The sequence below is a fragment of the Viridibacillus arvi genome, from assembly GCF_001274945.1.
GTDB classification, from domain to species: Bacteria; Bacillota; Bacilli; order Bacillales_A; family Planococcaceae; genus Viridibacillus; species Viridibacillus arvi.
In genome coordinates this window covers 624,959-855,644 of sequence record NZ_LILB01000005.1, presented here as the reverse complement: position 1 = coordinate 855,644, position 230,686 = coordinate 624,959, and the positions used below count along the sequence as shown (strand labels likewise).

Sequence of the window (230,686 nt, the reverse complement as noted above, 5' to 3'; positions counted from 1 at the left end):
TAGAACGTGAGCTTTCTCAAGCGATGGAGAAATACGAAGCAGACCAGGCAATGGGTATAGCTATGAATCCTAAAACCGGTGAAATATTAGCGTTAGCATCTTATCCAACATTCTCTCCTCCTTCATTTTCCAAAGTCGATTCCAAAATTTACAACAGAAATCTACCGGTGTGGATGACCTTTGAGCCAGGTTCTACATTTAAAATCATTACATTAAGTGCAGCGTTAGAAGAACAGGTTGTTGATTTAGATAAAGATCATTTCTTTGATCCAGGCTACTCAATGGTAGAAGGTGCTCGTTTACGTTGTTGGAAGCGTGAAGGCCACGGAAGCGAAACCTTTTTAGAAGTCGTACAAAATTCTTGTAACCCAGGTTTTATAGAGCTCGGAAGAAGAGTAGGGCCAACAAAACTTCAAAAATATATCCGTGATTTTGGGTTTGGTAAAACAACTGGATCGAATATGGCAGGCGAATCGAGTGGGATATTGTTTTCTGAAAAGGCATATGGTCCTGTTGAACATGCTACAACTTCTTTTGGGCAAGGGATCTCTGTCACACCAATTCAACAAGTCCAGGCAGTATCAGCAGCGATTAATGGTGGTACGCTTTATCAACCCTATATAGTTAAAAATCTAATCGATTCTAATACAGGCAAGGTATTGAAAAGCTACAAGCCAGTAAAAAAACGTCAAGTGATCAAGCCTGAGACGTCCAAAAAAGTTCGTGAAGCACTAGAATCGGTTGTTGCTTTAGGTTCTGGTAGAAATGCCTTTAGAGATCACCTGCGTATAGGTGGTAAGACTGGAACGGCTCAAAAAGTTGAAGATGGACGGTATAAGGATGGCGAGTATATTGTATCCTTTATCGGCTTCGCACCAGCGGATGATCCAGAAATTGTTGTTTATGTTGCAATAGATAATCCTAAGAATGTTACACAATTTGGTGGAGTTATTGCGGCACCAATTGTGGGGCAAATCATTGAGGATGTTCACGATAAAGTTGGTATTACAGAACGGAAGGGACAATTAGAAAAGATATACAAATGGGGGGATGTCGAGAAAGTGCGCGTACCTAATTTGGTCGGTCAGACAAAAGAAGATATAGCGAAATTACAATATCCGTTTCGTTTAGAATGGCATGGAAATGGCTCCAAAATTGCCTCTCAACTGCCAAAAGCAGATGCACAAATCGGACTAGATGGCATAATTCACGTTTATTTAGAAAAATAGCGTGTATTAGTCTTTAAAAATAGAATTGAAACTACTATGATAGTACATGTACTAAAGAAGGTTAGAAGGAGAATTTTCATGACAATTGCAACAACTTTAATTGTTTTGGCCACTTCATTCGTCTTAACGGCAATTACAGCACCAGCTGTTATTCCGTTATTACGTCGAATGAAATTTGGTCAAAGTATTCGAGAAGAAGGACCAAAATCACATCAGAAAAAAGCGGGAACTCCAACGATGGGTGGCGTAATATTTTTATTCTCTATTATCGCTACTACAATTGTATTAGGCTATCTAAATGATGCCTTTACTTCACAATCCGTTGTATTAATTCTCGTCTTATTCGGCTTTGGTGTAATCGGCTTTTTAGACGATGGTCTTAAAATTATTTTCAAGCGTAATTTGGGATTAACATCCCTCCAAAAGTTAATCGGACAAATTATTATTTCGATTGCTGCCTATTTCTTATTAGGTCTAGGCGTTTTCCATAATACAATTCAGATACCACTTACTGATTTCGCCTTTAACTTAGGTGGATTTTATGTATTATTCTTAATCTTTTGGTTGGTAGGTTTCTCTAACGCTGTCAATTTAACAGATGGGTTAGATGGACTTGTGTCGGGTACAGCTTCCATTGCTTTTACTGCGTTTGGTGTGCTAGCGCTTGTAAACGATCAAGTTGATATTGCGATATTTGCATTTGCTGTAACAGGTGCTTTACTGGGTTTCTTATTATTTAATGCAAATCCTGCAAAAGTATTTATGGGAGATACGGGTTCACTTGCTTTAGGTGGAGCACTTGCAATGCTTTCAGTATTAGTTGGGCATGAAGTGTTATTACTATTGATTGGTATTATCTTTGTCGCTGAAACACTATCTGTTATTTTACAAGTAGCAAGCTTCAAATTAACAGGTAAACGAATTTTTAAAATGAGTCCACTACATCACCATTTTGAGTTATCAGGCTGGTCTGAATGGCGTATTGTTCTTACATTCTGGTTGACAGCAGTAGTTGCAGCGTTGATCGCAGTGGTTCCGGAGGTCTTGAAATGAAAAGCGTAAATGGGATGGAACATAAAAAAGTACTTGTACTAGGGTTAGCGAAAAGTGGTGTCGCAGCTGCGGAATTACTGCATAAAATGGGCGCTTTCGTTACTGTAAATGATGCTAAACCTTTTGAAGAGAACATTGATGCACAGCGTCTGTTACAAAAAGGAATTACAGTGATTTGTGGCCGTCATCCAGAAGATTTACTAGATGAAGGTTTCGAATTAGTTGTGAAAAACCCTGGGATTCCTTATACAAACATTCTAGTAGCAGATGCTGTAAAACGAGGTATTCCAATTTGGACTGAGATAGAGCTCGCTTATTTAATAAGCGAGGCTCCAATGATTGGTATTACGGGTTCAAATGGTAAAACAACAACGACCACCTTGCTTTACCATATTTTAAATCAAGGTGGTTTAAATCCTCTCATTGCTGGAAATATAGGTACAGTAGCATGTTCAGTCACTGAAAATGCTACAGCAGATAATGTAGTCGTTACAGAATTATCCTCATTCCAATTAATGGGTACTGAACGATTTAAGCCGAAAATTGCGATTTGGACGAATTTATACGAAGCGCATATTGATTATCACGGTTCAATGGAAGAATACAGTAATGCTAAATTTGCTGTAACACGCAATCAGGATGCATCAGACTATTTAATCTATAATGCAGATCAAGAAGTAGTTGTAAGTTATGCGAATAAATCACATGCACATAAAGTTCCATTCACAACAAAAGGTATAAATTATTTAGGAATAAGTGCGGATGATGACATGATTTACTGGTTAGGTAAACCATTTATCAAACGTAGCATCATAGCACTTCCTGGACAACATAATTTAGAGAATGTTTTAGTAGCAGTTGCTGCAGCGATAATTATGGATTGTCCGAAAGATAAGATTGAGCATGTTTTATCATCATTTACGGGTGTTAAGCATCGTACACAATTTGTTCGAGAATGGCAAAGTCGTAAAATCTTCAATGATTCTAAAGCAACTAATACATTAGCTACTCGCAGTGCGTTAGCAGCCTTTAAACAGCCGATTGTTTTACTTGCAGGTGGCTTAGATCGAGGGCACTCATTCGAAGAACTAAGACCACATATGGGCAATGTTCATGCGGTTGTCGTAGCTGGGGAAACAGCTAAGCGATTTGCTGAATTCGCAGAATCGTGTGGTGTTGAAAAAATAGCATATGCTGATGATATGGAATCAGGTGTTAAACAAGCAGCAGATTTATCAAATGAAGGAGATGTTATCTTATTATCTCCTGCATGTGCAAGCTGGGATCAATACCCAACTTTTGAGGTACGTGGTGATAAGTTCATCGAAGCTGCAATGAAGTTGTAAGGAAATTTGAACAACAGAAAGGATGCCATAGCTGAATCAACGTGAACGCACACTTTTTATGAGTGCAATCATTTTATTGACATTGATAGGCATTGTTTTCGTCTATTCTGCAGGGACTTATTGGGGCAAGGTACACTATGGTAATACTGCCCCTTTTCTTTTTAAGCAACTAATTTATCTAGGTGTGGCAGTCGCAGCATTTTATGTTGTTTCCAATAGCTCCCTTCTAAGAATGGAAAAAAGTTGGACAATACTGTACATATTTTCACTCTTACTTTTAATAGCGGTATTGATTCCTGGAATAGGCGCCGTGCGAAATGGTTCTCAAAGCTGGATTGCTTTTGGACCCCTTAGTATTCAGCCTGCTGAATTTGCTAAGATTGCATTGCTTGTAAAATTAAGCTTTGTATTAGCACGTAAGAAAAGTACGGAAAGAACTATTCAATTAATTCACTTTGTTTTGATTTTATTGCCAGCAGCGCTTATAATGCTGCAACCTGATTTTGGTTCTGCGTTTATTTTACTCGTATCATCCTTTGCTTTACTTTTTATAGCTGGTTATCCAATTCGTTTTTACGTTTTTCTAATAATGATTGGTATAAGTGGTTTAGTGGGTTTAATAATGGCGGCTCCATATCGATTAAAGCGTATAGAGGCCTATTTGGATCCTTGGTCTGACCCTTTAGGTAGCGGCTTCCAAGCAATCCAATCCCTACTTGCAATTGGGCCAGCTGGTTTGTTTGGACATGGTTTTGGTAACAGTAGGCAAAAGTATCTCTACTTACCCGAACCACAAAATGATTTTATCTTTTCTATCATTGCTGAGGAAACAGGCTTTATAGGCGCAGCATTGATCGTTATAACCTTTGCGGTGGCATTATACTCCGGTTATGCTTTGGCCGTCAGAACGCAGCAATTAAGCTATTATTACAGTGTTGCAGCATTGATTAGTATGCTAGGTTTTCAAGCGTTTTTGAATATTGGAGTTGTTTCAGGCTTACTACCCGTTACAGGAGTTACTTTACCTTTTATAAGTTATGGTGGTTCATCCCTAATGTCCGCTTGGCTTATAGTCGGTGTAATTTGGAATTTTACAAAAAGAGTATAAATAAAAGAGGAAGGAGTGCACAGTATGGAGAAAATTATAGATATAGAAGAACGTATTCCTACGCTTCGTGAACGTCGTAAAAAACGGACGAATCAGCGGTTTACAATATTGCTAGCCATTTTCGGCATTATCTTACTGGCACTTCTTTATTTTCAATCATCATTAAGTCATATAGGGGAAATTAAAGTAACTGGTGGTCAATTAAAAAAAGCAGAATACTACACAAAGCATAGTAACATCCGTGTAGGGGATTCTTTGTGGGGGTTTAAGCCAAAAAATATTGAGGAGACCCTTCAAAAAAAAGATTGGATCGAGAGTGTATCAGTTGAACGTAATTGGTTAAACACTGTGACTATAAAAGTAAAAGAGTATGATAAAAAAGCTTTTATTAAGAATGGTGGTCAATATAATTTGGTGTTGCAAAATGGTGTGATTTACAGCTTAGATGAAATCCCACGTGATTTGAATTTACCCATCTTGGTTGGTTTCAAAGAAGACGCCTTATTACTTAAGATGATTAAACAGTTGGACAAGGTCGATCAAGAACTAATGACTTTAATTTCTCAAGTAAATGCTGTTCCAACGAAATCCAATCCTTATGCGGTGCGTTTATTTATGAATGATGGTTTTGAAGTTCGTGCAACTATTACGACATTGGCTGAGAAATTGCGGTATTATCCATCTATTATTTCGCAAGTCAAAAAAGGTGAAAAAGGGGTTATTGACTTAGAAGTAGGTTCATTCTATCGCTCGTATTCGAGTGAATATGGTAAACCAACTTCAAAGGAGGAAGTAGATGACCAAACAACCGGCCAATAAAAAACGTCATTCGTTTAAACATCAATTTGCCTTTTTAGTAGTTTCGATTGCACTGGGCTTTCTTTTCGCGTATGCCTATAATATGGCAAAGACAAAAGATACGACGATGACTGAAACAAACTCTTCTGATTTTGAAAAAAAAGAACAATTACGTGAAGGTTTAATTGCTCAACAAGAACGTAATAAAGAACTTGAAGAAGAAAAATTACTATTACAACAAAAAATAAAAGATTATGAACAAGACTTTTCGGGTAGTAAAGAAGGATATAAAGATTTAGTAAAGCAGGCTGATGATCTACGCCTTTTACTTGGTAAAATACCAGGTCGAGGATATGGTGTGACAGTGACGCTACAAGATGCTGAATATGATCCGAAATCGGTTAACCCGAATGACTACATTGTACATGAAAGTCACGTATTCAAAGTATTAAATGAATTAAAGATTTCTGGAGCTCAAGCGATTGCCATTAATGGTCATCGATTAAAAGCTAATTCTTATATAAAATGTAATGGTCCAGTTATCACGATTGATGATGACCAATTCCCAGCACCATTTGTCATTGAAGCAGTAGGTGACCCAAAGGTATTGTCTGCAGGCTTAACACTAGCAGGTGGCGTTTATGACCAACTCATTGATGATAATATTATTGTGACGATAGATGGTAGTAAGCAGCTCGTCATGCCTGCCGTCCAAGGAAATTCTTAATGGCCTAAGGTAAGGAGGCGTTAGATTGAAGCGTAAAATGCATACACCGTTCATCATCGTATTATTCATCATTGGATTTATGTTAGCGATGCAGTATAACACAGTGAAAAATCCACAACAACGTGATACACGTGATTTATGGGATATTCGCCGGGAACTATCGCTAGAAAAGCAGCGTCATTCAGAACTGTTAGCAAACATTCAGCAATTAAATTCCACGATCAGTAAATATGAGAATATGGATAATGATAGTCCAGATCGCATATTGAGGGAAACAGTTCAAGGGTTGAAACAAGAAGCTGGATTAACAGCAATAACATCTCCGGGTTTAGTGCTTAGAGTGGATGCTTCACCTGAGGCAAAGGTATTAGGACAAGCAGTTCCAAATATCTCGCCAGATTTATTAGTAAAGCTTGTCAATGATATTAATCGTTTTAAGGGCAATGCAGTTGTGATTGATCGTAAGAGAATCGTTCAAACGACAGCTATTCGTGATATTAATGGACAAACAACTGTTAATAGTTTGGCTGTTCGAACACCACCATTTATGATAACTATTGGTACAAGTACTTTAGCGGATGCTAATAAACTTGCAAGTTATTTGGAATCTTCATCCATTGCAGATGATTTTTATCTTGATAATTTAACTTTATCAATTGGAAAACCACAAAAGAAGGTAACTTTAAATGGATTTGATCAATCTTTTCATAATAAATTTTTATCAGAAACGACAAAGGGGGAATAGGATTTGTGGTTACCGTTACTAGGTTTACTATTAGGTATTTCCCTTGGTCTGTTAACTGACGTTCAGATACCTACAATTTATGAAAGTTATTTATCAATTGCAGTCCTTGCAGCTTTAGATACTCTTTTTGGTGGGATAAGAGCACAATTACAACAAGTATATGATGATTATGTTTTCGTGACAGGTTTTTTCTTTAATATTGCTTTAGCAGCAGGATTAGCTTTTTTAGGAGTTCACTTAGGTGTAGATCTTTATTTGGCAGCCGTTTTCGCTTTTGGAGTGCGACTTTTCCAAAATATTGCTATCATAAGAAGGATATTATTATCAAAATGGAACGATAAAAAAGCAAAACAATCTGAAAAAGCAGTCTAATAGAAGGAATTTTTTCGAAAAAACAGGAATTTATTTAGACAAGTTACTCAATTTACAATAGAATATTGATAAGAGTTGTTGAAGGAGGTGCCACAGATTGAGTCACTCAGAATTATATGTATCACTAGATATAGGATCATCATCCATTAAAGTCGTTATTGGAGAAGTAAATAATGAGACTTTACATGTAATAGGAGTAGGGAATGTAAAATCTACTGGCATTCGCAAAGGAAGTATTGTAGATATAGATGCTACAGTACAATCTATTAAAAAAGCGGTCGAACAAGCCGAAAGAATGATAGGGATGACTATTAATAAAGTTATTCTAGGTATTCCTGCCAATCAGGCTATGCTTCAACCTGTTAAAGGGGTAGTTGCTGTTAATAGTGACAACCGTGAAATAGGCGATGAGGATTTAGATCGCGTAATGGAATCGGCACAAGTGATGTCTATTCCGCCAGAGAGAGAGCTAGTCAATTTAGTTCCTAGACAATTTATAGTAGATAATTTAGATGAAATCAAAGACCCTCGAGGTATGATTGGTATCCGATTAGAAATGGATGGCACATTAATTACTACTTCTAAAACAATCCTGCATAATGTACTCCGTTGCGTTGAAAAAGCGGGATTGGATATACAAGAAATTTACTTACAGTCACTTGCTGCAGGTGAATTTGCATTAACTGAAGATGAAAAGAACCGAGGCACTGCATTTATTGATATTGGCGGTGGTTCAACAACAATTGCTGTTTTCAAAGATGAGCATTTCACTCACACAGCTGTTATTCCAGTAGGTGGAGAACATATTACTAAAGATTTGTCGATTGTCTTAAAAACACCTACAGAACAAGCTGAGAAGATTAAAATTGACTATGGACATGCATTTTACGACGATGCTTCAGAAGATGAACTATTTGAAGTGCCAGTTATTGATGGAGATACAAAGGAACAATTTAGTCAAAGGTACATATCCGAAATAATCGGTGTTCGATTGGAAGAATTATTCGAATTGATAATCGATGAGTTGTATCGGATGGGTATTCAAGATTTACCAGGTGGCGTCGTATTAACTGGTGGCGTTGCCAAATTAGAAGGTATTTCTCAACTAGCTCGCCATGTGTTACAAACGAGAGTAAGAGTTTACACGCCTGAATATATCGGTGTAAGAGAACCTGAATATACATCAGCAGTAAACTTAATCCGTTATGCATATATGGAATCCGAGTTTCTCGGAGATTATAGCGATGACAAACCGCTAGGACCAATTCAAAATACAGAGTCAAATACAAAAGTGCCAACCGCTTATGATACACAAGAGCAAAAAGAAGGCGTAGTTGGTAAGGTTCGGAATTTCTTAACCAAATTTTTAGAATAATATAGGCGGCTTTCTCTACACACAATGAGCTAAAATAGGAGGAATAGAGATGTTAGAATTTGATACAGATGTCGAACAACTAGCAGTGATTAAAGTAATCGGCGTTGGCGGCGGCGGTAATAATGCAGTCAATCGTATGATTGAACATGGTGTACAAGGTGTAGAATTCATTGCCGTGAATACAGACTCACAAGCATTAAAACTATCGAAAGCTGATGTGAAATTACAGATTGGTGGTAAATTAACACGTGGTTTAGGTGCAGGAGCAAACCCTGAAGTTGGGAAAAAGGCTGCTGAAGAAAGTAAAGAACAGTTAGAAGAAGCGTTAAGTGGAGCAGATATGGTATTCGTTACTGCAGGTATGGGTGGCGGTACAGGTACAGGTGCTGCACCTGTTATTGCTCAAATTGCTCATGATTTAGGTGCATTAACAGTAGGCGTTGTAACACGTCCATTCACTTTTGAAGGACGAAAACGTCAATCACAAGGATATGGCGGTACAACTGCAATGAAAGAAGCGGTTGATACATTAATTGTTATTCCAAATGACCGACTGCTTGAAATAGTAGATAAAAACACACCAATGTTGGAAGCATTCCGTGAAGCAGATAATGTTCTTCGTCAAGGTGTACAAGGTATCTCAGATTTAATTGCAACACCTGGTCTTATTAACTTAGACTTTGCAGACGTGAAATCTATTATGTCTGATAAAGGTTCTGCATTAATGGGTATTGGTATTGCGTCTGGAGAAAATCGTGCAATAGAAGCTGCTAAAAAGGCGATTTCAAGTCCATTACTTGAAACATCGATTCATGGTGCTAAAGGTGTCCTAATGAATATGACTGGTGGTTCAAACCTAGGTCTTTATGAAGTCGGGGATGCAGCTGATATTGTATCTGCAGCGTCTGATGAAGATGTGAATATTATCTTCGGTGCGGTAATTAATGATAACTTGAAAGATGAAATCATCGTTACAGTTATTGCAACTGGATTCTCAGATGATGATATGCCTGTAGACCCTCGATCAGCTGGTAGAGGCGGAATCGGTGCTGGTCGTCAAGCTGTTACAGCGGCTTCTCAACAAGCTGTTCGTGAAGTAAGACAAGAAGAAGTAAAAGTACATCAAGAGCCTGTTCGACAAACACAAACGTCACAATCTCAAGATGATGCTTTAGATATTCCAACATTCTTACGTAATCGCCAAAAAAGACGTTAATTTATTGATCTAACTAGCTCACACAATTTATTGTGTGAGCTTTTTATTTTGCGGAAAATATCTGCAAAAAAATGTCAGTATTCACTTTTTTCTGTCGCAATTTTTTGCGGAATCACTTCACAGTTTGACATTTTTTGAAGTTATAGAATGTTAACCTTTCAATAGGGAGGCGGTGTCATGTACGGAGAAGTTATTTTAGCGCTCAATACAATTTTCAATTACATTGTCTTGTCCTTTTCAAGTAAGATTGGTGCATTGCAAGTGTCGAGAAAAAGATTGTTGTTAAGCGCGCTAATAGGTGCATGTGTCGTTGTCTTTATTGGTCAATCTGTTATACCAATGATTTTTGCTTTTGTCGTGATGACAATTAGTGCTTTTGGTTTTCATTTTATGAAATGGCTAAAAAGTGCTGTTATTTGTATTGTGGCTTCATTATTTGCAGGCGGTCTATTAACTGCTTTTGAGCCACTATTTTTTAAAATGCCTACTGTCTATTTTGCGTCGACCAGCAGTATTATAGCTGTTGCTGGGCTTGTTCTATTACAAAATAGATGGACCGTTAGTAAACAGCAATCGCTTGAGCGTGGGCTTGTATTTGATACGACAATGACGTTTCAAGGGCAGAGTTGGCAATTAAGAGGCTTTATCGATACAGGAAATAGTTGCATCGAACCATTAACTGGTAGGGCTGTTCATTTTATTGCTTGGAGTGCTTTAGAAGATCGTATGGATGATGTGCTAAAAACTGCACTACAGAGCTGGCAATCATCTAATCCTTACAAATTATCGATGTTCCCGAAAGAGTTACAAAGTAAGTTGACGGTTATTCGATTCTCAACGGTACAAGAAAAAGCAGTTTATGGAATCGCTTTCCGCTTTGATCAGTGGGAGGTACACGGGGAAGATGGTTTCTTTATCGCACCGGGTTTTTTCGTACTTACAAGGGAATCAGATCATTTCCCACAGCAAGTAGATGTCATTCTAAATGTTTCAACGCTTTGTCAATAATGATGGAAGGGGTTTTTACATGATTCGAAAATTTTGGCACTGGCTACAGCAAAAGTTCATTACTTGGAGAACGAAGGGTACTTTTTATATAGGAAGTCATGAATCGCTGCCTGTACCATTGAAAAAAGAGGAGGAGAAGGAAGTTATTGCGGCGTTTATGAGAGGAGATATGAGTGCTAGAGATACGTTAATCGAACGTAACTTGCGTTTAGTAGTTTATATTGCTAGACGTTTTGATAATTCAAATACACCAATTGAAGATTTAATCAGTATTGGATCTATTGGATTAATAAAAGCAATTGAAACTTTTAATACTGAAAAAAATATCAAACTCGCTACATACGCTTCTAGATGTATCGAAAATGAAATTTTAATGCACTTACGTAAAACAAGTCGAACTAAAGGTGAAGTGTCTTTAGATGAACCGCTCAACTCAGATGCTGATGGTAATGAATTATTACTATCGGATATTTTAGGAACGGACGAGCATATTATTACAGATAATGTTGAAAAAAAAATCGAGCGCCAACATATGTTTCAAGCAATTCATATTTTGGAAGAGCGCGAACGCTATATTATGGAATGTCGTTTTGGTCTAAATGGTAGAGAAGAGATGACACAGAAGGAAGTGGCGGATCATCTCGGCATTTCTCAATCTTATATTTCTCGTTTAGAAAAGAAAATTATTCATGAATTACGTGAAAATTTAAATCAACCAACTATGTAATGGTTGAAATTGGTCATTTTTCCACCGCATATTCTGACGTTTAACGGACAAACTGAATTTACAACAAAGAAAGAAGCGTCCGGAGGAAATGACTATGCGAACAAAAGTGGATTTATGCGGTGTAGATACTGCAAAGTTACCTGTATTAAAGCATGAGGAAATGCGTCAGTTATTTATCCAATTGCAAAGTGGCCAAGAGGAAGTAAGAGATCAGCTCGTTATGGGCAATCTACGATTAGTACTTAGTATTGTGGGGCGTTTTGCATATCGTGGTGAACAGGCTGATGACCTGTTTCAAGTCGGCTGTATTGGTTTATTGAAATCAATTGATCATTTTGATTTGTCTCATAATGTGAGATTTTCAACCTATGCAGTGCCAATGATTATTGGGGAGATTCGCAGGCATTTGCGGGACCATCACCCACTGCGCGTTGCTCGTTCATTGCGTGATATTGCCTATAAGGCGATGCAGGCTAAAGAACAGTTTATCAATGAGCAATTGCGTGAACCAACGCTATCTGATTTAGCGCGTATGACAGGCTTGCCGCAAGAGGATATATTATTTGCATTAGATGCAATTCAAGAACCAATGTCACTGCATGAGCCAATTTATTCAGATGGTGGCGATCCAGTTTATATGATGGATCAACTAAAAGATAATGCGGTTTCTGAAGAACGATGGTTGACTTATGTAACCATGAAAGAAAATGTTATGAAGCTAGATGAACGGCAACAAAAAATCTTAGCAAAACGTTTTTACTATGGTGAGACGCAGACAGAAATAGCTAACGAATTAGGAATTTCGCAAGCTCAAATTTCTAGGCTTGAAAAAAGTGCTATCAAAACAATTCAAAAGCAAATATCACAATACGATAATTAATAACTATGGCAAAAACGTATCAAACTATAAAAGTTGATGCGTTTTTTGCTATTTCCCTTCATAGACTGATTTAGGAGGGATGTAGATGAGATTTTCTGATATCCAAAGAAAAGAAATTATTGAAGCAGGCAATGGCCGTTTTTTAGGATTTGTCCTAGACGCAGTATTGTCGGAAGAAACGGGCTTGATTGAGGCATTCGTCGTATCCGAACCGAAGAGATTCTTTCAATTTTCACAAAGTGATAAGGATGCAATGAAAATTCGTATAGAAGATATTCTTGTAGTTGGGAAGGATGTTATATTAGTGAAAGCACGATAGTGAAATGTATGACTATTCATTGATAATTCATGCGTGGCTTGGTACAATAAGTTAACAAGTATCTTTGAAAAGATGGGAATAAAATGACGTTAATTATAAATAACTTAGAAGAAATTCAGCTAAAGATTGAAAAAGCAGCAAACAGGGTAGGTAGACAAGTAGCAGATGTATCAATTATCGCAGTTACAAAGCAAGTGTCTACTGAACGGGCTATTGAAGCGCTTGATGCAGGATTAAATCAATTAGGCGAAAATCGTCCAGAAGGCTTGTTAGAAAAAAGAGAATCAATTATTGATGGTGCTGTATGGCATTATATCGGTTCGATGCAAACTCGTAAAGTCAAACAAGTCATCGATAAAATTGATTATCTACATTCTTTAGATCGTATTAGTTTAGCAGATGAAATCGAAAAACGAGCAACACGTATTGTGAATTGTTTTGTACAAGTAAATGTTTCAGGCGAAGAATCAAAGCATGGTCTGCAACCAGAAGAAGTCATACCGTTTATAGAGCAACTATCGCAATATTCTCGTATTCGCGTAGTGGGTTTAATGACAATGGCCCCAAATACAGAAGACTTAGAAGTAGTTCGCAACGTTTTTAAAAATCTTAAAAAACTACAATTGGAAGTCGAAAAAAACGGATATGCTCATGCACCATGTCATGATTTATCGATGGGAATGTCAAATGACTATGAAATCGCTGTCGAAGAGGGTGCAACGTATGTTCGAATTGGTACGGCTCTAGTTGGCAACGAAAGAAGGGATTCTTAATGAGCATGAAGGATAAAATTAAGAACTTTTTTTTACTAGAAGAAGAAGATGAAGACTACTATGAGCAACCACAACAATCACAACAACAACCACAACAACAGCAAGAGCAACGCCAACAAAGAGTCATGTCACAACCTGTTCATCAAGCTGCAGTAAGTCAACCAGCAGTTAAAAAAGTAAGCAACAAGGAGCGACGGAATGTGGCAACTGAACATACAAATACACCTAATCTAGTAAGTATTACACAAAAAGCTTCTAAGGTTGTCTTAGCCGAACCACGTGTCTATGCAGAAGCTCAAGATATTGCTGAACATTTAAAAAGCAAGCGTGCAGTAGTTGTAAATCTACAACGTATAGATAAAGAGCAAGGTATTCGTATAATTGACTTTTTAAGTGGTACAATATGTGCACTAGGTGGAGATATAAAACGTATTGGCACGGACATATTCTTATGCACACCAGATAATGTAGAAGTTGACGGTAATATTTCTGAATATTATTATGAAGACTGATCAAACTGAGGAGTTTAATAATTTATGTATATAGTAGGTACTATCATTTCAAGATTGATTTTCTTTTATTCAATTGCGCTTATCATTTATATTTTTATGTCGTGGGTTCCAGCGGCATATGAGTCTAAATTTGGACAAATTTTAGGTAAAATTTGTGATCCATATTTAGAGTTATTTAGACGTTTTATTCCACCATTAGGTATGATTGATATTTCGCCAATCGTAGCATTATTTGTATTGAATTTGGCAAATCAAGGAGTAGTAAGTTTGTTTAATGGATTTTTACTCTAGTTTCTAGACAATATCACTCTTCCCCACAATATGAATGTGGGGTTTTTTTATTAAGAAAGGAGGGGTGTTATGGAAGAGATATTCCAGCATTTTCGACCAGAAGAGCGTGAATTTATTGATCAAGTTAGTGGCTGGCGTATGGAAGTAGAAGATCGCTATGCGCCAAAGTTAACGGACTTTCTAGATCCGCGTCAACGATTTATTGTACAGTCAATCATTGGACATCAGGGCGATATTGAAATGGCGTATTTTGGTGCATTTGATGAAGCAGAGCGCAGAAGAATTCTTATATACCCTTCCTATTTTGAACCAGTAGAAGAGGATTATCAAATCACGGTATTTCATTTGCGCTATCCTTCTAAGTTTGTTCAGCTTGAGCATCCAGATGTTTTAGGGGCGTTACTATCACTGGGTTTAGGTAGAGAGAAATTTGGAGATATAAGATTAGACAACTCTACAGCCCAATTTGCTATTGCTTCAGAAGTGGAAGATTATGTGAGAGCTAATCTCACTTCAATTGGTAAGGTAAAAGTATATGTTGAAGCACTAAATTCAACCGAAATGTTATTACCGAATGAAGAAGTTTGGACGGATGAAATGATGACAGTAAGTTCGATGCGTTTAGATACAGTTATCGCTTCTGTGTTTAATATATCTCGTCAGAAATCTGCAGCACTTATTAATAGCGGAAAAGTGAAGGTTAACTTTACAATTCGAGAAAATATTTCTTTTGAACTGCATGAACTCGATTTACTATCGATCCGAGGATTTGGGAGATTTATGATAAGAGCTATTGAAGGAAGAACAAAAAAAGATAAAATTCGCATTAATATTGGTCGTATGGAAAGAAAAACATAACAATTTCATTAAATTTGTTGTTTTTTCGATGTACTTACCATTAATGACCTGTATAATAGTTTACAATATATATTATGCTATAAGGGAGAGTGTAGAAAATGCCGTTATCGCCTGTTGATATACATAATAAAGAGTTTACCCGTGGTTTCAGAGGTTACAATGAAGATGAAGTCAATGAGTTTTTAATGCAAATCATAAAAGACTATGAAGTTGTTTTAAAAGAGAAAAAAGAGCTAGAAAGTAAATTACTAACTTCGAATGAGCAGATTGGTCACTATAACTCTATTGAATCAACTCTTCAAAAGTCAATTGTCATTGCACAAGAAGCCGCTGAAGAAGTACGACGTAATTCAACGAAAGAAGCAAAATTGATTGTTAAAGAAGCTGAGAAGAATGCTGATCGTATTGTTAACGAAGCTTTATCAAAAGCACGTCGTATTGCACTAGAAATTGAAGAGTTGAAAAAACAATCTAAAGTATTCCGTAATCGTTTCAAAATGATTGTTGAGGCCCAGTTAGATTTGATTGAATCAGATGATTGGGATCATTTATTGGAGTATGAAATTGATTCAACAGAATTAGAGCGCTTGGATACACCGGTAGAGTAAACGATACTTGACTGAATGCTTTCTGTTTTCTATAATGTCAACATATCAAAGAAAAAGTTATGATGGAGACAGTATTTTTTGAGTGATGTAATAGCGATCTGAGGACGGTGTAAGCTCAGACTAAACACTCAAGGAAGAAAATCACTCTGGAACTAGATTACTGAACAAAAACAGTAAGTAATCTCGGCTCACACCACGTTAAGGTGTCTAAGAGGCGTATTATTTATATTACGCAATTAGGGTGGTACCGCGAGATAATTCCTCCTCGTCCCTTTTTTGGGACGGGGAGTTTTTTATTTGCAAAAAAAAAAGGAGGATTTATATGGAATATAAAGATACGTTATTAATGCCGAAAACAGATTTCCCGATGCGTGGAAATTTGCCGGCTAATGAACCGAAAATTCAAGAAAAATGGGAAGAAATGGACATCAATGCGTTGGTGCTAGAACGTACAAAAGATCGCCCAGCATTCATCTTACATGATGGTCCTCCATACGCAAATGGTGATCTTCATATGGGGCATGCATTAAACAAAGTATTAAAAGATATGGTTAATCGTCACCGTTCAATGACTGGTTACTTCGTTCCTTATGTACCAGGTTGGGATACGCATGGTCTACCAATCGAGCAAGCATTAGCTAACAAAGGTGTAAAACGCAAAGAAATGACTACAGCGGAATTCCGTAAACTTTGTGAAGAGTATGCTTACGAGCAAGTTGATCGTCAAAGAACTCAATTCAAACGTATTGGTGTACGTGGTGACTGGGATAATCCATATATCACATTACAACCAAAATTCGAAGCGCGTCAAATTAAAGTATTTGGTGAAATGGCGAAAAAAGGTTATATCTATAAAGGTTTAAAACCAGTTTACTGGTCTCCATCAAGTGAATCAGCATTAGCTGAAGCAGAAATCGAATACCAAGATATCAAATCGCCATCTATCTATGTTGCATTTGGTGTAAAAGACGGTAAAGGTGTAGTTAATACTGATGAAAGTTTTATCATCTGGACAACAACGCCTTGGACAATTCCTGCGAACTTAGGTATTTCCGTGAATCCAGAATTCACATATGCTGTAGTAAAAGTAGCTGATAAGAAATTTATCATCGCTAAAGGTTTACTTGAAAAAGTAGCAGAAACGTTAGAATGGGAAAACTACGAAATTGATCGTGAAATCGCTGGACAAGATTTAGAATACGTTGTAGCAGCTCACCCTATATACGGCCGTGATTCATTGATTATGTGCGGAGATCACGTAACACTTGACGCCGGTACTGGTTGTGTTCATACAGCTCCTGGACATGGTGAAGACGACTTTAACATAGGGAAAAAATACGATATCGGTATTTTAAGCCCAGTTAATAACCGTGGTGTATTAACTGAAGAGGCTCCTGGCTTTGAAGGATTGTTCTATAATGATGCCAATAAAGAAATAACAAAAGCATTAGAAGAAAAAGGAGCATTACTAAAACTTTCATTCTTCTCGCACTCATATCCACATGACTGGCGTACAAAAAAACCAGTTATTTATCGTGCAACTGCACAGTGGTTTGCATCAATTGAAGCATTCCGTCCTGAATTGTTACAAGCAATACGTGATACAAACTTTACACCTTCATGGGGTGAAACACGTCTATTCAATATGATTCGTGACCGCGGGGATTGGTGTATTTCTCGTCAACGTGCTTGGGGTGTTCCAATTCCAGTATTTTATGCTGAGAATGATGAACCAATTATCACTGAAGAGACAATTGAGCATGTTGCAAATCTATTTAAAGAACACGGTTCTAACATTTGGTTCGAACGTGAAGCAAAAGATTTATTACCAGCAGGCTTCACTCATCCAGGTAGCCCAAATGGCGAATTCACTAAAGAAACCGACATTATGGACGTTTGGTTTGACTCAGGTTCGACACACCAAGGTGTATTAGAAGAACGCCCAGAATTACGTTACCCTGCAGACCTGTATTTAGAAGGCTCTGACCAATACCGTGGATGGTTTAACTCTTCACTTATTACAAGTGTTGCTATAAACGGGCATGCGCCGTATAAAGGGTTACTTTCTCACGGTTTCGTATTAGATGGCGAAGGTCGCAAAATGAGTAAATCTATCGGGAATATTATCGCTCCTATCAAAGTAATGAACCAATACGGTGGCGATATTCTACGTTTATGGGTAGCATCAGTAGACTACACAGCTGACGTTCGTATTTCTATGGACATCATGAAGCAAGTTTCTGAAGTATACCGTAAAATTCGTAATACGCTTCGATTCCTACATGGTAATGTGAGTGACTTTAATCCGGAAACAGATCGCGTAGCATATGCAGACCTTCGTGAAGTAGATCGCTATATGTACATGAAATTACAAGATGTGATTAAAGCGGTACGTACGCATTATGATAACTATGAATTTGCAAGCGTATATCACATAATCAACAACTTCGTAGCAACTGAGTTAAGCTCATTCTACTTAGATATTGCAAAAGATGTTGTCTATATCGAAGGTCAAGATAATACAGACCGTCGTGCAATGCAATCGGTTATGTATGATACATTACAAGCATTATTAAAATTATTAACTCCAATCATCCCACATACAACAGATGAAATGTGGTCGTATTTAGATAACACAGAGGCAGTAAGTGTTCAATTAACTGATATGCCAGAAGCTGTTGAACAAGAAGATTTTGAAGCTTTACGCACGAAATGGGCTCAAATTATAACTGTTCGTAATGCAATTTTAAAAGCTTTAGAAGAAGCGCGTAACGCGAAAGTAATCGGTAAATCATTAGAAGCAAAAGTAACTGTCTTTGCAGATGAAGCAACTACGGCTTTACTATCAGACCAAGATATTAATTTTGCTCAATTGAATATCGTTTCAGAATTCGTTGTAGGCGGTGAAACTACACAAGCTCCAGCAGAAGCAGTTGTAGTTGATAACGTAGCTGTTCTTGTAGAAAAAGCTACAGGTGAAAAATGTGAACGTTGCTGGTCAATTTCTGAAACAGTTGGTCAAAGTGAGTCACACCCAACATTATGTGCAAACTGTGCGGATGTTGTAGAAAAATACTATACTGAAGCATAATAAAAAAATGAGCATCCGATAATTTTATCGGACTGCTCATTTTTTAAATGAAAAAGCTGAAATAACATAATAGTATATTTACCTGCTTATGTGAGGGATTTTTTCAGCTATTATTCATTGAAAGCGGTTTTTTGTTGCAAAAAGAAGTATATTATGAGTAGTTTTTTTCATTCATAGCCCTATTATGTTAAAATGGTTAAGATATAGAGTAAACGGAGGATATTGCGGTGTATAAATATTATGGGCTAGCAGCTTTTGTAGTAATTATCGATCAACTATCAAAATGGAGTATCGTTAAAAACATGCAACTTGGTGAAAACATCATGCTATGGGATCCGTATTTTGGACTTCTTTCGCATCGTAATCGCGGAGCAGCATGGGGAATGTTACAGGGACAATTTTGGTTATTTGCACTTGTTACGGTAGCTGTAATAATCGGTATTCTTTATTATTTTCATAAAGAAGCAAAAGGAAAGCCATTATTTCAAGTGAGCTTAATGTTCCTATTAGGTGGAGCGATTGGTAATTTTATTGATCGTGTGTTTCGCGGTGAAGTAGTGGATTTTGTTAATGTTCTAATCCCAGTTATTAATTATGATTTCCCGATTTTTAATATTGCTGATGCAGCGCTAACAATTGGTGTTGTGATGTTAATTATTTATATGCTCTTTGAAGAGAAACTCAATCAGAAAAAGGTGAAGCAATGACAGCAGTAAGTTATACAGTAATGCAAGAATTGAATGGTGAGCGTATTGATAAAGCATTTGCAGCAATGCAACAAGACTGGTCACGTTCTCAAATTCAAGCTTGGTTAAAAGATGGAATCGTTATGGTAAATGATGAGCCTGTTAAAACAAAATATAAAGTAAAAGAAGGGGACGTTATTTCAGTAACTCCTCCAGAAACAGAACCACTTGAAATAGTAGCGGAAGATTTAAATTTAGAAATCGTCTATGAAGATAGCGACGTAATTGTAGTTAACAAGCCAAAAGGCATGGTCGTACATCCAGCGCCAGGTCATGCAACTGGTACTCTTGTAAATGGACTAATGTATCATTGCAAAGATTTATCAGGCATTAATGGTGTAGCCCGTCCAGGAATCGTGCATCGTATTGATAAAGATACTTCAGGTTTATTAATGGTTGCCAAAAACGATAAAGCACATGAATCATTAGTACAGCAACTTGTAGATAAGACAGTAACTCGTCGTTATACTGCGCTTGTTCATGGTCATATCCCACACGACAAAGGAACGATTGATGCTCCGATAGGTCGTGATTCGCGCGATCGTCAAAAAATGGGTGTTGTTGATAATGGAAAGCATGCGATTACGCATTTTACTGTAATCGACCGTTTAGGAGTGGATTACACTCTTGTCCAATGTAGACTAGAAACAGGACGTACACATCAAATCCGTGTCCATATGAACTATATTGGTTATCCATTAGCGGGTGATCCAAAATACGGGCCGAGAAAAACGCTCGACTTTGGTGGACAAGTTCTACACGCTGGTGTATTAGGCTTTATCCATCCTTCAACTGGTGAGTATTTAGAATTTGAGGCGCCATTACCAGCCGATTATGAAGAGTTATTAAAAGAATTGAAAAGTAACTATTGACATTTTAAGTCCTAGAGTAATATACTTGTCGTAGTGAAAAACTAAATATTCACCTTTAAAGACAGTCCAGAGAGGCTGAGAAGGTATGCGTGAAATGTGGAAAATCCTTGTGATGCAAGTTTTTTCGGCACATCTTAAGTACACCTATATCCTCTTGGGCTCATTGCTCAAGAGGTTTTTTTATGCCCATAATGAAAGGAGGAAAAATAATGACACAGAAGGCAGTATTACTTGATGAACCTGCTATGAATCGTGCTTTAACTCGAATCGCTCATGAAATCATTGAACGCAATGAAGGGATCGATGAGTGCATTTTAGTAGGTATTAAAACGAGAGGCGCTTATTTAGCAAGAAGGTTAGCGCAAAAGATCAATAGAATTGAAGGTAAGGAAATTCGTACCGGAGAACTTGATATCACACTATATCGTGATGATTTATCAACAAAAACAGACAACGAAGAGCCACTAGTACAGCAAGTTGATATTACGGACAACGTATCAGAGCAAAAAATCATTCTTGTAGATGATGTGCTATACACAGGTCGAACAGTAAGATCAGCGATGGATGCGGTCATGGACTTAGGAAGACCTTCACAAATCCAACTAGCCGTATTAGTCGATCGTGGTCATAGAGAACTACCTATTCGTGCTGATTACGTAGGGAAGAACATTCCAACATCAGGAAATGAAAGAATCGTAGTTAACATGGTTGAAGTTGATGCTACAGATTGCGTCACAATTCACGAATAAGCAAGGTAAAGAATGTGAGGATAACAGGATATGGCAAACGCAGTATTAGATATAGATGAAAAACCAAAAGCACTACAACTTATTACACTTAGTGCTCAACATATGTTTGCGATGTTCGGCTCAACAATATTAGTACCTAAACTTACTGGTCTAAGCCCGGCGATGGCCCTATTAACAAGCGGTATCGCAACGCTGATATTCTTATTAGTAACAAGATTTCAAGTCCCTGCTTACTTAGGATCTTCATTCGCTTTTATTACACCAATTATCTTTGTATCAAACACGGGTGGTGTTGGAAGTGCGATGATTGGATCAATGTTCGTCGGTTTAACTTACGGCATAGTCTCACTACTCATTTGGAAAACGGGTTATAAATGGATTATGAAGTTATTACCGCCAATCGTTGTAGCGCCGGTTATTATGGTTATTGGTCTAGCTCTTGCAACTGTCGCAGTTGATATGGCGATGAATATTCCAGATGGTAACGGTGGGAAGATATATAGTTTCCCTGACTTCTCTGCAGCACTAGTTACGTTAGCAGCAGCCATTATTTGTACAATCTTCTTCAAAAATATCGTTAGCACTATGCCAATTCTAATCGGTTTAGTAGTGGGTTATATATACTCAGCAGCAATCGGTATTGTTGACTATACTGCAATTGGACAAGCAAAATGGTTTGCACTTCCTGACTTCTTAATCCCAGGAATAGATTATGAATTCAAAGTGACAAGCACATTGCTTCTTGCGATGGTGCCAATCGTGATTGTCACAATTTCAGAACATATTGGCCACCAATTAGTATTAGGCAAAGTTGTAAATCGTAACTACATTAAAGAACCTGGTTTACATCGTTCACTATTAGGTGATGGTTTAGGAACACTAATGAGCGCTTTCATCGGTGGACCACCGAAGACAACTTACGGTGAAAACATCGGCGTCCTTGTATTAACAAGAGTATATAGTGTGTACGTCATCGGTGGCGCAGCAATCTTAGCGATAGTGATGGCATTCTTTTCAAAAGCAATGGCAGTTATCGAAACAATTCCAACTTCAGTGTTGGGTGGTGTGTCAATTCTATTATTTGGAATCATCGCATCTAGTGGTCTACGTATGCTAGTAGAAAATAAAGTAGATTTCGATGATAAGCGCAACTTAGTCATTGCATCAGTTATCCTGATCTTTGGAATCGGTGGCGCAACATTGAAAATACCGCAAGTTTCTGACACATTTGCAATTGAAGGTATGGCCTTAGCAGCTATCGTCGGTGTCATTTTAAACTTAGTACTACCAGGTCGCGATAAAGAAGTCGCTGATTTGGATGAATAACATTTAAATACTGTACCTTTTAACAGATTGCCCAGAGAGGCAAAGAAGGGTTATATAGATTCGAAAGCATGCGCGAAAGCGCTATGCTTATCCTGTCATATCCTTCCTCAGCCTCCCTACTAATCTAGGGAGGCTTTATTTATAAACTAGGAGGCTCATGATGAAAAACTTACTGTCAATGGATGAAGTATCAAAAGAAGAAATTATGCTGATTTTAAACCGCGCTGCTGAATTTGAAGCAGGTGCGAAGCCGCAACTAGAGAAAGAATACTTTATCGCAAACCTATTTTTTGAGCCAAGCACAAGGACAAAAACATCATTTGAATCAGCAGAAAGAAAAATAGGCGCTACAGTAATTCCATTCGATGCAGGCTTCTCAAGCGTGCTAAAGGGTGAAACATTGTACGACACAGTAAAAACGATTCAACAAAGCGGTATAGATGCAGTCGTTATTCGTCATAAACAAGATGCATACTACGAAGAGCTTTTAGCAGGTTTGGACGTATCAATTATCAATGCTGGTGATGGTGCCGGGCAGCATCCTTCTCAATCTTTGCTTGATTTATACACAATATTCAAAGAGTTCGGGAAATTTGAAGGCGTCAATGTTACAATTGCAGGTGATGTTTCTCATAGTCGTGTTGCAAAATCAGATGCAACAGCACTTACTACTTTAGGAGCAAACGTCAACTTTGTTTGTCCTCCAGAGTGGCAAGGTGAGTATGAGGCGCATCAAGATTGGGATCAACTAATCGAAAAGAGTGATGTCATAATGCTACTTCGGGTACAACATGAACGTGAAGCAGCATATGATGGATTCACAGTTGAGTCATACAGAGAAAGATATGGCTTAACTGAGGAACGTGAAAAAATGATGAAGGATGGAGCAATAATTATGCACCCGGCACCGATTAACCGCGGTGTAGAAATTGATTCATCATTAGTAGAATGTGAGCGTTCAAGAATCTTCTCTCAAATGCGAAACGGATTATTCATCCGCATGGCAATACTAGAACATATTTTAAAGGGGCGAGGCTAATATGACAAAATTACTGAAAAATGTTCAAATGTTAAATGAACAAGGCGAGTTTCAATCAACAGACATCCTAATAGAGGATGGAAACATTAAAGAAATCGGTGCTTCAATCTCAGCTGAGACTGCTGAAGTAATCGAAGGTAAAGGTCTTGTCGTAGCCCCAGGATTTGTAGATGTACATACTCATCTTCGTGAACCAGGTTTCGAACATAAAGAAACGATTGCAACGGGCACAGCTTCAGCTGCAAAGGGTGGCTTCACAACAATTTGTGCAATGCCTAACACAAAGCCCGTACCAGATTCAATTGAAAATCTGGACTACATAAATAGTTTGATTGAAGATAGTGCAGTCATTCGTGTGTTACCTTATGGGTCTTTAACAGTCGCACAATCTGGCGACAAACGCACAAACTTAACAGACTTAAAAGCACATGGTGCAGTTGCATTCTCTGATGATGGTGTTGGTGTACAAGAAGCAGCAACGATGTTTGAGCAAATGAAAGATGCAGCGAAAATTGGTATGGCAGTCGTTGCTCACTGCGAAGATAATTCATTGATTTACGATGGCGTGATGCACGAAGGTACTCGAAATCAAGAGTTAGGGTTGCCGGGTATACCATCTGTTTGTGAATCAGTGCAAATTGCTCGGGACGTTTTACTAGCTGAAGCAGCAGGTGCACATTACCATGTATGTCACGTATCAACAAAAGAATCAGTAAGAGTGGTGCGCGATGCAAAAGCTGCGGGCATTAACGTAACTGCGGAGGTATGTCCTCACCATCTTCTATTAGAAGAAATGGACATTCCTTCTGATGATGCAAACTGGAAAATGAATCCACCATTACGTGCGAATGATGACTTACAAGCATTACACGAAGCATTACTTGATGGCACGATTGACTGTATTGCAACAGACCACGCACCACACACGGTTGAAGAAAAATGCTGTGGTATGGTAGGTGCACCATTCGGCATTGTCGGTTTTGAAACAGCATTCCCACTACTGTATACAAAATTTGTTGAAACAGGTAAATGGACATTAAAACAATTAATAGATTGGATGGCCGCAAAACCAGCTGAGTTATTCAACTTACCGTATGGCAAGATAGAAGTTGGCGCATCGGCAGATTTAATCTTACTTGATCTAAATAAAGAGCAAACAATTGATGCTGAAGGTTTCGTATCAAAAGGTAGAAACACACCATTCAATGGATGGACAGCAAAAGGCTGGCCAGTAATGACAATCTTTGAAGGTAACATCGTATGGGAGGAAGCACAATGACAAACAGAAAGTTAATTTTAGAAAACGGTATTGTATTTGAAGGACAAGCATTTGGTAGTGACCTAGCATCAGACGGAGAAGTTGTATTTACAACAGGAATGACAGGCTATCAAGAAACATTGTCTGACCCATCATTTGCAGGACAAATTGTGACAATGACATATCCGTTAATTGGTAACTACGGTATTAATCGTGATGACTTTGAAACAATTGATCCTGCAATAAAAGGATTTGTTGTTCGCGAATTAGCGCAAACACCATCAAATTTCCGTTGTGACACAACATTAGATGAATTCTTCAAAATGAAAAAAATCCCTGGTATTGAAGGGATTGATACAAGAAAGTTAACTCGTTTGATACGTGAAATGGGTTCGATTAAAGCTACTTTAACTGCAGCAGGAGAAGAAGTAGATGTTGAAAAGGTAGTAGCAAAGTTAAAATCAACTACATTCCCAACAAACCAAGTAGAGCAAGTTTCTACGAAAACACCGTACCCAAGCCCGGGTCGAGGTAAAAAAGTTGTATTAATTGATTTCGGTATGAAGCATGGTATTTTACGCGAGTTAAACAAACGTGACTGTGATGTCGTTGTAGTTCCTTACAATATGCCAGCAGAAGAAATTTTAGCTTTATATCCAGACGGTATAATGTTATCAAATGGACCTGGAGATCCAAAAGATGTTCCAGAAGCAATTGAAACAATAAAAAACCTAATCGGAAAAGTGCCAATCTTCGGTATTTGCTTAGGACACCAACTTTTCGCACTAGCATGTGGAGCAGATTCGTTCAAACTTAAATTTGGACACCGTGGTGCCAATCATCCAGTAAAAGAACTAAAAACTGGGCGCACTGAACTAACTTCTCAAAACCATGGCTATGCAGTCGATCCAGCTTCACTAGAGGGAACTGATTTAGAAGTTACTCACCTTGCATTAAATGACGGAACAATTGAAGGTTTAAAACATAAAGAATACCCAGTATTCACAGTACAATATCACCCAGAAGCATCGCCAGGACCAGAAGATTCAAACCACTTATTTGATGAATTCATCGAGTTAATGAATGTAGATACTAGAAAGGAGCAACACCATGCCTAAACGTCAAGATATCAAAACCATTTTAGTAATCGGGTCAGGCCCAATCGTAATCGGACAAGCTGCAGAATTCGATTATGCAGGAACACAAGCATGTCTATCATTAAAAGAAGAGGGCTACCGCGTCATTTTAATTAACTCAAACCCAGCAACAATTATGACGGATACGCAAATCGCAGATAAAGTATACATCGAACCAATTACATTGGAGTTTGTATCACGTATTATCCGTAAAGAACGCCCAGATGCAGTCCTACCAACATTAGGTGGCCAAACGGGCTTAAACATGGCTATTGAATTGCATGAATCAGGTATTTTAGATGAACTAAACATTGAAATCCTTGGTACAAAACTTGATGCCATTAATAAAGCAGAAGACCGTGATTTGTTCCGTAACTTAATGTACGAATTAGGAGTTCCTGTACCAGAATCAGACATTATCCACAACTTAGAAGAAGCACACGCTTTCGTTGAAAAAATTGGTTATCCAGTAATCGTTCGTCCAGCATTTACGCTTGGCGGAACTGGCGGTGGTATTTGTTATAACGACCAAGATTTAAATGAAACTGTTACATCAGGTTTAAAATATAGCCCGGTAACACAATGTTTATTAGAAAAATCAATAGCAGGTTTTAAAGAAATTGAATATGAAGTAATGCGTGACTCTAAAGACAATGCAATCGTAGTATGTAACATGGAAAATGTTGACCCAGTTGGAATTCATACAGGGGATTCAATTGTAGTTGCACCATCTCAAACTTTATCAGACCGTGAATATCATATGCTACGTAATGTATCGCTTAAAATCATTCGAGCACTTAAAATCGAAGGTGGTTGTAACGTTCAACTTGCCCTTGATCCACATAGTTTCAACTACTACATTATTGAAGTAAATCCACGTGTATCACGTTCATCAGCACTTGCTTCAAAAGCAACTGGTTATCCAATTGCGAAGCTTGCAGCGAAAATCGCAGTCGGTTTAACACTAGACGAAATGATGAACCCTGTTACGGGTAAAACTTATGCATGCTTCGAACCGGCACTAGACTATGTTGTGGCGAAAATTCCACGCTGGCCTTTCGATAAATTCGAAAATGCAAAACGTAACCTAGGTACTCAAATGAAAGCAACTGGTGAAGTAATGGCAATCGGCCGTAATTTCGAGGAAGCTATGCTAAAAGCGGTTCGTTCACTTGAAACTGGCCATAAACATATTGAAATGAAAAATCCTGAAGAGTTGTCAGATCAATGGATTGAAAAGCGTATTCGTAAAGCAGGAGATGAGCGTCTATTCTTCCTGGGAGAAGCATTGCGTCGAGGCGTGACAATCGAAACAATCCATGACTGGAGTCAAATCGATTTATTCTTCTTAAATAAATTTAAAAACATAGTGGATTATGAAACTGTATTAAAAGATTATCCGCATGACAAAGCCGTATTGCGCCAAGCAAAACGTATAGGTTTTGCAGATGAAACAGTTGCGAAACTTTGGAATACAACAGAGTCTGCTATCTACGATTTCCGTAAAGAAAATGGCATCATACCAGTTTACAAAATGGTAGATACATGTGCTGCTGAATTTGAATCAGAAACACCATACTTCTACGGTACTTACGAAGATGAAAATGAATCAATTAAATCAGAACGTGAATCTGTAATCGTGCTTGGATCAGGTCCAATACGAATCGGTCAAGGGGTAGAATTTGACTATGCAACAGTACATTCTGTATGGGCGATTAAAGAAGCAGGATACGAGGCAATTATTATTAACTCAAACCCAGAAACAGTTTCAACTGACTTCTCAATCTCTGATAAGCTATACTTCGAGCCATTAACAATCGAAGATGTTATGCACATCATTGATCTGGAACAACCAAAAGGTGTTGTCGTACAATTTGGTGGACAAACAGCTATTAACCTAGCAGATAAACTAGAAGCAAGAGGCGTGAAAATTTTAGGAACATCACTAGATGCAATTGACCGTGCTGAATCACGCGATCGTTTTGAGGAAGCACTACACGAAATCGGTATCCCACAACCAATGGGTAAAACGGCTACTTCCGCAGAAGAAGCGATTGTTATTGCTAAGAGAATCGGATTCCCAGTTTTAGTGAGACCATCATATGTACTAGGTGGACGCGCAATGGAAATCGTTTATAACGAAGAAGAACTACAATATTACATGGAGCATGCGGTTGAAGCTAGCCCAGAGCACCCAGTATTAGTTGATAGATACTTAACTGGTACAGAAATTGAAGTAGATGCGATTTGTGACGGTGAAAACGTCTTGATCCCAGGTATTATGGAGCATATCGAACGTGCAGGTGTTCACTCAGGTGACTCGATTGCAGTATATCCACCTCAACAACTGTCTCAAAAACATATTGATACATTAACAGACTATACAACACGTTTAGCTAAAGGGTTGGAAATCAAAGGTTTAATGAACATCCAGTATGTAATTTCTGATGACGAAGTATATGTTATCGAAGTAAACCCACGTGCATCTCGTACAGTACCATTCTTAAGTAAAATTACGAATTTACCAATGGCGAATATTGCAACAAAAGCGATACTTGGTCAATCAATTGTGGAGCAAGGTTACCCAACTGGTTTAGCTCCGATTCAACAAGGTGTGTACGTGAAAGTACCGGTATTCAGCTTTGCTAAATTGCGTCGAGTGGACATTACATTAGGGCCTGAAATGAAATCAACAGGTGAAGTAATGGGTAAAGATAGCACGCTAGAAAAAGCACTATATAAAGGTCTAGTAGCAGCTGGTATGGATATTAAGGATCACGGTTCAGTCTTAATGACAGTAGCAGACAAAGATAAAGAAGAAGCAATTGCTTTAGCTAGACGCTTTACGAATATCGGTTATAGTATTCTAGCAACACCAGGTACTGCAAAAGCAATTGAAGAAGCAGGTCTAAAAGCAAGTGTTGTTGATAAAATTGGATCAAATGGTCCAACTTTACTAGACGTTATCCAAAATGGCGGTGCTCAATTAATCGTCAATACATTAACAAAAGGAAAACAACCCGCACGTGACGGTTTCCGTATCCGCCGTGAATCAGTAGAAAATGGGGTTCCATGCTTAACATCTCTTGATACTGCAGAGGCAATGCTTCGAGTAATCGAATCTATGACCTTTACAGCTGAAGAAATGCCTAAGCAGGAGGTGCGAGGATGATTCACCAAGAACGTATGCAAGTTGTACGCCAACAGCAAATTGCTGAGGATATTTTTGAGCTGACTTTAACGGGTCAGCTTGTCCTTGATATGAAACAACCGGGTCAATTTGTCCATATACGAGTAACGGATACATTTGAACCTTTATTAAGAAGGCCGATTAGTATCGCGTCAATTAATCATGAACTATTACAGTTCACAATGATTTACCGAGCAGAAGGTCGAGGTATGACAATCTTATCTGCAAAACGACCAGGTGAAGAAGTAGACGTACTTGGCCCACTAGGACATGGTTTCCCTGTAGAAGAAATAGAGCCAGGGCAAACAGCACTTTTAGTTGGAGGTGGTATTGGCGTTCCTCCTTTGTATCAGCTATCAAAAGAATTGCATGCAAAGGGAGTACGCACGATTCATGTACTAGGATTCCAATCTGAAAACAACGTCTTTTACGAAAAGGAATTTTCCGAGTTAGACGACACATATATAGTAACTGCAGATGGTAGTCAAGGAACAAAAGGATTTGTCACAGACTTATTAAGAGATAAAGCACCAGAATTTGATGTTTTTTATAGCTGCGGACCAACTCCGATGCTAGGGGCATTAGAGCAAACTTATCCTGATAAAAAAGGATTCCTATCCTTTGAAGAACGCATGGGCTGCGGCATCGGAGCTTGCTATGCTTGCGTATGTAATACAACAGATGCAACAGAAAAAGAATACTTGAAGATTTGTTCTGACGGTCCAGTCTTCCCGAGAGGAGTTGTGAAGCTATGAATAGATTACAAGTCGAATTACCAGGCCTATCATTAAAAAACCCAATTATCCCAGCTTCAGGCTGCTTCGGATTTGGACAAGAATACGCACAACTTTATGATCTATCAAAGTTAGGTGCAATAATGATTAAAGCAACAACTTTAGAAACACGCTCTGGCAACCCAACACCACGTGTTGCTGAAACAGCAGCAGGTATGTTAAATGCCATTGGCTTGCAAAATCCAGGTTTAGAGCATGTTTTAGCACATGAACTTCCATGGTTAGAAAAATATGATGTGCCGATTATTGCTAATGTGGCTGGAACAGAAACGGCCGATTATGTAGCAGTAGCAGAGGCTATTTCAAAAGCACCAAATGTACATGCATTAGAGTTGAATATTTCATGTCCAAATGTTAAATGTGGTGGGATTCAATTTGGTACAGATCCGAAATCAGCTAGTGACTTAACGGCAGCAGTAAAAGCGGTATCAGATGTACCTGTATATGTAAAATTATCACCCAATGTAACGAATATTTCTGAAATCGCTAAAGCTGTAGAAGCGGGCGGGGCAGACGGTATTACGATGATTAATACATTAATCGGTATGCGTCTGCATCCGAAAACAGGAAAACCTATTATTGCTAACGGTACGGGAGGTTTATCAGGCCCAGCTGTTAAACCAGTAGCAATTCGTATGGTCCATGAAGTAAGCCGAAACGTAAATATTCCGATTATTGGAATGGGCGGAGTTGCAACTGCAGAGGATGTTATCGACTTTCTATCTGTAGGAGCAAGTGCGGTAGCAGTAGGTACTGCAAACTTTGTGGATCCATTCGTCTGCCCAAATATTATAGAAGCATTACCACAAAAGCTAGATGAATTAGGTTATGACAAATTAACAGATGTAATTGGAAGGAGCCACCGCTAAATGAATAATAAGCCTATTATCGCGTTAGATTTTCCAGATGAACAGAAAGTAATGACATTTCTTTCACAGTTCAATGAGCCACTATTTGTGAAGGTGGGTCTTGAGCTTTATTTACAAGCAGGGCCAGACATCATTCGCGAAATTAAAGCACAAGGTCACGACATTTTTTTAGATTTAAAACTACATGATATTCCAAATACGGTGAAATCAGCGATGAAGGGCTTAGCAAAACTTGGTGTGGACCTAGTCAATGTCCATGCTGCAGGTGGTTCAAATATGATGGCTGCTGCTCTTGAAGGATTAAAAGAGGGAACTGAGGAAGGTAAACAGCGACCAGCTTTAATTGCAGTAACTCAATTAACCTCAACAACTGAAGAGGAAATGCAAAACGAGCAAAAAATCAATTTGTCTTTAGATCAATCAGTATTGCATTATGCCAAACTTGCAAAATCAGCTGGTTTAGATGGTGTTGTGTGCTCTGTACTTGAAGCAAAAGCAATCAGCGAAGTATGTGGAGAAAGCTTCCTAAAAGTAACACCAGGTATTCGTATGGCTGGCGGTGCTGCACACGATCAAAAACGCGTTGCTACACCTGATTTTGCACGCCAAGAAGGATCGACGCAAATCGTTGTAGGTCGTGCTATTACACAAGCAGAAAATCCAGTTGAAGCGTACCACGCTGTTCAACAATTATGGGGAGGACAACAATAATGACAATTCAAAAAGAAGTTGCACAAGGTATGTTAGAAGTAGGGGCGGTAGAGCTAAGCCCGAATGATCCATTTACATGGGCATCAGGTATTAAATCACCAATCTACTGTGATACACGTTTAACGATATCGTATCCAAAAGTACGTACAACAATCGCAAACGGCCTTGCATCACTTATTACAGAAAACTTCCCAGAAACAGATGTAGTAGCTGGTACAGCAACAGCGGGAATTCCACATGCAGCGTGGGTAAGCGACATTTTAGACTTACCAATGGTATATGTACGTTCAAAACCAAAGGAACATGGACGTGGGAACCAAACAGAAGGAAAGCTTTCTGAAGGGCAAAAAGTAGTTGTCGTAGAAGATATTATTTCAACAGGTGGGTCTAGCATTACAGCAGTAGAAGCACTTCGTCGTGAAGGCGCCGAAGTACTTGGTGTCGTTTCGGTATATTCATATAAACTACCACGTGCTGAACAAGCTTTTGCAGAAGTGGGTGTTCCATACTATTGCTTATCAAATTTTGAAGCATTAGTTGAAGCGGCTAAAGAATCAGGTGCTATTAATGAATCAGACATTCCAGGTTTATTGCAATGGCATGCTGATTTAAAAGCAGGTAAATTAAAATAAAACCAATATAGGTGCTTTTTAAACTAGTAAGAGAAAAGGAATTCTCTCTTGCTAGTTTTTTTATTGTATAAAATTCTACTTTATAAAGGATCCTTTAAATGAAAAAAATAATTGTATATATGTTGCTTAATTATGGAAAGTGTTTTAAAATCAATTAAACCAATAAGTTAACTAGGAATATTAAATAGATTTCTTATCTTGAGAAACTGAGGGAATTGGCCCACTGAAGTTTCAGCAACCCCTAATATTTAGGAAGGTGCTAACTCCAACATGATTGCGTGCAATTATGAGAGATAAGAGTTGAATTAGCCCCCCTCAACTCTCTTTCTCGAAAATGTAGAAAGGGAGTTTTTTTGAATCGAAGTCGTTTATTCCGTAATTGGTAAATAACAATGAGAGAGGTTATAAAGATGGTACAAAGAATTGATGGGACACAAGGTAAATTTGTATTGGATGCTGCAACACAAGTTGGAAGTGTCATTTTAAAAGTAAAAGATTTGGAACGTCAAATTGCATTTTACGAAAATGTAGTTGGTCTTGTTGTTTTAGAAAGAAGTACACAACATGCTAAGTTTGGTGGGAAAGGCAGTAACAACGTTATTTTTGAATTAGAAAAAACCGCAGAAAAATTGCAACCAGCTAAAAGTACAGGTTTATTCCATACAGCTTTTTTATTACCAAGTAGAGAAGCGTTTGCAACGAAGTTTTTCGAAATTCTGCGTAATAAGGAGACGATAGATAGCCCGATAGAGCAATCTTCACGTTTCCCGCACTTTGAACGCTATATTCCAATTGCAAGATTAGATAGTGCGAGTGATCACGGTTATAGCGAGGCGTTTTATATATATGATATTGAAGGAAACGGTATAGAAATATATGCGGATCGTAATCGTGATGATTGGGATAAGTATCCTAGTGGAAGTAATCCTCTTAATTTTAAAGAATTAGCCCCATTAGCTAATTTTGAAACAGATGGGAAATTACCGGCTGAAACAATAATTGGTCATGTTCATTTGCGAGTAGCAAATATAGAGGAATCTGCAGATTTCTATATAAATAAATTAGGTTTTGAAGAACAGATGATTATTGATACGGCATTTTTTATTTCAGCAGGGGGCTATCATCATCATCTTGCGGGAAATGTATGGTCGGGTAAAGGACTTCAAAAGGCAGCTGATAATGAATCAGGGTTAAAAGAAGTACGTTTTAAATTACCAACAATAGAAAGTTTTGAGACAGCAAAAAATTATATTAAACAGCAAATACAAATCCAAGACTTAAGGGATGAGTTTGTTGTAGAAGATCCAAGTGGTAATCGTATAGTTTTTGAAATTGCATAAAACAATTAAAACAAATCGCTACCACGATTTAACGTATCATTATGCTTAAAAGAAAATTTAGCACATGCTAAAATGATTGCAGCAAAGCCCTATCTTTATTTAGAAAGTTATTTGGGGAGTAGTGCATTTCGAGAAAATGGGGAGACATAGGTGTATCTGCAAAGTAATTAAGTTATTAAATAGAAAAAGGATTCGCAAAAAAAAAATATGCGAATCCTTTTATGTTTTCTTCAAAAATATTATTTTAATTTCATGATTAGTTCTTCATCTGGTGTTACATACAATGTCTTTTGCTCAAAGTAAATAACAAAACCAGGTTTAGAGCCATTAGGTTTCTTTACTTGCCGCACCACTGTGTAATCGACAGGTACGGATGATGATTCACGTGCTTTACTGAAATAGGCTGATAAAGTTGCTGCTTCTAGTAAAGTTTGTTCATCAGGATCAGAAGAGTGAATAACGACATGTGATCCTGGTATATCCTTTGTATGCATCCAAATTTCAGATTTACGTGCGATTTTAAATGTTAAATAATCATTTTGTTTATTGTTTTTACCAACTGAAATATCAATTCCTGTAGAAGATTTGAACTTTTCTGGAGTTGGTTTTGTTGGCTTTTTACGTCGTTTTGAAGCGCGTAGTTTCAAGTAGCCTTGTTCCGCTAACTCTTCACGAATTTCTTCTATATCAGCTGGCGCAGCTTGTTGTACTTGTTGCGATAGCATTTCAAAGTAGGCTAGATCTTCTTGCGTTTTATCAAGTTGCTCTTGTACCATGATAAGTGCGTTTTTCGCCTTGTTGTACTTAGTATAGTAGCTCTGTGCATTTTCAACAGGTGTTTTACGTTCGCTAATAGGGATTGTGATTTCCTCACTATCCTCACTATAATAATTAACAACAGTAACTTCTTTTTGCCCTTTTTCAAAAGCGTACAAGTTAGCCATTAATAACTCACCTGATAATTGAAATTGGTCTAAATTGTTTGCACGATCCAAATCCTTTTGGAGCTTTTTTAATTTTAATTTAAGTTTGCTAATTTCATTTTGTAACCAGCGTTCTAAATCACCAGCTTGTTGTTTAACGCGGTCTCTCTCAGCTCTTGCAAAGAAAACGCGATCCAGTAGAGTGCTAAGGTTTTGGTAGCTTGTATGCTCACCTTTTAAATGTGTTAATTTCACTGGTGAAAAATATGTTTTCCCCTGTACTTCAGCGTAGGTTGGTGAATTCCCTCCAATTTCAAATTCTTCAATAAATAATGAGAAGAGGTCAGCGATCGGTTGCCCTGTAGTTTTACTTCTGTATAACAATTCAGTAGCGTGTAAGGGAGAGAAGCCTGTAAAGTGTTGTACTATTTCTTGAGTGTTTTTTTCTTCAGCAAAGAATAGTTGTAATGATTCACTGCTTATTGTTTTAGGGTCTTCCTTATCTTGTTCTGGTGGTGCGATAAAAGGTTGACCAGGTAAAACTGTGCGATAACTATTCATAGCAGGTGGTAGATGCTTTAAGCTATCAACGATTTTGTTTGTCTCTTTGTCGACTAAAATTAAATTGCTATGGCGCCCCATTATTTCCGCGTGCAATTCCCTAGTGATTGGGTCACCAATTTCATTTTTACTAGCAATTTTAAAGATGAGAACACGGTCAGCACCTTGTTGTTGGATTGATTCAATAAATCCACCTTCAATATGTTTACGGAGTAACGAGCAAAACATAGGTGGTTCTGGCGGATTTTCAATTGTTTGTTCTGTGATGTGAACACGTGCATAAGAAGGGTGGATTGAAAATAATAATTTGTGATTTCCACCATTGGCACGTATATGTAAAATGATTTCTTGGGTGTTCGGTTGATGCACTTTCGCGATTCGGCCTGTTACTAACTGTTGTAGCTCTTTCGCCATTGCGATTGTAAATAAACCATCATAAGCCATAAGTAATTCCTCTTTCAAAACGTTTTGTTCTATCTTAACATTTTTTTCGTTTATATAGGTAAGTATAGGATTTGGAAAATGTAGTGCTTCGTGACTAATGACTATCAATATTAATCATCTTTTTTGTTCCCTTAAGTGAACTTCTAGTAAATCTGCAAGGCAAAACTTGTTTTCATATGTTATAATTAAAAATCAGTATGCAAAGAAGGATGTGACTGACCTTGGTGCGTAGTATGACTGGATTTGGCAGGGGTGTCACAACAACGGAACAATTTCAGCTTACTGTAGAAATTCGATCGGTAAATCATCGTTTTTTAGAAGTTACGACACGTTTTCCGAAAGAGTGGATGGAAGCGGAAGTTCATACAAAAAAATTGCTTTCCTCATTAGTTTCAAGAGGTAAGTTAGATGTTTCCGTATATGTGAAAGAATTGTCACAGCAACAGCAAGTTGTACAAGTGAATTGGCCTCTAGTCAATGCTTATAAAGAAGCAAGAGAAGAATTGCAAAAACAGATATTGCTCGACGAAAAGTGGTCGATGACAGAACTTTTGAGTTTAGAGCAAGCATTAACTGTAAAAGTGCAAGAGACATCAAAAGAAGAAATTTTAACAGCTGTTGATCAAGCTGTACAACAAGCTGCAAATGCACTGATCCAAATGCGCGAAAGAGAAGGTCAGGAATTGCAAGAAGCGGTAGTAGGTTTTAAAACGGATTTAGCAGAGCAAATTGAGTTGATTCGTAAAGTGGCCGATCAAGCCGTGCAAAAGTATCGCGATAAGCTCGTTACAAGAATTGCAGAGCTTACAGACATAAGCGCATTAGAAGAACGAATATTAGCAGAGGTGGCAATTTTTGCTGAAAAAGCAGATATTGCTGAGGAATTAGACCGTTTATCAAGTCATTTTGCCCAGCTTGATGAAACGCTTCAAGATAATGTTTCTATCGGAAGAAAACTCGATTTCTTATTGCAAGAAATTCATCGTGAAATTAATACAATTGGCTCTAAAAACCAATCTGTTGAAGCTTCAGCTGCTGTTGTCCAAGCAAAAACGATTCTTGAAAAAATGCGAGAACAAGTTCAAAATATTGAATAATTGTGTTTACTAAATGTACTATTAATATATTGTAATGATGAGGGAGAAAGCATGAGAAGAGAACGTGGATTATTAATTGTCCTATCTGGCCCTTCAGGTGTCGGAAAAGGTACTGTACGAAAAGCACTTTTTTCACAACCAGATACTAATTATGAGTATTCTATTTCCATGACTACACGTCTACCACGTGAAGGCGAAGTTGATGGTGTTGATTACTTCTTTAAATCAACAGAGGAATTCGAAAGTTTAATCGAACAAGGACAACTCCTTGAATATGCTAAATATGTAGGGAACTATTACGGCACACCTCTAGAATATGTAAACAAAACTTTAGATGCTGGACGCGATGTGTTTTTAGAAATTGAAGTGCAAGGTGCAGCTCAAATTCGTGACAAGGTTCCTGATGGTTTATTCATCTTCCTTGCGCCACCTAGCATTTCAGCATTACAGCAACGTTTAGTTGGGCGTGGTACTGAAACAGAAGATGTGATTGCAACGCGTATTGCTGCTGCAAATCAAGAACTAGAAATGATGAATTTGTACGATTATGTCGTTGAGAACGATGAAGTACAATTAGCTTGTGATCGTGTCAATGCAATCGTAGTTGCGGAGCATTGTCGACGTGAAAGAGTAGAAAAACAATACTTAGCTATGCTGAGAGGAGAATAATTAGATGTTATACCCATCTGTTGACGTATTAAAACAAAAAATCGATTCAAAATATTCATTAGTTAGCCTTGCTTCAAAAAGAGCACGTGCAATGCAAGAAGGTAGTGACTATAGACTTTCATCTTATAAATCACATAAGAATGTAGGTAAAGCACTAGAAGAAGTTTCTGCTGGCGTTTTAAGTCAAGTAGCTCAAGACGAATCAGCTATTTACGAAGACGAAGTTTAATGACATGACAACGTAGAAGCTCCCGAGGAAATTAACATTTCTTTGGGAGCTTGTCGTTTTGAAAGGAAGAAAAAAATGCTTGCAAATAAAAACATTTTACTTTGTGTTTCAGGCGGAATCGCCGTCTACAAAGCAGTAGCATTAGTGAGTAAATTATCTCAAGCTGGTGCAAATGTGAAAGTAATGATGACTGAATCTGCAACACGTTTTGTAACACCTTTAAGCTTTCAAGTAATGTCTAAAAATGATGTTTACACAGACACTTTTGATGAAAAAGATTCGAGTGTTATTGCACATATCGATTTAGCGGATTGGGCGGATTTAATCATCGTAGCTCCGGCAACTGCAAATGTAATTGGTAAACTTGCAAATGGCATTGCAGATGATATGGTAACAACCACATTATTAGCAACAACTGCAAAAGTGTGGATTGCACCTGCAATGAATGTTCATATGTATGATAATCTTGCAGTTAAACGAAATATTGCCCAATTAGCTAAAGATGGCTATGAATTTATTGAACCATCTGAGGGCTTTTTAGCTTGCGGATATGTAGGTAAAGGTCGTTTAGAAGAACCAGAGAAAATTACAGCACTAGCTGCTCAGTTTTTCGAACCTAAAAACGAACTTTTAAAAGGAAAGAAAGTTGTAATTTCTGCAGGACCAACTCGTGAAAGAATTGATCCCGTACGTTATTTAACTAATTTCTCAACTGGGAAAATGGGCTATGCTATGGCTGCAGCAGCACATGAATTAGGTGCAGAAACTGTACTTGTATCAGGTTCGGTAGCAATTGAGCCTCCAGCTGGAGTAAGAGTTGTTCATGTGGAAAGTGCTGAGGACATGCTCCAAGCTATGTTAACTGAATATGATGACGCCAATATTGTTGTAAAAACAGCAGCGGTAGCGGATTATCGCCCAAAAACGGCGCATGTGCAAAAAATGAAAAAACAGCCAGGTGATGCGATTATTGAATTAGAACGCACCACTGATATTTTACTAACATTAGGGAAACTTAAAAAAGATCAATTATTAATTGGCTTTGCTGCAGAAACTAATGATGTATTAAAGTATGCAAAAGGTAAGCTAGAAAAGAAAAATGCAAATTATATTGTTGCTAATGATGTAACTCAAGATGGAGCAGGCTTCGGCACTGATACCAATACGGTTACACTCGTTGGTCATAATGATTTCGAAAAAACATTCGTTCATCTTCCTAAAAAAGAATTGGCTCTTGAGCTGTTCAAAACCATTTTAGCAAGGGAAGCAAGGTTATCGTGATTGCGCAAGTCATTGTAGACGTAGCGGCATATCCAGTGGATCGACCGTTTGACTACGCTGTACCAGATGAATGGCAAGCACTTGTAGAAGCTGGATGTCGTGTAAAAGTACCATTTGGCCCTCGCAATGTGCTTGGTTTCATCACTGCTTTAAAGGAAGAAACGGATGTTCCACAAGGTAAACTTAAACCACTATCACAGTTACTCGATATTGAACCTGTTTTAACAGGTGAAATGCTCCAGCTTGCCCAATGGATGACAAAACAGACTTTATGCTTTGAAATAGATGCATTACAAGTGATGTTACCCTCTGCGTTACGGGCGAAATACGAAAAAACCATTCATCTCACAGGTAAACTAGATGAACTGCCAGCTGAATTACAAAATCTTTTTGGCAATAAATCATCAATTCCATATAAAAAAGTAGAAGTTGCTGGACTTCTGAAATCATTGAAATATAGTATTGGACAAGGAATTGTCCAAATAAAGACCGTCGTCAAACAACAAGGTCAAGTAAAGGCTGTCCGAAAGTTGAAAATTTTGGATGATGAAGTGAAGTTGCAGCAAATTGCCGCTGATATTCCAAAAAGAGCAAAAAAACAAGTTATTGTTGCTGAATGGATGGTGGATCACAAAGGTGCAATCTTTACACCTGAAGAACTTTGTCAAACCTTAGATATTACCACTGCAGTTCTCAATGCGCTCATTGAAAAAGGGGCTGCCACGTATATTCAAGAAGAAGTATACCGAGACCCATTTACAAAGAATGCAGTGAAGACGAAGCCGCTTGCACTGACTGATGAACAAGAAGTAGCACTTCAGCAAATATTGACAGCGATGAAAAGTGAACTACCGACAACTTTTTTACTGCATGGTATTACAGGGAGTGGGAAAACGGAAGTTTATTTACAAGCTATTCAAAGTGCTCTTGAAAAAGGGAAAGAAGCGATTGTACTCGTCCCTGAAATTTCTTTAACACCTCAAATGTCGGAGCGTTTTCGCTCGCGTTTTGGAGAACTAGTCGCTGTTCTGCATAGTGGTTTATCAAAAGGTGAAAAATATGATGAATGGCGAAAGATTCAAAGAGGGGAAGTAAAGGTAGTAGTCGGCGCTCGGTCAGCTGTTTTTGCCCCGTTCACAAATGTAGGTTTATTTATCTTGGATGAAGAGCATGAGTCGACTTATAAGCAAGAAGACTCACCGCGTTATCATGCACGGGACGTAGCTATTTGGCGTAGTGAATTTCATCAATGTCCTGTCATATTAGGTAGTGCAACTCCTTCTTTAGAATCTTTTGCTAGAGCAAAGAAGCAAGTGTACACATTATTGACATTGAAAAAACGTGCAATGCAGCAATCCTTACCAACAGTTGAAATTATCGATATGCGGGAACAATTGAAAAACGGGAATCGTTCGATGTTCTCTGAGGAATTAGCAGAAGCAATTCGTATTCGACTTGAAAAAAAAGAACAGATGGTATTATTCCTTAATCGTAGAGGCTTTTCTTCCTTTGTGTTATGCAGAGATTGTGGTACGGTTGTGCAATGTAAAAACTGTGATATTTCTATGACCTATCATCGCTCTCAAGAAAAACTGAAATGTCACTATTGTGGCTATGAAGAACAAGTGCCCCATGAATGCCCTGAATGTCAAAGTGAACATATTCGATTTTTCGGTACTGGAACACAAAAGGTTGAAAGTGAAATATATAAGTTCTTTCCTGAAGCAAGAGTGCTTCGTATGGATGTTGATACAACAAGACAAAAAGGTTCTCATGAACGTATTTTAGATGCTTTTGGACGTGGAGAAGCTGATATTTTACTAGGAACACAGATGATTGCGAAAGGGCTTGATTTTCCGAATATTACCTTGGTGGGTGTTCTGAGTGCTGATACTTCATTAAATTTACCGGACTTTAGAGCTGCAGAGCGTACATTTCAATTACTTACACAAGTAAGTGGTCGTGCAGGACGTCATGATAAACCTGGCGAAGTATTTATCCAAACATATACACCGGAGCACTATGCAATCGAACTTTCAAAAGAACAAGATTATGAACCATTTTATGTGCAGGAAATGCAAATGAGACAGCGTTTCGCCTATCCACCGTATTATTATGTCGTACTTATACAAGTGACGCATGAAGATGTGCTGATGGCAGCAGAATATGCAGGTAAGGCAGTAGATTGGTTACGTATGCAACTATCACAAAATGTTGGTATTATAGGTCCGACGGCAGCGTCTATTAGTCGGGTGCAAAATAGATATCGTTATCAATGTTTGATAAAATATAAAAAAGAGCCCAATTTAACGGCTATTTTACAACAATTAATTCGCATGTATCGAACAGATTGGGTGAAAAAAGGCATTCAATTAACAGTTGATCTAGATCCTTCATCCATTTAGATATAATCGCAAGAAAAGAGGGTATTATGGCATTATTAGAAATTGTAAAAAATCCAGCAAAAGTTTTAGAAACTAAAGCAGCACCTGTTACTAAATTTGATGCAGAGCTAGCAAAGTTACTTGATGATATGTATGATACAATGCTTGAGCATGATGGTGTAGGTATCGCAGCGCCTCAAGTAAACAAAAGCATTCAAGCAGCAGTTGTAGAAATGGGCGAGGAAAGAGCCATTCTTGAAATCATTAATCCAACGATTTTAGCTACAGATGGTTCTGCTATAGAGATTGAAGGATGTTTGAGTTTTCCAGAACTTTATGGCGATGTAGAACGTCCTGATTATGTCCATATTAAAGCGCAAGATCGTAATGGAGAATGGTATGAAGTTGAAGCAGCCGGTTTTGATGCACGTGTGATTCAACATGAAATTGACCATTTGTTTGGTGTGTTATTTGATAAAAAAATTACGCGTGTTTATACGCTTGAAGAATTAGATGAAATGGCCGAAGCAGAGGAGGAACAGGAATGATTTCCATTGTCTTTATGGGGACACCTGCCTTTTCGGTACCAGTTTTGCGTATGCTTCATGAAGAAGGGTACGATATTAAAGCTGTCGTAACACAACCGGATCGTCCTGTTGGTCGTAAACGTGTGTTAACGCCACCACCTGTCAAAGAAGAGGCTGTTCGTTTAGGGTTACCTGTAATTCAACCAGAGAAACTTCGTGGATCTGAAGAATTGCAAGAAATCCTAGCTTTAAATCCTGATTTAATCGTAACAGCGGCTTTCGGTCAAATTTTACCGAAGGAACTATTGGATACACCGAAACTTGGTTGTGTGAATGTTCATGCTTCATTATTACCAGCTTATCGAGGTGGAGCACCAATTCATCAATGCTTAATCGATGGGCAAGAAAAAACAGGTGTTACGATAATGTATATGGCAGTCAAACTTGATGCAGGTGATATTATTTCACAAGCTGAACTCAATATTGATGAGCAAGATCATACTGGCCTATTGTTTGATAAATTAAGTATTATCGGCCGCGATCTACTAAAAGAAACGTTACCGTCTATTATCGATGGCACTAATAATCGCATCCCGCAAGATGAAGAAAAAGTGACATTTGCTCATAATATTTCACGTGAACAAGAGCTAGTCAATTGGCAGCAAAATAGCACAGAAATTTATAACCAAGTAAGAGGTTTACATCCATGGCCGGTAGCTTATACGAAATTGCATGGCGATAATGTGAAAATTTGGTGGGCACAAAAGTCGGATAAAAACCATAATGAAATACCTGGTACTGTTATTGCTATTGATAAAGAATATTTTACTGTGGCAACAGGTAACGGAGAAGCAATCAATATTTTAGATTTACAGCCAGCTGGCAAAAAGCGTATGACTGCGATGGATTACTTAAGGGGTACCGGGTCAAAATTACAGATTGGGGACCGTTTTGAATGACAAAAAAGAAAGATAAAGTTTGGGATGGTAATGTTCGCGACGCAGCATTAACTATTCTTCTTGCAGTAGATAAACAGCAAGCATATAGTAATTTACTTCTTCATCAAACAATTGAAAAATATAATATTAAGCCGAAGGACCGTGCTCTTTTGACGGAAATTACTTACGGTACACTTCAATACAAAATGACTTTAGATTATTATTTAGAGCCATTTGTACGTGGGAAATTGGATGATTGGGTGAGATGGTTACTACGCTTGTCTTTATATCAAATTGCAAACCTATCGAAAATTCCTGACCATGCAGCAGTAAATGAAGCCGTTGAGATTGCAAAACACCGAGCACGCCATCAAGGTGTCTCTAAAACGGTAAACGGCATTTTACGTTCGGTCTTACGTGACGGAATTAGAGATACGACGAATATTAAAGATCCGATTGAACGACTTTCTATTGAAACGAGTCACCCGGTCTGGTTAGTACGACGTTATGTAGAAGCTTACGGCATCCAAAAAACATCTGATATGCTGTTTGAAAATAATTTACCTCCACAACAAACTATTCGAGTAAATACAGCAAAAGTAACGACAGATCAAGCGCTTGAAAGCTTGTGGGGTGAAAAATTTGAAGTTGTGCGTAGTAAAGTGTTGCCGGAATGCTTGCATTTATTAACGGGTCAAGCTGCTCGTACAGAATCTTATAAAAATGGTCTGATTACCATTCAAGATGAAAGCTCTATGATACCAGCTTACGCTTTGCAAGTAGAGCCAGGAATGAGAGTTTTAGACATGTGTGCTGCACCAGGTGGTAAAACAACACATATTGCTGAGAAAATGAAAAATGAAGGCGAGTTAATCGCAACTGATTTACATGCTCATAAACTTAAGCTTATTAAAAGCAATGCAGAACGACTAGGTCTAACTGTTATTAACGCACAAGTATTAGATGGACGAAAAGCAACAGAGCAATTTGAAAAGCAATCATTTGATCGTATTTTAGTCGATGCGCCATGTAGTGGATTAGGAGTTATTAGACGTAAACCAGATATTAAATATACAAAAAGAGAAGAAGATTTCTCATCACTACAACCAATACAATTACAATTACTGGATTCCGCTTATGAATTATTAAAAAATGAAGGCAAAATGGTTTACAGTACTTGTACAGTTGATAAAATTGAGAATGATGGAACTGTTTCTGCATTTTTAGAGAAACATCCGGATATGGAACTTGAACCTGTACCAAATGTTCCAGACGTACTCAAAGAGCTTCAAACAAACGGAATGATGCAAGTCTTTCCACAAGACTTTAGCAGTGATGGCTTTTTCGTTGCTGCCTTTAGAAAAAAAGGAGAATTTACAAACTAATGGATCAAGAAATACAAAAACCAGTAAGAGTAAAAAAAGAAAAACCACAATTACGCCAATCAATCTATTCATTATTGCCAGAAGAAATGCAAACTTGGTTAAAGGACAACGGTGAAAAACCGTTCCGTGCAGGCCAAATTTTTGACTGGTTATATATAAAACGTGTAACAACATTCGATGAAATGTCTAACTTATCAAAAGAATTACGTGATAAATTAGCTGCTGACTTTGAACTAAGTACATTAAGTACTTTAATCAAACAAGAATCTAAAGATGGTACCATCAAGTTCTTGTTCCAATTACAAGATGGCTATTCAATTGAAACTGTGTTAATGCGTCATGAATATGGGAACTCTGTTTGTGTAACGACACAAGTGGGCTGTCGTATCGGATGTTCATTCTGTGCATCTACTTTAGGAGGATTAAAACGTCATTTATTAGCTGGTGAAATTGTTGAGCAAGTTGTCAACGTTCAAAAAGCATTAGATGAAGTTGGTGAACGTGTAAGTCATGTCGTTATTATGGGAATCGGTGAACCGTTTGATAACTACGATGCCATGATGAGCTTCTTAAAAGTTATCAATCATGAAAAAGGATTGAACATTGGTGCGCGCCATATCACAGTATCAACTAGTGGTATTATTCCTTCAATTTATAAATTTGCAGATGAACAATTACAAATTAATTTTGCCTTGTCATTACACGCACCTAACCAAGAATTACGTCTACGTTTGATGCCAATAGCAAAAGCGTACAAATTACCAGATCTAATTGAAGCAATTCGTTATTACACTGAGAAAACAGGTCGTCGAGTTAGTTTTGAATATGGTCTATTTGGCGGGGTCAATGACCAAGTAGAACATGCTGAAGAATTAGCAAGATTAATCAAAGGTATTAAATGTCACGTGAACTTGATTCCAGTAAACTATGTTCCAGAACGTGACTATGTACGTACACCAAAAAATGATATTTTCTCTTTTGAAAAAACATTAAAAAATCATGGTGTTAATGTAACGATTCGACGCGAGCACGGTTCAGATATTGATGCTGCATGTGGTCAATTACGTGCGAAGGAGAGAAAGCAAGAAACGACGAATTAATGGGGTGACTGGCTGTGGAATATATAGTAGCGAGTGATATTGGAAGGAAAAGGACGGTAAATGAGGACCGGGCTATATTCATTGAACGCGAAGATGCATATAAACTTGCCATTGTAGCTGATGGTATGGGTGGACACAATGCTGGAGATATAGCTAGTGGTATGGCAGTTTCTGGATTTGAACAGTTATTTTTGCAAGCAGATGCGGAGTCATTTCAATCAACTGAATTGAAAAAAGAATGGCTATTAGCATCTGTTCAAGAACTCAATGAATCGATTTATCAATATTCTTTATCACACGAAAATTGTCACGGCATGGGAACAACTTTAATAGCCGTTTTGATTGATGCTGGCGAATGTATTATTTGTCACATCGGAGATAGTCGTGTGTATTTCAGCACTGCAACTAATTTGCAACTTATTACAAGAGATCACTCTTATGTGAATGTACTCGTAGATAATGGGGAAATTAGTGAAGAAGAAGCCGAAAGTCATCCTAAGAAAAACTACATCATTAAATCTTTAGGAACAGAAGCGACAATTGCACCAGACTTTTATTCGGTGCAATTCGTTTCTGATTCATATTTATTAGTTTGTTCTGATGGTCTAAGTAACAAATTAACTAAACAAGAAATGCAAGCAATTATTCATCTGCCATTACCTATTCAGGAAAAGGGTGAACAACTGATACAATTGGCAAATGAACATGGCGGAGAAGATAATATCTCGCTTATTTTATTTGCAGATAATATGAAGGAGGTGTAAGTATGCTTGTTGGAAAAAGATTAAGCGGCCGTTATAAAGTTCTTGAATGGATTGGCGGCGGCGGTATGTCCAATGTTTATCTTGCACACGATATGATTTTAGATAGAGATGTAGCAATTAAAGTACTACGATATAGCTTTTCCGATGAAGAGGAGCTTCATCGACGTTTCCAAAGGGAAGCGTTATCTGCCACAAGCCTTACACATCCTAATATTGTAAGTATTTACGATGTTGGTGAAGATGCTGATATGCATTATTTGGTTATGGAATACGTTGAAGGCAAAACTTTAAAGCAATACATACAGGAATTTGCGCCTTTATCACCGATGAAGTGTGTCATGATAATGGAGCAATTAACGTCAGCTATTGCACATGCTCACCAAAATCAAATTGTTCATCGCGATATTAAACCACAAAATATATTAATGGACCAAGAAGGTAATGTGAAAATTACCGATTTTGGTATTGCTATTGCATTATCAGCAACATCTTTTACACAAACAAATTCGGTTTTAGGAACAGTCCATTATTTGTCACCTGAGCAAGCACGTGGAGGAACAGCAACTAAAAAATCGGATATCTATGCATTAGGAATTGTGCTTTATGAATTATTAACAGGCAAACTACCGTTTATGGGTGAATCAGCAGTGGCAATCGCACTTAAACATTTACAATCTGAAACGCCATCAGTACGTGCAATTGTACCCTCTATCCCACAAAGCTTAGAAAATGTCGTTTTTAAGGCAACTGCAAAAGACCCGGCACACCGCTATTCTACTGTTGAAGAACTTCAGGAAGATTTATCTACAGTTCTTGAAGAACATCGAAGTCATGAATCCAAATTTCTGCCTCCTGTTGATCACGATGAGACAAAAGCAATGCCAGCTATTACGAAGGCTCAAATGATTCAAAATGCGGACATTGGAAAAACAAAGGCAATGCCAGTGGTAGAAGATAATAAAAAAAAGGAAAACAAGGGCGGTAAAAAGAAATCGAAGAAAAGAAAATTACTGTTATTTGTTAGTGGTATTATTACTTTTCTTTTATTGTTTATATTAGTCCTAGTTCTATTCCCTAATCTATTCAAAGAAAAGAAAGTGGAAGTTCCAGATGTTGCTGGACAAGAGTTAGCGAAGGCTATTGATTTACTTGAAGATAAAGGTTTTGAAATCGGAAGACAAACTGATGAGGCTTCTGATAATATTAAAGAAGGTCATGTGATTTCTACGAATCCTTCGGCAGGAAAAGAGCGTAAAAAAGGTTCTGAAATAGATATCATGGTAAGTTCAGGGCCGAAAAAAGTAACATTAATCGATTATAGAGGCCGCGATATAGAAACAATAAAAAAATTACTATCCAAGTATAATTTTAAAGATATCAAAACAAAAACGAAGCACTCTGATCAAGCACCGGGTACTATTTTAGATCAGACGCCTGATGCAAGTGATTCAGTCATACCTGCTGACACAATTATTGTTTTTACTGTAAGTGAGGGTCTAGAGCAGGAGCAAATTGGAAATTTAGAAAGATATGATGAAGCTGCTCTAAAAAGTTATGCGAAATCTTCTGGTTTTAACGTCCATATTGCAAAAGAGGATTACTCAGAAACTATTCCAAAAGGGCAAGTTATTTCTCAAACTCCTCGAGCGGGGAATATGGCAAGTATCGGCTCTACAATTAACGTAGTGATTTCAAAAGGACCTCAACAAAAGCAAGTAAAATTTTATGTTGCTACAATTGATATTCCATACGACCCTGAAGAAGAGGGCGAGGAGCAAGACATCCGTATTTACATTCAAGATCATACACGCTCACTTGCAAATGTTGAAAATGAATTTAAGATTACTGAATCCAAAAAAATCTTTCCTCAATTAGCGATTGAGGAAGGAGGAAAAGCAATTTACCGTGTTGTCCGTGATGATAAAATAATTATAGATGAGACAATAACTTATGAACAATTAGAAAAAATGGAAAAATCACGATAAGGAGGAATCGCATGGCGAAAGGTCAAATCCGAAAAGCGTTAAGCGGATTTTATTATGTTCACTCAGATGGTGAACTGATTCAATGTCGTGGTCGTGGTGTATTCCGAAATAGAGGTATTTCACCACTTGTTGGTGACTTTGTGGACTTTGTGGTTGAAGGAGACAATGATGGGACAATCACCGCCGTTCATGAGCGTCATAACGAGCTAGTACGTCCACCAGTGTCAAATATTGACCAAGCAATTCTGGTCTTCTCAGCAAAGGAACCAGCTTTTAATACAATATTATTGGATAAATTCTTAGTAGCATTAGAATCTTTCCATATCCACCCGATTATTTGCTTAACAAAAACAGATTTATTAACCTCTGAAGAAAATGATGGAATTCAACAGTATATTAAAGATTATCAAGAAATAGGTTACGAAGTGATTCAAACCTATAAAGGAGATCCAGAAATACTGGTGAAAATTCAACAGGTCTTAGAAGGTAAAACAACTGTTTTAGCAGGACAATCAGGAGTTGGGAAATCCACTTTGTTGAATACAATTATGCCATCATTAGAATTAAAAACCGGGGTAATATCAGAAGCGCTAGGACGAGGCAAGCATACGACAAGACATGTTGAATTAATCCCACTCGCTGGCGGATTAATTGCTGATACACCTGGATTTAGCTCTTTTGATTTCGATACACTTGAAAAAGAAGAATTAACATCTTGTTTCCCGGAATTACAGCGTATATCAGAGGATTGTAAATTTCGTGGATGTTTACACTTAAAAGAACCAAAATGTGCTGTGAAAGCTGCAGTAGAGAACAAAGAAATTAAGCAGTATCGTTATGATCATTACCTGCAGTTTTTGCAAGAAATAATTGATAGAAAGCCGAGGTATTAATAATGATTAAAATCGCACCATCAATTTTAGCTGCTAATTTTTCAAAATTAGCTGATGAAGTAAAAGAAGTTGAAGCAGCAGGCGCAAAATTAATTCATATCGATGTAATGGACGGACATTTTGTGCCGAATATTACAATGGGCCCAATCGTAGTGGAAGCGCTACGCCCGGTAACGGATCTACCACTTGATGTACATTTAATGATTGAAAATCCAGATCAATATATTGAAGATTTTGCAAAAGCCGGTGCAAACTATATTACAGTACATGTAGAAGCATGCCGTCATTTACATCGTACAATCCAATTAATTCGTTCACATGGTGTGAAACCAGGTGTCGTATTAAATCCTCATACACCTATCGAAACAATTCAACATATTTTAGAAGATATTGATATGGTGCTATTCATGACTGTAAATCCAGGCTTTGGTGGACAAAAATTCATCCATTCGGTAGTACCTAAAATTGAACAACTTTCAACAATTATCAAAGAAAAAGGCTTGAATGTGGAAATTGAAATCGATGGCGGTATTAATGCAGAAACAATCATTCCTTGTGCAAAAGCTGGTGCAACAATATTCGTAGCAGGATCGGCAATTTACGGTAAAGAAGATCGCTCAAAAGCTTTACAAGAGATTCAATTAGCTGGAGAACAAGCAATCCAATGAAAACTATTGTGATTTGCGCTGGAGGCCCTGAGCAAGAGATCGTGTCCAACGATTTCTTGCTTTCTTTTTCTGATGCTTTTTTCATTGGAACAGACCATGGGACGATGTATTTATTAAATAGAGGAATTGTTCCAGATATGGCTGTCGGTGACTTTGATTCGATAACAAATGAAGAGTGGCAAGAAATTTCCGAGCGAGTACCTCATATTGAACGTTACTCACCTGAAAAGAATGAAACAGATACTGAACTCGCAATTATTAAAGCGCTATCATTAGAGCCGACTACTATATATCTTACTGGTGTAACAGGTGGACGTTTAGATCATTACGAGGCAAATTTGCACACAGTATACCGCTTACAATTAGCGTATCCACAACTACATATTAAAATAGTAAATCGTTCAAATGAACTACAATTTTTACTCCCTGGTGAACATACAATGGTACAGGATGATCATTATAAATATATGTCCTTCTTTGCATTCAAAGGCCCTGTAGAGAATATGACGTTGCGCGGTGTTTTATATGAAACCACCAATGAAGTAATTGAAGTAGGAACCTCTCGTTTTACAAGTAATGAAATATCTGACGGAATCGCGTCTATTTCATTCACAGCAGGCATATGCTTAATGATAAGAAGTAAAGATGACTAGCGAGGAGTGGAGAGTTGAAGGTATACACGTTCCAATTGCCAAAATTCGTCAGTGGATTTGCGAGGGTTTGTTTACAAGCATTTCAAAAAGAAACATCGGCATCAGCATCAGCATCAACAACTGCTACAGCTAAATCTAAACAGAGAAAGAAAAAAGAAAAAATGCCAGGGTGACGATAAGTCAACCTGGCATTTATTATGAGTGCATTATACGCGCTCAACTTTTCCTGATTTCAAAGCTCGTGCAGAAACCCATACACGTTTCGGTTTACCGTCAACTAGAATACGGACCTTTTGTAGGTTTGCACCCCATGTACGCTTGTTAGCGTTCATTGCGTGGGAACGAGCGTTGCCGGAACGAGTTCTACGTCCAGTAATTACGCATTTTTTTGGCATTTTTATATTCCCTCCTCACAAAAAGAAGCTGAAAGATTATAATTTCAGTTCGGTATTTCACATACTTTAATAATTTAACATACACTTTTATGCATTGCAACTGATTTCGATAGACTTTCAAGAAAAAAACCTTTACAGTCTATACTAGACGAATGTATAGGTTTTCTTTTATAATCGAATTTTGTATAGTACAATAAGAGTTAGTCAAAATGGAGTCAGGAGGCATTTTTATGTCAGTTGAATTAAAAAACGAATTCGGAAACATTGATATTTCTAATGATGTTGTCGCACAAATGGCTGGTGGAGCCGCTCTTGAATGTTACGGCATTGTAGGTATGGCAAGTAAACACCAAATTCGTGATGGACTAACAGACATTTTACGCAAAGAGAATTTTGCAAAAGGTGTTCTTGTACGCCAACAGGGCGAAGATTTACATATTGATATGTATGTAATCGTTAGCTACGGTACTAAAATCTCAGAAGTAGCATACCAAGTCCAATCAAAAGTAAAATATACACTAGATAAAACACTCGGAATGGCAGTGAAATCAGTCAATATCTATGTGCAAGGTGTTCGCGTAGCGAACGTGTAAGAGGAGGAACTCATTCAAATGAAGTCATTAGACGGGATTAAATTTGCCGAAATGGTGCAAATGGGATCACATCACCTATTCCAAAATGCAGATTATGTGGATTCTTTAAACGTATTCCCTGTGCCAGATGGCGATACAGGTACAAATATGAATTTATCGATGACATCAGGTGCAAAGGAAACTGAAACAAATGCTGTGGAACATATCGGTAAAACAGCCCAAGCCTTATCAAAAGGATTATTAATGGGAGCGCGTGGTAACTCAGGTGTTATCCTATCTCAATTATTCCGAGGCTTTGGTAAAGCAATCGAAAAAGAAGCTACAGTCGATGCCATCCAATTCGCGCAAGCATTCCAATACGGCGTGGATACTGCATATAAAGCAGTTATGAAACCTGTAGAAGGTACTATTTTAACGGTTGCAAGAGAAGCTGCAGCTCATGTTGTGGAAGTAGCTAAAACAGAACAAGATATCATCGTTGTGATGGACGAGTTAGTCAAAGCAGCAAAAGCATCACTAGCTAACACACCTGAATTACTACCTGTACTGAAAGAAGTTGGAGTAGTAGATAGTGGTGGACAAGGCTTAGTGTTTGTTTATGAAGGCTTTTTAGCATCACTAAAAGGTGAAGCACTTCCTGAAAAAACTGTAGCAACTTCAATGGACGATTTAGTAAATGCTGAACACCATAAAGTACAAGACTTCATGGATACATCAGAAATTGTGTACGGTTACTGTACTGAATTCATGGTTCGTTTCGAAGACGAGAAATTAGGTGGTAAACCTTTTGATGAAGCAAAATTCCGTGAAGATTTAAGTCATTATGGAGATTCTTTACTTGTCATTTCAGATGATGAAGTCGTGAAAATTCACATTCACTCTGAACAACCAGGTGAAGTAATTGCTTACGGACACCAATTTGGTAGCTTGATTAAAGTAAAAGTCGACAATATGCGTCAGCAACATACAGACATCGTTGGCGAAGGTCATACTAATGAATCAGCTAAAAAAGTACAGAAAAAACATCCATATGCAATTGTTACAGTAGCAATGGGGTCGGGTGTTGCTGAGCTTTTAGAAAGTGTTGGCGCTTCTTATGTTATCGAAGGTGGACAAACAATGAATCCTTCAACTGAAGATATCGTTAACGCTATTAAAGCAGTAGGCGCAGAACGCGTACTAATTTTACCGAATAATAAAAACATCGTAATGGCAGCAGAGCAAGCAGCTGAAGTGTTAGACATTGAAGCTGCGGTCGTACCAACAAAATCAGTGCCTCAAGGAATGGCGGCAGTTCTTGCGTTTAATCCTGATGCTTCAGTTGAAGAGAATAAAGCAAACATGACATCAGCATTTGCTCATGTGAAAACTGGACAAGTGACTTTTGCTGTTCGTGATACTTCGATTGATGGCGTTGAAATTCATAAAGGCGACTTTATGGCTATTTCTGAAGGTAAAATTGTGGAAGCAACAACTTCACTTGCATCGGCTTCAGAAACTTTAATTCAATCAATGATTGATGAGGATTCGGAAATCGTAACAGTTCTTTATGGGCAAGATGCAGACGAATCAGCAGTTAATACATTTACAAGCTTTATCGAAGAAAACTATCCAGATGTTGAAGTGGAAGTCCATAATGGTAAACAACCATTATACCCATTTATTCTTTCTGTTGAATAAAGAGTACCGGAAGTTTGTTCGGAAATTGTGGTATATAAATTAAACAGCTATTCAAAGGTAGCGCGCTATTAGAGTGCGCTACTTTTTTGCGCTGTATCAAATACTTGGTATAGTCTTAAATTATCATGTAGAATGGTGTTACGACTAACAACGATTAAGCAAGGGGGCAGTTTTTTTATGAAATACACATCGGTATTCGATATTATCGGCCCGGTTATGATTGGGCCATCATCATCTCATACAGCCGGTGCAGCACGAATTGGTCGCGTCGCACGTGACTTATTTGGAGGCCAACCAAAATGGGCGAAAATACATCTTTATGGCTCTTTTGCAGAAACTTATAAAGGGCATGGGACAGATGTTGCAATTATCGGAGGTCTACTAGACTACGATACTTTTGATGAACGTATTAAAACGGCTTTTGCGGATGCAGAAAAAGCTAACTTAACTTATGAATTTATTCCAGAAACAGCGCATACAGAACATCCAAATACAGCGCGTTTAGTAATTGGAGACGATGAAACAGAAATGTCGATGGTGGGTATTTCTATAGGCGGAGGAAGTATTGAAATTATAGAATTAAATGGTTTCCCGCTTAGGTTATCTGGGGGTATGCCGGCAATTCTTGTTGTGCATGATGACCGAGCAGGCTGTATAGCGGCGGTGGCAAACTGTTTAGCAGGTTATAATATTAATATTGGTCATATGGAAGTTTCACGAAAAGAACGTGGAAATATGGCATTAATGGTTATTGAAGTTGACCAAAATATCGACAAATCCATTTTAGATGAAATGTCAACTCTACCGAATATTACTAAAGTAACGCGCATTAAAAATTAGGAGGTAGAAAAATGGAAGTTTTATTTCATAATGTTAGAGAATTAGTGGCATTAGCTGAAAGTGAAAATAAACAAATTTCAGAAATTATGATAGAGCAAGAGATGTTAATAACTGAACGTACACGTGAAGAAATTATGACTCAAATGACTCGCAATTTAACTGTTATGGAAGAAGCAGTTGAACGCGGTCTAAAAGGTGTGCATTCTGTAACTGGTTTAACTGGAGGAGACGCAGTATTACTTCAGAAATACATTGCAACAGGAAAATCTTTAGCGGGAGATCTCTTATTAGACGCTGTAAGTAAAGCAGTTGCAACAAACGAAGTGAATGCAGCGATGGGTACTATTTGTGCAACACCAACAGCAGGTTCGGCAGGTGTTGTACCAGGTACACTTTTTGCGGTGAAAAATAAATTAAATCCAACGAAGGAACAAATGATTCGTTATTTATTCACTTCAGGAGCATTTGGTTTTGTTGTAGCAAATAATGCATCCATCTCAGGTGCAGCAGGTGGATGTCAAGCTGAAGTAGGTTCTGCTGCTGCAATGGCTGCTGCTGCAATCGTTGAAATGGCAGGAGGTACTCCTCAACAAAGTGCGCATGCTTTTTCGATTTCATTGAAAAACATGCTTGGACTTGTTTGTGATCCTGTAGCTGGATTAGTAGAAGTACCATGTGTTAAACGAAACGCTATGGGAGCAGCGAATGCTATTGTTGCTGCTGATATGGCTTTGGCAGGTGTGACGAGTAGAATTCCCACTGATGAAGTCATTGATGCTATGTATCGTATAGGACGTACAATGCCTTCTGCACTAAGAGAAACTGGACAAGGTGGCCTAGCAGCTACACCGACAGGTAGAGCATTGGAGGCTAAAATCTTCGGAGGGGCAGTGCTGCAAAGTGAATGATCTTTTGCACCAACCTGTCACGAATTTAAAAGGTGTCGGAAAAGGAATGGGAGAAGCGCTTCAAAGTATGGGTATTGAAACTTTCAATGACTTACTTTGGACTTTTCCTTATCGACATGAAGATTTTCGATTAAAGGATTTAGCAGAAACACCACATAATGAACGTGTTACGGTTGAAGGGCGTATTGAAAGTGAACCAGTTGCCCTGTTTTTAGGGAAAAATAAATCGCGTCTACAAGTGCAAATGCTTGTAGGTCGCCATTTAATAAAAGTCGTTTTCTTCAACCAATTATACTTAAAGAATAAAATGATACCTGGATCTATAGCGACTGTAACGGGGAAGTGGGACCGCGGCCGTCAAGTCATTAATGGCACCCAAATTACTTTTGGGCCGAAAGTGGATCATGCTGACTTTGAGCCAGTTTATAGCTTGAAGAGCGGTATGCATCAAAAGAAATTCCGTAATTATATGCGACAAGTACTAGATGAATCGAAATCAGAAATTGTAGAGTCTTTGCCTAGTCAATTAAGAACTGCATATAAATTGTTACCTGTTGCAGATGCGCTAGAAGGTGTTCATTTTCCAATAGATGCAAACCACGCCAAGCAAGCAAGAAGGCGTTTTGTATACGAAGAGTTGTTGCAATTTCAGTTACGAATACAAGCCTTACGTAAAATTCGTAAAGAACAAGAGCAGGGTTTATCTATTCACTATGATTTAGAGAAACTAAAAGAGTTTTTTCAAACTTTGCCATATGAATTAACGAATGCGCAAAAGCGTGTCGTCAATGAAATATGTCGAGATTTACTAGAACCTCATCGTATGAATCGCCTGTTACAAGGGGATGTTGGTTCTGGGAAAACAGTTGTAGCGGCCATTGCATTATATGCTGCTGTGACTGCAGGTTTTCAAGGTGCTCTAATGGCTCCAACTGAGATTTTGGCTGAACAGCACGGAGAGTCACTTGATGAATGGCTAAGACCATTGGGAGTGGAAGTGGCTCTTCTATCGGGCTCAACCAAAACAAAGGCTCGTCGTATACTTCTGGAACGATTAAAAAACGGTGATATTGATATTTTAATTGGAACACATGCATTAATTCAGCCGGATGTGGAATTTCATAAACTTGGTCTAGTGATCACAGATGAACAACATCGATTTGGTGTAGAACAGCGTCGTATTTTACGTGATAAAGGAGAAAGTCCTGATGTACTATTTATGACAGCGACACCAATTCCTAGAACTTTGTCGATTACCGCTTTCGGTGAAATGGATGTGTCAATTATTGACGAATTACCTGCTGGGCGAAAAGAAATTCAGACAAATTGGGCTAAAAAGGAACAATTTAATCAAGTGTTATCTCAAATGACAAATGAACTGGCAATGGGTAGACAAGCATATGTTATTTGTCCCTTAATTGAAGAATCGGATAAACTTGATGTGCAGAATGCAGTCGATGTTTACACACAACTGACTACATTATTTGGTGAGAAATATAAAGTCGGGCTCATGCATGGTCGTTTACCTGCAGAAGAAAAGGATGCGGTGATGCGTGAATTTAGTGAAGGGCAGTTGCAAGTTCTTGTTTCAACAACTGTTGTAGAAGTTGGAGTGAATGTACCAAATGCAACATTTATGATTGTCTATGATGCAGAACGCTTTGGTTTGGCTCAGCTCCATCAATTGCGGGGTCGTGTGGGACGAGGCGAGCATCAATCCTATTGCGTATTATTGGCAGATCCAAAATCAGAAGATGGCAAAGAGCGGATGATTTCAATGACGGAAACAAATGATGGTTTTCGTCTAGCGGAAAAAGATTTAGAACTACGTGGACCGGGTGATTTCTTTGGTAAAAAACAAAGTGGATTACCTGAATTTAAAATGGCTGATCTCGTACATGATTACAGAGCATTAGAAGTGGCGAGACAAGATGCAGAGAAGCTCCTATCAACTGAAGAATTTTGGCAAGCAGATGACTGTGAGCAGCTACGTAATATGCTAGCAGAGTCTGGTGTATTAAATGGCGATCGTATCGATTGATATGAATTATTTTTGTTGAAAAAGGAGAGAATGCGAAAAAGAGTTTAAAACAACTCTTGCATTCTCTTTTTTTAATTTATATACTGATATTAGTACCAAGTGCTAATTTTTGAAAGGTGGCGAAAAAAATGAAGTACTCTAAAAAAGAACGACAAAAATTATTGCAGCAAACAATAATCGATAATCCATTCGTCACCGATGAACAGCTAGCCAGTCAATTTAATGTGAGCGTACAAACGATTCGGTTAGATCGAATGGAGTTATCGATACCAGAATTACGTGAACGAATTAAAGGTGTGGCTGCTCATAATTTTGAAAATGATGTAAAATCTTTACCAATTGATGAAGTGATTGGTGACATTATAGATATTGAATTAGACGAAAGAGCCCTTTCCATTTTTGACGTGAAAGAAGAGCATGTCTTCCAACGTAATGGTATCGCAAGGGGGCATCATCTATTTGCTCAAGCAAATTCACTTGCTGTAGCAGTGATAGATGATGACTTAGCGCTAACTGTACATTCAGAAATCCATTTTGTGAAACCAGTACGAGCAGGTGACAGAGTAATTTCAAAAGCACTTGTCACAGGCAAGGATGACAGCAAAAGTCGAACATTTATCGAGTTAACCTCTACTGTTGAAAATGAAGTTGTTTTCGCTGGTAAGTTCGAAATGTACCGTACGAAAGGAAAAGGTGAAAAGTAAATGAAAATAGCAATAGACGGCATGGGTGGAGACAATGCACCACAAGCCATTATCGAAGGCGTATATAGAGCGTTAGAAGCTTCTGCAGATATCGAAATCCAATTATTTGGCCAACAACAGGCAATGCAACCATATTTAAAAGATCATGAGCGCTTAACTGTGATTAATTGTGAAGAAGTAATTGAAGGTGACGACGAACCAGTTCGTGCAGTACGTCGTAAGAAAGATGCTTCAATGGTGAAAATGGCAGAAGCAGTTAAGAATGGTGAAGCAGACGCTTGCGTATCAGCAGGGAATACAGGTGCATTAATGGCTGCTGGATTATTTGTAGTAGGACGTATTAAAGGTATTGATCGACCTGCATTATCTACTACATTACCAACTTTAGATGGTAAAGGTTTTGATATGTTAGATCTTGGATCAAATGCCGATGCAAAACCTGAAAACTTAGCTCAATATGCAATTATGGCTAGCATTTATGCAGAACAAGTACGCAATATTCAAAATCCAACAGTCGGATTATTGAATATTGGGACAGAAGATAAAAAAGGAAATGAGCTTACTAAAGCTGCTTTTGGTTTATTGCAAGAAGCGCCAATTAACTTTATCGGTAATGTTGAGGCACGAGAATTATTAAATAGTGCTGCAGATGTTGTCGTGACTGATGGGTTTACAGGTAATATGGTGTTGAAAACAATCGAAGGTACAGCTGATAGCATCTTTTCTATGTTAAAAGGAGCATTTATGGCTTCAGGGAAAACAAAAGTTGCAGCGTTAATGATGAAGAGTAATTTAAAAGAAATTAAAACAAAAATGGACTACACAGAGTATGGTGGAGCCGCTTTATTCGGTTTAAAAGCACCAGTAGTAAAAGCACACGGTTCGTCAAATGCAAATGCTTTTGCTAGTGCTATTCGCCAAGCAAATATTATGGTTAAACACAACGTATGTGCAAAGATTGATTCTACAATTTCAAAGGAGAACTAATCATGACGAAAATCGCTTTTATCTTTCCAGGACAGGGTTCACAATCAGTTGGTATGGGAGCAGAATTTGTGGCTGAGCACCAAGAGTGCAAAGCCTACTATAATAAGGCAGATGAATTATTAGGTTATTCATTATCTAAGTTAATGCTTGAAGGTCCGGCTGAAGATTTGACATTGACTTACAACGCGCAGCCTGCATTGTTAACGACAAGTGCAATGATTGCTGATAAACTGACAAAAGCAGGTATTACACCAGATTATACTGCAGGACATAGCTTAGGTGAATACACAGCGTTAGTGGCATCAGGTGTAATGTCATTCGAAGATGGCGTACAAGCCGTACATAGTCGAGGAATGTTTATGAACGAAGCAGTACCAGCAGGTGAAGGAGCTATGGCTGCAATTTTAGGCTTGGACCGCGATGCGTTGAAAGCTGTGACGGATGAAGTTACAGCATCGGGAGAAGTTGTTCAGCTCGCCAACTTAAATTGCCCGGGTCAAATTGTGATTTCTGGTACAAAGGCCGGAGTAGACGAGGCGAGTGTTAAGGCGAAGGAAGCAGGAGCAAAACGTGCACTTCCTTTAGTAGTGAGCGGGCCTTTCCATTCTGAATTAATGCGCCCAGCTGCTAGCAAGTTGCAAGAGAATTTACAGCAAAAAGCAATGCAAGATGCTGAAATTCCAGTTATCTCAAATGTTACGGCTAAACCTGTAACTGAACAAACTGAAATCCAGCAACTATTAGTCGAACAATTATACTCACCTGTATTGTGGGAAGATTCTGTTCGAAAAATGATTGACCTAGGTGTGGACGTATTTATTGAATGTGGTCCTGGAAAAGTATTAAGCGGACTTGTAAAAAAAGTGGATCGTCAAGTGAAAACGTATTGTGTTTATGATGAAGCAACGTTTGAACAAGTTATAGAAGCGTCGAAGGAGTGGTCTCATGAAGAAGCTAGAGGGTAAAACAGCTGTTGTAACAGGTGCTTCAAGAGGAATCGGACGTGCCATAGCATTAACATTGGCAGAACAAGGAGCACGTGTTGTTGTCAATTATAGCGGTAGCCAATCTAAAGCTGAAGAAGTCGTAGCAGAAATTACTGAAAACGGTGGCGAAGCGATTGCAGTCCAAGCCAATGTAGCTGATGCTGACGAAGTAACAGCTTTAATGAAAGCTGCAACAGATACTTTTGGTAGTCTTGATATTTTAGTAAATAATGCTGGGATAACACGTGATAATCTATTAATGCGTATGAAAGAACAGGACTGGGATGACGTAATGAATACTAACCTAAAAGGGGTATTCCTATGTACGAAGGCTGTCTCACGCCAAATGATGAAACAACGTGCAGGTCGTATTATTAATGTTGCATCGATTGTTGGTGTTTCTGGTAATGCAGGTCAAGCAAACTATGTTGCGGCAAAAGCTGGTGTTATTGGTTTAACAAAAACAACTGCAAAAGAATTAGCAGCGCGTAATATTTATGTTAATGCTGTAGCACCTGGATTTATTGCGACAGAAATGACAGATGAACTGCCTGCTGAAGTAAAAGATCAAATGCTTGGACAAATTCCATTAGCGAAGCTAGGGGATCCAAAAGACGTTGCAAAAGTTGTACTATTTTTAGCGTCGGATGATGCAAGTTATATTACAGGGCAAACAATCCATGTAGATGGTGGAATGGTCATGTAATTTATGCCTATGAACAAACGGGCTTTTTATGTATAATCATTGAGGGGAGGTGACAGATTTGGCAACTGTTATAGAACGTGTAACTAAAGTTGTTGTTGACCGTTTAGGTGTCGACGAGAGCGAAGTGAAATTAGAAGCTTCTTTCCGTGATGATTTAGGTGCGGATTCACTAGATGTAGTAGAACTAGTAATGGAACTTGAAGAAGAATTCGATATGCAAATTGACGACGAGGATGCAGAGAAAATTGCAACTGTTGGAAACGCGGTATCATTCATCGAAAGCAAAATTGGCTAATTATACATTGCTAGGGGCACTTCTTTCATAATTTTGAAGGAAGTGTCTCTTTTTGCTTTTGCACATTGTAAGAGAAAAAGGTAAACTAAACAGGAGTATCAAAAGGAAGATAAGAAGGTTGATGACGATGATGAAAAAAAAGGGACTCTCACAAAAAAATGGTGCAATCTCAGAGAAAGCACGCCTCCAATTTGAGGAATTATTAAATAATTTAGGATTGCATTTTGATAATGCAAGTTTACTTTACAATGCATTTACGCATTCATCATATGTGAATGAGCATCGTCGTAAACTATTTGAAGATAACGAACGACTAGAGTTCTTAGGAGATGCAGTGTTAGAACTATCTGTCTCTAAATTTCTTTTCCTTAAATTCCCGAAAATGAGCGAAGGTGAGCTTACAAAATTACGTGCAGCAATCGTTTGCGAACCATCATTAGTCATTTTTGCAAATGAACTAAACTTTGGGAAATACGTTTTACTAGGAAAAGGTGAAGAATTAACAGGTGGTCGAGAACGTCCAGCTCTTCTTGCAGACTGTTTTGAAGCATTTGTTGGTGCACTATATTTAGACCAAGGATTAGAAACAGTCGTTGGATTTTTAGAACGCGTCGTTTATCCAAAAGTAGAAATCGGTGCTTTTTCGCATGTGATGGATTTTAAAAGTCAGCTACAAGAAATGGTGCAACAAGCCAATTCTGGTGTGCTTCAATATGAGATTATTAATGAAAACGGACCAGCACATAATCGTACATTCGTGTCACATGTACTATTGAATGAGCGCGAATTAGGCGTTGGTCACGGAAAATCGAAGAAAGAAGCTGAACAAAGAGCTGCTCAAAGTGCAATGATTGAATTGCAAAAACAGTCAGCTGACAATCAGGAGGTATAATTTTGTTTCTTAAACGGCTTGAAGTGATTGGTTTTAAATCTTTCGCCGATCGTATTGGTATTGACTTTGTGCCGGGAGTTACTGCTGTCGTTGGTCCAAATGGCAGTGGAAAAAGTAACGTAACGGATGCAATTCGATGGGTACTCGGAGAACAATCCGCAAAATCTCTTCGTGGTGCAAAAATGGAAGATGTCATTTTTGCTGGAAGTGACTCGCGCAAACCGCTTAACTTTGCAGAAGTATCATTGATATTAGATAACGAGGATGAACGATTACCAATCCCGTATAACGAAGTAAGTGTCACTCGTCGAGTATACCGCTCGGGCGATAGCGAATATCTATTAAACAAACAACAATGTAGATTAAAAGATATAACGGATTTGTTCTTAGACTCTGGTCTAGGAAAAGAAGCTTTCTCGATAATTTCACAAGGTCGAGTAGATGAAATATTAAACAGTCGTCCGGATGATAGACGCTCTATTTTCGAAGAAGCTGCCGGTGTATTGAAATATAAGCAACGTAAGAAAAAAGCAGAGCATAAATTGTTTGAAACAGAGGATAACTTACATCGAGTGCTTGATATATTGCACGAATTAGACAATCGTATCGAGCCTTTGAAAATACAAGCGTCTGCTGCCGCGGATTATTTAAAGATGTCCAAGGAATTAAAGGATATTGATATAGCGGTTATCGTCCATGATTTACGTGTGTTGCAACAAACACTTGAAACAATTATGCAGGATAAAAAGCAGTTTACGGTGACTGAGCAAGAACATATACACAATATGGAAAATAAAGAGTCGCAAGTAGCTTCTATTCGAAAACAAATTACTAAGCTAGATAATTTACTAGACCAATCGCAACATCAGCTTGTTGAAGCTAGTTCAGAAGTTGAGCGGTGGGAAGGTCGTAAAGTATTAATGGCTGAAAAACGCCATAATGCCAGTGCACAATTAGAAAAACTACAACAATCACTTGAAAAAGCCCAAATCGCGGAGCGAGAGTGGCACGTACAACAAGTAGATAAACAAGAACAATTAACAATAAGACAAAAAACGCTTCAATTATTGAAAAAAAGTGTGAAACAGCTAGAAGATAACTTAAATCGTTCTTCAACAGACATCGAAAAAGATATCGAAAACTGGAAAAACACGTATATTGATCGCCTCAATGAGGAAGCAACAGTTAAAAATGAATACAAAAATATTACCCAACAGCTAGAACAACAAGAACAAGCTTCGTTTAAAATCACTAACCAATCGTCAGAAATGGCGGAAGAATTAGCGCAGTTAACGAAGGAACAACAGATTGTTGAAAGTAAATTAAACGATGTGAAGCAACAGTTAGAAGAAAAAATGGCTACTTATTCAGCTTGTCAATCAGAGCTAGCAAGTGCGACGAAACAATTTGAAAGTAAACAAGAAATGCTTTTTAAAGGCTATCAACATTTACAACAATTAAAGTCTCGAAAAGAAACTTTAGCGGAACTTGAGGCAGACTTCTCAGGCTTCTTCCATGGTGTAAAAGAGATTTTAGTGGCTAGAGAAAATAAAAAACTTTCTGGAATTCACGGTGCCGTTGCAGAGTTAATTCAAGTAAGTGGAGAATATACAAAAGCACTTGAAACAGCATTAGGTGCAGCTTCTCAACATATTGTGACTGAAACACAGCAGGATGCTCAAAAAGCAATTGCATGGCTAAAAGAAAAAAGAGCAGGTCGCGCAACATTTTTACCGAAAAATGTTATGAAATCACGAAAAATATCACGTGATGCATTAGGAGCGGCTGCAACTCATCCGTCGTTTATAAATACAGCAGATGAGTTAGCGAAATTTGATCCAGCCTTTAAAACAATTGCAGAAAATTTATTGGGTAATGTATTAGTTGCAAAAGATTTACAAAGTGCTACACAAATCGCCAAATCATGTAATTATCGTTATCGCGTAGTAACGTTAGATGGGGACATAGTAAATGCAGGTGGTTCACTAACGGGTGGTTCTACTAAACAACAAACATCGTTATTTACTCGTAAAGCTGAACTAGAAGACTTAACTGGTCAGCTTGTTCAAATGCAACAAAAAATTGAACAAGCAGAAAAAGTTGTTGCTGAGCAGAAAAGCTTTGTTTCTGCTAAAACGGTTCTTCTAGAGGACTTACGTAAGCAAGGTGAAGTGTTACGTGATGAAGAATTTGAACTGAGTGGGCATTTCCGTGAATTAGAAGCAACGACAAAACGACTTGCCTTACGTGTTACTTTAGTAGCTACTGAAAAAGAAGATGCTACCGATCGCTCTTCAAACTTACAAGAAAGTCAGATTTCTGCTAAAAAACGTTTGCAAGAGTTAACGGAAGAACTTGCTGAGATTAATAGCACAATAGAACAATTAAACGTACTTAAAGTACAAAGTGAAACAGCTCAAGATGCATTGAAAGAACAATACGCAGAGAAGCGTTCAGAGCTTGCTGTAATTCAAGAACAAGTAACGCAGCTAAAACAAGCTTCTGAAGAAGTAACCGTGCAATACGACAAGGCGAAATTGGAAGTCAATAACATTAGTCAAGAAATCAAATGGTTAACGAATGATGAAAGTCAAAATGGACCATCTGATGAAGAAATAACTTCAAACATTACTACTTGGCAGTTGAAAAAGACGGACCTAATTTCGACCATTGCAACAAGTAAAGAAGAAAGAACCCAGCTACAAGCTACTTTGGATAGCTGTGAAGTGGAACTAAAGGAATTACAACGAGTGCATAAAGGTTTATTAGATGGCTTGCGCAACTATGATGTAAAACTGTCTCAATTGGAGTTTTCGAAGCAATCTTTACTAGACCAACTTGCTGAAGACTATGAGCTTTCTTTAGATGAAGCCATACGGGAATTAAATGAAGATATAGATGTCGAAATATCAAGAAGAAAAGTGAAATTATTGAAGCAATCTATTATAGAACTGGGTCCCGTCAACTTAAATGCAATTGAAGAATTCGAAACAGTTTCAGAACGACATACTTTCTTAACGGAGCAAAGATCAGATCTCATGGAAGCGAAAGAAACATTGCATGAGGCGATTCGTGAAATGGATGAAGAAATGTCAACTCGCTTTAACGAAACTTTCTTGAATATTCGTGAACACTTCCAAGTTGTTTTCCGAGAATTGTTTGGTGGAGGGCATGCAGATTTACAACTAGTTGAGCCTGACGATATACTTGAAACAGGAATTGAAATTGTCGCTCAACCACCAGGTAAGAAATTGCAAAGTTTAAGCTTACTATCAGGTGGAGAACGTGCTTTAACGGCAATTGCGCTACTATTTTCTATTCTAAAAACGCGACCTGTACCATTCTGTATACTTGATGAAGTAGAAGCTGCTCTTGATGAATCGAATGTTACTCGCTATAGTCAATATTTGAAAAAATTTAGCCAAGAAACACAATTCATCGTTATCACGCATCGTAAAGGTACGATGGAAGGTGCGGATGTATTGTACGGTATTACGATGCAAGAATCAGGTGTATCGAAATTAGTATCTGTGAAATTAGAACAAGAAGAACCTGTTCTAGTAGGACAAAGGAGCGAATAACAATGAGCTTTTTAAAGCGTATGAAAGAAAAACTAATGGGCGCGAAGCCTGAAGAGCTTGAAGTACAATCGGTAGAGACAATCGTTGAAAAACAGGTTGACGATATAGTAGAGCCTGCAGAGCAAGAAGTAGCTGTTCAAACTGTAGTTACTCCGGAAGTAGTAGAAGAACCTATAGTGTCTGAACAAGCTCCTCAAGACGAAAAAGTACAATCTAAAGAAGAAATAGTTGTTGAAGAATCAACTACTGAAGTTGTGAAGGTGGAAGAACCTCAAGAACAAGAAGAAAAAAAATCAAAATGGGGTTTCTCAGCATTTTCTATTACAGAAAAATTCAAAGCGGGCTTAGAAAAAACACGTGATTCATTTACATCAAAAGTAAATGATCTAGTAGCTCGTTACCGTACTGTAGATGAAGATTTCTTTGAGGAACTAGAAGACTTATTATTACAAGCGGACGTTGGTTTTGAAACTGTAATGGAGCTAATGGATAAATTACGCTTTGAAGTTCAACGCCAAAACATTAAAGATACGAGTGGTATCCAATCAATTATTTCAGAAAAGCTTGTTGAAATTTACGAATCTAGTGATGATGAATCAATCGAGTTAAATATACAAGATGGTGAGTTAACAGTTATTCTTTTTGTTGGTGTTAACGGTGTAGGTAAAACAACAACAATTGGGAAATTGGCGCACCGCCTAAAACAAGAAGGGAAATCAGTAATACTTGCAGCGGGTGATACGTTCCGTGCAGGTGCGATTGATCAACTTCAAGTTTGGGGAGAACGTGTAGGTGTGGAAGTTATTAAGCAAGCAGAAGGGTCTGATCCTGCTGCAGTAATGTATGATGCCATTCGTGCAGCCAAAAATCGTGGTGCGGATGTACTTATTTGTGATACAGCTGGGCGACTGCAAAATAAAGTTAATCTAATGAATGAATTAGAAAAAGTACATCGTGTAATTTCCCGGGAAATTCCGAATGCTCCGCATGAAGTTTTATTAGCTTTAGATGCAACTACTGGTCAAAATGCACTAGTACAGGCACAAACATTTAAAGAAGCAACAAACGTGACAGGCATTGTATTAACGAAACTAGACGGTACTGCAAAAGGTGGTATTGTACTTGCTATTCGTAACAAATTGCATATTCCAGTAAAGTTTGTTGGTTTGGGTGAAAAAATGGACGATTTACAACCGTTTGATACAGAACGTTATGTATATGGCTTATTTGCTGACGCACTTGATCAACAGCTAGCAAAAGAAGAGGAATTAAACGAGCAATAAATAGATAAATAAACGAAATGCATAGCTTTTGGCTATGCATTTTTCGTCTATGAATATTTGAGTTTATATGAGGACTAAAATGTATTTAGACAAGTATATTTACTTGACAGAAATCCGATTATTCCTTATGATACTAAAAGAATGTGTAAAACAGGGGAGAGATTTCTTATGCTACTTGAAAAAACGACACGCATGAACTTTCTCTTCGACTTTTATCAAGCATTGTTGACTGATAAACAACGTAGCTATATGCAACTTTATTATTTAGATGACCATTCTCTTGGTGAAATTGCTGAAGCTTATGAAGTATCGCGTCAAGCAGTTTACGATAATATTCGTAGAACAGAAGCGATGCTTGAAGAATATGAAGATAAACTTCGATTATTCGAGAAATTTCAAAACAGACAACAAATAATTGCAGAGCTATCAAAAAAAACTACTGACAATAGTGCCTCGCAAACTGTGTGGCTAGAACTTATTGAACAGTTAAAGCAATGGGATTAGGAGGCAGCATGCATGGCATTTGAAGGATTAGCGGAGCGACTCCAAGGTACGATTTCGAAGATTAAAGGCAAAGGGAAAGTAACGGAACAAGACGTTAAAGAAATGATGCGTGAAGTCCGTTTTGCCTTAATAGAAGCGGACGTTAACTTAAAAGTTGTAAAATCTTTTATTAAGCGCGTTAGTGAACGAGCAATCGGTCAAGACGTCATGAAAAGTCTAACACCCGGTCAACAAGTTATTAAAATCGTAAAAGACGAACTGACAGAATTAATGGGTGGCGAACAAAGTCCTATTAAGTTCTCTCAAAAACCACCAACTGTTATTTTAATGGTAGGTTTACAAGGTGCCGGTAAAACAACAACTACTGGTAAACTTGCTAATGTTTTACGCAAAAAGTACAATCGTAAACCATTGCTTGTAGCAGCGGATATCTACCGTCCAGCAGCGATTAAGCAATTGCAAACATTAGGTGATCAGCTATCTTTGCCTGTATTTGCTCTTGGTACAGAAGTATCTCCAGTGGATATTGTCCGCCAAGCGCTGGAACATGCAAAGGAAGAGCATCATGATGTTGTATTAATCGATACAGCAGGTCGTCTTCATATTGATGAAAACTTAATGCAAGAATTGAAAGACATTCGTGCATTAAGAGAACCAGATGAAGTCTTCTTAGTTGTCGATTCTATGACAGGTCAAGATGCAGTTAATGTAGCTAATAGCTTCAATGAAGCAGTAGGTATTACGGGTGTAGTTCTAACGAAGTTAGATGGGGATACACGTGGTGGTGCGGCTTTATCAATCCGCTCTGTTACAGAAAAACCAATTAAATTCGTTGGTATGGGTGAGAAAATGGATGCTTTAGAGCCATTCCATCCAGAGCGTATGGCTTCACGTATTCTTGGTATGGGCGACATGATGTCCTTAATCGAGAAAGCGCAAGCAAACGTTGACGAGGAAAAAGCAAGAGAAATGGAAGAAAAGTTCAGAACACAGAGCTTTACTTTCGATGATTTCTTAGATCAAATGAGCCAAGTAAAAAAAATGGGACCTTTGGATGAAATTCTAAAAATGCTTCCAGGTGCCAATAAAATTAAAGGCTTAGAAAATGCGAAAATCGATGATAAACAAATTGGTCATATAGAGGCCATTATTCTTTCGATGACGCCAGCTGAAAAAACGAACCCTGAGATCATCAACTCAAGTCGTAAGAAACGAATTGCAAAAGGTTCAGGTTGCTCTGTTCAAGAAATAAACCGACTTTTAAAACAATTTGAAGATATGAAGAAAATGATGAAACAAATGACGGGTATGACGCAAAAAGGGAAGAAAAAAATGAAACTTCCTGGTTTGGATTCACTGTTTAAATAATTTTTTAAACTAAAAATTAGTGTGTTAAGAAAAAACACTTTACAAACAATCCAAAGCTTGCTATTATACTATCTTGTGTGAAACTATTCGGAGGTGCAATTAAAAATGGCAGTAAAAATTCGCTTAAAACGTATCGGGGCAAAAAAAGCTCCTTTCTATCGTATTGTAGTAGCAGACGCTCGCGCACCACGCGACGGCCGCTCAATTGAGACAATTGGTACATTCAATCCTTTAACTACTCCAGAAGAAGTTAAGATTGATGAAGAAAAAGCATTAGCATGGTTAGCAAATGGTGCAAAACCATCTGATACAGTACGCAACTTGTTCTCATCACAAGGCATTATGGAAAAATTCCATAACTCAAAAATCAGTAAATAATCGGAGGTGACAGCATGAAGCAGCTGATTGAAACAATCGTTAAACCTTTAGTCGATTATCCAGAAGAAGTTCATATTACAACCGAGGAGAGTCCGAATCGAATTGTATATAAACTTTCTGTTCACCCTAGTGATATGGGAAAAGTAATTGGTAAACAGGGCCGTGTTGCAAAAGCGATGCGTACAATTGTTTATTCAGCAGCGGGCAGTCATCATAAGAAGAAGACATATGTCGATATTCTAGATTAGACAAAAAGGAGGGAGCTTTAGTTCCTTCCTTTTTTGTTACGATTAAAATTAAATTAATCCTCTAATAATGTATTGAGGATGTTCACATATTTATTAAGAGGTGATTTAGATGGAATGGTATAACGTAGGTAAAATCGTTAATACACATGGTATAAGAGGTGAGGTTCGTGTCATATCACAAACGGATTTCCCTGAAGAACGCTATGTAGTAGGAGAACAAATTGCACTGTTTAAGAAGGATTCAAAAAAACCATTACGACTAACAATCGCATCAGCTCGTGCTCATAAAAACTTCATTCTACTATCGTTTGAAGGGTATCCAAATATTAATGATGTAGAAGAATTCCGTGACGGTATTTTAAAAGTATCAGAAAAGCAACTAAGTGAATTAGCAGATGATGAATACTATTACCATGAAATCATTGGCTGTACTGTTTTTGATGAAGAGGGTACAGAAATTGGACAAGTTAAAGAGATTTTCGAAACCGGTGCTAATGATGTCTGGACTCTAAAAGGCGTTAATGGTAAGGATCAATATATTCCGGTAATAGATGATGTCATTAAAGAAATCGACGTTGAAGAGAAGAAGATTATTATTCATGTGATGGATGGTTTGTTATCATGATGAATATCCACGTACTATCGCTATTTCCAAATATGTTTGAAGGCGTATTTGGTTCTTCTATTTTAAAAAAAGCTCAAGAAAAAGGAGCTGTTACGTTAGGTGTAACAGATTTCCGTGAATTTTCGATTAATAAACACAACCAAGTGGATGATTATCCTTACGGTGGTGGAGCTGGTATGGTATTAAAGCCAGAACCCCTTTTTAACGCCGTAGAAGCGCTTGTAAGCGAAGGTAAAAAGCCACGCATCATTTTGATGTGCCCACAAGGAGAACGCTATACACAAGCTAAAGCAGAGGAATTAGCGCAAGAGGAAGACTTAATCTTCCTTTGTGGTCATTATGAAGGCTATGATGAGCGTATTCGTCAGCATCTTGTAACGGATGAAATTTCTATTGGGGATTATGTCTTAACGGGTGGTGAGTTGGGCGCGATGACAGTGATTGATAGTGTCGTTCGCCTGTTGCCTGGGGTTTTAGGCAATAATGATTCACCAGTATTAGATTCTTTTTCAACTGGTTTATTAGAGCACCCACATTACACGCGCCCTGCTGAATTCCGTGGTATGAAAGTGCCGGATGTATTACTTTCAGGTAATCATGCGAAAATTGACGAATGGCGTGAGCAACAATCTATAAAAAGAACGTTTGAGAGACGCCCGGATTTGCTTGATAAAATGGAGTTAAATCCAAAGCAACAAAACTACTTGAATTCATTAAAATTAGGTAAATAATTATTGCATATTATCATACTATATGATAATATTATAAATGCATTTCTATGAGAAATGCCGAATTACGGTGTTCCGCTGTATCATCAAGAGGAGTTACAAGAACATCTGTCTAAGGAGAGAAAATAATGTCAAACATCATTACAGAAATCACTAAAGAACAACTTCGCACAGACATTCCTGCGTTCCGCGCTGGAGATACTGTAAAAATCGACGTTAAAGTAGTCGAAGGAACTCGCGAACGTATCCAAGTATACGAAGGAGTAGTTATTAAACGTCGTGGTGGCGGTATTAGCGAAACTTTCACAGTTCGTAAAATTTCTTACGGCGTTGGTGTTGAGCGTACGTTCCCAGTAAACACTCCAAAAATCGCTAACTTACAAGTAGTACGTCGCGGTAAAGTACGTCGCGCTAAACTATACTACCTACGTAACTTACGCGGTAAAGCGGCTCGTATTAAAGAAATTCGATAATACATTTTTTTGCCGAAGAGAGAGCTTGTATTACAAGCTCTCTTTCTTTTTGCTTGAAATGATAAATCCTTGTACAATAAGAACAGAATAGTCAAGGGGGACATCGAAATGGAAAAAACAAAAAAAGAGAAAAATGAGTTATGGGAATGGACAAAGGCATTAGTCATTGCTTTTGCATTAGCTGCAATTATTCGTTATTTTTTATTTACGCCGATTGTAGTTGATGGCGAGTCTATGATGCCTACCCTTGAAAACGGCGACCGCATGATTGTAAATAAGATTGGCTATAAAATTGGTGATTTGCACCGATTTGATATAGTTGTATTCCATGCGCCTGAAAAGAAAGATTATATTAAACGTATTATTGGTTTACCAGGAGATCAGCTAGAATATAAAAATGATCAGCTTTATATAAATGGCAAGGCAATCGCTGAGCCTTACTTGCAACAATATAAAGATGAAATTACAGATGAAGGTACATTAACTGAAGACTTTACACTTGCGGATATCGAACAACTGGATAAAATTCCAGATGGTTATGTTTTTGTAATGGGAGATAATCGTCGTTATAGTAAAGATAGTCGTCATATAGGGATTGTAAAAATAGATGATATTATCGGTAAAACAAATATTGTTTTTTGGCCTTTTGACCAAATTGGTACCGTGAAATAACGAACAGGAGTGAAACACATGACCATTCAATGGTTTCCGGGACATATGGCGAAGGCTCGTCGTGAAGTAACCGAAAAACTGAAATTGGTTGATATTATTTTTGAATTGATTGATGCGCGCTTGCCATTATCTTCAAGAAATCCAATGCTAGATGAAGTAATACATCAAAAAACGCGTTTACTTATTTTGAATAAAGCAGATATGGCTGATGAAATTCAAACGCGTAAATGGATAGATTATTTTGAATCAAAAGGGCACCGTGCTGTAGCTATTAATTCATTAGATGGAAAAGGCCTTAACAAAGTAACAAAAGCCGCACAAGAGTTATTAAAAGAGAAATGGGATCGTATGCGCTCAAAAGGTATGAAACCTCGTGCAATTCGTGCCATGATTGTAGGTATACCAAATGTTGGTAAGTCGACATTAATTAATCGACTTGCTAAAAAGAATATTGCTAAAACAGGAAATACTCCTGGAGTAACGAAATCACAACAGTGGATCAAATTTGGTAAAGAGCTTGAACTGTTAGATACACCCGGAATTTTGTGGCCAAAATTTGAAGATCAAGAAGTAGGTTATAAACTTGCTCTAACAGGGGCTATTAAGGATACCATTACAAACATGGATGATTTAGCAGTATACGGATTAAACTTTTTGAGTAAGTACTATAAAGGCCGTATGGAAGAACGTTATAAATTAACAGAAGTCAGTGAAAACCTTGAAGAGACATATAATCATATTGGTCAATTACGTCGCGTTTTCGCTACTGGTGGTGAAATTGACTACGATCAAGTTGCAGAACTAATTGTGCGAGATATTCGTAACCAGCAATTAGGAAAGCTAACATTTGACTTTGTTGAAGACATAATCGAAGAATAAAAACTAACCTTTTTTACCTTTTGGTGAAAAAGGTTTTTTTCTAGATTTTTTAGGAATAGTGCCGATAGTATAAATAGATACAAAAGGGAGTCTTAGTTTTGAAAACGATAAAAGATATTAAAGAAGCATTAAATAATGAGCAACAATACCAGTCTTGGATGGAGGAAATAGAATCAGATGAACGCTTAGGCGTACAAAAAGTATGGCAACAATGGCTTCGAAAAAAAGCGAAGTTAGACAAACTAATAGCAGAGCATGAGGAGAAACTGGAATTCGATAATTCTTACCGCACACACCCTACTGCAAATATTGCTGGAACAGATGAAGCAGGTAGAGGCCCATTAGCAGGTCCTGTTGTGACAGCAGCAGTTATTTTACCTAAGGATTGCCCGGAGCTTGTTGGGTTAAATGATTCTAAACAGTTATCAAAAGAAACTAGAGAATCATTCATGGCGAAAATTATGGAATGTGCTATCGCAACCTCTATTCATTTTCAGCCTGCAGAAGTAATTGACGACCTCAATATTTACGAAGCGACAAAACAGTCCATGAAAGCTTCTATAGAGATGCTACAAGTGAAACCAGATTTTGTTTTAGCGGATGCAATGACTTTACCGATCGATATTCCACAAGATTCTATTATAAAAGGCGATGCCAAAAGCTTAGCTATCGCAGCGGCTTCTATATTGGCGAAAACAGCACGTGATCACTATATGGAAGAAATGGATGTCAAATATCCTCAATACGGTTTTGCGCAACATGCAGGTTACGGTACAAAACAGCATTTAGAGGCTTTGCGTGAATTTGGACCTACAGATATTCATAGAACAACGTTTGAACCGATCAAATCAATGATGCTTAAGAAAGGGTGAAGAGTATTGGCTTATACTTCGTTTTCGTCCATACAAATGCAACAAAATCAAAGTATAAACACACAACAGCCAGTGGCTTTAAAACAAGGTCAAGTATTTCACGGTACGATTAAACAGCTGTTCCCTGATAACCAAGCAGAAGTGCAGCTAGGTGGCCATCGTTTTATGGCAAAGTTAGAAGTACCAATGCAAGCTGGTAATGCACACTATTTTCAAGTAACGGGCATAGAGCCAGACTTACAACTTAAAGTCGTATCGGGTCCTATCAATCAAACAGGAACATTAACACAACAAATTAATCAATTATTAGATTCTATGCAACTTCCTAAGACATCTGAAATGCAACAAATTACAGGCTATTTTTTAAAGGAAAACGTGCCAATGTCCAAAGAACAGTTAATGCAGGCAGAACAATTGGTAAAACAATTACCCGCTGGTGTTACTATGAAGGATGCTTTACATGCTTTGCAAAAAATAATTGACTTAAAAATGCCTATGCAACAAGACACATTCCAAGCACTCATTCAGGGTGGAATGAAACAAGGTTTTACACAAACAATTGATGCTTTACGACAACTATTGCAACAGGATACTTCCTTATCACCAGCTATTCGCGACCAATTATTACAACAATTACAATTGTTAGCTAAACCGTTTGAAACGGAAACAGGTGGTGCGATTTTAGCGAAAATTATTCAATCTCTAACAGACACAAATACATCATCTACTGATAAAAATATCCTAATCCAAATGCTAAAAGAGGTAGGTATATTACCAAAAAACGCCAATATTTTTAATTGGACGACAACTGCCTTACAAGGACAATCTGTGCCTTCTTCCAACTCAATTGGGTATTTATTACATCAAATTCAAACGGCAACAGCTCAGGATGCTACACAGCTAATCTCTCAATTACAAACGGCAATTACGAATAGTGAAAATTTTACAGATTCACAAAGAGCAGAGCTACAGCAGAATTTGATGAAATTCAATGCTGCTCAATCGTCACAGCAGCCGTTGTCAACGCTTGTGAAGGAACTGCAGGGGCAATTAGGGAGAATGAGTCAAATGAGCATTACAGTACCTTCTACAACGCAATTATTGCAAAGTATGCAATCTGTAAGTCAAAAAGATATGCCAGATTTCATCGCCCAACTAAAGGTATCTATTGAATCTCAAAGTTTATTATCAGCTTCACAGAAAGAAACCCTTATTAATACCCTTGGGAAATTATCACTGACAAACAATACACCTCAATCTATTCAAATTTTGGTCAAGGAATTACATGGTCAACTAATGCAAGCATTTAGCCAATTAGCAGAACAACAGCCTTTCAAAATCGATGAACAAAATATAACAGCTAAACAACATTTAATGACATTAATGAATGTGGCTAATACAACAACTGATGATATGACACTTAGAGGGTTGACACAAATCACTAGTAAGTCACCGGAACCTTTCATTCAGCAACTTGTATTGCAAGCTGAGCAGAATGTGCATAATGCAATTGATAGCAAAGCCTTAGAATCTGCTATGAAACAAACTTTGCAACATCTAGGGTTAAGCTATGAAGCAAAATTACTAGATAAAACAGCAGATATGCAGCAACTTGCTGGGCAATTGAAACCACAGTTATTGTCACTGTTACAAGATCCAACTGCTTCAAATGCTACAAAAACGGTGGCTGAGCAAATCGTTGCTCGTATGAATGGCATGCAATACTTATCAGGAGAAAATGGACCACAACATCAACTGATTATGCAAATTCCATTGGAGTTTTTTGGACGAAAAACAGATGCTACATTGCAGTGGAATGGTCGTATGAAGGACAATGGTAAAATTGACGCAGATTATGCAAGGATACTATTCTATTTGCAATTGAATTCACTTGAAGAAACGGTAGTTGATATGCAGGTTCAGAGTCGGGTCGTCACAGTAACTGTTTACAATGAAAATCATCAGTTGAAAGAGTTAGCAGAGCCACTTAAAATAGCATTAAAAAAAGGGTTATCGTCTCATGATTATCAATTATCAGGTGTCTTTATGAAAAATTTCGCAGAAAATCAACCAGTGAAAACAACGCTAACAGCAAAAACTACCAAGGATGATAACGGGGGAGTCGATATCCGCATATGACAGTAGAAAAACAAAATGAACGGAAAGAAGCTGTTGCCCTTTCCTTTAATCCGGGTGGATTTGAAGCTCCGAAAGTGGTAGCTAAAGGTAAAGGGAAAATAGCGGAAAATATTTTAGAACAAGCAAAAGATAACGATATTCCTATTCAAGAAGACCCAACTCTCGTCCAATTATTAGGGCAGCTTGACTTAAATGAGTCAATTCCTGAAGAACTTTACCAAGCGGTAGCTGAAGTATTTGCGTTTATTTACCGTTTAGATAAAAATTATGAAAATTCAAAATAATAGTCGAAAAAAGTCGATGTAAGTCACGGTCAAAACATTGGTATATGTATATTTCGAGCAAATTTGCGGATAACTAAAGGTGAAAGTCGAATTAACAAGAATGTAGACATAGTGAATCAGATTATATACAATGGTTATGTAATAGTAAAACTCTATGGGATTTTGATGGGAGGAAGTTAGATGAATATCCATGAGTACCAAGGAAAGGAAATTCTAAGACAGTACGGGGTATCAGTTCCAAATGGCCGAGTAGCGTTTTCACCAGAGGAAGCTGTAAAAGTAGCAAAAGAATTAAGTACAAGTGTAGTCGTAGTTAAGGCTCAAATCCATGCAGGTGGACGTGGTAAAGCAGGTGGCGTTAAAATTGCCAAAAATTTGGACGAGGTACGTTCGTATTCGAAAGAATTATTAGGGAAAGTCCTGGTCACTCACCAAACTGGTCCAGAAGGTAAAGAAGTCAAACGCCTCTACATAGAAGAAGGCTCTGATATTAAAAAAGAGTACTATCTGGGTTTTGTAGTAGATCGTGCAACTTCAAGAATTACTTTGATGGGGTCTGAAGAAGGCGGGATGGACATTGAAGAGGTTGCAGAAGCAACTCCTGAGAAAATCTTCAAAGAAATAGTTGATCCAGCTATCGGACTAACAGGTTTCCAAGCGCGTCGTCTTGCGTTTAATATGAATATTCCAGACAAATTAATAAATAAAGCTGCATCACTTATGCTTGGAATTTATAAAGCATTTACTGAAAAAGATGCTTCTATCTTAGAAATCAACCCGCTTGTTGTAACAGGTGATGGTAACGTAGTGGCGTTAGATGCAAAATTCAACTTTGATGGAAACGCTTTATATCGTCATAAAGATATTGTTGAATTACGAGATTTCGAAGAAGAAGATCCAAAGGAAATCGAAGCTTCAAAATATGATTTAAGCTATATTTCATTAGACGGTAGCATTGGTTGTATGGTCAATGGTGCTGGACTTGCTATGGCTACAATGGATACCATTAGTTATTATGGCGGATCACCCGCAAACTTCCTGGACGTTGGGGGCGGTGCAACTGCTGAAAAAGTAACTGAAGCCTTCAAAATCATTCTTTCTGATACAAGTGTAAAAGGTATATTCGTTAACATTTTCGGGGGTATCATGAAATGTGATATTATCGCAGAAGGTGTTATTACAGCGGCTAAAGAGGTTGGCTTAAATGTACCGTTAGTTGTTCGCTTGGAAGGTACGAATGTTGAACTTGGTAAAGCATTGTTGAATGAATCTGGTATTAATATCGTTACAGCAGATTCAATGGCTGATGGTGCAAGAAAAATTGTAGAACTTGTAGGCTAAGAAGGGCGGGGACTTGAAATGAGCGTTTATATTAATAAAGAAACTAAAGTACTTGTACAAGGGATTACAGGGTCAACGGCTCTATTCCATACAAAGCAAATGCTAGAATATGGTACAAAAGTTGTAGCAGGAGTTACGCCTGGTAAAGGTGGTACAACTGTAGAAGGTGTACCTGTTTTTAACACGGTGGTTGATGCTGTTGAAGCAACAGGCTGTAATGTTTCTGTCATCTACGTACCAGCACCATTTGCGGCAGACGCGATATTAGAAGCTGTTGATGCTGATTTAGATTTAGTTATTTGTATCACTGAGCATATCCCGGTATTAGATATGGTTAAAGTGAAACGTTATATGGAAGGTAAGAAAACACGTCTAATTGGTCCGAACTGTCCAGGTGTTATTACTGCAGATGAATGTAAAATCGGTATTATGCCAGGTTATATCCATAAAAAAGGCCATGTAGGAGTTGTATCGCGCTCAGGTACTTTAACTTATGAAGCAGTTCATCAACTTTCTCAAGAGGGTATTGGTCAAACGACTGCTGTTGGGATTGGTGGAGACCCAGTTAATGGTACAAACTTCATTGATGTTTTAAAAGAATTCAATGAAGATCCAGAAACTTATGGTGTCGTTATGATTGGCGAGATTGGCGGTACTGCAGAAGAAGAAGCAGCTGAGTGGATCAAAGCGAATATGACAAAACCAGTTGTAGGCTTCATTGGTGGACAAACTGCACCTCCAGGGAAACGTATGGGCCATGCTGGTGCCATTATTTCAGGTGGTAAAGGCACAGCTGCTGATAAAATTAAAGCAATGAATGCAGCTGGTATCCAAGTAGCAGAAACACCATCTGTTATCGGTGAAACATTTATTAAAGTTATTAAAGAACATGGTTTATACGAAAAATGTAAAACCCATTAATATAGAAGGTGTAGCAAAGTCTTAATAGACAATGCTACACCTTTTAAGTAGTTATATGGATGGAGGGCGATGATGAAAGAAGCACAATTAACGCAGAGACTCTTAGCGTTGCATTATGTATTTCCGGTGCCATTAAACAGGTTAGCGCCTTTGTTTAAAGAGGATATTGAACTTGCAATGTTTGAACAAATGTCCACACAAAAAATTGCGCAATTATTAAATCTCTCCTATGAAAAAGCTAATAGATTAAAAGCTGCTTATATAGAAGCAATGGAAACCCCCTTACTCCAAGCTTATGAGCAAAAATTGATTACCCCTATCCCGTTCTTTCATCCCTTATTCCCTAAAGAGTTATTCGAATTATATGATCCCCCTGTATGTCTATATGTAAAAGGAAAAGTAGATTTACTAGTAAACAAACGTAAGATTGCTATAGTTGGTTCTAGAAAGGCGACTACCTATACAGAAAATGCATTACAGTATATTATGCCGGCATTGGTAGAACACGATTATATCATCGTCAGCGGTCTGGCGAAGGGAGCTGATCGAATGGCGCATGAAAGCGCAATTGCAAACGGAGGCAAAACAATCGCAATTCTTGGACATGGATTATTTCATCTGTATCCGAAAGAAAATACAAAATTAGCCGAAATAATTAGCAAAGATCATTTATTAATGACAGAATATCCGCCGTATATCGAGCCAAAACGATGGTATTTTCCAATGCGGAATCGTATTATTAGCGGTATATCGAAGGCGATACTAGTCACTGAAGCCGCTGAAAAAAGCGGTACATCCAGTACAATGGATCACGGTTTAGAGCACGGGAAAGAAATTTTCGTTGTACCTGGAGATATCACTTCAAAACTTTCATTAGGACCCCATAAATTGCTCTCAGAAGGTGCTACACCAGTCTGGAATGGTTATCAAATAATAGCAGAATTAGAAAGATATTTTAATTGATGATGAAATATAACTTGCAAAAATTTCTTTTCTGTTATACATTTTGCAACAGGTATTCTTTTGTAAACGCTAAGAAAAAAAGTTATAGTTGAATGGTAAGTTTTTTAACAAAATTTTCATGTACTTATTCAATTTTAACAAGTGAAACTAAAGAAAATGAAACATCACCTCTATAAGGGGGAACTCACATGTCGGATTATTTAGTAATAGTTGAATCGCCCGCAAAAGCAAAAACAATCGAGCGATATTTAGGAAAAAAATATAAAGTAAAAGCATCAATTGGTCATGTACGTGATTTACCTAGAAGTACAATGGGCATCGATACGGAAAATAATTTTGAACCAAGATACATTACCATTCGTGGTAAAGGTCCTGTTTTACAAGATTTAAAATCCGCAGCTAAAAAAGCCAAGAAAATCTATCTTGCGGCCGATCCAGATCGCGAGGGAGAAGCTATTGCTTGGCATTTAGCAACAGCTCTTAACATTGATATAAAATCGGATTGTCGTGTGTTATTTAACGAAATCACGAAAGATGCTATTAAAGAGTCATTTAAACATCCGCGTCCTATTGATATGGATTTAGTTGATGCTCAACAAGCACGTCGTATTCTAGACCGTCTTGTAGGGTATAACATTAGTCCTCTTCTATGGAAGAAAGTCAAAAAAGGTTTATCTGCTGGTCGAGTGCAATCAGTTGCATTACGTATGATTATCGACCGTGAAAACGAAATTAAAAACTTCCAGCCTGAAGAATATTGGACAATCGAAGGAAACTTTGAAAAAGGTAAAAAGCAATTTGATGCTATTTATTATGGAAATAGTAAAGAGAAAATCAAATTATCCAATGAAGAACAAGTAAAAGATGTCTTGAAGCTAATGAAGGGGGAAGATTTTGAAGTTGCAAAAGTAGTGAAACGTGAACGTAAGCGTAATGCAGCTCCATCTTTTACAACATCATCCCTACAACAAGAAGCCGCTCGTAAATTAAACTTCCGTGCGAAAAAGACAATGATGCTTGCACAGCAATTATATGAAGGTATAGATGTTGGTAAAGAAGGTACAGTTGGTTTAATTACGTATATGCGTACTGATTCGACACGTATATCTGAAACGGCGAAAAAAGAAGCATTTGAATACGTACAATCAACATACGGTAACGAATATACAACGCCTCTTGACCAACAAGCAAAGAAATCTGAAAAAGCGCAAGACGCACATGAAGCAATTCGTCCAACAAGCACATTGCGTACGCCTGATCAGTTGAAAGCTGTTTTATCTAGAGATCAACTCCGTCTTTATCGTTTAATCTGGGAACGTTTTATAGCGAGCCAAATGGCATCTGCTGTATTAGATACAGTAACAGCAGACTTACAAAATGGTGATGTATTCTTTAGAGCCACAGGTTCTCAAGTGAAATTCCCAGGTTTCATGAAGCTTTATATTGAAGGTTCAGATGATCAAAAAGAAGAAAAGGATAAGCTATTGCCACCAATGGAAAAAGGCGATATTGTAAAATCCTTGAATATTGAACCTAAACAACATTTCACACAGCCGCCACCTCGCTTCTCGGAGGCACGACTTGTTAAAACGATGGAAGAAATAGGAATAGGTCGACCATCAACTTACGCTCCAACATTGGATACAATTCAGAAGCGTGGTTATGTTACATTAGATAATAAACGCTTTGTACCTACAGAATTAGGTGAAATTGTTCACTCATTAGTTTTAGAGTTTTTCCCTGATATTATTAATATCGAGTTCACTGCAAAAATGGAACACGATTTAGATAGTATTGAAGAAGGTAATACAAAATGGGTGAGTATTATCGATGAGTTCTACCAAGACTTTGAAAAACATGTACAACACGCTGAAGTAGCAATGGAGAAAGTTGAAATTAAAGACGAACCTGCCGGTGAAGATTGTGAACATTGTGGTTCACCAATGGTATTCAAACTAGGTCGCTATGGTAAATTCATGGCATGTAGCAACTTCCCTGATTGCCGTAATACTAAAGCTATTGTCAAAGCAATTGGCGTAACATGCCCAACATGTAAAGAAGGCGAAATAGTAGAACGTAAGAGTAAAACAAAACGCATTTTCTATGGTTGTAATCGTTACCCTGACTGTGATTTCGTATCATGGGATAAACCGATTAATAGACCTTGTCCAAAATGTAGTGAATTATTAGTTGAGAAGAAACTGAAAAAAGGCGTACAAATTCAATGTACGAAATGTGACTATAAAGAAACAGCATCACAATGATGAGTATAAGAAAGAGGTAATATTAGCATGACAACAATCGTAAATGTAATCGGTGCAGGTTTAGCAGGTAGTGAAGCAGCTTGGCAGATAGCAAAAAGAGGCATTCAAGTTCGCTTATATGAGATGCGTCCAGTTAAACAAACGCCTGCTCACCACACAGATAAATTTGCAGAATTAGTATGTAGTAACTCACTACGTGCCAATAACTTAACAAATGCTGTTGGCGTTATTAAAGAAGAAATGCGTATGTTAGATTCGGTTATTATAGAAGCAGCAGATCGCAGTTCAGTTCCTGCAGGTGGAGCGCTAGCAGTGGATCGCCATGAATTCGCAGGCTATGTAACAGAAAAAGTAAAAAACCATCCACTTATTGAAGTAATTAATGAAGAAGTAACTGAAATTCCTGAAGAAGGTATAACAGTTATTGCTACAGGTCCATTAACTTCAAAAGCATTAGCAGAACAAATTCAAAGTTTAACAGGTGAAGAATATCTTTATTTCTACGATGCAGCTGCCCCAATAATTGAAAAAGACAGCATCGATATGGATAAAGTATATTTAAAATCTCGTTATGATAAAGGTGAAGCGGCATACTTGAATTGCCCAATGACTGAAGAAGAATTTAACCGATTCCAAGAAGCCTTAATTAATGCTGAAGTTGCACCATTAAAAGAGTTTGAAAAAGAAAAGTACTTTGAAGGCTGTATGCCAATCGAAGTAATGGCTGCACGTGGCCCGAAAACTATGCTATTTGGTCCTATGAAACCTGTAGGCTTAGAAGATCCTAGAACAGGTAAACGTCCACATGCAGTTGTACAACTTCGCCAAGATGACGCTGCAGGAACGCTTTATAACTTAGTGGGTTTCCAAACGCATTTAAAATGGGGAGCACAAAAAGAAGTATTTAGTATGATCCCTGGTTTGGAAAATGTGGAAATCGTTCGTTATGGTGTTATGCATCGAAATACATTTATCAACTCACCTAAAGCATTAGCACCAACTTACCAACTAAAAAGTCGTCCAAACATTTTCTTTGCTGGTCAAATGACAGGTGTAGAAGGCTATGTTGAGTCAGCAGGTAGTGGTCTAATAGCAGGTATTAATGCTGCACATCTTGCAATGGAGAAAGACTTATTAATCTTCCCAGCAGAAACTGCATTAGGGAGTATGGCGCGTTATATAACAGAAGCGGATTCAAAACACTTCCAACCGATGAATGTGAACTTTGGTTTATTCCCTAAATTAGGCGAAAAAATTAAATCGAAGCAAGAACGCGGTGAAAAACACGCAGAACGTGCATTGGCAGCTATTCAAAACTTTAAAAATACAACAAATATATAATTGTTTTAAGCCATTAAAATTGTTACAATTTTAATGGCTTTTTTTGTTTATAAATGAAGAGAATTTCTCATAATTAAAAAGAAGAGACAAATAGTGGTAATTCAATAGTAAGAATAATACATTTAAGTGTAACAAAGTTAACCAAAAGACTTGAATATACTTTTCAAGAAAAACTTTATTTTTACTTATGAACTGAAGTGTCGAACAATTCACATGAGTGTGTTATACTCATATGTGCCTTAAACAACTAGGATTAACATTAGCTCTAGATTAATAATCGTTTTTGCTTTATAAAAATGCTTAGAGTTAGATGGTTAAATTTGGAACTTTTATTAACGAGGTGTTCAAATGAACATACGATCTGAACAAGCACTTGAGCAATTTGTTATTTATATTCAATTAGAAAAAAATTTTTCACCATTAACAGTGCGAGAATATCAATCTGATTTACATGAATTTTTATCTTTCTTAAAAGTAGAAGGTGTAGTAGATTTAGCTGATGTTGAATATATACACGCCAGACTTTACGTAACAAAATTGTACGAAGAAAAAAAAGCGAGAACAACTATCTCAAGGAAGATTTCCTCAATCCGTTCTTTTTTTCGTTTTTTGAATAAAGAATACGGATTAGATGATGCAGGGTTTCAAGCCCTTTATCATCCGAAAAAAGAAGATAGACTACCGCGCTTTTTTTATGAAGAAGAGCTTGCCAGATTGTTTCAGGCAAACGAAGGGGAAGATCCGAAGTCTTTGCGAGATACAGCGATTCTCGAATTGTTGTATGCTACAGGTATTCGGGTTAGTGAATTGACATCTATTGAAATGAAAGATGTTGATTTTTCAATATGCATTTTACGTGTGATGGGAAAAGGGAGAAAAGAACGTTATGTACCATTTGGACATTTTGCTTCGGAGGCATTGCAACATTACCTAGCAAATTCACGTCCTAAACTTATGAAAGGCCTTCAAAACCCTCAACTATTTGTCAATATGCGAGGTGGAGCCCTTACCGCAAGAGGTATTCGTTATATATTAAATGATATGATGAAAAATGCAGAATTACATTCTAATATTTATCCTCATATGTTAAGACACACCTTTGCCACGCATTTATTAAACAACGGAGCAGATTTACGTACCGTCCAAGAATTACTCGGACACGCAAATTTATCTTCTACGCAAGTTTATACGCATGTGACAAAAGAACATCTAAGAAACACATATATGAATGCTCATCCAAGAGCGTAACAATTGGGAGGAGGGTTATTATGGTTGAAATGCATGCAACCACAATTTTTGCAGTACAACATAAAGGGCAGAGTGCGATGGCAGGTGACGGACAGGTGACACTTGGTAATGCAGTCGTAATGAAACACACAGCTAAGAAAGTACGTCGTCTATATAACGGTAAAGTATTAGCAGGGTTTGCCGGATCTGTTGCCGACGCGTTTACATTGTTTGAAATGTTTGAAGGGAAACTTATGGAGTTTGATGGGAACCTTCAACGTGCTTCAGTCGAAGTAGCTAAGCAGTGGCGCGGGGATAAAATGTTGCAAAAATTAGAAGCAATGTTACTTGTAATGAATAGTCAAACACTACTACTTGTTTCTGGTTCTGGTGAAGTCATTGAACCTGATGACGGCATCTTAGCAATTGGCTCGGGAGGTAACTATGCGTTATCAGCTGGTCGTGCGTTGAAGCAATACTCTGGAGAAACGTTATCTGCAGAGGAAATTGCAAAAGCATCGCTTGAAATTGCGGCAGATATTTGTGTATTTACGAACCATAATATTATCGTGGAGGCACTGTAACTATGACACAACAACAAACGCCTAGACAAATGACCGAGTATTTAGATCGTTATATCGTTGGACAACGTGATGCTAAGCGCGCGGTAGCTGTTGCGCTTCGTAATCGTCATCGTCGTCAACTTTTAGATGAAGAGATGAAAAATGAAGTCATCCCAAAAAACATCTTAATGATTGGACCAACTGGAGTTGGTAAAACGGAGATTGCCAGACGTATTGCACGTTTAGTAAAAGCGCCTTTCATAAAAATAGAAGCGACAAAATTTACTGAAGTAGGTTATGTAGGTCGTGATGTGGAATCGATGGTACGTGACTTAGTAGAAGTAGCTAACCGACTCGTGAAAGAAGAAAAACAAGAAGAAGTGAAGGACCAAGCAGAGAAATTAGCTAATGAACAAATTGTGAAATTACTTGTACCAAGTATGCGTAAAAAGCAATCAACTTCAAATCCTTTCGAAATGTTTTTCGGACAAAATTCCGAGAAAGAAGAAGAACCAACTACAGATGATACAGAAGTACGTTTAAAACGTTCGCAAATTGCAGAAGATTTAAAAGCAGGTAAACTTGAAGATGAATGGATCTCTGTAGAAGTGACGGAGCAAGCACCATCTATGTTTGGTGGGTTTCCTGGAGCAGGTATGGATATGGGTGGTAGTAACATGGGTGATATGTTATCAAGCTTAATGCCTAAGCAAAAGAAAAAACGCCGTCTACAAGTAAAAGATGCTAGACGTATACTTATAATAGAAGAAGCTAATAATTTAATTGATTCTGATGAAGTTTCACAAGAAGCAATTACGCGTGCTGAGCAAACGGGCATCATCTTTATCGATGAAATTGATAAAATTGCCAACAAGAATGGTAATTCTGGTTCTGCTAATGTATCAAGAGAAGGCGTTCAACGTGATATTTTACCAATTGTTGAAGGTTCAACTGTTAATACGAAGTATGGTCCTGTCAAAACAGATTATATGCTATTCATCGCTGCAGGTGCATTCCATATGTCTAAGCCATCAGATTTAATCCCTGAGCTACAGGGGCGCTTCCCAATTCGCGTTGAATTAGAAAAGCTTACGAAAGAAGATTTTGTTCGTATTTTAAAGGAGCCAGACCATTCATTAATTCTTCAGTATAAGGCTTTACTAAATACTGAAGGTGTTGAAATTGAGTTTACAGAAGAAGCGATTGATCGCATTGCTGAAATTGCTACATTTGTAAACCAAGAAACAGATAATATCGGAGCACGCCGCCTGCATACTATTTTGGAACGTCTTTTAGAAGAGTTGTCATTTGAAGCTGCAGATATCGCACCCGCTCACATCGATATTACACCATCATACGTAGATCAAAAACTTGGAGAAATTGCGAAGAACAAAGATTTGTCTCAATTTATTTTATAGTTTATAATCTAGGTTATTGTATGAAAATTTAAAAAGTTATGAAAATTAAATAAATTACGCAGAAAATATTACAGGAGGCTATATAAAAATGAATTTATTAGCTAAAACACGAAAAATTAACTCAATGCTTCAAGCATCTGCTGGGAAACCAGTTAACTTTAAAGAAATGGCTGACACATTAGGAACAGTCATCGAAAGTAACGTATACATCGTAAGCCGTAAAGGTAAATTATTAGGTATTTCAATTACTCAACAAATCGAAAACGAGCGCATTAACAAAATGTTTGAAGAGCGTCGTTTCCCTGAAGAATATACTCAAAATTTATATGACTTCTCTGAAACTGCTCCAAACCTTGATGTCCATGATGAACATAGTGCATTCCCGTTTGAAAACAAAGAGATTTTCAAATCAGGATTAACTACAATTGTACCGATTATCGGTGGTGGCGAGCGTCTAGGAACATTAATTTTAGCTCGTCTAGCAGGTACTTTTGAGGATGACGATTTAATCCTTGCTGAATACGGTGCAACTGTAGTAGGTATGGAAATTCTTCGTGAAAAAGCTGAAGAAATCGAAGAGGAAGCTCGTAGCAAAGCTGTCGTACAAATGGCGATCAACTCATTATCATACAGTGAATTAGAAGCTATTGAGCATATCTTCGAAGAATTAGATGGTAGCGAAGGATTGCTAGTCGCTTCTAAAATTGCTGACCGAGTAGGTATTACACGTTCAGTTATCGTTAACGCTTTACGTAAACTAGAATCAGCTGGTGTAATTGAATCACGCTCTCTAGGTATGAAAGGTACGTATATTAAAGTATTAAACGATAAATTCCTAAATGCATTAGCTGAAATCAAAATGCGCTAATAATTACGACCTAACTATCCCAAAGTCTATCGAAGACTTTGGGATAGTTTTTTTATATCTACACATCCACAATTGTACCTAGTAAATTATGGATGTATTTTTGTGAAATCATTAAAAGACAACGGAAAATTGAAAATATTGTCGATTAATATGGTGAATTTACAAAATCAACTGAATATGATGAAAAAAACATAATTCTTTTGTAAGGAGGGGTTAGATAATATATGGTTACCATTTTACTGTTAAAAAAGGATAAGAAGTAATAAAAAGGTAACTATTTTCAGAATAAAATAGTAAAGAACTATTATTATATGTGAAGTCTGTTATAGTAATATCAAGTTAAATTATTTGAAAATTGTACAAAATGTATCAAATGAATATGTGTCGAATTGGTGTTATTAGGAATAATTAACTTTCTACTATTATTGAATAGCTAAGAAATCCCTATAAACTCAATAGCAGCACAAGTAGTCGATAATATAAAGTATTATCTTTATTAACACTATTGTTATAGTGAATATTACCTTTACCTCTTATAGGAGAAGGGGTTTATAAGTTTTGAAAGAAAAGGGGAGTAAAGTGATAAAAATGGGTTTTTGTACCTATCAAAAAGAACCTAATACGGATAGACACTAGGATGCATCTCTAATACAATTAGATAGTAAAAATAAAATTGAAATTTGGTAGTTTATATCGAATTGGGGTGAAATATTTGGATTTATTTAGTGGAACGATAAGTAATTTGGAAAGTGGCCTCGCTTATGCTGCGGTGAAGAATAAAACAATCGCTCAAAATATAGCGAATAATGACACACCAAACTATAAGGCGAAAGACGTTAGTTTTAAAAAGATGTTAACTGAGGCACAAAATACATATATACAAGCAAACAGAACAGATCAAAGACATTTTGATTTTACTACTAAGAATTCGACACCAGGTGTTTATAGTTATTCTAATCTTCGCTATCGAGAAAATGGTAATGGTGTGGATATGGATAAAGAACAGGCGAGTTTGGCTGAAAATACAATTTTCTATAATGCCCTGGTAGACCGTATTAACGGTAAATTAAATACATTACAAACTGTCATTAAAGGGGGTAACTAATTTTGTCTATCTTCCATAGTATGAACACGACTGGCTCAGCACTTACTGCTCAGCGTTTAAGAATGGACGTCATTTCGTCTAATATGGCAAATGTCGATACTACACGAGCGACAATGGAAAATGGCGAATGGGTTCCGTATCGTCGTAAAACAGTAACGTTAACGTCGAAAGAAGGACAATTTTCAAATTATTTAAATACAGCGATGGGTTCAACAAGTAAACAAGGAGTTGGTAATGGTGTCAAAGTAACAGGTATTAATAATGATACTGAAACACCGTTCAAACTTATTTATGATCCAACACATCCAGATGCTAATGATGAAGGTTATGTACAAACTTCAAATGTTGATCCTTTAAAAGAAATGGTAAACCTAATATCGGCTACACGATCATACGAAGCGAACGTAACGGTTTTTAATGCAAATAAATCGATGCTAACAAAAGCTCTAGAAATAGGTAAATAATTTCTACAAAGGAGGATGGGTTAATTGCCAGTATCACAAATATCTCTAATGCAACCAGTTCAACCAACCATGACACAAAGAGTTGCTGAAACAATGCCTACAGAAACAAAAGAGAGTTTTGGAACAATGTTAAAAGACGCTATTCAATCTGTAAACGACAGTCAAGTTGCTTCAGATAATATGACAACTAAGTTGATAAATGGTGATAATGTTGAACTTCATGACGTTATGATTACTTCTCAAAAAGCGAGTATAACATTGAATACAGCATTACAAGTACGTAATAAAGTAGTAGAGGCGTATCAAGAAATTATGCGAATGACAGTTTAATTCGAACGGTTAGTGCGGATTTAACCACGTTTTAGAACATTCACTATAACCGGAGGCTTAAAATGAATGAAAGACTGACAAAAATCAAAACCGACTCCACAAGGTTTTGGGGAAGTCGTACGAAAGCACAAAAAGGTACGTTAATAGGTTCCCTTCTTGGAATTATTATTTTGGCAGCTGTTATTACATACTTTGCAACTAGAGTTACGTATGCGCCACTTTATTCAGATTTATCGACTGCTGAAGTAGGGAAAATAAAAGAAACCCTTGATGCTCAAGGCACAAAGTATAAGATTGCACCAGGTGGAACATCTATCTTAGTCCCAGAAAACCAAGTTGATCCACTATTAGTACAATTAGCATCAGAAGGTTTTCCGCAATCTGGTAAAATAGATTACTCATTTTTCTCTCAAAACGCTGGATTTGGTATGACTGATAATGAATTTAGTGTTTTGAAATTAGCTTCTACACAAACAGAACTAGCTAATTTAATTAAAGGGATTAAAGGTGTTAAAGACGCGAAAGTAATGATTACTTTACCTGAAGAGGGTGTATTCGTAAGTGATACACAGCAACCAGCTAGTGCATCGATAGTTTTGAATACAGAACCAGGTTATCAATTTACTGAAACGCAAATTCAAACCCTTTATAATCTGGCATCTAAAAGTGTTCCGAACCTAACACCCGAAAATATCGTAATTACTAATCAATACTTTGAATATTACGATTTACAGTCCACTAATACTGCAGCAGCGGGAGCTAGTGGTGCGGATGTCAATCAACAATTAACACTTAAAAAGCAAATTGAACGTGATTTGCAACGCCAAGTGCAAACAATGCTAGGTACTTTAATGGGAGCAGATAAAGTAGCCGTTGTAGTAACTACTGATATTGATTTTACACAAGAACAACGTGAAGAAAATCTAGTTGAACCAGTGGATAAAGAGAATATGGCTGGTATCCAAATCAGTGCGCAGCGTATTAGTGAAACATTTACAGGTACTGGAGCTGCGGCTTCGGGTACACCAGAAGCTGAAAATGCAACTGATAATTTTACAAACTATCAATCTGGGTCAACTGGTGATGGAGATTACGAGAAAACTGAAGAGACGATTAATAATGAAGTGAATCGTATTAAACGTCAGATCGTGGAAAGTCCGTATCGAATTCGTGACTTAGGTATTCAAGTAATGGTAGAACCACCAACAGCTAACGACGCAACGACTTTACCAACGAATGTACAACAGGATATTCAAAGTATGCTTGCATCGATCGTCCGTACTTCAATTGATAAAAATGAAGCTGGACAATTAACTGATGCTCAAATCGATCAAAAAATAAATGTCACTGTTCAACAATTGAATGGTAAAACACATTTAGCTTCAACTGAGACAAGTAAAATTCCATGGTGGGTATATGTAATAGGCGGTATTTTAGTAGTTGCTATAATTTTACTAGTATTCTTTATCTTACGTTCTAGAAGACAAAAAGCGACAGAAGAAAGCATGATTCTTGAAGATCAAGAAGAAATAGTTGAAGTAGAAGATATCACTACAGAAAAAGAAACAGAATCAACCGTACGACGTAAACAGCTTGAGAAGATGGCAAAAGACAAGCCAGATGATTTCGCGAAATTATTGCGTACATGGATAACTGAAGATTAATGGGGGGAAAAGCTGTGTCAAGGAAAGAAAAAGGTTTATCTGGTAAACAAAAAGCAGCGCTCCTGTTAATATCACTAGGACCAGAAGTGTCCGCTGCGGTATATAAACACTTAAGCGAAGAGGAAATAGAACGTTTAACGTTAGAAATTTCAGGAGTTAAAAAAGTTGAACCAGAGATAAAAGAAGAAATCATAGAAGAGTTTCATAATATTGCACTCGCACAAGACTACATTTCTCAAGGTGGAATTGGTTATGCGAAAACTGTATTAGAAAAAGCTCTTGGATCGGATCAGGCTCAAACAATTATCAATCGATTAACATCTTCTCTACAAGTAAGACCTTTTGATTTTGCGAGACGCACAGATCCTGCTCAAATTTTCAACTTTATTCAAAATGAACATCCGCAAACAATTGCGCTAATACTTTCATATTTAGAGCCGCAGCAAGCAGGTATTATACTATCATCTTTACCTCAAGAGGTACAAGCTGATATAGCAAAACGTATCGCTATGATGGATTCAACATCACCAGAAGTTATTAGTGAAATTGAATCGGTATTAGAACGCAAATTATCTTCAACTGTGACGCAAGATTACACGGAAACTGGTGGTGTCGACGCAGTTGTAGAAGTCCTTAATGGTGTTGATAGACAAACAGAAAAAACAATTCTGGATGCACTTGAAATTCAAGACCCAGAACTTGCAGAAGAAATCAAAAAACGTATGTTTGTTTTCGAAGATATCGTTACGCTGGATAACCGTTCAATTCAACGTGTTATACGCGATTGTGAAAATGAAGATTTACTCCTTGCAATGAAGATTTCGAGTGAAGAAGTAAAAGAAATCATTTTCAAAAATATGTCCCAACGTATGGCTGAGACATTTAGAGAAGAGATGGAAGTAATGGGACCTGTTCGCCTGAGAGATGTTGAAGATGCACAAATGAGAATCGTTGCAGTAACACGACGCTTAGAGGATGCAGGTGAAATCATTATCGCTCGTGGTGGAGGAGATGACGTCATTGTCTAGAATCATTCGATTCGATGATACTCTATCATCCAAAGAGAAAATTAGAACGATTGAAATACGCGAGCTAAGATTACCCGATGATCAGCAAGAAGTCGTTGAAGATTATTCCTTAGAAGAAGTTTTAGCTGAAAGAGAACGTATTATTGCTGAAGCACAATCTGAGATTACCATTCAACAACAACAATTCTTCGCTCAATGTGAAGAACAACAGCAGGCACTTGATTTTGCTAAAGATCAATGGGAACAAGATAAGCTTATTCTTCAACAACAAGCATATGATGAAGGTTTTCAGCAAGGCTTAGAAGAAGGACGCTTAAAAGCTGAAGATAATATGTCAGAAGCAGTTCAAATAGCTAATGAAACTACTATCAGTTCACAAGAAAATGCTCAACAATATCTAGAAAGTCAAGAAAGAGTCATTTTAGAATTGGCCATGAATGCTGCGACGCGCATTTTAGGATTAGCCTTAGAAGAAAATGGAGAGCTGTTTTTGAATGTGGTCCGTCGAGGTTTAAAAGAGGCAAGAGAGATGAAAGAAATTAAGCTGTATGTTTCACTTACTTATCATAAGCTCGTATCAAGTCATCGAGACGAATTAGCTTCCATTTTCCCGGTGGATGTACCATTCATGATTTTCGTAAATGAAGAATTAAATGATACGGATGGTTATATCGAAACAAATCACGGAAGAATTGTCGTGAGTATCGATGAACAGCTTAATGAATTACGATTGAAACTAATAGAAATATTAGAAAGCGTGGATCAGAAATGATGAAAGCGTCGCAGTTGGTTGAGCATATTCCATCAGTACAAACATTTAAAAAGTATGGTCGTATAACTCGTGTAGTTGGTCTAATGATAGAATCGCAAGGTCCAGAAAGCTCTGTTGGTGATGTATGTAAAATTCATGTGCAATCTTCAAAAAATGGACCTACAGAGATTTTAGCTGAAGTTGTCGGTTTTAAAGATGAAATCGTTGTACTCATGCCGTTTACATCAATTAGAGAAATTTCGATAGGCTGTTTAGTTGAAGGAACAGGGTCACCTTTAGAAATAAAAGTAGGGCCTGAACTTATTGGTAAAGTATTGGACTCAATGGGATTACCTATTGATGGACACAACTTACCAAAGGGCCTTGCTACTGTGCAGACAGAAGAGGACCCCCCAAATCCTTTAACTAGACCACCTATAAATGAAACCCTTGAAGTGGGTGTGAAAGCAATTGATGGCATGTTAACGGTCGGTAATGGTCAACGTGTTGGTATATTCGCCGGTTCAGGTGTTGGTAAGAGTACCCTTCTAGGCATGATAGCGAGAAATACAGAAGCAGATTTAAATGTTATCGCACTTATTGGAGAGCGTGGTCGTGAGGTTCGTGAATTCATCGAACGAGACCTTGGACCCGAAGGCTTGAAGCGCTCAATCGTTGTCGCTGCTACATCTGATCAACCCGCTCTTATGCGTATTAAAGGGGCGTTTACAGCTACAGCGATTGCAGAGTACTTTAGAAACAGAGGACTAAATGTCATGCTCATGATGGATTCAGTCACTCGTGTTGCTATGGCTCAACGAGAAATCGGTTTGGCGGTTGGTGAGCCACCAGCTACGAGAGGTTATACACCTTCTGTATTCTCTATTCTGCCTAAGTTATTAGAACGAACAGGTACAAATGAACATGGTTCTATAACAGCTTTCTATACGGTTTTAGTAGATGGGGATGACATGAATGAACCAATCGCAGATACTGTTCGAGGTATTTTAGATGGACACATCGTGCTAGATCGAACACTGGCAAATAAAGGGCAATACCCAGCTATTAACGTTTTAAAAAGTGTCAGTCGTTTGATGAATCATATCGTTTCTAAAGAACATGTCCAAGCTGCAGAACGATTGCGAGAACTTTACTATACGTATAACAAATCAGAAGACTTGATAAATATAGGTGCCTATAAGCGAGGAACTTCCAAAGAAATTGATCAAGCCATTCATTATGAACCTCTAATTACTGCATTTTTGAAACAAGGTTATTTAGATAATGTTAGTATGCAGCAGAGTGTGAATGAATTAATCAGTTTATCGAATGGTGGTGGGCTGTAATTGAGCGCATATACATATCGCTTTGAAAAAGTAATGACAGTAAGAGAGCAAGAAAAAAATGAAACAGAAATTGCTTTCAAAGAATCAGTCAGAGTTTTTGAAGAAGTAGCTACCAAACTTTATAATCTGCTAAAGAAAAAAGAAGACTTAATCGGTTTTCAACAACAACGAATGTCTACTGGTTCTAGTATCGATGAAATTCATCATTATTCAAGATTTATTGATAGTCTTGAAAAGACAATAGTAGATGTACAGCAAAAGGTTATTCAATCTCGCTCTAAAATGGAGTGGCATGAACAGAAATTGCTAGAAAAGTCGTTAGAATTTCGGAAGTATGAAAAGATGAAAGAAAAAGATTTTGAAACTTTTAAAGAAGAACAAGAAAGACTTGAAGCAATTCGACTAGATGAACTATCATCAGTCGCATATTACAACAAAGAAATCAGGTGATGGCATGGCAAAAAAAAATTTGGAGCATACAAAAGCTTCGGAAATAAAAGCACCTAGTACGCTTCAAAGGCTTTTTTATTGGGTGATTATACCATTACTATTTACAACTGCCGTTCTCCTGATCATTGCACATTTATTAAACGTAAATGTTTTTGAAAAAGCAAAAGAATGGACAAGTGGTACAGCCCAAAGTACTAACGAAAAAGTGTTAAATGAAAAAGATGAAAAAGAAAATGCCAAACAAATGGTAGAGCTAAAAGCACAAATTCAAGAAAAAGAAGCCCAAATTGCGCAATTACAAGGTCAAATAGAAGACTCAAAAAATGAAAAATCTAAACTTGTTATTGAACAAGATCGACTAATAGCTGAAATCGATAAGCTAGAAAAGGGCAAAACAGAAACGCAAAAAGAATTTAGCAGTATAGTTTCAACCTTTGAAAAAATGACACCAAAAGCAGCAGCTCCCGTCATCATAAATATGAGTGATTCGGAAGCAATTAAAATCCTAGCTAGCTTAAAACCTGAAACATTGGCGAAAGTTTTAGAGAAGATGCCAGCGAAAGATGCTGCCCGATATACTGTACTGTTAGCGAAATAATAATTCTATTAGTCGGAAGGAGGTGAAATCATGAATATAGAATCGATACAAATAGAAGCACCGAAAGCAAGTAGTCAATCAAAAAAATCAACTGATAGCCAGTCTAATACTGGATTTTCGGAATACTTATTAACTTCTAATAAGAATGAGCCGCCAGCTTCAGCTACAACAAATAGTAAGCAAAGTAATATAGATAAATTGAATAATCAGTCCATTAAGGAACCCACATTTAGCTCAAATAGATTATCTATCGATCTATCAAGAGGTCTAGAAGGTTTACTTGGACAAGTGTTAAATAACAGTGCTACTGGAGATCAGGAACAAGCAATCACTATAGAAGATATGTCAAACATACTTGGTGTAACTTCTCTAACAGATTTAAATAAATTGCTGAATAGTTCAATTGATGAAGCTACTCTAAGTAATGAAAGTATTTCACTAGATAAATTAGGCGAGTTATTAGGGGTAAACGTTGAAGATTTACAAGCTGCGATTCAGAAGTTAACAGGTGATGATACACAGGCAAAAGATGTTTGGGATTTACTTGCTGGTATTGATCAAAATGCCTTTGCATTGATGCAGAATTTGATGTCTTCTATAAGTGGAGAAAAGGGTGCAACAGTTTCTCAAACTCAGGCTTCAGATGTTCTGAAATTTTTAAAATTAGTTGAGCTTGCAGCACCTAAAACAGATTTAGTCTTAAATCAAGAATTACAAGTATTTCAAGTGAAAGAATGGATATCTGCTTTATCTACAAAAGTAGAACAGCTTCTAAATCAAGCATCGAGCAGTCAACTTTCACTTGTGAAATCTAAAGATGTACAACCTTTAATGATTAATTTAACCGATGCCAGTGCTAATGAAAGTGTTACAACCACTCTTACAGAAACAAAAGGTACAGCTAACACAACGGTGACATTAACATTACCAACGAACAAGGCATCTCAAGCTGAAACGTTTGTCAAAGAGTTCCAAGCGATTATGAATCGTAGTCAAACGTCAAATGCGCAAGGCATGACGAAGTTATTAATCAAACTTTACCCAGAAAATTTAGGGACAATTCGCGTGGAACTAGTACAAAAAGATGGTGTTATGACAGCTAGATTGTTAGCCTCAACAGCACTTGGTAAAGAAATGCTAGATAGTCAGCTAAATTCATTAAAACAAGGTTTAGTTAACCAAAATATACAACTTGATCGTATTGATGTCGCACAAGCATTAAGCGATGCAAGTCGTCAAGAAAAAGGCCAGAACCAATTCAATCAATCATTTAAGCAACAAGCACAGGACCAAGACGCTAAAAACAAAGACGAGCAAGATGAAGAACTTACATTTAGCAATTATTTAATGGAAATGGAGGTGTAGGATTATGGCAGATACGAAAATCACAGATACAAAGAGTATTTTAGATGAATACAATATTGCCAATAAACCATCTAACCAAAGACAAACAGGTAACTCTGCTTTAGGTAAAGATGCATTCTTGCAATTGCTAATTACACAATTACAAAACCAAGATCCAACAAACCCAATGGATGATAAAGAATTTATCGCACAAATGGCCCAATTCTCATCTCTAGAACAAATGACGAATATGACAACAGCGTTAGAAAACTTAACTCAATTACAACAACAATCACAGTTAATTGAATTCAACTCATTTATCGGCAAAGAAGTGAAATGGCATGAGTTGACCGATAAAAAAGGCGAAGATGGAAAACCGATTGTTAATGAAGGTACAGGAACTGTAGTCCGAGTGAAATACAGCGGAGAAGGCGTAATTTTTGTATTAGCAGACGGTAAAGAATTAACACCAGCTAATATTTCAGAAGTGATTAATGGAAGTGCGAGTGGTAACGGGGGATCCCTAGTAGAAGCGAGTATGTTAATCGGAAAAAATATTACATACAAAGTGACTACGGATAAAGATGATAATGAAGAATCTGAAGAACAACCAAAAGAAGTAACTAATGAAGCAACAGTCCAATCCGTTTCCAAAAAAGATGGACAAATCAAATATATACTTAGTAACGGTGATGAAGTAACAGCTGATCAAATCGTATCCATTGCACAAGGGAAATAAGATATATGGTGGATAAAATAAGATTTCAGCAACATATACAACAACTTCAACCAACTTTACGACAACAGTCAATTGCAAGACCGAGTGCTCCTACAAGCAAACAATCCTTTAGTCAAGAGTTAGAAAAGGCAACTAGTAGCCATCAGTTAAAGATAAGTAAACACGCTTCAGTTCGTCTTAACGAACGAAATATTCATATTGATGAAAAACAGTGGCAAAGAATTACTGATAAAGTTTTCGAAGCACGTTCAAAAGGTGTAAATGATTCGCTTGTTTTAACTGATCAGGCAGCGCTCATAGTTAGTGCGAAAAATGCCACAGTAATAACAGCAATGGATCGTAATGAAGCGAAAGATCAATTATTCACCAATATCGACGGCACAATTGTGCTGACATAAGGCAGGACCTTTTAAGGGTGCCTTTGTACTGCCAAATGACAGAAGCAGTACACTCTAAAATCGAAGGGAGAAAATTAAGTTATGCTACGTTCAATGTATTCAGGCATCAGTGGTCTTAAAAATTTCCAAACAAAATTAGATGTTATAGGTAATAATATCGCCAATGTTAATACGTATGGTTTCAAAAAAGGTCGCGTTGTTTTCAAAGATGTATTTTCACAAACAAGCGCAGGTGCTTCCGCGCCAACAGCTACTACAGGTGGTACGAACCCAAAACAAATTGGCTTAGGTTCTCAAATTGCTGCAATAGATACAATGCATGAAGGTGGTTCATTGCAAACGACTAACCGAGTACTAGATTTAGCGATTTCTGGTGATGGATTCTTCGTTGTTATGGATAAAGATGGAAAAAATTTAAAGTATACACGTGCAGGGAATTTTTATATGGATAAAAATGGTGATTTGGTTAATGCGGAAGGTAAGTATTTAAAAGGAACTGCTGGAGTAATAAATATACCTACAACCGCTCAAAGTATGTCTATCGGTAAAGATGGATCTGTAGATTATGTTGATGAAGCAGGTGTATTGCAAAAAGCAGGTCAATTAGAATTAGCTAAATTCCCAAATGCTGGAGGATTATCTAAGGAAGGTTCTAATTATTATAATGAAACATCAAACTCAGGTGCGGCTACAGTAGGTACTGCAGGTCTTAAGGGTATTGGTGAAATTGCTTCTGGTGCTCTCGAAATGTCTAACGTCGATCTATCAGAAGAGTTCACTGACATGATCGTAGCGCAACGTGGTTTCCAGGCGAATACACGTATTATCACAACATCTGATGAAATTTTACAAGAGCTTGTTAACTTAAAACGATAAGTTTTAGCTAAAATAACTTTCATTAAAAGGAGGGGGGCTGGGTCGGCTCTCAAGACTCGGCCCTTATTTCCTATGATTACAGTAACTAAATTAAATGGTAAACCATTCTCATTAAATGCTTTATACATAGAATCGGTCGAGGAGTTTCCTGATACGACGATTACGTTAACGACCGGACGAAAATATGTTGTATTAGAGACTGAGAAAGAAGTGAGTAAACGTATGATTGCTTTTTATCACAGTGTACAGCTCCTATCAAACCCGCACTTAAGAGGTGAAGAAGATGAAGAATAACAAACTTTTAACCATTATGTTGATTATTTTAGTTTCAATTACACTGCTTGGTGTGATTGCATTGGTAACTGTCAATCAGTTGAACAAAGGAAGTGCCGAAGAGCCGAGTATTGATGAAATCATCGAAGCTTCTGTAGATGTTCCTGAATTGACAACAAATCTTGCTGGAACAAATTTTGTTAAAATTTCTCTGAAAATCCAAACTGATAGTAAAAAAGCTGCTAAAGAAATCGGTAAACGTGATTTCCAAGTGAAGAGTATTGTGATTGAAGAATTGTCAGAGATGACAAAAAGCGATTTAGAAGGAAAAAAAGGAAAGAAAATGCTTGAAACAACGTTAAAAACAAGATTTAATGAATTGATGCTAGACGGTAAGGTACAAGAAGTTTACATTACTTCCTACATCATTCAGTAAGGTCAATTATTTTGAAATGGAGGTGGGAAAATGGCAGGAGATGTGTTATCCCAGTCCGAAATTGATGCGCTTTTATCAGCGTTATCAACGGGTGAGATGACGGCTGATGATATTAAGAAAGATGAAGAGGCTAGAAAAGTTAAAGTTTATGACTTTAAAAGAGCTCTTCGTTTTTCAAAAGATCAAATCCGAAGTTTGACCCGAATACATGAAAACTTTGCACGTCTTTTAACGACGTTTTTCTCAGCTCAGCTTAGGACGTACGTGCAAATAACCGTAGCATCTGTTGATCAGATTCCATTTGAAGAGTTCATTCGTTCAATTCCGAATATGACACTTATAAATGTATTTGAAGTACCACCTTTAGATGGCAATATCCTAATGGAGATTAATCCTAATATTGCGTATTCAATGCTAGATCGTTTAATGGGAGGAACAGGAGCAAGTCATAGTAACGTCGATAACTTAACTGAAATTGAAACGAAAATTATGACGAATTTATTTGAACGTTCGTTCGATAACTTGCGTGAAGCATGGGCAAACATAGCTGATATTGATCCAGCTTTATCTGAGCTTGAAGTGAATCCACAGTTCTTACAAATGATTTCTCCAAATGAAACGGTTGTTGTTATTTCATTCAACTCAATCATTGGAGAAACAAGTGGCATGATTAATATTTGTATCCCTCATGTCGTATTAGAGCCGATTGTACCGAATCTATCGGTTCGTTACTGGATGCAATCTAATAAAAAAGAAGTTTCACCAGAACAAACTGCGATTCTTGAAAATAGTGTGAAACAATCTAATTTACCAGTAATAGCAGAGCTTGGTAGTGCTGAAATAACAATTGAGGACTTCCTTCTATTGTTACAAGGCGATGTTATTCAACTGGATCAGAAAATTAGCCAACCACTTACATTAAAAGTTGGCGATATACCTAAATTTACTGTTCAACCAGGGAAACTGAAAAAACGAATGGCTGTTCAAGTTATAGAGTCTTTGAAAGGAGGAGACGAAGTTGATGAGTGATGAAATGTTATCACAAGAAGAAATTGAAGCCCTATTAAGAGGCGAATCTCCCGTACTAGAAAATAAGAAGTCTTCTCAAATTGAGTACAAAGTAGAGGAATACTTAGATGCGTTATCTCAAGATGCCCTAGGTGAAATCGGAAATATTTCCTTTGGTAGTTCTGCAACGGCGTTATCATCGTTACTAGGCCAAAAAGTTGATATTACAACACCGACAATCAGTATGATTAATCGTGATAATTTGGAGGAAGAGTTTCCTCATCCATATGTAGCGGTCCAAGTTGAATATACGATGGGCCTTGTGGGTATGAACTTATTGGTCATCAAACAATCGGATGCAGCAATTATTGCTGATTTAATGTTAGGTGGAGATGGTGCTAGCCCTGCAGATGAGCTTGGTGAAATTCATTTAAGTGCTGTACAGGAAGCAATGAACCAAATGATGGGTTCTGCTGCAACATCTATGTCTACAATCTTTAATAAAAAAGTGGACATTTCACCCCCATCAATCGATTTGATGAATATTTCTAAAAATGAAGGTAGAGACAATATTCCTGAAGAAGATTTACTTGTTAAAGTTTCTTTCCGATTAAAAATTGGTACTTTAATAGATTCAGATATTATGCAACTACTACCTCTAGGATTTAGTAAGAAGTTGGTTAACCAATTAATGAATCAAGATACTGAAGAAATTGCTTCAACTATGGTAGCTCCTGCACCAACACCAGCACCACAGGCAGCACCAGTTCAAGCACCACCTGTACAACAGGCACCAGTAGCACAACCTACTCCTATGCAAGAACAACAATATCAACAATCATATGCAATGCCAGAAAGACCAATGTATACACAACAGCCGGCAAATGTACAACAAGCGCAATTTGCAAGCTTTGAAAATGCATCATTGAAGCAAGCGGAAGCTAGAAATTTAAATATGCTACTTGACATACCACTGCAAGTTACTGTTGAATTAGGACGTACGAAGCGTTCCGTAAAAGAGATATTAGAACTAGCAAGTGGATCTATTATTGAACTTGATAAACTTGCTGGCGAACCGGTTGATATTCTAGTAAATAGCCGTCTCATTGCTAAAGGAGAAGTAGTTGTAATAGACGAAAACTTCGGTGTTCGTATTACAGATATTTTGAGTAAAGCGGATCGCTTAAACAATCTAAGATAGATAGTTATTGGAGGAGTTAGACATGTCTAAAAGGATTTTAATTGTGGATGACGCAGCTTTCATGCGCATGATGATCAAGGATATTTTAACAAAAAATGGATTTGAAGTTGTGGGGGAAGCTGGAGATGGCGCTCAAGCTATCGAAAAGTACAGCGAATTAAAACCAGATTTAGTAACAATGGATATTACTATGCCTGAAATGGATGGAATTGCAGCATTAAAATCTATTAAAGAAAAAGATCCAAGTGCGATTGTTATTATGTGCTCAGCAATGGGACAACAAGCAATGGTAATTGATGCAATACAAGCTGGTGCAAAAGACTTTATCGTAAAACCTTTCCAAGCTGACCGTGTTATCGAAGCGATCCAAAAAGCGTTAGGTTGATCGGAATGTTTTATAAAGCCTTATTGAAACTGATGTTGTGTGCATCATTATTAACAATTACATTTATTAATCCTATGCTTAACCCGACACCAGCTTTTGCTGAGACGGGGGGGATGGTTGGTGATTGCTATAACAAAGATAAAGATGTATGCAAAGAGGATTCAACTACAGCTGTCGATAAAAACACACAATCGACAGCTGTCGGCTTGTCTCCATGGGATTATATTAAAATGGTCCTAGCTCTTATCTTTGTAGTAGCACTATTGTACGGGATGTTAAAATTTGTCAATAGTCGCAACCAAAAATATCAACATAACCAATTGATGCAAAATTTAGGTGGATTGTCTTTAGGTCAACAGAAATCGGTGCAGCTCTTAAAAGTAGGAGATTCGCTCTATTTAGTTGGTGTAGGTGAGGATGTACATATTCTTAAGGAAATCTCAAACGAGGTCGAAAAAGAGCGTCTAATGACCTTATATAACGACAAACAGGAATTTGCAAATCAAGTTCCATATATTGCAGACCTTTTTACTAGTTTAAAAGAAAAAGTACGACCTTCATCGAAAGTAGATGAAAAACCAAAAGAAGAATTCAAAGATCTATTTCAACAAAAAATCTCAAAAATAAAATCTGAACGTAGTCAAGATTTGAATGAGTGGAAGCAAAAGGAGAGCGATAAAGAATGAGTGATTTAGTTAATTATTTCTCAGACAGCGATCCATCCAATGTTTCTACTTCTGTAAAACTGATGTTAATGCTAACAGTTCTATCATTAGCACCAAGTATATTAATACTAATGACATCTTTTACGAGGATTGTTATAGTCCTATCGTTCGTACGTACAGCTTTAGCTACACAGCAAATGCCTCCAAACCAAGTAATAGTTGGATTGGCGCTTTTTTTAACATTCTTTATAATGGCACCAACATTCCAAGAAGTGAATAAAGAAGCATTACAACCTCTTTTTGATGAGAAAATCACATTGGATGAAGCTTACGAAAAAGCGAGTGGGCCATTTAAAGACTTTATGAGTCAGCATACAAGACAGAAGGATTTAGATTTGTTTTTAAAATATTCTGGTGCAGAGCGTCCTGAAACGATTCAGGATATTTCATTAACTACTTTAGTACCTGCTTTTGCGTTAAGTGAAATTAAAACTGCTTTCCAAATTGGTTTCATGATTTTCATACCATTCCTTGTAATCGATATGATCGTCGCAAGTGTATTAATGTCTATGGGGATGATGATGTTACCACCAGTTATGATTTCACTACCATTTAAAATCCTATTATTTGTACTTGTAGATGGCTGGTATCTTGTAATGAAATCATTGCTGCAAAGCTTTTAGGGGATGAATCAATATGACAGGTGAAATGGTCATTTCAGTTGCAGAACGTGCGATCATGGTTGTCCTACTTACTTCAGGGCCTTTATTACTAATCGCTTTAATTACTGGTTTGGCAGTCAGTATTTTCCAAGCAACGACACAAATTCAAGAGCAAACTCTTGCCTTTGTGCCGAAGATTATTGCTGTTTTAGTCGGTATTGTATTTTTTGGACCTTGGATGCTTTCGCAAGTGACTTCGTATGCAACAGATATTTTTGAAAATTTACTGCGGTATATAGGGTGATTGAATGGAAGAACTAGTACCTAAAGTAACGGTGTTCCTTCTCATTCTTGTGCGAATCTCGGCATTTTTTATAACGGTACCCTTGTTTTCTTATAAAACAATCCCGTCGAAAATGCGACTTACATTAGCGGCAGTAATTGCATGGATGATGTATTACACAATTGACGTTACTCCAATGGAAGTAAACGGGGAATACATATTATTAGTTATAAAAGAAGCAATGGTTGGTTTAATTATCGGCTTAATTGCTTATATGATTATGTCAGCTATCCAAATAGCAGGAAGTTTTATAGACTTTCAAATGGGTTTTGCTATTGCGAATATTATAGATCCACAGACAGGGGCACAAAGTCCCCTCTTAGGGCAATTCTTTAATACACTGGCATTGCTAGTGTTGTTAGGGATTAATGGGCATCATTTACTATTAGACGGTATTTATTATAGTTATGAATACTTGCCAATTGGTGAAATGTGGCCATCCTTTGGATCAGAAAATTCCACTGAATTTATTATTAAAATGTTTGGTACAGTGTTTGGTATTGCTTTTCAAATGGCTATTCCAATTGTAGCTACATTATTCTTAGTTGATATTGCTTTAGGGATAACAGCTAGAACAGTTCCACAGTTGAATATTTTTGTGGTTGGTTTCCCAATCAAAATTGGTGTGAGTTTTCTTGTTCTAGTAACAATGATGGGAGTAATGGTAGCGGTTATTCAAAAGTTATTTAATATTATGATTGTTAGTATGCGTGATTTTATGGTTCTAATAGGTGGTGGATAAGATGCAATATATTCGTCTTGACTTACAATTTTTTGCGGGGGAAAAAACTGAAAAAGCAACACCTAAGAAAAGATTGGATGCCCGAAAAAAAGGTCAAGTATTAAAAAGTCAGGATGTTACAAGTGCAATTGCCCTCCTATCTGTTTTTTTATTTTTATTATTTGGCGCCGGATCTATGAGAGATAGCGTCATGGCATTTTTTAAACAAACATTTAGTCGATACTTGTTAGTTGAATCTATTTCGATTAGCTCAGTTATGGAAATCTATAAAGAAGTAATGATTGAGATGGCATTTGTTTTATTACCAATTATGGTGATTGCGGTAATAGCTAGTCTCGCGGGAAACTTCTTTCAATTCGGATTACTTTTTACTACAGAGTCATTAAAATTTGATTTAAAAAAGATTGATCCACTTAAAGGCTTAAAACGGATGTTCTCAATGAGAGCTATTATTGAGTTACTAAAATCAGTTTTAAAAATAACCTTTATCGGATCGGTTACAACAGTTATTCTTCTCATGAATATAGATGATGTACTAAGTTTGTCTTTTAAATCTCCGTGGGTCACTTTAATAACTGTTGGTAAATTAACAGTAATAATGGGGATTGCAGCTTCACTTACATTATTTTGTGTGGCAATCTTGGATTATTTCTATCAGAAGTTTGATTATGAAAAAAACTTAAAAATGTCCAAGCAGGATATTAAAGATGAATATAAAAATACCGAGGGTGACCCCCTCATAAAATCAAAAATTAAACAACGTCAACGTGAAATGGCCATGCGTCGTATGATGTCGGAAGTACCTAAAGCGGACGTCGTTATTACTAATCCAACCCATTATGCAATCGCACTGCAGTATGATGATGAAAGTATGGATGCCCCAAAAGTTGTTGCTAAAGGGACCGACTTCATCGCACAAAAGATTAAATTGATTGCCAAAGAAAATGATGTTGTGATGGTGGAAAATAGACCATTGGCTAGAGCGATGTACGATCAAGTGGAAGTTGGGGGCCGTATCCCAGACGAGTTTTTCAAAGCGGTTGCGGAAGTTTTAGCTTATGTATACCGTATTAAACGCAAAATTTAAAGTTTTAAGCAGGAGGGACAAGTATGAAAATTCGCGACATAGGGGTATTATCGGCAGTTATTTTAATTGTAGCGATGCTCATTATCCCTCTACCTCCGTGGATGTTAAGCTTTCTCATTATTATTAATATATCGCTAGCGTTATTAGTTTTATTAACAGCTATGAACATGCAAGAGGCACTTCAATTTTCAATATTCCCATCATTACTTTTATTACTTACACTGTTTCGCTTAGGATTAAACGTTTCGACAACCCGAGCAATTTTAAGTGGTGGTGAAGCTGGGAATGTAGTTGAAACATTCGGTACCTTTGTTGTAGGTGGCAATATTCTTGTCGGTTTAGTCGTTTTCGTAATTTTGATTATCATTCAGTTTATCGTTATTACGAAAGGGTCTGAGCGTGTTTCTGAAGTTGCAGCCCGTTTTACATTGGATGCGATGCCAGGTAAGCAAATGGCGATTGATGCCGATTTGAATGCAGGGTTAATTTCTGAAACAGATGCTCGTCAAAGACGTGAAAAAGTAAGTAATGAGGCCGATTTCTACGGAGCTATGGACGGTGCCACAAAATTTGTTAAAGGGGACGCCATTGCAGGTATTATTATCGTCATCATTAACCTACTTGTAGGAATGATTATCGGTGTTGTGCAAATGGATTTAGAGTTCTCTGAAGCAGTGCATTTGTTCTCTACTTTAACAGTAGGTGACGGTTTAGTATCACAAATTCCAGCGTTATTAATTTCTACAGCAACAGGTATTGTAGTAACCCGCGCAGCTTCTGATGGTAATTTAAGCACCGATATTACTGGGCAATTACTTGCTAATCCGAAGTTGTTATATATTGCAGCAGGTACAATCTTTCTGTTAGGAATTGTAACACCAATCGAATTAATTTATACAGTTCCATTAGCTGGGCTACTTGCATTCGTTGCATACCGTATAAGTCATCAAAAACAAGAAGAAATTGAAGAATTACAAGAAATTGAAGAAGAAGTGGCCACGGATAATCTGAAAAGTCCGGAAAATGTCATTAATTTATTGAATGTTGATCCGATTGAATTTGAATTTGGTTATGGATTAATTCCATTAGTAGATGCAGCACAAGGTGGAGATTTATTAGATCGTGTTGTAATGATTCGACGTCAACTTGCGCTTGAGTTAGGGATTGTCATACCGGTTGTTCGTATTCGCGATAATATTCAATTACAACCGAATGAATATCGTATCAAAATAAAAGGGAACGAACTTGCGCAAGGTGAACTATTATTAGATCACTACTTAGCAATGAGTCCTGGAGATGATGACTCGATTGAGGGAATCGATACAGTAGAGCCATCATTTGGTCTACCTGCAAAATGGATTACTGAGCAGGTGAAAGAAGAAGCTGAAATGCTTGGTTATACAGTAGTGGATCCGCCTAGTGTTGTCTCTACTCATTTAACTGAAATTATTCGTGCAAACGCTTCAGACCTACTTGGTCGCCAAGAAACAAAACAATTAATCGATCATTTAAGAGAATCAGCACCAATTTTAGTAGAAGAGTTAACACCAACGCCATTATCAATTGGTGAGATTCAAAAAGTATTGGCGAAATTATTGCAAGAAAATGTTTCTGTTCGCAATCTACCAATTATTTTCGAGACATTAGCAGATTATTCAAAGTTAACATCAGATGTGGATGTTCTTACTGAGTATGTCCGCCAAGCACTTGCTCGTCAAATTACTGCTCAGCATGCAGGTAGTCAGCCGGAGCTAAAAGTTTTAACTGTGGCTGCTAAAGTGGAAAAAATGATTGCAGATAGTATTCAACAAACGGATCACGGAAATTATTTAGCGATGGATCCACAAGATTCTCAAGCGATACTAGAATCAATTGCAAGAGAAATTGAACGTATTGCATTCTTTGAACAATCTCCGGTGATTTTATGTTCACCAGCTGTTCGAATGTACCTACGACAATTGACAGAGAGATATTTTCCTCAAATTCCAATTCTTTCGTATAATGAACTGGAATCATCAATTGAGATCCAAAGTGTTGGGGTGGTGAATGTTGAATGAAAATGAAAAAATATGTAGCACCGTCAATGCCAGCCGCAATGAAAAAAGTTCGTGCTGATTTTGGTGATGATGCAGTCATTGTCAATTCAAAAGTAGTTTATTCAAAAGGTTTTTTAGGATTATTTAAAAAGAAAAGTATTGAAGTGGTAGCAGGGCTAGATCGCGCAGAAGTAAGAGAATCTGCGCCTCTTCTAGCTCCAGTTCAGCCTATGATTGAACAAAGTATACATTCGGATCAAAATTCTGAAGAAATCAAAAAAGAAATAGCTGATTTGAAATTACTTATGCAATCAATGCAGCGACACTCTGTAGGGGCCAAGTATCCAGATGAACTCTTACCTCTTATTGAACAACTAGAGAAACAGGAGCTAAATCAAGAGCTTGTCACATGTATTGGTGATGAGCTTTTTGCAATTATAAAAAATAGTAAAGGAGATTTATCGCAAGAGGAGCTTTTCAAGCTTGCAAAAGAATCTCTAGTTACTAGTATTGAGCAGCTTCCTTTCGGTGGTATTTCTTATGAAAAAAAATATATAAACGTTTTAGGACCAACTGGAGTTGGTAAAACAACAACAATTGCTAAAATGGCTGCTAGGGCAGTACTCGAGAAGAAACAAAAAATTGGTTTCATTACAACCGATACGTATAGAATTGCTGCGATTGAACAGTTGAAAACGTATGCGAATTTATTGCAAGCACCTGTAGAGATTGTTTATAACAAACAAGACTATGAACATGCGTTAGAAAAATTTGATCATCTTGATTTAATCTTTATAGATACGGCTGGGCGAAACTACAAAGAAGTGAAGTACGTAGAAGATTTACGAGGATTAATGAATTTTGAACAGAATATGGAAAGCTTTTTAGTCCTATCAATGACATCAAAAGAGCGAGATATGGAAACGATTATTCAACAATTTTTGGAATTTCCTATTACTAAACTAATATTTACTAAGCTCGATGAAACAAATTCTATTGGCTCAATGATTAATTTAATGGTTAAATATAATAAAGGACTTGCTTACTATACCACTGGTCAAGAAGTACCAGAGGATATTGAGGAGGCCTCTTTTGAAAGTATAGTTGAATTGTTCTTTCAAGGAGATAGGAAATGAGAGATCAAGCAGAATCTTTAAGAATGCATATGTTGCGAAGCCAGGGATTAATAGGGAAATCTATTGCAGTTGTAAGTGGTAAAGGTGGCGTTGGAAAAAGCAATTTCACAACGAATTTTTCTAATACTTTAGCCTCCCATGGTAAAAAAGTTGTCATTGTTGATATGGATATCGGAATGGGGAATATTCATATCCTTTTAGGTGAAAGCGCTAGGAAAAGTTTAAAGGACTATTTACAGGGGGATTGTTCATTACAAGAGGTTATTTTTGAGGGGCCTAATGGTTTGCAATATATTTCAGGCGGTACGGGTATGATTGGGCTAATGGAGTGGTCTGAGAAAATGTTTAATCGTTTGATTGAAGCATTCGAAGTGTTGCAAAAGTCATTTGATTACATAGTGTTTGATATGGGAGCAGGAGCAACAAACTGGTCTTTAGATTTGTTAGTCGCAGTTGAGGATATTATTGTCATTTCTACTACTGAGCCTACATCAATTACAGATGCTTATTCTATGATGAAATATATTCACTATAAAGATCCTGATAAAAAGTTTTATCTTCTTTGTAATCGTACTATGGATCAAGAAGAAGGTCCTGATGCCCTTAGACGTTTAAGCCATGCTATGTCACGATTTTTGTCAAAAGAAGTTACTGTGTTGGGGTCTTTACCTGAAGATCCACTTGTAAGACAAGCTGTTCGTAAACAAGTTCCCTTTTCAATTTTATTTCCAAATGCTCCAATTACGAAAACGTTACGAGATATAACTTATCGTTATATGGAAGATTGCATTGAAGAAGTACATGCACCTGCTCAGACGAATAAGTTTTTGTCTAAATTGAAAAGTATTTTTTCGAAAGGTCGTGATTAATTGAACATTTCTCAACCAAAAAAGCTACTCATTGTCGATGACTCTGCTTTTATGAGGAAGCTCATTTCAGATTTTTTTACGGATAATACTAAAATACAAGTTATAGGCACGGCTCGTAACGGTAATGATGCATTACGAAAGATTAAAAGTCTTAAGCCTGATGTAGTGACTATGGATGTTGAAATGCCAGAAATGAATGGTTTAGAAGCTCTAAAAAAAATCATGGCAGAATCACCGGTTCCTGTTGTTATGCTTTCAAGTACAACAGAACGGGGTGCTGATTCGACTTTAGAAGCAATGGCGAATGGTGCTGTTGATTTTATTGCTAAACCAAGTGGTACAATTTCGCTTGATTTACATAAAATCAAAAATGACCTTGTATATAAAGTTGAGCATGCTGCCAATGTACAAGTTTCAAAACTTCAGCAAACAATTATCAAATCAAATACAACTAAATTTACTGGAGAACTGAGTGATTCTACTCTTTTATCACGAAAGGTACCGAAAGTTCTGCAACAGGAAAGAAAGGCTGAAATAGCTGCAACGCAAGTCAAAAAGGAATGGTCAGCTCATTCTAAGAAAATGATACTAATTGGTACTTCGACTGGAGGTCCAAGAGCTTTACAAGAAGTCATTACTAAAATACCAGCTACCATTAAAGCGCCAATCCTAATTGTTCAACATATGCCTGCTGGTTTTACAAAGTCATTATCCAATCGATTAGATCAACTGTCTGATATTACTGTGAAAGAAGCTGAAAATGGTGACATTTTGCAAAATGGAGTAGCTTACATAGCTCCCGGTGGTTATCACATGAAGATTCGGAAAATAGGAATGTCTTATGGCATCGTACTAGATGATCAAGAACCACCTCGTGGGGGACATAGACCATCTGTCGACGTACTATTTGAAGATAATTGTCAATTCAATGAAATTGACAAAGTAGCCGTTATTATGACAGGAATGGGCGCCGATGGAACAAAGGGTTTAATTCAGTTGAAAAATACTGGAAAAGTAATTGCTATTACTGAATCTGCTAATACATGTATTGTATATGGCATGCCTAAAGCAGCTTTTGAAACGGGCTTAGTTGATGAAGTAGCGGATGTAGATGATATTGCAGAAACAATAATGAAATATTTGCCTTAAAGGGGGCCATTCTATGGATACGAATCAATATTTAGAAGTGTTTATTGACGAAAGTAAAGAGCACCTTCAGTCTTGTAGTGAAAGTTTACTAGAGTTAGAGAAAAACCCAAATGATTTAGCAATTGTGAATGATATTTTCCGTAATGCTCATACATTAAAAGGTATGTCAGCGACAATGGGCTTCGAAGATTTAGCTGATTTAACTCATAAAATGGAAAATGTTTTAGATGCGATTCGTAACGAAAAAATTAAGGTTACTCCAGAGATTTTGGATGTTGTCTTTGAATCAGTAGACCATCTTGAAGAAATGGTTAACGATATTGCAAGCGGTGGAGATGGGAAAAAGGATGTAAGTGCAACAGTTGAATCCCTAAAGAAAATAGAATTAGGTGAAGTGCTTACTAGATCTATAACAAATAACGAAGTGGCAGCAACTACAAATGTTGAGCCTGCAGTGTTACTTGAATACGATGACTTTGAACTAACAGTTATTCAACAATCACAAGAACAAGATTTTAACACATATGAAATTTCAGTTCATCTACGTGAAGATTGTTTATTAAAAGCAGCACGCGTATATATGGTGTTTGAATTACTTGAAAAATTGGGTGATGTTATCAAGTCATCTCCTTCTGTTGAAAAGCTTGAAGAAGAGCAATTTGATAATGACTTCTATATTGCCTTTATAACAAAAGAGCCAGCTGAAGATATTGAAAAGAAATTGTTGAAAGTATCTGAAGTTGATCGTGTCATTGTACAGCCAGTCGATTTCCAAGTCTTAAATCAGGCGATGCTTGGAACGGTAGAAACACCACAAGTAGAACAAGCCGTTGTAGAACAACCACAGCAACAGGTAGCGAAGAAAGAATCTGTTGATGCACCTGCTGCTAAAAAGACACCTGCAAAAAATGGTGGTGGTCACGCAACTAGTAAAACCATTCGTGTGAATATTGAACGACTGGATATTTTAATGAACTTGTTTGAAGAGTTAGTAATCGATCGTGGACGTTTACAATCAATCGCGTCAGAGTTAAATCATAGCGAACTTAATGAAACAGTTGAAAGAATGTCTCGCATTTCTGGAGACTTACAAAATATCATTTTAACAATGCGTATGGTTCCAGTTGAAACAGTATTTAATCGTTTCCCTAAAATGGTGCGCCAGTTAACGCGTGAATTAAACAAAAAAGTAAATCTAGAAATTATCGGAGCTGAAACAGAATTAGATCGTACAGTTATTGATGAAATCGGTGATCCACTTGTTCACTTAATTCGCAATGGCTTAGATCATGGTGTAGAAAGCCCTGAAGTACGTCGTGCAAAAGGTAAACCAGAAGAAGGTACAATCGTTCTACGTGCTTATCATAGCGGTAACCATGTCTTTATTGAATTAGAAGATGACGGTGCGGGTATTAACCGTGAAAAAGTATTGTCTAAAGCAATCTCTAAAGGTGTCGTAACGCCGGAAGTTGCAGCTTCAATGACAGACAATCAAGTTAATGAATTAATTTTATCATCCGGTTTCTCAACAGCAGACGTAATTTCAGACGTATCAGGTCGTGGTGTAGGACTAGATGTAGTAAAATCCACAATAGAATCTCTAGGTGGAAATATTACAATCGAATCAACTGAGGGTAAAGGTTCATTATTCTCAATTCAACTACCATTAACATTGTCTATTATTTCTGTAATGCTTGTGGAAATTGAAAAAGAGATTTATGCAATTCCTTTATCTTCAATTATCGAAACATCAATTATTCGCTCTTCGGATATTATGAATGCGCATAATCAAAAAGTAATTGATTTCCGCGGCAAAGTTGTGCCTCTTGTATTTTTAGATGAAATCTTTGAAGTGCCACGTAATGAAGCAGTAGATGAAGAGTTCCATTCAGTGGTTATCGTCCGTAAGGGTGAGAAAATGGCTGGATTAGTTGTTGATTCATTCATTGGACAACAGGAAATTGTACTAAAAGCTTTAGGGAATTATTTAACAAATGTCTTTGCTATTTCTGGTGCAACAATTCTTGGGAACGGGAAAGTTGCATTAATCGTAGACTGTAATGCGCTTATTAAATAATGAGATGATCGAAAGAGGTGTAAATGATGGTAAATACGCTTGATGTAGAAAGTTTGAAAGTTATTGTTTTTCAATTGGCAGATAAAGAGTACGCAATTCCTGTTAGTCAAGTTCAAGGAATTGAAAAAACAATGCATATTACACGCGTTCCAAAAACACCGAGATACGTGAAAGGTGTTATCAACTTACGAGGTGTAGTAACGCCAATCATTGATCTACGCGAACGCTTTGACCTGGATATTTCTTCGGATAATGAAAGTACAAGAATCATCATTATTTCATTGGATGAAATGGAAGTAGGATTTATCGTCGATGCAGCTAATGATGTAATGGATATACCAAAGGAATCAATTGAACCGCAACCTGAAGTAGTTGGTTCATTAGAAGAAGAATTCATTTCAGGTGTAGCGAAAGTCGGTAAGCGCCTTCTTATTTTGCTTCATTTAGATAAAGTACTAAATACGTTAAAGTAAAGAAAGGTATGAACCTATGACATTTCACGATAAAATCACGTCATTACATTTAGATGTTTTGAAGGAGATTGGTAACATTGGAGCAGCGCATGCTGCTACTGCTCTTTCATCTTTATTAAATACAAAAATAGATATGCGTGTACCGAAAGTTGAAATGGTGTCATTTAATGAAATGATGGAAAGAGGTGGCGGTGCGGATCAGGCTGTCGCTGGCATCTATTTGAGAATTGAAGGAGATGCTAAAGGTGGAATGTTCTTTATCCTACCGATTGAACAAGCTAATCATTTCATACAAAAATTAATACGAGATGAAAGCTTTGATTTCCGTCAAACACCTGTTTCCGAATTAGGTTTTTCTGCAATGCAAGAGCTTGGAAATATTTTATCGGGCTCATATTTATCAGCGCTCTCAGATTTCACTAGTTTAAAAATTTATCCAACCCCACCTGCGTTAAGTATTGATATGTTTGGTGCTATTATTAGTTTTGGATTAATCGAAGTATCTCAAGTAAGTGATCATGTTATCGTCATTGATACTACGATTTATGAAGAAAATATGGGAGATACAGAGACGGTTAGAGGACATTTCTTCTTATTACTTGACCCTGATTCCTTTGAATCTATTTTTAGAGCATTAGGAGTTTCTTAATATGATAGATAGCGCTAGTGTAGTAAAAGTAGGAATAGCTCAAATGGACGTAGTGAAAGCGCCTAACACAATCCGAACATCTGGATTAGGTTCATGTGTAGGGGTTGTGTTATATGATGAATCAAAAGGGGTAGCAGGGTTAATTCACGTGATGCTTCCAGATTCCCAACTTGGCAGAACAGACTCGATTAATGTGGCGAAATTTGCCGATACAGGTATTCCTGCCATGGTAAATCAGCTGAAACAAGAAGGGGTCCAACCTTTTAAGCTAAAAGCAAAAATAGCTGGAGGGGCTCAGATGTTTCAATTTACATCGAGTAAAGATTCTATGAGAATTGGACCACGCAATGTAGAGGCTGTGAAGTTGCAACTAAAAAAACTGTCCATACCTCTTATTGCGGAAGATACTGGTGGTAGTAGTGGTCGAACAATAGAGTTTGATTTACATACGACCAAATTAAATATTCGAACTGTAAATCAAGGAGTGAAAGATATATAATGGTTGGCTCAATTTTATGGAATTGTTGGGCTTCTCTGATTGGATTTTCAATTTATTTTTTCATGACATTCCAATCAATTAAGACGCCAACGACGATATTATTTAACTCATTTTTAATTGCTTTAGTAGTTTTTTTAATTGCGTTTTTAGTACGATTTGTCATTGCATTTGTCTTTTTTTCACCACAATCAGAAGACTTGACTCTAGCAGAGGGTGAACTTGCAGTGAACGATGGACAAGTAAAAGAGCAGCAGACAGGTCAAGTGCATAATAACATTGAAGAAGATGCTGAAGAAGTAGCAAAAGTAGTTCAATCTATGATGTTAGAAGACATCAAATGAACATGAATTTCTTTGAATTAGAGGATTTTATACAGTAATAGATTGATATAATAGATTTACAAATTGTACTTTACTAAATGGGAGGATTCGGCGATGCAACCAACTGTAAATGAAGAGCAGAAGCTTTGGAGTAGCTGGACTGCTGAACGAGATCCTCGTGCAGGAGACTTGCTAATAAAAAAGTATATCCCATTAGTATCCTATCACGTACAGCGTATTAGTACCGGCTTACCTAAAAATGTGTCAAGGGATGAATTAACAAGCCTTGGAATGATGGGACTCTTCGATGCATTAAATAAATTTGATCCAACTCGTGATTTGAAATTTGATACATATGCATCATTCCGCGTTCGTGGTGCCATAATTGATGGTCTTAGAAAAGAAGATTGGCTTCCACGTTCTGCTCGTGAAAAAGCAAAAAAATTAGATGCACAGATTGAGTCGTTAGAGCAACGTTTAATGCGTCATGTAACACCAGAGGAAATTGCTGTTACTTTAGATGTGCCTGTCGATGATATTTATCAAACAATGCAAGAACACTTTATTTCAAATGTATTGTCAATGGACGAGCAGTCTCAAGATCAGGATGATCATGAAGGTAAATCATTTATTATTCGTGATGATAATGTGAAGACACCTGAACAAGAAGTTGTGAAAATGGAATTACTAGGGGATCTTGCGGACAATATATTAAAGTTAAATGAGAAAGAGCAACTTGTATTAAGTCTGTTTTATACAGAAGAAATGACACTCACTGAAATTGGAGAAATGCTAGAGCTTTCAACCTCGCGTATTTCACAAATCCATTCAAAAGCATTATTTAAATTGCGGAATCTATTATCATCTGAAATGCAAAATGCATAAATGGAGGCATGTTGTATGAGCTTAAAAGGTGTCGAGCTTCAAATAGCGATTCCGAAAACATTTGAAGCTGGTAAAATGGCTGACCAAGCACAACAACAAGTAAACACGAATCAAGACTTGGCTAATGCAGCTTTGCAACGCCAAATTGAGCGCAATCGTACGTCTGTATTGGAATCGGAAAGTACCGATGAGATTAAAGACGAAGATCCATCTGCGAATAATCAATCAGGTAGTGGAAAGAATAGTAAAAAAAAGCATGAGTCAGAAGAAGTGAACGAAAAAGCTAAACATCCATTTAAAGGACAATTCGTGGATTTTAGCGGTTAGGAGCAACAATGGTAGTTGCAATACTTGTCTTTTTATTTATCACGCAAATCATCAGCTTCTTTTTAATTATCATGCTATATTCTAAGCTGTCACGTTTTAAAGATATTGAAGTAAAACAAGAGCGCTTAAAAGATGACATGGATAACGCTATTGGTGCCTATTTGGCTGAAATGCGTGATGAAAACAATCGATTAATTGAAGAACTTTCCAACATTAATATAACTAAGAAAACAACCTATAATGAGCCGGTGGTACAATTGTTGAAAGAAAAAGAAGTTCCAGTTGTACTTGAAAGCGAACAAAAGCAAAAAGGTGAAGAAGCTTTTTTACTATCATCAATTAGTGCATCAAAAAATGTTGCAGCAAAAGCTTATAAACAGAACCAATCCCAACCACAAAAAAAACACCAAGATTTTGACGCAGTTCTTCAAACGGTAGAAGAAACGGCAGAGGGCATAGAATTTTCGATAGAGGATCAAGTTCGTGAACTATATTCTCAAGGTCGTTCAATCGAAGAAATTGCAAAATCCCTACAAAAAGGTAAAACTGAGATTGAACTTATACTAAAGTTTAAGCACTAAATTTGTTGCAGTTGTAAATATTGTGTGATATAGTAGCAAGTGGTGTTACATTACACACGTATTCTGATGTATGGAGCAGGTGCTCTTTTAATAGAGTTACTCTTACAAATGACGAATACGGAGGACAAAAAAACCATTTTCAGGAGGAAACACACATGTCAGTAATTTCTATGAAACAATTACTTGAGGCTGGTGTACATTTCGGTCACCAAACTCGCCGTTGGAACCCAAAAATGAAGAAATACATTTTTGTTGAACGTAACGGTATCTACATCATCGATTTACAAAAAACTGTTAAAAAATTAGAGGAAGCTTATGACTTCATGCGCCAAGTTGGTGCTGATGGCGGTAAAGTGCTTTTCGTTGGTACGAAAAAACAAGCACAAGAAGCTATCAAAGAAGAAGCAGAGCGTTCTGGTAACTACTATATTAACCAACGTTGGTTAGGTGGTACTTTAACTAACTTCGGTACTATCCAAAAACGTGTTGCTCGTATGAAACAAATCGAAAAAATGGAAGAAGACGGTACTTTCGAAGTTCTTCCTAAAAAAGAAGTTGTTCAACTTAAAAAACAACACGAACGTTTAGTTAAATTCTTAGGCGGTATCCGCGACATGCAAGGTATCCCTGATGTTATGTTCGTTGTAGATCCACGTAAAGAACGTATTGCTGTTGCTGAAGCACGCAAACTAAACATCCCTCTTGTAGGTATTGTTGATACTAACTGTGATCCAGATGAAATCGACTACGTTATTCCTGCAAATGACGATGCAATTCGCGCTGTTAAATTATTAACTGCAAAAATGGCAGACGCTTTAATTGAGTCTAAACAAGGTGAAGAAGAAGCTCCAGCTACTGAAGCTGCAGCAGAGTAATTCACAAGTAAGAAACAGGTGATAAGCGGCTAAACCCTCTTATCGCCTTTTTTTGAGAAAATAAAAAAATTCATAACATGATTACACAAGGAGGAACTAACAATGGCAGTAACTGCACAAATGGTAAAAGAATTACGCGAAAAAACTGGTGCTGGTATGATGGATTGTAAAAAAGCATTAGTACAAGTAGACGGAGATATGGACGCAGCAATCGACTTCCTACGCGAAAAAGGTCTTTCTTCTGCAGCTAAAAAAGCAGATCGTATTGCAGCTGAAGGTACAACTTTCATCTTAGAACAAGGAAACGAAGCTGTACTAGTTGAAGTAAATGCTGAAACTGACTTCGTAGCTAAAAACGAAGGCTTCCAAGTTCTTGTAAAAGAATTAGCTACTTTCCTTCTAGCTACTAAACCTGCTTCAGTTGAAGTGGCTTTAGAATCTACTATGGAAAATGGTTTAACTGTTGCGGATCACATTTCAAACGCGATTGCTAAAATCGGTGAAAAAATCACTCTTCGTCGTTTTGAAATTGCTACAAAAACTGACGCTGACTCATTCGGACCATACCTACACATGGGCGGTCGTATCGGCGTATTAACTGTAGTTGAAGGTACAACTGATTCTACAATTGCTAAAGACGTAGCTATGCACGTTGCAGCTTTAAACCCTAAATACATTACTCATGACCAAATTTCTCAAGAAGAAATCGATCACGAGCGTAAAGTATTAACTGAACAAGCTCTTAACGAAGGTAAACCAGAAAATATCGTAGCTAAAATGGTTGAAGGCCGTCTACGTAAATACTTCGAAGAAATCTGTGTTCTTGACCAACCATTCGTTAAAAACCCAGACCAAAAAGTTGGCGATTTCGTTAAAGCTGCTGGCGGTACTTTAAAATCATTCGTACGCTATGAAGTGGGCGAAGGTATTGAAAAACGCGAAGACAACTTTGCTGAAGAAGTAATGAACCAAGTTAAAGGTAACTAATTAATACACATCTAATATAAACAGACTAGGGAGCACAGCTTTTCGTGTTCCCTATTTTTCAAGAAAAAAGTATGACGGAGGTTTCCAATGAGTGTGCCACAATACAAAAGAGTCGTCATCAAATTAAGCGGTGAGGCTTTAGCAGGGGATCAAGGCTTCGGACTTGTTCCTAATATCGTAAAATCAGTAGCAGAACAAATTAAAGAAGTTGTGGACCTAGGAGTAGAAGTTGCCCTTGTTGTTGGCGGCGGTAATATTTGGAGAGGTAAAATCGGTAGCGAAATGGGTATGGAACGTGCAAATGCGGACTATATGGGAATGTTAGCTACAGTGATGAACGCTTTAGCACTACAAGATTCATTAGAAAATCTTGATGTTGCAACACGTGTACAGTCTTCAATAGTTATGACACAAGTAGCGGAACCTTATATTCGTCGTAAAGCAGTACGCCATTTAGAGAAAAAACGCGTAGTTATTTTTGCGGCGGGTACAGGTAATCCTTACTTCTCCACAGATACAACAGCTGCATTACGTGCCGCTGAAATTAATGCGGATGTAATTTTAATGGCGAAAAACAATGTAGATGGCGTATATTCAGCTGATCCAAAAACAAATGCTGATGCAGTTAAATATGATAATTTGACATACTTAGAAGTTATTCAACAAGGATTACAGGTAATGGATTCTACTGCTTCAACGCTTTGTATGGACAATGATATCCCACTCATAGTATTCTCAATAATGGAGAATGGAAATATTAAACGTGCCGTTCAAGGTGAAACTATTGGCACAGTTGTTAGGAGGAATTCGTAATGCCTAAAGAAGTGATGGCTCAAGCTAATGAGAAAATGGTCAAAACAATTAACGCGTACTCTCGCGAACTAGCTTCAATTCGTGCTGGTCGTGCGAACGCTTCATTATTAGACCGAATTTCAGTTGAATATTATGGTGCACCAACACCGATTAATCAATTAGCAGGTGTATCTGTTCCTGAAGCTCGTCTTTTAGTTATTCAACCATATGACAAAACAGTTCTAGGTGACATCGAAAAAGCACTTATGAAATCAGATATTGGTATTACACCAACTAATGATGGGAATGTGATTCGCTTAGCAATCCCTGCTTTAACTGAAGAGCGTCGTAAAGAACTTGTAAAAGTCGTTAAAAAGTCTGCTGAAGATGCTAAAGTTGCAATCCGCAACGTGCGTCGTGATGCAAATGAGGATTTCAAAAAACTCGAAAAAAATGGCGATATTACTGAAGACGATTTACGCGGCTATGCTGATGATGTCCAAAAGGCTACAGACGAAAGCATTGTAAAAGTTGATGAACTTGCTAAAGAAAAAGAGAAAGAAATCATGGCAGTTTAATTTCAAGAACCTTGTTTTCTAAAAGACGTCCTAACTAAGGGGACGTCTTTTTTTTAAACAAGATTAAGGAAAAGAATTCTTATTTTTGATATGATAGATGAAGTATACGTTCCGATTTGTAAGCTAGTGGAGGATTCTAAATGTTGAATAAACTCGTATGGAGAAAATCAGATAAACAAAATCGAAATTTACAGGAACGAATTTCAGATATGACTGGAGAAATTGTGCCCAAGCACATTGCTATTATTATGGATGGTAACGGTCGTTGGGCAAAAAAACGTGCAATGCCGCGTGTCGCTGGTCACCATGAAGGTATGAAGAATGTCCGTAAAATTACAAGGGCTGCAAATAGGATTGGTGTGCAGGCTCTTACTTTGTATGCATTCTCAACTGAAAATTGGAAGCGCCCTAAAATGGAAGTAGAATTTTTAATGCGCTTACCTGAGGAATTTTTAACTTCATTTTTACCCGAACTCATGGAACTGAATATTCGAATCGCTATGATTGGAGAAATGGACTCTCTTCCTGAACATACACAAAATGCTGTAAAAAAAGCGATGAAAGAAACGGAAAAAAATACAGGGATGGTATTAAATTTTGCACTTAATTATGGTAGTCGATCTGAGATAGTATCAGCGGTACAACAATTAGTTCAGAAAGCTCAAGATGGTGAACTTACCGTGGAAGATATTACAGAAGATAGTATTTCAACACATTTAATGACCAGTGAGTTACCAGAACCTGATTTATTAATTCGTACAAGCGGAGAAATTCGTTTGAGTAATTTTATGCTTTGGCAGCTAGCATATACTGAATTTTGGTTTACTGACACGCTCTGGCCGGATTTTGACGAACATTCACTTTTAGATGCGGTGAACGATTATCAAAAACGTAATCGTCGATACGGAGGATTGAAAGGGGAATAAAACGTGAAACAGCGTATTATCACAGGCGTTATTGCTGCTGCGTTATTTATACCATTTGTTGTTTTGGGAGGACTTCCATTTTCGTTATTAGTATATGCGATGGCAGCAGTTGGTCTGTATGAAATTTTACGAATGAAAGGCATTTCGCTATTTTCAGTACCAGGCATTTTAACATTACTAACAATGTTTATTTTGCTAATGCCAAATGATTGGGAAGCGAAAGTCTTAGAAGTAACATCTTATTCGAAAATGGAATTTCTATTTTTAGGTGCTATTCTATTACTAATTTATACAGTGCTAATTAAAAACAAGTTCACTTTTGATGAAGTAGGATTTGTTATCATAAGTGTGCTTTATGTTGGTATGGGTTTCCACTATTTGATTGAAACACGAGTGGAAGGGTTAGAATATGTTATCTATGCCTTAGTTATCGTGTGGACAACTGATTCAGGTGCTTATTTTGTTGGGCGCAAGCTTGGAAAAAACAAATTATGGCCAGAAATTTCACCAAATAAAACAATTGAAGGATTTATAGGCGGGATTGTTACCGCTATTGTCTTTGCAATACTATTCCAATTGATTGTTGGTATTGAAACAACATATGTCACTTTAATTATTGTATCGATTATTGCTTCTATATTCGGTCAAATGGGCGATTTAGTAGAATCAGCGATTAAACGTCATTATGATGTGAAAGACTCAGGTAAAATATTACCTGGACATGGCGGTATTTTAGACCGCTTTGATAGTTTATTATTTGTATTACCATTGTTGCATTTCTTGCACTTTGTTGGATGAAGAAGGAGATTATTTTGATGAAATCAATTAGTTTACTAGGCGCAACAGGATCTATTGGTATTCAAACGTTGGATATTGTGAAGGACCATAAAGATTCGTTTCAACTTGTAGCCTTCTCAGCAGGGAAAAACATCGAAAAAACACGTGAAATTGTTAAGGAATTTAAACCTCTTATCGTATCAGTACAATTTGAGAAAGATGCAGTTGCATTGCAAAAAGAGTTTCCTAAAACGGATTTTGTTTTTGGTGCACAAGGCTTAATAGACGTAGCTACTTGCCCTGAAGCTGATGTGTTAGTCAACGCAGTATTAGGTAGTGTTGGATTAGAACCAACATTAGCTGCGATTAAAGCTAAGAAGAATATCGCCATTGCTAATAAAGAAACATTAGTTACTGCCGGTCATATAGTAATGTCGGAAGCAAAAAAACATGGTGTGGCAATTCTACCAGTAGATAGTGAACATTCAGCTTTATGGCAATCGATGCACGGTGAGAACCGAAAAGACATTTCACGATTAATTTTAACTGCTTCAGGTGGTAGTTTCCGCGACCAAACGCGTGAAGATTTGAAAAACGTTACTATAAAAGAGGCGTTAAATCATCCGAACTGGTCAATGGGAGCTAAAATTACAATTGATTCAGCAACATTGATGAATAAAGGGCTTGAAGTCATTGAAGCGGCAGTGTTATATGATGTGGATTATGATAATATTGACGTGTTAATACATAGAGAAAGTATTATTCACTCAATGGTTGAATATCATGATACTAGTATTATGGCTCAACTAGGGACACCTGATATGCGAACACCAATTCAATATGCACTTAGTTATCCAGAACGTTTACCACGTTCAACCGCAGAACGCCTTGATTTGGCGAAGATATCTCAATTACATTTTGAAAATGTAGATTTACAACGTTTCCGCTGCCTTGATTTCGCATATCAAGCAGGTCGAATGGGAGGGACAATTCTTACAGCCATGAATGCGGCAAACGAAGCAGCTGTTGGAGCATTTTTGCAAGAAAAGATTAAATTCTTGGAAATTGAAGATCTTATTGAACGAATTATGGACAAACACGTGAACATTTTACAACCTGATTTAGAAACTATTTTACACGTAGACAAAGAAACGAGAAAATCAGTTCAAAGCATGATAAAATAACTACAGGATTGAATGATATTTTTTCAAGCTGAAGAAGGTGGGATTCCATGCAATCAATCATTGCATTCATAGTAGTGTTCGGCTCAATTGTATTCTTTCATGAGCTTGGTCACTTTATTTTTGCGAAACGTTCAGGTATTTTAGTTAGAGAATTTGCAATCGGCTTTGGACCTAAAATTTTAGGGATTACAAAAGGTGAAACACTGTATACTATTCGATTACTTCCACTTGGTGGTTATGTACGAATGGCTGGAGACGATATGGACAATATCGAGCTACAACCTGGTTATAGAATCGGTATGCAACTGAATGACAAAGATGAAATTGAAAAAATTGTATTAAATCAAAATAAGCAACTACCGGACATGTTATTTTTGGAAGTTGAAAAAGCGGATCTACAAAAAGAATTGTGGATTGAAGGCTATGACGAAGATGAGCATCTTGTACGTTATGATGTAGCGCGTGATGCAGTTATTAATGAAAATGGTACTGAAACAATTATTGCTCCTTATGATCGTCAATTTAATTCAAAATCATTAGGTAAGCGTGCAATGACGATTTTTGCAGGTCCGTTATTTAACTTTATCCTTTCATGCATAATATTCATTGTTATTGGACTAGTTCAGGGAATTCCAACGAATGAGCCAGTTATTGCTGATGTAGTAAAAGGTAGTCCGGCTCAAGCGGCAGGTATAGTTAAAGGGGATGTCGTTACTGCTATAAATGGCAAAGCGATTGACAGTTGGCAAGAATTATCTGAAGCTATTCAAAATAGCCCGAAAAAAGAAATGACTTTGGATGTACAACGTGGTGGGGAAAAAGAGCGAATTGTATTAACACCAAAAGAAGTTGTAGTAAATGAACAAAAAATGGGGCAAATAGGTGTACAATATTCAAGTCCGATGGAAAAAAATCCACTAAAAGCATTCTCGTATGGTGTGGAACAAACGTATACATGGACAATGAAAATATTTGAACTATTAGGTATGCTTGTAACTGGTAAATTTACACTAGATGCATTATCTGGTCCTGTTGGTATTTACAAAGCAACTGAAGAGGTAGCTAAATACGGTTGGACAAATGTCATGAACTGGGCAGCTATTTTAAGTATCAACTTAGGAATCATGAATTTATTACCACTACCAGCTTTAGATGGTGGACGTCTATTATTCTTCGGTTTTGAAGCTATACGTGGCAAACCGATTGATCGCCAAAAAGAAGGTATGGTACATTTTGTTGGTATTATGTTGTTAATGATTTTAATGATTGTCGTAACTTGGAACGATATTCAAAGATTTTTCTTTTAATAAATATTTATAAATAACGCAAAAGGTGTGGTTTTTATGAAACAAAGTAAAACATTTATCCCAACCTTACGTGAAATACCTGCTGATGCTGACGTTAAGTCTCATCAGCTATTATTACGTGCAGGTTTTATTCGTCAAAATACAAGTGGTGTCTATTCATATTTACCACTAGCAACAAAAGTACTTAAAAAAATAGAACAAATTGTTCGCGAAGAAATGGAAGCAATCGATGCTGTGGAATTGTTAATGCCTGCTTTACAACAAGCTGAGCTTTGGCAAGAAACAGGACGTTGGGAAGCATATGGCCCAGAGTTGATGCGTTTAAAAGACCGTCATAACCGTGATTTTGCACTGGGAGCTACACATGAAGAGGTTATTACTTCTTTAGTGCGTGACGAAGTAAAATCTTATAAAAAATTGCCATTAACACTTTATCAAATTCAAAATAAATTCCGTGATGAAAAGCGCCCTCGCTTTGGTTTATTACGTGGTCGTGAATTTGTTATGAAAGATGCATATTCATTCCATGCTACACGTGAAAGTTTAGATGAAACATATAATGATATGGTAAAAGCTTATACGAATATTTTCACTCGACTTGGCTTGAACTTCCGTGCAGTTATTGCAGATTCAGGTTCAATAGGCGGTAAAGATACACACGAATTTATGGTGCTATCTGAAATTGGAGAAGATACAATTGCTTTCTCTGATGAATCAAGTTTTGCTGCTAATATTGAAATGGCTGAAGTAAACGTTGAGTATAGTCATTCAAATGAAGATATGAAAGAACTTGAAAAAGTTTCTACGCCTGACCAGAAGTCAATTGACGAGATTGTTGAATTCTTAAAAGTATCACCTGAATCTTGTATTAAATCATTAGTATTTAATGTAGACGACGAACTAGTTGTTGTATTAGCTCGTGGAGATCATGAAATCAACGATATTAAATTGAAGAACGCACTTGATGCACAATCTGTTGAATTAGCAGATGACAAAGTTATCTTTGATTTATTAGGTAGTCATGTTGGTTCTTTAGGGCCTGTAAAACTTCCGATTAATGTAAAAGTAATTGCGGATCATGCAATCAAATCTATCCGTAATGGTGTATGTGGTGCAAATGAAGATGGCTTCCACTATATTAATGTAAATCCAGGCCGCGATTTTGCAATTGATCGTTTTGAAGATTTACGCTTTATCCAAGTTGGCGACCCATCTCCAGACGGAAAGGGTACTATTAAATTTGCTGAGGGTATTGAAGTTGGGCATGTATTCAAACTAGGTACAACATACAGTGACTCAATGAAAGCAACTTTCCTGGATGAGAATGGACGAGCTCAATCATTTATTATGGGTTGTTATGGTATTGGTGTGTCTCGCCTTGTAGCTGCGGTTGCAGAACAATTCCAAGATAGCTATGGTTTTGTTTGGCCAAAACAAATTGCGCCATATGATATTCACTTGATTTCAGTGAATGAAAAAGATGAAGCACAAAAGAATTTAACAGAAGAAACGTACAAATTGTTACAATCATATCGTTATGATGTGCTTTATGATGATCGTAAAGAGCGTGCAGGCGTTAAATTTGCAGATGCAGATTTAATCGGGTTACCAGTACGTGTTACTATTGGTAAAAAAGCATCAGAAGGTATTTTAGAAGTGAAATTTAGACAGTCTGGCGAAACTTTCGAATGGGCTAAAGAAGAGTTAGTCGATCGTTTGAATAACTTTTTTCACGCTGAGTAATGTCGAATGAGTCAAAAGGGGGAAGTACTTTAATGTACTTCTTTTCTTTTTTTACAGAAGGTAGGTGGGATAATGACAAACGAGCAAGATGCAAAGTTGAAGTTTCAACTACTGCTCCAACAAATTGAATTAACAGAAGACGTTTATATGCCTTATTTTAATGCAGCAGAATTAGCTAGAATGACCGTACACAAAAAAGAACGCGTTTGGCGATTTTCTCTCAAATTACCTGCGATTTTACCATTTGGAGTATATCGCGAATTTGAAACACGATTAACAAAGGCATTTTCGCAAATAGCACAAATTGAATTGGATATTGAAGCTCCGCAACAAACAATATCAAAGGAATTGGTTACAGATTATTGGCTAAAAGTGATTGAAGACATCGATGAACTATCACCACCATTGCGAGAAGGTTTAGTGAAACAGCTGCCTGAGTGGAATGGTCAGAAAATGATGATTAATTGTCAACAAGAGCTTGAAATGATGACACTTAAGAAAAAGTATACAGACATTATAGCGGACGCTTATGAAACCTATGGATTCCCGCATATGCCAATTGATTTCCAACTAAATGAATCAACTGAAGCATTAGCAGAAGCACAACATGCCTTTTTAGAACAACGCCGTTTAGAAGAGGAAGCTTTTGCGAAAAAAGCTGTCGAAGATATGCAAAAGCGTGAAAAAGAACGCAATGATAATCCAAGTGGTGTAGACGTTTCAGACCGTCCATTCCAGCTTGGGGTCCCTATTAAGCCTGATGAAGCTATGATGGAAATTCAACAAATTCAAGATGAAGAACGCCGCATCACAATTGAAGGATTTGTCTTCGCTGCAGAAGTAAAAGAGTTGCGTAGTGGTCGATCACTTCTTACTTTGAAAATTACCGACTATACTGATTCCATTTTAGTGAAAATGTTCTCACGAGATAAAGAGGACGCTGCACTTATGCAGCAGGCTAAAAAGGGTATGTGGGTGAAGGCGCGTGGCTCGGTTCAAAATGATACATTTGTTCGTGATCTAATTGTTATGGCACAAGATATTATGGAGATAAAGCCTGTCTTACGTAAAGATACCGCTCCAGAAGGTGAAAAGCGTGTGGAACTACATCTTCATACTCCAATGAGTCAAATGGACGCTGTTACATCTGTTGGTGATCTCGTTGCCCAAGCAGCTAAGTGGGGACATCCAGCAATTGCAATTACAGATCATGCTGTTGCTCAATCTTTCCCGGATGCCTATAATGCGGGTAAGAAGCACGGAATAAAAATTTTATACGGACTAGAAGCTAATCTAGTAGATGACGGTGTACCTATTGCGTATGATGAACAGCATCGTCTACTTGAAACGGATACATTTGTTGTCTTTGACGTAGAAACAACTGGATTATCAGCTGCATACGACACTATAATCGAGCTCGCTGCTGTCAGAATCGTTAATGGTGAAGTTGTCGATAAATTTGAGAGTTTTGCAAATCCGCATCACCCTCTTTCTGCGACAACGATCGAACTCACAGGTATTACAGATGATATGGTTAGAAACGCACCAGAAGTTGTAGATATGATTAAAAAATTCCATGAATTTATTGGTGATGGAATAGTTGTCGCTCATAATGCTTCATTTGATATAGGTTTCTTATATGAGGCTTATAAAAAAGCAGGAATTGATGAAAAGAATCATCCAGTTATAGATACATTGGAACTTGCACGTTTTTTACACCCTGAAATGAAGAATCACAGATTAAATTCTTTATGTAAAAAGTTCAATATAGAATTAACACAACATCACCGTGCTATTTATGATACAGAAGCTACGGGATTCCTACTTTTACATCTCTTAAAAGAAGCGGATGAAAAGGGCATTAAATATCACGATGATTTCAACAAAAATATAGGTGGAGGAGATTCATACAAACGAGCTAGACCGACACACTGTACAATTTTAGCAACTGATAATGTCGGTCTGAAGAACCTCTTTAAACTTATAAGCTTTTCACATACGCAAACTTTTTACCGCGTCCCTCGTCTTACACGCTCAATGTTGACGAAGTACCGAGAAGGATTAATTATCGGTTCAGCTTGCGATAAAGGTGAAGTTTTCACAACAGTTATGCAAAAATCAATGGAAGAAGCAGAACAAGTTGCAAAATTCTATGATTATTTAGAAGTGCATCCAAAAGCTGTATATTCACATTTAATTGATAGTGAACTTGTACGTGATGAGTGGAACTTAGAAGATATCATCCGTAAAATTGTAAAGTTAGGAAAGAAATTAGACAAGCCTGTTGTAGCGACAGGGAATGTTCATTATTTAAATGAAAATGATGCTATATTCCGTCAAATTTTAATCCGTTCACAAGGTGGGGCAAACCCATTGAATCGTCATACATTACCAAAAGTACATTTCCGCACGACTAACGAAATGCTAGATGCATTTGCTTTTTTAGGTGACGATATTGCGAAAGAGATTGTTGTAACAAACCCTCAGAATATTGCTAATATGATTGGTGATGTGAAGCCAGTAAAAGATGATCTTTATACACCTAAAATTGAAGGTGCAGATGAGGAAGTACGTAATATGAGTTATGATATGGCGCACTCTATTTACGGACCCAACTTACCTGAGGTTGTAGAAGCACGTCTTGAAAAAGAGTTAAAATCGATTATTGGTCATGGATTCGCTGTTATTTATTTAATTTCACATAAACTTGTGAAGAAATCATTAAATGATGGTTACTTGGTAGGTTCTAGGGGATCGGTAGGTTCGTCACTTGTTGCAACAATGATGGAAATTACCGAAGTAAATCCTTTACCACCTCACTATGTATGTCCAAATTGCCAGCATGCAGAATTTTTTGATGACGGTTCTGTTGGTTCAGGCTTTGACCTACCGAATAAGGATTGTTCTGAATGTGGTACTCCTTATCAAAAAGACGGCCACGACATTCCGTTCGAAACTTTCCTTGGATTTAAAGGAGATAAAGTTCCTGATATCGACCTTAACTTTAGTGGTGAATATCAACCACAAGCCCACAACTATACGAAAGTATTATTTGGTGAAGAATATGTGTATAGAGCAGGAACAATTGGTACGGTCGCAGAGAAAACTGCGTATGGCTATGTAAAAGGTTATGCAAGTGACAATAACTTAAATTTCCGTGGTGCAGAAGTAGACAGACTTGTACAAGGGTGTACGGGTGTTAAACGAACAACAGGGCAACATCCAGGAGGTATTATCGTAGTACCTGATTATATGGATATTTACGATTTCTCGCCGATTCAATTTCCAGCAGATGCACAGGATTCTGAATGGAAAACAACGCATTTCGACTTCCACTCAATCCATGATAACGTTTTAAAACTAGATATACTTGGCCATGATGATCCGACGGTTATTCGTATGCTACAAGATTTATCAGGAATTGATCCTAAAACAATTCCTACTGATGACGTAGAGGTTATGCAAATTTTCAATGGACCAGAGTCATTAGGTGTAACAGCCGAGCAAATCAATTGTAAAACAGGTACTTTGGGTATTCCTGAGTTCGGTACACGATTTGTTCGTCAAATGTTAGAAGAAACGAAACCATCGACATTTTCAGAGCTTGTCCAAATTTCTGGACTATCTCACGGTACGGATGTTTGGTTAGGAAATGCTAGTGAATTAATCCAAAATGGTACATGTGTGTTATCTGAAGTTATAGGTTGTCGTGATGATATTATGGTGTATTTAATCTATCAAGGATTGGAACCATCATTGGCCTTTAAAATTATGGAGTCAGTGCGTAAAGGTAAAGGTTTATCAGAAGAATTTGAAGCAGAAATGAAAGCTAATAAAGTGCCTGGGTGGTACATTGATTCATGTAAGAAAATTAAATACATGTTCCCAAAAGCCCATGCCGCTGCATATGTATTAATGGCAGTGCGTATTGCATATTTTAAAGTACATTTACCAATTCTTTATTATTGTGCATACTTTAGTGTGCGTGCTTCTGACTTCGATCTTATCGCGATGGTGAATGGTTCGCAGATGATTAAGTCAAAAATTGATGAAATTGATGCAAAAGGTTTGGAAGTTTCTACGAAAGAAAAAAGCTTGCTAACTGTCCTTGAGCTTTCTTTGGAAATGTGCGAACGAGGTTATCATTTCCAAAAGGTAGATTTGTATCGTTCTAAAGCAACGGAATTTGTGATTGATGGGGATAGTTTAATTCCTCCTTTCAATGCAATTCCTGGTCTTGGTAACAACGTAGCGTTTGCCATTGTTAAAGCAAGAGAAGATGGCGAATTCTTATCAAAAGAAGATTTACAACAACGTGGACGTGTATCAAAAACATTAATCGAATATATGGATAAACTCGGTTGTTTAGAAGGTATGCCAGATGCTAACCAACTCTCTCTGTTCTAGGGTTTATTTGCATTTCGGGCTATACTGTGCTATCATTTATTTAATTAATTTGTTGATAGAACGCCAGCAAAAGAGTGGGATTTCCCGCTCTTTTCTGTTGTTATGACAACATGAAGTGAGTCAGGAGGATTGTATGAGCAAAGTTATCTCAGCAGTGGAACAACTTGCAACGCCTATAGTAGAAGGGTTAAACCTTGAATTAGTCGAAGTTGAATTCGTTAAAGAGGGTCGCGATTGGTTTTTGCGCGTTTACATTGATACTCCTGAAGGAAGCATTGACATTGAACAATGTGCTCAAGTAAGTGAATTATTAAGTTTAAAGTTGGATGAATCTGATCCAATTGAACAAAATTATTTCCTTGAAGTGTCATCTCCAGGAGCAGAACGACCATTAAAAAAAGAAGCTGATTTTGAAAAAGCTATCGGTCAATTCGTGCATATTAAATCATATGAAGCCATTAACGGTATGAAAGTATTTGAAGGTTATTTGAGATCTTATACAGACGCAGGTGTAGAACTTGACGTTAAGATTAAAACAAGAAAAATTAAGGTCGTTATCGATAAAGATAAAATAGCATTAGCTCGTTTAGCAATCGATTTTTCTGCAGAAAGTTAATAGTAGGAGTGAAATAGACAATGAGTAAAGAATTGGTTGGTGCGTTAAATGCACTTGAAGCAAAAGGTATCTCTCGTGATATCATTATTGAAGCAATCGAGGCGGCACTTATTAATGCATATAAAAAGAATTACAACCAAGCGCAAAACGTGCGTGTTGATTTAAACCTTGACCGCGGTACAATGCACTTGTATTCAAGAAAAGATGTAGTAGAGGTAGTAGAAGACGATCGCTTACAAATCTCTGTAGAAGATGCGCAAGTTATCAACCCTGCCTATGAGATTGGTGATATCGTGGAACAGGAAGAAACACCACGTAATTTCGGACGTATCGCTGCTACTACAGCGAAACAAATCGTTACTCAACGATTCCGTGAAGCAGAACGTGGCATTGTCTATGAAGAATATGTAGATCGCGAAGATGATATCGTAAATGGTGTTGTAGAGCGTTTAGACCCACGTAATATTTATGTTGGTTTAGGTAAAGTCGAAGCGGTATTACCACAAAATGAACAAATTCAAGGTGAGTCGTATGCACCTCACGATCGTATCAAAGTGTATATCACAAAAGTTGAACGTACTTCTCGTGGACCACAAGTATACGTATCACGTACTCACCCAGGTTTACTTCGTCGTTTATTTGAATTAGAAGTTCCTGAAATCTTCCAAGGTACAGTAGAAATTAAATCAATCGCTCGTGAAGCTGGCGATCGCTCTAAAATTTCTGTCTTTGCACATAATGAAGAAGTGGATCCAGTAGGTTCATGCGTAGGTACAAAAGGTGCCCGTGTTCAAACAATTGTTAATGAACTAAACGGTGAGAAAATCGATATCGTTGAATGGTCAGAAGATCCTGTAGTATTCGTTGCAAACGCACTAAGTCCTTCTAAAGTTCTTGATGTACAAGTTGATGAAGAAGAAAAGTCAACTACAGTAGTAGTTCCTGATTATCAATTATCTTTAGCTATTGGTAAACGTGGTCAAAATGCTCGCCTTGCTGCGAAATTGACAGGCTGGAAGATTGATATTAAGAGTGAAACAGATGCAAGAGAATTAGGAATCTACCCAAGTCAATCTTCAACTGTTGTTTATGAGGAAGCTCAAGACGAAGAAGATGCAGATTATGACGTTGAGGTTGATTTATATAAAGACGACGAAGAATAAGTAAAAGCATTTGGTCATATGCAAAGTCTTCTTATAGAATCAATATGGCCAAAAGTTCTTACGCTAAAAGGAAGGTGTGTTCTTATGTCGATAAACAGAAAAATTCCTTTAAGAAAATGTGTAGCAACTGGTGAAATGTTCCCTAAAAAAGAGATGATCCGGGTTGTTCGTTCTAAAGAAGGCGAAGTTTCCGTGGATGTTACAGGCAAGAAATCAGGTCGCGGTGCATATGTTTCAAAATCCGAAACAGCTGTTGCAGAAGCGAAAAAGAAAAATGTCCTGAAACATCAGTTAGAAGTGGAAATTCCTGAACAACTATATGAAGACCTTTTAAAAGTCATTCGTAAGGAGACGTTAACATGACGCCACAGCAATCTATATTAAATTTACTTGGATTGGCTGCCAGGGCTCGTAAAATCGTTTCAGGCGAAGAACAAGTTATTAAAGAAGTACGCAGTAATGGTGCGAAGCTTGTTATTTTAGCAACAGATGCTTCTGCCAATACGCGCAAAAAAATGCAAGATAAATGTCATTCTTTCAACGTTGAGTTGCAGGAGTTCGGGACTAGATATGATCTCGGACATGCCACGGGGAAAGACGCACGGGTCTCATTAGCCATCGTGGATGACGGTTTTGCAAAAAAACTGTCCGAGCTTCTCAACGAAATCTAACCGGGGGTGAATACATGACAAAATTACGCGTCCATGAATATGCGAAACAAGTAAATAAGTCAAGTAAAGAAGTTATTGATCAGCTTACAAAGCTACAAATAAACGTCACAAACCATATGTCTACGTTAGAAAAAGATGCAGTTAGCAAATTAGATGGTGTATTTAAAATGAAAATTAACGCACAATCATCTCAAGGACCAAAAAAAACTGAGCACCAAAACAGAGGACAACAAGGGAATCGTCCGAACGCTAGAAAAGAAGAAAAAGCACCACAAACTAGCGCTGCTCAACCAAAACAAAATACTAATCAAGGAAGTACTATGAATAACAATTCCACTTCAAAAAACAACTCAAACTCAAATTCAAACAATCGTTCTAACTCAAATGCAAAACCAAATACTAATTCAAGACCGAACTCTAACACAAGCTCAAGACCGAACTCGAACACAAGTTCAAGACCGAACTCGAACACAAGTTCAAGACCGAACTCGAACACAAGTTCAAGACCAAATTCGAATTCTAATACGAACACAAACTCAAGACCAAATACAGGTTCAAACAATAAACCAAATACGAATTCGAATACAAGAACTGGCTCGAATACAAATTCTAGTCAAAACCGTAATACAAATCGCGGCCCTGGTGGTCAATCCAACCAACAAGGTGGAAACCGTAACTTTAACCAAAGAAAAAAACCAGGTATTAATGGTGGCCAACGTCGTAAACACAGACCACAACCAGTTGTACCTGCAGTGAAAAAAGAGTTACCAGAAAAAATCACTTTCTTCGAATCATTATCTGTAGGCGAATTAGCGAAAAAATTAGGCCGTGAACCATCTGAAATCATCAAAAAATTATTCATGCTTGGCGTTATGGCAACAATTAACCAAGAGCTTGAACAAGATGCTATCGAACTAATCTGTGCTGATTATGGTGTGGAAGTTGAGGAAGAAATTCGTATCGACGTAACAGACCTAGAAACTTACTTCGAGGGTGACCAAGAAGAAGTAAATACAAATAACATTACAGAACGTCCACCAGTTGTAACAATTATGGGTCACGTTGACCATGGTAAAACAACATTACTAGATTCAATTCGTAATACAAAAGTAACTGCTGGAGAAGCTGGCGGTATTACTCAACATATTGGTGCTTATCAAGTAGTCGTTAACGACAAGAAAATTACATTCCTAGATACACCGGGACACGCAGCGTTCACAACAATGCGTGCACGTGGTGCAAGAATTACTGACTTAACAATTTTAGTAGTTGCTGCTGATGATGGTGTAATGCCTCAAACAGTTGAAGCAATCAACCACGCAAAAGCTGCGGAAGTTCCAATTATTGTTGCTGTAAACAAAATGGATAAACCAACAGCTAACCCTGATCGTGTAATGCAAGAGCTAACTGAGCATGGTCTAGTACCAGAAGCTTGGGGTGGCGAAACAATCTTTGTTCCAATCTCAGCATTAAAAGGAGACGGCATTGATTCATTACTTGAAATGGTATTGTTAGTTTCAGAAGTAGGCGAATTAACAGCAGATCCAAAACGTAAAGCTATTGGTACTGTAATCGAAGCACAACTTGATAAAGGTCGCGGTTCTGTTGCTACTTTATTAGTACAAAATGGTACTCTTAATATCGGTGATCCAATTGTAGTTGGCCACGCTTATGGGCGTGTTCGTGCAATGGTTAATGATATTGGACGTCGCGTGAAAACTGCAGGTCCTTCTACACCGGTTGAAATTACTGGTTTAAGTGAAGTCCCTCAAGCAGGCGATCGTTTTGTAGTGTTCGAAGATGAAAAAACAGCTCGTCAAGTAGGGGAAGCCCGTGCAACGACTGCTATTCAAGCACAACGCTCTGAAAAACAACGAGTAACTCTTGATAATTTATTTGAACAAATGAGCCAAGGCGAAATGAAAGAATTAAACTTAATCGTTAAAGCTGATGTTCAAGGTACAGTAGAAGCAATGGCAGCTTCACTAATGAAAATCGATGTAGAAGGTGTAAATGTACGTATCATCCACACAGGTGCTGGTGCAATTACAGAATCTGATATTTCATTAGCAGCTGCATCAAATGCAATTGTCATTGGTTTCAACGTACGTCCAGATACAAATGCGAAACGCGCAGCTGAAGCTGAAGGCGTAGATATCCGTCTACACCGTGTTATTTATAAAGTAATTGAAGAAATCGAATCTGCAATGAAAGGATTACTAGATCCTGAATTCCAAGAAAAAATAATTGGTTCTGCAGAAGTTCGTGAAACATTCAAAGTATCTAAAGTCGGCACAATTGCTGGTGGATACGTACTTGAAGGTAAGATTACGCGCGATAGTGGCGTTCGTGTTATCCGTGAGGGTATCGTTATTTTCGAAGGCGAATTAGACTCTTTAAAACGTTTCAAAGATGATGCTAAAGAAGTAGCTAAAGGTTATGAATGTGGATTTACAGTGAAAAACTTCAATGATATTAAAACAGAAGATGTAATTGAAGCATTCATTATGGAAGAAATTGTACGCAAATGATTGTCTACGCAGAGTGTGAATTCTTCATCCCTGCGGCCCATTCATTAAAAGAAAAACGTGCTGTCTTGCAACGTATGATTACCCGCACAAAACAGCGGTACAATGTTTCCATTTCAGAAATTGACCATCAAGATGTTTGGCAAAGAGCATTGCTCGCGATTGTTACTGTAGCTTCTTCTAAGGATGCAGCAGATCGTGAGCTCACTCGTGCTCTCCAACTTCTAGAATCAAACCCCGAATGGGAACGACTAAACATACAAAGAGAGTACTTATAAAAATTGAGGTGAAACGATTATGAGTATGCGCGCGAACCGTGTTGCAGAACAAATGAAAAAGGAACTCGGCGATATTATCGTTCGTAAACTAAAAGACCCTCGTGTCGGATTTGTTACTGTAACAGATGTTGAAGTAACAGGTGACCTCCAACAAGCAACAATTTATATTACTTGCTTAGGTACTGAGAGAGAGCGTCAGGACACATTAAAAGGACTTGAAAAAGCAAAAGGCTTTATTCGTTCTGAAATTGGTCAACGTATTCGTTTAAGAATTACACCAGAATTATTCTTTGAGTTCGACTCATCAGCAGAATATGGTAATAAAATTGACACGCTTTTACGTCAACTACATGAATCAAAAGATCAATAATTGAAACAAGCCTGCAAACCTTATTATTTGCAGGCTTTTTCTGTCTTTAAATTATATATACTAAAAGGAGTTGAAACGAATGCAACATGGCATTCTTCCTCTATGGAAAGAACGGGGAATGACTTCTCACGATTGCGTATTTAAACTACGCAAAATATTGCAAACGAAAAAAGTAGGGCATACTGGTACACTAGACCCAGGTGTAGAAGGTGTTTTGCCGATTTGTATTGGTAATGCAACACGTTTAGCAGAGTATTTGACAGACGCAGGTAAAACGTATGAGGCTGTTATTTCAATTGGTACATCTACTACAACCGAAGATGCTGAAGGGGAAATAGTTTCTGAAGATAGTAGTGTCAAAACCATTTCTCGTGAACAATTATTACAGGTACTTGCAAACCTTACTGGAGAAATTTCACAAACACCACCGATGTATTCTGCAGTAAAAGTAAACGGCCGAAAATTATATGAATACGCCCGCCAAGGTCAGATTATAGAACGTCCATCTCGTAATGTTATGATTTATAGCTTGGAACTATTAGATGATGAATTGGTTTATGAAGGTACTACAATCACTTTCCCAGTTCGCATTGCATGTAGTAAAGGGACATATATTCGCACTTTAGCAGTACAAATAGGTGAAGAGTTAGGGTATCCTGCGCATATGGCCTCACTAGTTCGTATAGCTTCTGGGAATTTCAAGAAAGAAGATTGTGTCACAATTTCTGAATTACGTGAAATCGCTGAGGCGGGGGAATTGGATAAAGTAATAATGCCAATTGAGCAAGCATTAACTAATTATCCAACTTTCCAAGTTAATGAAGAGAATCATAAGCAAATTACAAATGGACAAGTACTTCCTATGCACGCTTCTCTAGAAGAACATGATAAAATAGTATTTGTAGAAAGTGGGAAAGCGGTTGCTATTTATATTAAGCACCCAACAAAAGATGGGCTTATGAAGCCAGAAAAAATGTTCCCAGCTGTTGATTAGGAGGCAGTCTTTATGATGAAAGTAATTCAATTAATGTACCCTCACCAAATTAGTCATCCAAATATTGAAGGACCCTATTCGCTTGCAATTGGCTTTTTTGATGGAGTACATCGAGGTCATCAAGCGGTGATTGGGCATGCGAAAAAGCAAGCACACGAGAAAAACTTAAAAACAGCTGTTATGACGTTTGATCCTCACCCTTCGATTGTATTAGGCCAAAGTAAAGAACAAGTATTTTATATTACACCAATAAAGCAAAAGCTAGATATCCTTGAAAGTATGGGAGTTGATACGGTATTCGTCGTACGCTTCACTTCGGATTTTGCTAAGCTTAGTCCTAGTAAATTTGTAGATGTATTTATTCGTAATTTAAATGTAAAACATGTGACAGCAGGCTTTGACTTTACATTTGGTGCATTTGGTAAAGGAACAATGGAAGATATGGAGTCACTTAGCAATGAAGACTTTGGAGTTACTGTAATTGAAAAGCAAGTTCAAGAAGAGGAGAAAATTAGCTCTACTAGAATTCGCAAGTTGTTACAAATGGGTGAAATGGAAGCTGTTCATAGTCTACTAGGAAGACCATTCCAAATTCCAGGTATTGTCGTACATGGTGATAAACGCGGACGTCAGATTGGTTTTCCAACTGCAAACATTCAAGCGCATGAAGGGACGTTTATACCTGCAAATGGTGTTTATGCTGTAAGAATGCAAGTACAAAATGAATGGTTCGATGGTGTTTGTAACGTGGGATATAAACCGACTTTCAAAAACCCTGATGAAAAAAACTTATCAATAGAAGTACATATTATGGACTTCAACAAAAATATTTATGCTGAAGAAGTACAAATAGATTGGTATAAGCATTTAAGATCAGAACAAAAATTTGATGGAATCGATGCACTAAAAAGGCAAATCGAAATAGATAAGGCAACTGCAATGAAATATTTACGTGAACGTTAGATAATAGTTGATTCTATTAGGCGCTTATGTTACTATTTCATAAGTGAGTTGCTCTAAATGATGTATTTCATTTGCAACCACTGAACCATTGCTTGGCTTTCGAATCACCAACGTTTGCTCAGCATTTGGGGATATTTCAATTTAGGAGGTGAATAGGATGGCACTAACACAAGAACGCAAAAACGAAATCATTGCTGAATTCCGTGTACACGAAAGTGATACTGGTTCACCAGAAGTTCAAATCGCTATCCTTACGGAAGAGATTAACAACTTAAATGAGCACTTACGTACTCATAAAAAAGACCACCATTCTCGTCGCGGTTTATTCAAAATGGTTGGACGTCGTCGTAACTTATTAAAATATTTACGTGAAAATGACGTACCACGCTACCGTGAAATCATTACTAAACTCGGCTTACGTCGATAACATGCAATTTTGTGAAAGCGGGCTTGTCCCGCTTTTTCTTTATGCTTCAATAAATTAACCTCCTACAACAATTTGAATATAAAGAATTGAAATGTTTCGCATAAGCCTCCCTTTTTTGATAAACTAATAGTACTACATAAATACATGAATAGATGTTTTCTTTGAGAGAGGAGTTCAAATAAATGAACGAAAAAAAGGTTTATACCTATGAATGGGCTGGACGACCTTTACAAATCGAAGTAGGTCAGCTCGCAAAGCAAGCTAATGGATCGGTATTAGTACGTTATGGAGAAACAGTTGTATTATCAAATGCAACAGCTTCAAAACACCCAAAACCATTAGACTTTTTCCCATTAACAGTTAACTATGAAGAAAAATTATATGCAGTTGGTAAGATCCCTGGAGGGTTTATCAAACGTGAAGGACGTCCTTCTGAAAAAGCGGTATTAACATCTCGTTTAATCGACCGTCCAATCCGCCCATTATTCCCAGATGGCTTCCGTAATGAAGTACAAGTAATCTCTATGGTTATGTCTGCAGATCAAGATTGCCCTTCAGAAATGGCAGCTATGCTCGGATCATCACTTGCACTAATGGTTTCTGATATTCCATTTGACGGACCAATCGCAGGTGTCCAAGTTGGGCTTGTTGACGATGAATTTATCGTAAATCCAACGGTCGCACAATGGGGAAAATCAACAATTAATTTAATAGTAGCTGGTACAAAAGATGCGATTAACATGGTTGAAGCAGGCGCTTTAGAAATTCCTGAAGAAAAAATGTTAGAAGCTATTATGTTCGGTCACGAAGAAATTAAAAAAATAATTGCTTTCCAAGAAACTATTGCTGCTGAAGTCGGCAAAGAAAAAATGGAAGTTATATTACATGGTATAAATGAAGAATTATTTGCTGAAATTAATGCAGAATTCGGAACTAACATGGTTGCTGCTATCCAAACTTATGAAAAGCATGCTCGTGAAGAAGCAATTAATGCTGTAAAAGCTGAAGTTGTTGCTAAATACGAAGAAGCTGAAGCAGATGAAGCAACTTTAAAACAAGTTGGCGAAATTCTAGATAAAATGGTGAAAGAAGAAGTACGCCGTTTAATCACAGAAGATAAAATTCGTCCAGATGGTCGTAAATTAGATGAAATTCGTCCTCTATCTTCAGAAGTAAGTTTACTTCCAAGAGCACACGGCTCTGGTTTGTTCACACGTGGACAAACTCAGGCACTTTCAGTTTGTACTTTAGGTGCACTAGGTGATGTTCAAATTATTGATGGTTTAGGTGTTGAAGAGTCTAAACGCTTCATGCATCATTATAATTTCCCTCAATTCTCAGTAGGGGAAACTGGACCTATTCGTGGACCAGGTCGTCGTGAAATCGGACATGGTGCTTTAGGAGAACGTGCTTTAGAAGCAGTTATTCCAAATGAAAAAGACTTCCCTTACACGATTCGTTGCGTATCAGAAGTTTTAGAATCTAATGGTTCTACTTCACAAGCAAGTATTTGCGCTTCAACTCTAGCAATGATGGATGCAGGTGTTCCCCTTAAAGCACCAGTAGCAGGTATTGCGATGGGTCTTATTAAAAAAGATGAACATTATTCAATTTTAACTGATATTCAAGGAATGGAAGATCACCTTGGTGATATGGACTTCAAAGTAGCAGGTACTGCAAAAGGTGTTACTGCACTTCAAATGGATATCAAAATTGATGGTCTATCTAATCAAATTTTAGAAGAAGCGTTAACACAAGCTAAAATTGGTCGTATGCATATACTAGAGTCTATGCTTTCAACTATGCCAGAAAGACGTGATCACCTTTCAAAATATGCTCCGAAAATTATCATGGTTAAAATTAACCCAGATAAAATTCGCGATGTTATCGGACCTGGTGGTAAACAAATCAATAAAATCATCGAAGAAACTGGCGTGAAAATTGATACAGAACAAGATGGTACAATTTACATCTCTTCAGTTGATGAAGAAATGAACGCACGTGCAAAAGAAATCATTGAAAACATTGTACGTGAAGCAGTTGTAGGCGAATATTACATGGGTAAAGTAAAACGTATCGAAAAATTCGGTGCATTTGTTCAAATCTTCCCAGGTAAAGACGGTTTACTACACATTTCTGAAATTCAAGAAGAGCGCACTAAAGCGGTAGAAGATGTTCTTAAATTAGAAGATGAACTACTTGTTAAAGTCATTGAAATCGACAACCAAGGTCGTGTAAACCTTTCTCGTAAAGTAGTATTAAAAGAAGAAAAAGAACGCGCAGAGCAAAAGTAATCTGAGGACATCCGCAACAGGGGATTCCAATTCAATACTTCTCGCTAACAACTTGAGTGTCTAAACATCATAAATGTTAAAATTATTGAGGTCGTCCGTTTCCAGCAAAACGGCGACCTCTTTTGCTTGTATTATAAGGAGGAAACTATTTGGTTACAAAACATATTTGTGCTAATGGAGTACGAATCGTTGCGGAAGATATACCGCATGTACGTTCAGTAGCAATGGGGATTTGGGTAAATGTAGGTTCTCGATACGAGCAACCGCATGAAAATGGTATGACACACTTTATTGAGCATATGTTATTTAAAGGGACAGATACACGTTCAGCAAAAGATATAGCTGAACAATTTGATCGTATAGGAGGGCAACTTAATGCCTTCACATCAAAGGAAAATACATGTTATTATGCAGTAGTTCTTGATCATCATGCAGAAAAAGCAATTGAGATTTTGTCTGATATGTTCTTCCATTCTAAATTTAGTCCTGAAGATATTGATAAGGAAAGACAAGTGATATTAGAGGAAATTGCAATGACCGAAGATGCACCTGACGATGATGTAGATGAAAGATTATGGCAAGCAATGTTTCCAAATAACGCATTAGGTTCACCGATACTAGGAACAACAGAAACATTAAAAACCTTTAATCGTGAAAACCTTCTGGCATATATGCACCAGCATTATCGTCCCGAACAAGTAGTAGTTTCAGTTGCGGGTCATTTGTCGCCAACGTTAATTCAAACGATTGAGAAATTATTCAATCAATTCCCAACAACAAAATCATATGAGCCTACAATTTTTACTTCGCCAACTTTTGTTCCGGCGAAAATTGAAAAGAAGAGTCAAGTAGAACAGTCGCATTTGGCATTGGGCTATCCAGGGTTAAGTATGCAAGCACCTAATCTATTAAGCTTAGTTGTGTTAAATAGTGTGTTGGGAGATTCTATGTCTTCTCGTCTATTTCAAGAAGTAAGAGAGGAAAAGGCGCTTGCTTATTCTGTCTACTCCTATTATTCTGCGTATCAAGATGCCGGTGCATTTGTGATTTATGCTGGCACTTCGCCACATCAGCTACCTTTGTTGCAGCAAACAATTACTCGTTCTATTGATACGATATGCCGAGAAGGTATTACTGAAAAAGAATTACTATTTGCAAAAGAACAACTTGAAAGTAATTTGCTTCTTGGATTAGAAACAGCATATGATTTTATGAGTCGCAATGCTAAAAACGAACTTGTATTTGGTTATGATCGCACAATTGAAAAAGCACTAGCAGAACTCAAACAAGTAACTGTACAATCAGTAAATCAAATTATTAATGACCATTTAAAACAACCATTTGCAAGCTCCGTGATTACACCAGCTAAGGGAAGCAACTAATGCCCTTAGCTTTTCTTTTGTTCTTTTTTCCTTTGAAGCAAAAAATCACTAAAAACAGGGCAAAAGCATATACATAATATACATGCGAAAAGGAGGGGAAGCATGCTCTTATCAGAGTTAGCTGAAAAAGAATTAATTCAAATGAATGATGGCATACGTTTTGGTATTTTGGCTGAGACCGAGTGTTTACTTGACCCAAAAACAGGTCAAATTTTTGGTTTTGAAATGATTCATAAAGGGCATCGAATTCCATTTAAAGCAAAATCACCAAAAATGCAAGAATATATCCCGTGGGATGAAATTGTCCTCATTGGGGAAGATCGAATTCTGTTTAATCAAGTAAAGCCAATGAATTCGGGGTTAACAGAATGATCGAAGAAAGATGGCTACTTATAGGAACGGACGCACGTTTTAAAAAGCTTGCAGTACAACTTTCAAAACCTAATCGAACTGTTGTGTACAAATATACTGATGAGTGGAATGAAGAGCTTTTAATGTTGAGCAAAAAGCTTCAACCAAATCGCATTGTTTTGCCTATTCACCCACCTAAATGGTCAGCAGATATGAATAGTTTTTTTAGTGTGGCAGAGAATGCAATGTTATTTGTTGGAAGAACGACTCCAGACTTTAAACAACGGTTATCTACTACACAAACTGTTTACTACCTAGAAGATGAACAATTTATATGGCAAAATGCAAAGCTCACTGCAGAAGGTATGCTCAGATCATTCTACGATCATGAACAAAGATCAATGGATGGGCAACACCTCGTTATTACAGGATTTGGAAGAGTTGCGAAGATGACTGCTGCATTATGTAGAGATCTAGGTGCTGCAATCAATGTTATGGCACGCTCAGCAACTCAAATATATGAAGCCGAAGCTTTTGGTTATAAAGCTTCTGTTTTGGCGCCGGAGGCTTTTGAAAGTAAATCCGACTATATCATTAACACAATCCCCGTGAAATGGCTTACAAGCGCTTTTAGCGAGAAGTTACAATCATCTACTACAGTGTTTGATTTAGCATCAGCTCCAGGATGTCTGGCGTTTGAAGAACAACCTGACTTTGACTATATACAATTACCAGCATTGCCCGGGAAATTTTTCCCCCAAGATGCTGCAGATTTACTAATTCAAACGATTGAACTGCATAATGCAAAATATAAGGAGGAACATCATGCTTGATGGGAAGCGCATCGGCTTTGGCATAACTGCATCACATTGTACGTATGAAGAAGTTGTACCAAAAATCAAACATCTTAGAGATGAAGGTGCAACAGTGGTGCCTATTATTACCCACTCAGTATTGCATGCGGCAACCAGATTTGGTACAGGGGAAGAGTGGATTGCGAAAATAGAGGAAGTTGCAGGTCATGAAGTGATTAAGACAATGGCGGATGCAGAGCCACTTGGTCCGAGGAATCCATTAGATTGTATGGTGATTGCACCGATGACAGGGAACTCACTCAGTAAATTTGCTAATGCGGCGACAGAATCCCCAGTTTTAATGGCAGCGAAAGCGACACTACGTAACGGTAGCCCAGTTGTCATCGGCGTTTCTACGAATGACGCTTTGGGGTTAAATGGAATGAATCTCATGAAACTCTTGAATACGAAGAATATTTTCTTTATACCATTTGGGCAAGACGACCCATATAAGAAGCCAAATTCATTAATTTCCGATTTTACTAAAATAAATGAAACAGTAATAAATGCGTTAGAAAAGAAACAATTTCAACCATTATTGATTCAATATACTAAATAATTTAATTTTTATACACAATTATGAAAAATTATGATACAATAGCGCCATTATCAATGTTGAGTTGGGGAGAGATGTATGATGACTAAGCAATATACAGTAGCTGTCGTAGGAGCTACAGGAGCAGTAGGGACAAAAATGATGGAGCAGCTTGCTAAGCGTAAATTTCCAATTGGTAAGATAAAATTATTAGCTTCAAAAAAATCTGCTGGAAAAGATATTACATTTAATGGTCAGTCATACACGATTGAGGAAGCAACACCTGAAGCATTTGAAGGTGTAGATATTGCGCTATTCAGTGCAGGTGGTGCTGTATCAAAAGTGTTAGCACCAGAAGCAGCAAAACGTGGTGCTGTTGCAATTGATAACACAAGTGCTTTCCGAATGGATCCAGAAGTACCGCTTGTTGTACCTGAAGTAAACCCGGGTGATTTGGCTAAACACAAAGGGATTATTGCCAATCCAAACTGTTCAACAATTCAAATGGTCGCAGCATTAGAACCAATTAAAAAGGCATTTGGTTTATCAAATGTAATCGTATCTACATATCAAGCAGTATCTGGTTCAGGTATAAATGCCATTGAAGAGCTTAAAACACAAAGTGGTGAGTGGGAAAAAGGTAAAGAAGTGGAAGCAAATGTATTACCAGTTAAAAGCGATAAAAAACATTATCCAATCGCTAGAAACGTTATTCCACAAATTGATGTCTTCACTGAAAATGGCTTCACATACGAAGAGATGAAAATGATTAATGAAACGAAGAAAATTATGCATATGCCAGAGCTTCCAGTCGCAGCAACTTGTGTACGCGTACCAGTTGTATCAGGACACTCTGAATCTGTTTATATTGAAGTAGAAAAAGAAAATGTGTCCGTCGCAGATGTAAAGAAGGTACTTGAAAATGCTACTGGTATATTACTAGTTGACGATATTACTGCACAAGGTTATCCAATGCCAATTTATGCAGAAGGCGAAGATGAAGTATTTGTGGGCCGTATTCGCAAAGATTTAGCGAAGGATAATGGCTTCCATTTATGGATTGTTGCTGACAACCTTTTAAAAGGTGCAGCACTTAATTCTATCCAAATCGCAGAAGCTTTGATTGAAGAAGGTATAATCTAGGGGGGCATCATATATGAATATAGGAAATATAGCAACAGCATTGATTACTCCATTTCACGAAGATGGCTCTATCCATTATGAAATGGTGGCAAAAGTAGTAGAACATCTAATTGCAACAGGGACTGATTCAATTGTTGTTTGTGGCACAACTGGAGAATCACCAACATTAACACATGAAGAGAAAATGCATCTTATCCAGTTTGTTGTTGAAACCGTACGTAAACGCGTTCCAGTAATTGCTGGTACAGGAAGTAATAATACGGCGGAATCGATTCAAGCTACAAAAGAAGCTGAGGCAGCTGGTGTTGATGGCGTTATGCTCGTGACACCATATTATAATAAGCCTAGCCAGCGCGGTATGTATGCTCACTTTGCAGCGATTGCTAAAGAAACAACGTTACCGGTTATGCTTTACAATATTCCAGGACGATCAATTGTAAATCTATTACCTGAAACAATTCTAGAATTAAGTAAAATATCAAATATACAAATTGTGAAAGAAGCAAGTGGTAGTCTCGATCAAATGACAGAGATTCTAGCAGGTGCACCTGCTGGGTTCAAAGTTTACTCGGGTGATGACGGCTTAACTTTGCCGCTTTTAGCAGTTGGAGGTTCTGGAATTATTTCTGTAGCATCACATGTTGTTGGGGAAGATATGCAGAAAATGATCCAAGCATTTAAAGATGGGCGCCATGAGGATGCAGCTTTTATACATCAAGCATTACTACCATTAATTCGTGCCTTGTTCGCAACTCCGAATCCTACGGCAGTCAAATATGCTCTTAGTAAATTAAATATTTCATCTGAAACAGTTAGGTTGCCATTAGTGGAATTGACTGAACAAGAAAAAGCACATTTTGATATAGTTTGGGAACATTATCTAGCAAAACAAAAACAGTTCCAATAAAAAAATGGAATGGGTGATAAAACCCATTCTTTTTTTGTTTGTGAAAACGGTCTACTACCGATATAATAAAAACAAGTGGATGCTGTTCGGGATTATTTTTAGGAGGAAAACAAGTGGTTAAAACAAAAAATGAAGTAATACGAGTAATACCTCTAGGTGGGGTTAGTGAAATCGGCAAAGCAATGTATGTCGTTGAAATTGATGACGAGCTATTTGTAGTCGATAGTGGACTAATGTTCCCAGAGGATGAAATGCTAGGAATCGATTTTGTTATTCCAGACATTTCATATTTAGAAGAAAACAAAACAAGAGTAAAAGGAATCTTCTTAACACATGGTCATGAAGATGCAATTGGCTCAATTGCGTACCTATTACAAAAAGTAAATGCACCAGTATACGGTTCAAAACTTACAATTGCTTTAGCGAAAGAACATTTAAAAGAATTGCCCGCTCCACAACAAGTAAAATTCTTTGAAGTGACAAGCAAAAGTCGTATGAATTTCCAAACGACGTATGTGACGTTTTTCCATACAACGCACAGTATTCCAGATTCACTTGGAGTTGCGTTCCATACATCTGAAGGCGCAATTGTACACACTGGAGAATTTAAATTTGACCAATCAGCACAAGGTAAGTACAAGCCCGATATCGCTAAAATGGCTGGACTTGGTGAAGAGGGTGTCTTCATCTTAATGTCTGATTCAACAGAAGCAGAACGCCCAGGATATACAATCTCAGAATCAATTATCCGTGAAAGATTATCAAAAACATTCCATCGTGCAGAAGGAAGAATCCTTGTAGCACTTTATGCATCAAATTTCATCCGTATTCAACAAGTATTTGATCAAGCGGCAGCATCAAATCGTAAAATTGCTGTTGTAGGTCGTAGCCTAGAAAATGTTTTTGAAGTTGGTATGCGTTTAGGTTATCTTTCTGTAGATCCAGAAAGAATTATTCCAGTAAGTAAAATTAATGATTACCCTGAAAATGAAATTGTCGCAATTGTAACAGGTAATCAAGGAGAGCCTTTAGAAGGTCTTGAGAAAATCATTCGTAAGCATCATCGTGATATTCGCATTAAATCTACTGATACTGTATTGATTACTTTCACACCTTCTCCAGGTATGGAAGTACAAATTGCTGAAACAATGAATAGCCTTGCCAAAGCAGGAGCTAAAGTAATGTCAGCTGATAAAAAGGTACATGTATCTGGACATGGTTCGCAAGAAGACCTTAAATTAATGCTTAATCTTATGAAACCAAAGTACTTTATTCCTATTCAAGGGGAATATCGTATGTTAATTGCACACTCTAAACTTGCTCAAGAAACAGGTCTGTCGAAAGCGCAAATTTTCATCGCTGATAAAGGCGATATTGTAGAATACAAAAACGGAAAAATGCGTATGAGCGGCCGTGTAACTGCTGGTAATGTTTTAATAGATGGCATTGGCGTTGGTGATGTAGGCAACATCGTTTTACGCGATCGTAAATTATTAAGTCAAGATGGTATCTTTATTGTTGTTGTTACTATTGACCGTCAACACAAAAAAATTGCTTCAGGTCCGGAAATTTTATCTAGAGGATTCGTATATGTTCGTGAATCAGAAGAACTAATGGAAGAGTCTGCAGCACTAGTGAAGAATGTTGTCGAAAAGTATGTGAATAAAGGTACGTATGAATGGACAAACATTAAACAAGAAATCCGTGATACGCTAAATTCCTATTTATTCCAAAAAACGAAGCGCCGCCCAATGATCATCCCGATTATTATGGAATATTAATGCGTAGCGGATACAAAGGATTTCCTAGCCGATTTATGGTGGGAAATCCTTTTTTCCTTTAAAAAAGAAAGGCAGGTCAGGAGATTGGCTACAAAAAAGAAAAAAGAAACAAAACCTAAAAAGCCAGAACAAAAACTAACCATGCATCCTTTGATGTATGAAATCATCGGCCTTATATTGGTGGGAATTTCCATCATTACATTATTTGAATATGGCTTAGTTGGACGATTCTTTCAAACAGCTTCTTTGTTTTTATTTGGTAATTGGTCAATTGCTGTACCATTTATGCTTATTCTTAGTGCCCTTATTTTAATGATTCGTAGAACCGTTCCGAATATGAAAAACCGAACAATTCTAGGTTGTGCTTTTATATTAGGGAGTCTAGCTTTATTTAGTCATATTGCACTGTTTGAACAATTATTAAATGGAAATGGAATTGGAAGTAATTCTGTATTAAAAGAAACATGGAGAATACTCATAACGAGTGGTGGTATTGAAGAACGTAGTCAAGCACTTGGTGGTGGGATAGTCGGCGCTTTATTATTTGCATGCTTCTTTGTTTTATTTGACTCTGCCGGAGCCACTATTGCTAGTTGGTTAATGCTATTTATAGGGATGATTTTATTAACTGGGAAGGCATTAGTTCCATACTTAATGCAAAAGATGCCTGAATGGCAAACAAAATGGAGAGAACGTCGTACCCAATCGAAAAGCTCGAAACAAGCAAGGAAATCTCCGCAAAAACAAGAGGCGCCAAAAGCTTCATCACGTCGCGCTCGTAAATCTACAAAAGACAAAGCAACGCAACAAATTGAAGAAAATCTTGAAGCTGCCACAGACGTAGAGCCTCCTGTTCATAAGGAACCGATTATTTCAGCTTTTACACAACGTATTGTAGAACCTGAAGTAATACCACAGGATATAGAACCAGAAGAAGAAATAGAGATTCAACCAATGGCGGGTGATGAGGTTATTGAAAATGTCAATTACCAATTACCGGCGATGTCTTTATTAAAAGCACCACCACATGTTGATCAAAGTGGAGAATTTACATTGATTCAAGCAAATGCACGAAAGCTTGAACAAACTTTTCAATCGTTTGGTGTGAAAGCTACTGTGACAGAAGTCCATTTAGGGCCAGCTGTTACAGAGTATGAAGTACTTCCAGATAAAGGGGTTAAAGTAAGTAAAATTGTCGGTTTGCAGGATGATTTAGCATTAGCATTAGCAGCTGAAGATATACGTATTGAAGCACCTATTCCGGGGAAATCGGCTGTCGGTATCGAAGTACCAAACAAAGAAGTGGCAATTGTTAGTTTGCGTGAAGTGTTAGAAGCAAAAGAAAATAATCAACCTAATGCCAAACTACTAATTGGTTTAGGTAGAGACATCACAGGTGAAGCAAAGTTGGCTCAGTTAAATAAAATGCCACATTTATTGGTCGCTGGTTCGACAGGTAGCGGTAAAAGTGTTTGTATTAATGGCATCATAGTAAGTATATTAATGCGTGCAAAACCTCATGAAGTGAAACTCATGATGATTGACCCGAAAATGGTTGAGCTAAATGTTTATAATGGCATTCCGCATCTGTTAGCTCCAGTTGTTACAGATGCACGTAAAGCTTCTCAAGCTTTGAAAAAAGTTGTATCTGAAATGGAGCGCCGTTATGACCTGTTTTCACATACAGGAACACGTAATATTGAAGGCTACAATGGACATGTTGATACGTTTAATGCTGAAAATGAAGAGAAACATCCAAAATTACCATTTATTGTCGTTATCGTTGATGAACTAGCGGATTTAATGATGGTTGCCTCGAGTGATGTAGAAGATTCCATTACTAGACTTGCCCAAATGGCACGTGCAGCAGGTATTCACTTAATTATCGCAACGCAAAGACCAAGTGTCGATGTCATTACGGGGGTCATAAAAGCAAATATTCCATCTCGAATTGCTTTTGCAGTATCCTCTTCAATTGATTCTCGTACAATTTTAGACATGGGCGGAGCAGAACGTCTTCTTGGAAGAGGTGATATGCTATTTTTACCAGCAGGACAATCGAAACCTGTTCGAGTCCAAGGGGCCTTTTTATCAGATAATGAAGTACAGGATGTTGTTGATTTTGTTATTAGTCAACAAAAAGCACAATACCAAGAAGAGATGATTCCAACAGAAGAAGATGATCTAAAGAACTTAGATGACACAGATGATTTGTATGAAGAGGCAGTACAATTAGTAATGGATCAAGAAACGGCATCAGTATCTTATTTGCAAAGAAAGTTAAAAGTGGGGTATGCTAGAGCGGCTCGTATAATGGATCAGATGGAAGAAAGAGGAGTTGTAGGTCCTGCTGAAAAAAGCAAGCCACGTCAAGTTCTTATCGGAAGATGATAATGGTAAAATTTTCTGTATCAAAAAAATACTAAAATAACTACAGTTATAAAAAAAAAAAACTGTTTTAGCACAGTTTTTAAAAAAACCTATTTATTTACCTAAATAATAATGGTATAGTAACGAATTAGTAGGAATGTTTTACGTCAGATGTCTGATCTCTGATCTCTCTAGGTGGTGGTATGTATGACGATTAAAACAGATAGTCGGCATTTGTATCTCCAAGTAATCGATCGTTTGAAAGAAGATATTGAAAAAGGAGTTTTTAAAGAAAAAGAAAAACTCCCATCTGAATTCGAATTATCCAAGACACTTGGAGTCAGTCGTGCCACTCTACGTGAGGCACTTAGACTGTTGGAAGAAGAAAACATCATTATTCGTCGACATGGAGTGGGAACATTTGTGAATCCAAAACCTGTGTTTACATCAGGGATTGAACATTTATCAAGTATTTCTTCTATGATCATAAATGCTGGAATGGAACCCGGAACAAACTATTTAAGTTCATTCGGGTTGCCAGCTTCTGAGGATGATGTAAAGCGCTTTCATTGCGAAGAAAATGAAACTATCATAACAATTGAAAGAGTTCGAACTGCGAACGGAGAGCCTGTAGTCTATTGTGTGGACCAAGTACCTTCAAAGTATTTGCCTAATGATTTTTCAAATCGTGAAGATTCTTCAATCTTCTCTGCGATAGAAGAATCTGGTGATATTCATGTCGCGTATGCAATCACATCTATCGATCCGGTTGGTTTTCATAACCAAGCTTCTCCAATTTTAGAGTGTGAGCCTGAAACAGCTCTCCTCGTTTTAAAACAGCTCCACTATGATGATAACGATCAAGTGGTGTTATATTCTAAAAACTATTTTAGAGCTGATAAATTTAGCTTCCATGTAGTTCGAAAACGTGTGTAAAACTGTATGCATTCCTGCTAACATCAAACACTTTTGGGGGGACTCCAATTGAAAAAACGTAAATTTGGCTTAGCACTTTCTGTAGTATTAGCTGCTGGTACTTTATTAGGTGCTTGTGGTTCTAAAGATGATACTACTAAAGGTGACAAAGAAGACAACTTCTCACTTGCAATGGTTACTGACCTTGGTGGTGTGGATGACAAATCATTCAACCAATCAGCTTGGGAAGGTATTCAGAAATTCGGTAAAGACAATGGCATGAAAAAAGGCGATGGTGGCTATGACTACTTGCAATCTGCGTCTTCTTCTGAGTACAACACGAACTTAACGAATATGAATCGTCGTAACTTTGATCTTATCTTCGGTGTTGGTTACTTAATGGCTGATGCTGTAAAAGAAGTTGCTGACCAAAAACCTGATACAAATTTCTCAATTATTGATGCTACAGTTGATGCTCCAAACGTAGCTTCTATCTTGTTTAAAGAGCAAGAAGGTGCTTTCCTTGCAGGTGTTGCTGCAGCTAGTGTTACAAAATCAAACAAAATCGGTTTTGTAGGTGGTATTGATATTCCTGTAATTAACCGCTTTCATGCTGGATTCGTTGAAGGTGTAAAAGCTGTAAATCCAGATATTAAAGTTGATGTTCAATATACAGGTGCTTTTGATAAAGCAGAACTTGGAAAAACAACTGCTAACCGTATGTTTACTACAGGCGTAGATGTAATTTTCCACGCTGCTGGTGCAACAGGTAATGGCGTATTTACTGAGGCAAAAGAACGTAAAGCTAAAGACCCTAATGCAAATGTATGGGTAATCGGTGTAGATGCTGACCAATACAAAGAAGGGCAAGTTAACGATAAAACAAACGTTACTTTAACTTCTGTTATGAAACGTGTAGACGTTGCAGTACAAGACGTTGCGAAACAAGCAAAAGAAGGTAAATTCCCAGGCGGAGAAACTTTAGTATATGGTTTATCAGATAATGGTATGGCATTAGCAGATTCCCACGGTGCTATTTCAGATGAAACTATGAAAAAAATTGACGATTTTGCTAAACAAATCGCTGACGGTACAATTAAAGTTCCAGAAAAAGTAGAGAAAAAGAAATAATTAAAGTTAAGTCGTCATCATAAAGGCTAGTTAACTATTAGTCTTTATGATGATTTTTATCTGTATAAATTAATAGATAAAAGGTTTTGAATTTTTGGAATTTCAAAATCTTTCCTGTATTAATTTTTTTAACCTATGTTAATTTATTAATAACAACAAATATAATTTACAATGTCCAAGGGAGTGAAAACATTGGAATATGTGATAGAAATGCTAGGTATTCGTAAACAATTCGGATCTTTTGTAGCAAATGATAATATCACCCTTCAGCTGAAAAAAGGCGAAATTCATGCATTGCTTGGAGAAAACGGTGCAGGAAAATCGACTTTAATGAACGTGCTTTTCGGACTTTATCAACCTGAAGCTGGGGAAATTCGCGTAAATGGAAAGAAAGTTAAAATTTCTGACCCGAACGTAGCGAATGATCTAGGTATTGGAATGGTTCATCAACACTTCATGTTAGTTGAAAACTTTACGGTTACAGAAAATATTATTTTAGGTAGTGAACCTACTAAAAAGGGCATTGTTAATATCAAAGATGCAGCGAAAAAAGTAAAAGCACTATCTGAAAAATATGGATTGAATGTCGATCCATATGCAAAAATCGAGGATATTTCTGTAGGTATGCAACAACGAGTAGAAATTATTAAAACGTTGTATCGTGGGGCTGAAAATATTATTTTTGACGAACCTACTGCATCATTAACACCACAAGAAATATCAGAATTGATTCAAATTATGAAACGTTTAATTGCTGAAGGAAAATCTATTATCTTAATCACTCATAAATTGCAAGAAATTATGGAGGTTTCAGATAGAGTAACTGTTATTCGTAAAGGTCAAGGTATTGGAACTGTAACAACGTCAGAAACAACTCCAAATCAATTAGCAGAGTTAATGGTTGGACGTCAAGTTGAATTTAAAACTAAAAAAGCAAAGGCTAATCCGAAAGAAGAAATTTTGAAAGTTGAAAACTTAGTTGTAACTGACTACAGAAATATTGAAAAAGTGAAAGGTTTAAATCTTTCCATACGTAGTGGTGAAATTGTCGGTATTGCTGGTATTGATGGTAACGGGCAGACCGAATTAATCGAAGCGATTACTGGACTTCGTAAAGTTAAGTCAGGCACAGTTTCTTTAAACAATAAAAACATTACAAATTTAAAACCACGTGATATTACTGAATCTGGTGTTGGTCACATCCCACAAGATCGTCATAAACACGGTTTAGTATTAGATTTCCCAATCGGACACAATATTGCACTACAAACATACTATCAGTCTCCAATCGCAACTGCTGGAGTTATAGATTATAGCAAAATCTCTGAACTTGCACAAAAGATAATGAAAGAATACGATGTTCGTTCAGGTCATGGTGAAGTTACACCAGCTCGAGCGTTATCTGGTGGTAATCAACAAAAAGCTATTATTGGGCGTGAAGTAGATCGAAATCCAGATTTACTAATTGCAGCATTACCAACACGAGGTTTGGATGTTGGTGCAATTGAGTTTATTCACCAACGTTTAATCGAACAACGTGATAAAGGAAAGGCAGTTCTGTTGATTTCATTTGAATTAGATGAAGTTATGAATGTCTCAGATAGAATCGCAGTTATATATGACGGCCAAATTATCGATACTGTAAATCCAAATGAAACGACTGAACAAGAGTTAGGTTTATTAATGGCTGGTCAAGATCGAAAATCAAACAACGGACAAGTAAAGGAAGGTGACGAATAACATGTCGAACAAGTTGACTAATATCCTCGTCCCTGTGATTTCAGTAATTTTAGGCTTACTTGTCGGAGCAATTGTGATGCTTGTAAGTGGTTATGACCCTGTACAAGGTTATATTGCTCTTTGGGAAGGTATTTTTGGGGATATGTTTACAATTGGTGGTACTATCCGACAAATTACCCCTTATATATTGGCAGGTTTAGCGGTAGCTTTTGCGTTCCGCACTGGTTTATTTAATATCGGTGTTGAAGGTCAATTAATTATGGGGTGGTTAGCAGCTGCTTATGTAGGTTATGCCTTTGAATTACCAGCTATTATTCACCTTCCGTTAGCTATATTAGCTGCTGCATTAGCAGGAGCACTTTGGGCATTTATCCCAGGGTTATTAAAGGCGAAATTACAAGTGCATGAAGTTATCGTCACAATTATGATGAACTATATTGCGCTACATGTAGCGAACGCAGTAATTCAATCTATTTCTGATAGTGGAGAAAAAACACCGATGATTCATGAGTCGGCATCATTACGTTCTACTTTTTTAGATACATTAACAGACTACTCCCGTATGCATTACGGTATTGTAATCGCTTTAATAATGGTTGTTATTATGTGGTTCATTTTAGAGAAAACGAAACGTGGTTTCGAACTTAAAGCAGTTGGTTTTAACCAAAATGCTTCTGAGTATGCAGGTATGAATGTGAAAAGTAATATCATTCTTGCAATGGTTATTTCCGGGGCATTCGCAGGTCTTGCAGGTGCAATGGAAGCGCTTGGAACGTTCGGTAATATTACTGTTCAAGCCGGTTTTACAGGTATTGGTTTTGACGGTATCGCAGTTGCTTTACTCGGTGCAAATGCACCGTTCGGAGTATTATTAGGTGCAATTTTATTCGGAGCATTAAAATTCGGGTCATTAAATATGCCGAACGTCGGTATTCCGGTAGAAATCGTTTCAATTATTATTGCATTAGTTATTTTCTTTGTAGCTTCGGGTTATATCATTAGGGTATTACTTGAACGATTGAGCAAGAAAAAGGAGGCGAAATAACATGAGCTTTTTGGAAGTGTTATATTTCCTTGTTCCTACTGCAATTTTCTACGCAGCGCCTCTTATATTAACTGCTATCGGTGGTGTGTTCTCAGAACGTTCTGGTGTGGTTAATATTGGACTAGAAGGTTTAATGGTTATTGGTGCTTTTGTTGGGATCGTGTTTAACTTAACGTATGTTGATACATTTGGTTCTTGGACACCTTGGATTGCTTTATTAGTAGCAGGGTTAGCAGCGGGTATTTTCTCAATACTACACGCAGTAGCTGCCATTTCATTCCGTGCCGATCAAACGGTTTCAGGGGTAGCAATCAATTTACTGGGTCTTGCTGTGGCATTATTCTCTGTGAAAATGTTGTACGATAAAGGGCAGACAGATATGATTAAAGTTCGTTTCCCGCGCTTTAATATTCCTTATCTAGAAGACATTCCATTAATCGGCCCTATGCTCTTTAAGGATGTTTATGGTACTTCAATTCTAGCAATTGCTGTAGCGATTCTTGCTTGGGTGATTATTTATAAGACACCATTTGGATTGCGTTTACGTGCTGTTGGGGAGCATCCAACTGCGGCAGATACAATGGGTATAAATGTAACTAAAATGCGTTACATCGCCGTTATTATTTCAGGTGTTTTAGGTGGTATTGGTGGTGCGATCTATTCGCAAACAATTTCTGGAGACTTTGGTCACGGAACAATTAATGGACAAGGTTTCATGGCTCTTGCGGCAATGATTTTTGGTAAATGGCATCCACTTGGAGCTTTAGGAGCGGCAATTTTCTTCGGATTTGCGCAATCCTTAAGTATAGCAGGGAACTCGATTCCTTATATTCAAGACATTCCAGCCGTATACTTACACATTTTACCTTATGTTTTAACGATCTTCGCTGTAGCTGGCTTTATTGGTAAAGCACATGCACCAAAAGCTGTTGGTCAACCATATATTAAAGGTAAACGTTAATTTTTCTTTTAAAAGGAAGGACTGGGCATTTGCTCGGTCTTTTTCTTTATGAATAAAGACTCTTTAATAGCAAGTCTATATACTTACTTTGCCTGAAGTTGCTTTTTTATTTAAAAGGCATGTATAGTGAGTGTAATGGTTTGTTATATTAAAGAGATAGGAGGGGTCTACATGTTTCAAACAATTCAAGTAGCAAAAGGTGTCAATATTCATACAAGAACAACTGATCAATTTAAAACTGTCAATTTTTCAGTGAAATTTAAAAGACCTTTAACTGTCGAGGATGCTTCAGAAAGAACAGTATTAACAAACGTACTACAACATAGTAGTGCAAAATATCCATCTACTGCTGCAATGCGTATGTATTTAGATGATTTATACGGTACGGTTTTGTATTTTGATACTACAAAACGTGGTGATGAACATACTGTATTATTAAATGTTGAAACAGTTAATGATCAATATTTAAAAAATGGGGAAGTTTTAGGTAAAGTGCTCGAACTTATGAATACAGTGCTATTTGAGCCTAACTTCGATAATGGTGTATTCCGTGAAAATATTGTTGCTCGTGAAAAAGAAATGGTGATTGAGCGAATTCAATCTGTTTTTGATGATAAATCACGCTATGCCCAACAGAAATTATTGAATATTATGCGTCCAAATCATCCTGCATCTATCTCTGCTAACGGCACAATTGAAGATGTTAAAAAAGTTACGCCAACGTCATTAGTTAAAACGTACGAAGAGATGTTAGCTGATGATTTAATCGATATCTACGTAGTTGGGGATATTGATGAAAAAACAATAGTTGAAAGCTTGAAAAAAGCTTTACCATTTGCTGATCGTACAGTGGAACATGCTACTAATCCAACTGTAGAAAGTAAACCAACTGAAACGTTTGTCAGTGAACAGCAAGATATGAAGCAAGGTAAATTACATATCGGCTATCATACACCTGTCACTTTCACGCACCCTGATTTTCCTAAAATGCAAATTTTTAATGGCGTTTTTGGTGGATATCCACATGCAAAATTATTTATGAATGTACGTGAAAAAGAAAGTATGGCTTATTACTGCTCAAGCTCATATTCTGCCCAATATGGGTTAGTATTCGTCATATCAGGAATTGATGCCAACAAAGAGAAAAAGGCAATTTCATTAATCGACGAACAACTAGTTGCGATTCAAAAAGGCGACATTACAGATTTAGAATTAGCTCAAACAAAAGCGATGTTAACAAACCAAATAAAAGAAGCACTTGATTCAGCAAGAGGGCAAATCGAAATATATGATCAATATAAAGACTTGCCTACTGAGTTTTCGGTAGAAAATATGGCCGCGAAATGGCAAGCAGTAACAAAGGAAGATGTAGTTAATATGGCAAAACAAGTAGAAAAAGAAACAGTATATTTCTTAAGAGGTAAGGAGGATGCTGCAGAATGAAAACAATCGAATTCGATCAATTAGACGAAACGCTTTACTACGAGAAGTTAGATAATGGATTAGATGTTTATATTTTGCCGAAAAAAGGCTTCTCTAAAACATTTGTCACTTTTACTACAAAATACGGTTCCATCGATCGTTCATTCATACCGCTTGGTGAAACTGAAGCTATTACAGTGCCAGATGGTATTGCACATTTTTTAGAGCATAAAATGTTTGAAAAAGAAGATGGGGATGTATTCCAAAAGTTTGGTGAAAAAGGTGCTTCAGCAAATGCTTTCACATCTTTCACAAGAACAGCGTATTTATTCTCTGCAACTGATCATTTATATGAGAGTACGAAAACTTTACTTGATTTCGTACAACAACCATATTTCACGGAGCAAACAGTTGAGAAGGAAAAAGGTATTATAGGTCAAGAAATTACAATGTATGATGATCAACCAGACTGGCGTTTATACTTTGGAACGATTGAAAATATGTTCCATGAGCATCCAGTGAAAATTGATATAGCGGGTACTATTGAGTCAATCGATGATATTACGGCAGATCATTTATACACTTGCTATAATACGTTTTATCATCCATCTAATATGCTTCTATTTGTCATCGGCGCTGTTGAGCCAGAGAAAATGATGGATTTTATTCGTGCTGATCAAGCAGATAAAACATTTGAGGAACCAACACCTATTCAGCGAATTGAAGTGACTGAACCTACAGATGTAGCAGTAAAAAGTAGCACGTTAGAAATGGATGTATTAAAACCAAAAGTAATTGTAGGTATAAAAGCAAAAGAAACAAGCCTTTCTGGCAAAGCTATGCTAAAGCATGAGCTGTCTATCCAATTAGCGCTGGATGTATTATTTGGACGTTCTTCAGACTTTTATACAAGTGTCTATGAAAAAGGTATGATTGACGAATCGTATTCTTATGACTTCTCTTTAGAAAAAGGATTCGGTTTTGCCTTAATTGGTTCGGATACGAATCAAACAGATGAGTTAGTTGAAGCTATTCAAAATGTATTACAAAATACACAAGAAAAATGGCCATTTGGTGATGATGAATTAGAGAGAGTAAAACGTCGTAAGATCGGCTTTTATTTAAGAGCATTAAATTCAATTGAATTTATCGCAAATCAATTCACGAGATATGCTTTTAATGATATGAATTTATTTGACGCAGTTCCTGTCATCGAAGAATTGACGATAGCGGATGTGCAACAAGCTTTCGCTTCACTACAAGGAGAATCACAGCAAACAGTATTTAAGATTTTACCTGTAGGGAATAAAGCTAAAACAAGTAATGACAAAGAAGGTCAAGAGTAATAATGAAACAGTTTTGCTTAGTACTTGGCGCGTCCGGTGCAATTGGACGTGCCATAAGTGAGCAGCTTGCTAAAGATGGCTGGTCTTTATATTTGCAGTATAATCAAGGTGAAGAGGTCACATTCGAGCTTGTAAGTGTCCTGTCAGCTGATTATCCAGAGCAAGAATTTATGATGATTCAATCCGATTTAACAGATCCTCTTGCAGCAGAAAATATTTCTAGTTCTATATTTTCACTACAAGCGATTGTAGTAGCTAGTGGACAAGCACTTTACAAACTTGTGGAAGATACTACTGCTGATGAAATGGATGCACTTTGGAAAGTTCATGTGCAAACGCCAATTAGATTGATTAGCCTCTTAGCTTCAAAATTACGCAAAAACAATATAAGTCATATTATTATGATTGGTTCGATTTGGGGCGAAGCTGGGGCATCAGGAGAGGCTTTGTACGCTACTGTGAAAGGTGCACTACATGCTTTTGTGAAATCGTACGCACAAGAAGCAGCAGGAAATGGTGTTCTTGTTAATGCAGTAGCACCAGGCTTAATAAATACTAAAATGAATGGGCATTTGACGGATATAGAAGAGCAGGAGCTAATTGATGAAATTCCATTAGCAAGAGCAGGCGAAACTGATGAAGTTGGTCATTTAGTGTCTTTCTTGTTATCAGGACGCGCCAATTATATTACAGGTCAAATACTTCGAATTAATGGCGGATGGTACATATAAATTTCTTTCTTACACATACTAAATGTGAAAAGGAGGGATTCTATGGATATCATTGAAAACTGGCAGAAGTGGACGAGCTTTTTGGGACAAAATGTTGCAAAAGCAGAGTCTGCAGGAATGTCACAAAAGGTAATACAAGAAGCCGCAGTGCAAATTGGTGAGTACTTGGCAAATAATGTTGATCCAAAAAATGAACAAGAGAGAGTGCTTTCTGAGCTTTGGTCGGTGGCAACCGATGATGAAAAGCAATCTTTAGCTAATTGTGTTGTAAAATTAGTGCAGAATAGGAAGGTACAATAGGAAAAATGGGGTTATAGCCCCTCTTTTCCTTTTTTTCTTTCCATATGTACAAAAATCGGCTATTATGGAACTTAGAAATGTTTTAAGCGTCGTATAATAGAAGGGATCGTTGTATGTGAGAGAATGGTATTTTGAATATGAAATACAAATCAATCGCCCCGGCTTATTAGGAGATATTGCTTCCTTATTAGGTATGCTTCGTGTGAATATTGTGACAATCAACGGTGTCGATCAAGTTCGAAGAGGAATGCTTTTACGAGCTGAAAAGGACGAACAGATTGAACGATTTGAGAATATCGTTTCGACTATGGAAATGATAAGAGTAACAAAATTCCGCGAGCCAACAACACGTGATCGTCTAGCGATTCGACATGGTCGTTATATACAAAGAGAAGCAGATGAAAAAAAGACGTTTCGCTTTGTACGTAATGAACTAGGTATTTTAGTAGATTTTATGGCAGAACTTTTTAAAAAGGACGGTCATAAACTCATTGGAGTTAGAGGAATGCCTCGTGTCGGAAAGACAGAGTCAGTTGTTGCCGCTAGTGTTTGTGCAAATAAGAGATGGTTATTTTTATCATCGACTATGATTAAACAAACTGCACGCAACAAGCTGCTTGGAGACGAATTTAATAGCAATAATATATTCATTCTGGATGGAATTGTCACAAGGAGATCTTCTGATGAAAAACATCAACAACTTGTACGTGAAATGATGAGTATGCCATCTATTAAGGTAGTGGAGCATCCTGATATGTTCGTGCAACATTCTGAATATACAATTGAAGACTTTGATTATATTATCGAATTAAGACATCATCCAGATGAAGAAATTACATACGAAATCATGGAGAAACATAACAGCTTGCTTCAAGATTCGAGTGGTTTCGGTGGCTTTGGAGGATTTAATTTTTAACAGGTAGGTGTTACAGTTGACAGAATTAGGAGCTCGTTTAAAAGAAGCGAGATTGTCAAAAGGGTATAGTCTGGATGACTTACAGGAAATTACGAAAATTCAAAAACGCTATCTTTCTGCAATTGAAGAAGGAAATTATAGCATAATGCCTGGAACGTTTTATGTTCGAGCATTTATTAAGCAGTATGCAGAAGCGGTTAATTTAAGTGCCGATGAATTACTTGAGACATATAAATCTGAAGTACCTGCAAACAAAACAGTTGAAAGTACAACGACAGCAACAATTCAACAACCTCAATCACGTAGAAGCTTGTCTAAAATACCTTCAAAAGGTTTTATGGACTTAATGCCGAAACTTGTTGTTGCTTTATTTATCATAATTGCAATCGTAGCACTCTGGGTATTGTTCCAAAATAAAGCAGATAATTCTAAACCAGATAACAATACAGAAACACCAGTAACTGTGGATACAAAAACTCCACCTACAACTGGCAAGAATAAAGACAATGAAGTAGCCGGTTCAAAAGATCAAGATAAGAATGATGAAGAAACAACTAAAAAAGAAAAAAAACAAGAACTTTCTAAAGGTACACTAGTGAACGATAATGAGACAACAAATTATACTTTAACTGGTACAGAAGAGTTTAAAATCCGTGTAGAGGTTACTGGCGATACATGGGTTGGTGTACAAGATGAAAATCGTACAGAAATCTCTGATAGAGCAGATGTATACCATGCTGCTGATGTAGTTGAAGTTGATGCGAAGGGTAAACAAAGCGTTCGTATTCGATTAGGTGCAGCAGCAAATGCTAAAGTTTTTGTCAATGATGAGAAATTGAAACTTGCGGCTACTCCAAGTGAGCGAAGTACTCAAAATATCGTCATTAATTTTTCAGAGAAAGAATAGTCATCTAGAGAAAGATGGCTATTTTCTTTGAAAGAAGGGTGAGGAAATCGTGAATATACCAAATAGAATTACAGTTTCAAGGGTTTTGCTAATCCCAGTATTCGTGCTTTTAATGCTAGTGGACTTTGGATGGGGGCAAATGACGGTGCTTGGCGCAACAATGCCTATCGAGCACTTTGTTGGTGCGATGATTTTCATCATAGCTTCTATCACAGATTGGGTAGATGGCTACTACGCACGCAAATATAATTTAGTAACGAATATGGGGAAATTTTTAGACCCATTAGCAGATAAATTGTTAGTTTCTGCTGCATTTATCCTACTTGTTGAATTAGGAACTGCTCCGGCATGGGTAGTTATTATTATTATCAGCCGTGAATTTGCAGTAACTGGTTTACGACTAATTTTAGCGGGTGGTGGCGAGGTAGTTGCTGCTAACCAACTAGGTAAAATTAAAACGTGGGCACAAATTGTTGCGATTTCTGCGTTATTACTAAATAATATTTTCTTTACTATGTTTAGCATTCCTTTTGCTGATATTGCACTATATGTAGCTCTATTCTTTACTGTTTGGTCTGGAGCAGATTATTTCTACTTGAATCGTCGTGTATTATTAGATTCAAAATAATTATAAAATGAATTTTAGTAGGCGAGGATGTAAGTGTGGAGGTTTTTCTCCTACATTATATACCTCGCCTTTTGTAACTTCTTATTTTTTGAGCACCGTACATATTATAAGATAGAGGAAGGGATTGTTAGAGATGAATGCAGAAATCATTGCAGTTGGATCAGAGCTTTTACTGGGTCAAATTACGAATACAAACGCACGTTTTATATCAGGTCAATTATCTGAGCTAGGAATTAATGTGTATTACCACACTGTCGTCGGCGATAATGTAGATCGTTTAGTCAACGCCATTAAAGTAGCTGAGACCCGTGCAGATCTCATTATTTTCTCAGGAGGCTTAGGGCCAACGAAAGATGATTTAACGAAGGAAACAATAGCACGACATTTAGGAACTGTACTGGAAATAGATAATTATGCTATGCAATCGATTGAAGAATTTTTCACTCTTCAAAATCGTATTATGACAGATAATAATCGTAAACAGGCACTCATATTAAAAGATTGTGAAGTACTTATAAATCGCCATGGTATGGCTCCGGGTATGCTGTTAGAAAAAAATAACCGTATATATATGTTACTGCCAGGACCGCCGAAGGAATTGGAGCCTATGTTCCAATTTGAAGCGAAGCCAAAATTAGCTGCAAGAGTAAATGATGGAGCTCAGATTGTGTCTCACGTATTACGCTTCTATGGCATCGGTGAGGCAGAGTTAGAGGTAAAGGTACAAGACTTACTAGAAAACCAAATAAACCCTACTATAGCACCGCTAGCGTCAGATGGGGAAGTAACTCTACGTGTTACAGCGAAGGCATATAGTCTAGAACAAGCTGAACAGCTAATAGCTGGAGCAAAGGATGAAATATTACGCAGAGTTGGGCAGTTTATGTACGGTGAGAATGATGATTCTCTTTCTTCTAAAACAGCCAAAATTCTTATTGACAACAATTTAACTATTGCCGCTGCGGAAAGTTTAACTGCTGGACTCTTTCAATCTGAATTAGCAGAAAACCCTGGTATAAGTCAATCGTTAATTGGTGGAGTTGTTACTTATACAGAACAAGCAAAACGTGAGCAACTAGGAATTTCAGCTGACTTATTAGAAAATTACGGAATTGTGAGTTCCCAATGTGCTGTAGCAATGGCTAGTAAAGTAAAAGAAAAGTTCGGTACAGATATAGGTATAGGTTTAACAGGGGCAGCGGGTCCTGAAGGGCATGATAATCAACCAGCCGGTACAGTGTGGATAGCTGTAGTTATCGGTGATAATGAACCTCAAACGTATCAATTACATCTAACAGGGCAACGCAATACAAATCGTTTACGCGCAGTGAAGCGTACTTTTGCTTTTATTATTCAATTATTAACCGAACAAGGTTATCGCAAATAATAAATTTGTCCATTCAAAGTGGATTAAAATCAGCTTTTGAGCAAAAAAGTGGGGCATACTTTTCGATTTCGGTTAAATTTTTCCGAATAAATGTTCGCTTTTTTCTTGTGTATTTCTCAAAAAAGAAGTATAGTAGATACAGATATAAAAGAGATAATGTTTTCGAAGGAGGAACAAGATTGAGCGATCGTAAAGCAGCATTAGACATGGCCCTTAAACAAATTGAAAAGCAATTTGGTAAAGGTTCAGTTATGAAATTAGGCGAAAAAACAGACATCGAAATTATGACTTCTTCAAGTGGCTCTTTAGCACTTGATACAGCACTTGGAGTAGGTGGATATCCACGAGGTCGAGTTATTGAAATATATGGACCAGAGAGTTCTGGTAAAACAACTGTAGCGCTTCATGCGATTGCAGAAGTACAAGCTAACGGTGGTACAGCCGCGTTTATTGATGCAGAACATGCACTTGATCCGGTCTATGCACAAAAACTAGGTGTTAATATTGATGAATTATTACTATCACAACCTGATACAGGGGAGCAAGCATTAGAAATTGCTGAAGCTCTTGTACGTAGTGGTGCAATCGATATCATTATCATCGATTCTGTAGCAGCTCTTGTACCAAAAGCTGAAATCGAAGGTGACATGGGTGATTCACATGTTGGTCTACAAGCACGTTTAATGTCGCAAGCATTACGTAAACTATCAGGAATTATTAACAAATCTAATACAATTGCTATTTTCATTAACCAAATTCGTGAGAAGATTGGTGTTATGTTCGGTAATCCAGAAACAACACCAGGTGGACGTGCACTAAAATTCTACAGTTCTGTACGTTTAGAAGTACGTCGCGCAGAAACAATCAAACAAGGTAATGATATGGTAGGTAACAGAACTAAAATTAAAGTCGTTAAAAACAAAGTAGCACCGCCATTCAAAACAGCTGAAGTAGATATTATGTATGGTGAAGGGATTTCAAAAGAAGGCGAAATCATCGATATCGGTGTAGAAAAAGAAATCGTGCAAAAAAGTGGTTCTTGGTATGCTTATGAAGAAGAGCGCTTAGGCCAAGGGCGCGAAAATGCAAAACAATTCTTAAAAGAAAACCCTGAAATCAGCAATGAAATTGCACATAAAATCCGCGTAGCTTCTGGGATTGCAACTGATTCTTATACAGTTGAAACTGAAGAAGACGAAGCAATGGATGCAGAATTATCATCATTATTAAATGAAGAGTAAGATTTTCTGAGGGTCTTTCAATGTCAATTGAAGGGCCCTTTTGACTATAACTATAACTGTGAATCCTTGACATTGTTTTTTTTCAACTATACAATTAAACTTGTATAATTTCTAAAATTGAAATGAAATAGGCAGTATATTGAGAGCTCATAGAAATACTTAATGTATAGCCGACTAAAAATGAAAACAATACAGCAAGAGGAGGTGTTCGAATGACTGGAAACATCATCTCCGCTTTGCTTGGACTCATCGTCGGTGCCGCTGTTATCTATTACGTCAATAAAAGAGTGAATGATTCAAAAGTGACAGGTGCAAAGAGTTCCGCAGAGCTCATCATAGATGAAGGTAAAAGAGAAGCGGAAGCTCTAAAGAAAGAAGCACTTCTTGAAGCAAAAGATGAAACTCACACACTTCGAACTGAAGCAGAAAACGACATCCGTGAACGCCGGTCTGAGCTTCAGAAACAAGAAAACCGGTTATTGCAAAGAGAAGAAAATCTTGATCGCAAGGATGAAGCTCTGAATAAGAGGGAAGCAGGTTTAGAGCGCAAAGAAGACGCTCTTAACGACAGACAACAGCATATTGAACAGATGGAAAGCAAAGTGGAAGAACTCGTAGCTAAACAGCAATCTGAAATCGAACGTATCTCAGCATTAACTCGTGAAGAAGCAAAAGTCATTATTCTAAAACAAGTAGAAAACGAGTTATCAACTGATATAGCAGTTATGACGAAAGAATCTGAAATGCGAGCGAAAGAAGAATCTGACAAAAAAGCACGAGAAATTTTATCACTAGCCCTTCAGCGCTTTGCAGCTGATCACGTTGCAGAAACGACTGTCTCTGTCGTCACTTTACCAAATGACGAGATGAAAGGTCGTATTATTGGACGTGAAGGCCGTAACATTCGAACACTTGAAACGCTTACAGGTATCGATTTAATTATTGATGACACACCTGAAGCAGTTATTCTATCAGGATTCGACCCAATTCGCCGTGAAACAGCTCGTCTAGCACTTGAAAAATTAGTACAAGACGGTCGTATTCACCCAGCTCGTATCGAAGAGATGGTTGAGAAATCTCGCCGTGAAGTGGACGAGCAAATTCGTGAAACAGGCGAACAAACTACATTCGAAGTGGGTATCCACAATTTACATCCGGATCTAATGAAAATTTTAGGCCGTATGAAATATCGTACAAGCTATGGTCAAAACGTCTTGAAACACTCTGTAGAGGTAGCTCACTTAGCGGGTTTACTAGCAGCAGAATTAGGTGAAGATGTACTTTTAGCAAAACGTGCAGGATTATTGCATGATATTGGTAAAGCGATTGACCATGAAGTAGAAGGAAGTCATGTAGAAATAGGCGTAGAATTAGCTACAAAATACAAAGAGCACCCTGTTGTTATTAATAGTATTGCTTCTCACCATGGTGATACTGAACCAACTTCAGTAATTGCTGTATTAGTGGCTGCTGCGGATGCTTTATCTGCAGCGCGTCCAGGTGCACGAAGTGAAACACTTGAAAACTATATTCGTCGACTAGAAAAACTAGAAGAAATCTCTGAATCATATGAAGGCGTTGAGAAATCATTCGCTATTCAAGCAGGTCGTGAAATACGTATAATCGTGCGTCCTGATCAAATTGATGATTTAGCTTCACATCGTTTAGCACGTGATATTCGTAAACGTATTGAGGATGAACTGGATTATCCAGGACATATTAAAGTGACGGTTATTCGAGAAACACGCGCAGTCGAATATGCGAAATAGTTAAATTCAAAATAAGAAATAAGTATATGCCAAATGTAAAGTAAGAAAACTGAATTGAAAAATTCAAATATTTTATAAAGAAGGCTTCTTAGAACCTCGGTCGAGAAGCCTTTTTTGTTGGAAAAGAGTGAATCAATAATGAAAGTACTATTTATCGGAGACATTGTCGGCTCAATTGGCCGTACAGCTGTTGAAACATATTTACCAAGATTAAAGAGAAAATATGCACCAGATGTTGTCATTGCGAACGGGGAGAACGCAGCTGCTGGACGTGGGATTACAAGAGCCATTTATCAAGAGTTATTAATGATGGGCGTAGATGTCATTACAATGGGTAACCACACATGGGATCAAAAAGAAATTTTCGATTTCATTGACGATGCAGAATTTTTAATCAGACCTGCAAACTTCTCAGACGAGGCGCCCGGCAAAGGGATGACGTCTATTTCAAAAAATGGTCATACTTTATCTGTAATCAATTTACATGGACGTACTTTCTTACCACCACATGGTGATCCATTTGCTAAAGCAGACGAATTAATAGAAGAAGCAAAAAAAGTTTCTCCACTTATTTTCGTAGATTTCCATGCTGAAACAACGAGTGAAAAAATTGCAATGGGATGGTATTTAGATGGTCGAGTATCAACTCTTGTAGGAACACATACTCATGTACAAACAGCGGATGCACGCATTTACCCTGGTGGTACAGCGTATATTACTGATGTTGGAATGACTGGACCTTATGATGAAGTGCTTGGAATGAATAAAGAAAGCGTAATCTATCGATTTAAAACAAATATGCCTACACGTTTTGAAGTACCAAAACAAGGTCGAGAAGTACTAAGTGGCTTCTTTGTTGATCTTGATGATAAAACAGGCTTAGCAAAATCATTTGAGCGCATATATATTAACGCAGATTATCCTTTCAAAGCATAATTGTAAGTCTATTCCCAAAACTCGCTGCATACAATAATCCATGGACAAGAGAGATGTCCCACATTTTTTCAAATTAAGGGAGGAATTGTTGTGGATTCATTGAAAGTATCTTCTCGCTCAAACCCGAACTCAGTAGCTGGCGCATTAGTAGCAGTCATTAGAGAGCAAGGCTATGCAGAGATGCAAGCAGTTGGAGCAGGTGCACTAAATCAAGCTGTTAAAGCAGTTGCAATTGCAAGAGGATTTGTTGCACCAAGTGGAACGGACTTGACTTGTTCGCCTGCATTTACGGATATCTTGATTGCAGGTGAAGATCGAACGGCTATGAAGCTTTTAGTTGAAAAGCGTACGAGATAAATAAAAAAACTAAAATACCGGGAAACCGGTATTTTTTTATGGAGAAAATAAAAAAATGAACCTTTGTATTTTGCTCATTTGAAATGAAGTGAGCACACCTAGCTTTTTTTACTATACATAAAAAAGTATGTTAACATAGTGAGTATTGTCAGTGATTATTATTACAACTTATTGAACGAGCTTTTCCGTCAAAGGTCTGAATTTCAAAGAAATCGCTTATAAACAATAGTTTACATCGGGTCTTCGTGATAAACTGATGAAGGATAAAAAGCTAATAACCTGTAATTAAGGAGATGTTATAAATGTTACATCAGCTTTCATGGAAAGTCGGTGGGCAACAAGGGGAAGGTATTGAGAGTACGGGAGAAATTTTCTCTACGGCTATGAACCGTCTTGGATACCATTTATATGGATACCGTCACTTCTCTTCCCGTATTAAAGGTGGCCATACGAACAATAAAATTAACGTACGCACATCTGTCGTACACACGATTCCAGATGATTTAGATATATTGGTTGCATTTGACCAAGAAACAATCGATGTCAATTATAAAGAATTAACATCAGAAGGTGTTATTTTAGCAGATGCTAAATTTAAACCAGTAAAACCAGAAGATTGTCCTGCAACGCTTTATGTTGTACCATTCACTGAAGTAGCTGCTGAGTTAGGTACTACTTTAATGAAAAACATGGTGGCAATCGGTGCAACTGCTGCATTATTAAATCTTGAAGATGAAGTTTTCCAAAGTGTCGTTGATGAAATTTTCGGCCGTAAAGGTGAAACGGTTGTTCAAAAAAATATGACAGCCATCGCACAAGGACATGAACTAATGAACGGTATGCTTGGCGATAATATTGGTAAATTTGAATTAGAGCCAGCAGATGGGAAACACCGTCTATTTATGATCGGTAACGAAGCTATCGCACTAGGTGCATTAGCTGCAGGCACTCGTATTATGGCAGCCTATCCAATCACTCCAGCTTCAGAAATAATGGAATATTTAATCAAAAAATTGCCGAAATTCGGTGGTACTGTTATCCAAACGGAGGATGAAATCGCAGCTGCAACAATGGCAATCGGAGCTAACTACGGTGGCATTCGTTCGTTTACAGCATCTGCGGGTCCAGGCTTATCATTAATGATGGAAGCAATTGGCCTTTCTGGTATGACAGAACAACCTCTTGTAATTGTTGATACACAACGTGGTGGTCCTTCAACAGGCCTACCAACAAAACAAGAACAATCTGATTTGATGGCAATGCTATACGGAACACATGGTGAAATTCCGAAAGTTGTTATCGCACCAAGTACGGGTGAAGAAGCATTTTACGATACAATTCAAGCATTTAACATTGCGGAAGAATTACAATTACCAGTTATCTTATTATCTGATCTTCAATTATCACTTGGTAAACAAACTGTTGAACCATTTGATTACTCTAAAATCGAAATTCGTCGTGGTAAATTAGAACTTGGCGAATTACCTGAAGCTGAAGATAAAGCATACTTTAAACGCTTTGAAGTAACAGAAGATGGCGTGTCTACTCGTGTCGTACCTGGTCAAAAACATGGTATTCACCACGTTACAGGTGTTGAACATGATGAGACAGGTAAACCATCTGAAGCAGCTGGTAACCGTAAAGCGCAAATGGACAAACGTTTCCGTAAATTAGATCATGTAAACTTTAATATGCCCGTATTTAAAAACACACCACACGAGGAAGCGGATGTTCTATTAGTTGGCTTTAACTCGACTAAAGGTGCAATAGAAGAAATTCAACCGATGTTAAACGAAGAAGGCATCAAAACAAACCACGCACATATTCGACTAATTCACCCATTCCCAGCAGTGGAAATGAAAGAATTAATCGACAATGCGAAAAAAGTAATTGTTGTTGAAAATAATGCTACTGGTCAATTAGCTAATGTAATGAAAATGAATATTGGCGCACACGATAAAATTATTAGCTTAGTGAAATATGACGGCACACCATTCTTGCCAAAAGAATTGTTAGGCCGCGTGAAGGAGTTGCTAACAGATGGTAACATTTAAGGATTTCCGAAATAATGTTAAACCTAACTGGTGTCCTGGATGTGGTGACTTTTCAGTGCAAGCTGCAATCCAACGTGCTGCAGCAAACCTAGAAATCCAACCGCATGAACTAGCAGTTATTTCAGGAATTGGCTGTTCAGGTCGTATCTCAGGATACATCAATTCATATGGTTTACACGGTATTCACGGACGTGCATTACCTATTGCACAAGGATTGAAAATGGCTAACCGTAATTTAAAAGTAATCGCTTCTGGCGGTGACGGTGATGGTTTCGCCATCGGTATGGGTCATACAATTCACTCAATCCGTCGTAATGTAGATATCACGTATATCGTTATGGATAACCAAATCTATGGTTTAACTAAAGGTCAGACATCACCACGATCAGCTGCTGGTTTTGTCACAAAATCAACACCAGGCGGAGCAATTGAACCGTCATTAAAACCATTAGAAGTAGCATTATCTGCTGGCGCAACATTCGTAGCACAAAGCTTTTCTACAGATTTAAAAGAGCTAACTGCGATCATAGAAGCAGGTATGAATCACAATGGCTTCGCATTCATTAATGTATTCAGCCCTTGTGTAACTTATAATAAAATCAATACGTATGACTGGTTTAAAGAAAACATTACAAAATTATCAAGCATTGAAGGATACGATTCAACAAACCGTGCCCAAGCAATGGCAACTGTAATGGAACATGAAGGTCTAGTAACAGGTATTATTTATCAAGACGAAGAAACACCTTCGTATCAAAACTTAGTAAATGGATATAGCGAAGAACCTCTAAACCAGCAAGAAATGATGATTGAAGAAAAAGATCTTCAAGAGTTAATGAAAGAATTTATGTAATAAATAATTTAAAGGCTAATCCCTCAAGTCGTTTATCTGACTAACGGATTAGCCTTTTCTAATGTTATAAAGAGACTGATAGATACAGTTAATATGCAGATATTTATTATAGAAAGGATTAAAAATTATTTATTTGGAAGACTTGGCGCTAAGGAAGTTGCAAGTAGCGCTAAAGGGGTAGCGAGTAGCGCCAAAGGGGTAGCGAGTAGCGCCAAAGGAATTGCGAGTAGCGCCAAAGAGATTGTGAGTAGCGCTAAAGGAAGTGAGTAGCGCCAAAGGGGTAGCGAGTAGCGCTAAAGGGAATGCGAGTAGCGCTAAAGTGAATGCGAGTAGCGCCAAAGGGAATGTGAGTAGCGCTAAAGGAAGTGAGTAGCGCTAAAGTGGATGCGAGTAGCGCTAAGGGATGCGAGTAGCGCTAAAGAGATTGTGAGTAGCGCTAAAGTGAATGCGAGTAGCGCTAAAGAAGGCGTGAGTAGCACCAAGAGCTCAAGCATAGCAAAAGTACACCCACCTGGCCTCCACCCCTAATATAACAGGCTATATGTCGAAACACCGACAATTAACGTTCTTTTCTTGTAGGAACCATACTCCATTAAGTATAATAAGAAAATGGGTATTCGAGTGTGCGAATACGAGCGGAAGGAGTTTACTGATGAACGAAGAACAACGACTTGCTAGTCAACAAGTGAAACAACCAGAACCATCGGACAAAAAATCCGAGAAGGACTATAGTAAATATTTTCAATCTGTATATACAGCGCCATCTTTAAAAGATGCAAAGAAACGTGGTAAAGAAGAAGTTCAATACCATAAAGACTTCGCGATTGATGAAAAATACTTGGGTATGGGACATGGTCGTAAATTCTACATTCGTACGTACGGTTGCCAAATGAATGAACACGATACAGAAGTAATGGCTGGAATTTTTCTGCAACTTGGTTATGAAGCAACAAATAAAGTAGAAGATGCGAATGTCATTTTAATGAATACTTGTGCCATTCGCGAAAATGCGGAGAACAAAGTGTTTGGTGAACTTGGTCACTTTAAGCCGTTAAAGCAAAAAAATCCTGATTTGTTAATTGGTGTATGTGGCTGTATGTCGCAAGAAGAGGCAGTAGTTAAAAAAATCTTGAAAACGTATGACCAAGTTGATATGATTTTCGGGACGCATAATATTCATCGTTTACCAGACATTTTAAACGAAGCTTATATGTCGAAAGAAATGGTTATAGAAGTGTGGTCTAAAGAAGGGGATGTTATTGAAAACCTTCCGAAAGTTCGCAAAGGGAATACGAAGGCATGGGTAAATATCATGTACGGCTGTGATAAATTCTGTACATATTGTATCGTACCTTATACACGTGGAAAAGAGCGTAGTCGACGACCAGATGATATTATTCAAGAAGTGCGTCAACTAGCTGCACAGGGCTATAAAGAAGTGACATTACTTGGCCAAAACGTAAACGCTTACGGAAAAGACTTTGAGGATCTAAAGTATGGTCTTGGTGATTTAATGAATGAATTACGAACAATTGACATTCCTCGTATTCGCTTTACAACAAGTCACCCACGTGATTTTGACGATTATTTAATCGAAGTACTTGCGAAAAAAGGAAACTTAGTTGAGCACATTCATTTACCAGTGCAGTCAGGTTCGAGCGACATGTTGAAGATTATGGCTCGTAAATATACGCGCGAAAGCTATCTAGAACTTGTACGCAAAATCAGAAAAGCGATTCCAGATGTAGCGTTAACAACTGATATTATTGTTGGTTTCCCAAATGAAACGGACGAGCAGTTTGAAGAAACGTTATCTTTATATAAAGAAGTTGGCTTCGAAATGGCATTCACGTACATTTATTCACCACGTGAAGGTACTCCTGCAGCGAAAATGCAGGATAATGTACCAATGGAAGTGAAAAAAGAACGTCTACAACGTTTAAATGACGTAGTGAACCAACTATGTGGAGAAGCAATTAAACAATACGACGGTCAAATCGTCGAAGTGTTAGTAGAAGGGGAAAGTAAACGTAACCCGAATGTTCTAGCAGGTTATACAAGAAAAAATAAACTCGTAAACTTTGTAGCTCCTAAAGAAGTAATCGGTCAAATTGTTAAAGTACAAGTTACTGAAGCAAAAACTTGGTCATTACAAGGAGATTTTATCGAAGTTGTAACGGACCAAAAGGTGGAATTATAATGGCAGAAATATATACTAAAGATCAAATCATCGCAAAAGCAATGGAAATTGCTCATATGGTAGCGAACACGGAAGAAGTAGATTTCTTCAAACGTGCAGAAGCACAAATTAACGAAAACCAAATGGTACGTGAAAAAATCGCTAGTCTAAAAAGTTTACAAAAACAAGCAGTAAACTTCCAACATTATGGTAAAGAAAAAGCACTTAAATTAATTGAAGATAAAATTGCAAAAATTGAAGAAGAAATTGATTCTTTACCAATCGTTGAAGAATTTAAACAATCTCAAGGCGATGTAAATGATCTATTACAATTAGTATCAAACACAATTGCAAACAGTGTGACTGATGAAATCGTTGAATCAACTGGTGGCGACATATTACGCGGTGAAACAGGTTCAAAAGTACAAAACTCAAAACCAGGTAGCTGCTCTTAATAGAATAATTGTTAACCCTTATGAAGAATAACTATCTTTATAAGGGTTTTCTTTATATAGTAGTAGAAGTTTCATTGAATAAAACTGAATGTAATATTGTAGAAGTGAATTATCTTTCCGCAACTAGCTTCCTAGGTGAGAAATGGCAAATGTTTAGAACATCTTAAAGGGAAGTTGAGTGGATTAAGTTTTGTAGTAATTCTTATACATTAAATACAGTGAAAATAAACGCTGAAGGTCAATTGGATTTCTGACTGACATTAATTCCACAATTAACATATAGTACGGATCATCCGGGATCAGCGATGCCTGCTATACGTCTAGCGTTCAAAGTAACGGAATAATTACAGACTACTGTGTAGCCAAAGAAAGAACGGCTATTCAGTAGTTTTTTTATTTTTAAAAATTAATCTAATCACCCAATAGGCACATGCCGCATAAGATGAAATTAAGAGAAGCAAAGGAGGAATCGCACTGAAACAGTTGCGTCAAATTGTCACAAAGGCGGTCGTCGCGAAGGGTAAAAAAAGAACAGAAGTATGTGAAAATTTAAGACCACCGAATAAACCATCAAGTATTTTAGGATGCTGGGTGATCAACCATACGCATTCAGCGAAAAAACATGGTAATTTTGTAGAAGTATCAGGCAAATTTGATGTCAATGTTTGGTACGCATATCATAATCATTCAAAAACTGCAGTATTCTCTGAGACGGTACTGTACAGAGACCGTATCAAACTACATTATAGAGATAACGAAACAACTGGTAAAGAAGAGGTTCAAGTAAAGGTGATTCAACACCCGAACTGTACAGAAGCTATTATTACGCCTTGCGGTGAGCAATTCCAAGTCACAATTGAGAGAGAATTGCTTGCGGAAGTCGTAGGTGAGACAACAATTTGTATCTCAGTTCATCCATTAGATTTTGAAGAAGAGTGGGATTTCGAAGATGAAAGTTCATCATCAAGCTCATCTTCTAGTTCATCATCAAGCTCTTCGTCTTCATCATCGTCTTCATCAGGTCCAACATCAGGTCCATCATTTGAATCTTCATCATTTGAATAAACATTTTTAAGCCGGAGGAGACGCCGGCTTATTTTTTTTTTGAGAAAACTGGCTAAAAGGTATGAAACGCATTTCAGTACTTATTTTGTTATAATAGAAATAAGATTTAGCTACACAAGAGAGGTTTTAAAATGACAACATATACTCCGATGATTCAACAATATCTACAAGTAAAAGCAGATTATAAAGATGCTTTTTTATTTTTCCGATTAGGTGATTTTTATGAAATGTTTTTTGAGGATGCTATAAAAGCTTCTCAAATTTTAGAAATTACATTAACAAGCCGAGATGCAGGTATGAAAGAACGCATTCCTATGTGTGGTGTGCCTCATCATTCAGCTAAAAATTACATCGAGACACTTGTTCAAAAAGGTTATAAAGTAGCAGTTTGTGAACAAACAGAAGATGTCAAACAAGCAAAAGGTGTCGTAAAACGTGAAGTTGTTCAGCTGATTACGCCTGGAACAATTATGGAAGGCAAAACTTTAGATGGAAAAACAAATCACTTCATCGCAGCTGCTGAGCAAATAAACACCACGGAGTATGCTTTTTGTTATTTAGATTTATCAACTGGTGAAGCGACAGTTACTTATGTCGAAGGTGATGGTCTAGTCTTATTACAACAACTTCAATCATTTGGTATTCGAGAAATGGTTGTTTCAGAGCAATTATTTGCAGAACTAACTGAACAGGCAGAAGCATTATCTATTATCTTATCAATTGAAGAAGAGGTAATGGATGAATCGAAATGTGCACAGTATTTAGAAGGGGCACCAAGTAATTTACATGGTGCTGGACGAAAGCTTCTACACTATATTGAACGTACACAAATGCGCTCACTTTCTCATATTCAACCATTCCAATACAATGAAAACAAAAATTATCTAAATATAGATACAAACTCAAAACGTAATTTAGAACTTATTCAATCACTACGTGGTGGGGATCAAAAAGGAACACTTTTATGGTTACTAGACGAAACAGTTACTGCAATGGGTGGACGAAAATTAAAGCAGTGGTTACATCAACCGTTAGCAAACCGTCAACATATTGAAAATCGTTTAAGCATCGTGACAGATTTGTTGGAAGAATATTTTGTTCGAGCAGAATTACAAGAATTATTTAAACAAGTGTATGACTTAGAACGCCTAGCAGGACGTGTTGCTTTTGGAAATGTTGGAGGACGTGATTTAGCGCAATTAAGAGAATCATTACGTCAAGTTCCTGTCATTCAAGAACAACTACAAAACTCTTCAAAAGCAAACCTACAAAACTTAGGGAAAGCACTTGATTTATGTAGTGATGTAGAAAGTTATTTAAGTCATGCGATTACAGACCACCCACCAATCTCGATTAAAGAGGGTGATGTTATCCGCGGTGGCTATGATGCAAAATTAGATGAGCTTCGTTATGCCTCTCGCAACGGTAAAGATTGGATTGCAGCTCTTGAACAACAAGAACGTGAGAAAACAGGAATTAAGAATTTGAAAATTGGTTATAACCGAGTGTTTGGTTATTACATCGAAATTACGAAATCGTATATTCATTTAGCTGATTTAGAAAGATATGAACGTAAACAGACGCTTGCTAATGCAGAGCGCTACATTACAGATGAATTAAAGGAAAAAGAAGCCATTATCTTAAATGCTGAAGAAGAAAGTTTGGCACTCGAATATACTTTATTCACACAAATTCGTGAAGAATTAAAGCAATATATCCCGAGATTACAAGGACTTGCTTCTGCTATCAGTGAATTAGATGTCTATGTAGGTTTTGCAACGGTTACTGAGAAGTATCGTTTCACAAAACCGGTATTCCATGAAGGACGTTCACTTAAAATTGTTAATGGTCGTCATCCGGTCGTCGAGAAAATGATGAATCAGCAATTATATGTGCCAAATGATTGTATATTGACTGATGATCGCAATATGATGCTAATTACAGGACCGAATATGTCTGGTAAAAGTACTTATATGAGACAAGTGGCGCTTATAACAATTCTTGCGCAAATGGGCTGCTATGTTCCAGCAGATGAAGCGGAATTACCAATAACTGATCAAATTTTCACACGTATTGGTGCAGCGGATGATTTAGCAGCTGGACAAAGTACGTTTATGGTAGAGATGTTGGAATCACAACATGCTATTACAAATGCTACAGAGAAAAGCTTATTGCTCTTTGATGAAATTGGACGTGGTACATCAACTTATGATGGTATGGCATTAGCACAATCTATGATGGAGTATATTCACAATAAAATCGGCGCTAATACATTATTCTCTACTCATTATCATGAATTAACAGATTTAGAAAATGACTTAAATCGTTTGCGAAATGTTCATGTATCCGCAATGGAGCAAGACGGAAAAGTAGTCTTTTTACACAAAGTTAAAAAAGGCCCGGCTGATAAAAGTTACGGTATACATGTAGCAGAGTTAGCAGAATTACCGGCTGATATTATTTCTAGAGCACGTATTTTACTGGAAGAATTTGAGGCAACTAATGCAGTCTCAGCTGCAACCGTTACAAAAGCAGAAGCAACGCCTATTGTGAAGGATGAAGTAGTTGCTGTTATGAAGGACGAATCAGCACAACTTTCTCTATTTACTGAAGAAGAGCCGAAAGAAGTTATTCAATTAGCCGTTTCTAAATTAGAACAAGATGTGCTAGAACAAATCCGATCAGTAAATGTATCAGGTACAACACCTATGGATGCATTGCAACTTGTTTATGCATTGCAACAATCTTTAATAAAAAAGTAGGAGGTGCAACAGATGGGTCATATTCATATAATGGATGAATTTCTGTCCAATAAAATCGCAGCAGGTGAAGTAGTCGAGCGACCTTCATCTGTTGTGAAAGAACTAGTTGAAAATGCCATTGATGCAGGAAGTACCTCGATTGAAGTGATTTTAGAAGAAGCCGGACTAACTTCCATTCAAGTAATTGATAATGGTAGTGGGATGGACGAAGCTGATGCACTGAAATCTTTTCAACGTCATGCTACAAGTAAAATTGAAAATGAACATGATTTATTCCGTATTCGTACACTAGGTTTTCGTGGAGAGGCATTAGCCAGTATTGCTTCAGTTTCAAAAATTACACTCATCACATCAAATGGAGAAGTGGGTATTGAAGTGCAACTGGAAGGCGGTCATGTTATTGACAAAAAACCAGCACCATTACGTAAAGGAACGGATATGAAAGTATCCCAACTTTTTTATAATACACCAGCTCGATTGAAATATATGAAAACGATCCAAACTGAATTAGGTCACACAATTGATTTGATGAATCGGTTGGCTCTTTGTTACCCAGAAATCGCATTCAAATTACGTCATCATGACCATATATTATTACAAACGAATGGACGTGGTGATTTACGCCAAGTATTAGCGGCAATTTATGGTATTGCCAATGCGAAAAAAATGGTTCCATTTGAAGGAGAATCACGAGATTATAAAATTTCAGGGTTTGCAACAATTCCTGAAATTACAAGAGCATCTAAGAACTATATGTCTATTTTCGTCAATGGTAGATGGGTACGTCATTTTACTGTACAAAAAGCAATAATTGATGCATATCATACATTCTTGCCGATTGGGCGTTTTCCGATTTCAGTTATTCACATTGAAGGCGATCCGTTTTTAACCGATGTTAATGTACATCCGTCAAAGCAACAAATTCGTTTAAGTAAAGAAGCGGAATTGATGGACTTAATTGAAAAGACGTTGCATAAGGTAATTCGTCAGTCCATGCAAGCACCTGAAATTGCAGAGAAAAAGAAAAAAGTTCCGCAAACCGGGGAGCAAATTAATTTCTGGAAATCGATGAATTATAATAACACTAGTATGCCTCAATTTAATGAAAAACCTAAGCAAGAAGAAGAGCCAACTCTTTTTTTAGGGCCATTTCCACAAGATGTTTTAAATTCATCATCCAATTCAGGTTTTGTAAAGGAAGAAACATGGGAACAAGTAAATAGTACAGACAATTTGGCGGAATCAAAATTACCCGTAGAGCAAGATATAAACGATGAAGAGTATGTAATGCCAATAGAAGAATCTGACGAGAAAGAAACGAAAGACCCATTTCCTGAACTTGAAGTTGTAGGTCAAATACATGGGACTTATATTGTGGCACAAAGTGAGGATGGATTTTATTTAATTGACCAGCATGCTGCACAAGAACGAATTAAATATGAGTTTTTCAAAGAAAAAGTAGGTGAGGTCGATCCAAATGAACGACAAACACTACTATTTCCGCTAACATTTCATTACTCAGCTGATGAAGCATTAGTGTTAAGGGAAAATATGACCCATTTAATAGATGTAGGTGTTATTCTTGAGGAATTTGGCACAAACTCATTTGTAGTAAGAGAACATCCTGCTTGGTTCCCAAAAGATTTTGAAGAGGAAATCATTGAAGAATTAATTGAACAGGTGCTACGTGAACGTAAAACAGATATACGAAAATTGCGTGAAGATGCAGCTATAATGATGAGCTGTAAACGTTCGATTAAAGCAAATCACTACTTAAATACACAACAAATGGAAGTGTTAATACAAGACTTAAAAAAAATGGTCAATCCGTTCACTTGCCCACATGGTAGACCTGTTATCGTCCATTTTAAAACGTATGAAATTGAAAAAATGTTTAAACGGGTAATGTGATTTTTACGATATAAAGGAGGAAGATAGTATGTTTTCGTCTGCACAACGTGAAAGTTTTATTGAAACACTTGATGCTTATTCTTTTGATGTCTTAGTAATTGGTGGTGGAATTACAGGTGCAGGTATTGCACTAGATGCTGTTTCTAGAGGCTTATCTGTTGCCCTTATTGATATGCAGGATTTTGCTGCTGGTACTTCTAGTCGATCAACTAAGCTAGTGCATGGTGGCTTACGTTATTTAAAACAACTACAAGTAGGTGTTGTTGCTGAAGTAGGAAAGGAACGTGCCATCGTATATGAGAACGGAGTACATATTACAACTCCGCAGTGGATGCTACTACCTTTTTACAAAGGAGGATCATTTGGACCTTATTCAACTTCATTAGGCTTAAAAGTGTATGATAAATTAGCTCAAGTTAACAAATCAGAACGACGTAAAATGCTCAATGCTAAAGAGACTTTACAAAAAGAACCTTTACTCAAAAAAGAAGGACTATTGGGTGGGGGATATTATGTAGAATACCGTACTGATGATGCACGTCTTACGATTGAGGTTATTAAGAAAGCTGTTGAACTAGGTGCTGTTTGCTTAAATTATGTAAAAGCAGAAGAATTTAAATATGAAAACGAGAAAATTACAGGAGTTGTCGTTCGCGATCAAATTTCATCTCGCACTTGGACAATTCAATCGAATTCAGTTGTAAATGCTACCGGACCATGGGTAGATGAAGTACGTAAAAAAGATCAAATTAGTAATAATAAACAGTTACGTCTCACTAAAGGTGTACATATTGTGATTGATCAATCCCGTTTCCCGCTTCAACAATCTATTTATTTTGATACACCTGATGGCCGTATGGTCTTTGCGATACCTCGAGATGGAAAAACGTATGTCGGTACCACTGATACATTTTACGAAGAAAACCCAATAAATCCAGTTGCTACTGATGAAGATATTACTTATTTAATGGATACAATTCACGATATTTTCCCAGAAGTCCAAATTACTCAAAAAGACGTTGAATCGAGCTGGGCTGGAGTTCGTCCACTTATTTTCAAAGAAGGTAAAGATCCTTCAGAAATTTCACGTAAAGACGAGATTTGGGAATCCCCAAGTGGGTTGTTGACAATTGCAGGCGGAAAATTAACAGGTTATCGTAAAATGGCTGAAAATATTGTCGACAAAATAGTAGAAAAAAAACAATTTAAAAAGTCTGGCCCTTGTGTTACAGAGCAGTTGTCCCTTTCGGGAGCTAAAGGTATAAATCCTATAAATTTTGGCCCTTATGTAAAAAATAAAACATATGAAGGAATGAAATTAGGTTTAACTAAAGAAGAGGCGCATATGCTCGTATCTAAATATGGTACGAATATTCAAGCCATATTCAACATTATTCATACACTTAAAGTTAATAATTCAGTTGAAGAGTTACCAATCGCTATACATGCGCAGTTACTTTATGCTATTCAATATGAAATGGCACAAACACCAGCAGATTTCTTTGTTCGACGCTCAAGTCGATTATTATTTGATATCGATAGTGTCTATAATCATAAGGAAGCAGTAATAAAACTAATGAAAAAATACTTGTCCTATTCAACAGCGCAGGAAGAGCAATATCGCTTGGAATTAGATCAAATTCTATTCGAAGCATCGCATTTTGCTAAAGAGGGTATTTATGAATAAAAATACACATTCAGTTAGAACTTCAGATGGTCACCGTATTGCGGTGACTGTCTATTTCCCTAGTGAAGAGCCGAAAGGGCATATTCACATTCTTCATGGTATGGCAGAGCATAGTGCAAGATATGAAGGTTTTGCTAAATTCCTTATAGACAATGGTTATGTAGTTTCTATGCACGATCATCGTGGTCATGGGAAAACAGCATCTGTAAACGAGTCACCTAAAGGCTTTTTTGCAGAACAGCAAGGTTTTGATCGAGTTGTGTTAGACGTACATGAGGTGCTTGACTTTGTTCGGGCTGATCAACATTTACCTCCTGTTGTTTTATTTGGTCATAGCATGGGTTCGTTTATAGCACGACGTTATACAGAGCTTTACAGCGATACGCTTTCCAAAGCAATTTTCTGCGGAACGGGTGCAGCAAGTGTGACACACCAAGCTGGCCATATACTTGCTAAAAGTCTTGCGAAATTACAGGGGAAAACGAAGGAAAGTCCATTATTAGATAAATTGTCGTTCGGTAATTTCAATCGTTCATTTTCAAATACTCAAACTGATTTTGACTGGTTATCATCCGATTCATCTGAAGTTACTAAATATCTTGCAGATGAAGATTGCGGGTTTATAGCGACTAATCAATTTTATGTTGATTTAACTGGTGGTATTCTAACTTTATCGAAGGAAGAAGAAATAAATAAAATTCGAAAAGATTTACCTATTCTTTTAATTAGTGGTGCAGAAGATCCTGTTGGTGATTTTAGTAAAGGTATCTGGAAAGTTGCAAAAAGCTATCAAAGTTGCGGTTTAACAAATGTTACCGTACAGTTATTTGAAGGAAAACGACATGAAATATTAAATGAAGTAAACCGACAAGAGGTTTATAACAAAATCATATGGTGGTTAGAAAAAGAATGAGACAACAAGATTTAGAGGTAATTGCCATTGTGGGCCCTACAGCTTCAGGCAAAACTGCTTTAAGTATAGAACTAGCAAAAAGGTTAAATGGAGAGATTATAAATGGTGACTCCATGCAAATTTATAGAGAACTGAATATAGGGACTGCTAAGATTACTGAAGCTGAAATGGAAGGAATACCACATCATCTATTAAGCATCAAAGAACCAACTGAAACCTTTTCAGTCGCTGAATATCAGCAACTAGTGCGTGAACGTATAGACTTTATTCGTGCGAAAGGAAAATTTCCAATCATTGTTGGAGGAACTGGACTTTATATTCAAGCTGTACTATTTGATTATCGCTTCACAGAAGAAAAGGTTAATGAAGCAGCACGAGAAGCCTATTATAAAGAACTTAATGAAATTGGGCCAGAGGCAATGCATGCAAAATTAGTAGAGCTTGACCCTAAAACAGCTGAAACGATTCATCCAAATAATACTCGTCGGGTGATCCGAGCACTTGAGATGATTCAGCATGGAGGTGTAGCCAAATCTTCTGACGAGCAAAACCTGGGTGATAAGCCACTTTATAAACATATTATCATTGGATTAAATATAGATCGCGAGCTGTTGTATGAAAGAATAAATAAGCGTGTTGATATAATGATGGAACAAGGACTGCTCGCTGAAGTAGAAGCGCTTTGGCAAAAGAATATCCGAGGTGTACAATCGGTACAAGCCATTGGATATAAGGAGCTTTATGCATATTTTGATGGTAAAGAATCACTAGAGGATGCGATAGAGCAGTTAAAACAAAATTCAAGACGCTATGCAAAACGTCAATTAACTTATTTCCGTAATAAAATGGATGTTAAATGGTTCAATAGTTTAGAGGGTACAGAAAAAATAATAAGAGAAATATTGGAATAATAAAGGGTTTTTCGTAAATGAAATCGAATACAAGGTATTGAGGAGAATTATTTAAATTAGAAGAGGGAGTGGCTTTGCATGAAATCTATTAACTTACAAGATGCGTTTCTAAATCAAATGCGTAAAAACGGGGTTTTCGTTACCGTTTTCTTGCTAAATGGTTTTCAATTAAAAGGTCTTATTAAATCTTATGATAATTTCACGGTACTATTGGAATCTGATGGGAAACAGCATTTGATTTATAAACATGCGATTTCGACATTCGCCCCTTCAAAATCCATTAATATCTCACAAGATAACGAAGAATAATATTGATTCGGCTAGTATAAAGACTAGCCGAATTTTTTATTTCTAGCTATACTTATAAAGATATTTGATATGTTTAATTGATAATGGAGGATTATAATGATGAAAACTATTACAACAACTGAACTTTTAGAAAAAGTGGATGCAAATGAAGATCTATTCTTAGTAGACGTTCGTGAAGATGATGAAGTAGCAAATGGTATGATCCCAGGGGCTATCCATATTCCACTTGGATCACTACCTGAAAGAATTGATGAATTAGATAAAACGAAACCTTATATCTTCATCTGCCATGCAGGTGGGCGCAGCGGTAGCGCGTGTTCTTATCTTTCTGGTTTAGGATATGATGTAACGAATATGGAAGGCGGTATGCTCGCTTGGGATGGCGAGTTAGAATTCTAAGGTAATAAAAAAGACGAATCATATATTGATTCGTCTTTTTTATTTTCCTGAATTTTGCCCCCGTAAAGATTTAAAGGGTAGTCGCCAATGTTTCATGTATGATAATACACGTAGAGAGGTCATACTAACGAATAGTATATATAACAATAAATCTTGTTTGAAGATACCTAGACCAATAAATATACCGGCAATAGCTGCCCAAACAGCATAAACTTCCTCGCGTAATACAAGCGGCTTACGACCCGCGAGTAAATCGCGGATAATTCCGCCACCAGAACCAGTTAATACTGCAGCTACAATTGCAGCGCTAACAGGTAAATTTAAGTTAACAGCAAAAAGTGCTCCTTGAATCGCAAATGCTGATAAGCCGATAGCATCAAAGAAATTGCCCCATTTATGCCAATGTTTCAATAACTTTTGTGGGAAAATAAAAACAATAGTAATAGATATAAGTGCAATTTGAAACATTGTTTCTTGCTCCCAAAGAGCAGTGACTGGTACACCGATTAGTGTATTTCGAATGGCTCCACCACCAAATGCAGTCACGATACCGAGTAAATAAACACCAAACAAATCATATTCTTCTTCCATCGCTACAATAGCTCCAGATATAGCAAAGGCAATTGTACCGACGATACTAAATACATCCCACGCCATAATAGACCCTCAACTTTCTAATAACGTCCTTGAATTGTACCAAAAACAGTGATAATTACAAGGTTTACTGATGGAATGATTGACTCTTTGGGTGTTATTGGTAAGATAGTAATGGAAAAATAAAAAGGGAGCCGTAAAAATGACGTATTCTACAACATTTAGTAATGAATTATTAATGAAAGCAAAAGAAATTGAAGTACAAGTTAAACCGTACCATGATCACGTCGATGAAGTGGCTTTCTTCAATCAACAAAAAGTTTTAGCGGCTTTTCGTAATCATCAAGTTAGTGATTTCCATCTACACCCATCAAATGGCTATGGCTATGATGATGAAGGACGCGACAATTTAGAACGCGTTTATGCTGAAGTGTTCGGTGCAGAAGCTTGTATCGTTCGTCCACAAATTATTTCTGGCACTCATGCCATTACTTTAAGCCTCTTCGGTGTATTACGACCGGGAGACGAGCTTATGTATATAACTGGACAACCTTATGACACATTACAATCGATTGTTGATGGTGGTGAAAAAGATACAGGTTCATTAAAAGACTTTAATATTAGCTACCAACATATTGACTTAGAGAATGATAAAGATGTTAACTGGGAGGCAGTAACAAAAGCTGTTTCTGAAAAAACAAAAGTAATAGCTATTCAACGTTCAAAAGGTTACGCATCAAGACCTTCCTTTACAGTAGAACAAATCGCTGACATGATTAAAAGAATTCGTGAAATCCAACCGTCGGCTATTATATTCGTGGATAACTGCTACGGTGAATTTGTTCAAGAGATTGAACCAACAGATGTTGGAGCAGATTTAATGGCGGGCTCATTGATTAAAAACCCAGGTGGTGGCTTAGCCAAAATAGGGGGATACATTGCTGGACGTGCAGATTTAGTTGAACAATGTGCATTCCGTATGACTTCGCCAGGAATTGGTGCTGAAGCTGGACCAACTTTAAATGCTCTAGCAGACTTTTATCAAGGTTTTTTCTTAGCGCCACATGTTGTTGCGCAAGCGTTAAAGGGTGCGATATTCACATCGGCAATGCTTGAATCAATTGGCATGACGACTTCACCACATTATTCGTCACCAAGAACTGATTTAATCCAATCCGTATCATTCCAAACGGCAGATCAAATGATTTCTTTTTGCCAAGCTATTCAAGCAAGTTCGCCAATAAATGCTCATTTTGCACCGGAACCAGCTTATATGCCTGGTTATGAAGATGATGTCATTATGGCAGCTGGAACATTTATACAAGGTGCAAGCATTGAACTATCAGCAGATGGACCAATTCGTCCACCATACACTGCGTATATTCAAGGTGGTTTAACTTACGAACATGTTAAGTATGCAGCTTTAAGTGCTGTACAAAAATTACAAAAATAATTTTCAGAAAATAACAGAAAAAACAAATAACTAAATCAAAGAAAAAGCTTAGAAAACCAGATGGCTCTAAGCTTTTTTCTTTATTTAAGCACTCATGTTATGTTATATAACATGGTATTGACAGAAAACCTAACATAATGTATTATTTGAATTGTAAAGGGGAAGGTGAATGATATGAGTCGTGAAATACGAAGATCAATGCCATTACTTCCAATTAGTATAGTCATGCAATTGACAGACTTAACGGCTCGTCAGATTCGATATTATGAAGAACATAATTTAATCGAACCTGCAAGAACAGAAGGCAATCGTCGGATGTTCTCCTTAAATGATGTCGATTCATTGCTTGAAATTAAAGACTTGTTGGAGCAGGGTATTAATATGGCAGGTATCAAAAAAGTATTTGCTTTAAAAAATGAACCAGCAATCGCGAATTTAGGTAAAAAAGACATAACGGATGCGGATTTACGTCGCATTCTAAGAGAAGAGATGCAACAAGCACAACGTCTTCAAAAAACATCTATCCGTCAAGGGGATTTATCACGTTTCTTTCAATAAGAAACTGAGTAAAATATAAAATTTATTACATGGAGAGTGAATCGAGTGGGGAAATTTACAAAAGAAGATATTAAGAGATTAGTAGCTGAAAAAGAAGTAAAGTTTATCCGTTTACAATTTACTGACATTTTAGGGACAATTAAAAATGTTGAAATTCCTGTAAGTCAATTAGATAAAGCGTTAGATAACAAAATGATGTTCGATGGTTCTTCTATTGAAGGTTTCGTTCGTATTGAGGAATCAGATATGTACTTATATCCTGACTTAAGTACTTTCATGGTATTCCCATGGACTACTGGTAAAGGGACAGTTTGTCGCTTCATCTGTGACGTATACAATTCTAATGGTACTCCATTCGCAGGAGACCCACGTAACAATTTACGTCGTATCTTAGCCCGCATGGAAAAAATGGGTTACACAAGCTTCAACTTAGGACCTGAGCCAGAATTCTTCTTATTCAAATTAGATGAAAAAGGTGAACCTACATTAGAATTAAATGACCACGGTGGTTACTTCGACTTAGCGCCAACAGACCTTGGTGAAAATTGCCGTCGAGATATTGTATTAGAACTTGAAGAAATGGGCTTTGAAATCGAAGCTTCTCACCATGAAGTTGCTCCAGGTCAACACGAAATTGACTTTAAATATGCTGATGCAATTACAGCATGTGATAACATTCAAACATTCAAATTGGTTGTTAAAACAATTGCTCGTAAACACGGCTTACATGCGACATTCATGCCAAAACCAATCTTCGGTTTAAGTGGTTCAGGTATGCACTGTAACGTTTCTCTATTTAACGGAAAACAAAACATGTTCTTCGATGAAAAAGCTGAAATGCAATTATCTGAAACTGCTATGCAATTTATGGCTGGCGTTTTAAAACATGTTGAAGGTTTTACAGCAGTTACAAACCCTACAGTAAATTCTTACAAACGATTAGTACCAGGATACGAAGCACCATGTTACATTGCTTGGTCAGGTCAAAACCGCTCACCATTAGTACGTATTCCAGCTTCTCGTGGCTTATCAACTCGAATTGAAGTTCGCTCAGTTGACCCAGCTGCTAATCCGTACTTAGCTATGGCTGTTATTTTAGAATCAGGGCTTAACGGTATAGAACAACAATTAACACCACCACCAGCAGTTGATCGCAACATTTATGTAATGAGTGCTGAAGAACGTGAGGAAGCTGGTATCGGTAACTTACCAGTCAACCTTGATGACGCACTACAAGCATTAGCAAAAGATAAAGTAATTCAAGATGCACTAGGAACTCATATCTATGAAAACTTCCGTGAAGCAAAAGAAATTGAGTTTGACATGTTCCGCACACAAGTTCACCAATGGGAACGTGACCAATACTTGAAAATGTATTAATAGTTAAAACCGTTGAGGCTCTAAGCTTCAACGTTTTTTTTTGTCCACCAAAACTCGCCGTGTGGGCAGTATTTATGTTGCCCACAATTTACCCACGGGATTTTTACACTCTGTTTCTTGATGGTCTTCTTTACTTATTTCTCAAATCTTCATTTTGTGTAATCAAATAATACATAAAGTAACTGAAATAGAAAATAAATCACGATAACGATATATGGGACTGCGTGATATAGATTGTGCGATTATATGAACCATATATTTTGGTTATGTATATAAAAAAAGATTGCAAGAATCAATATTTCACTGATTCCTACAATCCGATATAGTTGTCGCTTATAATACGTTACGATACAAACCAACTACTTTTCCTAAGATGGAAACTCGATCTACAATAATTGGCTCCATAGAAGAGTTTTCTGGTTGTAAGCGGAAATAAGATTCCTCTTTAAAAAAACGTTTTACAGTTGCTTCATTATCCTCTGTCATCGCAACAACAATTTCACCATTACTCGCGGTTGCTTGTTGTTTCACGATTACATAGTCTCCATCTAATATACCAGCTTCGATCATAGATTCGCCCATAATTTCAAGCATGAAAATTTGATCTTCAGTTGTTCCATAAGAATCAGGAATAGGGAAGTATTCTTCAATATTCTCAATTGCAGTTATAGGAAGGCCTGCAGTAACTTTACCAACTAGCGGTACATGTACAACGCCTTGTTTTGCGATTGTTGAATCTTGCTGATCTAAAATTTCGATTGCACGAGGTTTCGTTGGATCTCGTCGAATCAGCCCTTTACTCTCAAGTCTAGCAAGATGTCCGTGGACTGTAGAACTTGATGCAAGACCAACTGCTTCACCAATTTCACGGACGGAAGGTGGGTATCCTTTAGTGCGAACTTCCTCTTTGATGAAAGACAATATATCTTCTTGTCTTTTCGATACTTTTTTCAATCCAATCACCTCTTTATCTCATACTATGTAAAAGTTATTAATAGTATAGCATTAGCGAACAAACAGTGCAAACATAAGTTCGAAAAAGCCGTTGACAAAAACAAACGTTCGGTTTATATTGAGAACATACATTCCGAACAGGTATTCGAAAAAGGGGAGAATAAGTGTGAGTTGGTTCAAAAAAAATCAATATATTACATTACTTTTTGGATTTTGCGTAATATTTACAATGATATTAGTAGTTGCAAATAGTGGGAAAACATCATATAAAGAAATTAAAGTTCATGACGGAGATACTTTAATTTCTCTTGCAGATAGATATAAAGGTAAAATGGCTGACCATGAGTGGATAGCAAAGGTTAAAAATGAAAATAATTTAATTGACGATACTATTTATGCGGGGCATACTCTAATAGTTCCGGAACATGATAATTTAAAAGTTCAAAATATAGGAGTAGAAGTGGCGAGTGATAAAAGATGAAACAAAAAATAGCAATTCTCTATTGCCGTGTAAGTACTGAAAAAGATACACAAGATACTTCTCTTGAAAGGCAAGAGATTGAGTTAAGGGAATTTGCAACAAGTAAAGGATATGAAGTTGCACAAGTCTTTACAGATCGACATAGTGGATATGATATTGGTCGGGAAGGTTTACTTGATCTACTTGAGTGTGTGAAGGAATATGAACAACCAGCACTATTTGTTCAAGATGAGACTCGCTTAGGGCGTGGTAATGGCCGAATGGCGGTACTTCATTTATTGCAAAAAACGAATACAGATATTTATACATTAAGTGATGCAGGTCAAGTACGGCTAAATGAAATGGATGCTATGTTGCTAGAAATTCTAGCGATAGTAGAAGAATATCAACGTAAATTACATAACGCAAAAATCCGTAGAGGGATGAGACGAGCTGTCCAGAACGGATATAGGCCAGAAAAGAATTTGAAAGATCGAGGAAATCCTGAGGGACGAGATCGCATAGATGTGCCGATTGAACAAATTATTCAACTTAGACAAAAGGATATGACATTTGAAGAAATAGCAGACACTTTGAAAGGATTGGGCTTCCAAGTTAGTAAAGCGACAATTCATCGAAGATTTATGGAATTTAAAGAGAAAAATAAAGACTAAAAGCTTGCGCTTGCGGTCTTTTTTGCATACCTTTGTATTAAGGTCTGTATGAAAGGTGAGAAATAAATGTTATCAAAAGAAAAATTACAACGTATAAGTGTACTTTCGAAAAAATCAAAATCACAAGGTTTAACTGTAGAAGAAGCAAAAGAACAAACAACACTTCGTAAAGAGTATTTAGACACTTTCCGAACTTCAATGCGTGAGACGATTGAAAATGTCCGTGTTTTCGATCCAGAGGGAAATGAAGTAACGCCTGAGAAGTTACGTCAAAAACAAAATAAGAATAATCGGTTAAATTAAACACATATTTATAGAGAAAACATTGTTTTATATTAGATTTTTGACTAAAATATATTAGTACACTATTTAGCTTAAGAAAGGATGTCTATTAAAATGACTCAACAAGCAGATCAGCTTGCAATTAACACTATTCGAACTTTGTCAATTGATGCTATTGAAAAGGCTAACTCAGGTCACCCAGGATTACCAATGGGGGCTGCTCCAATGGCTTATACTCTTTGGACAAAACAACTTCGTCACAATCCTTCAAACCCTAAATGGTTTAACCGCGATCGCTTTATTTTATCAGCAGGTCATGGCTCTATGCTTTTGTATAGCCTATTACACTTAGGTGGATATGATTTACCAATGGAAGAAATCAAAAACTTCCGTCAATGGGATTCAAAAACACCTGGTCACCCAGAATATGGTCATACAGCTGGAGTTGAAGCAACAACTGGACCATTAGGACAAGGTATTGCAATGGCTGTTGGTGTGGCAATGGCGGAAAGTCACCTTGCAGGCGTTTATAACAAGCCTGAACATAAAGTAGTAGATCATTATACATTTGCACTTTGTGGTGATGGGGATTTGATGGAAGGTGTTGCTGCTGAGGCAATTTCTTTAGCGGGTCACTTACAACTTGAAAAACTGATAGTGCTATATGATAGCAATGATATTTCTTTAGATGGCGATCTAAATAAATCATTCTCTGAAAACATTCAAAAACGTTTTGGATCATATAACTGGAACTACATTCGTGTAGATGATGGTAATGATATTGAAGCGATAAATAAGGCCATTGAACAAGCAAAAGCTCATAATGGCCAACCTACTATTATTGAAGTAAAAACAGTTATTGGCTACGGATCTCCAAACAAATCAGGTAAAGCTGACTCTCATGGTTCGCCACTAGGTGCTGATGAAGTGAAACTTACTAAAGAACACTACTCATGGCCTCATGAACCATTCCATGTACCTGAAGATGTATATGCAACATTCAAACAAGCGGCTGATGTTCAAGGAACTCTTGCTGAAGCTACTTGGAATGAACAATTTGAAGCTTATAAAAAAGCATATCCTGCTCTTGCAGAACAGTTTGTAAATGCGATGAATGGGGAACTTCCTGAAGATTTCGCATCTGCAGTACCTGTTTATGAAGCTGGTAAATCTATTGCTACACGTTCATCTTCTGGTGAAGTAATTAATGCACTTGCAAAAAACACACCTTCATTCTTTGGGGGAAGTGCGGATTTAGCTGGATCAAATAAAACATACATGAAAGATGCTGGCGATTTCACAGCAGAAACACCAGAAGGACGTAACATTTGGTTTGGTGTTCGAGAATTTGCTATGGGTGCAGCTTTAAACGGTATGGCACTTCATGGTGGTGTAAACGTCTTTGGTGGTACATTCTTCGTCTTCAGTGACTATGTACGTCCAGCGATTCGTCTATCTGCATTAATGGGACTACCTGTAACATATGTATTTACTCATGACAGTATTGCTGTTGGTGAAGATGGTCCAACACATGAACCTGTTGAACATTTAGCTGCATTACGTGCTATGCCAAATCTTTCTGTAATTCGTCCTGCTGATGCAAACGAATCTGCGGAAGCTTGGAAATTAGCTGTATCATCTAAAAACCAACCAACAGTTTTAGTGCTTTCTCGTCAAAACTTACCTGTATCTGAAAACTCAGCTTCACTTGCTGCCGAAGGTGTAGCTAAAGGCGCTTATGTTGTTTCAAAATCAACTAAAGAAGTAGCGGATGCACTAATTTTAGCAACTGGATCAGAAGTTAGCCTTGCTATAGAAGCTCAAAAACAACTAGCAGTTGAAGGTATCGATGTATCGGTTGTTTCTATGCCATCATTCGATCGTTTTGAAGCTCAAGATGCAGCATATAAAGAAGCAGTATTACCAAAAACAATTACAAAACGTTTAGCAATTGAAATGGGTTCATCATTCGGCTGGCATAAATATACTGGCTTTGAAGGTGATGTTCTAGCAATTGATAAATTTGGTGCAAGTGCGCCAGGTGAAATTGTTATGAAAGAATATGGCTTCACTGTAGAAAATGTTGTTTCAAAAGTAAAAGCATTATTTGCTTAAAAAAATAGCGATAATATTGAAAAGTAGAGGATTTTTTCCTCTACTTTTTCTTTTTTGACAAATAAAGTGCTTTATATCGGACGTCAATTGACAAAATGTTCTTGCAATCTTTGCTATACTGTTTACAAGAGAGGAGTGGTAATCTTGCGAATATACTCAATCTTTCATGTGAAAAAGAAACATCAGGCTTTTGTTTATGGTAGAGAACGTTTACTATTCGATTTAATTCAATCCTCAAATACGTATGAGCATGCAATGCATCCGACGCAAGAGATCTCCTATTTATGTGAGCCATTGGATATGATGGAAATTGAACTAATCATTCAACAACAATTAGGTAATAGCTTTTCAGGCATTCAAACGAAGGATCATCAAATCTTTTTAATGAATGAATTTAAGGGGGAAATCCAAATTGATATTTTTCCTTATTACATAGCTGTTGTCTGTGTTGGGTCACGCATGCTAGAATTAGACTTATTTGCAACATTATCAAAATTAAGTGATTGCTTTATCGGATTTAATAAAGATGAAATGGAATGTGGTTGGTTAAAACCGCTTAAATTCCATTCGCACGAAAGACGATAAATCTTGGCAAACAGTAGTATGTAGTGGTTTTTTATTGTATAATCCTTGTTGGAGATAGTTTTCTCGCATATGAAACTTGGAGGAGGAAAACCAGTGAATACTACGTTATGGATTATACTTGTTATCGTGGCATTAATAGCAGGAGTAGCTATAGGTTTCTTTGTTGCCCGTCAATATATGATGAAATACTTAAAAGACAACCCACCTATTAACGAACAGATGCTACGAGTAATGATGTCTCAAATGGGCCGTAAACCGTCTGAAAAACAAATCAAACAAATGATGAACTCAATGAATAAATTAAGCGGTAAATAAAAAATAGCACTCAATTGAGTGCTATTTTTTTGTCTTTATCTTTGAAGACAAACTCTTTTAAAAAATCTGCGACCAACAGTTCATAGGCTTCAGGGTTCATATTAAAGGATTGTGCATGAGGACCTACATCAAAAAGTTTTAACTTTTTAGGACCAGGCTTTAAGCTATACATTTCAATTGTCATTTCAGGTAAGATGAAGTCATCTGGTAGACTGTGAATAAACAGGACTGGCTTTTCAATTTTAGTTACAGCCTCTTTAGGTGAAATACTTTTTAAAGAGTATCCATCACGCATCCTTAAGAATATACCAGCAAGTTTTATGGCTATACTGTTACGTAGTGGTGTTTGTTTCATCATCAAGTAGTATAATTGCTCTGAGAAATCGGAAAAGGCACAATCAGAAATGTAGAAGTCGGCTTCGTCCTCTAATGTACCAGCGTATAATAATGTTGTTGCAGCACCCATAGATTCTCCTTGTACACCGATTATACCTTCACCACCTAGCTTTTGTTTTAAAGTTTTCATAACTGCTTGTAAATCATATTTTTCGTAATGCCCATAACTTGTTGTTTTGCCACCAGAGTCACCATGTCTACGATGATCATAAACGACTGAGTTAAAGCCTAAGCGCTCAAAAAGACGAGCATATTTAACGGAATTAATCTTATTTTCCGTAACACCATGGCAAATAATAATCGTGTTATTTGTTTGCAAAGGTTGGAAGTGGATGGCTTTAATTGAATAGCCATTAGGGGAATCAACCCACATCTCTTCCTTATTTACATGCTCAAACCAAACTTCGTCAAAACGCTTTGCTTCCTTTTCCCGTTGCAATATGAAGTCTGCATCTTTGTTCTTCATATACATAATACTACTTGAAAATAAGTATCCGAGAATGGCTGTAATGGCACCAAGAGTACCCGAAATAAGCCCGAGAATCCAAAGCAAACGTTTTTTCATGATCATCACTCCTCTACTTTTGCTTAAAGAGCCGGAACTGACCACTGTCAATTGTTCCGGATATTAAAGGTTCGACAATTTTTGCCGCTTCGCAAACTTTTTCGACATCAATCCCTGTGTGAACTCCTATACTTTCTAGCATATGTACAACATCTTCTGTTGCAACATTTCCTGTAGCACCTTTCGCAAAAGGACAACCTCCAAGACCACCCGCTGATGTATCAAATCGATCTACACCAGCTTGTAATGCAGCATATATATTTGCTAGCGCCATTTTTCGTGTATCGTGAAAATGGGCAGTCAAAAGTAAGTTAGGTAATTCTTCTTTTAAACGCTTAAATAGTGTATAACTTTCTACCGGATTAGCCATGCCAATTGTATCTGCTACACTTAACTCATCCACACCCCAACTCGCAAATACTTTACATAAAGAAATTGTGTCTTCAACTTCAATTTTCCCTTCATATGGACAATAAAAAGCAGTTGAAATACATGCACGTACAAATTTTCCTTGCTCTTTCAGTTTTGCCACGACAGGTGCTAAACTATCCATAGCTTCGTCAGTATTTTTATTAATATTTTTTTTATTAAATGTATGACTAACTCCAACAAAAACGGCAATGGCATCTGCGCCGTTCTCCATCGCACGCTCCACCCCTGTAGCATTCGGTGCTAAGACAAATTGTCGACCCACTTTAGTAATGTTCTTTACTATTTTTTCTGCATCCGCCATTTGTGGTACCCATTTTGGTGAGACAAAAGAAGTTAACTCCATTTCTATAATGCCGGCATCCTGCAAACATTTAATGAAATTGAGCTTCACATTTGTCTCAATTAAGTTTTTTTCATTTTGTAATCCATCTCTTGGACCTACCTCGATAATTGTCGCATTATTTGGTAAACTGAACATAACATCCCCTCCTATATTCCATTGTAAGGAAGGGATGTACATATTAGCAAATAAATTCGTACTTAAATAAGGGGGAATAATTATGACAACTGAAGTTGTAATTGTAAGTGCTGTACGTACAGCAATTGGGAGTTTCCAAGGAACGTTAAAGGATGTACCTGCAACAAAACTTGGTGCAATTGTTATAAAAGAAGCGTTGTCAAAGGTAGGGGTGCCTTTTGAACAAGTAGATGAAGTGATCATGGGGAATGTATTACAAGCTGGTCTAGGTCAAAATCCAGCACGTCAAGCGGCTATATTTGCAGGACTTCCAAAAGAGGTACCTGCCTTAACTATAAATAAAGTTTGTGGGTCAGGTCTAAAAGCTGTTCATTTAGCAACACAAGCCATCATTGCAGGCGATGCAGATATCATCGTAGCAGGCGGGATGGAAAATATGAGCCAAGCACCGTATTTATTGAATAACGCACGTGAAGGTTTCCGTATGGGCAATCAGAAGGTAATTGATAGTATGATTACTGATGGCTTATGGTGTGCATTTAATGACTATCATATGGGTATTACAGCTGAAAATTTATGTGACCAATATGCAATTTCTCGTGCAGAGCAAGATAGTTTCTCGGCGCGTTCCCAAGAAAGAGCGACAACAGCGATAGAAGCGGGGAAATTTAAAGAAGAAATTGTCGCAGTAGAAATTCCTCAACGCAAGGGAGAACCAGTCGTATTTGATACAGATGAGTATGTAAAGCCGGGAACTTCAGCAGAGAAGTTAGGGAAGCTACGACCTGCGTTTAAAAAAGAAGGATCTGTGACAGCGGGAAATGCTTCTGGTATTAATGACGGCGCAGCGGCAGTTGTAGTAATGTCAAAAGCTAAAGCCGATGAGTTGGGCATTAAGTCAATTGCAACGGTTGTATCAAACGCAAGCGTAGGTGTAGATCCAGCAGTAATGGGAAGTGGTCCTGTGGGGGCAGTACAAAAAGCCTTAACGAAAGGACAACTAGAACTAGGGCAAATTGACTTAATTGAAGCAAATGAAGCATTCGCAGCACAATCAATTGCAGTTGATCGAGAATTGCATTTTGACCATGAGAAGTTAAATGTTAATGGTGGTGCAATCGCTTTAGGTCACCCAATTGGTGCAAGTGGTGCTAGAATATTAGTAACACTACTTCACGAAATGGAGAAGCGAGATGTTAAAACGGGTCTTGCTACACTCTGTATAGGTGGAGGGCAAGGTGTTGCAACAATTGTAAAAAGAACGTAAGAAGGAGATTGACCATGGCTAAAAAGAAAAAACAACAAAAACAACAACCAGCACAACAACAATCCGCAATAAGTGAGGCACTAACATTAAAAGACCAACTTAATGGTGATGTGTTAGAGAAATTAAAGCTTGCTAAAAAAGACCTTGTTGCAAAAGAGCAAGCAGCACAAGATGAACGCGAGGCAAAGTTAGCATTTGAACGTAAACAACGAGAGAAGAACAAATCGTTTGAAGAGTTATTGAATGAGTACGGAGATAAAGGGTCGAAATTTAATAGTTAACAAAAGACATGATTGGCTTGCTTAAAGCGGCATTGAATCAATGGATAATAGAAGTTTCATAAGTTTAGTAGTTTAACTATATAGCGTGATTTAGAAGGTAGTTTTGAAAGGTTTCTTTCGAAGCTACCTTTTTTTTCATATAAGCGATGGTAAAATTTTATGTTAATTGTTTGAAAATAATATTTTAAATAGCTTGAAAACAGGGGGAAGTATGGGAGTTTCTAAAATTAAATCACTTTTATTGATTTTTCCTATTGTTTTTTTTATTCATGATTTGGAGGAGATCGCAACAGTTGAAAATTTCACTATGAAATTACCTTTTTCCGTTTCTACTGAGGAATTTATTATTGCATTTATTTTATTATGGATTATCGTAGTGATTGGCTGTGTAACAGCGGCAAATAATAAACGGTTTATCGGAATACTACCTATAAAATTCTTTGCACTATTAGTCGCAGGTGTATTTCTTGCGAACGGAATAGGGCATGTTGTGCAAAGTGTAATCTTTAAAAAATATGTTCCTGGTGTCATTACCGCCGTTGTTATCTTAATACCATTTTGTTTGTTCTGTATTAGAAAGCTTATACTAGAGAATTTAATCACGCCTAAGCAGGTAGGTGTGTACTTACTAGTGGGTTTCTTATTACAGACCCCCTTTGCATTAATCTCGCTACTAATTGCAAAGTTCATAGTATAGGTTTATAAGGATTAAGCATTATAATTGTAAAAAAAGAAGGATCCGTGATGTTGAATCCTTCTAGCAAATTTACCGATGTGCATTATACATATCTATTTTTGTTAGTTTCTTTAGTTCTGTAGCATAAATCGAGTGTGCATTATTGTAAGCTAAAATTGTTGCTTCCAATTGTTCTTTTGAACTTGCTCCAATAACTGCAGAGGCAACAATAGGTGATTGTAATACATAAGCAAGCGCTGCTGCATGGACATCTTTTGAGTTGTTTGCCAATTCTTCGAGAGTAGCATGAAGTTCATCTTGGCTATAAGTTTGGTAGCCATTTGCTTTTGCTAAACGGTTTGACCATTCATTTGTTAATAAACCTTTAGCTAAAGAGCCACGGGTCACAATTGACGCATTATTTTCTTCTAGCACATCAAACCATTCTTCAGGTCTGCGGTCTAGCAAGCTATATTGCATCATGACAGATACTGCATCGCTTTTTGGTAAAAATTCCTTAATGACATTTGGGCGGATTGATGAAATACCGTATGCCCGAATGGTACCTTCTTTTTTTAAGTGATCAAATGCTTCGATTATTTCATCCCAAGGGTCTTCAATTGTTCCACCGTGTAGTTGGTATAAGTCAATATAGTCTGTTTGTAAGCGACGCAAGCTTTCTTTTACTTGATGTTCGATATTTTTTTTAGAAGGGTCCCAGTACCAACCTTCTCCTTCCTTGTTCCAAACATTACCTACTTTAGTGGCTAATATAATATCTTTTCGTTTCCCATTTAGTGCCTTACCGATAATTTCCTCATTGATGCCCTTATCATATAAATCTGCGGTATCAAAATAGGTAATACCATGATCTACCGCTGCATCTACTATCCATTTCGCAGTCTTTTCATCAGTTGGTAGAGACATGCAACCAAGGCCAATTTCTGAAATATTTAAATCGCTATTACCTAACTTTCTACTCTTCAAAAATATCACTCCTCATATGATAATGGTACAATGATTAATAACAAAAGCACAACGGAGAGGGTTATAATCATGAAAAAATTTGAAGAAAAAACGATTAATTCAAAAAAAATTTTTGAGGGTCGAGTTATTTCAGTCAAAGTAGATGAAGTCACATTACCAAATGGCAACATATCAACTAGAGAATTGGTAACTCATCCAGGAGCAGTAGCGATTATCCCAATAACAAACGAGGGTAAAATTGTTCTTGTGGAGCAATATCGTAAACCTTTAGAGCGTAGTATTATCGAAATTCCTGCGGGTAAATTAGAAAAAGGTGAGAAACCTGAGTATACAGCTATCCGCGAGTTAGAAGAAGAAACAGGGTATGGTTCTAAAAATTTCACGTTTGTTCAATCTTTTGCCACATCTCCAGGCTTTGCAAATGAAGTTATTCATGTATATGCGGCAAGAGATTTATATAGAATTGAGAATCCTGCTAGTCTAGATGAGGATGAATTTGTCGAATTATTAGAAGTTACGTTAGAAGAAGCTGAACAAATGATTCGTGAAGAAAGAATTTATGATGCTAAAACAGTGTTTGCAATTATGTGGATGAAAAATATCTTTTAAAATAAGTTATGAAATAGGTCGGGACGAGCATAGGTTGTACGAAGTAAAGGAAGGTGACCTATATGAACCGATCATTTCAAATTATTTACTTTTTCTTAATTATCGCAATTGGCTTTATCGGAGGAATTTTACTGTTGCAACTTTCTACTGTTGAACAAGCAGAATGGCTCATTCGAAAAATGGATAGTAGGGTACTCCTACAAGGGAAGCCGTCAATTTGGCAATCTTTATTGCCAGTTGTCATTCCGTTTGCCATTGTTTCGTTGCTCGCATCTCATAATTATTTAAGACATGTGGCAAGGATTGTTGTTGTACTAAAATCGGCATTTTTTGGATACAGTGCAGGTTATTTAATCGACACACAAAATGCATTTTGGTCATATGCTGCATGGTGGTTTCCTTTTCAATTGCTTTACAGTATAGTATTAATGGTGTTTTGCATAGTACTTGTGCCTGAACCAGTTTATGCTGTCAGGAAGAAGTTACCGATTTTACCGCGTGTAATAGTAGTACTGGTCGCTACTCTAGTAATTTTGTGTGGCGAATTACTTGCAATACACTTTATCTATAAATTAAAATAAATATCAAATAATAATTATTATAATTATAATCAATTCAATCTTGTAATGAGAATCGACTTTTTGGTATAATAAAAGAAGTTTAGGGGGGCGTCGTATGGAAAGCCGTATTGATCGAATAAAAAAACAATTACATGGTGCGAGCTACAAACTGACGCCGCAGCGTGAAGCGACAGTAAGAGTGCTTTTAGAGAATGAGGAAGATCACCTTAGTGCTGAGGATGTTTATTTACTCGTTAAAGAAAAAGCACCAGAAATTGGACTTGCAACTGTGTATCGAACATTGGAACTTTTAACGGAGCTTAAGATTGTCGATAAAATCAATTTCGGCGACGGTGTATCTCGATATGATTTACGTCAAGAAGGAGCTGCTCACTTCCATCATCACCTCGTTTGTATCGAATGTGGTGCTGTTGATGAAATTCAAGAGGATTTACTTGAAGATGTAGAAGCAGTCGTTGAAAAAAGATGGAATTTTATTATTAAAGACCACAGATTAACATTTCACGGTATTTGCTGGCGCTGTCATGATAAAGAGTCAGATAACAATAGCAATCAATCATAAGTTTATAGCTTACAAACAAAGGATGGCGGAGGTGCTGTCCTTTTTTATTTACCTATTTTTAGGGAGGGAACCAAAATGAATCAAGATGTACTAGATGCAATCCAAGATTATTTACACTTTTTACGCGTTGAACGGCAGCTTTCTGACAATACATTGCAATCTTATAAAAGAGATATTACTGCTTATACTAAGAATATTTTCGTAAGTCAAGGTGTACAATATTTTGATGACATAGACAGAGTGAATATATTACATCATTTACAAATGCTAAAAACATCAGGGAAGTCTGCACGAACTATTTCAAGACATATTTCCTCAATTCGTTCATTTCACCAATTTTTATTAAGAGAAAAAAGAGCTAGTGGGGATCCGACAGTGCATTTAGAAATGCCAAAGTTAGAGAAAAAGTTACCAAAAATTTTATCGATTGAAGAAATTGATAACTTAATTGCTATGCCAAATCTCGCAAAACCCCAAGGAATTCGAGATCAAACGATGCTTGAGTTGTTATATGCAAGTGGTATGCGTATAAGTGAGTGTATTGCACTGAATTTAGAAGATGTTCATACTACGATGGGCTTCGTAAGAGTTTTTGGTAAAGGTGGTAAAGAACGTATTATTCCACTTGGACGAAAAGCTTTAGAAGCGTGCATGGCATATTTAGAAAAAGGAAGACCAATACTAGAAGATAAGCTACATAAATCAGAGGCTTTTTTTATCAGCCAAAGGGGAGATCGCTTAACACGACAATTTTGTTGGAAATTAATGAAGGATTATGCAGAGAAAGCGGGTATAGATAAAGAAATCACACCACATATTTTACGGCATTCTTTTGCGACGCATTTAATTGAAAATGGTGCTGATTTACGTGCAGTTCAAGAATTGCTTGGACATGCTGATATTTCAACAACTCAAATTTATACACATATTAGTAAGACGCGATTATCAGAAGTATACAAGCAGTTCCATCCACGTGCATAAAAAAATTTTTAAATGTCAGAGGTCTGACATTTATTTTTTCGTATAGTTTGGTAAAATGAAAGTAAAGATAAAGGAGGAACACAAATGAACACAAAACCATTTAAACGCATTCACATAATCGTTATGGATTCAGTAGGTATTGGAGAAGCACCTGATGCTGAAAAGTTCGGTGATGTAGGTGCAGATACATTAGGTCATATTGCAGAAAAAATGAATGGCTTAACTATGCCCAATATGGGGGAATTAGGTTTATCAAATATCCGTGAGTTACCTGGTATTACTCCAGTAGAAAAACCTGCAGCTTATTTTGGTAAAATGCAAGAAGCTTCAGTGGGGAAAGATACAATGACAGGACACTGGGAGATTATGGGTTTGAACATTGATAAACCGTTCAAAGTGTATCCTGAAGGCTTCCCACAAACTTTAATTGAGCAATTAGAAGAACGTACTGGTCGCAAAGTACTTTGTAACAAGCCAGCGAGTGGTACGCAAGTGATTGACGATTATGGTGAAGAGCATATGAAAACAGGCGCTATTATCGTCTATACATCTGCTGATCCAGTATTGCAAATCGCAGCACATGAAGAAATTGTTCCATTAGATGAACTTTATAAAATTTGTGAAATCGCTCGCGAATTGACTTTACAACCTGAATATTTAGTAGGCCGTGTAATTGCTCGTCCTTTCATTGGGACTCCAGGTAACTTTGAACGTACATCAAATCGTCATGATTATGCGTTAAAACCATTTGGACGTACAGTGATGAATGAATTAAAAGATGCTAATTTTGATGTCATTGCATTAGGTAAAATTTCAGATATTTTTAACAATGAAGGCGTAACAGAAGCAATCCGTACAAAAGATAATTCAGATGGTATGGACAAGATATCACAAGTTGTACGTAAGAATTTCCATGGCTTATCATTCTTAAACTTAGTTGACTTTGATGCAGCTTATGGTCACCGCAGAGATCCAATTGGATATGGTGAAGCGTTAGAAGAATTTGACCGTCGTTTACCAGAAGTTTTGGAAGCGTTGACGGAAGATGATTTATTAATAATTACAGCTGACCATGGAAATGATCCAACTTTCCACGGAAGTGATCATACACGTGAATATGTGCCATTAATCGTTTATTCACCACGCTTTAAAGAAGGTAATGAATTACCACTACGACTTACATTTGCTGATATAGGTGCTACAGTTGCAGAAAACTTCAATGTGAAATTACCTGAATTCGGCACAAGCTTCTTATCAAATTTAAAATAAGGGAGTAATAAAATGCGCATAGTTGATATTATTGAAAAAAAACGTGATGGTGGAGAACTAACTACAGAAGAAATTCGCTTTTTCGTAGAAGGTTATACAAATGGTTCAATTCCAGATTATCAAGCAAGTAGTTTATTGATGGCTATTTATTTTAAAGATATGAACGATCGTGAACGAGCAGATTTAACAATGGCAATGGTTGAATCTGGAGATCAGATTGACCTTTCAAAAATTGAAGGTATTAAAGTCGATAAGCATTCTACAGGTGGCGTTGGTGACACAACAACATTAGTATTAGGTCCTCTAGTAGCTGCTGTCGGTGTTCCTGTTGCGAAGATGAGTGGACGAGGTTTAGGGCATACAGGAGGCACTATTGACAAATTGGAGGCTATTGAAGGCTTCCATGTTGAATTGACGACAGAGCAATTCATTGAGCAAGTAAATGACATTAAATTAGCTGTTATCGGTCAAACTGGTAACTTAACACCTGCAGACAAAAAATTATATGCTCTAAGAGATGTGACAGCGACAGTTAGTAGCATTCCTTTAATTGCAAGCTCAATTATGAGTAAAAAAATTGCCGCAGGTGCAGATGCTATTGTACTTGATGTAAAAACCGGTGAAGGTGCCTTCATGAAGACTGTTGAAGATGCAAAAAATTTAGCACATGCAATGGTCCAAATCGGCAATAATGTCGGTCGTAACACAATGGCTATTATTTCTGATATGAGCCAACCGCTTGGTTTTGCGATTGGTAATGCATTAGAAGTAAAAGAAGCAATTGATACTTTACGAGGAGAGGGTCCGGAAGATTTAACGGAGCTTTGCTTAACTCTTGGCAGTCAAATGGTGGTTCTAGGTGGTCACGCGAAAACAATAGAAGAAGCGCGTGAACAATTACTTGAAGTTATCAAAAATGGTAGCGCATTAGAAATCTTCAAACAATTTATTGAAGGACAAGGTGGTAACCCTGCAGTAGTAGATGATACTTCATTGTTGCCTCAAGCTCAATATACTTTCGAAGTCCCAGCAAAAGAAGATGGCTTTGTATCATTCATCGAAGCTGATGAAGTTGGAACTGCGGCTATGCTTTTAGGCGCTGGTCGTGCTACGAAAGAGTCTACTATTGACTTAGCTGTTGGTTTAATGCTGCGCAAAAAAGTTGGCGATAAAGTAACGAAAGGTGAGTCTCTGGTGACAATTTATGCTAACCAAGAAGATGTTTCATCAGTGATTGATAAAATCTACTCACATATTAAAATTGCCAATGAAGCACCTCAAGCACCGAAATTAATCGAGGCTATCATTACAGAATGATTTTTTGAAAAGCTGTTACTCATTTAAATGAGTAACAGCTTTTTTTTGATTAAATATTGAAAAAATACTCAACAGATGGAAACTGATAATTTTCGTGTTTCCGAAATGGTTCTGCAGTGAATTATTGAATTGCTTAGTATTAAAAAAGTCACAATACATACGCATCATTTGAAGTTAAAATTCCTTATCTCGAATTTAAAGACGCTGAACATTAACTAAGATTTCGTTTAATAGGTATTATCTGAATATAAAGCTAACAAGATTAGCGATATAAGCTACCTGCAACTTTCCAATCCAGGTCTGTTTGACACGACACCAATTAATGTCCTATTATAAATCGGACTCCAATCCTAATCTTTCATCATGCGAAAGTAAGGGAACGTGGAAGATGAATTAAGAGTAATGAATATTGAAATAAATGAAAAAGTGACAGAGAAAATTTGGAAATTTGAGAATGATTATTTTTAACTGTTAGCTAATCGAAAAATTGAAGTGGGGTGTTCCATAATGACAAAGAGTAAACTGAATCCTAAGGTGGATGAATTTATAGGTAAATCTAAAAAGTGGAAGGAAGAATATGAGAAGTTGAGAAATATCGTTCTTGACTGTGAGCTGACAGAAGAATTTAAGTGGATGCATCCTTGTTACATGTTTGAGAAAAAAACATTGTTTTAATACATGGATTTAAGGAATATTGTGCGCTTCTGTTTCACAAAGGTGTCTTGTTAAAAGATGCCCATGGGATTCTAATTCAACAAACAGAGAATGTACAGGCGGCGCGCCAGATCCGGTTCACCAATGTACAAGAAATAGTTGAAATGGAACCAATCTTGAAAGCCTATATTTATGAAGCCATTGAAGTTGAAAAAGCAGGTTTGGAAGTGAATTTTAAAAAGAATACAGAAATAATAATTCCTGTAGAACTTCAAGATAAATTCGATGAAACCCCAGCCTTGAAAACTGCTTTTGAAGCATTGACGCCAGGACGACAAAGAGCATATGTTCTTTATTTTTCTGCACCAAAGCAATCCAAAACTCGAGTATCAAGAGTTGAAAAAAGTATACAGCAAATCCTCAATGGAAAGGGGTTAAATGATTAACTTAGTCGATGGAAAGTAAACTAATCTTTCTTTAAGAAATAACCTCACTTTGCTTCATTCGAACTTCTTTTTAGATCACAATAAACTCAATCAAATATTTTAAAATGGAAAAAACAAAAAAATGATACGTAAAGTGTAAGCAAACTAGCTAAGAAAAGAAAATACTGCTGCTCACAAAAGTGTACCCTTTGGCTTTTTGCTGGAAGGTACGCTTTTCTTGAATTAATAAATTCTTTAGTGAGATATTAATGGGTTGCTTCGGCAGCTCTTTTTTCTTATCAAGAGTCCTTCAACTAAAGTTAATCTAACTCAAAAAATGATTAAATTTGATTAGAATTCTACATATTTTGTTTAACATAAATGAACATTTCATACGATGTGATTTTTTTCTAAGTATAGGTGAGTCATCTCATTTACACTGTGATCCTTTGCTCTTGCTTTTCAATATTTCAAACTGTATATTAGCAGTTTTTTTATTAAGATTTCAAATCATTTTCTCGAAATACTATTCTAATATGTTCAATAATTCACAAGCGCATCTTTTGAAATTCAATTATATCGGCTATATACTAGCATTAACTAGTTTAGAGTAACTTTACTAGAATAAATTTTAGAGGTGTCAACTTTATGAATAAAGATATAGCAAATATAATAGATTCACAGTACAAATTATATATTAATGGCGAGTGGACTGAAGGTTCTGACGGGAACACAATTGCCGCTTACAACCCAAGTAATGGCGAAAAACTAGCAGATTTCATCGATGCGAGTCATGCAGATGTAGATGCTGCCGTTGAAGCAGCTCAAACTGCATTTAAAACTTGGAAACACGTGAGCATTGAAGAACGTAGCAAATTACTTCTTCAAATTGCAGACTTAATCGATGCAAATCGTGAGCATCTAGCAATGGTTGAAACATTAGATAACGGTAAACCTTTACGTGAAACAATGACTGCTGACGTGCCACTAAGTGCGGATCACTTCCGATACTTCGCAGGTGTTATCCGATCTGAAGAAGGTACTGCTCAACAATTAGATGAAAATAACTTAACTTTGACACTAAAAGAACCAATCGGTGTTGTTGGTCAAATTATTCCGTGGAACTTCCCGCTACTTATGGCAGCGTGGAAAATTGCACCTGCTATCGCAGCAGGTAACACAGTTGTTATCTCTCCGTCATCAACAACTTCACTGAGCATTTTAGAACTGGCGAAAATTTTAGATCAAGTATTACCAGCAGGTGTTGTAAACGTAATAACTGGACGCGGATCAAACTCTGGTGACTATATGCTACACCATGAAGGCTTTGCAAAATTAGCATTCACAGGTTCAACAGATGTTGGCTACTTAGTTGCCAAAGCTGCAGCTGATCGCTTAATCCCTGCAACATTAGAGCTTGGTGGGAAATCAGCAAACATCTTCTTCAACGATGCAAACTGGGAACGTGCGGTTGAAGGTGCAACAAACGGTATTTTATTTAACCAAGGGCAAGTGTGTTCTGCAGGTTCTCGTATTTTCGTACAAGCAGGCATTTATGATGAATTTTTAATAGCAATAAAAGAAAAATTCGAAAGCGTAAAAGTTGGTTTACCATGGGAAGCAGGAACACAGATGGGAGCGCAAATTAACCAACGTCAATTAGATAAGATTTTAGAATATGTGAAAATCGGTCAAGAAGAAGGTGCAACACTTGTAACAGGTGGTTACCAATTACAAGATAAAGGTCTTGAGAACGGTGTATTCATGGCGCCAACGATTTTAGCGGGTACAAATGATATGCGCATCGCACAAGAGGAAATTTTTGGGCCAGTTGCAACAGTAATCAAGTTTGAAACAGAGGAAGAAGTCATCGCAATGGCGAATGATTCTGAATTTGGTCTTGGTGGTGGTGTCTGGACTAGCAACTTAAACACAGCTTTACGTGTAGCACGTAGTATTGAAACTGGTCGCATGTGGGTGAATCAATATACAAACTTCTCTGCTGGTGCTCCATTTGGCGGATATAAAAAATCTGGTATCGGCCGTGAAACTTACAAATCAATTTTAGATGCATACACACAAACTAAAAACATTTTCATTAACACTAAAGAAGATGCAGATGGATTGTACTAATTAACGAATGTTAGATAAGACCATTAAATTCCTTGCTAAACTAAGGGATTTAGTGCAAAAATAATATATTAAATAAGAAGCTGGGACATAAATAGTTTCAGTTCACGTAAAAAATCGAGATTGCATCATGCAATCTCGATTTTTGCGTTTAATTTTTACAATATGTGGTGGAGGATTATCCTCGTACCGCATATTTTCTTAAGTTAACGGCCATTAATGCGAGACCAATATCGTGTCAACCTTCGATTTTCCACGAATAGAAAATTGCATGAAACCTAAATTAGCCTTCAGAAATCCAAAAACTGGTTCTACGTCAATTTTACGTTTACGATAAATTGCACCTGTTTTTTCTTCTGAAAGCTTTGCTCTTACATATTCTTTTTGTTGTTCCCACTTTTCATTAATCATGAGCTTACGATTTGTACCTTCTCTCGCTTTTGTACATAAGTCACGCAATGGACAACCCGTACAGTCTTCACATTCATAGATTTTGAATTGACGCTTAAAACCCGATTTATCTGTTCGAACGATATTATACTGGAAAGTCAACTGCTTTTCATTCGGACAAGTATACTTATCACGCTCCGCATCGTTAACCCAATTGCTTATTTTGAACGGGGCATTTTTAAACTTACGCTTTTGTTCGTCTATGTAGTAGTTATACGTAATCAGTGGTGTGCGTGTGCGTTTTGTTAAGATGTCATCGTAATTTTGTTCGCTGCCGTAACCGGCATCCGCAACGATGTATTTTGGTAAGTCAAAGTACTGTTTTTCAATTTGGTCAAGGAATGGTATAAGTGTTTTCATGTCTGTTGGATTCGGAAAAACGCCATACGCCAAAGTAAATTGTCCTTCCGTCGCAACTTGCACGTTATATCCTGCCTTTAGTTGTCCGTTTTGCATGTAGTCATCTTTCATGCGCATAAATGTCGCATCATTATCCGTTTTTGAATAGCTATTTTTCTGTGTTAATTTTGTAGGGATACTTAAATTTTATCAGAAGATGTCCTTTCTTTATGCCTGTAATTATGAATAGATTTAATTGAAATAGAAGTGTTTCATTAGTTGTTCGGAGCGAAGGCGGCGACTCCTGCGGGAACAGCACGAGCGGAAGCACCCGGACTGAGCGAAGCGAAGGAGAAGGCTGGAGCCGTGCCCGCGGAAAGCGTCCGCCGTAGCGGAGAACAACGGCTACGAAGTAGACTAAAAAACAAAGCCTAGAAGATTTTACTAATCGTAAAATTTTCTAGGCTTTTCATTTTTGAGGTTAGTTGTTTTGTCCCAGCCTCTTTTAATATGAACTATTAAGGTCAACTAACCTAAATATAATCATTTTGTAGATTATCTTTTTTATGTTTTAACAGAAGTAATCATCTTTTAGAAAACTGCCTAAACTAAAACAATTAAAATAGGGAATTTATTGCAATAAGGATAATTTATGTTGTGCGAATTATTTAAAATTCCCCATCATCCATCATACAGTTTCGTTTTTTTTGAATAGAGATATTTTTTTGATTAAAATTCCCTCGAATCTCCAATACTTATGGATAAAGATGACATCCATTTACTGTCGATTTAGTTCTAATTTTAGAAGGTTTCTTCTTAAATTGTCATGCGAAAGGATAACGCACAACAAATGTGGAATATGCTTGTGAAAAGGAGGTATGACTATGCAACAACTAATTCAACTGACAGTGGATGGCATTGCCGTTATTCGTTTACAAGGTGATTTAGACCATCATGCTGCAAACCGTATTCGAGAAGATATTTCACAAGCAATATACCAAGGTAGCGTTCACGCAATTGTTTGGAACTTAGGTGACCTGCAGTTTATGGATAGCGCTGGCATTGGTTTGATATTAGGAAGAATGCGTGATTTAGCGCCGATTAATGGACAAACCGTCATCTTAAATCCGTCTGCTACGATGCAGAAAATATTCCAGTTTTCAGGGTTGTCCAAATATATTTGGCAAGGTACAGAAGATGAAGTAATTCGAACTTTAGGGGGGATTTTGAATGGATAATGAAATGACTTTATCGTTTTTAGCGGTCAGTGAAAATGAAGCACTAGCGCGTATGGCGATGACGAGTTTCATGACAGTGTTGGATCCAACGATTGAGGAATTATCCGAGGTGAAAACTGTCATTTCAGAAGCAGTTACAAACGCAATTATTCATGGCTATGAGGAAAATCGTACAGGCATTGTAACAGTTTATGCTACTCGTGTTGATCGCGAAGTGACTGTGACGATTTCTGATCAAGGATGTGGAATAGAAGACGTACAGCAAGCAATGGAACCTTTATATACAACAAAGCAACAAATGGATCGTTCTGGCATGGGCTTTACAATTATGGAAAGCTTTACGGATCAGTTATCTGTTAAATCCGAACGCGGGAAAGGGACAACGGTCACCTTCAAGAAGCAATTTCAACCAGTAGGTTCACCGTTTGCCGCTAGGTGAGGAAATGACATCTAAACCACAAGCCTCTTCCATATTGCTGACACAGGAGAAAATGCGAGAGCTCATACTGCAGTCTCAAGCTGGCGATGCTAACGCTAGAAAGGAGATGGTGGAGGGGAATACGCGTCTTGTCTGGTCAATCGTACAGCGTTTTGCTTCACGCGGGGCAGATTTAGAAGATCTTTTTCAAATTGGTTGTATTGGTTTGATGAAGTCAATTGATAAATTTGATCTGTCATACCAAGTGAAATTTTCAACTTACGCAGTACCTATGATAATCGGTGAAATTCAGCGTTTTTTACGGGATGACGGTATGGTTAAAGTAAGCCGATCTATTAGAGAGCTTAACTATAAAATTCGCCATGCCACAGATGATTTTCTTAAAGTCAATGAGAGACCCCCTACCATGAAGGAATTGGCCGATTTGTTGGAAGTCACAACTGATGAGATAGCAATGGCTTCTGATGCTCTAAGGGACCCTGCATCACTACATGAACAGTTATTTGAAAGTGATGGTGATCCAATTACGTTAATGGATCAAATGAGAGATGCTACCTCTGAAAGGCCTTTTGAGCATATACCACTTCGAGACATATTAACGAGACTTGGTAAAAGGGAACAATCTGTAATTTATTTGCGCTATTACTTAGATTGTACTCAAAGTGAAATTGCTGAGAGACTTGGCATTTCACAAGTACAAGTATCACGACTAGAAAAACGAATCTTATCACAGTTGAAAGTTTGGCTAGCACCAGGTCAATTGAAAGGATTAGAAAAGGCGGCAAAAAAATGACTGAAGAACAAAAACCTATTTTCGCAAGTATAGAAGAAGCAGAAAAGTATATGATTTCAAAATTCGGTGAAAGCGAAAGCTTTGATATAGGGATGAAGCATTTGCATTTATACAAAATGCCGGTGTTTACTATTTATATTAATGGGCTTATTGATAGTGCTAACTTCACAGAAATTCTTGTCAATATTCAACCGACCCAAGAGGTAGAAGGATATACACCAGAAACTGAGCCGGAATTTTTCCAATTTTGCTTCCCGTATTTTGCTTGGGAACCGATGAAGAGTCAGGAACAGCTATTAACTGCGATATTAGGGGGCCAGGTGGCGTTTATTACACCATCTGGCTATGCTTTTATAGCCGATTTGAGAGCTTATCCTGGTAGACAACCTGATGAACCTGATAATGAGAAAGTTATTAGGGGATCGCGTGATGGATTTACAGAAAATATTGTACAAAACTCGGGGCTTATAAGAAGGCGAATTCGGGATGCATCATTGCGTTTTGAACTGCATCAAATCTCAGATAAAGGCAAGACAGATACGGCAATTGTCTTTATGAAGGGTATTGCCAATGAGGACCATCTCAATTATATACGTCAGCGTATGAAAAAAATTAAACATGATGGTTTAACAATGGCGGATAAATCAATAGAGGAATGGTTATTTAAACAAGGTTTCCATCCACTACCTTTTGTACGCTACACTGAGCGACCTGATATTACCGCCGCTCATTTATTGGAAGGTCATATCGCGATAATTGTCGATACGTCACCTTCAATTATTTTAGTACCCGTAACATTTTTTCATCATTTACAACATGCAGAGGAATATCGTCAGGCCCCTTTTATTGGAACAGCTGTCCGCTTCTTACGCTTCTTCGGGACTTTTTTAAGCCTCATAGTATTACCTTTTTGGTATTTATTAATCAAACATCATGAATTGATTCCTACGTTTTTAGATTTCGTCGGAATAGATAAGAAGTCCGCCATACCGATATTACTCCAAATATTAATAGCAGATGCAGGGATAGAATACTTGCGGCTTGCCTCCATTCATACACCAACTCCACTTTCCACTGCGATGGGATTAATTGCAGGTGTTATTATTGGGAATATTGCAATTGATGTTGGACTTTTTTCACCTGAAGTTGTGTTATATACAGCAATTACTGCCATTTTCACATTTGTAATTCCTTCGTATGAATTGAGTATCACCATTAAAGTATTTAGGGTCTTTTTGCTACTCATGACCGCATGGCTCGGAGTTAATGGATTCTTCCTTGGTATATTAGGGCTTTTCTTATATATTTGCTCTTTACGACCAATGAAAGTACCTTATATGTGGCCAGTAGTTCCGTTCTTCCCACAAGCATTTTTACGTATATTCATACGATTCCCTATGACGAGCGATGCTTTAAGACCGTATATTGTTGGTGCAAAACAGCGAAAACGTTCATGAAATGCCATTGCATACATTTCTCTTTCTATGATAAAGTTCAATTAGTTATAGAAAAATTCCGTGAATTCTTTTTGGGGTATACGGATAAAGGGAGAGATTTGAATGCATTTATATGGGACTCAAAATGTAACTGAAAATGGTCATTTAACAATTGGACAAGTAGACGCTATTGAATTAACAAAAACATATGGTACACCTTTATTCGTTTACGATACAGCACTTTTCCGAGAGCGAGCACAAGGTTTTATTAATACTTTTAAAAATGCAGGTGTGCAAGCACAAGTTGCTTATGCTAGTAAGGCGTTTTCAAGCGTTGCAATCTATCAACTAGCGGCTGAAGAAGGACTATCGGTCGATGTTGTTTCGGGAGGGGAGCTCTATACCGCTTTAAAAGCAGGTTTCCCAAGTGAACGCATCCATTTCCATGGTAATAATAAAAGCTACGATGAATTAATTCTTGCTTTCGATTCGAAAATTGGATGTATTGTAATTGATAATTTTGATGAAATTGTTGCCTTGAAACAACTATCTGAAGCACGTCAACAAAAAATGCACGTCCTAATTCGTGTGACGCCAGGAGTAGAGGCGCATACACATGACTTTATAACAACAGGTCAAGCAGATTCTAAATTTGGTTTTGACTTAAATAACGGACAAGCAGACCGTGCATTTACGCTATTGCAAAATCACGCATATTTAGATTTACAAGGGATGCATTGTCATATTGGCTCACAAATCTTCGATACAGCGGCTTTCAGTTTAGCAGCAAAAAAAATAAGTGATAAAATGGGTGAATGGTATAAAGAATCCGGCTTCATTAGCCAAGTATTAAATTTAGGTGGAGGATTCGGAATTCGTTATACAGAAGAGGACACACCACTTCAACCAGCAGTCTATGTAGATGATATGATTAAAGCGGTACAACAAGAGATGGCTGCTTTTTCAATGCCGATGCCTGAAATTTGGATTGAACCAGGTCGTTCATTGGTTGGAGACGCTGGTACTACACTTTATACAGTCGGTTCTCAAAAGGAAGTTCCTAATACGAGAAATTATCTAGCGGTTGATGGTGGGATGTCTGATAATATACGTCCAGCTCTTTACGACGCAAAATACGAGGCTGTCATTGCTAATAAAATGAATGACCAATTAGTTAGCACATATACGATTGCTGGTAAGTTATGCGAGTCTGGTGATAAACTGATTGAGGATATTAAGTTACCAAAAGCAGAATCAGGGGATATTCTAGCTGTGTTCTGTACAGGTGCATACGGTTATTCAATGGCGAGTAACTATAATCGTATACCAAGGCCGGCTGTCGTTTTTGCGGAAAAAGGCGCACACCAATTAGTTGTGAAGCGCGAAAGTTATGAAGATCTTGTGAAGCTTGACCTTCCTCTAACGATTGGGAAGGAGGTAAATCGTTAATTGAAGAAAAGTAATATTTTATTACTTCTGTTATTCCTAATATTAACAACTGCATGGGGCGTAATTTATTGGCTTTATATTGCTCCATCAAGTATAGGTAAATAATGTGAATCTATTTGCGTAATTTTTGCTTTTCGTGTAGGATGTTGAAAGATACTTAAAGGCAAAAAGAGGGATCATATAAATGTTATGTCGTTATAAGAAAGCATTCGAAAAAATTGCGATGGGGCTCTTGTCGTTTATGCCAGATCAAAAAGATTTGAAATTACTACAAGAAACGATTCGACAATACGAAACAGATCCAAACTGGCAACTGTTTTTATGGAAACAAGAGGATGACTTTATTGGTTTAGTTGGCGTAGAGATTGCTGATGACGAATGGATTGTTAGACATATATCGGTTGACCCTTCACATAGAGGTGAGGGACTCGGTAAAGAGATGGTTAAACAGCTTTCTAAGATGGATATGGATTGTGTGATAGCAGCTTGTGATCAAACTGCACCGTTCATACAGAAATGTAAAGCGATGCTAGAAGAAGCAGACAAAGAAATTTAATGTCTGCTTCTTCTTTTTTCGTCTCTTGCTAAGAGAATATCCGAGCGGTCACGTAGCATATGCTTATGTTGTAGGTAATGAGCATCTGTTTCTTCCAATAAGGCAATTGAAGTGAGAACTTGCTTTTCTAAGGTCTCTGAGGTAATTGGTAAAATAAATTTTTGGAAAGGTTCTTTTTTTTCTACTGCATGTTGAACTTGCTGCATAGAGTGTAAAATTGCAATACCGTCCACTTCTTCCATAAATGAAGAATTGACGGACTGCTCTAAAGTAATATATGCTTTTTTTAAGATTGTTTTGGCGCCACTAAAATTTTCTCGGCGCCAATGGTATAGGCCGGTCGCTAGTTGAATCCATCCCGTTAAGGGGTGAGTTTTATCTTTTGGAGCTATTTCTTTCCAATACTCCTCTAACACTTCGTGACATTCAAAGTAATCTTGATTGCCATTGAAATATGTTAGAAACTGGACAAATAATGGGTGGTACATCGGATGCATTTCGAACACCATTCCTCTATACTGTATTTTGAACATAAACTGTCAGGTGGTTGACTATGTCATATGAAGTAAAACTCGAGGCCTTTGAAGGACCTCTCGATCTATTATTACATTTAATTCATCGCTTGGAAATTGATATATATGATATTCCAATGGCAGAGCTTACGGCTCAGTATATGGAGCATATTCGTGCAATGCAAGTACTTGAATTGAATGAAGCAAGTGAATATTTAGTTATGGCAGCATCTTTACTAGCGATTAAGAGTAAAATGCTCTTACCAATCCATGAAGGGGAGTTAGATGAAACTGAATTCGACATGGATGAGCCCGATCCACGTGAAGAGCTCGTTGCTCGATTAATTGAATATAGAAAATTTAAAGATGCTGCAGTGAATTTAAAAGACTTAGAATCGTCTCGTGCGCAATATTTTACAAGGCCACCAGCGGATCTTTCTGCATTCGCACCAGCAGAACAATTAGCATTATTTGAAACGTCTGTAAATGTTTTTGATATGGTCGGTGCTTTTCAGAAAATGCTTAGACGAAAACATCTAAAGGCGCCATTAACAACTAAAATTACTAGGCACGATGTTTCCATAAAAGATCAAATGAAAACTATGATGGGTGTGCTAAAATTAGCAGGTGGACGCTCAAGCTTTTTCGATCTATTCCCTTATGAAGATAGATCAACTTTGGTTATTACTTTTTTATCATTACTAGAATTGATGAAACGCCAAATAATAGCAGTAGAGCAGAATAATAACTTTGAAGATTTAACTGTAATATTACGGAAGGAAGATTTGAACGATGAACAACTTGAATCAATTGATGAGCAAAATTGAAAGCTTACTTTTCGTAATAGGTGAAGATGGTTTAACTGTTAGACAACTGAGTTTCTTAACAGAAGAGCAAGAAGAGAAGGTAGCACAAGCTTTAGAACAATTAGCTCATCATTACAACACAGAAGAAGGGCGTGGCATTACACTGAAAGAATTAGCTGGTACATACCAGCTTACTTCAAAACCTGCCCTTGCAGATACGATTCAGCGACTTGTTGAAAACCCGCCTAGTCAATCATTATCACAAGCCTCACTAGAAGTTCTTGCCATTGTTGCATACAAACAACCCATTACTAGAGTAGAAATTGAAGATTTACGTGGTGTGAAAAGTGAACGACCGCTACATACTTTAAGCTCAAAAGGTTTAGTACAGGAAGTAGGTCGAGCTGAAGGAACTGGCCGAGCAATTTTATACGGCACAACAAAGGAGTTCTTAAACTACTTTGGCTTGAAAGACTTAAACGAATTACCAGATTTACCTATGGGTGAAACTGATTCAACAGATGAAAACCCAGATTTATTTATGTCTAAGTTCCAAGAAGCTTTCCAAGATTCAGATTCAGAATAGAAGAAAGGTGTGGGCGATTGCTTCGCCGATATATAATCGGATTATTAATGGTAGTTTTACTACTAGTTACTACGACGCATAGTTCCGCTGCATCAAGTTCATATGCAGTAATTGATGCAGAGACAGGGAGATTACTAGCGGGGTCTAACGAAAATGTACCTTTACCAATTGCTAGTTTGACGAAGATGTGGACTGCGCTTGTCGCTGTAGAGAATTTGGATTTAAAAACACCAGTTACCATATCTCAACGAGCATCAACGAGTGAAGGCTCTTCTATTTATTTAACTGCAGGAGAAGAGACAACATTAGAAACATTACTTTATGGACTATTGTTACGTTCAGGAAATGATGCAGCTGCAGCAATAGCAGAAGCTGTAGGTGGATCTTTAGAAGGTTTTTCTAAAATGATGAATGATACCGCACTCTTTTATGGTTTGGAAAATACGCATTTTGAAAATCCTTCAGGTCTTCACGATGAAAAACACTTAGCTTCTGCATATGACACAGCTCAAATGTTACGGATTGCCATGCAAAATAAAAAATTTGAGAAGATAGCCTCTACAAAATATTTTAAAGGTACTACAGAGAACGGGACACTGTGGGAAAATAAACATAAGCTCGTTCGTAATAACAAATTTGCGATAGCAGGTAAAACAGGCTATACGAAAGTAGCAGGAAGAACACTTGCCACGTATTTTGAAAAGGATGGCAAGAAAGTAATTGTAGTAACGATCAATGAGGGAAATGATTGGGTTGTCCATAGTAATTTTGCTGATTATGTGTTTAAACACTATACGAATGAAGTAATAGCAAAAGCCGGTACATATTCAGTACAATCAGACATTGATATAAAATTAACAGAGCCACAGCACTTACTTCTGACAAAGAAAGAAGTAAAAAAAGTGAAAAATATCTTACAGTTGCCTAGGTCCAAAACCAAAGATTCGATAGGTAGATGGTCATTTTATATAGATGACCAACCAGTTAAGGATGCTATTGTTGATGTAAAGTGGAAATAAATAGTTGAGTAGAGAAAAGGCTGCTTATAATAGCGGCCTTTTTCGATTTTAGGTAAAAAGTGATATAAAAAGCAGTTAAACTGTTTACAAACATATTAGTTAAGGACTTAAATAAGGTACTAATACTTTTCTTATAGTAGAAAGTGTGCCATAATTTTGGACAGGCTAATAGTATTTAACTTATGAGGTGAACGAATGGAAAGACTACAAAAAGTAATAGCGTATGCAGGGATTGCATCACGTAGAAAAGCAGAAGAAATGATTAAGCAAGGCTTAGTTAAAGTCAATGGACAGGTAGTTAGAGAGCTTGGCACAAAAGTCTCTCCTTCTGATTCAGTAGAAGTAGAAGGAGTTAAATTAGAAAAAGAACGTAAAGTATATCATCTTCTATATAAACCAAGAGGTATTATTTCAGCTGTAACAGACGATAAAGGTCGTAAAACAGTAACAGATTTATTCCCCGAAGTTGAACAACGCATATTCCCTGTTGGTCGTTTAGATTATGAAACTTCAGGCTTGCTACTTTTAACAAATGACGGTGAATTTTCTTACCAACTTACACATCCAAAATTCAAAATTGATAAAACATATGTAGCACGTGTAAAAGGAATTCCTACAAGAGAAGCATTAAGACAATTAGAGCGTGGTGTTATGCTTGAAGATGGAAAGACTGCACCAGCACGCGTGAGACTAATGTCTTCAGATAGCAAATCAGGCAAGGCGATTGTGGCAATCACAATTCATGAAGGCCGTAATCGTCAAGTACGACGCATGTTTGAAGCAGTTGGTTATCCAGTACAAAAATTAAAACGTGAACAATTTGCATTTTTAACATTGCATGGATTGAATGCAGGTGAGTCAAGAGAATTGACACATCATGAAGTTAAACAATTAAGAGTGTTAGCTGAGACAGGTAAAATAGGTTAAATCTTATGTATATCAAGAATCGTTAACATTCCAAAATGGTATAAGACGTTTAGTTAGTATTTTCTAAACGTCTTAACCAATTTTACATAGCATAAAACAACATGAGACAAGCTACAAAAAAATGATATGAAAAACACTATGCTTAGAATGGAAACGTTCACAAACACTTCAAATATATAAAATTCCGTCATTCAAAACTTTGCTATAATTAGGTAGATTGTTTCGGATGTTTTTTTAGGAGGTCTACTTCGAGTATGGATAAAAAGAAAAGAAGATTCTATGTAAGAACGCTGATTTTAGCAATTCTTGTAGTAGCAATTGGATATACTATATATACAACAGCTACTAAGGATGAGGTTCGATTATTAAAAGTTGGAGCAGAAGCACCAGATTTTTCCCTAGTTGATTTAGATGGTCAAACACATCGTTTATCTGATTATAAAGGTAAAGGTGTCATGTTGAATTTCTGGGGTACTTGGTGTAAACCTTGTAAAAAAGAAATGCCAGCAATGAACAATCAGTATAAGGTATTTAAAGATCAAGGCATAGAAGTGTTATCAATTAACCAAGCACAAACAGTTTTTGAAGTGGAAAATTTCATTTCTGACTTCAATTTAAAATTCCCAGTTGTAATCGATAAAACAAAAAGTGTCACAAGGGCTTACAATGTTAATAACTTACCAGCGTCTATATTTATTGATCCAACAGGTAAAGTTGTTCGAGTACATGAAGGTGAATTGACAGAAGAAATGTTAGCTGAATTCTTTTCAAGTATCAAGCCAGAGTAAGGAGTTCTAGAGGATGAAAAAAATTATTTGTGAATGCGGTCACGAGAACCCAGAAGGCACAACTTTATGCGAAAAATGTGGTAGCCCTCTTACTGAAGAAGAAAAGAGCAAAAAATTAGCAGATATGCGTTATGAAGGAACCGCAATTCGTTCAAAAACGTATAACAAAACGATTATTGATAAAATTTGGAACTTCTTTTCAAGTGTAAAAGTCGGCGTTGCAATTATTATTATCACGTTAGTTGCTGCAGGTATCGGTACATTTTTACCACAAGTTATTTATGTTTCGCTTACAGAATATCAAGACGCAGCAGCAGCATATAAAGCCGCATACGGTACTTTCGGATCGATTTACTATAAATTGGGGTTAGCAGATATTTATAGTTCATGGTGGTTCCAGACGTTAATCGGCATGCTTGGTATTTCGATTATTGTTGCCAGTCTTGACCGAGGTATTCCACTATACAAATCTCTAAAAAATCAACGAGTAAAACGTCATGAAAACTTCTTAAAGCGTCAACGTATTTTTGCATCAGGTGAAATGTCAGCAGAAGAAGCTGATAAAGCATTTGACCTAACAGAAGCGAAAATGAAAGAAATGAAATACAATGTTCGTCGTGAAGAGGGCGCATTATTAGCTGAAAAAGGTCGATTTGCGAGATGGGGTCCATATATCAACCATGTCGGTTTAATCATATTCCTATTTGGTGTTATGCTTCGCTTAATGCCAGGTTTTTACATTGATAAAACACTTTGGATACGTGAAGGCGAAACAATGGCTATTCCCGGAATGGAAGGCTTTTATTTAGAAAGTAAAAAATTCACTTTTGAAACGTATTCAAAAGATGAACAAAAAGAAGAATTTAATGAATCTAAAAAAGCAGTCAACGCTGTTGCGAAAAACTATCAAACAGATGTTAAGTTATTTAAAGCACCAGACGACGCAGTTCCTGGTGATACATCTAATTTAACTCTAGTGAAAGAAATGCCGATAATCGTAAATAAGCCATTGAAATATGATGGGTATGCACTTTATCAAATGGATTTCCGCTTGAATGAGTTAAAGACGATGCACTTTGATTTAATTGATAAAAAGTCGGAGAAATCTCTGGGGTCAGTAGCAATTGATTTAACTAATCCTGAAAAAGAATATAAAGTTGGCAAAGATAGTAAAGTTGTCTTGAAAAAATACTTCCCAGACTTTGCAGGCTTTGAAGACGGAGAACCACAAACAGCTTCACCATTACCAAATAATCCAGCATTTATTTTTGTTATGTATACACCCGAAACACCAAAAGGCGAAACAAGCTTTGTAGCTATTAAACAAACACTTGAACCATTAGGTACAACTAAGTATAAAATGAAATTTAGTGCTGTTGATACACGTAACGTATCAGGGTTAACAGTTCGTAAAGATAAAACACTTATGATACTAATGTTAGGTGGCATAGTCTTTATGTTAGGTGTAACAATCGGTTCTTATTGGAGCCACCGTCGCTTATGGCTATTAAAAACAAAAGATGGTCGTTTATTAATGGCATCGCATACAAACAAAAACTGGTTTAGTATGAAAAAAGATTTGGATGCGGTTACGGAGTATGCGCATCTTCCGGTTTATGTAGATCAACATGATGAGGATCAAAAAGCAGAGGATGCTGAGAAGAAATCGAAAGACAAAGAAAAGGAAGGTGACAACATCTAATGAGTTTAATTGACTTAAGCGGAAATTTACTATTTGTAGCATTCGTCGCATACCTAATAGCTACTTTACTTTTTGGTGGTGCAGTCAAAGGTGGTTCAAAAGGTGAATCAGCTGATGCAGGGAAAAAATGGGGTTCATTAGCGATTATCATTACGCTTGTTGGATTCATAGCAAATCTCGGTTATTTCATTACTAGATGGGTGTATGCTGGACATGCACCTGTTAGTAATATGTTTGAATTTACGACAGCATTCGGCATGTTCGTTGTAGGAGCATTTATCTTAATTTACTTTATTTATAAAGTGCCGGCACTTGGACTCTTTGCCTTACCAATCGCAATTATTATTATTGCTTATGCTAGTATGTTTCCTCGTGAAGTAAACCCATTAATACCAGCGTTAAAAAGTTACTGGTTATACATTCACGTAATTACAGCAGCAATTGGAGAATCTATTCTAGCAATAAGTGCTGTTGCAGGACTAATTTACTTACTAAAAAATATCGACCTAACAAAAAGATCTAAAGAAAGTTTCTGGATAGAAGTGGTTATGTACGCCTTAATCCTAGTACTAGGATTCGTAGCAGTTACAACGACGTTTAACGTAACAGGTTATGAAGCGGAATTTAGCTACATAGATAAAGATGGTAATACTAAAGAAATAACGTATAACACACCGGCACTGTTCGGAATGCATCAATCTGAATTGTTAACCGCAGATAAAATGGAACCAATTGCAAACGTACCAGCAATCGTCAATGCAAAAAAATTGACAACAGTTGTTTGGTCAATCTTAATTGGAACAGTTTTATACGGGATAATTCGTTTAATCATTCGTAAACCAATTGCAGTTATCATGCAACCGTTCGCAAAACGTGCAAACTCACAATTGATGGATGAAATTGGTTATCGCTCTGTATTAATCGGATTCCCAGTATTTACGCTCGGTGCATTAATCTTCGCGATGATTTGGGCGCAAGAAGCATGGTCTCGTTTCTGGGGCTGGGATCCAAAAGAGGTTTGGGCACTTATCACATGGTTATTCTATGCGGCATTCTTACACTTACGCCTTTCAAAAGGGTGGCAAGGTAAGAAGTCAGCTTGGTTAGCAGTAATTGGTTTCGTTATCATAATGTTCAACCTAGTTGCTGTTAATTTAATCATTGCAGGTCTTCACTCGTACGCTGGTTAAAAATCAGCTTAGGATTGTAGCAAAGCTAAAGCCTTTTCCTTTATAGGGAAGGGCTTTTCTTTTCATTTCGATAGGCTGATTGTACAATAGACATATAGATGGTTTTGGGAGGAATAGTTGTGAATGAACAAATTTCAATTTTAGTAGTAGACGATGAGGATAGAATCCGCCGTTTATTAAGAATGTATTTAGAACGTGAAGGTTATACGGTAGAAGAAGCTGAAGACGGAGAAGAAGCAGTAGAAAAGACATTAGCAAATGACTATCACTGTATTCTCCTTGATATAATGATGCCTGAAAAAGATGGCTTACAAGTATGCGAAGAAATACGTGATAAAAAAACAACGCCAATTATTCTATTAACTGCAAAAGGTGAAGAGGCAAACCGCGTATCAGGTTTTGAACTAGGCGCTGATGATTATATTGTAAAACCATTTAGCCCACGTGAAGTGGTTTTACGCGTAAAAGCTATTTTACGTCGTTCAGCAGCATTCTCACCAATTTCAACAACTTCTTCATCAAAAGATTTAGTCGTCTTCCCACATTTAACAATCGATCATGACGCACACCGAGTTTCTGCTGATGGTGTAGAAGTGAATTTAACACCAAAAGAATACGAATTATTATACTTTTTAGCAAAATCACCTGATAAAGTATTCGACAGAGAGCAATTGTTAAAAGAAGTATGGCATTATGACTTCTTTGGGGATTTACGTACTGTTGATACACATGTGAAACGTTTACGTGAAAAGCTAAACCGTGTTTCTGAAAATGCGGCGAAAATGATTGTAACAGTATGGGGCGTCGGCTATAAATTTGAGGTAGTCAATGAATAGAATGTGGAACAGCGTTGTCGGGAAGCTATGGGTAACCATATTGCTTCTCGTTTCTTTTGTATTGTTTGTTTTTACTGTATTAATGCTCGAATTTTTATCAAACTACCATACTAAACAAACTGAATCATCATTACGTCAAGAAGCTTCAACAATTGCTCGTATTATTAATGATCGTGAAACAACGGATTCTACAAAGGCTATTATCTCAGATGTTCTGAGTGATGAAACAAATGCATTAATCGCCGAGAAACCAGGTAAGGTTTCTTTTTCATTACAAGAGGGACTTAATCAAGAGGGCATTAAACAACAAATTCTTAATGAAAAAGCATTTGATAAAGTATTTACGACGAATGCACCTGTTGTAAAAGAAATGATGCTGCCTTCAACAACGAAAAAAGAGCATATGGAGTCTTACATCGTTTTAGCTTTCCCGATAAATGTTGAAAGCGAACTACACGGAGCTATATTTATTTATCAAAGCCCGGATGCTATACATAGGACGACTGAAGAAACTACTAAAATTGTCTTTTTAGCGGCGGCAATTGCTTTAATGTTAACAACGTTCTTTGCGTTTTTTTTATCAACCCGAATTACGTCTCCTCTTCGTAAAATGAGAGAAGCAGCATTTGAATTAGCAAAAGGTAATTTTGAAACAAAAGTACCTGTTTTACAAAATGATGAAATTGGTCAGTTAGCAACAGCTTTCAACCAAATGGGAAAACAGCTTAAACATCACTTAGAAGTAATTAACCAAGAAAAAGAACAACTATCAAGTATATTGACATCGATGACAGACGCTGTAATTACTTTTAATCGAGATCGTACCATTTTGGTCAGCAATCCGCCTGCGGAACTTTTACTACAAAAATGGTTTATCAATAAAAGTGCGAATAGTGATAAACCTATACCTGCTGAAATTTACCATATGCTTGACCACGTTTTAGATTTGGAAGAAGAGCTGGAAGTAGAGCTCGAAATAGAAAGATCTTATTATGCGATTTCAATTAGCCCATTATATAGCGGAAATTCTGTACGCGGTGCAGTAGCTGTGTTACGAGATAAAACGGAAGAGCATCGTTTAGATAAATTACGTTCAGACTTTATAGCGAATGTCTCACATGAATTACGAACTCCAATAGCTATGCTACAAGGCTATAGTGAAGCTATTATGGATGATGTCGTCTCAAGTGAAGAAGAACGTAAAGAAATGATTAAAATTATCTATGATGAGTCGCAAAGAATGGGACGTTTAGTCACAGATTTACTTGACTTAGCTCGTATGGAATCAGGACATATGCGTTTATATAAAGATTATGTTCCAATATCACCTGTTATTGAACGAATTACACAAAAATTTGTTCAAGTAGCAAAAGAAAAACAAGTAAACCTGACATTTAATACAACAATTGAAGATACACTGCACCTAGAAATGGATGAAGACCGTATAGAACAAGTATTAACAAACTTAATTGACAATGCCATACGCCATACACCAGTCACAGGAAGCGTAGAAGTTATAGTAGATCGTCAGTTATCCTTTGCACGCATACAAGTAAAAGATAACGGTGCAGGGATACCAGCTGATGATTTGCAGTATGTATTTGAACGTTTCTATAAAGCTGATAAAGCTAGAACACGTGGTAAGGGTGGAACTGGTCTAGGTCTTGCCATTGCAAAAAACATTGTTGAAGCACATAAGGGGAGAATTACAGTAGAAAGTGAAGTTGATAAAGGAACTACATTCACATTCTATTTACCAATTGAAAAAATGTAAATTAAATTCAAAACACGGATTGTAAGTTAGAAGACTTTACAATTCGTGTTTTTTTGCATATAGTTATAGTGTATTACAATTAAATTATGGTTCATCTTCGGGGCAGGGTGAAATTCCCGATCGGCGGTATTAGAGAACTAAGCAATACTCTTGAGCCCGCGAGCCGCAAGGCAGGATTTGGTTAAATTCCAAAGCCGACAGTATAGTCTGGATGGGAGAAGGTGAAGGTACAGTCGTCTTTCAATTTGAGTATCAATAAGACGCTTATTTGACTATGCCTAAATTCTCCCTTAAGTACACTATGTGCTTAAGGGTATTTTTTTGCATAGCAACAACGGCTATACCTTTCCTCTTTTTGAAGTGGATCTACAAAAGGAGAGAAAAGTATTATGAAGAACATGAAATTGCAGAAGAGGATTGCAATTGCAATGTTAAGTAGTATTTCTTTTGTTTTAATGCTATTTAACTTCCCACTACCACCGTTTCCAGCATTTTTGGAAGTGGACTTTAGTGATGTGCCAGCCTTAATCGCAGCAATCACAATGGGGCCTCTAGCAGGTATTCTAGTTGAATTATTTAAGAATGTGTTAGATTGGATTTTCTCAGGGAGTCCAACAGGTATGCCAGTTGGTCATATAGCAAACTTTACAACAGGCGTATTATTTATCCTGCCAGTATATTTTGTCTATAAACGTCTTTCAAGTACGAAAGGTTTAACTACTGGATTTGTCGTTGGTACCTTATCAATGGCAGTAGGTATGAGTTTACTGAACTATGTGTTATTCTTACCTATGTATACGTACTTTTTAAATGTCCCAGCTACAACTGGAACAGCATTAACTAAAATGATTGTACTTGGTATATTACCTTTTAATATTATTAAAGGTTTCATCGTTATGATAATATTCATGATATTGTTTAATAGTATGAAAAAATGGATTGAAAAACAAAGGATGCATTATTTAAATTAAACTTTCAGCCGATGTTTGTAATAAAACATCGGCTTTTATAATTGAATAAAAAGTTGAATGATTGTATAATACTGTTAATAAAAAGAATATTCAGCACATTAAGTAGTATTTTGGCGCAAAGACGAGAATTTATAGGTTGAGGTTTCCAGTGTTATATATTTTCTTCGAAATCTCGCTATCAACTTCCAAGAAAAGAAAGGATGTATGTGAATGGCTGAAAGAAAACTATTAAGCGCTTTTTTTACATCGATTATTTCCTTCTTTATATTACCTTTTTTATTTATGCAAGCAGATGAACATTTTCTACACAGTGCATTTGCATTAACCGTATATGTTGTTCCGATTGTATTTACTTACGGTTTATTGACTTCATATATAGCAGATCGAATAGCTGAACGTAAAATGAATGTAAGAGGTTTCTCGCTATTACTGCATATGGCTTTCGGAACGGGTATTGTTATTCCAATTACATTTGCTTATTACTCGCAAGGTGGAGTTGGGTCTCTTCAATTAATAACAGCTGCTACTGCGGGCTTCATTTTAGGAAGCGTTTTCTTTTTTGTAGACTTAACGTTACGTAAAGTCGCGATTCATATGGCGCAATATTCTTATGAAGAGCAGAATATTTGAATGTAACATTAATTAGCAATGGGGTCTTATACCTCATTGCATTTTTTATGATAACCCGCTGTAACTTTTCCGCTCACTTAGCATTTTATTCTCAAGGGAAATAGTCATTTATTAATGTTAATTAATTTTAATAAATACTTATCCCAATAGATTTCAAGTTGCTTTATTTGTAGTTCTGAAAATTTTGTTGAAGCAGTAAAATGACTTTTTATGCTCAAGGCTTCCGACAAACTGTCCAGTTTATAATATTCTCTACCAAGTTCAATTTGCAATCTGTTTTCTACAGTGAAATTTCCAAATGGAGGCTTACATATGTTTAGTTTAATTTGGTTTCTTATTATAGGTGTTTGGATAGGAGGAAGTTTATCTGTTCAATGGGGACCAGTCTTCGAAATAAAGTGAATTTAAGAAGTGAAAATGCGCCTTAGATTAGAATATGGTAAAGAGCGGTAAAGACGCTATAGTATTTAATAACCAACCCTGTTTTGATTATCCCTTCAAAAGTCCTCCAATCGTCATACCAACACAAAACAGAATAATGATGTATAATGATAAAAGTGCTTTTTTTTGAAAAGTGCTATAAAACAACAGATGCAAGAATAATGCTATACATTAAAACCCTATAACTATATCTTGCAAATATACTCGATAGGTGGAAACAACATTGAATTACCGCGTTTTACTTTATTACTTTTACACAACGATTGAAGACCCAGAGGCATTTGCTGCTGAGCATTTAGCATACTGTAAATCAATTGAGTTAAAAGGTCGTATTTTAGTCGCTTCAGAAGGTATTAACGGAACAGTCTCAGGAACTGTGGAACAAACAGATGCTTATATGGCTCATATGAAAGCTGATCCTCGCTTTGACGGTATCGTTTTCAAAATTGATGATTCAGAGCAACATGCTTTCAAGAAAATGCATGTACGTCCAAGACCTGAGCTTGTAAATTTAAGCCTAGAAGACGATGTTAACCCTCATGAAATTACAGGTAATTATTTAGAGCCAGCAGAATTTTTAGAGAAGATGCAAGAAGAGAATACAGTAATCGTTGATGCACGTAATACGTACGAATTCGATGTAGGCCACTTCAAAGGCGCGATTCGCCCAGATATAGAAACGTTCCGCGATTTACCAGACTGGATCCGCGACAACAAAGAACTACTAGAAGGTAAGCAAATTTTAACTTACTGTACAGGTGGTATACGTTGTGAAAAATTCTCAGGTTGGTTAAAACGTGAAGGTTTTGAAGATGTGAGTCAATTACACGGTGGTATCGTTACTTACGGAAAAGACCCTGTAGCTAAAGGTCAGCTTTGGGACGGTCAATGTTACGTTTTCGACGAACGTTTAACAGTTCCAGTGAATCAAGTCGAGCATGTAATCGTAGGTCGTGATCATTTTGATGGCGAACCATGTGAACGTTATATTAATTGTTCAAATCCTGAATGTAACAAGCAAATTATTGCTTCAAAAGAAAATGAAGATAAGCATTTAGGTGGCTGTACTCATGAATGCCGTATACACCCTCGTAACCGCTATATCCCTCGTAATGGTTTAACTGAGGCAGAAGTAAAAGAACGTTTAGCACAAATCGGCGAAGTATTCGCATAAACAAATTTATAGAAGGCTGCCAAATATGGGGATCCCCCATACAAGGCAGCCTTTTATCCGTTTAATATGTCAAGGAAGCAGAAAGGAATTTATGATGCCGACTTTAAAAGGAACAATTATTATTCAAGAAATGAAAGGACCGAATATCCTTTACATAGATAAAACTGCGCTTGCAAAATACTTTATTGATTTTGATGGGAAAGAAGTACAAACGAACCTACATTTGCAAAAGTCTCAATCACAAGAATATAGGGGTACAGCTGAAATTTTCTATTTTGAAGGAAAAGATGGTTATGGTGGCAATAAATTTGCCAATGATTTTTATATAGATGATCAAGATATCTTGGAATTATTAGAAGAACATGAAGGAGAAATAGTTGAACTAGTAGTTGAGTTAATATAATAATAGAGATTATTGAAGTTGAATCTATTTTTACACCAAAGTAAAAGCAGTAAAAGAGCCTATTTATGCTCTTTTACTGCTTTTTTTCGTGCCTCAAAGAAATCGAGTATGAATTTTTGAAATTGTTTTGCTGCAGGGGATAAATAACGTCCCTCTGCCCAGGCCATGCCAATAATACGTTCACATTTCACATCACTGATATGAATTTTAGCAATTTTTCTAGGATTAATTTCCTCACCATCAGGTAACAATGAAAAGCCAAGTCCATTTGCTACAAACCCTGCAACAGTCCCTACCTCATCACCTACAAAGGTGATTTTAGGTGTAATCCCGACCTTCTCGAAAATTTCATCAACCGTAATGCGTAAAGCGTACCCTTTTTTTAACAAAATAAATGATTCATCAGCTAGTTCTTTAAGTGCAATACTCTTTTTCATAGCTAGTGGATGATAAATAGGCACAATCAGATACAACTCATCTCTCCATAATTCAGTCCATTGAATAGGTTTTTCGACTTCCATCGCTGCTAGTAAGGACAGATCAAGCTCACCTGATTTTAATTGTTTCAATTGTGTATGTGTATGATTTTGAATTAGTTGAAAATGGATATCAGGGAATTCTTTGCGGAATAGACGTATTAAATCAGGTACTACATTTGTACCTAGTGTATGTAAGAAGCCAAGCGAAACTTCACCTCGATTTGGATCGACGAGTTCTTGAATCTCATGTAAGCCATCCTGATATTCCTGCATTATATTATTTACACGTTTTAAAAACATAGCACCGTAACGATTTAAAATAATAGAACGTCCTTGTCTTTCAAATAATGGTACTCCTAACTCATCTTCAAGACGTGCGATAGAGCGACTAAGTGCAGGTTGTGAGATAGATAAAAGTTCAGCTGCGCGGGTCATATGTTGGATATTTGCCAGTTTTTGAAAGTATTCGAGTTGTTGCCATTCCATTAAAAGACCACCTTTTTTATAGTGAATCAATTGATACCTTTTATGCATGATAATGATAAGAATTATAAATTATACATTATTAATCGTCAATGTTAATATGAAGTAGACATAAAATAGACACAACAAAAATATTGACATTTTTAAGGCGTTATTTTGTGGGAGAAATCAGTCTTACATAGAAATGCAAACATTTCTAATGTTTTTTTAAGAAAATTAAATTAAGTATGTTTTACATAAACGGAATGGCGAAAGCCAGAAATTAATTACTTGTCGATTACAAAGGAGATAGTCAAAATGAAAATAGTCGCACCTAAATCTTTTACACTTGAAGGAGGAAGTAAAGCAGTATTATTACTTCATGGCTTTACAGGAAGCACAAAGGATGTAAAAAGATTAGGAAAACATTTGCAAGATCGAGGATATACAGTTCATGCACCGATGTATAAAGGTCATGGTGGATCACCTGAAGAATTACTTCAGACAGGTCCTGAAGACTGGTGGAATGATGTTGTTGCAGGCTATAACCATTTAAAAGACCAAGGGTATGAAGATATTGCAGTAGTTGGTATTTCACTTGGTGCAGTATTCTCATTACGCGTAGGTGAAGAGTTCCCTGTTAAAGGCGTAGTATCAATGTGCGCACCAATCAAACGTGAAAATACTGATGGACTTTTTGATCGTCTATATGATTATGCTAAAATATATAAATCATTTGAAGGAAAAACAAGAGAACAAATCATTGCTGAACTTGAAAGTTTAAAAGCAACACCAAAAGGCTCATTAAATGATATTCAAAAAATCACAGAAGAAACTTGTGAAGACTTACATGAAATCACAGCACCGACATTAGTTATGCAAGGTGCTTTAGATGCACCGATTTACCAAGAAAGTGCACCATTTATCTATGAACAAGTTGATGCAGAAGAAAAAGATATTATCTGGTATAAAGAATCTGGGCACATCATTACAACAGGTAAAGAACGCGATAAAGTGTGTGAAGATGTAACGGATTTCCTTGATCAAATTGATTGGTCAATTGCTAACTAATAATTTCTGGCATAAGATAAGCGCTCAAGTTAATTACTAACTTGAGTGCTTTTTCATTTGTTGTGCCTTCATAAATGTAACAGTTCGCGCTGTTGAATCATATAAACACCATTCTCTGGACCCTATCACAGCACCAACATTAACACCGTATTTTTTTTCTTTCAATTGAATGGGTTTTCCATAAGTAAACGATTTTCTTTTACCTTTTTTATAGAATGCGGAATCATGGCTATGACCAAAAAAGAAGACGGATTGTTTAGCTTCTGAAAACAAGGGCTTCCAATCTAACGACCACTTAAATTGATGTCCATGTATAATATGTGCACCATCAATATTTAGTATCTCGGGAAGTTCCTGAAAAGTGTGAAGTCCCGTTACTTGCATAATACGTTCTTCCTGATTTCCTCGTACAGAAGGAAACTGTAACAAATTGCTAAAGTGCTCTGAATGCTCAGCAGCCTCTTCAAATGCTAGACCGCTAATATTTTTTGCCCTTTTTTTTCCTATTTTACATTCAAATAAATCACCTAAACCAATGATTGTGGCATCTTCAGCCGTTTCATTTATATGTTTTAAAACTGCGTTAGTATCCTCAAAACACGAGTGCAAATCTCCAATCAATGCATACTTCATTTAGGTAATCATCCTTTCAAAATATAGTAGAAATAATAGCATACATTAAATTCCCAGTAAAATAACCAATAATAGTTAAAAATAGTATAGCTACTTGTCGATAAATGTAATCAAATTAAAAGCATTTAGTAAATAAGTGTAGTGTATCGACTTTAATAAGGTGACAAAATTATCTAATTGTTACAAAAACATGACACGAATTACGCTTTTATTAAGGTTAGGATATTCAGTGCCCATTTTTTACAAGGCATGGTAGAATAAACGAGTGAGAAATTTGGAATATGAAATAATGATTAGAGAAATGAGTTGACTAAGTTTGAAGATGAATACGAAATGGGGCCGCACAGCGGTTATGACATTAGCGTTAACAAGCGGATTTATGTACACCGCGCAACCTCTACAAGCAGATGCAGCAACATCACAAGAAATGACACAAAAAAAAGTTAAAATAGATAAGAAAATCAAAAAGCTAGATAATGAGATTAAAGATTTAAAAAAGAAGCTACAAAAAAAGATGGAAGACTACAAAGTAACACAAAAAGACTTAAAAAAAGTTAATGCATCTATTGTAGAAACTGAAAAGCGAATCGAAAATCGTTCTGAAATTATCGACGATCGGCTTAAAGCCTATCAAAAAAATGATAGCACAGTTAGCCCGTACATAGAGGCAGTGCTTGGTTCTGACAGTATTACAGACTTGGTCAGTAGAGCAATGAGTGTTAAAACAATTATTGATGCAGATCAAAACTTGTTAGAAGAACAAGAAGATGATAAACAAAAATTGGCTGATCAAAAAGATGATTTAGAAGAAACAAAAGTAAAATTGCAAAAACAATTCCAACAAATGCAAGAGGAAGAAAATGCACTTGAAACAAAAAAGGCTGAAAATAAAGTAACGTCATTAGAGCTTAAAAAACAAATTGCCTCTAAAAAAGAGGAAGAACGTATTGCAAAAGAATTGAAAGAAAAAGAAAAAGAAGCTCAGAAATTAAAAGACCTTCAGAATACACAATTTGTTAGTGATGCTAGCAATGCTGATAATGACAATAATGCTGATAATGACAATAATGCCGGAAATGGCAATAATGGTGGTAGTCCAGATGATGGAAATCAATCCGCACCGAATGTTTCAGGCTCACAAGCTGCAACAGCTGCTATTGCAGAAGCTAGTAAATATTTAGGTACTTCTTATGTATGGGGTGGGAGCAATCCAGCTTCAGGGTTTGATTGTTCAGGTTTGACACAATGGTCATTCAAGCAAGCGGGATACTCACTTCCAAGAACAGCTGCGCAGCAATATTTAGCAACTAAAAAAATTGACCGTAGTAGTGCCAAAGCTGGGGATTTAGTATTCTTCAGTTACGGTTCAGGCGTTGCACACGTTGGAATATACTTAGGGAATAATAGAATGTTAGATGCACAAAATAATGGTGTCGTTGTCGAATCATTAGATTGGTGGAATCAATATTTAGTAGGATTTGGACGTGTCTCGGGTGTAAACTAAACAAGCCTAAAAGCTCTTTGTCATAAAAGAGCTTTTTTTATGATAAAAATAATACAATAAAGTGATTTTTCTTTTTATGTAAAATAGTACTCACTAATCGTACTTGCATATCCGAGGCAAGTAATTCATAGCTTAAATGATTCACAATTAATTTTTCCGCTTGAGAATTTCCATTAATTATTTGTATGAAACTGATAGGGAAATTATTGTTAACTCTTTTTGTATTTTGAGTACAGGTTTGGATACGGATTAATTACAAAACGAACAATTTTTGAAGGTTGCAAAGACGATTTTCAAATAGGCAATGGGGCTTGCTCTTATTGGATTTGACTTAACCTTTTCACTTGAAAAAGACTTATACGCAAAACCTTGAGATGTTGGTTTATTTATAAAATAATAGGGTAAATGCCTATGGGAGAATAGAATTCTAGAAGCGAAATAATTATAGAGATTAATTGACAAATATTATATTGAAGTACATTAATATTATCTTTTTTGATTCAAGTTAGATAGTGTAGATAGTGTAAGGTGGCAATTGGCTATCACGATGAAAGTTTAGGTATTAAGACATACTAGAGTAGGATTTAATAGTTAATAAACTTTTAAATATGCTATTGTAGCTATAATATTATTTTACTTATTAATCAAAAAGAAGGATAAAAAGTACTTTGGATATGTATTAATTTGTCGATTATTTGAGAGATTTTCGCTATACTAGTAATTGTAAATATTGAATAGAGAAAGTAGTGAACGATTATGGCAACAGCATCACACGCAGTAGAAATTCCATTACCAGCGACGGAAGTTTGGGATTTTGTAAGCAATATGGAGAAATGGGCAACACTTGTGCCTGGATATAGAGAACATGAAATCATCAATGATCGTCAATCTACTTGGACATTTGCTGGAAATGTCGGTGTCTTGAAAAAAACTGTAAAAGTACAAATAGATATTATTGATTGGATAGAGCCAACTAAAATTACATTTAACCTTATTGGTTTAACAGATAAATTTACTGGAAATGGCTATTTTGAAGCAACAGCATTAGAAGCAGAAAAAACCGAAATGGTCGGTTTCTTAGAAGTAAATGCTGGCGGTTTAGTAGCACCCGTTTTAAATCCAGTATTCAAAGCGGTGTTACCAAAAGCAACAACTATGCTAACTGAGCGTGTTGCAAATAAGATCAGATTAGTCCAAGTTTAATAGCGAAAATCATCAAAAATTCTCTCCAATTGTTTAATTAAAAGTCAAGAGTTAAAGTAACTTGCTTGTTATAGCAGTATTCTTTATGAAATGTGCAACATTATATCGAGTTATTTTTAAGCTGAACTAATGCAAAAATTAGTTCAGCTTTTTTTTGTGATTAAAATCATATTTACGAATATTTAACTAAATGAGATTGCAGAATAATTGAGATGTAAAATCGTACCTTATTGAACTAACGGTACAGGTTAGTTGAGGAAGAAATTCCATATTTATGACAAAATAAAGAGTTCAAAATGCTATGATTAAACAGTAACTTGTATAGAGACTTATTGGATGGAGAGAAAAACGGTGAAAAAATTAAGAATTATCTTATCAGTTATTGTTATTGCATTAGCAG

General features: G+C 37.1%; 227 protein-coding genes, 2 pseudogenes, 2 riboswitches and 1 other annotated feature (1 of these 232 only partly in view). Of the genes and pseudogenes, 218 read left to right on the top strand and 11 right to left on the bottom strand.

Annotation, left to right across the window (positions count from 1 at the left end; genetic code table 11):
- From AMD00_RS13460 to AMD00_RS13300, 33 genes are all read left to right on the top strand, one after another.
- Window positions 1-1,229, top strand: the 3' portion of a protein-coding gene (locus AMD00_RS13460; protein ID WP_245639518.1) for a stage V sporulation protein D. Its footprint begins 655 nt before the window's first position; only the last 1,229 of its 1,884 coding nucleotides appear in the window; its start codon lies beyond the left edge, outside the window; the stop codon is at window positions 1,227-1,229.
- A gap of 78 nt (window positions 1,230-1,307) precedes the next feature.
- Entirely contained in the window at window positions 1,308-2,282 is a 975-nt protein-coding gene (gene mraY / locus AMD00_RS13455; protein ID WP_053417539.1) for a phospho-N-acetylmuramoyl-pentapeptide-transferase, read from the top strand.
- Window positions 2,279-3,628, top strand: a complete 1,350-nt coding sequence (gene murD, locus AMD00_RS13450) for a UDP-N-acetylmuramoyl-L-alanine--D-glutamate ligase (RefSeq protein ID WP_053417538.1) — start codon at window positions 2,279-2,281, stop codon at window positions 3,626-3,628. Before mraY ends, murD begins: the two co-directional genes overlap by 4 nt.
- A gap of 58 nt (window positions 3,629-3,686) precedes the next feature.
- Window positions 3,687-4,736, top strand: coding sequence for a putative lipid II flippase FtsW (ftsW, locus tag AMD00_RS13445; protein WP_053417537.1), 1,050 nt, complete (start codon window positions 3,687-3,689; stop codon window positions 4,734-4,736).
- 24 nt (window positions 4,737-4,760) lie between these two features.
- Window positions 4,761-5,555 (top strand): cell division protein FtsQ/DivIB, encoded by a 795-nt coding sequence (locus AMD00_RS13440; RefSeq protein ID WP_053417536.1) that lies wholly within the window; start codon window positions 4,761-4,763, stop codon window positions 5,553-5,555.
- Window positions 5,533-6,261: a DUF881 domain-containing protein gene (locus tag AMD00_RS13435; protein WP_053417535.1), complete on the top strand. Its 729-nt coding sequence runs from the start codon at window positions 5,533-5,535 to the stop codon at window positions 6,259-6,261. Before AMD00_RS13440 ends, AMD00_RS13435 begins: the two co-directional genes overlap by 23 nt.
- 25 nt (window positions 6,262-6,286) lie before the next feature.
- Entirely contained in the window at window positions 6,287-7,006 is a 720-nt protein-coding gene (locus AMD00_RS13430; RefSeq protein ID WP_053417534.1) for a DUF881 domain-containing protein, read from the top strand.
- 3 nt (window positions 7,007-7,009) lie between these two features.
- Window positions 7,010-7,378 carry a small basic family protein gene (locus tag AMD00_RS13425; RefSeq protein ID WP_038183861.1) on the top strand — a complete coding sequence of 123 codons (369 nt, stop codon included), beginning with the start codon at window positions 7,010-7,012 and terminating at the stop codon, window positions 7,376-7,378.
- A gap of 97 nt (window positions 7,379-7,475) precedes the next feature.
- Window positions 7,476-8,753, top strand: a complete 1,278-nt coding sequence (gene ftsA / locus AMD00_RS13420) for a cell division protein FtsA (RefSeq protein WP_053417533.1) — start codon at window positions 7,476-7,478, stop codon at window positions 8,751-8,753.
- A gap of 49 nt (window positions 8,754-8,802) precedes the next feature.
- Complete coding sequence (ftsZ, locus tag AMD00_RS13415) at window positions 8,803-9,969, top strand: cell division protein FtsZ (protein WP_053417532.1); 1,167 nt, start codon at window positions 8,803-8,805, stop codon at window positions 9,967-9,969.
- A gap of 177 nt (window positions 9,970-10,146) precedes the next feature.
- Window positions 10,147-10,977 carry a sigma-E processing peptidase SpoIIGA gene (locus tag AMD00_RS13410; RefSeq protein ID WP_053417531.1) on the top strand — a complete coding sequence of 277 codons (831 nt, stop codon included), beginning with the start codon at window positions 10,147-10,149 and terminating at the stop codon, window positions 10,975-10,977.
- Window positions 10,978-10,996: 19 nt separating this feature from the next.
- Window positions 10,997-11,704: an RNA polymerase sporulation sigma factor SigE gene (sigE, locus tag AMD00_RS13405; RefSeq protein ID WP_038183874.1), complete on the top strand. Its 708-nt coding sequence runs from the start codon at window positions 10,997-10,999 to the stop codon at window positions 11,702-11,704.
- 94 nt (window positions 11,705-11,798) lie between these two features.
- On the top strand, window positions 11,799-12,584 hold the full coding sequence (gene sigG, locus AMD00_RS13400; RefSeq protein WP_038183877.1) for an RNA polymerase sporulation sigma factor SigG: 786 nt from the start codon (window positions 11,799-11,801) through the stop codon (window positions 12,582-12,584).
- Between the two features lie 85 nt (window positions 12,585-12,669).
- On the top strand, window positions 12,670-12,903 hold the full coding sequence (locus AMD00_RS13395; RefSeq protein ID WP_053417530.1) for a PRC-barrel domain-containing protein: 234 nt from the start codon (window positions 12,670-12,672) through the stop codon (window positions 12,901-12,903).
- An 83-nt stretch (window positions 12,904-12,986) separates the two neighbouring features.
- The gene (locus AMD00_RS13390) at window positions 12,987-13,676 is read left to right on the top strand and encodes a YggS family pyridoxal phosphate-dependent enzyme (RefSeq protein ID WP_053417529.1); all 690 of its coding nucleotides are present in this window, start codon (window positions 12,987-12,989) and stop codon (window positions 13,674-13,676) included.
- Complete coding sequence (locus tag AMD00_RS13385) at window positions 13,676-14,188, top strand: cell division protein SepF (RefSeq protein WP_053417528.1); 513 nt, start codon at window positions 13,676-13,678, stop codon at window positions 14,186-14,188. Before AMD00_RS13390 ends, AMD00_RS13385 begins: the two co-directional genes overlap by 1 nt.
- A gap of 24 nt (window positions 14,189-14,212) precedes the next feature.
- Window positions 14,213-14,479 carry a YggT family protein gene (locus tag AMD00_RS13380; RefSeq protein ID WP_053417527.1) on the top strand — a complete coding sequence of 89 codons (267 nt, stop codon included), beginning with the start codon at window positions 14,213-14,215 and terminating at the stop codon, window positions 14,477-14,479.
- A 69-nt stretch (window positions 14,480-14,548) separates the two neighbouring features.
- Window positions 14,549-15,337 carry a YlmH family RNA-binding protein gene (locus AMD00_RS13375; RefSeq protein ID WP_053417526.1) on the top strand — a complete coding sequence of 263 codons (789 nt, stop codon included), beginning with the start codon at window positions 14,549-14,551 and terminating at the stop codon, window positions 15,335-15,337.
- A gap of 98 nt (window positions 15,338-15,435) precedes the next feature.
- Complete coding sequence (locus tag AMD00_RS13370; RefSeq protein WP_038183899.1) at window positions 15,436-15,945, top strand: DivIVA domain-containing protein; 510 nt, start codon at window positions 15,436-15,438, stop codon at window positions 15,943-15,945.
- A 50-nt stretch (window positions 15,946-15,995) separates the two neighbouring features.
- Window positions 15,996-16,221: a binding site (T-box leader), on the top strand.
- Window positions 16,222-16,267: 46 nt separating this feature from the next.
- A complete protein-coding gene (gene ileS, locus AMD00_RS13365) occupies window positions 16,268-19,036 on the top strand; it encodes an isoleucine--tRNA ligase (protein WP_053417525.1) in 2,769 nt (922 codons plus the stop codon).
- 227 nt (window positions 19,037-19,263) lie between these two features.
- The gene (lspA, locus tag AMD00_RS13360) at window positions 19,264-19,743 is read left to right on the top strand and encodes a signal peptidase II (protein WP_053417524.1); all 480 of its coding nucleotides are present in this window, start codon (window positions 19,264-19,266) and stop codon (window positions 19,741-19,743) included.
- The gene (locus AMD00_RS13355; RefSeq protein WP_053417523.1) at window positions 19,740-20,654 is read left to right on the top strand and encodes an RluA family pseudouridine synthase; all 915 of its coding nucleotides are present in this window, start codon (window positions 19,740-19,742) and stop codon (window positions 20,652-20,654) included. Before lspA ends, AMD00_RS13355 begins: the two co-directional genes overlap by 4 nt.
- 209 nt (window positions 20,655-20,863) lie before the next feature.
- Window positions 20,864-21,403 carry a bifunctional pyr operon transcriptional regulator/uracil phosphoribosyltransferase PyrR gene (gene pyrR, locus AMD00_RS13350; RefSeq protein ID WP_053417522.1) on the top strand — a complete coding sequence of 180 codons (540 nt, stop codon included), beginning with the start codon at window positions 20,864-20,866 and terminating at the stop codon, window positions 21,401-21,403.
- Window positions 21,404-21,433: 30 nt separating this feature from the next.
- Entirely contained in the window at window positions 21,434-22,729 is a 1,296-nt protein-coding gene (locus AMD00_RS13345; RefSeq protein WP_053417521.1) for a uracil-xanthine permease family protein, read from the top strand.
- A 160-nt stretch (window positions 22,730-22,889) separates the two neighbouring features.
- The gene (locus tag AMD00_RS13340; protein ID WP_053417520.1) at window positions 22,890-23,768 is read left to right on the top strand and encodes an aspartate carbamoyltransferase catalytic subunit; all 879 of its coding nucleotides are present in this window, start codon (window positions 22,890-22,892) and stop codon (window positions 23,766-23,768) included.
- Window position 23,769: 1 nt separating this feature from the next.
- Window positions 23,770-25,047 carry a dihydroorotase gene (locus tag AMD00_RS13335; protein ID WP_053417519.1) on the top strand — a complete coding sequence of 426 codons (1,278 nt, stop codon included), beginning with the start codon at window positions 23,770-23,772 and terminating at the stop codon, window positions 25,045-25,047.
- Window positions 25,044-26,144, top strand: a complete 1,101-nt coding sequence (locus AMD00_RS13330; protein WP_053417518.1) for a carbamoyl phosphate synthase small subunit — start codon at window positions 25,044-25,046, stop codon at window positions 26,142-26,144. The genes AMD00_RS13335 and AMD00_RS13330 overlap by 4 nt, the downstream gene beginning before the upstream one ends.
- Window positions 26,137-29,334: a carbamoyl-phosphate synthase large subunit gene (carB, locus tag AMD00_RS13325; RefSeq protein ID WP_053417517.1), complete on the top strand. Its 3,198-nt coding sequence runs from the start codon at window positions 26,137-26,139 to the stop codon at window positions 29,332-29,334. The genes AMD00_RS13330 and carB overlap by 8 nt, the downstream gene beginning before the upstream one ends.
- Window positions 29,331-30,107, top strand: coding sequence for a dihydroorotate dehydrogenase electron transfer subunit (locus tag AMD00_RS13320; protein ID WP_053417516.1), 777 nt, complete (start codon window positions 29,331-29,333; stop codon window positions 30,105-30,107). The genes carB and AMD00_RS13320 overlap by 4 nt, the downstream gene beginning before the upstream one ends.
- Window positions 30,104-31,015 carry a dihydroorotate dehydrogenase gene (locus AMD00_RS13315; protein ID WP_053417515.1) on the top strand — a complete coding sequence of 304 codons (912 nt, stop codon included), beginning with the start codon at window positions 30,104-30,106 and terminating at the stop codon, window positions 31,013-31,015. Before AMD00_RS13320 ends, AMD00_RS13315 begins: the two co-directional genes overlap by 4 nt.
- On the top strand, window positions 31,016-31,726 hold the full coding sequence (gene pyrF / locus AMD00_RS13310) for an orotidine-5'-phosphate decarboxylase (RefSeq protein ID WP_053417514.1): 711 nt from the start codon (window positions 31,016-31,018) through the stop codon (window positions 31,724-31,726).
- Window positions 31,726-32,358: an orotate phosphoribosyltransferase gene (pyrE, locus tag AMD00_RS13305; RefSeq protein WP_053417513.1), complete on the top strand. Its 633-nt coding sequence runs from the start codon at window positions 31,726-31,728 to the stop codon at window positions 32,356-32,358. Before pyrF ends, pyrE begins: the two co-directional genes overlap by 1 nt.
- A 190-nt stretch (window positions 32,359-32,548) precedes the next feature.
- Window positions 32,549-32,658: riboswitch (SAM riboswitch) on the top strand.
- Window positions 32,659-32,768: 110 nt separating this feature from the next.
- Complete coding sequence (locus tag AMD00_RS13300; protein WP_053417512.1) at window positions 32,769-33,698, top strand: VOC family protein; 930 nt, start codon at window positions 32,769-32,771, stop codon at window positions 33,696-33,698.
- A gap of 239 nt (window positions 33,699-33,937) precedes the next feature.
- Here AMD00_RS13300 and AMD00_RS13295 read toward each other — a convergent pair whose 3' ends face one another.
- A complete protein-coding gene (locus tag AMD00_RS13295) occupies window positions 33,938-35,626 on the bottom strand; it encodes an Rqc2 family fibronectin-binding protein (RefSeq protein ID WP_053417511.1) in 1,689 nt (562 codons plus the stop codon).
- A 233-nt stretch (window positions 35,627-35,859) separates the two neighbouring features.
- Here AMD00_RS13295 and AMD00_RS13290 point away from each other — a divergent pair, with 233 nt between their 5' ends.
- The 15 genes from AMD00_RS13290 to spoVM all read left to right on the top strand — a co-directional run bounded on the left by AMD00_RS13290 (window position 35,860) and on the right by spoVM (window position 50,372).
- Complete coding sequence (locus tag AMD00_RS13290) at window positions 35,860-36,723, top strand: YicC/YloC family endoribonuclease (RefSeq protein WP_245639517.1); 864 nt, start codon at window positions 35,860-35,862, stop codon at window positions 36,721-36,723.
- 51 nt (window positions 36,724-36,774) lie between these two features.
- Window positions 36,775-37,392 (top strand): guanylate kinase, encoded by a 618-nt coding sequence (gene gmk, locus AMD00_RS13285; protein ID WP_038183944.1) that lies wholly within the window; start codon window positions 36,775-36,777, stop codon window positions 37,390-37,392.
- Window positions 37,393-37,396: 4 nt separating this feature from the next.
- Window positions 37,397-37,621, top strand: coding sequence for a DNA-directed RNA polymerase subunit omega (gene rpoZ / locus AMD00_RS13280; protein ID WP_038183947.1), 225 nt, complete (start codon window positions 37,397-37,399; stop codon window positions 37,619-37,621).
- 75 nt (window positions 37,622-37,696) lie between these two features.
- Window positions 37,697-38,902 (top strand): bifunctional phosphopantothenoylcysteine decarboxylase/phosphopantothenate--cysteine ligase CoaBC, encoded by a 1,206-nt coding sequence (gene coaBC, locus AMD00_RS13275; RefSeq protein WP_053417509.1) that lies wholly within the window; start codon window positions 37,697-37,699, stop codon window positions 38,900-38,902.
- Window positions 38,899-41,307, top strand: coding sequence for a primosomal protein N' (priA, locus tag AMD00_RS13270; protein WP_053417508.1), 2,409 nt, complete (start codon window positions 38,899-38,901; stop codon window positions 41,305-41,307). Before coaBC ends, priA begins: the two co-directional genes overlap by 4 nt.
- A gap of 26 nt (window positions 41,308-41,333) precedes the next feature.
- A complete protein-coding gene (gene def, locus AMD00_RS13265; protein ID WP_053417507.1) occupies window positions 41,334-41,834 on the top strand; it encodes a peptide deformylase in 501 nt (166 codons plus the stop codon).
- Entirely contained in the window at window positions 41,831-42,772 is a 942-nt protein-coding gene (gene fmt / locus AMD00_RS13260) for a methionyl-tRNA formyltransferase (RefSeq protein WP_053417506.1), read from the top strand. The genes def and fmt overlap by 4 nt, the downstream gene beginning before the upstream one ends.
- Window positions 42,769-44,136, top strand: a complete 1,368-nt coding sequence (gene rsmB / locus AMD00_RS13255) for a 16S rRNA (cytosine(967)-C(5))-methyltransferase RsmB (protein ID WP_053417505.1) — start codon at window positions 42,769-42,771, stop codon at window positions 44,134-44,136. The genes fmt and rsmB overlap by 4 nt, the downstream gene beginning before the upstream one ends.
- Complete coding sequence (gene rlmN / locus AMD00_RS13250; protein WP_053417504.1) at window positions 44,136-45,236, top strand: 23S rRNA (adenine(2503)-C(2))-methyltransferase RlmN; 1,101 nt, start codon at window positions 44,136-44,138, stop codon at window positions 45,234-45,236. The genes rsmB and rlmN overlap by 1 nt, the downstream gene beginning before the upstream one ends.
- Window positions 45,237-45,250: 14 nt before the next feature.
- Complete coding sequence (locus AMD00_RS13245) at window positions 45,251-46,000, top strand: Stp1/IreP family PP2C-type Ser/Thr phosphatase (RefSeq protein WP_053417503.1); 750 nt, start codon at window positions 45,251-45,253, stop codon at window positions 45,998-46,000.
- A gap of 2 nt (window positions 46,001-46,002) precedes the next feature.
- A complete protein-coding gene (gene pknB / locus AMD00_RS13240) occupies window positions 46,003-47,985 on the top strand; it encodes a Stk1 family PASTA domain-containing Ser/Thr kinase (protein WP_053417502.1) in 1,983 nt (660 codons plus the stop codon).
- Window positions 47,986-47,996: 11 nt separating this feature from the next.
- Window positions 47,997-48,878, top strand: a complete 882-nt coding sequence (gene rsgA, locus AMD00_RS13235) for a ribosome small subunit-dependent GTPase A (protein WP_053417501.1) — start codon at window positions 47,997-47,999, stop codon at window positions 48,876-48,878.
- A gap of 2 nt (window positions 48,879-48,880) precedes the next feature.
- Window positions 48,881-49,546, top strand: coding sequence for a ribulose-phosphate 3-epimerase (gene rpe, locus AMD00_RS13230; RefSeq protein ID WP_053417500.1), 666 nt, complete (start codon window positions 48,881-48,883; stop codon window positions 49,544-49,546).
- The gene (locus AMD00_RS13225; RefSeq protein WP_053417499.1) at window positions 49,543-50,199 is read left to right on the top strand and encodes a thiamine diphosphokinase; all 657 of its coding nucleotides are present in this window, start codon (window positions 49,543-49,545) and stop codon (window positions 50,197-50,199) included. The genes rpe and AMD00_RS13225 overlap by 4 nt, the downstream gene beginning before the upstream one ends.
- A 14-nt stretch (window positions 50,200-50,213) precedes the next feature.
- Window positions 50,214-50,372 carry a stage V sporulation protein SpoVM gene (spoVM, locus tag AMD00_RS22920; RefSeq protein ID WP_083446229.1) on the top strand — a complete coding sequence of 53 codons (159 nt, stop codon included), beginning with the start codon at window positions 50,214-50,216 and terminating at the stop codon, window positions 50,370-50,372.
- 33 nt (window positions 50,373-50,405) lie between these two features.
- Here the strand turns inward: spoVM and rpmB are convergent, their stop codons facing one another.
- Window positions 50,406-50,594 (bottom strand): 50S ribosomal protein L28, encoded by a 189-nt coding sequence (rpmB, locus tag AMD00_RS13220; protein ID WP_038183978.1) that lies wholly within the window; start codon window positions 50,592-50,594, stop codon window positions 50,406-50,408.
- A 230-nt stretch (window positions 50,595-50,824) separates the two neighbouring features.
- On the opposite strand from rpmB, the gene AMD00_RS13215 reads away from it, so the two are divergent.
- The 128 genes from AMD00_RS13215 to AMD00_RS12585 all read left to right on the top strand — a co-directional run bounded on the left by AMD00_RS13215 (window position 50,825) and on the right by AMD00_RS12585 (window position 181,495).
- Window positions 50,825-51,187 carry an Asp23/Gls24 family envelope stress response protein gene (locus AMD00_RS13215; RefSeq protein ID WP_038183979.1) on the top strand — a complete coding sequence of 121 codons (363 nt, stop codon included), beginning with the start codon at window positions 50,825-50,827 and terminating at the stop codon, window positions 51,185-51,187.
- Window positions 51,188-51,205: 18 nt separating this feature from the next.
- On the top strand, window positions 51,206-52,867 hold the full coding sequence (locus AMD00_RS13210) for a DAK2 domain-containing protein (RefSeq protein ID WP_053417498.1): 1,662 nt from the start codon (window positions 51,206-51,208) through the stop codon (window positions 52,865-52,867).
- Window positions 52,868-53,044: 177 nt separating this feature from the next.
- Complete coding sequence (gene sdaAB, locus AMD00_RS13205) at window positions 53,045-53,707, top strand: L-serine ammonia-lyase, iron-sulfur-dependent subunit beta (protein ID WP_053417497.1); 663 nt, start codon at window positions 53,045-53,047, stop codon at window positions 53,705-53,707.
- A gap of 11 nt (window positions 53,708-53,718) precedes the next feature.
- Window positions 53,719-54,615, top strand: coding sequence for an L-serine ammonia-lyase, iron-sulfur-dependent, subunit alpha (sdaAA, locus tag AMD00_RS13200; protein ID WP_053417496.1), 897 nt, complete (start codon window positions 53,719-53,721; stop codon window positions 54,613-54,615).
- Window positions 54,608-56,656, top strand: coding sequence for an ATP-dependent DNA helicase RecG (gene recG / locus AMD00_RS13195; RefSeq protein WP_083446228.1), 2,049 nt, complete (start codon window positions 54,608-54,610; stop codon window positions 56,654-56,656). Before sdaAA ends, recG begins: the two co-directional genes overlap by 8 nt.
- A gap of 128 nt (window positions 56,657-56,784) precedes the next feature.
- A complete protein-coding gene (gene fapR, locus AMD00_RS13190) occupies window positions 56,785-57,360 on the top strand; it encodes a transcription factor FapR (RefSeq protein WP_038183987.1) in 576 nt (191 codons plus the stop codon).
- Window positions 57,361-58,347: a phosphate acyltransferase PlsX gene (gene plsX / locus AMD00_RS13185; RefSeq protein ID WP_053417495.1), complete on the top strand. Its 987-nt coding sequence runs from the start codon at window positions 57,361-57,363 to the stop codon at window positions 58,345-58,347.
- 2 nt (window positions 58,348-58,349) lie between these two features.
- On the top strand, window positions 58,350-59,312 hold the full coding sequence (gene fabD / locus AMD00_RS13180; protein ID WP_053417494.1) for an ACP S-malonyltransferase: 963 nt from the start codon (window positions 58,350-58,352) through the stop codon (window positions 59,310-59,312).
- On the top strand, window positions 59,293-60,039 hold the full coding sequence (gene fabG, locus AMD00_RS13175) for a 3-oxoacyl-[acyl-carrier-protein] reductase (RefSeq protein ID WP_053417493.1): 747 nt from the start codon (window positions 59,293-59,295) through the stop codon (window positions 60,037-60,039). The genes fabD and fabG overlap by 20 nt, the downstream gene beginning before the upstream one ends.
- A 58-nt stretch (window positions 60,040-60,097) precedes the next feature.
- Window positions 60,098-60,334: an acyl carrier protein gene (locus tag AMD00_RS13170; RefSeq protein WP_038183995.1), complete on the top strand. Its 237-nt coding sequence runs from the start codon at window positions 60,098-60,100 to the stop codon at window positions 60,332-60,334.
- A gap of 130 nt (window positions 60,335-60,464) precedes the next feature.
- Window positions 60,465-61,226, top strand: a complete 762-nt coding sequence (gene rnc, locus AMD00_RS13165; protein ID WP_370588372.1) for a ribonuclease III — start codon at window positions 60,465-60,467, stop codon at window positions 61,224-61,226.
- 2 nt (window positions 61,227-61,228) lie between these two features.
- The gene (smc, locus tag AMD00_RS13160) at window positions 61,229-64,807 is read left to right on the top strand and encodes a chromosome segregation protein SMC (RefSeq protein WP_053417491.1); all 3,579 of its coding nucleotides are present in this window, start codon (window positions 61,229-61,231) and stop codon (window positions 64,805-64,807) included.
- A gap of 2 nt (window positions 64,808-64,809) precedes the next feature.
- Window positions 64,810-66,090, top strand: coding sequence for a signal recognition particle-docking protein FtsY (ftsY, locus tag AMD00_RS13155; protein WP_053417490.1), 1,281 nt, complete (start codon window positions 64,810-64,812; stop codon window positions 66,088-66,090).
- Window positions 66,091-66,258: 168 nt separating this feature from the next.
- Window positions 66,259-66,594, top strand: a complete 336-nt coding sequence (locus AMD00_RS13150) for a putative DNA-binding protein (RefSeq protein WP_038184004.1) — start codon at window positions 66,259-66,261, stop codon at window positions 66,592-66,594.
- 12 nt (window positions 66,595-66,606) lie between these two features.
- The gene (ffh, locus tag AMD00_RS13145; RefSeq protein WP_053417489.1) at window positions 66,607-67,962 is read left to right on the top strand and encodes a signal recognition particle protein; all 1,356 of its coding nucleotides are present in this window, start codon (window positions 66,607-66,609) and stop codon (window positions 67,960-67,962) included.
- 105 nt (window positions 67,963-68,067) lie between these two features.
- Window positions 68,068-68,340, top strand: a complete 273-nt coding sequence (gene rpsP / locus AMD00_RS13140; RefSeq protein ID WP_038184010.1) for a 30S ribosomal protein S16 — start codon at window positions 68,068-68,070, stop codon at window positions 68,338-68,340.
- A gap of 14 nt (window positions 68,341-68,354) precedes the next feature.
- Complete coding sequence (locus AMD00_RS13135; protein ID WP_053417488.1) at window positions 68,355-68,588, top strand: KH domain-containing protein; 234 nt, start codon at window positions 68,355-68,357, stop codon at window positions 68,586-68,588.
- Window positions 68,589-68,697: 109 nt separating this feature from the next.
- Window positions 68,698-69,213 carry a ribosome maturation factor RimM gene (gene rimM / locus AMD00_RS13130; RefSeq protein ID WP_053417487.1) on the top strand — a complete coding sequence of 172 codons (516 nt, stop codon included), beginning with the start codon at window positions 68,698-68,700 and terminating at the stop codon, window positions 69,211-69,213.
- On the top strand, window positions 69,213-69,944 hold the full coding sequence (gene trmD / locus AMD00_RS13125; protein WP_053418299.1) for a tRNA (guanosine(37)-N1)-methyltransferase TrmD: 732 nt from the start codon (window positions 69,213-69,215) through the stop codon (window positions 69,942-69,944). The genes rimM and trmD overlap by 1 nt, the downstream gene beginning before the upstream one ends.
- A 125-nt stretch (window positions 69,945-70,069) precedes the next feature.
- Window positions 70,070-70,414: a 50S ribosomal protein L19 gene (gene rplS / locus AMD00_RS13120; RefSeq protein WP_038184017.1), complete on the top strand. Its 345-nt coding sequence runs from the start codon at window positions 70,070-70,072 to the stop codon at window positions 70,412-70,414.
- A gap of 108 nt (window positions 70,415-70,522) precedes the next feature.
- Window positions 70,523-71,086, top strand: a complete 564-nt coding sequence (gene lepB / locus AMD00_RS13115) for a signal peptidase I (RefSeq protein WP_053417486.1) — start codon at window positions 70,523-70,525, stop codon at window positions 71,084-71,086.
- An 18-nt stretch (window positions 71,087-71,104) separates the two neighbouring features.
- On the top strand, window positions 71,105-71,965 hold the full coding sequence (ylqF, locus tag AMD00_RS13110; protein WP_053417485.1) for a ribosome biogenesis GTPase YlqF: 861 nt from the start codon (window positions 71,105-71,107) through the stop codon (window positions 71,963-71,965).
- A gap of 98 nt (window positions 71,966-72,063) precedes the next feature.
- Window positions 72,064-72,837: a ribonuclease HII gene (locus tag AMD00_RS13105; RefSeq protein WP_053417484.1), complete on the top strand. Its 774-nt coding sequence runs from the start codon at window positions 72,064-72,066 to the stop codon at window positions 72,835-72,837.
- A 36-nt stretch (window positions 72,838-72,873) separates the two neighbouring features.
- On the top strand, window positions 72,874-74,976 hold the full coding sequence (locus AMD00_RS13100) for a YdgA family protein (RefSeq protein ID WP_169786359.1): 2,103 nt from the start codon (window positions 72,874-72,876) through the stop codon (window positions 74,974-74,976).
- Window positions 74,973-75,260, top strand: coding sequence for an EscU/YscU/HrcU family type III secretion system export apparatus switch protein (locus AMD00_RS13095; protein ID WP_053417482.1), 288 nt, complete (start codon window positions 74,973-74,975; stop codon window positions 75,258-75,260). The genes AMD00_RS13100 and AMD00_RS13095 overlap by 4 nt, the downstream gene beginning before the upstream one ends.
- A gap of 180 nt (window positions 75,261-75,440) precedes the next feature.
- Window positions 75,441-76,601: an ADP-forming succinate--CoA ligase subunit beta gene (gene sucC / locus AMD00_RS13090; RefSeq protein ID WP_053417481.1), complete on the top strand. Its 1,161-nt coding sequence runs from the start codon at window positions 75,441-75,443 to the stop codon at window positions 76,599-76,601.
- A gap of 18 nt (window positions 76,602-76,619) precedes the next feature.
- On the top strand, window positions 76,620-77,522 hold the full coding sequence (gene sucD, locus AMD00_RS13085) for a succinate--CoA ligase subunit alpha (protein WP_053417480.1): 903 nt from the start codon (window positions 76,620-76,622) through the stop codon (window positions 77,520-77,522).
- Between the two features lie 72 nt (window positions 77,523-77,594).
- On the top strand, window positions 77,595-78,485 hold the full coding sequence (gene dprA / locus AMD00_RS13080) for a DNA-processing protein DprA (protein ID WP_211258663.1): 891 nt from the start codon (window positions 77,595-77,597) through the stop codon (window positions 78,483-78,485).
- Window positions 78,486-78,673: 188 nt separating this feature from the next.
- Window positions 78,674-80,749, top strand: a complete 2,076-nt coding sequence (gene topA, locus AMD00_RS13075; protein WP_053417478.1) for a type I DNA topoisomerase — start codon at window positions 78,674-78,676, stop codon at window positions 80,747-80,749.
- A gap of 27 nt (window positions 80,750-80,776) precedes the next feature.
- Complete coding sequence (trmFO, locus tag AMD00_RS13070; protein WP_053417477.1) at window positions 80,777-82,090, top strand: FADH(2)-oxidizing methylenetetrahydrofolate--tRNA-(uracil(54)-C(5))-methyltransferase TrmFO; 1,314 nt, start codon at window positions 80,777-80,779, stop codon at window positions 82,088-82,090.
- Window positions 82,091-82,438: 348 nt separating this feature from the next.
- A complete protein-coding gene (gene xerC / locus AMD00_RS13065) occupies window positions 82,439-83,338 on the top strand; it encodes a tyrosine recombinase XerC (RefSeq protein WP_053417476.1) in 900 nt (299 codons plus the stop codon).
- Window positions 83,339-83,358: 20 nt separating this feature from the next.
- Window positions 83,359-83,901: an ATP-dependent protease subunit HslV gene (gene hslV, locus AMD00_RS13060; RefSeq protein WP_053417475.1), complete on the top strand. Its 543-nt coding sequence runs from the start codon at window positions 83,359-83,361 to the stop codon at window positions 83,899-83,901.
- A gap of 2 nt (window positions 83,902-83,903) precedes the next feature.
- Entirely contained in the window at window positions 83,904-85,298 is a 1,395-nt protein-coding gene (hslU, locus tag AMD00_RS13055; RefSeq protein WP_053417474.1) for an ATP-dependent protease ATPase subunit HslU, read from the top strand.
- 88 nt (window positions 85,299-85,386) lie between these two features.
- Entirely contained in the window at window positions 85,387-86,166 is a 780-nt protein-coding gene (codY, locus tag AMD00_RS13050; protein ID WP_053417473.1) for a GTP-sensing pleiotropic transcriptional regulator CodY, read from the top strand.
- Window positions 86,167-86,878: 712 nt separating this feature from the next.
- The gene (gene flgB / locus AMD00_RS13045; RefSeq protein ID WP_053417472.1) at window positions 86,879-87,271 is read left to right on the top strand and encodes a flagellar basal body rod protein FlgB; all 393 of its coding nucleotides are present in this window, start codon (window positions 86,879-86,881) and stop codon (window positions 87,269-87,271) included.
- Between the two features lie 2 nt (window positions 87,272-87,273).
- Entirely contained in the window at window positions 87,274-87,735 is a 462-nt protein-coding gene (flgC, locus tag AMD00_RS13040) for a flagellar basal body rod protein FlgC (RefSeq protein WP_038184088.1), read from the top strand.
- Window positions 87,736-87,759: 24 nt separating this feature from the next.
- Entirely contained in the window at window positions 87,760-88,065 is a 306-nt protein-coding gene (fliE, locus tag AMD00_RS13035) for a flagellar hook-basal body complex protein FliE (RefSeq protein WP_083446227.1), read from the top strand.
- 62 nt (window positions 88,066-88,127) lie between these two features.
- Window positions 88,128-89,729 (top strand): flagellar basal-body MS-ring/collar protein FliF, encoded by a 1,602-nt coding sequence (gene fliF / locus AMD00_RS13030; RefSeq protein ID WP_053417471.1) that lies wholly within the window; start codon window positions 88,128-88,130, stop codon window positions 89,727-89,729.
- 14 nt (window positions 89,730-89,743) lie between these two features.
- Window positions 89,744-90,757, top strand: a complete 1,014-nt coding sequence (gene fliG / locus AMD00_RS13025; protein WP_038184093.1) for a flagellar motor switch protein FliG — start codon at window positions 89,744-89,746, stop codon at window positions 90,755-90,757.
- Window positions 90,741-91,529, top strand: coding sequence for a flagellar assembly protein FliH (gene fliH / locus AMD00_RS13020; RefSeq protein WP_211258647.1), 789 nt, complete (start codon window positions 90,741-90,743; stop codon window positions 91,527-91,529). Before fliG ends, fliH begins: the two co-directional genes overlap by 17 nt.
- The gene (fliI, locus tag AMD00_RS13015) at window positions 91,529-92,854 is read left to right on the top strand and encodes a flagellar protein export ATPase FliI (protein ID WP_053418297.1); all 1,326 of its coding nucleotides are present in this window, start codon (window positions 91,529-91,531) and stop codon (window positions 92,852-92,854) included. The genes fliH and fliI overlap by 1 nt, the downstream gene beginning before the upstream one ends.
- Window positions 92,855-93,304: a flagellar export protein FliJ gene (gene fliJ, locus AMD00_RS13010; RefSeq protein WP_083446226.1), complete on the top strand. Its 450-nt coding sequence runs from the start codon at window positions 92,855-92,857 to the stop codon at window positions 93,302-93,304.
- Window positions 93,261-93,902 (top strand): MotE family protein, encoded by a 642-nt coding sequence (locus tag AMD00_RS13005; protein ID WP_157059248.1) that lies wholly within the window; start codon window positions 93,261-93,263, stop codon window positions 93,900-93,902. The genes fliJ and AMD00_RS13005 overlap by 44 nt, the downstream gene beginning before the upstream one ends.
- 30 nt (window positions 93,903-93,932) lie before the next feature.
- Window positions 93,933-95,267: a flagellar hook-length control protein FliK gene (locus AMD00_RS13000; protein ID WP_053417468.1), complete on the top strand. Its 1,335-nt coding sequence runs from the start codon at window positions 93,933-93,935 to the stop codon at window positions 95,265-95,267.
- A 4-nt stretch (window positions 95,268-95,271) separates the two neighbouring features.
- Window positions 95,272-95,985 carry a flagellar hook assembly protein FlgD gene (gene flgD / locus AMD00_RS12995; RefSeq protein ID WP_053417467.1) on the top strand — a complete coding sequence of 238 codons (714 nt, stop codon included), beginning with the start codon at window positions 95,272-95,274 and terminating at the stop codon, window positions 95,983-95,985.
- 8 nt (window positions 95,986-95,993) lie between these two features.
- Window positions 95,994-96,383 carry a TIGR02530 family flagellar biosynthesis protein gene (locus AMD00_RS12990; RefSeq protein ID WP_053418295.1) on the top strand — a complete coding sequence of 130 codons (390 nt, stop codon included), beginning with the start codon at window positions 95,994-95,996 and terminating at the stop codon, window positions 96,381-96,383.
- Between the two features lie 81 nt (window positions 96,384-96,464).
- Complete coding sequence (flgG, locus tag AMD00_RS12985) at window positions 96,465-97,259, top strand: flagellar basal body rod protein FlgG (RefSeq protein WP_053417466.1); 795 nt, start codon at window positions 96,465-96,467, stop codon at window positions 97,257-97,259.
- 72 nt (window positions 97,260-97,331) lie between these two features.
- Window positions 97,332-97,553 (top strand): flagellar FlbD family protein, encoded by a 222-nt coding sequence (locus AMD00_RS12980; RefSeq protein ID WP_053417465.1) that lies wholly within the window; start codon window positions 97,332-97,334, stop codon window positions 97,551-97,553.
- Window positions 97,543-97,968: a flagellar basal body-associated protein FliL gene (gene fliL, locus AMD00_RS12975; protein WP_053417464.1), complete on the top strand. Its 426-nt coding sequence runs from the start codon at window positions 97,543-97,545 to the stop codon at window positions 97,966-97,968. Before AMD00_RS12980 ends, fliL begins: the two co-directional genes overlap by 11 nt.
- Window positions 97,969-97,998: 30 nt before the next feature.
- Window positions 97,999-98,997, top strand: coding sequence for a flagellar motor switch protein FliM (gene fliM / locus AMD00_RS12970; protein ID WP_053417463.1), 999 nt, complete (start codon window positions 97,999-98,001; stop codon window positions 98,995-98,997).
- Window positions 98,990-100,177, top strand: coding sequence for a flagellar motor switch phosphatase FliY (gene fliY, locus AMD00_RS12965; RefSeq protein ID WP_053418294.1), 1,188 nt, complete (start codon window positions 98,990-98,992; stop codon window positions 100,175-100,177). Before fliM ends, fliY begins: the two co-directional genes overlap by 8 nt.
- Before the next feature lie 22 nt (window positions 100,178-100,199).
- Window positions 100,200-100,562 carry a response regulator gene (locus AMD00_RS12960; protein ID WP_038184126.1) on the top strand — a complete coding sequence of 121 codons (363 nt, stop codon included), beginning with the start codon at window positions 100,200-100,202 and terminating at the stop codon, window positions 100,560-100,562.
- A 5-nt stretch (window positions 100,563-100,567) separates the two neighbouring features.
- Window positions 100,568-101,248, top strand: coding sequence for a flagellar biosynthetic protein FliO (locus AMD00_RS12955; protein ID WP_053417462.1), 681 nt, complete (start codon window positions 100,568-100,570; stop codon window positions 101,246-101,248).
- Window positions 101,245-101,910, top strand: coding sequence for a flagellar type III secretion system pore protein FliP (gene fliP / locus AMD00_RS12950; protein ID WP_053417461.1), 666 nt, complete (start codon window positions 101,245-101,247; stop codon window positions 101,908-101,910). The genes AMD00_RS12955 and fliP overlap by 4 nt, the downstream gene beginning before the upstream one ends.
- 13 nt (window positions 101,911-101,923) lie before the next feature.
- On the top strand, window positions 101,924-102,193 hold the full coding sequence (gene fliQ / locus AMD00_RS12945; RefSeq protein ID WP_053417460.1) for a flagellar biosynthesis protein FliQ: 270 nt from the start codon (window positions 101,924-101,926) through the stop codon (window positions 102,191-102,193).
- A gap of 4 nt (window positions 102,194-102,197) precedes the next feature.
- Window positions 102,198-102,974: a flagellar biosynthetic protein FliR gene (gene fliR, locus AMD00_RS12940; protein WP_053417459.1), complete on the top strand. Its 777-nt coding sequence runs from the start codon at window positions 102,198-102,200 to the stop codon at window positions 102,972-102,974.
- Between the two features lies 1 nt (window position 102,975).
- Complete coding sequence (gene flhB, locus AMD00_RS12935) at window positions 102,976-104,061, top strand: flagellar biosynthesis protein FlhB (protein ID WP_053417458.1); 1,086 nt, start codon at window positions 102,976-102,978, stop codon at window positions 104,059-104,061.
- 23 nt (window positions 104,062-104,084) lie between these two features.
- Window positions 104,085-106,118 (top strand): flagellar biosynthesis protein FlhA, encoded by a 2,034-nt coding sequence (flhA, locus tag AMD00_RS12930; RefSeq protein ID WP_053417457.1) that lies wholly within the window; start codon window positions 104,085-104,087, stop codon window positions 106,116-106,118.
- Window positions 106,115-107,233, top strand: a complete 1,119-nt coding sequence (flhF, locus tag AMD00_RS12925; protein WP_053417456.1) for a flagellar biosynthesis protein FlhF — start codon at window positions 106,115-106,117, stop codon at window positions 107,231-107,233. Before flhA ends, flhF begins: the two co-directional genes overlap by 4 nt.
- Window positions 107,230-108,102 (top strand): MinD/ParA family protein, encoded by an 873-nt coding sequence (locus AMD00_RS12920; protein WP_053417455.1) that lies wholly within the window; start codon window positions 107,230-107,232, stop codon window positions 108,100-108,102. Before flhF ends, AMD00_RS12920 begins: the two co-directional genes overlap by 4 nt.
- Before the next feature lie 51 nt (window positions 108,103-108,153).
- Window positions 108,154-109,251, top strand: coding sequence for a protein-glutamate methylesterase/protein-glutamine glutaminase (locus AMD00_RS12915; RefSeq protein ID WP_245639554.1), 1,098 nt, complete (start codon window positions 108,154-108,156; stop codon window positions 109,249-109,251).
- Window positions 109,252-109,264: 13 nt separating this feature from the next.
- Window positions 109,265-111,328, top strand: coding sequence for a chemotaxis protein CheA (locus AMD00_RS12910; protein WP_053417453.1), 2,064 nt, complete (start codon window positions 109,265-109,267; stop codon window positions 111,326-111,328).
- Window positions 111,329-111,354: 26 nt separating this feature from the next.
- A complete protein-coding gene (locus AMD00_RS12905; protein ID WP_053417452.1) occupies window positions 111,355-111,801 on the top strand; it encodes a chemotaxis protein CheW in 447 nt (148 codons plus the stop codon).
- Window positions 111,802-111,817: 16 nt separating this feature from the next.
- Window positions 111,818-112,450, top strand: coding sequence for a chemotaxis protein CheC (locus tag AMD00_RS12900; protein ID WP_053417451.1), 633 nt, complete (start codon window positions 111,818-111,820; stop codon window positions 112,448-112,450).
- A gap of 1 nt (window position 112,451) precedes the next feature.
- Complete coding sequence (locus AMD00_RS12895; protein WP_053417450.1) at window positions 112,452-112,949, top strand: chemotaxis protein CheD; 498 nt, start codon at window positions 112,452-112,454, stop codon at window positions 112,947-112,949.
- On the top strand, window positions 112,949-113,290 hold the full coding sequence (locus AMD00_RS12890; protein ID WP_053417449.1) for a hypothetical protein: 342 nt from the start codon (window positions 112,949-112,951) through the stop codon (window positions 113,288-113,290). Before AMD00_RS12895 ends, AMD00_RS12890 begins: the two co-directional genes overlap by 1 nt.
- Before the next feature lie 93 nt (window positions 113,291-113,383).
- Window positions 113,384-114,154 carry a FliA/WhiG family RNA polymerase sigma factor gene (locus AMD00_RS12885; RefSeq protein ID WP_053417448.1) on the top strand — a complete coding sequence of 257 codons (771 nt, stop codon included), beginning with the start codon at window positions 113,384-113,386 and terminating at the stop codon, window positions 114,152-114,154.
- Between the two features lie 15 nt (window positions 114,155-114,169).
- Entirely contained in the window at window positions 114,170-114,481 is a 312-nt protein-coding gene (locus AMD00_RS12880) for a hypothetical protein (protein ID WP_053417447.1), read from the top strand.
- A gap of 8 nt (window positions 114,482-114,489) precedes the next feature.
- Window positions 114,490-115,062: a DUF6115 domain-containing protein gene (locus AMD00_RS12875; protein ID WP_053417446.1), complete on the top strand. Its 573-nt coding sequence runs from the start codon at window positions 114,490-114,492 to the stop codon at window positions 115,060-115,062.
- Between the two features lie 155 nt (window positions 115,063-115,217).
- Window positions 115,218-115,937, top strand: coding sequence for a 30S ribosomal protein S2 (rpsB, locus tag AMD00_RS12870; protein WP_038184184.1), 720 nt, complete (start codon window positions 115,218-115,220; stop codon window positions 115,935-115,937).
- A 102-nt stretch (window positions 115,938-116,039) separates the two neighbouring features.
- A complete protein-coding gene (tsf, locus tag AMD00_RS12865) occupies window positions 116,040-116,924 on the top strand; it encodes a translation elongation factor Ts (protein WP_053417445.1) in 885 nt (294 codons plus the stop codon).
- An 87-nt stretch (window positions 116,925-117,011) separates the two neighbouring features.
- Complete coding sequence (gene pyrH / locus AMD00_RS12860; RefSeq protein WP_053417444.1) at window positions 117,012-117,737, top strand: UMP kinase; 726 nt, start codon at window positions 117,012-117,014, stop codon at window positions 117,735-117,737.
- Complete coding sequence (gene frr / locus AMD00_RS12855) at window positions 117,737-118,294, top strand: ribosome recycling factor (protein WP_053417443.1); 558 nt, start codon at window positions 117,737-117,739, stop codon at window positions 118,292-118,294. The genes pyrH and frr overlap by 1 nt, the downstream gene beginning before the upstream one ends.
- Before the next feature lie 140 nt (window positions 118,295-118,434).
- Window positions 118,435-119,220 (top strand): isoprenyl transferase, encoded by a 786-nt coding sequence (locus AMD00_RS12850; protein ID WP_053417442.1) that lies wholly within the window; start codon window positions 118,435-118,437, stop codon window positions 119,218-119,220.
- Between the two features lie 3 nt (window positions 119,221-119,223).
- Window positions 119,224-120,018 (top strand): phosphatidate cytidylyltransferase, encoded by a 795-nt coding sequence (locus AMD00_RS12845; RefSeq protein WP_053417441.1) that lies wholly within the window; start codon window positions 119,224-119,226, stop codon window positions 120,016-120,018.
- A gap of 17 nt (window positions 120,019-120,035) precedes the next feature.
- Window positions 120,036-121,181, top strand: a complete 1,146-nt coding sequence (locus AMD00_RS12840; RefSeq protein WP_053417440.1) for a 1-deoxy-D-xylulose-5-phosphate reductoisomerase — start codon at window positions 120,036-120,038, stop codon at window positions 121,179-121,181.
- 47 nt (window positions 121,182-121,228) lie between these two features.
- Window positions 121,229-122,488 carry an RIP metalloprotease RseP gene (rseP, locus tag AMD00_RS12835; protein ID WP_053417439.1) on the top strand — a complete coding sequence of 420 codons (1,260 nt, stop codon included), beginning with the start codon at window positions 121,229-121,231 and terminating at the stop codon, window positions 122,486-122,488.
- A 36-nt stretch (window positions 122,489-122,524) separates the two neighbouring features.
- Window positions 122,525-124,231, top strand: a complete 1,707-nt coding sequence (locus AMD00_RS12830) for a proline--tRNA ligase (RefSeq protein WP_053417438.1) — start codon at window positions 122,525-122,527, stop codon at window positions 124,229-124,231.
- 72 nt (window positions 124,232-124,303) lie between these two features.
- Complete coding sequence (locus AMD00_RS12825) at window positions 124,304-128,638, top strand: PolC-type DNA polymerase III (protein WP_053417437.1); 4,335 nt, start codon at window positions 124,304-124,306, stop codon at window positions 128,636-128,638.
- Window positions 128,639-128,771: 133 nt separating this feature from the next.
- Window positions 128,772-129,254, top strand: a complete 483-nt coding sequence (gene rimP / locus AMD00_RS12820) for a ribosome maturation factor RimP (protein WP_053417436.1) — start codon at window positions 128,772-128,774, stop codon at window positions 129,252-129,254.
- A gap of 20 nt (window positions 129,255-129,274) precedes the next feature.
- A complete protein-coding gene (nusA, locus tag AMD00_RS12815) occupies window positions 129,275-130,417 on the top strand; it encodes a transcription termination factor NusA (RefSeq protein WP_053417435.1) in 1,143 nt (380 codons plus the stop codon).
- A gap of 84 nt (window positions 130,418-130,501) precedes the next feature.
- Complete coding sequence (rnpM, locus tag AMD00_RS12810) at window positions 130,502-130,780, top strand: RNase P modulator RnpM (RefSeq protein ID WP_053417434.1); 279 nt, start codon at window positions 130,502-130,504, stop codon at window positions 130,778-130,780.
- On the top strand, window positions 130,777-131,088 hold the full coding sequence (locus AMD00_RS12805) for a YlxQ family RNA-binding protein (protein WP_053417433.1): 312 nt from the start codon (window positions 130,777-130,779) through the stop codon (window positions 131,086-131,088). Before rnpM ends, AMD00_RS12805 begins: the two co-directional genes overlap by 4 nt.
- 14 nt (window positions 131,089-131,102) lie before the next feature.
- The gene (gene infB, locus AMD00_RS12800) at window positions 131,103-133,619 is read left to right on the top strand and encodes a translation initiation factor IF-2 (RefSeq protein WP_053417432.1); all 2,517 of its coding nucleotides are present in this window, start codon (window positions 131,103-131,105) and stop codon (window positions 133,617-133,619) included.
- On the top strand, window positions 133,616-133,894 hold the full coding sequence (locus AMD00_RS12795; protein WP_053417431.1) for a DUF503 domain-containing protein: 279 nt from the start codon (window positions 133,616-133,618) through the stop codon (window positions 133,892-133,894). The genes infB and AMD00_RS12795 overlap by 4 nt, the downstream gene beginning before the upstream one ends.
- Window positions 133,895-133,913: 19 nt before the next feature.
- The gene (gene rbfA, locus AMD00_RS12790; RefSeq protein ID WP_053417430.1) at window positions 133,914-134,264 is read left to right on the top strand and encodes a 30S ribosome-binding factor RbfA; all 351 of its coding nucleotides are present in this window, start codon (window positions 133,914-133,916) and stop codon (window positions 134,262-134,264) included.
- Between the two features lie 79 nt (window positions 134,265-134,343).
- Window positions 134,344-135,258, top strand: a complete 915-nt coding sequence (gene truB, locus AMD00_RS12785) for a tRNA pseudouridine(55) synthase TruB (RefSeq protein WP_053417429.1) — start codon at window positions 134,344-134,346, stop codon at window positions 135,256-135,258.
- 15 nt (window positions 135,259-135,273) lie between these two features.
- Complete coding sequence (gene ribF / locus AMD00_RS12780) at window positions 135,274-136,221, top strand: riboflavin biosynthesis protein RibF (RefSeq protein WP_053418293.1); 948 nt, start codon at window positions 135,274-135,276, stop codon at window positions 136,219-136,221.
- A gap of 157 nt (window positions 136,222-136,378) precedes the next feature.
- Complete coding sequence (gene rpsO, locus AMD00_RS12775) at window positions 136,379-136,648, top strand: 30S ribosomal protein S15 (RefSeq protein ID WP_053417428.1); 270 nt, start codon at window positions 136,379-136,381, stop codon at window positions 136,646-136,648.
- A gap of 182 nt (window positions 136,649-136,830) precedes the next feature.
- The gene (pnp, locus tag AMD00_RS12770) at window positions 136,831-138,942 is read left to right on the top strand and encodes a polyribonucleotide nucleotidyltransferase (protein WP_053417427.1); all 2,112 of its coding nucleotides are present in this window, start codon (window positions 136,831-136,833) and stop codon (window positions 138,940-138,942) included.
- A gap of 149 nt (window positions 138,943-139,091) precedes the next feature.
- Window positions 139,092-140,324: a M16 family metallopeptidase gene (locus AMD00_RS12765; protein WP_053417426.1), complete on the top strand. Its 1,233-nt coding sequence runs from the start codon at window positions 139,092-139,094 to the stop codon at window positions 140,322-140,324.
- A gap of 102 nt (window positions 140,325-140,426) precedes the next feature.
- Window positions 140,427-140,696 carry a YlmC/YmxH family sporulation protein gene (locus AMD00_RS12760; RefSeq protein ID WP_038184249.1) on the top strand — a complete coding sequence of 90 codons (270 nt, stop codon included), beginning with the start codon at window positions 140,427-140,429 and terminating at the stop codon, window positions 140,694-140,696.
- A complete protein-coding gene (locus AMD00_RS12755; protein WP_053417425.1) occupies window positions 140,693-141,508 on the top strand; it encodes an NAD(P)-dependent oxidoreductase in 816 nt (271 codons plus the stop codon). Before AMD00_RS12760 ends, AMD00_RS12755 begins: the two co-directional genes overlap by 4 nt.
- Window positions 141,501-142,088 (top strand): dipicolinate synthase subunit B, encoded by a 588-nt coding sequence (locus AMD00_RS12750; protein ID WP_053417424.1) that lies wholly within the window; start codon window positions 141,501-141,503, stop codon window positions 142,086-142,088. Before AMD00_RS12755 ends, AMD00_RS12750 begins: the two co-directional genes overlap by 8 nt.
- A gap of 78 nt (window positions 142,089-142,166) precedes the next feature.
- A complete protein-coding gene (locus AMD00_RS12745; RefSeq protein ID WP_053417423.1) occupies window positions 142,167-143,207 on the top strand; it encodes an aspartate-semialdehyde dehydrogenase in 1,041 nt (346 codons plus the stop codon).
- A gap of 13 nt (window positions 143,208-143,220) precedes the next feature.
- Complete coding sequence (dapA, locus tag AMD00_RS12740; RefSeq protein ID WP_053417422.1) at window positions 143,221-144,114, top strand: 4-hydroxy-tetrahydrodipicolinate synthase; 894 nt, start codon at window positions 143,221-143,223, stop codon at window positions 144,112-144,114.
- Between the two features lie 113 nt (window positions 144,115-144,227).
- Window positions 144,228-145,895: a ribonuclease J gene (locus AMD00_RS12735; protein WP_053417421.1), complete on the top strand. Its 1,668-nt coding sequence runs from the start codon at window positions 144,228-144,230 to the stop codon at window positions 145,893-145,895.
- Window positions 145,896-146,036: 141 nt separating this feature from the next.
- Window positions 146,037-148,286 carry an FtsK/SpoIIIE family DNA translocase gene (locus tag AMD00_RS12730; protein ID WP_053418292.1) on the top strand — a complete coding sequence of 750 codons (2,250 nt, stop codon included), beginning with the start codon at window positions 146,037-146,039 and terminating at the stop codon, window positions 148,284-148,286.
- Window positions 148,287-148,472: 186 nt separating this feature from the next.
- Entirely contained in the window at window positions 148,473-149,201 is a 729-nt protein-coding gene (locus tag AMD00_RS12725; RefSeq protein ID WP_053417420.1) for a GntR family transcriptional regulator, read from the top strand.
- A 48-nt stretch (window positions 149,202-149,249) separates the two neighbouring features.
- Complete coding sequence (locus AMD00_RS12720; protein WP_053417419.1) at window positions 149,250-150,311, top strand: BMP family lipoprotein; 1,062 nt, start codon at window positions 149,250-149,252, stop codon at window positions 150,309-150,311.
- A 192-nt stretch (window positions 150,312-150,503) separates the two neighbouring features.
- Window positions 150,504-152,051, top strand: coding sequence for an ABC transporter ATP-binding protein (locus AMD00_RS12715; RefSeq protein ID WP_053417418.1), 1,548 nt, complete (start codon window positions 150,504-150,506; stop codon window positions 152,049-152,051).
- Window position 152,052: 1 nt separating this feature from the next.
- Window positions 152,053-153,096, top strand: coding sequence for an ABC transporter permease (locus AMD00_RS12710; protein WP_053417417.1), 1,044 nt, complete (start codon window positions 152,053-152,055; stop codon window positions 153,094-153,096).
- Window position 153,097: 1 nt separating this feature from the next.
- Window positions 153,098-154,057, top strand: coding sequence for an ABC transporter permease (locus tag AMD00_RS12705; protein ID WP_053417416.1), 960 nt, complete (start codon window positions 153,098-153,100; stop codon window positions 154,055-154,057).
- A 171-nt stretch (window positions 154,058-154,228) separates the two neighbouring features.
- Window positions 154,229-155,500, top strand: a complete 1,272-nt coding sequence (gene yfmF, locus AMD00_RS12700) for an EF-P 5-aminopentanol modification-associated protein YfmF (RefSeq protein WP_053417415.1) — start codon at window positions 154,229-154,231, stop codon at window positions 155,498-155,500.
- Entirely contained in the window at window positions 155,497-156,825 is a 1,329-nt protein-coding gene (yfmH, locus tag AMD00_RS12695) for an EF-P 5-aminopentanol modification-associated protein YfmH (protein ID WP_053417414.1), read from the top strand. The genes yfmF and yfmH overlap by 4 nt, the downstream gene beginning before the upstream one ends.
- 2 nt (window positions 156,826-156,827) lie before the next feature.
- On the top strand, window positions 156,828-157,556 hold the full coding sequence (gene ymfI / locus AMD00_RS12690) for an elongation factor P 5-aminopentanone reductase (protein ID WP_053417413.1): 729 nt from the start codon (window positions 156,828-156,830) through the stop codon (window positions 157,554-157,556).
- Window positions 157,557-157,598: 42 nt separating this feature from the next.
- Window positions 157,599-157,856 (top strand): DUF3243 domain-containing protein, encoded by a 258-nt coding sequence (locus AMD00_RS12685; RefSeq protein ID WP_038184292.1) that lies wholly within the window; start codon window positions 157,599-157,601, stop codon window positions 157,854-157,856.
- Between the two features lie 115 nt (window positions 157,857-157,971).
- Window positions 157,972-158,772, top strand: coding sequence for a DUF3388 domain-containing protein (locus tag AMD00_RS12680; RefSeq protein WP_053418291.1), 801 nt, complete (start codon window positions 157,972-157,974; stop codon window positions 158,770-158,772).
- Between the two features lie 7 nt (window positions 158,773-158,779).
- A complete protein-coding gene (locus tag AMD00_RS12675; RefSeq protein ID WP_053417412.1) occupies window positions 158,780-159,679 on the top strand; it encodes a helix-turn-helix domain-containing protein in 900 nt (299 codons plus the stop codon).
- A 49-nt stretch (window positions 159,680-159,728) separates the two neighbouring features.
- Window positions 159,729-160,307, top strand: coding sequence for a CDP-diacylglycerol--glycerol-3-phosphate 3-phosphatidyltransferase (gene pgsA / locus AMD00_RS12670; protein WP_053417411.1), 579 nt, complete (start codon window positions 159,729-159,731; stop codon window positions 160,305-160,307).
- Between the two features lie 133 nt (window positions 160,308-160,440).
- Entirely contained in the window at window positions 160,441-161,694 is a 1,254-nt protein-coding gene (locus AMD00_RS12665) for a competence/damage-inducible protein A (RefSeq protein WP_053418290.1), read from the top strand.
- Window positions 161,695-161,873: 179 nt separating this feature from the next.
- Window positions 161,874-162,935, top strand: a complete 1,062-nt coding sequence (gene recA / locus AMD00_RS12660; protein WP_053417410.1) for a recombinase RecA — start codon at window positions 161,874-161,876, stop codon at window positions 162,933-162,935.
- A gap of 212 nt (window positions 162,936-163,147) precedes the next feature.
- Window positions 163,148-164,704, top strand: coding sequence for a ribonuclease Y (rny, locus tag AMD00_RS12655; RefSeq protein WP_053417409.1), 1,557 nt, complete (start codon window positions 163,148-163,150; stop codon window positions 164,702-164,704).
- A gap of 138 nt (window positions 164,705-164,842) precedes the next feature.
- Window positions 164,843-165,640, top strand: coding sequence for a TIGR00282 family metallophosphoesterase (locus AMD00_RS12650; RefSeq protein ID WP_053417408.1), 798 nt, complete (start codon window positions 164,843-164,845; stop codon window positions 165,638-165,640).
- A 90-nt stretch (window positions 165,641-165,730) separates the two neighbouring features.
- Window positions 165,731-165,997, top strand: coding sequence for a stage V sporulation protein S (locus AMD00_RS12645; protein WP_038184313.1), 267 nt, complete (start codon window positions 165,731-165,733; stop codon window positions 165,995-165,997).
- A gap of 302 nt (window positions 165,998-166,299) precedes the next feature.
- Window positions 166,300-168,051, top strand: coding sequence for a 2-oxoacid:acceptor oxidoreductase subunit alpha (locus tag AMD00_RS12640; RefSeq protein WP_053417407.1), 1,752 nt, complete (start codon window positions 166,300-166,302; stop codon window positions 168,049-168,051).
- On the top strand, window positions 168,038-168,904 hold the full coding sequence (locus AMD00_RS12635; RefSeq protein ID WP_053417406.1) for a 2-oxoacid:ferredoxin oxidoreductase subunit beta: 867 nt from the start codon (window positions 168,038-168,040) through the stop codon (window positions 168,902-168,904). The genes AMD00_RS12640 and AMD00_RS12635 overlap by 14 nt, the downstream gene beginning before the upstream one ends.
- 93 nt (window positions 168,905-168,997) lie before the next feature.
- Window positions 168,998-169,174, top strand: coding sequence for a hypothetical protein (locus AMD00_RS23265; protein WP_157059246.1), 177 nt, complete (start codon window positions 168,998-169,000; stop codon window positions 169,172-169,174).
- Window positions 169,175-169,556: 382 nt separating this feature from the next.
- Window positions 169,557-171,104, top strand: coding sequence for a tRNA (N6-isopentenyl adenosine(37)-C2)-methylthiotransferase MiaB (gene miaB / locus AMD00_RS12630; RefSeq protein ID WP_053417405.1), 1,548 nt, complete (start codon window positions 169,557-169,559; stop codon window positions 171,102-171,104).
- A complete protein-coding gene (locus AMD00_RS12625; RefSeq protein ID WP_053417404.1) occupies window positions 171,104-171,538 on the top strand; it encodes a RicAFT regulatory complex protein RicA family protein in 435 nt (144 codons plus the stop codon). The genes miaB and AMD00_RS12625 overlap by 1 nt, the downstream gene beginning before the upstream one ends.
- A gap of 474 nt (window positions 171,539-172,012) precedes the next feature.
- Window positions 172,013-172,603 carry an outer spore coat protein CotE gene (cotE, locus tag AMD00_RS12620; RefSeq protein WP_053417403.1) on the top strand — a complete coding sequence of 197 codons (591 nt, stop codon included), beginning with the start codon at window positions 172,013-172,015 and terminating at the stop codon, window positions 172,601-172,603.
- Window positions 172,604-172,734: 131 nt separating this feature from the next.
- Window positions 172,735-175,365 carry a DNA mismatch repair protein MutS gene (gene mutS / locus AMD00_RS12615; RefSeq protein WP_053417402.1) on the top strand — a complete coding sequence of 877 codons (2,631 nt, stop codon included), beginning with the start codon at window positions 172,735-172,737 and terminating at the stop codon, window positions 175,363-175,365.
- A 12-nt stretch (window positions 175,366-175,377) separates the two neighbouring features.
- Window positions 175,378-177,276, top strand: a complete 1,899-nt coding sequence (gene mutL / locus AMD00_RS12610; RefSeq protein ID WP_053417401.1) for a DNA mismatch repair endonuclease MutL — start codon at window positions 175,378-175,380, stop codon at window positions 177,274-177,276.
- A 28-nt stretch (window positions 177,277-177,304) separates the two neighbouring features.
- Window positions 177,305-178,963 (top strand): glycerol-3-phosphate dehydrogenase/oxidase, encoded by a 1,659-nt coding sequence (locus AMD00_RS12605; protein ID WP_053417400.1) that lies wholly within the window; start codon window positions 177,305-177,307, stop codon window positions 178,961-178,963.
- Entirely contained in the window at window positions 178,956-179,876 is a 921-nt protein-coding gene (locus AMD00_RS12600; protein ID WP_053417399.1) for an alpha/beta hydrolase, read from the top strand. The genes AMD00_RS12605 and AMD00_RS12600 overlap by 8 nt, the downstream gene beginning before the upstream one ends.
- A complete protein-coding gene (gene miaA, locus AMD00_RS12595; RefSeq protein WP_083446224.1) occupies window positions 179,873-180,787 on the top strand; it encodes a tRNA (adenosine(37)-N6)-dimethylallyltransferase MiaA in 915 nt (304 codons plus the stop codon). Before AMD00_RS12600 ends, miaA begins: the two co-directional genes overlap by 4 nt.
- A gap of 78 nt (window positions 180,788-180,865) precedes the next feature.
- Window positions 180,866-181,096, top strand: coding sequence for an RNA chaperone Hfq (hfq, locus tag AMD00_RS12590; RefSeq protein WP_038184348.1), 231 nt, complete (start codon window positions 180,866-180,868; stop codon window positions 181,094-181,096).
- A 99-nt stretch (window positions 181,097-181,195) separates the two neighbouring features.
- Window positions 181,196-181,495: a rhodanese-like domain-containing protein gene (locus AMD00_RS12585; RefSeq protein ID WP_053418289.1), complete on the top strand. Its 300-nt coding sequence runs from the start codon at window positions 181,196-181,198 to the stop codon at window positions 181,493-181,495.
- 39 nt (window positions 181,496-181,534) lie between these two features.
- Here AMD00_RS12585 and AMD00_RS12580 read toward each other — a convergent pair whose 3' ends face one another.
- Entirely contained in the window at window positions 181,535-182,152 is a 618-nt protein-coding gene (locus AMD00_RS12580) for a trimeric intracellular cation channel family protein (protein WP_053417397.1), read from the bottom strand.
- 139 nt (window positions 182,153-182,291) lie between these two features.
- Here AMD00_RS12580 and AMD00_RS12575 point away from each other — a divergent pair, with 139 nt between their 5' ends.
- From AMD00_RS12575 to glnA, 3 genes are all read left to right on the top strand, one after another.
- Window positions 182,292-183,542 carry a methionine gamma-lyase family protein gene (locus AMD00_RS12575; RefSeq protein WP_053417396.1) on the top strand — a complete coding sequence of 417 codons (1,251 nt, stop codon included), beginning with the start codon at window positions 182,292-182,294 and terminating at the stop codon, window positions 183,540-183,542.
- Between the two features lie 174 nt (window positions 183,543-183,716).
- Entirely contained in the window at window positions 183,717-184,100 is a 384-nt protein-coding gene (locus AMD00_RS12570) for a MerR family transcriptional regulator (protein WP_038184365.1), read from the top strand.
- 45 nt (window positions 184,101-184,145) lie between these two features.
- Window positions 184,146-185,480 (top strand): type I glutamate--ammonia ligase, encoded by a 1,335-nt coding sequence (glnA, locus tag AMD00_RS12565; protein WP_053417395.1) that lies wholly within the window; start codon window positions 184,146-184,148, stop codon window positions 185,478-185,480.
- Window positions 185,481-185,813: 333 nt separating this feature from the next.
- Here glnA and lexA read toward each other — a convergent pair whose 3' ends face one another.
- On the bottom strand, window positions 185,814-186,434 hold the full coding sequence (gene lexA / locus AMD00_RS12560; RefSeq protein WP_038191032.1) for a transcriptional repressor LexA: 621 nt from the start codon (window positions 186,432-186,434) through the stop codon (window positions 185,814-185,816).
- A 166-nt stretch (window positions 186,435-186,600) separates the two neighbouring features.
- Here lexA and yneA point away from each other — a divergent pair, with 166 nt between their 5' ends.
- The 6 genes from yneA (at window position 186,601) to AMD00_RS12530 (ending at window position 190,865) form a co-directional block, all read left to right on the top strand.
- A complete protein-coding gene (yneA, locus tag AMD00_RS12555) occupies window positions 186,601-186,915 on the top strand; it encodes a cell division suppressor protein YneA (RefSeq protein ID WP_053417394.1) in 315 nt (104 codons plus the stop codon).
- Complete coding sequence (locus AMD00_RS12550) at window positions 186,912-187,568, top strand: YneB family resolvase-like protein (RefSeq protein WP_053417393.1); 657 nt, start codon at window positions 186,912-186,914, stop codon at window positions 187,566-187,568. Before yneA ends, AMD00_RS12550 begins: the two co-directional genes overlap by 4 nt.
- Before the next feature lie 66 nt (window positions 187,569-187,634).
- A complete protein-coding gene (locus AMD00_RS12545) occupies window positions 187,635-187,871 on the top strand; it encodes a DUF896 domain-containing protein (RefSeq protein ID WP_053417392.1) in 237 nt (78 codons plus the stop codon).
- Window positions 187,872-187,964: 93 nt separating this feature from the next.
- Entirely contained in the window at window positions 187,965-189,965 is a 2,001-nt protein-coding gene (gene tkt, locus AMD00_RS12540; RefSeq protein WP_053417391.1) for a transketolase, read from the top strand.
- 144 nt (window positions 189,966-190,109) lie between these two features.
- Entirely contained in the window at window positions 190,110-190,550 is a 441-nt protein-coding gene (gene sirA / locus AMD00_RS12535) for a sporulation inhibitor of replication protein SirA (protein WP_053417390.1), read from the top strand.
- Window positions 190,551-190,643: 93 nt separating this feature from the next.
- Entirely contained in the window at window positions 190,644-190,865 is a 222-nt protein-coding gene (locus tag AMD00_RS12530) for a YneF family protein (protein WP_038191006.1), read from the top strand.
- Between the two features lie 10 nt (window positions 190,866-190,875).
- Here AMD00_RS12530 and AMD00_RS12525 read toward each other — a convergent pair whose 3' ends face one another.
- Together AMD00_RS12525 and AMD00_RS12520 are read right to left on the bottom strand one after the other, a co-directional pair.
- Complete coding sequence (locus AMD00_RS12525; protein WP_053417388.1) at window positions 190,876-191,826, bottom strand: alpha/beta hydrolase; 951 nt, start codon at window positions 191,824-191,826, stop codon at window positions 190,876-190,878.
- 13 nt (window positions 191,827-191,839) lie between these two features.
- On the bottom strand, window positions 191,840-192,736 hold the full coding sequence (locus AMD00_RS12520) for a hydroxymethylglutaryl-CoA lyase (protein WP_053417387.1): 897 nt from the start codon (window positions 192,734-192,736) through the stop codon (window positions 191,840-191,842).
- 82 nt (window positions 192,737-192,818) lie between these two features.
- Here AMD00_RS12520 and AMD00_RS12515 point away from each other — a divergent pair, with 82 nt between their 5' ends.
- From AMD00_RS12515 to AMD00_RS12505, 3 genes are all read left to right on the top strand, one after another.
- Window positions 192,819-194,003, top strand: coding sequence for an acetyl-CoA C-acetyltransferase (locus AMD00_RS12515; protein ID WP_053417386.1), 1,185 nt, complete (start codon window positions 192,819-192,821; stop codon window positions 194,001-194,003).
- 14 nt (window positions 194,004-194,017) lie between these two features.
- Window positions 194,018-194,284 (top strand): YqkE family protein, encoded by a 267-nt coding sequence (locus AMD00_RS12510; RefSeq protein ID WP_053417385.1) that lies wholly within the window; start codon window positions 194,018-194,020, stop codon window positions 194,282-194,284.
- A gap of 211 nt (window positions 194,285-194,495) precedes the next feature.
- On the top strand, window positions 194,496-194,981 hold the full coding sequence (locus AMD00_RS12505) for an HXXEE domain-containing protein (RefSeq protein ID WP_053417384.1): 486 nt from the start codon (window positions 194,496-194,498) through the stop codon (window positions 194,979-194,981).
- 69 nt (window positions 194,982-195,050) lie between these two features.
- Here the strand turns inward: AMD00_RS12505 and AMD00_RS12500 are convergent, their stop codons facing one another.
- Window positions 195,051-195,947: an aldo/keto reductase gene (locus AMD00_RS12500; RefSeq protein ID WP_053417383.1), complete on the bottom strand. Its 897-nt coding sequence runs from the start codon at window positions 195,945-195,947 to the stop codon at window positions 195,051-195,053.
- Between the two features lie 69 nt (window positions 195,948-196,016).
- Between AMD00_RS12500 and AMD00_RS12495 the strand changes: the two genes are divergently transcribed.
- The 8 genes and pseudogenes from AMD00_RS12495 to AMD00_RS12460 all read left to right on the top strand — a co-directional run bounded on the left by AMD00_RS12495 (window position 196,017) and on the right by AMD00_RS12460 (window position 204,478).
- Window positions 196,017-196,556 (top strand): NUDIX domain-containing protein, encoded by a 540-nt coding sequence (locus AMD00_RS12495; protein ID WP_053417382.1) that lies wholly within the window; start codon window positions 196,017-196,019, stop codon window positions 196,554-196,556.
- Between the two features lie 62 nt (window positions 196,557-196,618).
- Window positions 196,619-197,137, top strand: coding sequence for a hypothetical protein (locus AMD00_RS12490; protein ID WP_053417381.1), 519 nt, complete (start codon window positions 196,619-196,621; stop codon window positions 197,135-197,137).
- 94 nt (window positions 197,138-197,231) lie between these two features.
- Window positions 197,232-197,699: a ferric iron uptake transcriptional regulator gene (gene fur / locus AMD00_RS12485; protein WP_053417380.1), complete on the top strand. Its 468-nt coding sequence runs from the start codon at window positions 197,232-197,234 to the stop codon at window positions 197,697-197,699.
- 75 nt (window positions 197,700-197,774) lie between these two features.
- On the top strand, window positions 197,775-198,680 hold the full coding sequence (xerD, locus tag AMD00_RS12480; RefSeq protein ID WP_053417379.1) for a site-specific tyrosine recombinase XerD: 906 nt from the start codon (window positions 197,775-197,777) through the stop codon (window positions 198,678-198,680).
- Window positions 198,681-198,764: 84 nt separating this feature from the next.
- The gene (deoB, locus tag AMD00_RS12475; RefSeq protein WP_053417378.1) at window positions 198,765-199,949 is read left to right on the top strand and encodes a phosphopentomutase; all 1,185 of its coding nucleotides are present in this window, start codon (window positions 198,765-198,767) and stop codon (window positions 199,947-199,949) included.
- A 12-nt stretch (window positions 199,950-199,961) separates the two neighbouring features.
- Window positions 199,962-201,266, top strand: a complete 1,305-nt coding sequence (locus AMD00_RS12470; protein WP_053417377.1) for a pyrimidine-nucleoside phosphorylase — start codon at window positions 199,962-199,964, stop codon at window positions 201,264-201,266.
- A gap of 507 nt (window positions 201,267-201,773) precedes the next feature.
- Window positions 201,774-202,366, top strand: a pseudogene (locus AMD00_RS12465) (YdeI/OmpD-associated family protein).
- 627 nt (window positions 202,367-202,993) lie between these two features.
- The gene (locus AMD00_RS12460; protein WP_053417376.1) at window positions 202,994-204,478 is read left to right on the top strand and encodes an aldehyde dehydrogenase family protein; all 1,485 of its coding nucleotides are present in this window, start codon (window positions 202,994-202,996) and stop codon (window positions 204,476-204,478) included.
- Between the two features lie 175 nt (window positions 204,479-204,653).
- Here the strand turns inward: AMD00_RS12460 and AMD00_RS12455 are convergent.
- Window positions 204,654-205,444, bottom strand: a pseudogene (locus tag AMD00_RS12455) (transposase); the annotation flags it as partial.
- Between the two features lie 704 nt (window positions 205,445-206,148).
- Here AMD00_RS12455 and AMD00_RS12450 point away from each other — a divergent pair.
- The 6 genes from AMD00_RS12450 to AMD00_RS12425 all read left to right on the top strand — a co-directional run bounded on the left by AMD00_RS12450 (window position 206,149) and on the right by AMD00_RS12425 (window position 211,175).
- Window positions 206,149-206,502 carry an STAS domain-containing protein gene (locus AMD00_RS12450; RefSeq protein ID WP_053417375.1) on the top strand — a complete coding sequence of 118 codons (354 nt, stop codon included), beginning with the start codon at window positions 206,149-206,151 and terminating at the stop codon, window positions 206,500-206,502.
- Window positions 206,495-206,941, top strand: coding sequence for an anti-sigma F factor (gene spoIIAB, locus AMD00_RS12445; RefSeq protein ID WP_038190956.1), 447 nt, complete (start codon window positions 206,495-206,497; stop codon window positions 206,939-206,941). The genes AMD00_RS12450 and spoIIAB overlap by 8 nt, the downstream gene beginning before the upstream one ends.
- A gap of 4 nt (window positions 206,942-206,945) precedes the next feature.
- A complete protein-coding gene (locus AMD00_RS12440) occupies window positions 206,946-207,734 on the top strand; it encodes a SigF/SigG family RNA polymerase sporulation sigma factor (protein ID WP_053418288.1) in 789 nt (262 codons plus the stop codon).
- Complete coding sequence (locus AMD00_RS12435) at window positions 207,731-209,191, top strand: spore germination protein (protein WP_053417374.1); 1,461 nt, start codon at window positions 207,731-207,733, stop codon at window positions 209,189-209,191. Before AMD00_RS12440 ends, AMD00_RS12435 begins: the two co-directional genes overlap by 4 nt.
- 102 nt (window positions 209,192-209,293) lie before the next feature.
- Window positions 209,294-210,619: a diaminopimelate decarboxylase gene (lysA, locus tag AMD00_RS12430; RefSeq protein ID WP_053417373.1), complete on the top strand. Its 1,326-nt coding sequence runs from the start codon at window positions 209,294-209,296 to the stop codon at window positions 210,617-210,619.
- 184 nt (window positions 210,620-210,803) lie between these two features.
- The gene (locus AMD00_RS12425) at window positions 210,804-211,175 is read left to right on the top strand and encodes a GNAT family N-acetyltransferase (protein ID WP_053417372.1); all 372 of its coding nucleotides are present in this window, start codon (window positions 210,804-210,806) and stop codon (window positions 211,173-211,175) included.
- On the opposite strand, the gene AMD00_RS12420 is transcribed toward AMD00_RS12425, so the two are convergent.
- Complete coding sequence (locus AMD00_RS12420; protein WP_053418287.1) at window positions 211,172-211,672, bottom strand: DUF309 domain-containing protein; 501 nt, start codon at window positions 211,670-211,672, stop codon at window positions 211,172-211,174. The genes AMD00_RS12425 and AMD00_RS12420 overlap by 4 nt on opposite strands.
- 56 nt (window positions 211,673-211,728) lie before the next feature.
- Here AMD00_RS12420 and AMD00_RS12415 point away from each other — a divergent pair, with 56 nt between their 5' ends.
- The 13 genes from AMD00_RS12415 to AMD00_RS12355 all read left to right on the top strand — a co-directional run bounded on the left by AMD00_RS12415 (window position 211,729) and on the right by AMD00_RS12355 (window position 224,934).
- Complete coding sequence (locus AMD00_RS12415) at window positions 211,729-212,514, top strand: segregation/condensation protein A (RefSeq protein WP_053417371.1); 786 nt, start codon at window positions 211,729-211,731, stop codon at window positions 212,512-212,514.
- On the top strand, window positions 212,480-213,079 hold the full coding sequence (scpB, locus tag AMD00_RS12410; protein WP_053417370.1) for an SMC-Scp complex subunit ScpB: 600 nt from the start codon (window positions 212,480-212,482) through the stop codon (window positions 213,077-213,079). Before AMD00_RS12415 ends, scpB begins: the two co-directional genes overlap by 35 nt.
- A gap of 17 nt (window positions 213,080-213,096) precedes the next feature.
- A complete protein-coding gene (locus tag AMD00_RS12405; RefSeq protein WP_245639515.1) occupies window positions 213,097-214,098 on the top strand; it encodes a D-alanyl-D-alanine carboxypeptidase family protein in 1,002 nt (333 codons plus the stop codon).
- A 195-nt stretch (window positions 214,099-214,293) separates the two neighbouring features.
- Window positions 214,294-215,025, top strand: coding sequence for a pseudouridine synthase (locus tag AMD00_RS12400; protein WP_038190931.1), 732 nt, complete (start codon window positions 214,294-214,296; stop codon window positions 215,023-215,025).
- A 254-nt stretch (window positions 215,026-215,279) separates the two neighbouring features.
- A complete protein-coding gene (gene resA, locus AMD00_RS12395) occupies window positions 215,280-215,813 on the top strand; it encodes a thiol-disulfide oxidoreductase ResA (protein WP_053417369.1) in 534 nt (177 codons plus the stop codon).
- Window positions 215,814-215,826: 13 nt separating this feature from the next.
- Window positions 215,827-217,515 carry a cytochrome c biogenesis protein ResB gene (locus AMD00_RS12390; protein ID WP_053417368.1) on the top strand — a complete coding sequence of 563 codons (1,689 nt, stop codon included), beginning with the start codon at window positions 215,827-215,829 and terminating at the stop codon, window positions 217,513-217,515.
- A complete protein-coding gene (gene ccsB, locus AMD00_RS12385; RefSeq protein ID WP_053417367.1) occupies window positions 217,515-218,705 on the top strand; it encodes a c-type cytochrome biogenesis protein CcsB in 1,191 nt (396 codons plus the stop codon). The genes AMD00_RS12390 and ccsB overlap by 1 nt, the downstream gene beginning before the upstream one ends.
- 119 nt (window positions 218,706-218,824) lie before the next feature.
- On the top strand, window positions 218,825-219,541 hold the full coding sequence (locus AMD00_RS12380) for a response regulator transcription factor (RefSeq protein WP_053417366.1): 717 nt from the start codon (window positions 218,825-218,827) through the stop codon (window positions 219,539-219,541).
- On the top strand, window positions 219,534-221,315 hold the full coding sequence (locus tag AMD00_RS12375) for an ATP-binding protein (protein ID WP_053417365.1): 1,782 nt from the start codon (window positions 219,534-219,536) through the stop codon (window positions 221,313-221,315). Before AMD00_RS12380 ends, AMD00_RS12375 begins: the two co-directional genes overlap by 8 nt.
- 89 nt (window positions 221,316-221,404) lie before the next feature.
- A riboswitch (FMN riboswitch) is annotated at window positions 221,405-221,542 on the top strand.
- A 162-nt stretch (window positions 221,543-221,704) separates the two neighbouring features.
- A complete protein-coding gene (locus AMD00_RS12370; RefSeq protein ID WP_053417364.1) occupies window positions 221,705-222,286 on the top strand; it encodes an ECF transporter S component in 582 nt (193 codons plus the stop codon).
- A gap of 210 nt (window positions 222,287-222,496) precedes the next feature.
- Window positions 222,497-222,916: a hypothetical protein gene (locus tag AMD00_RS12365; RefSeq protein ID WP_053417363.1), complete on the top strand. Its 420-nt coding sequence runs from the start codon at window positions 222,497-222,499 to the stop codon at window positions 222,914-222,916.
- A 652-nt stretch (window positions 222,917-223,568) separates the two neighbouring features.
- Window positions 223,569-224,531: an oxygen-dependent tRNA uridine(34) hydroxylase TrhO gene (trhO, locus tag AMD00_RS12360; protein ID WP_053417362.1), complete on the top strand. Its 963-nt coding sequence runs from the start codon at window positions 223,569-223,571 to the stop codon at window positions 224,529-224,531.
- Window positions 224,532-224,622: 91 nt separating this feature from the next.
- Entirely contained in the window at window positions 224,623-224,934 is a 312-nt protein-coding gene (locus AMD00_RS12355; protein WP_157059245.1) for a hypothetical protein, read from the top strand.
- 59 nt (window positions 224,935-224,993) lie between these two features.
- Here the strand turns inward: AMD00_RS12355 and AMD00_RS12350 are convergent, their stop codons facing one another.
- Window positions 224,994-225,899, bottom strand: coding sequence for a LysR family transcriptional regulator (locus tag AMD00_RS12350; protein ID WP_053417360.1), 906 nt, complete (start codon window positions 225,897-225,899; stop codon window positions 224,994-224,996).
- A 294-nt stretch (window positions 225,900-226,193) separates the two neighbouring features.
- Here AMD00_RS12350 and AMD00_RS12345 point away from each other — a divergent pair, with 294 nt between their 5' ends.
- On the top strand, window positions 226,194-226,946 hold the full coding sequence (locus AMD00_RS12345) for an alpha/beta hydrolase (protein ID WP_053417359.1): 753 nt from the start codon (window positions 226,194-226,196) through the stop codon (window positions 226,944-226,946).
- A gap of 36 nt (window positions 226,947-226,982) precedes the next feature.
- Here AMD00_RS12345 and AMD00_RS12340 read toward each other — a convergent pair whose 3' ends face one another.
- Window positions 226,983-227,579: a metallophosphoesterase family protein gene (locus tag AMD00_RS12340; protein ID WP_053417358.1), complete on the bottom strand. Its 597-nt coding sequence runs from the start codon at window positions 227,577-227,579 to the stop codon at window positions 226,983-226,985.
- A gap of 322 nt (window positions 227,580-227,901) precedes the next feature.
- Between AMD00_RS12340 and AMD00_RS12335 the strand changes: the two genes are divergently transcribed.
- Entirely contained in the window at window positions 227,902-229,083 is a 1,182-nt protein-coding gene (locus AMD00_RS12335; protein WP_053418285.1) for a C40 family peptidase, read from the top strand.
- A gap of 756 nt (window positions 229,084-229,839) precedes the next feature.
- Window positions 229,840-230,286, top strand: coding sequence for a CoxG family protein (locus tag AMD00_RS12330; RefSeq protein ID WP_038190892.1), 447 nt, complete (start codon window positions 229,840-229,842; stop codon window positions 230,284-230,286).
- Window positions 230,287-230,686 lie beyond the last annotated feature (400 nt).

Coding starts and splice junctions, on each gene's coding strand:
- mraY (WP_053417539.1), top strand. CDS start 1,308: ATGACAATTGCAACAACTTTAATTGTTTTGGCCACTTCATTCGTCTTA.
- murD (WP_053417538.1), top strand. CDS start 2,279: ATGAAAAGCGTAAATGGGATGGAACATAAAAAAGTACTTGTACTAGGG.
- ftsW (WP_053417537.1), top strand. CDS start 3,687: ATGAGTGCAATCATTTTATTGACATTGATAGGCATTGTTTTCGTCTAT.
- AMD00_RS13440 (WP_053417536.1), top strand. CDS start 4,761: ATGGAGAAAATTATAGATATAGAAGAACGTATTCCTACGCTTCGTGAA.
- AMD00_RS13435 (WP_053417535.1), top strand. CDS start 5,533: ATGACCAAACAACCGGCCAATAAAAAACGTCATTCGTTTAAACATCAA.
- ftsZ (WP_053417532.1), top strand. CDS start 8,803: ATGTTAGAATTTGATACAGATGTCGAACAACTAGCAGTGATTAAAGTA.
- AMD00_RS13410 (WP_053417531.1), top strand. CDS start 10,147: ATGTACGGAGAAGTTATTTTAGCGCTCAATACAATTTTCAATTACATT.
- sigE (WP_038183874.1), top strand. CDS start 10,997: ATGATTCGAAAATTTTGGCACTGGCTACAGCAAAAGTTCATTACTTGG.
- sigG (WP_038183877.1), top strand. CDS start 11,799: ATGCGAACAAAAGTGGATTTATGCGGTGTAGATACTGCAAAGTTACCT.
- AMD00_RS13395 (WP_053417530.1), top strand. CDS start 12,670: ATGAGATTTTCTGATATCCAAAGAAAAGAAATTATTGAAGCAGGCAAT.
- AMD00_RS13390 (WP_053417529.1), top strand. CDS start 12,987: ATGACGTTAATTATAAATAACTTAGAAGAAATTCAGCTAAAGATTGAA.
- AMD00_RS13385 (WP_053417528.1), top strand. CDS start 13,676: ATGAGCATGAAGGATAAAATTAAGAACTTTTTTTTACTAGAAGAAGAA.
- AMD00_RS13380 (WP_053417527.1), top strand. CDS start 14,213: ATGTATATAGTAGGTACTATCATTTCAAGATTGATTTTCTTTTATTCA.
- AMD00_RS13375 (WP_053417526.1), top strand. CDS start 14,549: ATGGAAGAGATATTCCAGCATTTTCGACCAGAAGAGCGTGAATTTATT.
- AMD00_RS13370 (WP_038183899.1), top strand. CDS start 15,436: ATGCCGTTATCGCCTGTTGATATACATAATAAAGAGTTTACCCGTGGT.
- ileS (WP_053417525.1), top strand. CDS start 16,268: ATGGAATATAAAGATACGTTATTAATGCCGAAAACAGATTTCCCGATG.
- AMD00_RS13355 (WP_053417523.1), top strand. CDS start 19,740: ATGACAGCAGTAAGTTATACAGTAATGCAAGAATTGAATGGTGAGCGT.
- pyrR (WP_053417522.1), top strand. CDS start 20,864: ATGACACAGAAGGCAGTATTACTTGATGAACCTGCTATGAATCGTGCT.
- AMD00_RS13345 (WP_053417521.1), top strand. CDS start 21,434: ATGGCAAACGCAGTATTAGATATAGATGAAAAACCAAAAGCACTACAA.
- AMD00_RS13340 (WP_053417520.1), top strand. CDS start 22,890: ATGAAAAACTTACTGTCAATGGATGAAGTATCAAAAGAAGAAATTATG.
- AMD00_RS13335 (WP_053417519.1), top strand. CDS start 23,770: ATGACAAAATTACTGAAAAATGTTCAAATGTTAAATGAACAAGGCGAG.
- AMD00_RS13330 (WP_053417518.1), top strand. CDS start 25,044: ATGACAAACAGAAAGTTAATTTTAGAAAACGGTATTGTATTTGAAGGA.
- carB (WP_053417517.1), top strand. CDS start 26,137: ATGCCTAAACGTCAAGATATCAAAACCATTTTAGTAATCGGGTCAGGC.
- AMD00_RS13320 (WP_053417516.1), top strand. CDS start 29,331: ATGATTCACCAAGAACGTATGCAAGTTGTACGCCAACAGCAAATTGCT.
- AMD00_RS13315 (WP_053417515.1), top strand. CDS start 30,104: ATGAATAGATTACAAGTCGAATTACCAGGCCTATCATTAAAAAACCCA.
- pyrF (WP_053417514.1), top strand. CDS start 31,016: ATGAATAATAAGCCTATTATCGCGTTAGATTTTCCAGATGAACAGAAA.
- pyrE (WP_053417513.1), top strand. CDS start 31,726: ATGACAATTCAAAAAGAAGTTGCACAAGGTATGTTAGAAGTAGGGGCG.
- AMD00_RS13300 (WP_053417512.1), top strand. CDS start 32,769: ATGGTACAAAGAATTGATGGGACACAAGGTAAATTTGTATTGGATGCT.
- AMD00_RS13295 (WP_053417511.1), bottom strand. CDS start 35,626: ATGGCTTATGATGGTTTATTTACAATCGCAATGGCGAAAGAGCTACAA.
- AMD00_RS13290 (WP_245639517.1), top strand. CDS start 35,860: ATGACTGGATTTGGCAGGGGTGTCACAACAACGGAACAATTTCAGCTT.
- gmk (WP_038183944.1), top strand. CDS start 36,775: ATGAGAAGAGAACGTGGATTATTAATTGTCCTATCTGGCCCTTCAGGT.
- rpoZ (WP_038183947.1), top strand. CDS start 37,397: ATGTTATACCCATCTGTTGACGTATTAAAACAAAAAATCGATTCAAAA.
- coaBC (WP_053417509.1), top strand. CDS start 37,697: ATGCTTGCAAATAAAAACATTTTACTTTGTGTTTCAGGCGGAATCGCC.
- def (WP_053417507.1), top strand. CDS start 41,334: ATGGCATTATTAGAAATTGTAAAAAATCCAGCAAAAGTTTTAGAAACT.
- fmt (WP_053417506.1), top strand. CDS start 41,831: ATGATTTCCATTGTCTTTATGGGGACACCTGCCTTTTCGGTACCAGTT.
- rsmB (WP_053417505.1), top strand. CDS start 42,769: ATGACAAAAAAGAAAGATAAAGTTTGGGATGGTAATGTTCGCGACGCA.
- rlmN (WP_053417504.1), top strand. CDS start 44,136: ATGGATCAAGAAATACAAAAACCAGTAAGAGTAAAAAAAGAAAAACCA.
- pknB (WP_053417502.1), top strand. CDS start 46,003: ATGCTTGTTGGAAAAAGATTAAGCGGCCGTTATAAAGTTCTTGAATGG.
- rsgA (WP_053417501.1), top strand. CDS start 47,997: ATGGCGAAAGGTCAAATCCGAAAAGCGTTAAGCGGATTTTATTATGTT.
- rpe (WP_053417500.1), top strand. CDS start 48,881: ATGATTAAAATCGCACCATCAATTTTAGCTGCTAATTTTTCAAAATTA.
- AMD00_RS13225 (WP_053417499.1), top strand. CDS start 49,543: ATGAAAACTATTGTGATTTGCGCTGGAGGCCCTGAGCAAGAGATCGTG.
- rpmB (WP_038183978.1), bottom strand. CDS start 50,594: ATGCCAAAAAAATGCGTAATTACTGGACGTAGAACTCGTTCCGGCAAC.
- AMD00_RS13215 (WP_038183979.1), top strand. CDS start 50,825: ATGTCAGTTGAATTAAAAAACGAATTCGGAAACATTGATATTTCTAAT.
- AMD00_RS13210 (WP_053417498.1), top strand. CDS start 51,206: ATGAAGTCATTAGACGGGATTAAATTTGCCGAAATGGTGCAAATGGGA.
- sdaAB (WP_053417497.1), top strand. CDS start 53,045: ATGAAATACACATCGGTATTCGATATTATCGGCCCGGTTATGATTGGG.
- sdaAA (WP_053417496.1), top strand. CDS start 53,719: ATGGAAGTTTTATTTCATAATGTTAGAGAATTAGTGGCATTAGCTGAA.
- fapR (WP_038183987.1), top strand. CDS start 56,785: ATGAAGTACTCTAAAAAAGAACGACAAAAATTATTGCAGCAAACAATA.
- plsX (WP_053417495.1), top strand. CDS start 57,361: ATGAAAATAGCAATAGACGGCATGGGTGGAGACAATGCACCACAAGCC.
- fabD (WP_053417494.1), top strand. CDS start 58,350: ATGACGAAAATCGCTTTTATCTTTCCAGGACAGGGTTCACAATCAGTT.
- fabG (WP_053417493.1), top strand. CDS start 59,293: ATGAAGAAGCTAGAGGGTAAAACAGCTGTTGTAACAGGTGCTTCAAGA.
- rnc (WP_370588372.1), top strand. CDS start 60,465: ATGAAAAAAAAGGGACTCTCACAAAAAAATGGTGCAATCTCAGAGAAA.
- ftsY (WP_053417490.1), top strand. CDS start 64,810: ATGAGCTTTTTAAAGCGTATGAAAGAAAAACTAATGGGCGCGAAGCCT.
- AMD00_RS13150 (WP_038184004.1), top strand. CDS start 66,259: ATGCTACTTGAAAAAACGACACGCATGAACTTTCTCTTCGACTTTTAT.
- ffh (WP_053417489.1), top strand. CDS start 66,607: ATGGCATTTGAAGGATTAGCGGAGCGACTCCAAGGTACGATTTCGAAG.
- rpsP (WP_038184010.1), top strand. CDS start 68,068: ATGGCAGTAAAAATTCGCTTAAAACGTATCGGGGCAAAAAAAGCTCCT.
- AMD00_RS13135 (WP_053417488.1), top strand. CDS start 68,355: ATGAAGCAGCTGATTGAAACAATCGTTAAACCTTTAGTCGATTATCCA.
- rimM (WP_053417487.1), top strand. CDS start 68,698: ATGGAATGGTATAACGTAGGTAAAATCGTTAATACACATGGTATAAGA.
- trmD (WP_053418299.1), top strand. CDS start 69,213: ATGAATATCCACGTACTATCGCTATTTCCAAATATGTTTGAAGGCGTA.
- rplS (WP_038184017.1), top strand. CDS start 70,070: ATGTCAAACATCATTACAGAAATCACTAAAGAACAACTTCGCACAGAC.
- lepB (WP_053417486.1), top strand. CDS start 70,523: ATGGAAAAAACAAAAAAAGAGAAAAATGAGTTATGGGAATGGACAAAG.
- ylqF (WP_053417485.1), top strand. CDS start 71,105: ATGACCATTCAATGGTTTCCGGGACATATGGCGAAGGCTCGTCGTGAA.
- AMD00_RS13100 (WP_169786359.1), top strand. CDS start 72,874: ATGCAACAAAATCAAAGTATAAACACACAACAGCCAGTGGCTTTAAAA.
- AMD00_RS13095 (WP_053417482.1), top strand. CDS start 74,973: ATGACAGTAGAAAAACAAAATGAACGGAAAGAAGCTGTTGCCCTTTCC.
- sucC (WP_053417481.1), top strand. CDS start 75,441: ATGAATATCCATGAGTACCAAGGAAAGGAAATTCTAAGACAGTACGGG.
- sucD (WP_053417480.1), top strand. CDS start 76,620: ATGAGCGTTTATATTAATAAAGAAACTAAAGTACTTGTACAAGGGATT.
- dprA (WP_211258663.1), top strand. CDS start 77,595: ATGAAAGAAGCACAATTAACGCAGAGACTCTTAGCGTTGCATTATGTA.
- topA (WP_053417478.1), top strand. CDS start 78,674: ATGTCGGATTATTTAGTAATAGTTGAATCGCCCGCAAAAGCAAAAACA.
- trmFO (WP_053417477.1), top strand. CDS start 80,777: ATGACAACAATCGTAAATGTAATCGGTGCAGGTTTAGCAGGTAGTGAA.
- xerC (WP_053417476.1), top strand. CDS start 82,439: ATGAACATACGATCTGAACAAGCACTTGAGCAATTTGTTATTTATATT.
- hslV (WP_053417475.1), top strand. CDS start 83,359: ATGGTTGAAATGCATGCAACCACAATTTTTGCAGTACAACATAAAGGG.
- hslU (WP_053417474.1), top strand. CDS start 83,904: ATGACACAACAACAAACGCCTAGACAAATGACCGAGTATTTAGATCGT.
- codY (WP_053417473.1), top strand. CDS start 85,387: ATGAATTTATTAGCTAAAACACGAAAAATTAACTCAATGCTTCAAGCA.
- fliF (WP_053417471.1), top strand. CDS start 88,128: ATGAATGAAAGACTGACAAAAATCAAAACCGACTCCACAAGGTTTTGG.
- fliH (WP_211258647.1), top strand. CDS start 90,741: ATGACGTCATTGTCTAGAATCATTCGATTCGATGATACTCTATCATCC.
- fliI (WP_053418297.1), top strand. CDS start 91,529: ATGAAAGCGTCGCAGTTGGTTGAGCATATTCCATCAGTACAAACATTT.
- AMD00_RS13005 (WP_157059248.1), top strand. CDS start 93,261: ATGAACTATCATCAGTCGCATATTACAACAAAGAAATCAGGTGATGGC.
- AMD00_RS13000 (WP_053417468.1), top strand. CDS start 93,933: ATGAATATAGAATCGATACAAATAGAAGCACCGAAAGCAAGTAGTCAA.
- flgD (WP_053417467.1), top strand. CDS start 95,272: ATGGCAGATACGAAAATCACAGATACAAAGAGTATTTTAGATGAATAC.
- flgG (WP_053417466.1), top strand. CDS start 96,465: ATGCTACGTTCAATGTATTCAGGCATCAGTGGTCTTAAAAATTTCCAA.
- AMD00_RS12980 (WP_053417465.1), top strand. CDS start 97,332: ATGATTACAGTAACTAAATTAAATGGTAAACCATTCTCATTAAATGCT.
- fliL (WP_053417464.1), top strand. CDS start 97,543: ATGAAGAATAACAAACTTTTAACCATTATGTTGATTATTTTAGTTTCA.
- fliM (WP_053417463.1), top strand. CDS start 97,999: ATGGCAGGAGATGTGTTATCCCAGTCCGAAATTGATGCGCTTTTATCA.
- fliY (WP_053418294.1), top strand. CDS start 98,990: ATGAGTGATGAAATGTTATCACAAGAAGAAATTGAAGCCCTATTAAGA.
- AMD00_RS12960 (WP_038184126.1), top strand. CDS start 100,200: ATGTCTAAAAGGATTTTAATTGTGGATGACGCAGCTTTCATGCGCATG.
- AMD00_RS12955 (WP_053417462.1), top strand. CDS start 100,568: ATGTTTTATAAAGCCTTATTGAAACTGATGTTGTGTGCATCATTATTA.
- fliP (WP_053417461.1), top strand. CDS start 101,245: ATGAGTGATTTAGTTAATTATTTCTCAGACAGCGATCCATCCAATGTT.
- fliQ (WP_053417460.1), top strand. CDS start 101,924: ATGACAGGTGAAATGGTCATTTCAGTTGCAGAACGTGCGATCATGGTT.
- fliR (WP_053417459.1), top strand. CDS start 102,198: ATGGAAGAACTAGTACCTAAAGTAACGGTGTTCCTTCTCATTCTTGTG.
- flhB (WP_053417458.1), top strand. CDS start 102,976: ATGCAATATATTCGTCTTGACTTACAATTTTTTGCGGGGGAAAAAACT.
- flhA (WP_053417457.1), top strand. CDS start 104,085: ATGAAAATTCGCGACATAGGGGTATTATCGGCAGTTATTTTAATTGTA.
- flhF (WP_053417456.1), top strand. CDS start 106,115: ATGAAAATGAAAAAATATGTAGCACCGTCAATGCCAGCCGCAATGAAA.
- AMD00_RS12920 (WP_053417455.1), top strand. CDS start 107,230: ATGAGAGATCAAGCAGAATCTTTAAGAATGCATATGTTGCGAAGCCAG.
- AMD00_RS12915 (WP_245639554.1), top strand. CDS start 108,154: ATGAGGAAGCTCATTTCAGATTTTTTTACGGATAATACTAAAATACAA.
- AMD00_RS12910 (WP_053417453.1), top strand. CDS start 109,265: ATGGATACGAATCAATATTTAGAAGTGTTTATTGACGAAAGTAAAGAG.
- AMD00_RS12905 (WP_053417452.1), top strand. CDS start 111,355: ATGGTAAATACGCTTGATGTAGAAAGTTTGAAAGTTATTGTTTTTCAA.
- AMD00_RS12900 (WP_053417451.1), top strand. CDS start 111,818: ATGACATTTCACGATAAAATCACGTCATTACATTTAGATGTTTTGAAG.
- AMD00_RS12895 (WP_053417450.1), top strand. CDS start 112,452: ATGATAGATAGCGCTAGTGTAGTAAAAGTAGGAATAGCTCAAATGGAC.
- AMD00_RS12890 (WP_053417449.1), top strand. CDS start 112,949: ATGGTTGGCTCAATTTTATGGAATTGTTGGGCTTCTCTGATTGGATTT.
- AMD00_RS12885 (WP_053417448.1), top strand. CDS start 113,384: ATGCAACCAACTGTAAATGAAGAGCAGAAGCTTTGGAGTAGCTGGACT.
- AMD00_RS12880 (WP_053417447.1), top strand. CDS start 114,170: ATGAGCTTAAAAGGTGTCGAGCTTCAAATAGCGATTCCGAAAACATTT.
- AMD00_RS12875 (WP_053417446.1), top strand. CDS start 114,490: ATGGTAGTTGCAATACTTGTCTTTTTATTTATCACGCAAATCATCAGC.
- rpsB (WP_038184184.1), top strand. CDS start 115,218: ATGTCAGTAATTTCTATGAAACAATTACTTGAGGCTGGTGTACATTTC.
- tsf (WP_053417445.1), top strand. CDS start 116,040: ATGGCAGTAACTGCACAAATGGTAAAAGAATTACGCGAAAAAACTGGT.
- pyrH (WP_053417444.1), top strand. CDS start 117,012: ATGAGTGTGCCACAATACAAAAGAGTCGTCATCAAATTAAGCGGTGAG.
- frr (WP_053417443.1), top strand. CDS start 117,737: ATGCCTAAAGAAGTGATGGCTCAAGCTAATGAGAAAATGGTCAAAACA.
- AMD00_RS12850 (WP_053417442.1), top strand. CDS start 118,435: ATGTTGAATAAACTCGTATGGAGAAAATCAGATAAACAAAATCGAAAT.
- AMD00_RS12840 (WP_053417440.1), top strand. CDS start 120,036: ATGAAATCAATTAGTTTACTAGGCGCAACAGGATCTATTGGTATTCAA.
- rseP (WP_053417439.1), top strand. CDS start 121,229: ATGCAATCAATCATTGCATTCATAGTAGTGTTCGGCTCAATTGTATTC.
- AMD00_RS12830 (WP_053417438.1), top strand. CDS start 122,525: ATGAAACAAAGTAAAACATTTATCCCAACCTTACGTGAAATACCTGCT.
- AMD00_RS12825 (WP_053417437.1), top strand. CDS start 124,304: ATGACAAACGAGCAAGATGCAAAGTTGAAGTTTCAACTACTGCTCCAA.
- rimP (WP_053417436.1), top strand. CDS start 128,772: ATGAGCAAAGTTATCTCAGCAGTGGAACAACTTGCAACGCCTATAGTA.
- nusA (WP_053417435.1), top strand. CDS start 129,275: ATGAGTAAAGAATTGGTTGGTGCGTTAAATGCACTTGAAGCAAAAGGT.
- rnpM (WP_053417434.1), top strand. CDS start 130,502: ATGTCGATAAACAGAAAAATTCCTTTAAGAAAATGTGTAGCAACTGGT.
- AMD00_RS12805 (WP_053417433.1), top strand. CDS start 130,777: ATGACGCCACAGCAATCTATATTAAATTTACTTGGATTGGCTGCCAGG.
- infB (WP_053417432.1), top strand. CDS start 131,103: ATGACAAAATTACGCGTCCATGAATATGCGAAACAAGTAAATAAGTCA.
- AMD00_RS12795 (WP_053417431.1), top strand. CDS start 133,616: ATGATTGTCTACGCAGAGTGTGAATTCTTCATCCCTGCGGCCCATTCA.
- rbfA (WP_053417430.1), top strand. CDS start 133,914: ATGAGTATGCGCGCGAACCGTGTTGCAGAACAAATGAAAAAGGAACTC.
- truB (WP_053417429.1), top strand. CDS start 134,344: ATGCAACATGGCATTCTTCCTCTATGGAAAGAACGGGGAATGACTTCT.
- ribF (WP_053418293.1), top strand. CDS start 135,274: ATGAAAGTAATTCAATTAATGTACCCTCACCAAATTAGTCATCCAAAT.
- rpsO (WP_053417428.1), top strand. CDS start 136,379: ATGGCACTAACACAAGAACGCAAAAACGAAATCATTGCTGAATTCCGT.
- pnp (WP_053417427.1), top strand. CDS start 136,831: ATGAACGAAAAAAAGGTTTATACCTATGAATGGGCTGGACGACCTTTA.
- AMD00_RS12760 (WP_038184249.1), top strand. CDS start 140,427: ATGCTCTTATCAGAGTTAGCTGAAAAAGAATTAATTCAAATGAATGAT.
- AMD00_RS12755 (WP_053417425.1), top strand. CDS start 140,693: ATGATCGAAGAAAGATGGCTACTTATAGGAACGGACGCACGTTTTAAA.
- AMD00_RS12750 (WP_053417424.1), top strand. CDS start 141,501: ATGCTTGATGGGAAGCGCATCGGCTTTGGCATAACTGCATCACATTGT.
- AMD00_RS12745 (WP_053417423.1), top strand. CDS start 142,167: ATGACTAAGCAATATACAGTAGCTGTCGTAGGAGCTACAGGAGCAGTA.
- dapA (WP_053417422.1), top strand. CDS start 143,221: ATGAATATAGGAAATATAGCAACAGCATTGATTACTCCATTTCACGAA.
- AMD00_RS12730 (WP_053418292.1), top strand. CDS start 146,037: ATGCATCCTTTGATGTATGAAATCATCGGCCTTATATTGGTGGGAATT.
- AMD00_RS12725 (WP_053417420.1), top strand. CDS start 148,473: ATGACGATTAAAACAGATAGTCGGCATTTGTATCTCCAAGTAATCGAT.
- AMD00_RS12710 (WP_053417417.1), top strand. CDS start 152,053: ATGTCGAACAAGTTGACTAATATCCTCGTCCCTGTGATTTCAGTAATT.
- AMD00_RS12705 (WP_053417416.1), top strand. CDS start 153,098: ATGAGCTTTTTGGAAGTGTTATATTTCCTTGTTCCTACTGCAATTTTC.
- yfmF (WP_053417415.1), top strand. CDS start 154,229: ATGTTTCAAACAATTCAAGTAGCAAAAGGTGTCAATATTCATACAAGA.
- yfmH (WP_053417414.1), top strand. CDS start 155,497: ATGAAAACAATCGAATTCGATCAATTAGACGAAACGCTTTACTACGAG.
- ymfI (WP_053417413.1), top strand. CDS start 156,828: ATGAAACAGTTTTGCTTAGTACTTGGCGCGTCCGGTGCAATTGGACGT.
- AMD00_RS12685 (WP_038184292.1), top strand. CDS start 157,599: ATGGATATCATTGAAAACTGGCAGAAGTGGACGAGCTTTTTGGGACAA.
- AMD00_RS12665 (WP_053418290.1), top strand. CDS start 160,441: ATGAATGCAGAAATCATTGCAGTTGGATCAGAGCTTTTACTGGGTCAA.
- rny (WP_053417409.1), top strand. CDS start 163,148: ATGACTGGAAACATCATCTCCGCTTTGCTTGGACTCATCGTCGGTGCC.
- AMD00_RS12650 (WP_053417408.1), top strand. CDS start 164,843: ATGAAAGTACTATTTATCGGAGACATTGTCGGCTCAATTGGCCGTACA.
- AMD00_RS12640 (WP_053417407.1), top strand. CDS start 166,300: ATGTTACATCAGCTTTCATGGAAAGTCGGTGGGCAACAAGGGGAAGGT.
- AMD00_RS12635 (WP_053417406.1), top strand. CDS start 168,038: ATGGTAACATTTAAGGATTTCCGAAATAATGTTAAACCTAACTGGTGT.
- AMD00_RS23265 (WP_157059246.1), top strand. CDS start 168,998: ATGCAGATATTTATTATAGAAAGGATTAAAAATTATTTATTTGGAAGA.
- miaB (WP_053417405.1), top strand. CDS start 169,557: ATGAACGAAGAACAACGACTTGCTAGTCAACAAGTGAAACAACCAGAA.
- AMD00_RS12625 (WP_053417404.1), top strand. CDS start 171,104: ATGGCAGAAATATATACTAAAGATCAAATCATCGCAAAAGCAATGGAA.
- mutS (WP_053417402.1), top strand. CDS start 172,735: ATGACAACATATACTCCGATGATTCAACAATATCTACAAGTAAAAGCA.
- mutL (WP_053417401.1), top strand. CDS start 175,378: ATGGGTCATATTCATATAATGGATGAATTTCTGTCCAATAAAATCGCA.
- AMD00_RS12605 (WP_053417400.1), top strand. CDS start 177,305: ATGTTTTCGTCTGCACAACGTGAAAGTTTTATTGAAACACTTGATGCT.
- AMD00_RS12600 (WP_053417399.1), top strand. CDS start 178,956: ATGAATAAAAATACACATTCAGTTAGAACTTCAGATGGTCACCGTATT.
- miaA (WP_083446224.1), top strand. CDS start 179,873: ATGAGACAACAAGATTTAGAGGTAATTGCCATTGTGGGCCCTACAGCT.
- hfq (WP_038184348.1), top strand. CDS start 180,866: ATGAAATCTATTAACTTACAAGATGCGTTTCTAAATCAAATGCGTAAA.
- AMD00_RS12585 (WP_053418289.1), top strand. CDS start 181,196: ATGAAAACTATTACAACAACTGAACTTTTAGAAAAAGTGGATGCAAAT.
- AMD00_RS12580 (WP_053417397.1), bottom strand. CDS start 182,152: ATGGCGTGGGATGTATTTAGTATCGTCGGTACAATTGCCTTTGCTATA.
- AMD00_RS12575 (WP_053417396.1), top strand. CDS start 182,292: ATGACGTATTCTACAACATTTAGTAATGAATTATTAATGAAAGCAAAA.
- AMD00_RS12570 (WP_038184365.1), top strand. CDS start 183,717: ATGAGTCGTGAAATACGAAGATCAATGCCATTACTTCCAATTAGTATA.
- AMD00_RS12550 (WP_053417393.1), top strand. CDS start 186,912: ATGAAACAAAAAATAGCAATTCTCTATTGCCGTGTAAGTACTGAAAAA.
- AMD00_RS12545 (WP_053417392.1), top strand. CDS start 187,635: ATGTTATCAAAAGAAAAATTACAACGTATAAGTGTACTTTCGAAAAAA.
- tkt (WP_053417391.1), top strand. CDS start 187,965: ATGACTCAACAAGCAGATCAGCTTGCAATTAACACTATTCGAACTTTG.
- AMD00_RS12525 (WP_053417388.1), bottom strand. CDS start 191,826: ATGAAAAAACGTTTGCTTTGGATTCTCGGGCTTATTTCGGGTACTCTT.
- AMD00_RS12520 (WP_053417387.1), bottom strand. CDS start 192,736: ATGTTCAGTTTACCAAATAATGCGACAATTATCGAGGTAGGTCCAAGA.
- AMD00_RS12515 (WP_053417386.1), top strand. CDS start 192,819: ATGACAACTGAAGTTGTAATTGTAAGTGCTGTACGTACAGCAATTGGG.
- AMD00_RS12510 (WP_053417385.1), top strand. CDS start 194,018: ATGGCTAAAAAGAAAAAACAACAAAAACAACAACCAGCACAACAACAA.
- AMD00_RS12505 (WP_053417384.1), top strand. CDS start 194,496: ATGGGAGTTTCTAAAATTAAATCACTTTTATTGATTTTTCCTATTGTT.
- AMD00_RS12495 (WP_053417382.1), top strand. CDS start 196,017: ATGAAAAAATTTGAAGAAAAAACGATTAATTCAAAAAAAATTTTTGAG.
- AMD00_RS12490 (WP_053417381.1), top strand. CDS start 196,619: ATGAACCGATCATTTCAAATTATTTACTTTTTCTTAATTATCGCAATT.
- fur (WP_053417380.1), top strand. CDS start 197,232: ATGGAAAGCCGTATTGATCGAATAAAAAAACAATTACATGGTGCGAGC.
- xerD (WP_053417379.1), top strand. CDS start 197,775: ATGAATCAAGATGTACTAGATGCAATCCAAGATTATTTACACTTTTTA.
- deoB (WP_053417378.1), top strand. CDS start 198,765: ATGAACACAAAACCATTTAAACGCATTCACATAATCGTTATGGATTCA.
- AMD00_RS12470 (WP_053417377.1), top strand. CDS start 199,962: ATGCGCATAGTTGATATTATTGAAAAAAAACGTGATGGTGGAGAACTA.
- AMD00_RS12460 (WP_053417376.1), top strand. CDS start 202,994: ATGAATAAAGATATAGCAAATATAATAGATTCACAGTACAAATTATAT.
- AMD00_RS12450 (WP_053417375.1), top strand. CDS start 206,149: ATGCAACAACTAATTCAACTGACAGTGGATGGCATTGCCGTTATTCGT.
- spoIIAB (WP_038190956.1), top strand. CDS start 206,495: ATGGATAATGAAATGACTTTATCGTTTTTAGCGGTCAGTGAAAATGAA.
- AMD00_RS12440 (WP_053418288.1), top strand. CDS start 206,946: ATGACATCTAAACCACAAGCCTCTTCCATATTGCTGACACAGGAGAAA.
- AMD00_RS12435 (WP_053417374.1), top strand. CDS start 207,731: ATGACTGAAGAACAAAAACCTATTTTCGCAAGTATAGAAGAAGCAGAA.
- lysA (WP_053417373.1), top strand. CDS start 209,294: ATGCATTTATATGGGACTCAAAATGTAACTGAAAATGGTCATTTAACA.
- AMD00_RS12425 (WP_053417372.1), top strand. CDS start 210,804: ATGTTATGTCGTTATAAGAAAGCATTCGAAAAAATTGCGATGGGGCTC.
- AMD00_RS12420 (WP_053418287.1), bottom strand. CDS start 211,672: ATGCATCCGATGTACCACCCATTATTTGTCCAGTTTCTAACATATTTC.
- AMD00_RS12415 (WP_053417371.1), top strand. CDS start 211,729: ATGTCATATGAAGTAAAACTCGAGGCCTTTGAAGGACCTCTCGATCTA.
- scpB (WP_053417370.1), top strand. CDS start 212,480: ATGAACAACTTGAATCAATTGATGAGCAAAATTGAAAGCTTACTTTTC.
- AMD00_RS12400 (WP_038190931.1), top strand. CDS start 214,294: ATGGAAAGACTACAAAAAGTAATAGCGTATGCAGGGATTGCATCACGT.
- resA (WP_053417369.1), top strand. CDS start 215,280: ATGGATAAAAAGAAAAGAAGATTCTATGTAAGAACGCTGATTTTAGCA.
- AMD00_RS12390 (WP_053417368.1), top strand. CDS start 215,827: ATGAAAAAAATTATTTGTGAATGCGGTCACGAGAACCCAGAAGGCACA.
- ccsB (WP_053417367.1), top strand. CDS start 217,515: ATGAGTTTAATTGACTTAAGCGGAAATTTACTATTTGTAGCATTCGTC.
- AMD00_RS12375 (WP_053417365.1), top strand. CDS start 219,534: ATGAATAGAATGTGGAACAGCGTTGTCGGGAAGCTATGGGTAACCATA.
- AMD00_RS12370 (WP_053417364.1), top strand. CDS start 221,705: ATGAAGAACATGAAATTGCAGAAGAGGATTGCAATTGCAATGTTAAGT.
- AMD00_RS12365 (WP_053417363.1), top strand. CDS start 222,497: ATGGCTGAAAGAAAACTATTAAGCGCTTTTTTTACATCGATTATTTCC.
- AMD00_RS12355 (WP_157059245.1), top strand. CDS start 224,623: ATGATGCCGACTTTAAAAGGAACAATTATTATTCAAGAAATGAAAGGA.
- AMD00_RS12350 (WP_053417360.1), bottom strand. CDS start 225,899: ATGGAATGGCAACAACTCGAATACTTTCAAAAACTGGCAAATATCCAA.
- AMD00_RS12345 (WP_053417359.1), top strand. CDS start 226,194: ATGAAAATAGTCGCACCTAAATCTTTTACACTTGAAGGAGGAAGTAAA.
- AMD00_RS12340 (WP_053417358.1), bottom strand. CDS start 227,579: ATGAAGTATGCATTGATTGGAGATTTGCACTCGTGTTTTGAGGATACT.
- AMD00_RS12335 (WP_053418285.1), top strand. CDS start 227,902: ATGAATACGAAATGGGGCCGCACAGCGGTTATGACATTAGCGTTAACA.
- AMD00_RS12330 (WP_038190892.1), top strand. CDS start 229,840: ATGGCAACAGCATCACACGCAGTAGAAATTCCATTACCAGCGACGGAA.